This window comes from Nocardia shimofusensis NBRC 100134, assembly GCF_001613125.1.
GTDB lineage: Bacteria > Actinomycetota > Actinomycetes > Mycobacteriales > Mycobacteriaceae > Nocardia > Nocardia shimofusensis.
This window is the reverse complement of record NZ_BDBT01000005.1, coordinates 1-230,686: the sequence shown is the minus strand read 5'-3', so window position 1 is coordinate 230,686 and position 230,686 is coordinate 1. Positions and strand designations below refer to the sequence as shown.

202 protein-coding genes (1 of these 202 cut by a window edge) are annotated in these 230,686 nt (G+C 69.6%); 100 read left to right on the top strand and 102 right to left on the bottom strand.

Annotation, left to right across the window (positions count from 1 at the left end; translation table 11 throughout):
- From NS3_RS07945 to NS3_RS07895, 11 genes are all read left to right on the top strand, one after another.
- A protein-coding gene (locus NS3_RS07945) for an acyl-CoA dehydrogenase family protein (RefSeq protein ID WP_067855986.1) crosses the window boundary here: on the top strand, positions 1–61 show its 3' end. The gene continues 1,124 nt to the left of window position 1, outside the view; the window shows 61 of its 1,185 coding nt (coding positions 1,125–1,185); the start codon falls outside the window, past its left edge; the stop codon is at positions 59–61.
- Between the two features lie 26 nt (positions 62–87).
- Positions 88–1,023, top strand: coding sequence for a VOC family protein (locus NS3_RS07940; protein ID WP_067855983.1), 936 nt, complete (start codon positions 88–90; stop codon positions 1,021–1,023).
- Positions 1,023–2,678: a flavin-containing monooxygenase gene (locus NS3_RS07935; protein WP_067855980.1), complete on the top strand. Its 1,656-nt coding sequence runs from the start codon at positions 1,023–1,025 to the stop codon at positions 2,676–2,678. Before NS3_RS07940 ends, NS3_RS07935 begins: the two co-directional genes overlap by 1 nt.
- A gap of 32 nt (positions 2,679–2,710) precedes the next feature.
- Entirely contained in the window at positions 2,711–3,655 is a 945-nt protein-coding gene (locus NS3_RS07930) for an alpha/beta hydrolase (protein WP_067856244.1), read from the top strand.
- Entirely contained in the window at positions 3,652–4,539 is an 888-nt protein-coding gene (locus NS3_RS07925; protein WP_067855976.1) for an SDR family NAD(P)-dependent oxidoreductase, read from the top strand. Before NS3_RS07930 ends, NS3_RS07925 begins: the two co-directional genes overlap by 4 nt.
- Positions 4,539–5,423, top strand: coding sequence for an SDR family NAD(P)-dependent oxidoreductase (locus NS3_RS07920; RefSeq protein WP_067856241.1), 885 nt, complete (start codon positions 4,539–4,541; stop codon positions 5,421–5,423). The genes NS3_RS07925 and NS3_RS07920 overlap by 1 nt, the downstream gene beginning before the upstream one ends.
- Positions 5,420–7,372: a flavin-containing monooxygenase gene (locus NS3_RS07915; protein ID WP_067855973.1), complete on the top strand. Its 1,953-nt coding sequence runs from the start codon at positions 5,420–5,422 to the stop codon at positions 7,370–7,372. The genes NS3_RS07920 and NS3_RS07915 overlap by 4 nt, the downstream gene beginning before the upstream one ends.
- 11 nt (positions 7,373–7,383) lie before the next feature.
- Positions 7,384–8,649: an NADH:flavin oxidoreductase gene (locus NS3_RS07910; protein ID WP_084495154.1), complete on the top strand. Its 1,266-nt coding sequence runs from the start codon at positions 7,384–7,386 to the stop codon at positions 8,647–8,649.
- A gap of 52 nt (positions 8,650–8,701) precedes the next feature.
- A complete protein-coding gene (locus NS3_RS07905; protein ID WP_084495153.1) occupies positions 8,702–9,250 on the top strand; it encodes a flavin reductase family protein in 549 nt (182 codons plus the stop codon).
- A complete protein-coding gene (locus NS3_RS07900) occupies positions 9,247–9,507 on the top strand; it encodes a hypothetical protein (RefSeq protein WP_067855970.1) in 261 nt (86 codons plus the stop codon). The genes NS3_RS07905 and NS3_RS07900 overlap by 4 nt, the downstream gene beginning before the upstream one ends.
- A gap of 83 nt (positions 9,508–9,590) precedes the next feature.
- The gene (locus NS3_RS07895) at positions 9,591–10,454 is read left to right on the top strand and encodes an alpha/beta fold hydrolase (RefSeq protein ID WP_067855967.1); all 864 of its coding nucleotides are present in this window, start codon (positions 9,591–9,593) and stop codon (positions 10,452–10,454) included.
- 128 nt (positions 10,455–10,582) lie between these two features.
- On the opposite strand, the gene NS3_RS07890 is transcribed toward NS3_RS07895, so the two are convergent.
- Both NS3_RS07890 and NS3_RS07885 read right to left on the bottom strand, forming a co-directional pair.
- Positions 10,583–11,350, bottom strand: coding sequence for a Dabb family protein (locus NS3_RS07890; RefSeq protein ID WP_084495152.1), 768 nt, complete (start codon positions 11,348–11,350; stop codon positions 10,583–10,585).
- Positions 11,343–11,690 (bottom strand): hypothetical protein, encoded by a 348-nt coding sequence (locus NS3_RS07885; RefSeq protein WP_067856233.1) that lies wholly within the window; start codon positions 11,688–11,690, stop codon positions 11,343–11,345. Before NS3_RS07885 ends, NS3_RS07890 begins: the two co-directional genes overlap by 8 nt.
- 165 nt (positions 11,691–11,855) lie before the next feature.
- Here NS3_RS07885 and NS3_RS07880 point away from each other — a divergent pair, with 165 nt between their 5' ends.
- Positions 11,856–12,449: a PadR family transcriptional regulator gene (locus tag NS3_RS07880; protein WP_174550444.1), complete on the top strand. Its 594-nt coding sequence runs from the start codon at positions 11,856–11,858 to the stop codon at positions 12,447–12,449.
- A gap of 30 nt (positions 12,450–12,479) precedes the next feature.
- On the opposite strand, the gene NS3_RS07875 is transcribed toward NS3_RS07880, so the two are convergent.
- From NS3_RS07875 to NS3_RS07865, 3 genes are all read right to left on the bottom strand, one after another.
- Complete coding sequence (locus NS3_RS07875) at positions 12,480–13,256, bottom strand: IclR family transcriptional regulator (protein WP_067855964.1); 777 nt, start codon at positions 13,254–13,256, stop codon at positions 12,480–12,482.
- A 167-nt stretch (positions 13,257–13,423) separates the two neighbouring features.
- Positions 13,424–13,858 carry a beta/alpha barrel domain-containing protein gene (locus tag NS3_RS07870; RefSeq protein WP_067855961.1) on the bottom strand — a complete coding sequence of 145 codons (435 nt, stop codon included), beginning with the start codon at positions 13,856–13,858 and terminating at the stop codon, positions 13,424–13,426.
- A 106-nt stretch (positions 13,859–13,964) separates the two neighbouring features.
- Entirely contained in the window at positions 13,965–14,639 is a 675-nt protein-coding gene (locus tag NS3_RS07865) for a TetR/AcrR family transcriptional regulator (protein WP_084495151.1), read from the bottom strand.
- 142 nt (positions 14,640–14,781) lie between these two features.
- Here NS3_RS07865 and NS3_RS07860 point away from each other — a divergent pair, with 142 nt between their 5' ends.
- From NS3_RS07860 to NS3_RS07845, 4 genes are all read left to right on the top strand, one after another.
- Positions 14,782–15,633, top strand: a complete 852-nt coding sequence (locus NS3_RS07860; protein WP_067855958.1) for an SDR family oxidoreductase — start codon at positions 14,782–14,784, stop codon at positions 15,631–15,633.
- Between the two features lie 245 nt (positions 15,634–15,878).
- A complete protein-coding gene (locus NS3_RS07855; RefSeq protein WP_067856227.1) occupies positions 15,879–17,126 on the top strand; it encodes an ABC transporter substrate-binding protein in 1,248 nt (415 codons plus the stop codon).
- A gap of 37 nt (positions 17,127–17,163) precedes the next feature.
- Positions 17,164–19,974, top strand: a complete 2,811-nt coding sequence (locus NS3_RS07850; RefSeq protein ID WP_067855955.1) for a branched-chain amino acid ABC transporter permease/ATP-binding protein — start codon at positions 17,164–17,166, stop codon at positions 19,972–19,974.
- A complete protein-coding gene (locus tag NS3_RS07845) occupies positions 19,971–20,702 on the top strand; it encodes an ABC transporter ATP-binding protein (RefSeq protein ID WP_067855952.1) in 732 nt (243 codons plus the stop codon). The genes NS3_RS07850 and NS3_RS07845 overlap by 4 nt, the downstream gene beginning before the upstream one ends.
- Before the next feature lie 101 nt (positions 20,703–20,803).
- Here the strand turns inward: NS3_RS07845 and NS3_RS07840 are convergent, their stop codons facing one another.
- Positions 20,804–21,307, bottom strand: coding sequence for a nuclear transport factor 2 family protein (locus NS3_RS07840; RefSeq protein WP_067855949.1), 504 nt, complete (start codon positions 21,305–21,307; stop codon positions 20,804–20,806).
- A gap of 153 nt (positions 21,308–21,460) precedes the next feature.
- Here NS3_RS07840 and NS3_RS07835 point away from each other — a divergent pair, with 153 nt between their 5' ends.
- Entirely contained in the window at positions 21,461–23,158 is a 1,698-nt protein-coding gene (locus tag NS3_RS07835) for a 3-ketosteroid-delta-1-dehydrogenase (protein WP_067856224.1), read from the top strand.
- A 76-nt stretch (positions 23,159–23,234) separates the two neighbouring features.
- Here NS3_RS07835 and NS3_RS07830 read toward each other — a convergent pair whose 3' ends face one another.
- Genes NS3_RS07830 through NS3_RS07810 form a run of 5 tightly spaced genes read right to left on the bottom strand, consistent with a single transcriptional unit; the run spans position 23,235 to position 29,328 of the window.
- Positions 23,235–24,032 carry an ESX secretion-associated protein EspG gene (locus NS3_RS07830; RefSeq protein WP_067855946.1) on the bottom strand — a complete coding sequence of 266 codons (798 nt, stop codon included), beginning with the start codon at positions 24,030–24,032 and terminating at the stop codon, positions 23,235–23,237.
- Positions 24,029–26,638 carry a hypothetical protein gene (locus NS3_RS07825; protein WP_067855943.1) on the bottom strand — a complete coding sequence of 870 codons (2,610 nt, stop codon included), beginning with the start codon at positions 26,636–26,638 and terminating at the stop codon, positions 24,029–24,031. Before NS3_RS07825 ends, NS3_RS07830 begins: the two co-directional genes overlap by 4 nt.
- A 46-nt stretch (positions 26,639–26,684) precedes the next feature.
- Positions 26,685–27,176 carry a YbaB/EbfC family nucleoid-associated protein gene (locus NS3_RS07820; protein ID WP_067855940.1) on the bottom strand — a complete coding sequence of 164 codons (492 nt, stop codon included), beginning with the start codon at positions 27,174–27,176 and terminating at the stop codon, positions 26,685–26,687.
- On the bottom strand, positions 27,173–27,517 hold the full coding sequence (locus tag NS3_RS07815; RefSeq protein ID WP_067855937.1) for a hypothetical protein: 345 nt from the start codon (positions 27,515–27,517) through the stop codon (positions 27,173–27,175). Before NS3_RS07815 ends, NS3_RS07820 begins: the two co-directional genes overlap by 4 nt.
- 23 nt (positions 27,518–27,540) lie before the next feature.
- Positions 27,541–29,328, bottom strand: coding sequence for a WXG100-like domain-containing protein (locus tag NS3_RS07810; protein ID WP_157101232.1), 1,788 nt, complete (start codon positions 29,326–29,328; stop codon positions 27,541–27,543).
- 191 nt (positions 29,329–29,519) lie between these two features.
- On the opposite strand from NS3_RS07810, the gene NS3_RS07805 reads away from it, so the two are divergent.
- Positions 29,520–30,641 (top strand): hypothetical protein, encoded by a 1,122-nt coding sequence (locus NS3_RS07805; protein ID WP_067855931.1) that lies wholly within the window; start codon positions 29,520–29,522, stop codon positions 30,639–30,641.
- A gap of 110 nt (positions 30,642–30,751) precedes the next feature.
- Here the strand turns inward: NS3_RS07805 and NS3_RS07800 are convergent, their stop codons facing one another.
- From NS3_RS07800 to NS3_RS07790, 3 genes are all read right to left on the bottom strand, one after another.
- A complete protein-coding gene (locus tag NS3_RS07800; RefSeq protein WP_084495150.1) occupies positions 30,752–33,418 on the bottom strand; it encodes a cation-translocating P-type ATPase in 2,667 nt (888 codons plus the stop codon).
- 8 nt (positions 33,419–33,426) lie between these two features.
- Complete coding sequence (locus tag NS3_RS28330; protein ID WP_169811614.1) at positions 33,427–34,089, bottom strand: DUF2267 domain-containing protein; 663 nt, start codon at positions 34,087–34,089, stop codon at positions 33,427–33,429.
- Between the two features lie 129 nt (positions 34,090–34,218).
- A complete protein-coding gene (locus NS3_RS07790) occupies positions 34,219–34,764 on the bottom strand; it encodes a DUF6764 family protein (protein ID WP_067855928.1) in 546 nt (181 codons plus the stop codon).
- Between the two features lie 266 nt (positions 34,765–35,030).
- Between NS3_RS07790 and NS3_RS07785 the strand changes: the two genes are divergently transcribed.
- Positions 35,031–35,858, top strand: a complete 828-nt coding sequence (locus NS3_RS07785; protein WP_067855925.1) for an RNA polymerase sigma factor SigF — start codon at positions 35,031–35,033, stop codon at positions 35,856–35,858.
- Positions 35,859–35,877: 19 nt separating this feature from the next.
- On the opposite strand, the gene NS3_RS07780 is transcribed toward NS3_RS07785, so the two are convergent.
- Together NS3_RS07780 and NS3_RS07775 are read right to left on the bottom strand one after the other, a co-directional pair.
- A complete protein-coding gene (locus NS3_RS07780; protein WP_067855922.1) occupies positions 35,878–37,032 on the bottom strand; it encodes a site-2 protease family protein in 1,155 nt (384 codons plus the stop codon).
- A gap of 70 nt (positions 37,033–37,102) precedes the next feature.
- Positions 37,103–39,457, bottom strand: coding sequence for an arylsulfatase (locus NS3_RS07775; protein WP_067855919.1), 2,355 nt, complete (start codon positions 39,455–39,457; stop codon positions 37,103–37,105).
- 362 nt (positions 39,458–39,819) lie between these two features.
- On the opposite strand from NS3_RS07775, the gene NS3_RS07770 reads away from it, so the two are divergent.
- The 4 genes from NS3_RS07770 (at position 39,820) to NS3_RS07755 (ending at position 42,536) form a co-directional block, all read left to right on the top strand.
- Positions 39,820–40,764, top strand: coding sequence for a formylglycine-generating enzyme family protein (locus NS3_RS07770; RefSeq protein WP_067855916.1), 945 nt, complete (start codon positions 39,820–39,822; stop codon positions 40,762–40,764).
- Positions 40,765–40,937: 173 nt separating this feature from the next.
- Entirely contained in the window at positions 40,938–41,516 is a 579-nt protein-coding gene (locus NS3_RS07765) for a nucleotidyltransferase family protein (RefSeq protein WP_067855913.1), read from the top strand.
- Positions 41,517–41,520: 4 nt separating this feature from the next.
- Positions 41,521–41,808 (top strand): BON domain-containing protein, encoded by a 288-nt coding sequence (locus NS3_RS28935; RefSeq protein WP_245649507.1) that lies wholly within the window; start codon positions 41,521–41,523, stop codon positions 41,806–41,808.
- A 5-nt stretch (positions 41,809–41,813) separates the two neighbouring features.
- The gene (locus NS3_RS07755; protein ID WP_067855910.1) at positions 41,814–42,536 is read left to right on the top strand and encodes a metallophosphoesterase family protein; all 723 of its coding nucleotides are present in this window, start codon (positions 41,814–41,816) and stop codon (positions 42,534–42,536) included.
- 21 nt (positions 42,537–42,557) lie between these two features.
- On the opposite strand, the gene NS3_RS30505 is transcribed toward NS3_RS07755, so the two are convergent.
- Positions 42,558–42,740 carry a hypothetical protein gene (locus NS3_RS30505; RefSeq protein WP_067855907.1) on the bottom strand — a complete coding sequence of 61 codons (183 nt, stop codon included), beginning with the start codon at positions 42,738–42,740 and terminating at the stop codon, positions 42,558–42,560.
- Between the two features lie 112 nt (positions 42,741–42,852).
- Here NS3_RS30505 and NS3_RS07745 point away from each other — a divergent pair, with 112 nt between their 5' ends.
- Entirely contained in the window at positions 42,853–43,914 is a 1,062-nt protein-coding gene (locus tag NS3_RS07745) for an ArsO family NAD(P)H-dependent flavin-containing monooxygenase (protein WP_067856221.1), read from the top strand.
- An 83-nt stretch (positions 43,915–43,997) separates the two neighbouring features.
- Here NS3_RS07745 and NS3_RS07740 read toward each other — a convergent pair whose 3' ends face one another.
- The 5 genes from NS3_RS07740 to NS3_RS07725 all read right to left on the bottom strand — a co-directional run bounded on the left by NS3_RS07740 (position 43,998) and on the right by NS3_RS07725 (position 46,919).
- Positions 43,998–44,141 carry a CsbD family protein gene (locus NS3_RS07740; protein WP_245649506.1) on the bottom strand — a complete coding sequence of 48 codons (144 nt, stop codon included), beginning with the start codon at positions 44,139–44,141 and terminating at the stop codon, positions 43,998–44,000.
- Positions 44,142–44,239: 98 nt separating this feature from the next.
- Positions 44,240–44,395 carry a DUF6131 family protein gene (locus tag NS3_RS29475; protein ID WP_169811613.1) on the bottom strand — a complete coding sequence of 52 codons (156 nt, stop codon included), beginning with the start codon at positions 44,393–44,395 and terminating at the stop codon, positions 44,240–44,242.
- Positions 44,396–44,438: 43 nt separating this feature from the next.
- Positions 44,439–44,711 carry a hypothetical protein gene (locus NS3_RS07735; RefSeq protein WP_067855901.1) on the bottom strand — a complete coding sequence of 91 codons (273 nt, stop codon included), beginning with the start codon at positions 44,709–44,711 and terminating at the stop codon, positions 44,439–44,441.
- Positions 44,712–45,001: 290 nt separating this feature from the next.
- Positions 45,002–46,015 (bottom strand): nitronate monooxygenase, encoded by a 1,014-nt coding sequence (locus NS3_RS07730; RefSeq protein WP_067856218.1) that lies wholly within the window; start codon positions 46,013–46,015, stop codon positions 45,002–45,004.
- 91 nt (positions 46,016–46,106) lie between these two features.
- Entirely contained in the window at positions 46,107–46,919 is an 813-nt protein-coding gene (locus NS3_RS07725) for a FadR/GntR family transcriptional regulator (RefSeq protein WP_067855898.1), read from the bottom strand.
- Between the two features lie 197 nt (positions 46,920–47,116).
- Between NS3_RS07725 and NS3_RS07720 the strand changes: the two genes are divergently transcribed.
- Positions 47,117–48,238: an acyl-CoA dehydrogenase family protein gene (locus tag NS3_RS07720; RefSeq protein ID WP_067855895.1), complete on the top strand. Its 1,122-nt coding sequence runs from the start codon at positions 47,117–47,119 to the stop codon at positions 48,236–48,238.
- A complete protein-coding gene (locus tag NS3_RS07715; protein ID WP_067855892.1) occupies positions 48,235–49,407 on the top strand; it encodes an acyl-CoA dehydrogenase family protein in 1,173 nt (390 codons plus the stop codon). Before NS3_RS07720 ends, NS3_RS07715 begins: the two co-directional genes overlap by 4 nt.
- Before the next feature lie 107 nt (positions 49,408–49,514).
- Here NS3_RS07715 and NS3_RS07710 read toward each other — a convergent pair whose 3' ends face one another.
- A complete protein-coding gene (locus NS3_RS07710) occupies positions 49,515–50,498 on the bottom strand; it encodes an acyl-CoA dehydrogenase family protein (protein ID WP_067855889.1) in 984 nt (327 codons plus the stop codon).
- 155 nt (positions 50,499–50,653) lie between these two features.
- On the opposite strand from NS3_RS07710, the gene NS3_RS07705 reads away from it, so the two are divergent.
- Positions 50,654–51,814, top strand: coding sequence for an acyl-CoA dehydrogenase family protein (locus NS3_RS07705; protein ID WP_067855886.1), 1,161 nt, complete (start codon positions 50,654–50,656; stop codon positions 51,812–51,814).
- A 5-nt stretch (positions 51,815–51,819) separates the two neighbouring features.
- Positions 51,820–52,593: an enoyl-CoA hydratase/isomerase family protein gene (locus tag NS3_RS07700; RefSeq protein ID WP_067855883.1), complete on the top strand. Its 774-nt coding sequence runs from the start codon at positions 51,820–51,822 to the stop codon at positions 52,591–52,593.
- Positions 52,594–52,658: 65 nt separating this feature from the next.
- On the opposite strand, the gene NS3_RS07695 is transcribed toward NS3_RS07700, so the two are convergent.
- A complete protein-coding gene (locus tag NS3_RS07695) occupies positions 52,659–53,897 on the bottom strand; it encodes an FAS1-like dehydratase domain-containing protein (RefSeq protein ID WP_067855880.1) in 1,239 nt (412 codons plus the stop codon).
- A gap of 111 nt (positions 53,898–54,008) precedes the next feature.
- Here NS3_RS07695 and NS3_RS07690 point away from each other — a divergent pair, with 111 nt between their 5' ends.
- Positions 54,009–54,986 carry an LLM class flavin-dependent oxidoreductase gene (locus NS3_RS07690; RefSeq protein WP_067855877.1) on the top strand — a complete coding sequence of 326 codons (978 nt, stop codon included), beginning with the start codon at positions 54,009–54,011 and terminating at the stop codon, positions 54,984–54,986.
- 3 nt (positions 54,987–54,989) lie between these two features.
- Here NS3_RS07690 and NS3_RS07685 read toward each other — a convergent pair whose 3' ends face one another.
- The 9 genes from NS3_RS07685 to NS3_RS07645 all read right to left on the bottom strand — a co-directional run bounded on the left by NS3_RS07685 (position 54,990) and on the right by NS3_RS07645 (position 67,365).
- The gene (locus NS3_RS07685; protein WP_157101230.1) at positions 54,990–56,429 is read right to left on the bottom strand and encodes a DUF1254 domain-containing protein; all 1,440 of its coding nucleotides are present in this window, start codon (positions 56,427–56,429) and stop codon (positions 54,990–54,992) included.
- A 154-nt stretch (positions 56,430–56,583) separates the two neighbouring features.
- Positions 56,584–58,248 carry an alkaline phosphatase D family protein gene (locus NS3_RS07680; protein ID WP_067855871.1) on the bottom strand — a complete coding sequence of 555 codons (1,665 nt, stop codon included), beginning with the start codon at positions 58,246–58,248 and terminating at the stop codon, positions 56,584–56,586.
- 136 nt (positions 58,249–58,384) lie between these two features.
- A complete protein-coding gene (locus NS3_RS07675; protein WP_067855867.1) occupies positions 58,385–59,860 on the bottom strand; it encodes a carotenoid oxygenase family protein in 1,476 nt (491 codons plus the stop codon).
- Positions 59,861–59,897: 37 nt separating this feature from the next.
- Positions 59,898–60,344, bottom strand: a complete 447-nt coding sequence (locus NS3_RS07670) for a PaaI family thioesterase (RefSeq protein WP_245649505.1) — start codon at positions 60,342–60,344, stop codon at positions 59,898–59,900.
- Positions 60,341–62,086, bottom strand: a complete 1,746-nt coding sequence (locus tag NS3_RS07665; RefSeq protein ID WP_067855864.1) for a class I adenylate-forming enzyme family protein — start codon at positions 62,084–62,086, stop codon at positions 60,341–60,343. The genes NS3_RS07670 and NS3_RS07665 overlap by 4 nt, the downstream gene beginning before the upstream one ends.
- A gap of 33 nt (positions 62,087–62,119) precedes the next feature.
- The gene (locus NS3_RS07660; RefSeq protein ID WP_067855861.1) at positions 62,120–63,322 is read right to left on the bottom strand and encodes a thiolase family protein; all 1,203 of its coding nucleotides are present in this window, start codon (positions 63,320–63,322) and stop codon (positions 62,120–62,122) included.
- Complete coding sequence (locus NS3_RS07655; protein ID WP_067855858.1) at positions 63,319–65,052, bottom strand: aldehyde dehydrogenase family protein; 1,734 nt, start codon at positions 65,050–65,052, stop codon at positions 63,319–63,321. The genes NS3_RS07660 and NS3_RS07655 overlap by 4 nt, the downstream gene beginning before the upstream one ends.
- 168 nt (positions 65,053–65,220) lie before the next feature.
- Positions 65,221–66,135, bottom strand: coding sequence for a winged helix-turn-helix transcriptional regulator (locus NS3_RS07650; RefSeq protein ID WP_067855855.1), 915 nt, complete (start codon positions 66,133–66,135; stop codon positions 65,221–65,223).
- A 42-nt stretch (positions 66,136–66,177) separates the two neighbouring features.
- Positions 66,178–67,365, bottom strand: coding sequence for a thiolase family protein (locus NS3_RS07645; protein ID WP_067855852.1), 1,188 nt, complete (start codon positions 67,363–67,365; stop codon positions 66,178–66,180).
- Positions 67,366–67,468: 103 nt separating this feature from the next.
- Between NS3_RS07645 and NS3_RS07640 the strand changes: the two genes are divergently transcribed.
- Positions 67,469–69,109 (top strand): class I adenylate-forming enzyme family protein, encoded by a 1,641-nt coding sequence (locus NS3_RS07640; RefSeq protein ID WP_067855849.1) that lies wholly within the window; start codon positions 67,469–67,471, stop codon positions 69,107–69,109.
- Between the two features lie 24 nt (positions 69,110–69,133).
- On the top strand, positions 69,134–70,087 hold the full coding sequence (locus NS3_RS07635; RefSeq protein ID WP_067855845.1) for an NAD(P)H-dependent flavin oxidoreductase: 954 nt from the start codon (positions 69,134–69,136) through the stop codon (positions 70,085–70,087).
- A gap of 25 nt (positions 70,088–70,112) precedes the next feature.
- Here the strand turns inward: NS3_RS07635 and NS3_RS07630 are convergent, their stop codons facing one another.
- The 3 genes from NS3_RS07630 to NS3_RS07620 form a co-directional block, all read right to left on the bottom strand.
- Positions 70,113–71,513, bottom strand: a complete 1,401-nt coding sequence (locus NS3_RS07630; RefSeq protein WP_067855842.1) for an amidase — start codon at positions 71,511–71,513, stop codon at positions 70,113–70,115.
- Positions 71,514–71,646: 133 nt separating this feature from the next.
- On the bottom strand, positions 71,647–72,531 hold the full coding sequence (locus tag NS3_RS07625) for an NmrA/HSCARG family protein (protein ID WP_218018200.1): 885 nt from the start codon (positions 72,529–72,531) through the stop codon (positions 71,647–71,649).
- A complete protein-coding gene (locus NS3_RS07620; RefSeq protein WP_245649504.1) occupies positions 72,528–73,403 on the bottom strand; it encodes an EamA family transporter in 876 nt (291 codons plus the stop codon). The genes NS3_RS07625 and NS3_RS07620 overlap by 4 nt, the downstream gene beginning before the upstream one ends.
- Positions 73,404–73,560: 157 nt before the next feature.
- On the opposite strand from NS3_RS07620, the gene NS3_RS07615 reads away from it, so the two are divergent.
- Positions 73,561–74,445 (top strand): LysR family transcriptional regulator, encoded by an 885-nt coding sequence (locus tag NS3_RS07615; RefSeq protein ID WP_067855836.1) that lies wholly within the window; start codon positions 73,561–73,563, stop codon positions 74,443–74,445.
- Here NS3_RS07615 and NS3_RS07610 read toward each other — a convergent pair.
- Complete coding sequence (locus tag NS3_RS07610; RefSeq protein ID WP_067855833.1) at positions 74,376–74,951, bottom strand: STAS domain-containing protein; 576 nt, start codon at positions 74,949–74,951, stop codon at positions 74,376–74,378. The genes NS3_RS07615 and NS3_RS07610 overlap by 70 nt on opposite strands.
- A 236-nt stretch (positions 74,952–75,187) precedes the next feature.
- Between NS3_RS07610 and NS3_RS07605 the strand changes: the two genes are divergently transcribed.
- Positions 75,188–75,424 (top strand): metallothionein, encoded by a 237-nt coding sequence (locus tag NS3_RS07605; RefSeq protein WP_067855830.1) that lies wholly within the window; start codon positions 75,188–75,190, stop codon positions 75,422–75,424.
- 119 nt (positions 75,425–75,543) lie between these two features.
- Here NS3_RS07605 and NS3_RS07600 read toward each other — a convergent pair whose 3' ends face one another.
- On the bottom strand, positions 75,544–76,386 hold the full coding sequence (locus tag NS3_RS07600; RefSeq protein WP_067855827.1) for an SDR family NAD(P)-dependent oxidoreductase: 843 nt from the start codon (positions 76,384–76,386) through the stop codon (positions 75,544–75,546).
- Between the two features lie 181 nt (positions 76,387–76,567).
- Positions 76,568–77,086: a hypothetical protein gene (locus NS3_RS07595; protein ID WP_067855824.1), complete on the bottom strand. Its 519-nt coding sequence runs from the start codon at positions 77,084–77,086 to the stop codon at positions 76,568–76,570.
- A gap of 203 nt (positions 77,087–77,289) precedes the next feature.
- On the opposite strand from NS3_RS07595, the gene NS3_RS07590 reads away from it, so the two are divergent.
- The 3 genes from NS3_RS07590 (at position 77,290) to NS3_RS07580 (ending at position 80,724) form a co-directional block, all read left to right on the top strand.
- Complete coding sequence (locus NS3_RS07590) at positions 77,290–78,234, top strand: GlxA family transcriptional regulator (RefSeq protein WP_067855821.1); 945 nt, start codon at positions 77,290–77,292, stop codon at positions 78,232–78,234.
- A 91-nt stretch (positions 78,235–78,325) separates the two neighbouring features.
- Positions 78,326–78,931: a TetR/AcrR family transcriptional regulator gene (locus NS3_RS07585; protein WP_245649503.1), complete on the top strand. Its 606-nt coding sequence runs from the start codon at positions 78,326–78,328 to the stop codon at positions 78,929–78,931.
- Positions 78,928–80,724, top strand: a complete 1,797-nt coding sequence (locus NS3_RS07580) for an alpha/beta fold hydrolase (RefSeq protein ID WP_067855818.1) — start codon at positions 78,928–78,930, stop codon at positions 80,722–80,724. The genes NS3_RS07585 and NS3_RS07580 overlap by 4 nt, the downstream gene beginning before the upstream one ends.
- A 133-nt stretch (positions 80,725–80,857) precedes the next feature.
- Here the strand turns inward: NS3_RS07580 and NS3_RS07575 are convergent, their stop codons facing one another.
- The 3 genes from NS3_RS07575 to NS3_RS07565 all read right to left on the bottom strand — a co-directional run bounded on the left by NS3_RS07575 (position 80,858) and on the right by NS3_RS07565 (position 84,603).
- Positions 80,858–81,574: an MspA family porin gene (locus tag NS3_RS07575; RefSeq protein WP_067855815.1), complete on the bottom strand. Its 717-nt coding sequence runs from the start codon at positions 81,572–81,574 to the stop codon at positions 80,858–80,860.
- Between the two features lie 236 nt (positions 81,575–81,810).
- A complete protein-coding gene (locus NS3_RS07570; protein WP_067856207.1) occupies positions 81,811–83,010 on the bottom strand; it encodes a thiolase family protein in 1,200 nt (399 codons plus the stop codon).
- 75 nt (positions 83,011–83,085) lie between these two features.
- The gene (locus NS3_RS07565; RefSeq protein WP_067855812.1) at positions 83,086–84,603 is read right to left on the bottom strand and encodes a carotenoid oxygenase family protein; all 1,518 of its coding nucleotides are present in this window, start codon (positions 84,601–84,603) and stop codon (positions 83,086–83,088) included.
- A gap of 219 nt (positions 84,604–84,822) precedes the next feature.
- Between NS3_RS07565 and NS3_RS07560 the strand changes: the two genes are divergently transcribed.
- The 3 genes from NS3_RS07560 to NS3_RS07550 all read left to right on the top strand — a co-directional run bounded on the left by NS3_RS07560 (position 84,823) and on the right by NS3_RS07550 (position 87,551).
- Positions 84,823–86,043: an acetyl-CoA acetyltransferase gene (locus NS3_RS07560; RefSeq protein WP_067855809.1), complete on the top strand. Its 1,221-nt coding sequence runs from the start codon at positions 84,823–84,825 to the stop codon at positions 86,041–86,043.
- Between the two features lie 37 nt (positions 86,044–86,080).
- Entirely contained in the window at positions 86,081–87,043 is a 963-nt protein-coding gene (locus NS3_RS07555; protein WP_067855806.1) for a winged helix-turn-helix transcriptional regulator, read from the top strand.
- A 124-nt stretch (positions 87,044–87,167) separates the two neighbouring features.
- Positions 87,168–87,551, top strand: coding sequence for a hypothetical protein (locus NS3_RS07550; RefSeq protein WP_157101229.1), 384 nt, complete (start codon positions 87,168–87,170; stop codon positions 87,549–87,551).
- 33 nt (positions 87,552–87,584) lie between these two features.
- Here NS3_RS07550 and NS3_RS07545 read toward each other — a convergent pair whose 3' ends face one another.
- The 4 genes from NS3_RS07545 to NS3_RS07530 all read right to left on the bottom strand — a co-directional run bounded on the left by NS3_RS07545 (position 87,585) and on the right by NS3_RS07530 (position 90,995).
- Positions 87,585–87,878, bottom strand: coding sequence for a hypothetical protein (locus NS3_RS07545; protein WP_067855801.1), 294 nt, complete (start codon positions 87,876–87,878; stop codon positions 87,585–87,587).
- A 358-nt stretch (positions 87,879–88,236) separates the two neighbouring features.
- Positions 88,237–89,454 (bottom strand): DUF3089 domain-containing protein, encoded by a 1,218-nt coding sequence (locus tag NS3_RS07540; protein WP_067855798.1) that lies wholly within the window; start codon positions 89,452–89,454, stop codon positions 88,237–88,239.
- A 286-nt stretch (positions 89,455–89,740) separates the two neighbouring features.
- Positions 89,741–89,977, bottom strand: coding sequence for a hypothetical protein (locus NS3_RS07535; RefSeq protein WP_067855795.1), 237 nt, complete (start codon positions 89,975–89,977; stop codon positions 89,741–89,743).
- A gap of 67 nt (positions 89,978–90,044) precedes the next feature.
- On the bottom strand, positions 90,045–90,995 hold the full coding sequence (locus tag NS3_RS07530) for a linear amide C-N hydrolase (RefSeq protein ID WP_067856204.1): 951 nt from the start codon (positions 90,993–90,995) through the stop codon (positions 90,045–90,047).
- Between the two features lie 158 nt (positions 90,996–91,153).
- On the opposite strand from NS3_RS07530, the gene NS3_RS07525 reads away from it, so the two are divergent.
- Positions 91,154–92,977, top strand: a complete 1,824-nt coding sequence (locus NS3_RS07525) for an alkyl/aryl-sulfatase (protein ID WP_067855792.1) — start codon at positions 91,154–91,156, stop codon at positions 92,975–92,977.
- Between the two features lie 118 nt (positions 92,978–93,095).
- On the opposite strand, the gene NS3_RS07520 is transcribed toward NS3_RS07525, so the two are convergent.
- From NS3_RS07520 to NS3_RS07495, 6 genes are all read right to left on the bottom strand, one after another.
- Entirely contained in the window at positions 93,096–94,337 is a 1,242-nt protein-coding gene (locus NS3_RS07520; RefSeq protein WP_067855789.1) for an allantoate amidohydrolase, read from the bottom strand.
- Between the two features lie 70 nt (positions 94,338–94,407).
- Positions 94,408–95,730: an FMN-binding glutamate synthase family protein gene (locus NS3_RS07515; RefSeq protein ID WP_067855786.1), complete on the bottom strand. Its 1,323-nt coding sequence runs from the start codon at positions 95,728–95,730 to the stop codon at positions 94,408–94,410.
- 31 nt (positions 95,731–95,761) lie between these two features.
- Positions 95,762–96,487 (bottom strand): GltB/FmdC/FwdC-like GXGXG domain-containing protein, encoded by a 726-nt coding sequence (locus tag NS3_RS07510; RefSeq protein WP_067855783.1) that lies wholly within the window; start codon positions 96,485–96,487, stop codon positions 95,762–95,764.
- On the bottom strand, positions 96,472–97,371 hold the full coding sequence (locus NS3_RS07505; RefSeq protein ID WP_067855780.1) for a class II glutamine amidotransferase: 900 nt from the start codon (positions 97,369–97,371) through the stop codon (positions 96,472–96,474). The genes NS3_RS07510 and NS3_RS07505 overlap by 16 nt, the downstream gene beginning before the upstream one ends.
- 47 nt (positions 97,372–97,418) lie before the next feature.
- Positions 97,419–98,768: a type III glutamate--ammonia ligase gene (gene glnT, locus NS3_RS07500; RefSeq protein WP_067855777.1), complete on the bottom strand. Its 1,350-nt coding sequence runs from the start codon at positions 98,766–98,768 to the stop codon at positions 97,419–97,421.
- A gap of 126 nt (positions 98,769–98,894) precedes the next feature.
- Positions 98,895–100,085, bottom strand: a complete 1,191-nt coding sequence (locus NS3_RS07495; protein ID WP_067855774.1) for an NAD(P)/FAD-dependent oxidoreductase — start codon at positions 100,083–100,085, stop codon at positions 98,895–98,897.
- A 315-nt stretch (positions 100,086–100,400) separates the two neighbouring features.
- On the opposite strand from NS3_RS07495, the gene NS3_RS07490 reads away from it, so the two are divergent.
- Together NS3_RS07490 and NS3_RS07485 are read left to right on the top strand one after the other, a co-directional pair.
- Positions 100,401–101,846, top strand: a complete 1,446-nt coding sequence (locus tag NS3_RS07490) for an ammonium transporter (RefSeq protein WP_084495143.1) — start codon at positions 100,401–100,403, stop codon at positions 101,844–101,846.
- A gap of 205 nt (positions 101,847–102,051) precedes the next feature.
- Entirely contained in the window at positions 102,052–104,373 is a 2,322-nt protein-coding gene (locus NS3_RS07485; protein ID WP_067855771.1) for an esterase-like activity of phytase family protein, read from the top strand.
- Positions 104,374–104,472: 99 nt separating this feature from the next.
- On the opposite strand, the gene NS3_RS07480 is transcribed toward NS3_RS07485, so the two are convergent.
- The gene (locus NS3_RS07480; RefSeq protein WP_174550440.1) at positions 104,473–105,165 is read right to left on the bottom strand and encodes a helix-turn-helix domain-containing protein; all 693 of its coding nucleotides are present in this window, start codon (positions 105,163–105,165) and stop codon (positions 104,473–104,475) included.
- A gap of 69 nt (positions 105,166–105,234) precedes the next feature.
- Positions 105,235–107,850 (bottom strand): tetratricopeptide repeat protein, encoded by a 2,616-nt coding sequence (locus tag NS3_RS07475; RefSeq protein WP_067855768.1) that lies wholly within the window; start codon positions 107,848–107,850, stop codon positions 105,235–105,237.
- 147 nt (positions 107,851–107,997) lie between these two features.
- On the opposite strand from NS3_RS07475, the gene NS3_RS07470 reads away from it, so the two are divergent.
- On the top strand, positions 107,998–109,416 hold the full coding sequence (locus tag NS3_RS07470; protein ID WP_067855765.1) for a phenylacetate--CoA ligase family protein: 1,419 nt from the start codon (positions 107,998–108,000) through the stop codon (positions 109,414–109,416).
- Between the two features lie 55 nt (positions 109,417–109,471).
- On the opposite strand, the gene NS3_RS07465 is transcribed toward NS3_RS07470, so the two are convergent.
- On the bottom strand, positions 109,472–110,686 hold the full coding sequence (locus NS3_RS07465) for a TetR/AcrR family transcriptional regulator (RefSeq protein WP_067855761.1): 1,215 nt from the start codon (positions 110,684–110,686) through the stop codon (positions 109,472–109,474).
- A gap of 264 nt (positions 110,687–110,950) precedes the next feature.
- Between NS3_RS07465 and NS3_RS07460 the strand changes: the two genes are divergently transcribed.
- Positions 110,951–111,217 (top strand): LuxR C-terminal-related transcriptional regulator, encoded by a 267-nt coding sequence (locus NS3_RS07460; protein ID WP_067855758.1) that lies wholly within the window; start codon positions 110,951–110,953, stop codon positions 111,215–111,217.
- A 13-nt stretch (positions 111,218–111,230) separates the two neighbouring features.
- Here NS3_RS07460 and NS3_RS07455 read toward each other — a convergent pair whose 3' ends face one another.
- Complete coding sequence (locus tag NS3_RS07455; protein WP_067855755.1) at positions 111,231–111,653, bottom strand: hypothetical protein; 423 nt, start codon at positions 111,651–111,653, stop codon at positions 111,231–111,233.
- A gap of 210 nt (positions 111,654–111,863) precedes the next feature.
- Here NS3_RS07455 and NS3_RS07450 point away from each other — a divergent pair, with 210 nt between their 5' ends.
- From NS3_RS07450 to NS3_RS07435, 4 genes are all read left to right on the top strand, one after another.
- The gene (locus tag NS3_RS07450; RefSeq protein WP_157101228.1) at positions 111,864–113,261 is read left to right on the top strand and encodes a hypothetical protein; all 1,398 of its coding nucleotides are present in this window, start codon (positions 111,864–111,866) and stop codon (positions 113,259–113,261) included.
- A complete protein-coding gene (locus NS3_RS07445) occupies positions 113,258–114,670 on the top strand; it encodes a hypothetical protein (protein WP_067855749.1) in 1,413 nt (470 codons plus the stop codon). The genes NS3_RS07450 and NS3_RS07445 overlap by 4 nt, the downstream gene beginning before the upstream one ends.
- Positions 114,667–116,010 carry a hypothetical protein gene (locus NS3_RS07440; protein WP_067855746.1) on the top strand — a complete coding sequence of 448 codons (1,344 nt, stop codon included), beginning with the start codon at positions 114,667–114,669 and terminating at the stop codon, positions 116,008–116,010. The genes NS3_RS07445 and NS3_RS07440 overlap by 4 nt, the downstream gene beginning before the upstream one ends.
- A 241-nt stretch (positions 116,011–116,251) precedes the next feature.
- A complete protein-coding gene (locus NS3_RS07435) occupies positions 116,252–117,850 on the top strand; it encodes an alkaline phosphatase D family protein (protein ID WP_067855743.1) in 1,599 nt (532 codons plus the stop codon).
- Between the two features lie 14 nt (positions 117,851–117,864).
- Here NS3_RS07435 and NS3_RS07430 read toward each other — a convergent pair whose 3' ends face one another.
- The 6 genes from NS3_RS07430 to NS3_RS07405 all read right to left on the bottom strand — a co-directional run bounded on the left by NS3_RS07430 (position 117,865) and on the right by NS3_RS07405 (position 121,440).
- The gene (locus NS3_RS07430) at positions 117,865–118,947 is read right to left on the bottom strand and encodes a saccharopine dehydrogenase family protein (RefSeq protein WP_067855741.1); all 1,083 of its coding nucleotides are present in this window, start codon (positions 118,945–118,947) and stop codon (positions 117,865–117,867) included.
- A gap of 135 nt (positions 118,948–119,082) precedes the next feature.
- Positions 119,083–119,409, bottom strand: coding sequence for an SH3-like domain-containing protein (locus tag NS3_RS07425; RefSeq protein WP_067855737.1), 327 nt, complete (start codon positions 119,407–119,409; stop codon positions 119,083–119,085).
- Positions 119,406–120,125 carry a thiocyanate hydrolase subunit gamma gene (gene scnC / locus NS3_RS07420; protein WP_067855734.1) on the bottom strand — a complete coding sequence of 240 codons (720 nt, stop codon included), beginning with the start codon at positions 120,123–120,125 and terminating at the stop codon, positions 119,406–119,408. The genes NS3_RS07425 and scnC overlap by 4 nt, the downstream gene beginning before the upstream one ends.
- Positions 120,122–120,499, bottom strand: coding sequence for an SH3-like domain-containing protein (locus NS3_RS30315; protein WP_067855731.1), 378 nt, complete (start codon positions 120,497–120,499; stop codon positions 120,122–120,124). The genes scnC and NS3_RS30315 overlap by 4 nt, the downstream gene beginning before the upstream one ends.
- Positions 120,496–120,894, bottom strand: coding sequence for an SH3-like domain-containing protein (locus NS3_RS30310; RefSeq protein WP_281205143.1), 399 nt, complete (start codon positions 120,892–120,894; stop codon positions 120,496–120,498). The genes NS3_RS30315 and NS3_RS30310 overlap by 4 nt, the downstream gene beginning before the upstream one ends.
- A gap of 57 nt (positions 120,895–120,951) precedes the next feature.
- A complete protein-coding gene (locus NS3_RS07405; protein ID WP_067855723.1) occupies positions 120,952–121,440 on the bottom strand; it encodes a DUF6764 family protein in 489 nt (162 codons plus the stop codon).
- A 348-nt stretch (positions 121,441–121,788) separates the two neighbouring features.
- On the opposite strand from NS3_RS07405, the gene NS3_RS07400 reads away from it, so the two are divergent.
- From NS3_RS07400 to NS3_RS07370, 7 genes are all read left to right on the top strand, one after another.
- The gene (locus tag NS3_RS07400; RefSeq protein ID WP_067855720.1) at positions 121,789–122,463 is read left to right on the top strand and encodes an LppP/LprE family lipoprotein; all 675 of its coding nucleotides are present in this window, start codon (positions 121,789–121,791) and stop codon (positions 122,461–122,463) included.
- A gap of 103 nt (positions 122,464–122,566) precedes the next feature.
- Complete coding sequence (locus NS3_RS07395) at positions 122,567–122,821, top strand: hypothetical protein (protein WP_067855717.1); 255 nt, start codon at positions 122,567–122,569, stop codon at positions 122,819–122,821.
- Between the two features lie 153 nt (positions 122,822–122,974).
- Positions 122,975–123,616, top strand: coding sequence for an ABC transporter permease (locus NS3_RS07390; protein WP_067855714.1), 642 nt, complete (start codon positions 122,975–122,977; stop codon positions 123,614–123,616).
- On the top strand, positions 123,616–124,878 hold the full coding sequence (locus NS3_RS07385) for an ATP-binding cassette domain-containing protein (protein WP_067855711.1): 1,263 nt from the start codon (positions 123,616–123,618) through the stop codon (positions 124,876–124,878). Before NS3_RS07390 ends, NS3_RS07385 begins: the two co-directional genes overlap by 1 nt.
- Positions 124,875–125,672 carry an ABC transporter permease gene (locus NS3_RS07380; RefSeq protein WP_084495141.1) on the top strand — a complete coding sequence of 266 codons (798 nt, stop codon included), beginning with the start codon at positions 124,875–124,877 and terminating at the stop codon, positions 125,670–125,672. Before NS3_RS07385 ends, NS3_RS07380 begins: the two co-directional genes overlap by 4 nt.
- The gene (locus NS3_RS07375) at positions 125,669–126,661 is read left to right on the top strand and encodes a glycine betaine ABC transporter substrate-binding protein (RefSeq protein WP_067855708.1); all 993 of its coding nucleotides are present in this window, start codon (positions 125,669–125,671) and stop codon (positions 126,659–126,661) included. The genes NS3_RS07380 and NS3_RS07375 overlap by 4 nt, the downstream gene beginning before the upstream one ends.
- Positions 126,662–126,882: 221 nt before the next feature.
- Entirely contained in the window at positions 126,883–128,340 is a 1,458-nt protein-coding gene (locus tag NS3_RS07370; RefSeq protein WP_067855705.1) for an MDR family MFS transporter, read from the top strand.
- 132 nt (positions 128,341–128,472) lie between these two features.
- Here the strand turns inward: NS3_RS07370 and NS3_RS07365 are convergent, their stop codons facing one another.
- Both NS3_RS07365 and NS3_RS07360 read right to left on the bottom strand, forming a co-directional pair.
- A complete protein-coding gene (locus tag NS3_RS07365) occupies positions 128,473–128,886 on the bottom strand; it encodes an SRPBCC family protein (protein WP_067855702.1) in 414 nt (137 codons plus the stop codon).
- Between the two features lie 13 nt (positions 128,887–128,899).
- A complete protein-coding gene (locus NS3_RS07360) occupies positions 128,900–129,256 on the bottom strand; it encodes a VOC family protein (protein WP_157101226.1) in 357 nt (118 codons plus the stop codon).
- 116 nt (positions 129,257–129,372) lie between these two features.
- Here NS3_RS07360 and NS3_RS29950 point away from each other — a divergent pair, with 116 nt between their 5' ends.
- Positions 129,373–130,155, top strand: coding sequence for a helix-turn-helix transcriptional regulator (locus NS3_RS29950; protein WP_067855699.1), 783 nt, complete (start codon positions 129,373–129,375; stop codon positions 130,153–130,155).
- A 79-nt stretch (positions 130,156–130,234) separates the two neighbouring features.
- Here NS3_RS29950 and NS3_RS07350 read toward each other — a convergent pair whose 3' ends face one another.
- The 7 genes from NS3_RS07350 to NS3_RS07320 all read right to left on the bottom strand — a co-directional run bounded on the left by NS3_RS07350 (position 130,235) and on the right by NS3_RS07320 (position 139,131).
- Positions 130,235–133,120 carry a DUF5682 family protein gene (locus NS3_RS07350; RefSeq protein WP_067855696.1) on the bottom strand — a complete coding sequence of 962 codons (2,886 nt, stop codon included), beginning with the start codon at positions 133,118–133,120 and terminating at the stop codon, positions 130,235–130,237.
- Positions 133,117–134,232 (bottom strand): ATP-binding protein, encoded by a 1,116-nt coding sequence (locus NS3_RS07345; protein WP_067855693.1) that lies wholly within the window; start codon positions 134,230–134,232, stop codon positions 133,117–133,119. Before NS3_RS07345 ends, NS3_RS07350 begins: the two co-directional genes overlap by 4 nt.
- A gap of 24 nt (positions 134,233–134,256) precedes the next feature.
- Positions 134,257–135,807 (bottom strand): vWA domain-containing protein, encoded by a 1,551-nt coding sequence (locus NS3_RS07340; RefSeq protein ID WP_218018198.1) that lies wholly within the window; start codon positions 135,805–135,807, stop codon positions 134,257–134,259.
- Positions 135,804–137,183: a hypothetical protein gene (locus NS3_RS07335; RefSeq protein WP_067855687.1), complete on the bottom strand. Its 1,380-nt coding sequence runs from the start codon at positions 137,181–137,183 to the stop codon at positions 135,804–135,806. Before NS3_RS07335 ends, NS3_RS07340 begins: the two co-directional genes overlap by 4 nt.
- Complete coding sequence (locus NS3_RS07330) at positions 137,183–137,677, bottom strand: hypothetical protein (protein WP_067856192.1); 495 nt, start codon at positions 137,675–137,677, stop codon at positions 137,183–137,185. Before NS3_RS07330 ends, NS3_RS07335 begins: the two co-directional genes overlap by 1 nt.
- A 571-nt stretch (positions 137,678–138,248) precedes the next feature.
- Positions 138,249–138,530 carry a hypothetical protein gene (locus NS3_RS07325; protein ID WP_067855681.1) on the bottom strand — a complete coding sequence of 94 codons (282 nt, stop codon included), beginning with the start codon at positions 138,528–138,530 and terminating at the stop codon, positions 138,249–138,251.
- Between the two features lie 7 nt (positions 138,531–138,537).
- Positions 138,538–139,131 (bottom strand): winged helix-turn-helix transcriptional regulator, encoded by a 594-nt coding sequence (locus NS3_RS07320; protein WP_067855678.1) that lies wholly within the window; start codon positions 139,129–139,131, stop codon positions 138,538–138,540.
- 72 nt (positions 139,132–139,203) lie between these two features.
- Between NS3_RS07320 and NS3_RS07315 the strand changes: the two genes are divergently transcribed.
- The 7 genes from NS3_RS07315 (at position 139,204) to NS3_RS07285 (ending at position 160,166) form a co-directional block, all read left to right on the top strand.
- Positions 139,204–140,415: a pyridoxal phosphate-dependent aminotransferase gene (locus tag NS3_RS07315; protein ID WP_067855674.1), complete on the top strand. Its 1,212-nt coding sequence runs from the start codon at positions 139,204–139,206 to the stop codon at positions 140,413–140,415.
- Positions 140,416–140,688: 273 nt separating this feature from the next.
- Positions 140,689–142,506 carry an ABC transporter ATP-binding protein gene (locus NS3_RS07310; RefSeq protein ID WP_281205072.1) on the top strand — a complete coding sequence of 606 codons (1,818 nt, stop codon included), beginning with the start codon at positions 140,689–140,691 and terminating at the stop codon, positions 142,504–142,506.
- Between the two features lie 53 nt (positions 142,507–142,559).
- Positions 142,560–144,404, top strand: coding sequence for an ABC transporter ATP-binding protein (locus NS3_RS07305; RefSeq protein WP_067856187.1), 1,845 nt, complete (start codon positions 142,560–142,562; stop codon positions 144,402–144,404).
- Positions 144,405–144,479: 75 nt separating this feature from the next.
- Positions 144,480–145,655 (top strand): acyl-CoA dehydrogenase family protein, encoded by a 1,176-nt coding sequence (locus NS3_RS07300; protein WP_067855671.1) that lies wholly within the window; start codon positions 144,480–144,482, stop codon positions 145,653–145,655.
- A gap of 296 nt (positions 145,656–145,951) precedes the next feature.
- A complete protein-coding gene (locus tag NS3_RS07295; RefSeq protein ID WP_067855669.1) occupies positions 145,952–156,559 on the top strand; it encodes a type I polyketide synthase in 10,608 nt (3,535 codons plus the stop codon).
- Positions 156,556–159,099 (top strand): thioester reductase domain-containing protein, encoded by a 2,544-nt coding sequence (locus NS3_RS07290; protein ID WP_067855666.1) that lies wholly within the window; start codon positions 156,556–156,558, stop codon positions 159,097–159,099. The genes NS3_RS07295 and NS3_RS07290 overlap by 4 nt, the downstream gene beginning before the upstream one ends.
- Positions 159,096–160,166 (top strand): alpha/beta hydrolase, encoded by a 1,071-nt coding sequence (locus NS3_RS07285; RefSeq protein WP_067855664.1) that lies wholly within the window; start codon positions 159,096–159,098, stop codon positions 160,164–160,166. Before NS3_RS07290 ends, NS3_RS07285 begins: the two co-directional genes overlap by 4 nt.
- 49 nt (positions 160,167–160,215) lie before the next feature.
- Here NS3_RS07285 and NS3_RS07280 read toward each other — a convergent pair whose 3' ends face one another.
- Entirely contained in the window at positions 160,216–161,217 is a 1,002-nt protein-coding gene (locus tag NS3_RS07280; protein WP_067855661.1) for a Gfo/Idh/MocA family protein, read from the bottom strand.
- Between the two features lie 86 nt (positions 161,218–161,303).
- Between NS3_RS07280 and NS3_RS07275 the strand changes: the two genes are divergently transcribed.
- From NS3_RS07275 to NS3_RS07260, 4 genes are all read left to right on the top strand, one after another.
- Positions 161,304–162,593 (top strand): glycosyltransferase, encoded by a 1,290-nt coding sequence (locus NS3_RS07275; protein ID WP_067855658.1) that lies wholly within the window; start codon positions 161,304–161,306, stop codon positions 162,591–162,593.
- A gap of 14 nt (positions 162,594–162,607) precedes the next feature.
- The gene (locus NS3_RS07270) at positions 162,608–163,903 is read left to right on the top strand and encodes a glycosyltransferase (protein ID WP_067855655.1); all 1,296 of its coding nucleotides are present in this window, start codon (positions 162,608–162,610) and stop codon (positions 163,901–163,903) included.
- A gap of 366 nt (positions 163,904–164,269) precedes the next feature.
- The gene (locus NS3_RS07265; RefSeq protein ID WP_067855652.1) at positions 164,270–165,520 is read left to right on the top strand and encodes an oxygenase MpaB family protein; all 1,251 of its coding nucleotides are present in this window, start codon (positions 164,270–164,272) and stop codon (positions 165,518–165,520) included.
- Between the two features lie 52 nt (positions 165,521–165,572).
- Entirely contained in the window at positions 165,573–166,226 is a 654-nt protein-coding gene (locus tag NS3_RS07260) for a hypothetical protein (protein WP_245649500.1), read from the top strand.
- Between the two features lie 398 nt (positions 166,227–166,624).
- On the opposite strand, the gene NS3_RS07255 is transcribed toward NS3_RS07260, so the two are convergent.
- The 6 genes from NS3_RS07255 to NS3_RS07235 form a co-directional block, all read right to left on the bottom strand.
- Positions 166,625–167,095: a hypothetical protein gene (locus tag NS3_RS07255; RefSeq protein ID WP_067855645.1), complete on the bottom strand. Its 471-nt coding sequence runs from the start codon at positions 167,093–167,095 to the stop codon at positions 166,625–166,627.
- Positions 167,096–167,235: 140 nt separating this feature from the next.
- A complete protein-coding gene (locus NS3_RS07250) occupies positions 167,236–167,907 on the bottom strand; it encodes a type 1 periplasmic-binding domain-containing protein (protein ID WP_245649499.1) in 672 nt (223 codons plus the stop codon).
- A gap of 396 nt (positions 167,908–168,303) precedes the next feature.
- Positions 168,304–168,756 (bottom strand): methyltransferase family protein, encoded by a 453-nt coding sequence (locus tag NS3_RS07245; protein ID WP_067855638.1) that lies wholly within the window; start codon positions 168,754–168,756, stop codon positions 168,304–168,306.
- A 209-nt stretch (positions 168,757–168,965) separates the two neighbouring features.
- Positions 168,966–169,166: a hypothetical protein gene (locus NS3_RS28930; RefSeq protein ID WP_157101225.1), complete on the bottom strand. Its 201-nt coding sequence runs from the start codon at positions 169,164–169,166 to the stop codon at positions 168,966–168,968.
- A gap of 462 nt (positions 169,167–169,628) precedes the next feature.
- Positions 169,629–170,465 (bottom strand): hypothetical protein, encoded by an 837-nt coding sequence (locus tag NS3_RS07240; RefSeq protein WP_067855636.1) that lies wholly within the window; start codon positions 170,463–170,465, stop codon positions 169,629–169,631.
- 61 nt (positions 170,466–170,526) lie between these two features.
- On the bottom strand, positions 170,527–171,423 hold the full coding sequence (locus NS3_RS07235; RefSeq protein ID WP_067855633.1) for an NAD(P)-dependent oxidoreductase: 897 nt from the start codon (positions 171,421–171,423) through the stop codon (positions 170,527–170,529).
- 710 nt (positions 171,424–172,133) lie between these two features.
- On the opposite strand from NS3_RS07235, the gene NS3_RS07230 reads away from it, so the two are divergent.
- A complete protein-coding gene (locus tag NS3_RS07230; RefSeq protein WP_169811612.1) occupies positions 172,134–173,090 on the top strand; it encodes a lipase family protein in 957 nt (318 codons plus the stop codon).
- A gap of 216 nt (positions 173,091–173,306) precedes the next feature.
- Here the strand turns inward: NS3_RS07230 and NS3_RS07225 are convergent, their stop codons facing one another.
- On the bottom strand, positions 173,307–173,687 hold the full coding sequence (locus tag NS3_RS07225; protein WP_067855627.1) for a DUF1330 domain-containing protein: 381 nt from the start codon (positions 173,685–173,687) through the stop codon (positions 173,307–173,309).
- Positions 173,688–173,896: 209 nt separating this feature from the next.
- On the opposite strand from NS3_RS07225, the gene NS3_RS07220 reads away from it, so the two are divergent.
- A complete protein-coding gene (locus NS3_RS07220; protein WP_067855624.1) occupies positions 173,897–175,537 on the top strand; it encodes a serine hydrolase in 1,641 nt (546 codons plus the stop codon).
- A 168-nt stretch (positions 175,538–175,705) separates the two neighbouring features.
- On the opposite strand, the gene atzF is transcribed toward NS3_RS07220, so the two are convergent.
- From atzF to NS3_RS07195, 5 genes are all read right to left on the bottom strand, one after another.
- Positions 175,706–177,334 (bottom strand): allophanate hydrolase, encoded by a 1,629-nt coding sequence (atzF, locus tag NS3_RS07215; RefSeq protein WP_067855621.1) that lies wholly within the window; start codon positions 177,332–177,334, stop codon positions 175,706–175,708.
- A 168-nt stretch (positions 177,335–177,502) separates the two neighbouring features.
- Entirely contained in the window at positions 177,503–179,620 is a 2,118-nt protein-coding gene (locus NS3_RS07210) for a 5-oxoprolinase/urea amidolyase family protein (RefSeq protein ID WP_084495138.1), read from the bottom strand.
- A 36-nt stretch (positions 179,621–179,656) separates the two neighbouring features.
- Positions 179,657–180,274, bottom strand: a complete 618-nt coding sequence (locus NS3_RS07205) for an urea amidolyase associated protein UAAP2 (RefSeq protein WP_067855618.1) — start codon at positions 180,272–180,274, stop codon at positions 179,657–179,659.
- Positions 180,271–181,104, bottom strand: a complete 834-nt coding sequence (locus tag NS3_RS07200; RefSeq protein WP_084495137.1) for a DUF1989 domain-containing protein — start codon at positions 181,102–181,104, stop codon at positions 180,271–180,273. Before NS3_RS07200 ends, NS3_RS07205 begins: the two co-directional genes overlap by 4 nt.
- Before the next feature lie 45 nt (positions 181,105–181,149).
- Positions 181,150–182,670 (bottom strand): amino acid permease, encoded by a 1,521-nt coding sequence (locus tag NS3_RS07195; RefSeq protein ID WP_067855615.1) that lies wholly within the window; start codon positions 182,668–182,670, stop codon positions 181,150–181,152.
- A 226-nt stretch (positions 182,671–182,896) separates the two neighbouring features.
- On the opposite strand from NS3_RS07195, the gene NS3_RS07190 reads away from it, so the two are divergent.
- A complete protein-coding gene (locus NS3_RS07190) occupies positions 182,897–183,562 on the top strand; it encodes a TetR/AcrR family transcriptional regulator (protein ID WP_157101224.1) in 666 nt (221 codons plus the stop codon).
- Positions 183,563–183,654: 92 nt separating this feature from the next.
- Here the strand turns inward: NS3_RS07190 and NS3_RS07185 are convergent, their stop codons facing one another.
- Positions 183,655–184,857, bottom strand: coding sequence for an acyl-CoA dehydrogenase family protein (locus NS3_RS07185; RefSeq protein WP_067855609.1), 1,203 nt, complete (start codon positions 184,855–184,857; stop codon positions 183,655–183,657).
- 160 nt (positions 184,858–185,017) lie between these two features.
- On the opposite strand from NS3_RS07185, the gene NS3_RS07180 reads away from it, so the two are divergent.
- Complete coding sequence (locus NS3_RS07180; protein WP_084495136.1) at positions 185,018–185,974, top strand: TetR-type transcription factor C-terminal domain-containing protein; 957 nt, start codon at positions 185,018–185,020, stop codon at positions 185,972–185,974.
- Positions 185,975–186,046: 72 nt separating this feature from the next.
- On the opposite strand, the gene NS3_RS07175 is transcribed toward NS3_RS07180, so the two are convergent.
- Entirely contained in the window at positions 186,047–186,805 is a 759-nt protein-coding gene (locus tag NS3_RS07175) for a MerR family transcriptional regulator (protein WP_067855606.1), read from the bottom strand.
- A 62-nt stretch (positions 186,806–186,867) separates the two neighbouring features.
- On the opposite strand from NS3_RS07175, the gene NS3_RS07170 reads away from it, so the two are divergent.
- The gene (locus tag NS3_RS07170) at positions 186,868–187,335 is read left to right on the top strand and encodes a DUF6194 family protein (protein ID WP_067855603.1); all 468 of its coding nucleotides are present in this window, start codon (positions 186,868–186,870) and stop codon (positions 187,333–187,335) included.
- A gap of 16 nt (positions 187,336–187,351) precedes the next feature.
- Here NS3_RS07170 and NS3_RS07165 read toward each other — a convergent pair whose 3' ends face one another.
- Complete coding sequence (locus NS3_RS07165) at positions 187,352–187,579, bottom strand: hypothetical protein (RefSeq protein WP_067855600.1); 228 nt, start codon at positions 187,577–187,579, stop codon at positions 187,352–187,354.
- A 312-nt stretch (positions 187,580–187,891) separates the two neighbouring features.
- On the opposite strand from NS3_RS07165, the gene NS3_RS07160 reads away from it, so the two are divergent.
- On the top strand, positions 187,892–188,485 hold the full coding sequence (locus NS3_RS07160) for a carboxymuconolactone decarboxylase family protein (protein WP_067855596.1): 594 nt from the start codon (positions 187,892–187,894) through the stop codon (positions 188,483–188,485).
- 18 nt (positions 188,486–188,503) lie between these two features.
- Here the strand turns inward: NS3_RS07160 and NS3_RS07155 are convergent, their stop codons facing one another.
- Both NS3_RS07155 and NS3_RS07150 read right to left on the bottom strand, forming a co-directional pair.
- Positions 188,504–189,445 carry an AraC family transcriptional regulator gene (locus NS3_RS07155; protein ID WP_067856178.1) on the bottom strand — a complete coding sequence of 314 codons (942 nt, stop codon included), beginning with the start codon at positions 189,443–189,445 and terminating at the stop codon, positions 188,504–188,506.
- Positions 189,446–189,646: 201 nt separating this feature from the next.
- Positions 189,647–190,267 carry an NAD(P)-dependent oxidoreductase gene (locus tag NS3_RS07150; protein ID WP_067855593.1) on the bottom strand — a complete coding sequence of 207 codons (621 nt, stop codon included), beginning with the start codon at positions 190,265–190,267 and terminating at the stop codon, positions 189,647–189,649.
- A 249-nt stretch (positions 190,268–190,516) separates the two neighbouring features.
- Between NS3_RS07150 and NS3_RS07145 the strand changes: the two genes are divergently transcribed.
- Positions 190,517–191,749: a PucR family transcriptional regulator gene (locus NS3_RS07145; protein WP_067855590.1), complete on the top strand. Its 1,233-nt coding sequence runs from the start codon at positions 190,517–190,519 to the stop codon at positions 191,747–191,749.
- A 97-nt stretch (positions 191,750–191,846) separates the two neighbouring features.
- Here NS3_RS07145 and NS3_RS07140 read toward each other — a convergent pair whose 3' ends face one another.
- Positions 191,847–192,047 carry a hypothetical protein gene (locus NS3_RS07140; protein ID WP_067855587.1) on the bottom strand — a complete coding sequence of 67 codons (201 nt, stop codon included), beginning with the start codon at positions 192,045–192,047 and terminating at the stop codon, positions 191,847–191,849.
- A 152-nt stretch (positions 192,048–192,199) separates the two neighbouring features.
- Between NS3_RS07140 and NS3_RS07135 the strand changes: the two genes are divergently transcribed.
- The gene (locus tag NS3_RS07135; RefSeq protein WP_067855582.1) at positions 192,200–192,547 is read left to right on the top strand and encodes a histone-like nucleoid-structuring protein Lsr2; all 348 of its coding nucleotides are present in this window, start codon (positions 192,200–192,202) and stop codon (positions 192,545–192,547) included.
- A 24-nt stretch (positions 192,548–192,571) separates the two neighbouring features.
- Here NS3_RS07135 and NS3_RS07130 read toward each other — a convergent pair whose 3' ends face one another.
- Positions 192,572–193,453 carry an alpha/beta hydrolase fold domain-containing protein gene (locus NS3_RS07130; protein ID WP_067855579.1) on the bottom strand — a complete coding sequence of 294 codons (882 nt, stop codon included), beginning with the start codon at positions 193,451–193,453 and terminating at the stop codon, positions 192,572–192,574.
- Positions 193,454–193,880: 427 nt separating this feature from the next.
- On the opposite strand from NS3_RS07130, the gene NS3_RS07125 reads away from it, so the two are divergent.
- From NS3_RS07125 to NS3_RS07120, 3 genes are all read left to right on the top strand, one after another.
- Positions 193,881–195,470 carry a flavin-containing monooxygenase gene (locus NS3_RS07125; protein ID WP_067855576.1) on the top strand — a complete coding sequence of 530 codons (1,590 nt, stop codon included), beginning with the start codon at positions 193,881–193,883 and terminating at the stop codon, positions 195,468–195,470.
- Between the two features lie 104 nt (positions 195,471–195,574).
- Positions 195,575–195,739: a hypothetical protein gene (locus NS3_RS28925; protein WP_157101223.1), complete on the top strand. Its 165-nt coding sequence runs from the start codon at positions 195,575–195,577 to the stop codon at positions 195,737–195,739.
- 327 nt (positions 195,740–196,066) lie between these two features.
- Positions 196,067–196,492, top strand: coding sequence for a GAF domain-containing protein (locus NS3_RS07120; protein WP_067855573.1), 426 nt, complete (start codon positions 196,067–196,069; stop codon positions 196,490–196,492).
- A 27-nt stretch (positions 196,493–196,519) separates the two neighbouring features.
- On the opposite strand, the gene NS3_RS28920 is transcribed toward NS3_RS07120, so the two are convergent.
- Complete coding sequence (locus NS3_RS28920; RefSeq protein WP_157101222.1) at positions 196,520–196,687, bottom strand: hypothetical protein; 168 nt, start codon at positions 196,685–196,687, stop codon at positions 196,520–196,522.
- A gap of 499 nt (positions 196,688–197,186) precedes the next feature.
- Positions 197,187–197,906 (bottom strand): zinc ABC transporter ATP-binding protein AztA, encoded by a 720-nt coding sequence (aztA, locus tag NS3_RS07115; protein ID WP_157101221.1) that lies wholly within the window; start codon positions 197,904–197,906, stop codon positions 197,187–197,189.
- 61 nt (positions 197,907–197,967) lie between these two features.
- On the opposite strand from aztA, the gene aztB reads away from it, so the two are divergent.
- From aztB to NS3_RS07085, 6 genes are all read left to right on the top strand, one after another.
- A complete protein-coding gene (gene aztB, locus NS3_RS07110; protein ID WP_067855571.1) occupies positions 197,968–199,956 on the top strand; it encodes a zinc ABC transporter permease AztB in 1,989 nt (662 codons plus the stop codon).
- On the top strand, positions 199,953–200,876 hold the full coding sequence (aztC, locus tag NS3_RS07105) for a zinc ABC transporter substrate-binding protein AztC (RefSeq protein WP_067855568.1): 924 nt from the start codon (positions 199,953–199,955) through the stop codon (positions 200,874–200,876). Before aztB ends, aztC begins: the two co-directional genes overlap by 4 nt.
- Positions 200,877–200,891: 15 nt before the next feature.
- Positions 200,892–202,061 carry a zinc metallochaperone AztD gene (gene aztD / locus NS3_RS07100; protein ID WP_067855565.1) on the top strand — a complete coding sequence of 390 codons (1,170 nt, stop codon included), beginning with the start codon at positions 200,892–200,894 and terminating at the stop codon, positions 202,059–202,061.
- Between the two features lie 232 nt (positions 202,062–202,293).
- Positions 202,294–204,195: a hypothetical protein gene (locus NS3_RS29945; RefSeq protein WP_067855562.1), complete on the top strand. Its 1,902-nt coding sequence runs from the start codon at positions 202,294–202,296 to the stop codon at positions 204,193–204,195.
- A 143-nt stretch (positions 204,196–204,338) separates the two neighbouring features.
- Positions 204,339–205,841 (top strand): serine/threonine-protein kinase, encoded by a 1,503-nt coding sequence (locus tag NS3_RS07090; RefSeq protein ID WP_084495134.1) that lies wholly within the window; start codon positions 204,339–204,341, stop codon positions 205,839–205,841.
- Positions 205,842–206,275: 434 nt separating this feature from the next.
- Positions 206,276–206,800 carry a hypothetical protein gene (locus NS3_RS07085; protein ID WP_067855556.1) on the top strand — a complete coding sequence of 175 codons (525 nt, stop codon included), beginning with the start codon at positions 206,276–206,278 and terminating at the stop codon, positions 206,798–206,800.
- 212 nt (positions 206,801–207,012) lie between these two features.
- Here the strand turns inward: NS3_RS07085 and NS3_RS07080 are convergent, their stop codons facing one another.
- Complete coding sequence (locus NS3_RS07080) at positions 207,013–207,561, bottom strand: DUF8020 domain-containing protein (protein WP_067855553.1); 549 nt, start codon at positions 207,559–207,561, stop codon at positions 207,013–207,015.
- Positions 207,562–207,894: 333 nt separating this feature from the next.
- Here NS3_RS07080 and NS3_RS07075 point away from each other — a divergent pair, with 333 nt between their 5' ends.
- The 7 genes from NS3_RS07075 (at position 207,895) to NS3_RS07045 (ending at position 214,640) form a co-directional block, all read left to right on the top strand.
- Positions 207,895–209,370: a DHA2 family efflux MFS transporter permease subunit gene (locus NS3_RS07075; RefSeq protein WP_067855550.1), complete on the top strand. Its 1,476-nt coding sequence runs from the start codon at positions 207,895–207,897 to the stop codon at positions 209,368–209,370.
- Between the two features lie 133 nt (positions 209,371–209,503).
- Positions 209,504–210,598 carry an LLM class flavin-dependent oxidoreductase gene (locus tag NS3_RS07070; protein WP_067855547.1) on the top strand — a complete coding sequence of 365 codons (1,095 nt, stop codon included), beginning with the start codon at positions 209,504–209,506 and terminating at the stop codon, positions 210,596–210,598.
- Positions 210,599–210,688: 90 nt separating this feature from the next.
- Positions 210,689–211,243, top strand: a complete 555-nt coding sequence (locus NS3_RS07065) for a YceI family protein (protein ID WP_067855544.1) — start codon at positions 210,689–210,691, stop codon at positions 211,241–211,243.
- Positions 211,244–211,887: 644 nt separating this feature from the next.
- The gene (locus NS3_RS07060) at positions 211,888–213,282 is read left to right on the top strand and encodes an ATP-binding protein (RefSeq protein WP_067855541.1); all 1,395 of its coding nucleotides are present in this window, start codon (positions 211,888–211,890) and stop codon (positions 213,280–213,282) included.
- On the top strand, positions 213,282–213,713 hold the full coding sequence (locus NS3_RS07055; RefSeq protein WP_067855538.1) for a roadblock/LC7 domain-containing protein: 432 nt from the start codon (positions 213,282–213,284) through the stop codon (positions 213,711–213,713). The genes NS3_RS07060 and NS3_RS07055 overlap by 1 nt, the downstream gene beginning before the upstream one ends.
- Entirely contained in the window at positions 213,710–214,060 is a 351-nt protein-coding gene (locus tag NS3_RS07050) for a DUF742 domain-containing protein (RefSeq protein ID WP_067855535.1), read from the top strand. The genes NS3_RS07055 and NS3_RS07050 overlap by 4 nt, the downstream gene beginning before the upstream one ends.
- On the top strand, positions 214,035–214,640 hold the full coding sequence (locus NS3_RS07045) for a GTP-binding protein (protein WP_067855532.1): 606 nt from the start codon (positions 214,035–214,037) through the stop codon (positions 214,638–214,640). The genes NS3_RS07050 and NS3_RS07045 overlap by 26 nt, the downstream gene beginning before the upstream one ends.
- Positions 214,641–214,706: 66 nt before the next feature.
- On the opposite strand, the gene NS3_RS07040 is transcribed toward NS3_RS07045, so the two are convergent.
- Positions 214,707–215,681: a proline dehydrogenase family protein gene (locus NS3_RS07040; RefSeq protein ID WP_067856175.1), complete on the bottom strand. Its 975-nt coding sequence runs from the start codon at positions 215,679–215,681 to the stop codon at positions 214,707–214,709.
- A gap of 88 nt (positions 215,682–215,769) precedes the next feature.
- Positions 215,770–216,585 (bottom strand): uracil-DNA glycosylase, encoded by an 816-nt coding sequence (locus NS3_RS07035; protein ID WP_084495132.1) that lies wholly within the window; start codon positions 216,583–216,585, stop codon positions 215,770–215,772.
- Positions 216,586–216,790: 205 nt separating this feature from the next.
- Here NS3_RS07035 and NS3_RS07030 point away from each other — a divergent pair, with 205 nt between their 5' ends.
- The gene (locus tag NS3_RS07030) at positions 216,791–217,414 is read left to right on the top strand and encodes an LUD domain-containing protein (protein ID WP_067855527.1); all 624 of its coding nucleotides are present in this window, start codon (positions 216,791–216,793) and stop codon (positions 217,412–217,414) included.
- A gap of 69 nt (positions 217,415–217,483) precedes the next feature.
- Here the strand turns inward: NS3_RS07030 and NS3_RS07025 are convergent, their stop codons facing one another.
- Positions 217,484–218,122 carry a TetR/AcrR family transcriptional regulator gene (locus NS3_RS07025; RefSeq protein ID WP_067855524.1) on the bottom strand — a complete coding sequence of 213 codons (639 nt, stop codon included), beginning with the start codon at positions 218,120–218,122 and terminating at the stop codon, positions 217,484–217,486.
- Positions 218,123–218,229: 107 nt separating this feature from the next.
- On the opposite strand from NS3_RS07025, the gene NS3_RS07020 reads away from it, so the two are divergent.
- The 4 genes from NS3_RS07020 to NS3_RS07005 all read left to right on the top strand — a co-directional run bounded on the left by NS3_RS07020 (position 218,230) and on the right by NS3_RS07005 (position 221,798).
- Complete coding sequence (locus tag NS3_RS07020) at positions 218,230–218,682, top strand: MaoC family dehydratase (protein ID WP_067855521.1); 453 nt, start codon at positions 218,230–218,232, stop codon at positions 218,680–218,682.
- A 115-nt stretch (positions 218,683–218,797) separates the two neighbouring features.
- On the top strand, positions 218,798–219,241 hold the full coding sequence (locus tag NS3_RS07015) for a hypothetical protein (RefSeq protein WP_157101220.1): 444 nt from the start codon (positions 218,798–218,800) through the stop codon (positions 219,239–219,241).
- A 135-nt stretch (positions 219,242–219,376) separates the two neighbouring features.
- On the top strand, positions 219,377–220,924 hold the full coding sequence (locus NS3_RS07010; protein WP_067856172.1) for a phytoene desaturase family protein: 1,548 nt from the start codon (positions 219,377–219,379) through the stop codon (positions 220,922–220,924).
- Between the two features lie 82 nt (positions 220,925–221,006).
- The gene (locus tag NS3_RS07005; protein WP_067855515.1) at positions 221,007–221,798 is read left to right on the top strand and encodes an SAM-dependent methyltransferase; all 792 of its coding nucleotides are present in this window, start codon (positions 221,007–221,009) and stop codon (positions 221,796–221,798) included.
- An 18-nt stretch (positions 221,799–221,816) separates the two neighbouring features.
- Here the strand turns inward: NS3_RS07005 and NS3_RS07000 are convergent, their stop codons facing one another.
- Positions 221,817–223,607, bottom strand: a complete 1,791-nt coding sequence (locus NS3_RS07000) for a serine/threonine-protein kinase (RefSeq protein WP_067855512.1) — start codon at positions 223,605–223,607, stop codon at positions 221,817–221,819.
- A gap of 81 nt (positions 223,608–223,688) precedes the next feature.
- Between NS3_RS07000 and NS3_RS06995 the strand changes: the two genes are divergently transcribed.
- On the top strand, positions 223,689–224,201 hold the full coding sequence (locus tag NS3_RS06995) for a gluconokinase (protein WP_067855509.1): 513 nt from the start codon (positions 223,689–223,691) through the stop codon (positions 224,199–224,201).
- Here NS3_RS06995 and NS3_RS06990 read toward each other — a convergent pair.
- The 4 genes from NS3_RS06990 to NS3_RS06975 all read right to left on the bottom strand — a co-directional run bounded on the left by NS3_RS06990 (position 224,198) and on the right by NS3_RS06975 (position 228,541).
- On the bottom strand, positions 224,198–224,992 hold the full coding sequence (locus tag NS3_RS06990; RefSeq protein WP_067855506.1) for a M50 family metallopeptidase: 795 nt from the start codon (positions 224,990–224,992) through the stop codon (positions 224,198–224,200). The two genes, NS3_RS06995 and NS3_RS06990, sit on opposite strands and share 4 nt — an antisense overlap.
- Positions 224,993–225,133: 141 nt before the next feature.
- Positions 225,134–225,886 carry a siderophore-interacting protein gene (locus tag NS3_RS06985; protein ID WP_067855503.1) on the bottom strand — a complete coding sequence of 251 codons (753 nt, stop codon included), beginning with the start codon at positions 225,884–225,886 and terminating at the stop codon, positions 225,134–225,136.
- A gap of 127 nt (positions 225,887–226,013) precedes the next feature.
- Positions 226,014–227,021, bottom strand: coding sequence for an LLM class flavin-dependent oxidoreductase (locus NS3_RS06980; RefSeq protein ID WP_084495130.1), 1,008 nt, complete (start codon positions 227,019–227,021; stop codon positions 226,014–226,016).
- 104 nt (positions 227,022–227,125) lie between these two features.
- A complete protein-coding gene (locus NS3_RS06975) occupies positions 227,126–228,541 on the bottom strand; it encodes an MDR family MFS transporter (protein WP_067855496.1) in 1,416 nt (471 codons plus the stop codon).
- 156 nt (positions 228,542–228,697) lie between these two features.
- Between NS3_RS06975 and NS3_RS06970 the strand changes: the two genes are divergently transcribed.
- The 3 genes from NS3_RS06970 to NS3_RS06960 form a co-directional block, all read left to right on the top strand.
- Positions 228,698–229,021, top strand: coding sequence for a hypothetical protein (locus tag NS3_RS06970; RefSeq protein WP_067855493.1), 324 nt, complete (start codon positions 228,698–228,700; stop codon positions 229,019–229,021).
- Positions 229,018–230,373 (top strand): hypothetical protein, encoded by a 1,356-nt coding sequence (locus tag NS3_RS06965; protein WP_067855490.1) that lies wholly within the window; start codon positions 229,018–229,020, stop codon positions 230,371–230,373. Before NS3_RS06970 ends, NS3_RS06965 begins: the two co-directional genes overlap by 4 nt.
- Positions 230,360–230,686, top strand: a 327-nt coding sequence (locus NS3_RS06960; protein ID WP_218018197.1) for a hypothetical protein, incomplete at its 3' end; no start/stop codon positions are given. The genes NS3_RS06965 and NS3_RS06960, both read left to right, overlap by 14 nt.

Here is a 230,686-nt window from a genome sequence, read left to right as displayed (position 1 = left end):
CGCCGCGCTGGCGTCGCTGGGCGTGGAGGTCCCGTCGGGACCGCTGCGCGTGATGATCTGACCGGTTCGAGAGGAACGCGAGCAACGATGACCGAAATCAAGGGGCTCGGCTACGTCCGTGTTCTCGCCACCGACATGGACCGCTGGCGCGAACTCGGTTTCGAGGTGCTGGGATTCGCCCCGGGCTTCGGCCCGGAATCCGATGCCCTGCACTTCCGTATGGACGAACGACCGGCCCGCATCACCGTCGAACGCGGGGATGCCGACCGCGTGACCGCCGTCGGCTGGGAAGTCCGCGACGGACTCGCGCTGCGCCGGCTGGCCGACCATCTGCGCGGCACCGGATTCGAGATCACCCCGATGCCGCAGGAACTGGCCGACCGCCGCAAGGTCGAGGCCGGGTTCAGCATGAAAGATCCCGGCGGCGCCCCGCTCGAGTTCTTCCACGGACCGGTGCTCGAGCACAGTCCGGTGCTGACCGGGTACGGTCAGCGTTTCGTCACAGGACAGCAAGGCATGGGCCACGTGGTCATGCCGACGACCAACTTCGACGAGTCCTTCGCCTTCTACAACGAGACGCTGGGCTTCCTGTCCCGCGGCGCGTTCCGGATGCCCACTGCGCCGGGAGCCCCGCCGATGCGGATCCGGTTCCTGGGGGTCAACCAGCGCCACCACAGCCTGGCGATCATGCCCAGCCTGCATGGGCGGGATCCGGGGCTGATTCATGTGATGGTCGAGGTGGACGAGCTCGACGCGGTCGGCCGTGCTTACGACCAGGTCCTGGCCCGAGATTTCCCGGTGTCCTCGACCTTGGGCAGGCACACCAACGACAAGATGATCTCCTTCTACGTCCGGGTGCCCGGCGGCTGGGACATCGAGTACGGCTACGGCGGCAAGCTCGTCGACGAAACCTACTACACCGCAGAAGAAATCACCGCGGACAGCTACTGGGGCCACGAGTGGATGTGGATGCGGGAGATGAGACAAGCCCAGCAGGCTCAGACGGCCCGGACCGCTCAGTGATGACGACCTCATCGAGGGAAGTGAATCTTGTGACTACTCAGGACAGCGATTTCGACGCCGTCGTCGTCGGAGCGGGAATCTCCGGCCTGTACGCGGTGTACAAACTACGCGGCCGCGGAATGCGCGTGCACGGTTTCGAATCCGCCGAAGACGTGGGCGGCACGTGGTACCACAACCGGTATCCGGGCGCCCGCTGCGACGTCGAAAGCGTCGACTACTCCTACTCTTTCGACGAGGAGTTGCAGCAGGAGTGGACCTGGTCGGAGCGGTTCGCGACGCAGGAGGAGATCCTGCGCTACCTCGAGCACGTCGCCGACCGGCACGATCTGCGCTCGGCCTACGACTTCCTGACCAGGGTGAGCGCCGCATCCTACGACGAGCGGACCCGGCTTTGGACGGTCTCCACCGATACCGGCAAGACCGTCACGGCGCGCTTCTGCATCCTGGCGACAGGCGTGCTGTCGGCGACCAACACCCCAGACATCCCGGGCCGCGACACCTTCGGCGGCGAGATCTACCACACCGGCGAATGGCCGCACGAGCCGATCGATTTCACCGGGAAGCGGATCGGCGTCATCGGCACCGGCTCCTCCGCCATCCAGGCCATCCCGGTGATCGCCGAGCAGGCCGAACACCTCTATGTCTTCCAGCGCACGCCGAACTACTCGATCCCGGCGGGCAATCGCCCGCTCGATCCCGGCTACCTGGCCGAAGTGAAAGCGAACTACGCCGAACGCCGCAGGTTGTCGCGGGTCAGTGGCGGCGGCACCCCGAACAGCCCGTACCCCAAGGGCGCGCTCGAGATCGATGCCGCCGAGCGGACCCGGATCTACGACGACTGGTGGCAGCGCGGCGGTTATCTGTTCGCGAAGGCTTTCCCGGATCAGACGACGAACCTGGCCGCCAACGACACCGCGCGCGAGTACGTCGAGGCCAAGATCCGCGAGATGGTGCGCGACCAGGAGCTCGCCGACCAGCTGATCCCGAACGATCACCCGATCGGTACCAAGCGCATCGTCACCGACAGCGGCTACTTCCAGACCTACAACCGCGACAACGTCACCCTGGTGAACCTGCGCCGCACCCCGATCGAGCGGATCACCGAGACCGGCGTGCGGACCTCGGAGGCTTCCTACGACCTGGACGTGCTGATCTTCGCCACCGGCTTCGACGCCATGACGGGCTCGATGTCGAGGATCGACATCCGCGGCCGCGACGGCCGGGAACTGCGCGAGGAGTGGGCGGCCGGCCCGCGGACCTACCTCGGCCTCGCGGTCGCGGGCTTCCCCAACATGTTCATCCTCACCGGGGCGGGCAGCCCCAGCGTGCTGGCCAACATGGTGCTGATGGCCGAGCAGCACGTGGACTGGATCGCGGGCTGCCTGGACCACCTCGACGAGCACGGGTTCACCACCGTCGAGGCGACCGAGGAAGCGGTCGACGAGTGGGTGACCGAGTGCAACGAGAAGGCGGCGGCCACCCTGTTCCCCTCCGCGAATTCCTGGTACATGGGCGCGAACATCCCCGGCAAGCCGCGCGTATTCATGCCCTACATCGGCGGATTCGGCAACTACAACGCGATCTGCGCCGAAGTTGCCGCCGCTGGTTACAAGGGCTTCGAGCTGGGCGGCGCCCCGGCCCCGGCAGCGGGCTGACCGCTATCAACGACGAGAAGGACGTGGTCGAGATGGGCGGACAGCGACGGTCCGACCTGCATCCGGATGTCGAGGCGATGCTCTCGGCGCTGGAATCGTTCCCCGACGTGACCCGGCACGAGGCGGCCGAGTTGCGGGAGATCATCGTGTCCCGGCGCGCGCCGCTGACCCGGCAGCCGCAGATGCGGCGGGCTGAGGACAAGGTCATCGAGGGGCCCGGCGGTGATCTGACGCTGCGAGTGTATGTGCCCGAGGTACAGCGGGACGCGCCGCTGCCGGTGGTGGTCTTCGCGCACGGCGGCGGATTCGTCTTTTGCGATCTGGACAGCCACGACGAGTTCTGCCGGTCGATGGCCGCTGCGGTCGGGGTCGTGGTGGTCTCGGTCGACTACCGGCGCGCTCCCGAACATCCTGGGCCCGCGGCGATGGAGGACGTGTACGCGGCCCTGGTGTGGGCGAACGCGCACGCCGCCGAGTTCGGCGGCGACCCGGAGCGGATCGCGGTGGCAGGCGACAGCGCGGGCGGCAATCTGGCGGCCACGGCGAGCCTGGCCGCCCGCGACCGCGGCGGCCCGCGCATCACTGCCCAGATCATGCTCTACCCGGTGATCGACGACGACTTCACCACCGAGTCCTACCGGCGCTACGGCGAGGGCTACTACAACACCACCACGGCCATGCGCTGGTACTGGCAGCAGTACGCTCCGCACGGCACCGACAGCCCGTATCTGGTTCCGAGCAAGGCCGATTCGCTGGCCGGTCTGCCGCCCGCGGTGGTGGCGACCGCCGAGCTCGACCCGCCGTGCTCGGCCGGGGAGGACTACGCCCGCAGGCTCGTCGAGGCCGGGGTGCCGGTCACCGCGCACCGCTTCGACGGGCTCTTCCACGGATTCCTGACCTTCCCCAGCCTCGCACTGACCGGCCCGGCGCGTGAACAGGTCTGGACGATGATGCGCGACGTGCTGGAGGCGTCATGACACAGCGACTCACCGGCAAGCGAGCCCTGGTCACCGGCAGCAGCCGGGGGATAGGGCGGGCCGTCGCGCAGCGGCTGGCCGCCGAAGGCGCGACCGTGGCCGTCACGGCCCGCTCGCAGGATCCGAGCCCGTCGATCCGGGACGGACAGACCCAGGTGCTCTCCGGCACCCTGGCCGAGACGGTGCGCCTGATCGAGGCCGCGGGCGGCCGGGCGATCGCGATCCCGGCCGACCTCGAGGACGCCGAGCAGCGCGCCGGCTTGGTCGACCGCGCCGCCGAGGAACTCGGCGGCCTCGACATCCTGGTCAACAACGCCGGATTCGCCGACTACAGCGCCATCGAGAAGATGAGCGACGCGACGTTCCACCGGACGGTCCAGCACTACCTCGAGGTGCCGTTCGTGCTCAGCCGCGCGGCGATCCCGCACCTGCGCGAGCAGGGCGCGGGCTGGATCGTCAACATCGGATCGTCGACCGGGCTCAGCCCCATCCGGCCGTTCCGCGAGTACAACAAGACCTCCGGCGACGTCGTCTACGCCTCGGTCAAAGCCGCGCTGCATCGCTTCACCCAGGGGCTGGCCGCCGAATTGCTGGACGAGAACATCGCGGTCAACGCGGTGGGGCCGTCGACGGCGATCATGACCCCCGGCGCGGCGGCGCTGCTGCCGCAGGGCTACGACACCGAGCCGGTCGAATACCTCGCGCAGACGGTGCTCGAGATGTGCACCGCACCGGCCGCCGATCGTACCGGGCTGGTCGCTTTCAGCCTGCATTACCCGTATGCGACGGGCACCCCGGTGCGCTCGCTGGACGGCCGCACCGAACTGCCGCGCCGGGAACCCCCGGCGTGGTCGAACCCGAATATCCGGCCGGAGGGCGTGTGATGGGCAGCTGTGCGCAGGAACGCTTCTCGCGCGGCACCGCCGTGGTCACCGGCGCTGCCGCCGGTATCGGCCGCGGCCTGGCCGACCATCTCGGGGCGCTGGGCATGACGGTGGTCGTCGCCGATATCGACGAGCGCCGCGCCGCGGAGGCCGCCGCCGAGATCGTCGCCCGCGGCGGCGCGGCCGAGGGGCACGGCGTCGACGTGGCCGACGAGCAGCAGGTCGAGGCCTTGGCGGCGGCGGTCTTCGCTCGCCACGGCAGTGTCGAACTGCTGATCAACAACGCGGGCATCGAATCGGCGGGGCTGCTGTGGGAGATCGATTCCACCCGGTGGCGCCGGCTGATGCAGATCAACGTCGACGGCGTCTTCTACTGCGTGAAATCGTTCGTGCCGCGCATGATCGCGGCGGGGAAGCCGACATGTGTCGCCAACCTCTCCTCGGTCGGCGGCCTCAACACCGTCGCCGTCCAATCGCCCTACATCGTCAGCAAGTTCGCGGTGCAGGCGATGACCGAATGCCTGCACCAGGATCTGTCGATCATCGGCGCCCCGATCCAGGTCAGCGCCGTGGTGCCGCACTCGATCCGCAGCGAGATCTTCCTCGCCGCCCAGCGCGACGCGCCCACCACGAACCCGACCGCCAATGCCGTGTTCGCCGCGATGCAGCGCGACAACGTCGAGAAGGGGCTCGATCCGCTCGACGCCGCCGAGCACATGATCGAGCAGATCGCGCGCGGCGACTTCTGGGTCTTCTCCGACGACGCGATGTGCGCTGCGTCGGCGACCCGGCGCGGCGAACAGTTGCGCACCCTCAGCCCACCCGCGAACCCACGAGACATGCTCGCCCGGATGGGCGTTCCACTTCCGGAAGGTAGCTCATGACCGACACCGTCGTCGCCGGCGTCTCCGCCGCGTCCGAAGCCGCACTGCACCAGGCCATCGCGGAATGTGAACCGGCCCCGCTGCTCATGTCGATGGTGCACGTGACCGGCGATCCAGGGCTGCTCGACGAGTTCGGCGCGGGCCTGACCATCGAGGAACCCGGCAACCACTACCGCACCGGTGTCGCGCCGGCCGTGCCGCCGGGCACCTACCCCGAGGACGTCGCCGAGGCGATCCGCGCCCGAGCCCGCGAGGTGCTGACCCCGGACGCGGTCGCCACCCTCGATGTACCCGACGAGGAGCTGTTCCGGCGGATGGCCACCATCTGCACCTCCCAGCGCGTGGACGCCGAATTCGTCCCGCTGCTGCTCGAGCAGTCCGGTTTCCGGCAGGATCCGCGCCGTGTCCCGGTGACGGTGACCCCGCCCGCCGATTTCGACGTGATCGTGATCGGCGCGGGCATCGTCGGCATCAACGCCGGAATCAAGCTGGGTGCAGCGGGATTCGGCTACACCATCTTCGAGGAACGCGACGATATCGGCGGCACCTGGCACCGCAACACCTATCCCGGCGCGGCGGTGGACACCCCGAGCCACTACTACTCCTACTCGTTCGAACTGAACCCGAACTGGTCGCGCTACTACCCGACCGGCCCCGAGTATCAGAACTACCTGCTCGATGTGGTGGCGAAGTACCGCCTGCGCGAGCACATCCGGTTCGGTACGCGGGTGCGTTCGGCGACCTGGCTCGAGGACGACAAGCGGTGGGAGGTCGTCACCGAGGACCGTGTGGGTCTGCGCACCCGGCACCGGGCCCGTGCGGTGGTCACCGCGCTGGGCATGCTCAACGAGCCCAACATCCCGGACGTGCCGGGGACGGACACCTTCGCGGGCACGATCGTGCACACCGCGAACTGGGACACGAGTCTGGATCTACGCGGTAAGCGGGTGGTGGTGCTCGGCACCGGCTGCACCTCGGTGCAGGTCGTGGCCGACATCGTCGACGAGGTGGAAACCCTGGATGTCGTCGTGCGCAGCCCGCACTGGCTGGTGCCGGAGAAGACCGTCGGCGGCGACGTGCCCGACGGCGAGAAGTGGGCGATGGCACATCTGCCGTTCTACGACAAGTGGTTCCGGTTGCGCACGTACTGGTTCGCCTCCGACAACCTCTACCCGCTGCCGCGTATCGACAAGGAATGGGCGGCTACCCACGTGTCCGCCTCGCCCGCCAACGACATGGTGCTGCGTACCGCGCTGGAGTACCTGCGCAAGAGTTTCTCCGACCGCCCGGATCTGATCGAGAAGCTGACCCCGGACTTCCGCCCGTACGCCAAGCGGATCGTGAAGGACCCCGGATTCTTCGCGGCGCTGAAGCGCGAGCACGTGAGGTTGCACCGCGCCTCGTTCCGCGAGATCACCCCGGAGGGCGTGCACACCACCGACGGCGAATTCGTCCCCGCCGATGTGATCATTCTGGCGACCGGATTCGAGCTGCAGTTCACCACCACCATCGACATCACCGGCCGGGACGGGCGGACGCTGGCGCAGGTCTGGAAGGGCGGCGAGGACCCGCGGGCCTACCTCGGGGTCCAGGTGGCCGGATTCCCCAACCTCTTCGTCACCGCCGGCCCCAACTCCGCACCCAATCACGGTGCGGGACACAACATCACCGGCGAAGAGCAGGTCCACTACCTCATCGAGTGCCTGCAGTACCTGCTGGAGAACGACCTTGCCGCCATGGACGTCACCCAGGAGGCACTCGACGAGTACAACCGCCGCGTCGACGAAGCGCTCGACGAGACGGTGTGGGTGCACCCGGGTGCGGAGGTCAACGGCTACTACCGCAACAGCGCGGGCCGGGCGGTCGTGCCGTGCCCGTGGCGCCTCGTCGACTACTGGACGATGCTGCGCGAGCCGCATCCCGAAGACCTCACGTTCATCTCGCACTGAAAGGCACCGTTGTGACCACAGCCCCTGTCCCCGATGTGCTCGCCCCGGCTCGGCTCGGTCCGGTTAGCCTGCGCAATCGCATCATCAAATCCGCCACCTTCGAACACATGACGCCCGGCGCGCTGGTCAGCGACCAGCTCGTCGAATTCCACCGGCAGGTCGCCGCGGGTGGCGTCGGCATGACGACGGTCGCCTACTGCGCCGTGGCCCCGGAGGGCCGCACCGAGGCCGATCAGATCTGGATGCGGGAGGAGGCCGTGCCCGGCCTGCGCGAACTCACCGACGCGGTACACACCGAAGGTGCGGCGATCTCGGCGCAGATCGGCCACGCAGGCCCGGTCGCGAGCGCCAAATCCAACGGGTTGCCCGCGCTCTCGGCCTCCCGGCGGGTCAGCCCGATGGGCCCGCAGGTCACCCATGCCGCCACCCTGGCCGACATCGCCCGCATCCGCACCGCGCACGGCACCGCCACCCGGCTGGCCGTCGAGTCCGGATTCGACGCCGTCGAGATCCACTTCGGGCACAACTACTTCGCCAGCTCGTTCCTGAGCCCGGTGCTCAACAAGCGCAAGGACGCCTACGGCGGATCGCTGCGCAACCGGGCCCGGCTGCTGCGCGAGGTCGCCGCCGAGGTGCGTGAAGCCTCCGACGGCCGGATCGCGGTGCTGGCCAAGCTGAACATGGACGACGGCGTGCCCGGCGGCTTCTGGCTCGACGAGGCGGTGCAGGTGGCGCAGTGGCTCGAGGAGGACGGCAGCCTCGACGCCATCGAGCTGACCATCGGCAGTTCGCTGCTGAATCCGATGTACCTGTTCAAGGGTGACGCGCCGCTGACCGAATTCGCGGCCGTGATGTCGCCGCTGATGAAGTTCGGCGTCAAGCTGGCGGGCAAGTTCTTCCTGCACAACTACCCCTACCAGGACCTGTTCATGCTGGAGGCGGCCCGCCAGATCCGGGCGAATGTCTCGATGCCGCTGGTGCTGCTGGGCGGAATCACCGACAAGGCTTCGATGGACGTCGCGATGGCCGAGGGCTTCGAGTTCGTGGCGATGGCGCGGGCGCTGCTGCGCGAGCCCGACCTGATCAACAAGATCCAGGCCGATCACGAGGCGAAGTCGCTGTGCATCCACTGCAACAAGTGCATGCCGACCATCTTCTACGGAACCCACTGTGTGCTGGCGACACCGCGCACCTCGGTGCCGCTGGGCGCACCCGCGATGCCCGCCGCCGGTACGGCGGCTGTTCCGGCCGACGGGAAAGACCCGGCCGGGACGTGAGCGGGACCGATACCGTCACCGCGTGTGTTCGTCGATCCATGAGGAGCAGGGGATGACCTCCATCAGCAGCGAATTCGGCACCACCCCGACCGGGGCGGCCGGGGACCTCCCGGAACTGGATCCGGCTCTGATGCGCACCGTGCTGGGGCATTTCGCCACCGGCGTCGTCGCGATCACCGGCATCGATCCGCAGACCTCGGTCCCGACCGGCCTGGCCGCGAACTCGTTCACCTCGGTGTCGCTCGACCCGCCGCTGATCGCCTTCTGTGTGGCCGCGACCAGCACGTCCTGGCCGCGAGTCCGCGCGGCGGGCCACTACACGGTGAACATCCTGTCCGCGGCGCAGGAGCCGGTGTGCCGTCAGCTGGCGGCGCGCGGAGCCGAGAAGTTCCGCGGCATCGAATGGCAGCCCTCGCCGGCCGGGGCGCCGATCCTCACCGATTCCCTGGCCTGGATCGAGGCCGAGCTGGAGGCCGAGCATCCGGCGGGTGACCACACCATCGTGGTCTCCCGGGTGCGTCATCTGTACGCCACGGACCTGGCGCCGCTGATCTTCTTCCGCGGTCGCTACGGCGGCGTCGGTCCGGCGGAGTCGCGATGACCATGCGTCCGCTCGACTGCGAGCTCTGCGGTCAGCGCGTGCTGATCGAGAAGTTCAGTCCCGCGCACACTTCGGTCCAGTGGGTCGGCGCCGCGAGCCGGTGCCCGGTCATCGCGGCCCAGAGCCGTGGTGTCGGACACCAGGAACGCGGATGCGAGGCGTTGCATCGCACCATCGACCGCGCGGTGCGCGCGCACGCGCTGCCCGAGTCGCGTATCGAACTGCCCGTAGGCGACGCCATTCCGCGCCTGCACTGAGCCGCGCGGCGGGCGCCGGAACGGCGTGCCGCTCACCGGGAATTCGCTCGAGGAGGCGGCCGCCGAGGTGGCAGGCTCGGGGCATGAGTACAACGGTCGAATCCAGTGTCGTTCCCGAGCTGCGGGAGCTGTCCACCGAGCACGGCGTGCTGCGCTACCGCGAAACCGGCGACGGCCCGCCCCTGCTCCTGCTGCACGGCTCCGGCCCCGGCGTCACGGGGTGGCGCAACTTCGGCGCCAACGTCCCGGTCTTCGCCGAGCACTACCGCACTCTCGTCCTGGAATTCCCCGGCTTCGGGGTCAGCGACGACTTCGGCGCGCCGCACCCGATGATGTCCGCCCAGCAGGCGGTGGCCGCCTTCCTGGACGGGCTCGGCCTGGATCGGGTGCGGATCATCGGCAATTCCATGGGCGGCTTCGTCGCCACCGGCTTCGCCCTGGCCGACCCGGAGCGGGTGGACCGGCTGGTCACCATCGGCGGGATCGGGACGCCGCTGTTCAGCTCCGCTCCCGGCGAGGGAATCATCCGGCTCGGCGAGTTCGTCGAGAACCCGACCCGCGAAGCCCTCATCGCCTGGCTGCACTCCATGGTCTACGATCCGGCGCTGGTCACCGAGGAACTGATCGAGCAGCGCTGGGAGCAGGCCACCGATCCGGCGACACTGGAGAACTCCCGCCGCATGTACGGCCGGGCCGCGCTGGCGCGGATGGCCGACGCGGCCCGTGCCGCCGAGACACCCGGATGGGCCGAACTCGGCAAGATCACCGCGCCGGTGCTGGTCACCTGGGGCCGCGACGACCGGGTCAGCCCAGTCGACATGGCGCTGCTGCCGATGCGCACCCTGCGCAACGGCGAGGTGCACATCTTCCCCAACTGCGGGCACTGGGTGATGATCGAGCAGAAGCAGGCGTGGGAAGCCGTCGTGCTGGCCTTTCTTGCTCGCTGACACGCAGCCCGCCGACGCCGGCCCCCGCCGATACTCGGTCGGTTGGCCGGCCGGCCGGTCCGCTGACGCAATGCTCGCCCGTGCTCGGCCCGCCGAGGCTCTGCCGGCAGACATCGGCCCCTCGGTGCCTAGCCTCTTCGGGCGGCGAGGGGAAACTCCGACGTCGCGTCGGCAACTGGCGCTGCGTCGGCAACTGGCGCCGCGTCGGCAACCGGCGCTGCGTCGATGACCGGCATTGCGTCGATAACAGGCGCAGAGATCGCGCAGAAGCTGTGGCAGATCCGGTCCTTGACGATCTGCTCGGGGCATTCCGGGTCGAACCATCGGTCCACGTGACCCCAGTGGATCGGGTGGTGCATATAAGGCCCGAGCAGCTCGTCCACATCGGCGAACTCCTGCTCCCACACGTGCGTCCATCGCGCGGCGCCGGTGGCGTGCCGGACCGGGCTCAGCTGCCAGGCCAGGATGGCCGGGATGTGCTCGGGCATCTGCAGGGTGCCGTGCTCGAATCGGCGCACCTGGGCCGTGTCGGCCGCGTCGTCCACGCGCAGCAGCAGTGTCCGGTAGATCCGGGACGGGCCCGCGTCCTGGCGGCGCCCGGCGTGTGCGTCGCTCGCAGGCCCGCTCTCGTACTCCACCGCGTCGACGTGCCCGATCGCGGACCCGGAGGTCGCCTCGTCGATCGCGGCGCGGTGTCGCGCCCACTCCGCCGCGGAGCCGAACTGTAGGTGCGCCAGCACATCCCCGCCGTTGCGCACGCCGGGCAGGGTGCGCGCCACCAGCGTGTGCCGCGCGTCGGCGGACTTCGCCGCCGAGGTCAGGCGCTCGATGGTCGTCGCGGCGGCCGTCTCGTCGCCGGGATCGGCCAGGTGCAGCAAGCGGGTCACCTTATACATCGCACAGTCCTTCCACGTCCTCGGCGCGGCTCGCCATCGAGCGGGAGCGCTCGACGATCATCGGAGCCATCGATTCCCACCACCTTGCGGGCGCGGTGTCGTGCCTGCCCGCGACCGCGGCGGCCCACCACGCCGCCGTGCCGGACACTGTCCAGGTGGCGGTGACGGTGTTCGTCTCGTCTTCGATCCAGGCAGGCGGGCTCACCAGGATGCGTTCCAGCTCCAGCCCCCTGTCCCGGGCGCCCGGCGCGTATTCGGTGAGGTAGGCGTCGATGAACGCCCGTGCCGTGCCGGGTCTGAGTACGACTCGGTCGATGATGTACAGGATGGGCTCGTCCATGGATCGAACGTAAGCGCCTGGCCGGGTGCCGGACTTCCGCTGTCCCGGTGGCCGGGAGTCGGTGGCCCCGAGTACCCTTGCCGCCCTTGTAGGCTGCCGAGCGTGACCGGCGAAGACGACGATTCCTACCCCGGACTACCCGCGACGAGCTGGGCGGTGCTGGGCATGCTGTCCTTCGGCGAGGAGCTGACTGGCAACGACCTGAAGAAATGGGCGGACTGGAGCATCGGCTTCTTCTACTGGAGCCCGTCGGTGAGCCAGGTCTACGCGGAGCTGAAGAAGCTCGAGGAGCTCGCCCTGGTGCGTTCCCACGTGGTCGCCGACGAAGGGGTGCGCGGCCGGCGGCTGTACGGCATCACCGATGTCGGGTTGCGGGCGCTGCGGAACTGGTCGCGCGACGCCGAGGTGGACATGCCGGTGCTCAAACACGGTGTCATGCTGCGGCTGTGGATGGGGCATCTGCACGATCCGGACCATCTGAAGCGGATCGTGCACACGCACATCGACAATCTGCGCGAACAGGCGCGCCGGGCCGCGCGGCACGCCGATCGCTCCGAGCCGGAGCCGGGCTGGGCGTTCACCCAGATGAGCCTGCGGTGGTCGCAGCGCTACTTCGAGGCCGAGATCGCGCTGGCCGAGCAGTTGCTCGAAGACATCGACGAGGCGGCCGCGCGCTACCGCGAGTCGGCGGTGCGCGACGACAACGATCTGCCGGTGCCCCGGCATCCGGGGATCTGGCGCACGGTAGGGGAGGACTGACCCCACAGCGGCGGCTCAGCCGGCGCCGGCTCAGCCCTCGGCGAGCACGCTCGGAGCGGTCGGCAGGGAACGCAGGATATTGCGACGCTGGAGGGTCGGGGTGACCCGCACCCCGGAGTTCATGCTGCGCCAGATGGCGTGCGCGGTCAGTTGCACCGGCGTGGTCATCCTGCTGTCGAAGGGCATCCGGCTCAGCGGGCCGCAGATCGACACCGCGGTGGTCGCCTCCCCGACCGGGCCGATCGGGGCGGCGATACAGCCGAAGCCCTGCAGTGCGCCGTTGCGCTCGACGGCGTAGCCGAGGTCCCGGATCATCGCGTCGCCCGGCTCGTTGCGCCCGCCCGCGGCGAGCAGCGCCTTGCCCAGCGCCGACTTCGCGGCGGGCAGCCTGCCGCCGACCCGGGTCGGCACGTGCGCGGCGAGGCGGCCGCCGATCTTGTCCAGATAGACGACGTCCGTGCCGTCGAGCACCGCCAGGTGCACCACCATTCCGGTGGTGCGGTAGAGGTGCTGCAGGTGCTCGACGGAGGCGGCGTGCACCCGATCCTGGTGCACCGCCAGCGAGCCCAGCTCGACCAGCCGGATGCCGAGGCTGTAGTTGCGGCCCTCCCGGCGCAGCCACCGGAGCTGGACCAGCCGGTCCAGCATCCGGTGGGCCGAGGAGCGCGGCAGGCCGGTCCGCGCCACGACTTCGGCCAATCCCAAACTCTCCCGCCCGTCGAAGGCGTCGAGGACGAGCGACAGCCGGTCGAGGAGGGCGCTGGGGGTGTTGGTCTCGTCGGGTCGCATGTCCTGCACGATCGTCATGCGCTGACTCCTTTGTCACACGTGCCACTGCTCGGGCACTTCCTGCTCCGCCACGGCGCTGCTCGCGCATGCACTGCTCTCGCACTTCAGCGCTCTCGCACTTCAACGCTCTGACATGGCTATTTCTATTAGGAATATGCCACATCTCCGGCGGTCTGTGAAGCAGGTCACGAGGAAACGGCGGTCAGCGGCAGATCTACCGCGGTCTTCGGCGCTCCCGGGCTCGCCGGCGGGCACCGGGTCCCGGTGAAGACGCCGGCCGCGCACAGGTTGCAGTGGATGCACAGCGATTCCTTCGCCGACTCCGCCTGGATGCGGTTGATCAGGTCCGGCTCGCGCAGCAGGGCGCGGGCCATCGCCACGAACTCGAATCCGTCCTCCATCGCGGCATTCATGCCCGCCAGGTCGGTGACCCCGCCGAGCAACACCAGTGGCATGGTCAGCGTGTCGCGGAACTGGCGGGCGTAGTCGCGGAAGTACAGCGGTTCGTAGCGGTATCGCTTGAACACGAAGCGGCCGAACATCTTCATGCCGAGCTCGACGATGCCGCGCTGGGTCTCGGCCATCTCGCGCACCGGCACGTCGCCGCGGAACAGGTACATCGGGTCCCTTCGAAGGTCGCCGACTTGATGATCCGGTTGCGCAATCGGATCGGGCCGAGGGTTGCGGGCGCGAGCGGGTCCGGGCGTTCGGATGTGGGGGAGGTGGTCATTGTGAATGTCCTTGTCCGGGAGGGGGAGTGGAGGGCTGGGAAGCTACGGCGGCATGGCGGTCGTGCAGGGTGGCGACGGGGGTGTGGATGTCCATCCAGCGCAACATCTCGTCGACCGAGTCGGCGCACTCGCCGTGGGCACCTGCCTCGGCCCACTCGACCAGCGCGGCGAAGGTCGCCGCCTGGTAGGCGGTCGCCAGCGCGCGGCAGATGGCCGGGGGTGCGTCGGGGAGCCGACGACAGATGTAGGTCGCGAGTGTGTCGATCCACGGGCGGTAGGCGTGTGGGGCGGTGGCCGCGAGTTCGGGCTCGGAGGAGATCAGGCGCAGCCAATCGGGGGCGACGCGACGGATCTGCGGGTCGTGGGAAACCGACTCCACGATCGCCGAGCGGATGACCACCGAGGGGTCGCCGTCGTCGCCCGCGGCGTCGAGAGCGCGGCTGAGGCGCTCGGTGGCCGGTGCCACGCCGAGCCAGGCGACATCGGCTCGGGACGAGAAGTGGCGGAGCAGCGTCCTGGTGCTGATTCCCGTCGCCTCGGCCAGATCGCTCCAGCTCGTGGTCGTGAAGCCGTGCTCGGACCACAGGCGCAGAGCGCCCGCGGCGATGGCTTGGGAGTCGAGAACGGAAGGTCGCCCGCGTCGGCGAGGAACGGAATCGCTTCGGGTCACATCGAGAGCTGACCATTATTGGCGAAGTGTGTCAATATTGCGTTCGTATTTCGCGGCGCACTGGTATCCGACGGGCGCCGGTATCCGAGACGCGCTGTATTCGACGGCGCAAGGCCGACGACCAGCAGAGAGCAGGTATTCGATGGGTGTCTATGTCGTGACCGGGGCTGCCTCCGGAATGGGGCGAGCGGTGGCGGACAAGCTGCGCGAGGCCGGGCACACGGTGGTCGGCGTCGATCTGCGCGACGTGGAGATCGTCGCCGATCTGTCTACCCCACAGGGGCGGCGCGCGGCGATCGACGGCGTGCTCGCCGCCGTGGACGGGCGCCTGGACGGCGCTGTGCTCGCGGCCGGGGTCGGGCCCGCTCCCGGCGCGGAACGTCCGCGGATGATCTACGAGGTGAACTACCGGGGCGCGGTGGAGCTGCTCGAGGGCTGGCGCGCGGCGCTGGCCGAGACCACCGACGCGAAGGTCGTCGTCTTCGGCAGCAACGCCACGACCACCACTCCGGCCGTCCCGGGCCGGGCGATCCGCGCGCTGCTGGCCGGCGACGTGGACAAGGCGCTGCGGGCCGTGCGGATCTTCGGTCGCAACGCACCCGCCATGGCCTACGGCGCGTCCAAGATCGCGGTCACGCGCTGGGCCCGCAGGCACGCGGTGACCGACGCCTGGGCCGGAGCCGGGATCCGGCTCAATGTGCTGGCCCCCGGCGCGGTGTTGACTCCGCTGCTGGAGAAGCAGCTGGAGACCCCGGCCGAGGCCGCGACGATCCGCCGTTTCCCGGTGCCGATCGGTGGCTTCGGCGATCCAGGCGACCTCGCGGACTGGGCGGTTTTCATGCTGTCCGATTCCGCTCGATTCCTGTGCGGCAGCGTGATTTTCGTCGACGGCGGCAGCGATGCCCACTTCCGGGCCGACGACTGGCCGCGCGCCGTCCCGCTGCGCAAGCTGCCCGGCTACCTGCGGCGTTTCCGCGCGACCGGCAACCGCTGAGCCGAACTCCGCCCTGCTCCGGCCCGTCGTGGGTCTCCACGGTGGGCCGGAGTCGTCTTCTTTCGTCCGAACATCGGGCCGTGGTCGCGTTTGTCCCGGTGACCGGGAAGTGGTCCTCGGGACCGGCCTCGCGATGGACACATAATCCCTGCGCCGCATCGATCGGTGATGTGGATCACGCGAGGACTTTCGTTGTGTCGGGGACCACCCGGTGCGGCCTCGCCTTCGGAGAGGAGAACCAGATCATGAGACTTGGTGGTCTGAGTCGTCAGCGGCGCGCGGTCGCCGTGATCGGCGCCGCCGCACTGTGCACCGCGCTCGCGGCGACAGGGTGCGCAGCCGACGACGAGTCGAACAACAACAGCGCGGTGGCAGGCGCGGCCACCACCTCGCTCCCGGACGACCCGGCGACCGGCGCGCCCGTGCGCATCGGCTTCGTGTCGACCGAGGGCGGCGCGGTGATCTCGCTGCCGGAGATGCGCGAAGGCGCCGAGGCGGCCGCCGAGTACATCAACAAGAACGCGGGCGGCATCGCGGGCAGGCCGATCGAACTGGTGGTCTGCAAGCAGCAGGAGGAGCCGACCTCGGCGACCAAGTGCGCCAACGAGTTCGTCGAGCAGAAGGTGGCCGCGGTGCTCTCGCCCGGCACCTCCCAGGGCGGCACGATCATGCCGATCGTCGCGGGCGCGGGTATCCCCTACGTCACGCTCAACGGCGTCTCGGCGCAGGAACTGACCTCGCCCGACTCCGCGGCGCTGTCGGCGGGTCTGCCCGGCACCATCACGGCGATGGCGACCGCGGCCGCGGACAAAGGCATGAAGACCTTCACCCTGTTCGCCAGTGACGGCGGCGGCATGGGCGCCATGGTGGACGCGATGGGCACGCCGATCTTCCAGGGGTCGGGCGTGGCGTTGAAGGTGGTGCCGATCCCGCTCGGCGTGCCGGATCCGACGCCGCTGGTGACCTCGGGCCTGTCCGGCAAGCCGGAGGGTGTCAGCGTGATCGCGGACGCCGCGACGTGCGCCTCCGTCTACAAGGCGATCCAGACCACCGACCCGGGTGTGCAGAAGGTCTTCATCCCGGTCTGCCTCGATCCGAACGTCACGGGCATCATCGGCATGGACTCGGTGACCGGCAGCACCGGCATCACCGCCACCGATTACCTGTCGGATCGTCCCGATTCGGTGCTCTACCGCTCGGTCCTGCAGGCCTACGCGCCCGGGGCGACGGTGACCGGGGCGGCCTCCTCCGGTTACCAGGTCGTCATGGCGCTGGCCCTGGCCACCGACGGCATCCAGGGCGAGGTGAACGCGGCGAGCATCCGCGAGGCGCTGCGGACCTCGAAGGGCGTCGAGATGCCCGCGGGCGGCGGCGTCACCTTCAGCTGCGACGGCACCGCCGTGCCGATGATGCCCTCCATCTGCTCGCGCCAGATGCTGATCGGCGAGATCGACGACCAGGGTGTGCCGGTGAACCTGAAGGTGACCGGATAGCCGACCCGGCAACCGTATTCGGCCAGGGAGATCTGCCATGACAGACCATCTTTCGTATCTCGTGCTCGGCCTCGGCAACGGGGCGGTGTACGCCGCGCTCGGGCTCGCGCTCGTGATGACCTTCAAGAGCTCCGGGGTGGTGAACTTCGCGACCGGCGCGGTCGCGCTCTACGCCGCCTACACCTACGCCCTGCTGCGCAAGGGTGAGCTGTTGGTCCCGATACCAGGGCTACCCGAGACGATCGATCTCGGCGGGCCGCTCGGGGTGGGTCCCGCCATGGCGATCTCCCTGGTCGCCGCCGCTGTGCTCGGACTGCTGTGTTACGCACTGGTCTTCCGTCCCATGCGCACGGCGTCGGTGATCGCCAAAGCTGTCGCCTCGATCGGTCTGATGATCGTGATCCAGGCCGTCATCGCGCAGCGCGCGGGAACCGGGCTGATCGCGGTGCAGCCGATCTTCGCGCTGGACACGTTTGCCTTGGGAGAGCGCACCGTGCCCGCCGACCGGGTCTGGCTGGCGGTGGCGGTGCTGGCGCTGGCCGCGGTGACGGCGCTGGTCTTCCGTTTCACCCGCTTCGGCGTGGCGACCGAGGCAGCAGCGGAGTCGGAGAAGGGTGCCTATCTGACCGGCCTGTCGCCGGACCGGATCGCGTTCGCCAACTGGGCGTTGTCCTCGGTGGTCGCCGGTCTCGGCGGCATCCTCATCGCCCCGCTGGTGGCGCTGAACCCGGTGGCGTACTCGCTGTTCATCGTGCCCGCGCTGGCGGCCACCCTGGTCGGCAACTTCGGCTCCATCTGGCTCACCGTCGCCGCGGGCATCACCATCGGCGCGCTGCAGGCCGAGGCCACCAACCTGCAGGGGCTCTACGACTGGTGGCCGAGAGCGGGTACGGCCGAGGCGATTTCGCTGCTGTTGATCCTGGGCTTCCTGGTGGTGAAGGGGCGTCCGCTGCCCGACCGCGGCTCGGTGATCCGCCAGACCCTCGGTCGGGCCCCGCGCCCGGACCACATCGCGGCCCCGATGCTGGTGGCGCTCGCCGTCGCGGTCGTCGCGCTGCTGGCCACATCGGGGAGCTATCGCGCCGCGATCGTCAGCAGCATCGTCTTCGCGGTTCTCGGGCTCTCGCAGGTGATCGTCACCGGCTACGCCGGACAGGTGTCGCTCGCCCAGCTCACCCTCGCAGGCGTCTCGGCCTACGCGCTCAGCGTGCTCGAGCAGCACCTGGGCATCCCGTTCCCGTTCGCGCCCATCGTGGCCGCGTTGTTCGCCACCGTCGTCGGCGTGGTGGTCGGACTGCCCGCGCTGCGGGTGCGCGGCCTGCCGCTCACCGTGGTGACCCTCGCGCTGGCGGTGTTCGTGGAGGCCTTCTGGTTCCGCAACCCCTCGCTCAACGGCGGGGTGCAAGGTGCGCCCATCGACACTCCGCGGCTGTTCGGCATCGATCTCGGTATCGGCGCGGGCGAGGCATACCCGCGACTGGCCTTCGGCCTGCTGTGCCTGGCGGTGTTGACCGCGGTCGGGCTCGGGGTGGCGTGGCTGCGCCGCAGCAGCCTCGGCACCGACATGCTGGCGGTACGCGCCAACGAGCGCTCCGCGGCGGCTGCGGGCATCGACGTCTCCCGTACCAAGCTCGTCACCTTCGCCATGGGCGCCTTCGTCGCCGGCCTCGGCGGTGCGCTGCTCGGATACCAGCAGACTCTGGCCACCCCCGAGCCGTTCACGGTGTTCCTCGGCATCTCGCTGTTCGCGGTGGTCTACGTCGCGGGCATCACCTCTATCACGGGCGGCATCCTGGCCGGCGTGATGGCGCCTGGCGGCATCGTCTATCTGCTGGTCGACCGGTTCCTCCACCTCGGCGACTACTACGCGGTGATCAGCGGCCTCCTGCTCGTCGTCACCGTCATGACCAACCCGGACGGCATCGCGAGCAAGCTGCCACGGATCCCGTGGCCGGTGATCCGGCGTCGTGCCCCCGCCGCCGACCCCGTCCCCGCCGCTGCGGCAGCCGTCCGGGCGACCACCGTCCGGGCGACGGCCGATCCCGCAGCGGCCGATCGGGGCGAGCCGATCCTGGCGGTGCGCGAGGTCAGCGTCACCTACGGTGCGGTCAAGGCAGCCACGGGCGTCACCTTCGATGTGCGCCCCGGCGAGATCGTCGGGCTCATCGGACCCAACGGCGCGGGCAAGACGACCGTCATCGACGCGGTCACCGGCTTCGCCGCCGCCACCGGGTCGGTGAGTCTGGCAGGCGAGGCGCTGGCCGGGCGGCCGCCGCACGCGCGCAGCCGGGCCGGTCTCGGTCGCAGCTTCCAGGATGTGGAGCTGTACGACGATCTGACGGTCGCCGAGAACGTTCGGGTAGGCGCGGCGCGTTCGCGGTCCGATCAGCCTGTGGCGGAGCGTGTTTCCCGCACACTGGCGGTGCTCGGGATCGGTGACCTCGCCGACCGCGAAGCGGGCCTGCTCTCCCAGGGACAGCGCCAGCTCGTGTCGATGGCACGGGTTCTCGCCGCCGAACCCGCGGTCGCGCTGCTGGACGAGCCTGCCGCCGGCCTCGACAGTGCCGAGAGCCGGTTGCTCGGCGAGAAGTTGCGCGCCGTCGCCGACGACGGCACCGCGATGCTGCTGGTCGACCACGACATGGAGTTGGTGCTCACGGTGTGCGACCGGGTCGTCGTGCTCGACCTGGGTACGGTCATCGCCTCCGGCACCCCCGAGGAGGTGCGCGCCCATCCCGACGTGCTCCGCGCCTACCTCGGCGTGCCCGCCGACACCGTCGACCTCGACGAGGAAGCCGTCCCGGAACTGCACACCCGCCCGCTCGCCACACAGGAGGCCCCGCTGTGACCACTCTGAAATGCCACGGTGTGACCGCCGGTTATCTGAAGGAGCGCCCGTGTGTGCGGGAGGTCGACCTGACCCTCGAGCAGGGTGAGATCACCTGTCTGCTCGGCCCGAACGGCGCGGGCAAGACCACCTTGCTGGCCACTCTGGCCGGCCTGCTCCCGCGTACCGGCGGCGAGGTGCTGGTCGACGGCAAGGACGTACGCAGCGGCCGCCCGCGCGACGCCGTGCGCGCCGGGATGGTGCTCGTGCCCGACGACCGGGCCTTGTTCCGGCAGTTGAGTACCCGGCAGAATCTGATGCTCGCGATCACCGAGCGCTCGCGGCGGGGCACCGGATTGGGGCAGGTACTGGAGTACTTCCCCGCACTGGAGAAGCGGCTGTCGGTCGACGCGGGCCGTCTCTCCGGTGGCGAGCAGCAGATGCTGGCCATCGGACGGGCGATTCTGCAGCGGCCCACCGTGCTGCTCATCGACGAGCTGAGCATGGGCTTGGCGCCGGTCATCGTCACCGAGATCCTGGATGTGCTGAAGCGACTCGCCGCTGCGGAGGGAACCAGCGTCCTGTTGGTGGAGCAGCACGTGCACCTGGCCCTCGGCGTCGCCGACAAGGCCGCCGTGCTGGTGCACGGGCGGATCGCCGATCACGGCGCCGCGGCGGAACTGCGCGAGGATCCCGGCCGGATCGAGCGCGCCTACCTCGGCGTGGAGTCGGCCACGGCCGCGCACTGAATCAGCCGACAACGACAGCGAGACTCCGAGGTGGCTTGCTGTCGTTGCCTGCTGTGCGCCGGTGTGAGCTTCGGCCGCAGCGAAGGCCGCCCAGGCGAAATTCAGGTTCGCGCCTGCTGCTTGCACCACTCCAGTTCGTCCGTGCTCAGGGTGCCCAGCTGCATGGCGCGCTGGATCCACTTCGGGACCAGCGCGACGAATTCGGCCGGATCATAGATGTCCTCCTCCTTGGAGAACTTGCCGTTGCCCGCGTAGGTGAGGATGCTGATGTTGTCCGCGCCCATGGCCGATCCGTCGCCGGGATCGCGCATCAGGTTGTTCAGCTTGACCACGATCACACCGTTGAGGTCGTCGATCAGGTGCCAGTAGTCGGGGAACGAGGTCATCGCCGCGCCGGGGAATCGCGCCAGCGTCGGTTCGACCCATGCCCAGATGGCGTCGTGTCCCTTCAGTACGCCGACCATCTGCTCGTGGTATTCGGCGTCGGGGGTGAACAGTTCGACGAATTCGCGCCAGCTGCCCTCCCCGGAAGCCGCGCGGGCGACCGTCGAATGCCACGACCGGTACGCCTCTTCCAGTTCTTGCCTGTTCCAGGTATTGCTCATGCCCGGACGGTAGCCACGCGGTGACCACCGGATCAGCCGTCGTTTCCGCTCAGTGGGACCTCCCGCTGAATGGAAGGCCGAGCCGATCGTCCGGCCGGTCGACCCTACGGTGGGATACCCCGGCCCGACCCTGTGAAAGTGGAGTTCCGAACCATGGCGAACAAGCCGATGCCCCCGCTGGCGACCGCCCGCGACACGACCGTCGATCTCCTCGTGGTGGGGTCGGGCACCGGCATGGCCGCCGCGCTCGCCGCGCACGAACTGGGGTTGTCCTGCCTGATCGTGGAGAAGACCGCCTATGTCGGCGGCTCGACCGCACGCTCCGGCGGCGCGTTCTGGATTCCGGGTAGCTCCATCCTGCCCGACAGCGGCGCGACCGCGATCGCCGAAGCCCAGACCTATATCGCTGCGGTAGTGGAGGATTCGGCCCCGGCCGAGCGCGGGCGGGCATTCCTCGACGCCGGCCCGGCCACCGTCGACATGCTGAAGCGGACCACGCCGATGCGGTTCTTCTGGGCGCGGGGCTACTCCGACTACCACCCGGAGGAGCCTGGCGGCCGGGCGGAGGGCCGCACCTGCGAGTGCCGCCCGTTCGACGCCTCGGTGCTCGGCGCCGAGCGGCCGCGGTTGCGTCCCGGCGTGATGGAGGCGCCGGTCCCGATGCCGGTGACCGGCGCGGACTACAAATGGATGAACCTGATCGCGCGCAAGCCGGCCAAGGCGCTGTCACGCATCCTGCGCCGGGCCGCGCTGGGCGTCGGCGGAATGCTGATCGGACGCGAATACCTGGCGGGCGGGCAGGCGCTGGCGGCAGGCTTGTTCGCCGGAGTGCTGCGAGCGGGCATCCCGGTGTGGACGGAGACCAGCCTGGTCCGTCTCGTCCAGGACGGCGACCGGGTCACCGGCGCGGTGCTGAACCAGGCGGGCGAGGAGATCACCGTGACCGCGCGCCGGGGCGTGGTGCTCGCCGCGGGCGGTTTCGACCACGACATGACCGCCCGGCACAAGTTCCAGTCGCCCTCGCTGCCCGAGGGCGCCAGCCTGGGCTCCGAGGCCAACACCGGCGACGCCATCGCCGCCGCTCAGGAACTCGGCGCGGGTGTCGCGCTGATGGATCAGGCGTGGTGGTTCCCCGCGTTCGCGCCGCTGCCCGGCGCCGCGCCGCAGGTGATGCTCGCCGAACGTTCCCTGCCCGGCTCGTTCGTGGTGGACCAGACCGGTCGCCGCTTCATCAACGAGGCCACCGACTACATGTCCTTCGGTCAGGCGCTGCTCGAGCGGGAGCGCGGGGGCGACCCGGTCGAGCAGATGTGGCTGGTGTTCGACCAACGCTACCGCGACAGCTACATCATGGCCGGGTCGGTGTTCCCCCGTCAGCCGCTGCCGAAGGCATGGTTCGAGGCCGGGCTCGCCCACCGAGCCGACGATCCCGCCGCGCTCGCCCGGGCGGTGGGCGTGCCGGAGGACGCGCTCGCCGAGACCTTCCGCAAGGTCGAGCAGTACTCTGCGAGCGGCACCGATCCGGAGTTCGGCCGCGGTGAGAGCGCCTACGACCGGTACTACGGTGACCCCACCGTCGGCCCGAACCCGAATCTCGCTCCGCTGTCCAAGGCGCCGTTCTACGCGGTGAAGATGATCCTCAGCGATCTCGGCACCTGCGGCGGCGTGGTCGCAGACCGGGAAGCGCGGGTACTGCGTGAGGACGGCAGCGTGATGGCGGGCTTGTACGCCATCGGCAACACCGCCGCCAACGCCTTCGGCTCCACCTATCCCGGCGCGGGCGCCACCATCGGTCAGGGCCTCGTCTACGGCTACATCGCGGCCAGGCACGCGGCGGCCACCGACCTCTGATCGCGGCCGGCGGCGAGGTCCTGCGCCATGCGTCCGGGCTTCTCGATGATGGGCCACACGGTTCCGGCTGCCGGTTTCAGTCTTCGGTCTCCATATGCGATTCCATCCGCGCCAGCGTGTGATCGATCTGTTCACGCACCCAGTCGGTGAGCCGGGCGCTGCTCATGGCGGTGGCGACCGGGGCCGGGTGGTCCAGGGGCATGACGTAGCGGCCGTCGTCGGGGAGGTCGCGCCAGAGCATCCCGGCTTCGACCCGGCCGCGCGGCCCGTATTTCGAGCGACCCTGCAAAACCTTGACGATGCCGGTGCTGACCGCGGGGGTCGCGAAGAAGGCATCGCTGCTGACCGTGTCGTCGGTGTCGTCGTTGTCGGCGATGCCGGACGACGGGCCGGTGTCGACGGGCGCAGGTTTCGAGGTCGGCAGCGCGAGTGGGATGTCGCTGAGCCGACCGGCGCGGCAGGTGGGCAGCAGCGCGAGTACGGCGTCGGCCAGCGCGTGCGGGTCGCACTCGGCCACGTCGAACCCGCCCGCGTGCATGAGGGTTTCGCCGGGGCGCTGGGTGATGACGTATCCGCGGGCGCGGTGCCGCACAGCGTGCACCCGGGTCCGTGCTTCCGGATTGTCGAAATCCTGGTCATCCCAGGCGTGTGCCACGACGAAGACGTCCGGCCGGGCGATGGCGGCGGCCATGGCGTCGAGTTCGTGGTCGAACCGGGTGCGCAACTCCTGGCGGACCTCGAACTTCTCCCGCTCGTAGTCGTCCGCCAGCCGAGTTCGGCTGGTGAACACGAAGGGGGCGGGCAATTCGCCCTGCCGCACTTCCTCACACAGGAGGTTGAACTCCAGGTCGGTGAACTTCCAGATGCGGCTCACGAGTCGATCACCGGCTTCACCCGATCCGGGACGGCGCCGATGGCGTCGTCGAGGTGGGACTTGGACTGCAGGTACCTGGCCGGTTTGTGCGAGGTGTTGCCCTGCGCCCCACCACCGCCCGCCCCGGCTCCGGCCGGGCCCATCATCGGGGGGCCGCCCATCCCGTTCGCGCCTGGACCCGCGGTGGCCGCTGCCGGGTACATCGGCTGTTCCGCACCGGCCGGCGACGCGCGCGGGAACATCTGCGAGGTACGGGCCTGATGGGTCGGGTGCTCGGACAGTGTGCCCGCGCTGCCCACCCCGCCGCCTCCGGCTCCACCGCTGGAGCCGCCGCCACCCGCGCCTGCCGCAGGATCGACCGGCAGGTCACCGGCGGCGGCGCCGATGGCATCCGGATCGAACCTGCGCAACATCTCGTGCAACTGATCAGCCCCGGCCGAGCCGGCGCCGAGTTCCCCGAGCGACCCCAGCCCCTGCGTGAGCGCCTTACCGATCTGCCCCAGGAAGTCCTTGCCTGCCTGGGCGAACGACGCCGGGCCGCCGTCGATGCCCGCCGTCTGGCCTGGCAGCCCGGCACGTGCGGTCGACGAAGCGCTGGTGCCGGTCGCGGAGGCGAGTGCCTTTTCGTCCAACGCGTTGGGCAGATTGTCGAGTACCGAACGCACCTGTGCCGGGTCGAGTCCGGTGAGCGTCGCCAGTTCGGCGACGTCGGCGACATCCGGGATGTTCTCCAGCACCGAGCGCACCTGTTCCGGGGAGAGGCCGCTCGTCCGGGACAGGGCATCCTCGTTCAGCAGATCGGGTAGCGCGTCGAGCATCGACCGCACCTGGGCAGGGTCGGCGTCGAAAGCGGTGGCGAGCGCGTCTTCGAGCCCGCCGGCACCGGGCCCGCCCGCACCCGAACCCGATGATCCGCTTCCCGATCCACCGCCACCGAACGATCCGCCTTTCGCGCCGTTGGGCAGCGGAGCCGATCCAAGCGACGAATAGCCGGGCACGTCGGCCTCGCCGGACCCCGACCCGGAACCGGTCGATTCGCCGGGAAGGCTGCTGCGCGGGAACGGGTTTCCCGAACCCGACTGCGACCGAGTCGCCCCGCCGTCCGCCGAGCCACCGCCGGACGAGCCGACCGGGGTCGACGCACCGCCGGCTCGGGCCGCGGCGGACTCGGCTTCCTGGCGAGCGGCTTCGTAGCCGGGCGGCAGCTGACCCTGCGTCCCGGAACTCCCGCCGCCGCTCGCGCCGTTGGGTAGCGGCGTGCTTCCTCCGGCCCCGGAACCGCCGGATCGATCGCCGCGTGCCCCGGAGCCGTCCGTGTCCCCGTCGGATCGCGTTGTCCCGTCACCATATTCGAGCGATGGATCGGCCTGGCCGTAGCTCCTCGGGTACCGAGGGTCCTGCTGCTGGCCGCCGTAGCCGTACGGGTCGTCCCAGTCCTGGCCGTCGCCGTTGCCGTACTGACCATTGCCGTACTGACCATTGCCGTACTGATTGTTGCCGTACTGACCATTGCCGTATCGGCCGTTGCCGTATCGGCCGTCGCCCGGAGGGTTGTTCCCGGGCTGGTTTCGGTTCGGATCCCCCTGCGGCGCCGGCTGGGCGATCGGGCCGTGCACCACCGGCATCACCGACACGGTGTTCTTCATGCCCTCGCCGTAGTGCTTCTGCCACTCTTCGCGGTACCGGCGGGTCACCTTGCCCGGGCAGCAGTCACCGGGATCGGGGCTCGAGGGCATGCTGAGCTTGGTCAAGTACAGCCACTGCGCGCTGTAGTCCAGGTTCTGGCTCATCGCGATCATGGAGGTGACCAGTGGCTGCACACCCTCGGAATACTTCTCGACCGCTGCGGCCGCCGCCGTCGCGCCCTGCCCCTCCCATGCCTCGGTGCCGGTGTCGATCGCGTTGACGAAGGTGTTGAGCTTGCTGAGCAGGTCGTTGGCGATGCTGTGCCAGGTGCCTGCCGCGGCCAGCACCGGCGCCGCATCCAGATCACGCCCCAGCTCATATAATTCACTGAAGGCGAGACTGTCCTTGTTCTCGATGTTCGCGGTGACGCCCGGGTCCTTCTCGCCCTGGTAGTCCTTCAGCGAGGAGGGGAAACTCTCCGCCTTCGCATCGTGGACGTGCAGCTTGCCGTCATTGTCCTTCCAGCCGAATCCACCGTGTGGTTTGCCGAATTCGGCATCCGGCCCGCCCGCCTTCCGTGCGCCGGGCGTGTACTGGCCCGCCTCGGTGGGCATCGCCAGTTTCTCGAGCGCACGGAAGTCGTTCCCGGCATCGCCCTCGGCGTTCGCGTAGGCCTTGCCCGCCGCGATGTAGGTCTCGCCCATGTCTTTGACGATGTCCGCGTGGTCCTTCAGGATGGTGCGCAGCCGACTTCCCTTGGCCGTGAACGCCGCCGCCAACTGCGCGCCGGAGGTGAGATTGCCGATCGGCGCGACATTGTCCAGGCGCAGATTCGTCACGGCGGCGGCCATGCCGAGCAGGTCGTCCACCAGGTCGGCGCAGGCGCGAGCGGCGGCCAGCGCGTCGGCCGTGTCGAACTTCAGATACCCGGCTTTCGCCTGGTTCTTCAGGTTCGACCAGGTGCCGGGTTCGAGAGCCATTCCCGTTCAGCCCTTCCTGTCGTGCGGGTGCATCGCGTGCGCCGCGTCAGTCGTCGTTGTCGGCCACCACGGACCGGCGTGCGTGGGCGTCGGGGTCGTCGTCCCCGGGCCAGCGGTTCAAATCCGGCGGCGTCAGCGGCGGTGCCGGGGCTGTAGGCAGGAGCGACCCGAGATCCGGTGCCCCCTCGATGATGTCGGAGAGCTTCGGCAGGGCGTTCTTGCGCTCCAGCAACGGCTGCATGAGTTCCCTGCTGCGCTCGGCCACCTTCGCGGCCGCGGCCTGCGCCGCCGCGGTGACGCCCGCCGCGATCTCCTCGAGGGTCAGGTCCAGGACGTCGTCGGCGAGCTTGGTGGCGATCAGGATGCCGTCGGCGTTCACCGTGACTTCGATGCGTTGCTCGCACGCGGTCACCGTCTCGGTGAGCTGTGCGCGCCGCTGCTGCAGTTCGGCGATGCCGCGGAACTGCTCGCCGAGACCCTCCACCAGTGCCGCCATGTCGGCGCGCAGGCGCTCGTTGACGGTGGTCTGCCCGGTCACGGCTTCGGCTTCCCGAATCCGTCGGCGTTGCCGGACTCGGCGCCGGACAAGATGTCGGCGGCGTCCCGCTGCCCGGTCGCCATATCGCCCAGCATGGTCGCGGCGCCGAGGGCGCCTTCGATCAGGTTGTCGCGCGCGGCCTTGTAGCCTTTGTCGCCGTCGAAGAACTTGTGTCCGCGCTTGTCGTCACCCCACGGCATCACGGTGCTGTCGGACTCCACGCCGCTCAGGGCGCTGCGCAGCTTGTCGGCGACCCCCTTGGCGTCGTTGGACAACTCCCTGGTCAGGTCCGAGGCGTGACGCAGCTTCTGGGGATCGACATCCAATCGCTCCGCAGTCATGGCACTCCTTCCGTGTCGTCGAACTACAGGCTGAACGGGACGTCGACCTGCCGGCCGGGTTCGGCGGACACCACACCGGCCGCGGGGGCGGCGCCGGGCGGCACCAGCCACTGCTCACCGGAGGAACCGCTCGACGACGGCGGGCTGTAGGGGCCGGGCAGTGGTTCCACCCACGGCCACTGTTTCGGCCGTGGCTTGCCGCGCACGTCCTTGCCCTCGCCCAGGAACGGCTCATGGTGGTTGGCGATCGGGTTTCCGTTCGCGCCTGCGCTGCCGCTTCTGCTTCCGCCGCTTCCGCCGCTTCCACCGGAGCCGCCGGAGCCGCCGGAGCCGCCGCTGTGCCCGCTGCTCGACGAGGAGATCGGCGGGATCGGAGGACCGCCGTGTGACGATTCGGGCCGGGACGGCGGTGGTGGAGTCCAACCGCCGTCGACCGAGGACGACCACGAGGTAGGTGGCTGATCGGTACGCGATTCGTAGAACACCGTGCTGCCCGAGCCACTGCTCGAACCGCTGCGCGTGCTCGAACCGCTCCCGCCGCTCTGAATCGAACTCACCGCGTCGTAGAAGACGGTGCTGCCCGAGTCGCTGTCGCTGCTGCGCCACGACCCCGACCGGCTCGATGAGCCCGCGACGGTGGAATGCACCGGCCGAACCGAAAGCGACCCAGGCGCATCCGAACCGATGATCGACCGATCGGACGATCGGGAGCTCGAGCCGCTACTCGACCCGTCGCTGCCCGGCGGCGGTGGGGCCGCATCGCCGGGTTTCGGTTTGGGCATCCAAACGTAGGAGCGGATGTCGCCGTGTCCCGGCGGAATCGGCTTGCCGAGGGCGAATCCGCCGCGCGCGCCGCCCACCATCGCCCCCCGGCTGATGCCGCCGACCCAGCCCGCGCCCGAGCTGAACGACGAGAAATCCCCGGTCGCCGCGCCAACGGCCAGGTTGCCGAAGGCTGTGCCGACCGCACCCGACGCCCCACCGATCACGATGCCACGGCCGACCCGGCCCGCGACGTTGTCCAACTGCTTTCCGGCGACCTTGTCGATGCCCTTCCCGAGGTAGCGCCCGAATTCGCGCCCGGGTACGACGCCCGCGACGCCGGCGAGGACGGAGAGCCCGAATTCCTTGCCGTTGAAATGGCGTCGTTTACCCGCCGCGAGCTGGCCGACCTGCACCGAGCCGTTGATCGTTCCGACGATGGCGGTCGCCTCGACGGCCCGCACCCCGTAAACTCCCCAGCCCTTCGCGGTGGGGAAGACAGGCCGCAGCCGCGCGGCCTGGGTCCAGAAGTGACGCTTCGCGGTCGAAGCGCCCAGCCGCGCCGCGAGATTGGTGATCGCCTTCTGCACGAAGTCCTCGAACACCTTGAGGAACGAGCGCGTGGTGGTGATCGCGGCCGCCTCCACCGCCGGCGCGGTCGGCGGAAAGAGCCAGGCCCACAGGATTTCTATCGCCAGCCAGGCCAGCGTCACGATGACGGTGATCTTGGTGGCCTGGATCTCGGTGCCCATGTCGAAAGTGCTGTCGCCGACGGTGCCCATGAACTTCGCCAGCGCCTCGATGGACTGGTCGCCGGAGCGCAGTGAGTCGTAGCGGGCGCCCATGGCGGCGCCGCCCTCTCCCTGTGGATAGGCGTCGATGGTGGCTTGCCTCGCCGCGTCGATATCGGTGAGCAGAGCTTCGAGTTCCCTGCTCGCTGTCTTCCACGCCTCCGACACCGCCCACGTGAGGTCCTCGTCGCCCTCCGGCCAGGTGGTGCCGGCCACCCAGGCCAGCCACCGCAGACCCTCGGGCATGTCTATGGTCATCGCGGCACCGCGGCGGCCCCGCACCGGCCCGTCGGATCGATCACCACAGCTCTCCCATCGGCACGTCGTAGTTTCGTGGGATTAGAACGCAGCCAACTGAATTCGTGATGACGGGCAAACGAATTCGCCGCGCCCGCGCTGTTCGCTCCCGGGTGGTAGCGTGCGGGCCCGATCGAGGAGGTGCCGATTTCGTGACCGCAGAAGATTCGTTCCCCGTCGACTCCGTGCCATCGCTCGCCGCCGCGTCGGACTCCGTGAGCCGTCGGATCGCGGAGGACCTGGTCGCGCTCGCGCCGCCCGGCTGGCACGAAATGCAGGCGGTGTTCGCGCTGACCGCTGTATCGGAGTCGGCGTCGGTGTTCTTCGCCGACGAGCAGGGCAACCCGGTCCAGGCCTTGCCGTCCGAGGAGGTGCTCGCGATGGTCCGGCGGCATCGCGAGGCGTCGGCCGCCCTTCCCGGCGGCCCGTGGTGGCGACTGCTGGTGTCGGCGTCGGCGTCCGGCGAGATCGTCGCCGAACCGGACTTCGGTGACGAGCCCTTCCCCGACGACCATCTGTGGCCGCCGGAGGTGTATCGAGCCGACCTGGAGGCGTATCCGCGGACGCGGCTGCCGGTCTGGCTGGCCGCCTACATCAGACACGAGGACCGGCAGTCCCGACCCCCTGAACAGGCAGCGGAACAGGCCCGAGCCGCCACACTCCCTCCTGGTATCGAGACGACGTTGCCCACGCTCCCGTTGCTGGTCATGCGCTGGGCGGCGCTCGCCGCGGCGTTCGTGGCAGCCCGATCGCCGTGGGGACCGAGGGTTCTGCCCGCACTGGGCCTGTTCGAAGGCGCCGAACGCAGCGGTTCCTCGCTGTGGCTGGTACCCGGGGATCGGGCAGTGCTGTCCGGCGGAGTATGGAACGACCCGGCTCTGGACGCCGTCTACAACACCGGCGCCCCCATGCCGGACCTCTACGCGGGCGCGCCGGGGTGGGTGTCGAACCAACTGCTCAATCCCCGCGCCGGGGCCGGTCTGCTCTCCTTCTGCTACTGGTGGGAGGGCGGCCGCTGGTATCGCGGCGCCGCGCCGTCCGCCGGTGAGGTCGCCGCCGCGATACCAGCGGTCTGGACCGGAGAGAGTGCCGCCGACATCATCGCCTCGCTGGCCGAGGAAGCGGGAATCGGCGCGCGGAACGCGGCCATGGAGCTGGTTCTGGCCGCCGAGCACGGCCAGGCCGAACGCTCGATGCTCGTGCGGCTCTTCGGCGAACAGGGGGATGTGGACGGAGCGTTGCAGCAGCTGCTGATGGCGGGGGCGGCGGGCTGAGCGGCCGCGTCGGCTGCCGGCCCGGCGAGGATGCTGCGGGTCGGGAACTCAGGCTGCTCGGTCGTGATGTGGCGTAGCGTGATGTGGCGTAGGTTCGGCGCGATCGGATCTCAGCGTCCCACGGTGGCTCGCGGCGATTCGGCGTCGTGATGGCCGCGCGGCGGGGACGAACGGCCCACTCGGGCCTGATCCGATGACCGCCGTCGGTGGCCGCGCCACGCTTTGTGCGCGGTGTCGGCCACCAGCATGGCCGGGACGGCGGCGGCCGCCGCGACCCAGCCCACCGAATCGGGCGGGGTGCCACCGAGCAGGCCCGGCAGCGGCGGCACCCAGAGGAAGACCACCAGCAGAGCGAGTTCGGTCGCGACAGCGAAGAGCAGCAGCGGGTTGCCGCGCCACCCGGTCGCGCCGAACCACCGGGTCTCGCTGCGGCACAGGAACGCGTTGGTCAACTGCCCCAGGACCACGGCCGTGAACAGCGTGCCCGACGCGGTCGCCAGCAGTGCCGCGTCCGGGGTCGTGCCCAGGGTCCACCCGCCCACTCCGAGGACGAGCAGGAAGGCGATCATGCCGACACCCGCCTCCACCGGGCCCAGCACCCCGAACGCGCGCCGCAGCAACGGGCCGTCCATCAGCGAGCCGCTCCGCGCCGGCCCCGACATGGTGCGCGGATTCGGCGGCTCGGCGCCCAACGCCAGCGCGGGCAGCATGTCGGTGCCGATGTCGAGGGCCAAGACCTGCAACACCGTGAAGCCGAGCGGAATCGAACCGCCGGAGACCGCCCACACCGCGAACGGCGTGAGTTCGGCGACGTTGTCGGTCAAGTGGTAGGTCAGGAAGCGCCGGATATTGGCGAAGGTGGCCCGGCCGAGGTGGATGGCGGCGACGATGGTGCCGAAATGATCGTCGAGCAGGACCAGATCGGCGGCTTCTCTGGCGACGTCGGTGCCGGACGCGCCCATGGCGACCCCGATGTCGGCGGTGCACAGGGCCGGTCCGTCGTTCACGCCGTCACCGGTCATCGCCACCACGTGTCCGCGCTTCTGCAGGGCGAGGGTGATCCGGAGTTTCTCCTCGGGAGCCACCCTGGCCACCACCACGCCGTCACGTTCGAGCAGGTCGGCGAGCGCGTCGTCGTCGGCGGGAAGGTCCTTTCCTTCCACCACGATGCTGTGGTCGGGCCCGAAGAATCCGATTTCGGTGGCGATCGCGGTGGCGGTGCCGGGATGATCGCCGGTGACCATGGCGATCTTGATCCCCGCCGTCCGGCACGCGGTGATGGCGGCGGCGACATCGGCGCGCGGCGGGTCGGCGAAGGCGAACAGCGCGAGCACCCGCGGCGCGGTTGCCGGATCAGGCGCATGAGCGACCGCGATGACTCGCAGGCCGCGCGCGGTCAAGTCCTCGAGTTGTGCTGCGGCCGTGTCGGTGTCGGTGTCGGTGTCGGTGTTCGCCGGGCGCCCCCCACGGCGGCAGGCGGCGAAGACGGCCTCGGGCGCGCCGATGAGGTGCAGACCGTCGCGGTCGGTGACCGTCGCGAGGCGGATCCGGTTGTCGAACGGCTCCCGGTGCAGTGGCGGGGGCGCGGACCGGACGTCCAGTTTTCCGGCGAGTACATGCACCGCCACCTCGAGCGGGTCGCCGACCGGCAGCCAGCGGTCCTGGTCTTCGCGCGCGTGCGCGTCGGGAGAGCAGCGGGCCGCGGAGTCCGCGGCGGCACGGGTGGCCGCCACCGCGTCCGGGTTGCCGCGAGCGTGGCCCTCGGGGCGGTAACCCTCGCCCTCCACGATCACGCTGCCCGCCGCCGTCCACACCTCGACGATCTGCATCTCGTTGCGGGTGAGCGTGCCGGTCTTGTCGGTGCACACGAACGTGGTGGCCCCGAGGGTCTCGACCGCTTCCAGTCTGCGGACCAGGGCGTTCGCGGCGGCCATCCGCTGGCCCGCCCGAGCCAGCGACAGCGTCACGGTCGGGAGCAGCCCCTCCGGCACCAATGCGACGGTGACGCCGATGGAGAACAGCAGGCTCTGCGTGGTGTCGCGCCCGAGTACGGCGAACACGGCGAAGGACAGCCCGCCGACCCCGATCGCGATGAGCGCCACCATCCGCACGACGCGGTGCAGCTGCCGCGACAGCGGACTCTGCGGCCGGGTCGCGTGCTCGGTGACCGCCGCGAGCCCCGCGAGCCGGGTGTGCGAGCCGACGGCGGTGACCCGCGCTTCGCCCTGGCCGCTGACCACATACGTCCCGGCGAACAACCGCGCGCCGGGCTCGGTGTGTACCGCCCTGCTTTCCCCGGTGAGCATCGACTCGTCGACCTCGAGCTGTCTGGCGTGGATGTCGAGCACTTCGGCGTCGGCGCAGATCCGGTCGCCCGCCCGCAGCACCACCAGATCGTCGAGCACCAGGCCGGTGGACTCGACCACCGCCAGCCGGCCGCCACGGCGCACCCGGGCCCGGACCGGGAGCAGGTCACGCAGCCGTTCGGCGGCGCGGTCGGCCCGATACTCCTGGGCGAAGGCGAAGACGCCGTTGAGGACGACGACCACCGCGATGGCCACGGCCAGCGCGGGCATCCCCGCGATCAGCGCCAGCCCGGCGGCCACCCACAGCATCACCGCGAAGAAATGCGTGAGCTGTGCGGTCAGCAGTGTCAGCGGGTGCGGGCGCTTCGGCGCGGGCAGCGCGTTCGGCCCGTCACGCCGAAGTCGTTCGGCGACTTCGGCGTCGGTGAGGCCACCGGCCGCAATGAGCTCGCGGGAGCCGGGCCCGGCCACGTGCGGTGTCAGTGCTTTCGGACGGTGGGGACGAAGCCCTCGGCCAGCAGGATCCGATGCGCCTCCTGTGCCGCGGAGGCCGCGCGGTCCTCGTCGGCGCTGTTGATCGGGAGCTGCTCCAATCCGCGGGCGAGCGCGGCGACGGCATCACCGAGTGCGCGGACCTGTTCCCGCAGGGGCATCGGCTGATCGGCGGCCGATCGCCTGTGACGGCGCTCGGCCTCGGTGGCCGAGCCTTCCTCGGTGGCCTCGATCCCACAGAGCACGGCGTACAGGTGACCGGGCAACACCGCGAACACGCGATCGATCTGCCCGGGGGAGAACAGCTCGGACAACACGGCGGTCACCGCCCCCGCCACCTCGGCGACCTCGTCCCGGCCGATGCCCGCCGCCCTGGCGAACTGTTCGGTGAAGGCCGCCTGCCCGTGATGCACCGGCACGTGCGCAGGCACCCAGCCCTCGTAGTAGATTCCCCGCAGCAGTTCGGGCAGCTGGGCGGTCAGATGCGCGGAGTTCGCCACGCCGATGCGGTCGCGGACCACGTGCATCCATGCCCGCAGGGCACGGTGGGCGAATATGTGATCGTCGGTGCCGAGAGCGTCGGCGACGGCGCGCAACCAGTCGTGAGCCGTCTGCACAGCGGGCGCGAACGGATCATCGGAATGTGACACAGCAGCCTCCTCGGTGTTCACCCGGTGCGAATCGGGACGGCGCATCCTTTCAGCGTGCGCCGACAGGTCACCGATCCCAAGGGACCAAAGGCGCCGAACGGCGGGGGCGATGGTCCCGCGATGCCCAGCTCATCGCAGCCGCTCCGAGGCGCTGTCACCCGGTAGCGTCCAGATCCCGAAGGGTGTCGCCAGGCAGGCGGCCCCACTGCGCTCGTCCCAGGCCAGCGCGCCCGCTCCCAAGCACACCACCGAACCGGCGAGTCCGCCGCCGACCTCGGCGCGGGAGCCGGCGAACGCGATCGCCACCGTTCTCGACGGCGCCGTGTCCGGTTCGCGGTCGGCGCCGGTGCTCAACGCGAGGGCGTCCGGACCGAATCCCGCGGCCAGTGCGAGGCCTTCGACGCCTTCACTGGCTCCGACGCCTCCGGCCACGCCGACGCCGAGCGCTTGCGAGCCGAGCGCCGCGTTGGCGTAGCCGACGCCGTCGAGCCCGACGGAATGCGCCTGCCCGCCCACGGAACCGGCTGCCCGGCAACCGGTTCCGCCCTCGATGACGGTGGCGTCGATGCCCGCGTCGGCGGCGCAGTGCACAGCCGAAGCCGACGCCGTGGCCGGGAGAACGCTCGCGGCTCCCACCGCCGCGGTAGCGCAGACGATCGCATCGACGAACTTCATGGGCAGGCTCCCTCTTTCGCGGCAGTCGGTCAGGATCCGCCGGTGGACTGTGGTGTGTTCCTCGGCGAGCACCTACCCGATTGAATGTGTGGGAAACGGGCCGAGATTCGCATCGGCGACGAGCCGCGGCCTGCGAAATCTGTCACTCTCGGGGGCCCGGGGTGACCACGGCCACGAAAACAGTGCCGTGGGGCCTTGTTTGATTCCGGCTCGAAGGGGGTTACCTGGCTCCATCAACGTTCTACCCAGGATCGAGAGGCATTCGCATGAGCGCAGCACCGAATACGAACTCGAGCTCGTCGCGTCACGACGGTGATTCCTACGACAACCTCGAGCCGTGGTTCGACAAGCTCGCCGCCCTCGACCCCGCCGACCCCCAGCGCGCGGAGCTGCGCGAGCACATCATCAAGCGGTGCCTGCCGTTGGCCGAGCACATCGCTGCGCGCTTCCGCGGCCGCGGCATCGAGCACGAGGACCTGCAGCAGGTCGCCTATGTCGGCATGCTCGGCGCGATCGACCGCTACGACCCGGCCCGCGGGGCCAGTTTCCTCGGCTTCGCCGTGCCGACGATCATGGGCGAGGTCCGCCGCCACTTCCGCGACCACGCGTGGAGCGTGCGGGTCCCGCGCGGTACGAAGGAACTGCAGGGAAAGATCGCACCCGCTGTGGAGAAGTTGTCCCAGCAACTCGGGCGGATGCCGCGCCCGAGCGAGATCGCCGCCGAACTCGGCGTCGAGCGCACCGAGATCACGCAGGCCATGATCGCCGCGAATTGCTACAACACCGACTCCCTCGACGCTACCCACCAGGACGAGGAGGGTGCGGGCACGACCATGGCCGCGCGTCTGGGCGCCGAGGAACCCTGCTACCGGCTGCTCGAAGACGCCATGGCGGTCCGGCCGTTGCTGGCCGCCTTGCCGCGGCGGGAGCGGGACGTGCTGGTGATGCGATTCTTCGACAACCTCACCCAAGCCGAGATCGCCGAACGGATCGGGGTTTCCCAGATGCAGGTCTCCCGAATTCTGACCCGAACTCTTGCCCGGCTGCGGGATCAGGCGCTGGCCGAACCGTCGGCTCGATACGCCGCCGCCTGACCGGTCGACTGTCGGCGGGTCAGGTCGTCTGTCCTCTTCGCCGGTCCTGGATCGGCAGACCCAGCGCGCTGCGCTGGCAAGCGGTGGTGAGATCCGTCGCCGTCAGGATCCCGATCAGCCGGCCCCCGTCGTCCACCACGGTGACCGCGTCGAGATCCGGCCGAAGCAGTGTGCGTGTCGCGACAGCGGCGAGCAATTCGTCGGGATGGGCGCGGGCGGAGGCGGGAAGCGGCCTCGCGACGCTGCCCAGTCTGGACGTCGGGCGGTGTTGGGCGGGGATCGGCAACAGATCACGCAGCGACAGCACACCCACGGGCACGCCGTCGGCACTCACCACCGGAAAGACCTGGTGACCGGTGCGCGGCGCGTCCGAGCACAGCAATTCGGTCACCGTCCAGGTCTGCGGTAGTGCGATCGGGCGTTCCGTCATCACCTGCCGGACCGTGGTATTCGCCAGTTGATGTCGCATGCCCGCGGCGCTCAGTTCCACGCGTGCCGCTGTGGTCAGGAACCAGCCGAGCATCATCAACCACAAGCCGCTCAGGTCGCCGAGCAGCACGATCTCCAGGCCGCCCGCGCCGATCAGAGCGAAGCCGATGACGCGGCCGGTCCGCGCGGCCGTGACCGCTGCCCGGAACTGGTCGCCGCCGCGCCGCCACAGCACCGCCCGCAGGACGCGTCCGCCGTCGAGCGGAGCGCCCGGCAGCAGGTTGAATACCGCCAGCAGGAGGTTCATCACCGCCAGCCACACCAGCACATCGAGCACCGGCGCGGCGACGAGGCCGTCGAGCAGCGAGCCGGTGAGCAGAAAACCCGCGCCGAGCGCCGCGCTGGTCAAGGGCCCGGCCAGCGCGATACGCAGATCGGCGGCGGGGTCCGGAGGTTCTTCTCGCAGTTCCGACAGCCCGCCGAGCAGCCACAGGACCACTCGCTCGACGTGTACACCGTGGCGTCGAGCGACGATCGTGTGCGCGAGTTCGTGCGCGAGCAGGGCCGCCGACAACCCCACCGCGCCCGCCGCCGCACTGAGCCAGACTCCCGGTGAGCCACCGTGCACCGAGGCGAGCCATCGGCCCAGCACCACGGTGAAGAGCGCGACGGTGGCCAGCGCCGACCAGTGCACGTCGACCCGCACGCCGGTGATCCGTCCCAGCGGTACGCTGCCGCGGAGCACGTCAGCGCTCCCGTGTGGCGGGCACCATCACGTGATCTTCCTCCTGCGGTGGGGAGAGCCTCGGTCGTGGTCAGTCGATCACGAACCAGCCTCGCACTTGCGCCTCGTGGTCGATGTACCGTTCACCGGACACATCGACGACGACCTTGTCGATTGTGCCGCCGGTGAAGGCGAATGGGGAGGTGTAGTCCGGTGACACCGGCGACGCGCTGTCGCGTCCGACGCAGATGCCGTCGCCTACGAGGCAGAACGGTCCCGGTTGGGTGACGATCTCCCCGATGGCCACCTTCTGGTCGTCGAGGTAGAGGGTGGCCGTTCCCTTGAAGCCCGGCATGGTCGGATCGGTGTTCTTGCCCTGGAGTACGAACTCGGCGGTGCACACATGCGAACCCGGGGTCATGTCGCGGTCGGCGATGATGTTCTGCAGGTGGGTTCCGACCCAATTGAATGCGTAGTGCAAACGCCGGTCCTTGACGTAGAGGCTGTGTCCGCCGGTGACACCGCCGTGCGCGAAGAGAACTCCCTCGGCGTCGGCGGTGTCCACACGAACCCCGGCCGCGAGCGTGTACGAGCGACCGATGATCGAGACCCCGGCGGATTCGGGAACATCGGCGCAGTCCGGAAAGTACACATATCGGCTTCGTTCCTTGCCGGAGCGCGGGCGCTCGGCGACGGCCTGCTCGACGGCGCTGCGGTCGTCGAGGGGGAGTCCGTTGTAGAGCCCGGCGTAGTAGAACCACAGATCTTTCAGCGACGCCAGACGTTCGGGTTCGTCGTTCGCGAGGTTTTCCGCCTGGGCTCGGTCCGCGTCGAGGTGGTAGAGCTCCCACACGTCCCGTTCGTAGTTGCCCCACCCCGACAGGGGTGGATGCACAGAACAGGCGAGCCATCCTCGGTGGTAGAGCGACCGTTGGCCGAGCATCGTGTAGAACTGCGTCTGCTTCCCCGGCGCCTCGGGATCGGTCAGCGCGGCCGCGAAGCTCTCCCCCTCGATGGGGCTCTGCGGGTAGCCCTTCAGCATTTCCGGTGGCTCGATTCCCACCAGTTCGTAAATCGTCGGAACAACGTCGACGGCATGGATGTACTGGTGCACAGGTTCGCTCCGGTGCGCGAGTTTCCCCGGCCAGGCGACCAGGCACATGTCGGCGATGCCACCCTCGTAGCCGGCCCACCGCTTCCAATACGGAAACGGCGTATCGAAGGCCCACGCCCATCCGGTGTTGTAGTGGTTATACGAGGTCGGACTGCCGAGTTCTTCGAGATGCGGAAGTGTTCCCTCGGTCGTATCGGCCACCCCGTTGAAGAAGCGCCACTCGTTGAACGAGCCGTTCGGGCCGCCCTCGCCACTGGCGCCGTTGTCGGAGATGACGACGATGATCGTGTTGTCGAGCTGCCCCGTGTCGGCCAGGAAATCGAGGACCCGCCCGAGCTGATCGTCGGTGTAAATGACGTAGCCGGCGAATACCTCGGCCATGCGTGCGAAAAGGCGTTTCTCCTCGGCGGTGAGCGTATCCCATGGCCGGACGCTGTCGATCTGTGGCCATGGTTGCCCGTCCGGTCCGGTGGTGGCCGGCTCCCCGTGCGGGTTGATGGGCGAGAGTTCGGTGTCCTCGGGCAGTATGCCTAATTCCTTCTGCCGTCGGAGAATTCCGGCACGGATGGACTCGTAGCCCTCGTCGAATCTGCCCTTGTATCGGTCCGCCCACTCTGTGAAGACGTGGTGCGGAGCGTGCGCTGCCTGTGGCGCGAGATACATGAAGAAGGGCTTGTCGGGGTCTACCGATTTCGCGTCCCGGATGAACTCGATCGACTTGTCGGCCAAATCTTTCGACAGGTGGTATCCGTCCTCGGGAACGCCGGGAGCGTCGATCGGATGATTGTCGTGTACCAGGTCCGGATACCAGCTGTTCGTCTCACCGCCGAGAAAGCCGTAGAAGCGCTCGAACCCTCGTCCCAACGGCCATCGGGTTTTCACCGCCGACATATTGATTTCGTCCCCCGGGGTCAGATGCCATTTTCCGACGCAGTAGGTATTCCAGCCCCGCTCGGCCAGGACCTCGGAGATGAACCCGTTCTCGAAGGGGATGCGGGTCGAGATCCCCGGGAATCCGGAGCTGAATTCGGCGATGGTCGCCATGCCGTTGCTCGTGGCGTTGCGGCCCGTCAACAGTGACGCGCGGGTCGGGGAACACAATGCCGTGGTGTGAAAATTGGAGCAACGCATCCCCATGTCCGCGATGCGCCCCATGGTGGGGGCTTCGACGGGGCCGCCATAGACATCCATGGTGCCGTACCCCACGTCGTCCCATGCGATGAACAGGATGTTCGGAGCGCCTTCGGGGGCCTGTGCGGGCAGATATGGTGTCCAGTCGGGGACCGAGTCACGAATGTCGACCGCGATCTTTCCCTGGTGTCTTCCGGCCATGGTGTCGCTCCATCCGATGCTGCCATGGGATCGCCGACCCGGCCCCGCGATCCCTCTGGGCGCCACTGTCCAGCGGGCTGCCGCGATCGTCGTCGTTTGGTTTGCCTGATTATTGCCGTTTCGGGCGGCTCATAGCGGCGTCGAAGTACTCGGGGGACCAGAGGGACTCACCAATTGTGGGTGAGCGGAAACTCGTCGCGGACGAACGTCGATCCCGATGCGGGATCGTGCTCGTCCTCCCCATCGTCTACTCCACTTCCCGCGGGTGTCAATGCCGGAGCGCGAGCGGACATGACTGCGGGTTCCGGCGCAAGCGTGTCGATACCCTTGCGCCTGCGTACAGCAGTGGCACGCTGATCTACATGACACGTACTGCTCCGAAGAACATGGAGTGGATACCCGGCGGGACTTTCTGGATGGGATCTTCGGACTTCTATCCGGAAGAACGAGCCGTGCACCAGGTCTCCGTGGACGGCTTCTGGATGGACATCCACCCGGTGACGGTGGCCGAGTTCAGGCGATTCGTGAAGGACACCGGATACCGCACCACCGCAGAATCGCCCCCGGACCCGGCGCAGTACCCGGAAGCGGACCCGTCCTTGCTCGTTCCGGGTTCCTCGGTGTTCACCCCGACTCGCGGCCCGGTGCCGCTCGACGACTACCGGCGCTGGTGGTCTTTTGTGCCGAATGCGGATTGGCGCCACCCGCGCGGCCCCGGAAGCGATCTCGACGGCCGGCAACGCCATCCGGTCACCCACATCTCCTGGTTCGACGCCGCGGCATACGCGCAGTGGGCAGGGAAGGAATTGCCGACCGAATCGGAGTGGGAATTCGCCGCGCGGGGTGGCTTGGATCGCCAGCCGTTCGTGTGGGGTGCCACGCACGAACCGCACGGCAGGCGTGCCGCCAGTGTCTGGCAAGGCCGGTTTCCCTGGGAGAACCTGAACAATAACGGCGTAGCAGATACATCGCCGGTGGGTCGGTTCCCGCCGAACGGCTACCGGCTCAGCGACATGGCGGGCAATGTATGGGAGTGGACGGCGGATTATTACACCGCCGATCACGCCGGGGCGGGCACGATGGCATCGTCGGCAGAATCCTGCTGTATTCCCGCCGATCCGCGGATCGGCGGGAATACAGCACCCGAGCCCGAACCCGGAGAGCCCTGCGCGCGCCGGGTGATCAAAGGCGGCTCGCACCTGTGTGCGCCGAACTACTGCCTGCGATACCGACCCGCGGCACGCCAGGGTGAGACCGAGGACTCCTCGACAAGTCACATCGGCTTCCGATGCATCATCAGACCGTGATGCTGGGGCAGTTCATGTTCGGTTTGTCCGGGTAGCAGCTCGGCGTCAGAGATTCGACCGCGCCGGATCGGGTAGCCACGGAGTGCGAGTGCCGAGTTCGCGGGCACGTGCAGATGACAGGCTCATTCGAGCGAGGAGTGGCATGGTCCCGAGCTGGCGGGTAGGCGGTCTCCGTGTCTGTCGGCATCGATGAACTGCTGCACGCACTGACCCGGGCGGTGAACGTGCTCGCGGCAGCCGGTATCCCGTTCGCCGTCGGCGGCGGTTGCGCGGTGTACGCGCGCGGCGGGCCAGCGTCCCAACACGATGTGGACATCCTGGTCAAACCCCGAGACTGCGACCGGGCAGTGCGGACCCTCGCACGGGCCGGAATGCGGGTCTGTGATCCGCCGGAGGATTGGCTGCGCAAGGTGTACGCCGACGGGGTCCTGATCGATGTGATCCATCGTCCGAACGATCGCCCGGTCACCGACGACCTGCTGAATCGGGCCACGACCATGCGCATCGGACCCGCCAAGGCGCCCGTCGCCAGTTGCACGGACCTCATGGTGGACAAGATGCTGGTCTTCGACGCGCATCGACTCGACTTCGCGCCCCTGCTCCAGGTCGCGCGCGATCTGCGCGAACAGGTGGACTGGGCCGAAGTCGACAGACAGACGCGCACTTCACCGTATGCGCGCGCGTTCTTCGGGTTGCTCGTCGATCTCGGGATCATCGCCCGGCCCGAGCATGCCGGCCCAGAAAGGGGATGAAGCCGTGGGATCGCCGGAACCGCTGCAATACGCCGTCGCGCACCTGAGGAGAGCCCTGGCCGAGGACGAGCGCACCTACGAGCTCGGAATCCACGTCACCATCCGCGGGGAGACGATCGTGCTCGACGGCGAGGTCGAATCCGACGAGCGCAGACAACTGATCGAGACCGTGGTGCGCGAGACGCTGCCCCAGCTCGCGGTGCACAACGATGTGCGCGTCGCACGGATCACCGCACCGGATCAGCACGAAACGCTCAGCGTGACTCGTCGGTCGCGTCGCGAAAGGAGTTGAGAGAATTGCGCATCGCGGCGGTGGGGGACATTCATCTGGGCGAGGATTCCCGTGGTCGCTGGCGAGAAGCCCTCGCCGAGCTCTCCGCGCGAGCTGATGTGCTGCTGTTGGCCGGTGACCTCACGCGACACGGCACCATCGGCGAAGCCGCCGTGGTGGCCTCCGAGTTCGGCGATTGCGGCGTGCCGGTGGTGGCGGTGCTGGGAAATCATGACTATCACAACGACCTTCAGGCGGAGATCACCGACCTTCTGACCGCCGCGGGCATCATCGTCCTGGAAGGAACGTCGGTACAGCTGGACATCGGTGGTGCGACGCTGGGCATCGCAGGAACCAAAGGCTTCGGCGGCGGCTTCGCGGGCAAGTGCGCGAGCGCGTTCGGCGAGCCGCAGATGCGGATGTTCGCCCGCCACACCGAGGAACTCGCCGTCGCGCTCGGTCGAGCCATGGCATCCCTGGACACGGACTTCACTGTGGCGCTGACGCACTACTCACCGGTCAGCGACACCTTGCACGGCGAACCCGACGAGATCTATCCGTTCCTCGGGTCCTATCTGCTGGGGGAAGCCATCGACACGCACGGCGCCGATCTCGCGGTGCACGGACACGCCCACGCCGGCACGGAGCACGGCACCACGCCCGGTGGCATCCGCGTGCGCAATGTCGCCCAGCCGGTTCTGCGTGCGGCATACGCGATCTACGACCTCACCTCGGCTGCCATCGTGTGACCGTGAGCCCACCGGCGGCTGCTACGGCCCGGGTGGGTGCGCCGGATAGATCAGCCGCTCGTCACGGATCCGCGCGTGCGCGTTCAGGGCTGCGGGTCTGATCGAGTTGGGCGAGAGGATGTCCACCACCTCGACGCCACGGATGATCAGCGCGGCGGTGATCAGCCTGCGGTGGCAACGCCACGGGACCGCCTCGCTGCACATGATCGCCGCCTGACCGGTCGATCGCCTGCGGCTGCTGCGATCGTCGGAGGACGTCGCGGCGGCGGAGGCCGGTGCAGTCGATCGCCTAGGATCGGGCCGTGTGGCCACTTCGCTGAGCACGATCGACGTCGATGTGTTGGTGATCGGCGGCGGGCAGGCCGGGCTGGCAGCCGGGTATTACCTCCGCCGAGCCGGACACGATTTCGTCATCCTCGATGATCAGCCGGTTCCCGGCGGTGCGTGGCCCCACACCTGGCCGTCGCTGCGACTGTTCTCTCCTGCGGAGTACGCGTCCCTGCCGGGCCGTCCGATGCCACCGTGGCAGGGCGGGTTCCCGCCCGCGCGGCACGTCATCGAGTACCTCTCCGATTACGAGCGACGCTACGAGTTGCCGGTCCGGCGACCGGTGCGCGTGCGGGCCGTCACCCGCGACGACGACGGGCAGCGACTGCGCCTCGACACCACCGCCGGGGTGTGGCGGGCCCGGCGGGTGCTCAGCGCCACCGGCACCTGGCAGCAGCCGTTCTGGCCGATCTACCCCGGCGCCCGCTCCTTCACCGGCAGGCAATTGCACACCGTGCACTACCGCACGCCGGACGAATTCGCCGGTCGGTCGGTCGTCGTGGTCGGCGGCGGCAATTCCGGTGCGCAACTGGTCGCCGAGATCTCCGAGATCACCGACACCGCGTGGGTGACCACCCGGCCGCCGCGGTTTCTGCCGGACGATGTGGACGGACGTGTGCTGTTCGACATGGCGTCGCGGCGCGCCATGGCATTGGCGGCCGGACGCCAGGACCCAGGTGGCATCAGCAGCCTCGGAGACGTAGTGATGGTGCCGGAAGTCCGTGCCGCCAGGGACCGCGGTGCGCTGCGGACGCTGCCGATGTTCGACAGGCTGACCAGTCGAGGTATCCACTGGGACGAGACCGGTCGGAGCCGGCGCGCCGAAGTCATCGTGTGGGCCACCGGGTTCCGTCCGGCTCTCGCGCATCTGCGGTCTTTGCGGTTGAGGGAGTCCGACGGCACGGTAGCGGTGTCGGGCACGCGAGCGGTGAAGGAATCGCGACTGCATCTGCTCGGGTACGGAGACTGGACCGGTCCGGGTTCGGCCACACTGATCGGGGTGGGGCGCACCGCCAAAGCGGCCGTGGCGCAGCTCGAGCTCCACGACTGATCCATCCGGATTGCTCGGGACGAGCCAGAGGGCCCCGTCCGGCCGAAGCCGGATGGGGCCCTCTGCTGCACAGAGCCGATGCGTCAACGCTTGAAGGCGTCTCGCACCTTGTTCGCGGCCTGTTTGATGTTGCCGCGGAACTGATCTCGGCGACCCTGTGACTCGAGCCGGGGATTGTCGGTCGCCCTGCCCAGGAACTTCTTCATGTTGCCGCGCGTGGCCTGCACTCGATGTCCGAGCCGGCTTTCACGGCGTGGTGGATTCCGGTCCATCGCGCACCTCCCGCGTCAGTAGTTGGTCGATCGACAGCGTTGGTCGATCGGTGTCAGTAGTAGTGCCTGCGGCCGCCGACCGGGCGGCCCACCGAGCCCGCGATCCACAGTGCGGCGCCGACCAGCAACACCACGATGCCCGCGGTGACCAGCAGGTTGATACCGAGCAACCAGCCGACGATCAGCAGAATCAATCCGAGTACGATCACGGTCTTTCCCTTTCCTCGACAGTCGTGTTCCGACTGAATGTGTTCACGCCTTGGCCGGTCCGGAGTCGCCCGCGGGGCGTTTCAGAAACCGGTTCGCACTCCAGACGGGTCCGCTGCGGGGTGCCGCGGTGTCCTGAGTGACCTGGGGTGCGGGAGTGGCGCGACGGGCTGCCGCGACCTCCCGGCGTGAACGACGTAGCTCCCGGCGCGCTTCACTGCCGCGGCGGGCGGTACGCCACACACCGATCAGCAGGAGCAGCAGACCGAGCATGCCCACGGCACCGATACCGATGCCCGAGCCGAAAACCTCTCCCACGGAGGGAGTGAAAGAATGACCGAAAATTTCGAAATCGCCTGCGGCAACACGCATCTGGTCGATGTCGGCCGCGACCACCGCGAACCCGACTGCGACCGCGGTTAGCAGAACCGCGAGCCCTGGAACAATGAACATGAGTTTCCCGCTTCACGCTGAAATGTTGTGACACGACGGCTATTCCCGGTACCGGGGTGTCCAAACAGCGCGGGCGAAAAATAGCAATGCCCCTGAACGCGGGAGTTGGTGAAGGTGCTGAAGGGGCGGGAGGGGGCGAAGGTGCCGTCGACGGATTACTGCGGGGTCAGATCCTCCAGGATCGCCTTGGCGGACCCCGGCCGGGCGGACCGGAATCCCATGCCTGCCCACAGACTGGTGCCGTGCGGATCACCCGAGCGGACCGCGGCCGCGCGCAACGGCCCGGTGATCTGATGGACCTCCGGATAGCCCAGCGGAGCATGCGGGTCGTGGCGGCGCATGAAGTCGTTGACGAGCCCGCGCGCGTAGCGGCCGGAGAACGCTCGGGTCAGGCCGGTCTCGGTGAACTCGGGGGACTGCAGAGCGGCTCGGTGGACGGCATTCGTACCCGCTTCCTCGGCCGGCAGCAGGGCGGTCCCGATCTGCGCGGCGACGGCCCCGAGCCCGAGAATTCGCGCGACGGCTTCCGCGGTGGACAGCCCGCCCGCCGCGACCACCGGAACCACACGCCCGACCTGGGTGAGGAGTTCGTCCAGGGAGGTGGTCCCCGGCTCCGCTGCCGGGTCGAATGTCCCGCGATGTCCACCGGCCGCGGGACCCTGCACGACGAGTGCCCGGGCGCCGTCGGCGACGGCCAGCTCGGCTTCGGCGGGAGTGGTGACCGTGGCGAGGGTCAGGATGCCTGCTCGGGCGAAGGCGGTCATCCACTCGCGGCCGGGGGAGCCGAAGGTGAAGGACACCGCTGCCGGGCGGGCGGCTTCGACGAGTTCGAGCTTGGCCTGCCAGCCGTCGTCGTCCGGATGCGGTGCGCCGGGTTCGGCGCCGAAATGGGCGGCTTCGGCGGTCAGCGACTCGCGGTATCGGACGAGCTCCGGCTCGCGGGCGATGCTGGGCTGGGGCACGAACAGATTCACGCCGAACGGTCGAGTGGTGAGTGCCCGGGTCTGCTCGATCTGGTCGGCGACCTGCTCGGTGGTGCGATATCCGGCGGCGAGGAAGCCGAGTCCGCCCGCCGCGGCGACGGCGGCGGCGAGCGCGGGAGTGGACGGTCCGCCTGCCATCGGAGCGCCGACGAGAGGCAACGTCAGGTCGCGCAGATCGAGCATGATGATCCTTTCCGGCGGTGGTGGATCGTGCACCGCGTGCGGTCCTGCGCGGCGACCCGGACGGCCGGCGCATGGTGGCCCAGGGTGCCCGGCGCTATCCGAACAGGTCGATGACCGGGGTGTTCTTGTCGTCGCGCGAGAAGGTGTACTGGGCAGCCACTTCCATGTGCTTGCGCCAGTGCTTCTCGGCGCCGTCCGCGTCGCCCGCCTCGATCAGATCGATGGCCTTGGCATAGGAGCGCAGCATCTTCCGGAAGCGGGCAGGCATGTTCTCGTTGCCGCCGAGTTCCTTGATCAGGGCTTGCCGCAGATGGGTGTCGACGATGTCGGCGAGAACGGCGCCCTGGATGGCCAGCGTCTTGTTGCCACAGCGCTGCATGATGAGTTCGTGGAACCGGTAGCTGGCCAGTGACCAGGTGGCGACGTCCGGGACGGCCTCGAAACCGGCGTCGACGATCTGCCGGAGATCTTCCAGGACCGCGCGCAGATCGGTGATGTCCTGGTCGGTGTGCTTCTCGGCCAGCATGCGGGCGCAGGCCGGCTCGGTGATCATGCGGGCCTCGTAGACGTCCTGCACGGTGGTGCCTTGCAGTTGCAGCAGCAGGCCCACGTGCCGGGCGGCCACCATCGGGTCGGGTTCGAGAACGCGGGCGCCCCCGCGGGAACCGCGTCGCACGCCGATCAGGGATTCGGCTTCGAGGATGCGGAATGCCTCGCGCAAGGTCGGCCGGGAGACCCCGAACTGTTCCATCAAGTGGACTTCGGACGGCAACGTGTCGCCGGTCTTCAACTCGCCCTTGACGATCTGACGGCGCAGGTGGGTGGCGATCAGCTCTGCGGTCTTGGGTGCTCGCAGCACGGTTCCCACACGCGTGACGGTTCCTGTACCGCCGATCGGTCGGCTCATTGGACTGATCCTATCGTCGCGAACAGCATCGCTCACCCCGCCGCGTGCTCGGCGCCGGGCAGTCCGGATACATGGACGTAGTGAGTATATCAGTAATATGATTCAACCATTCGATGTGCAGGCATGCTCTCGACCGGCGAAGCGGTGGCGGGAGACGACGGCGACATGATGCGTCCGCGCAGGAGAGGGGGCAGGCCGTGAGCGGTGGGCCGACCGAGGAACACGAGGAACTGCGCGGAGTGGTGCGCCGCTTCCTGAGCGAGAAGTCGGACCTGACCCGTGCGCGTGCGCTGGTCGAGGCAGGTGAATACCGCGACGAGGCCGTGTGGACGCAACTCGCCGGGCAGCTCATGGTCCAGGGCATCGCCGTGCCGGAGCGCTACGGCGGCGCGGGTTACGGTCCGGTGGAATTGGGCATCGTGCTCGAGGAGATGGGCAGGTTCCTGTCTGTCGCACCGTATTTCGCGACCGTGGCGCTGGCCGGGCAGCTGCTGACCAGTTGCTCCGATGCCGCGGCGCGCGAGACCTGGCTGCCCGGCATCGCGTCGGGATCGATGACCGCGACCGTCGCGATCGGCGACGACACCGGTGAGATCGCGGCCGACGCGGTGACGACGGTGGCCGAGCGGGAGGGGGACGGCTGGCGGCTGACCGGCACGAAACGCTTCGTGATCGACGGAACCACGGCCGATCTGCTGATCGTCGCGGCCCTGACCGACGGGGTCGTCACGTTGTTCACCGTCGCCGGAGGCGCCACCGGTGTGCGGCGCGAGCCGCTGCCGAATCTCGATCCGACGCGGCCTCTGGCCACCGTCGAATTCTCCGGCGCCCCCGCGGTCCGGATAGCCGACGACGCCACCACGCTGCTGCCCAGGGTCGCGGACCTGGCGGCCGCAGCGCTCGCCGCCGAGCAGGCGGGTGGTGCGGCCGCGGCGCTGGACACGGCCGTCGAATACGCGCGTGTGCGCGTGCAGTTCGACCGTCCGATCGGCTCGTTCCAGGCGATCAAGCACCGGTGCGCCGACCTGCTGCTGGAGGTGGAATCCGCGCGCAATGCCGCGTTCGCGGCGACCTCGCTGCTGGCCACGGGCGATCCCGAGGGCCCGCTGGCCGCGTCGCTGGCCGCCGCCTGGGCGAGGCGGACCTTCACCCATGTCGCCAAGGAGAACATCCAGATCCTCGGCGGTATCGGGTTCACCTGGGAACACGATGCGCACTTGTTCCTGAAACGCGCCAAGGCCGGCGAGATGTTGCTGGGCACCACGGCGCGCCACCGTGCCCGGGTGGGCGCGCTGGCAGGAATCCGAGGAGCGGAATGACCGGGGCCGACCGTGAGACCGACGCACAGTTCCGGGCCCGCCTGCGCAAGTTCCTGAGCACGCACGCGCCCGGGCCGCGGCCGCGTGATCCCGCGGTCAGGGTCGAATGGACCAAAGCCTGGCACGCGACCCTGGTCGACCACGGATACGCGGGCCCGTCCTGGCCGCGCGAGTACGGCGGCATGGAGCTGCCGTTCGCCAGGCAGATCATCTACCAGGAGGAGATCGCCAGGGCCAGAGTCCCCGGTCCGCTCGGCACCGGGCTCGGCATCGTCGCGCCCACGATTATCGAGTACGGCACCGAGGAGCAGAAGCGGCGGTGGCTGCGACCGATGCTGCGCGGCGATGTCGTCTGGTGCCAGGGCTATTCCGAGCCCGGCGCGGGGTCGGACCTGCCGTCGCTGCGCACGACCGCCCGACGCGACGGCGAGGAGTACGTGGTGAACGGGCAGAAGGTCTGGACCAGTAGCGGCACCCTCGCCGACATGCTGTTCTGCCTGGTTCGCACCGGCTCGCCCGGATCGCGGCAGAAGGGCATCACCTATCTGAACATCGATGCCGGGTCGCCGGGGGTGACGATTCGCCCGCTGCGCGATCTGACCGGCGCCGCGATCTTCGCCGAGGTGTTCTTCGACGAGGTTCGCGTGCCGGTCGCCAACCGCATAGGGGAGGAGAACGAGGGCTGGCCGCTGGTGCGCACCTCGCTGGGGCACGAGCGTTCCGCGGGCGCCATGAACCAGGCCGCGTCCTACCGCCGCGTCCTCGGCGAACTGATCGACCTCGCGCACGAGCGGGGGCTGACCGGCGATCCGCTGGTGTGCGACCGGCTCGTCGAGTTCGAGATGCGGGTGCGGCTGATCCGCTACAACGCCGAGCGCACCGTCTCCGACATCCTCACCAAGGGCGAGCCGGGGGCGGGGTCGTCGGTGTCGCGGCTGATGATCGCCGCGTTCGAGCAGGATCTGCACGAGTTCGCCGTGGACATGCTCGGCCCGGACGGGATCGTGACGGCTCCCTCCGGACAAGCGGTCCAGCGGGGTCGGTGGTTGACGGGGTTCCTCATGACGCGGGCCTCGACCATCGGCGCGGGCACCGCCGAGATCCAGCGCAATACCGTGGCCGAACAGGTCCTGCGATTGCCCTACGATCCGGCGATGCCGCCGCGTTGAGGCAGTGCGTAGCGAGAACGAGTGGCGTGCCCGGTGGCGCGGCCACTCGTTCTGTGTTTCCGACCCCGCGCCGCCGCGCAATCGGCCCGCGCCGCCGAAATACTCGCCTACCCCGCTCGGCGGAGCAGCTGCGCGACGCGCTGATGATGGAAGGTCGCGTTCCCCCATACCGCTTCGTCGACCTTCGCGCGGCGCAGGAACAGATGCAGGTCGTGTTCCCAGGTGAAGCCGATACCGCCGTGCAACTGCAGGGCCGTGCCCGCCACCTCGCTGACGCCTTCGGACGCATACGCTTTCGCCACGCTCGCCCACAGGGCGGCATCGTCGGCGCCCGCGTCCAGCGCCATCGCCGCGCGGTAGGTGGCCGCGCGCACACCCTGCAGCGTGATCAGCATTTCGGCGGCCTTGTGCTTCACTGCCTGGAACGAGCCGATCGGCCGATCGAACTGCTCGCGGACGGCGGTGTAGGACACCGTCATCTCCAGCAGGCGCGTGCCGACCCCGAGTGCGTCGGCCGCGGTCAGCACGGTCATCGCGGCACGCCACCACCGCGGATCGAGGTCGAGGACACGGCCGTCGAGCGGGCCGGTCGCGGCATACCAGCCACGGGACAGGTCGATCGTGGTGCGGCGTCTGGTCGCCGGCGCGGGCGCGAGGCGCACGTCGTCGCCGAGGACGAGCAGCCAGTCGGCCGATCCGGCTGCCTGGATGAAGTCGGGAGCCCCGGCGTCGACCACGGTGCCTTTGTGGTCACCGGCGAGTAGCCCGGTGACCACGTCGTCGGGCGCGCCGCCAGCGGCCGCGGCGGCGGCGACCAGGGCACTCTCGGCGAACGGTCCGGGCGCGGCGGCCCGGCCGACCTCCTCCGCGAGCAGGCAGAGCTCGACGAGGCCCTGTCCGGCGCCGCCCGCCTCCTCCGCGACCGCCAGCGACGGCCAGCCGAGCTCGATCGCCTTCTGCCACAGCGCGTCGTCGCCGTCGGCCTCGGCGTCCGCCACGGCGCGCACGAGAGCGGGCGGGCAGGTCGCGGTGAGCATGCTGCGGGAGAATTCGCGCAGCAGCCCCTGCTCTTCGGTGAGTTCGAAGTCCACGCGTCGGCCTCTCTGTCGGTGGCGAGACTGTCGGGGCGATTCGGCGCAGTCGGCGTGACGCCCGTCGCCCGGTATGGTATCAATCAAGTAGGCAAATCATCTAACTAATTAAGGGTGCGGGGCCGCATCCAGCGGCAGGCGAGGGAGCCACGACGATGCGGATCGATACCTCCGAGCGGCTCGCGGATTTCCGCGCGCGCGTGCGGGCTTTCGTGGCCGAACGCCATCCCGGCCCGAAGCAGCACAGTGGGGTGCGCGCGCCGGATGCGGAACTGGTCCCGGCGATCCGCGCGTTCACCGCCGCGTTGTTCGACGCGGGATTTCTGGGCGCGGACTGGCCCGCCGAGTACGGCGGCCGCGTCGATTACGATCCGTCGGAGGCGTTCATCGTGGCCGAGGAGATCGCCAGGGCGGGCACCTGGGGGCCCATCGGCGCGGCTACGAACCTGGCCGCGCCCGCGCTCATCGAGTTCGGCACCCCCGCCCAGCGGGCGGAGTTCCTGCCGAAGATCCGCACGGCCGAACACCTCTGGTGCCAGTTGTTCAGCGAGCCCGGCGCGGGTAGTGACCTGGCGGGCCTGAGCACGCGCGCGGTGTTCGACGACGGCGACTGGGTCGTCGACGGGCAGAAGGTCTGGACGACCAACGGTCATCACGCCGATATCGGCTATCTGCTCGCCCGCACGAATCCCGACGCGCCCAAGCACGGGGGAATCACGGCGTTCATCCTGGATATGACCACCCCGGGCATCGACGTCAGGCCGCTGCGCGAGATCACCGGTACCAGCGATTTCAACGAGGTCTTCCTCGACGGTGCCCGAATCCCGGAGGATCGGGTGCTCGGTGCGGTCGACGACGGCTGGCGGGTCGCCAATTCCAGTCTCGCCCACGAACGCAGCGGTGTCGCCGCGAGTTCGGTGGAGCTGATCCAGCAACTGCACGACCTGCTGGCGCTCGGCGGCGGGAGCCCGGAGGAGATCGGCAGCATCGCCACCAAGGTGCTGGTCAGCGACGCGATGAGCAAGGCCGTGCAATCGCATGTGCTCGCGGGCACCGAAGGCGCGGCGGACGCCGCGGCGGTCAAGATCTTCTTCAGCGAGACCAATCTGGCGCTGGCCGAGGCCGGGCTGCGGCTGCAAGGGGCGAACTCGATTGTCGCCGAGGGGGATGCGCAAGCGACGGCGGACGGCTGGTGGCAGGACGCGTTCCTCTACGCGCGTGCCTACACCATCGCCGGTGGCGCCACCGAAGTACTGAAGAACGTCATCGCCGAGCGTGCGCTGGGCATGCCGCGCGAACCACGCCGGAAAGGGTAGGCGCAATGGCTTACAAGACAGTGCTGTTCGACGTCGCCGACCACGTCGCGACCATCACGCTCAACCGCCCCGAGATGCTCAACTCCTTCGACCGGCAGATGCTCGCGGAGTTCGTCGAGATCTGGGCGCGGGTGCGCCGCGACGACGATATCCACGTGGTGGTCCTGCGCGCCGCGGGGGACAAGGCGTTCTGCACCGGGATCGACGTCGCCGAGGGCCTGGACCTGCCGGAGAACATCTGGAACGAGGAGGACCCCGGCCTGGCCTTGTCGCCGCGGACGAATCGGGTGTGGAAGCCGGTGATCGCCGCGGTGCACGGGATGGTGGCCGGCGGTGCGTTCTATTGGCTCAACGACGTGGATTTCATCGTGTCCGCCGACGACGCCACCTTCTTCGATCCGCACGTGTCCTACGGTCTGACCTCGGCTCTGGAGCCGATCGGTCTGGCCAGGCGGGTGCCGCTGGGCGAGGTGATGCGGTGGGCGCTGCTCGGACTCGACGAACGGATGTCGGCCCAGCGCGCCTACCAGATCGGCCTCGTTTCCGAAGTGGTGCCTGTCGAGCAACTGCACGCCCACGTCGACCAACTCGCGCGCAAGATCGCCGCCAAGCCGGCCGCCGCCGTTCAGGGGACGGTGAAGGCGGTATGGGAGACCCTCGGGATGGACCGGGCCGCGGCGCAGGCGGTGGCGTGGAACTACCCGATGCGCGGCAACCCGATCGGCACGGCGGAGGTCGCGCGCGCGGGCTTCGCCAAGCCGAAATGGACCTCGCGCTGAGTGACCCTCGAGAGCCGAGAGACTGTCGGGTGCGGTGACCTGGAAGGTCGCCGCACCCCCTGTCCTCATTCCGCGAAGCGGGCGATCTCGTACTCGAGCATGCCCTGGAGTCCCTCGGCGGGCGGGGCGGGCAGCGTGACCGCCGAATCGCGGGTGGGCAGCAGGACGACGGCGGTGCCCGGGGTGGTGGTCTCGCCGCGTTGGTTCTCCACCCACACCTCGAGCTCGGCTGCGTGACCGTTCGCCGACTCCGATGTGCCGGTCACGCGGCCACGGACCCACGAGGTGTCGCCGATGTAGTTGAATTTGCGGTGCTGGCAGGACAATTTCCACAGCCAGGCGTCGTCGCCCATCCAGTCGGTGACGAGGTGGGTCAGCCAGGCCTCGCGCATCGCACCGTAGTCGTAGCTCATGGGGATGCCGAGTTCGCGCGCCCGCTCGGGCTCCCAATGCAGGCGCTGCACGGTGTCGGGGATATTGCGGTTGTTGGGCGGGTAGAGGCCGGGGACCTTCCTGCGGACGCCCCGGCTGATCCCGAAGCTGCCGGGCGGGGTCAGCTGCATGCCCCAACCCACGTGCCACACAACGATGTCGGTGACCGTGAGCGGTCCCTTGACCCGTTGCTGGAGCTCGTCGCCGATCTGTACGTCCTCCCAGTAGCGCGGCTCCGCGCCGCGTCGGGTCTCGGCGTCGTAGGCGGCGTCGATCTCGGCGAGCATCTCCTCGGTGTAAGGGGTGGTCACGTCGACGGGCGCCTTCTCCCCGGCGCGCTTCTTGCTGGTGTGGCGCTCGGCATTGATCCAGGTGCCGCGCTGGACGGCCACCATGTCGCCGTCCGCGGTGGCGAAGAGGAAGTCGTTGGTGACGTGCGCGGTGCGCCCGCCGAACGCGGAGGGCTTGTCCCGCACGCCGACCTGCGAGCGCAGCACCCGGCAGCGGTCACCCAGCCGCAGCGGCCGGAACCACTCGAACTCCATGACCGCCTGATAGGAGCCGAGTCCGGCGAACGGATCGCCCTTCATCAGCGCTTTCTGCTCCGGAGTGAGGGGAGCCGCGGCATTCTCACCCATGGTGTAGATGAAGTTCGGCGGTGCGATCAGGGTTCCCCAGCGGGTGTTCTTGCCGTAGTCGGGCTCGCAGTACAGCGGGTTGTCGTCGCCGTAGCCGAACGCGAAATGCCGGGTGCCGTCCGCTGTCACCTCGAGGTTGTGCGGCGTGAGGGGGCGGTCGGGGATTCCGATGCGCCTGCGGGAGCGCTCGAAAGCCTCGTCGTTCAACACGCCGAACGTCGCTGCCTCGGTCACGGGGGCCTCCTTGTCACGGGGCTCGGTCGGCGAGCAGTCGCCCCGACTCGCTGCGGGGTTCCTGGACAATATAGTACAAATAGCTAACTGATAAGCCTTAAAGGAGTGCATATGGAGTTCGGGCTGCCGTGGCCGGGCGCCGAGGTCGCGCGTGCGGCCGAGGCCGAGGGCGTCACCGCCTTCTGCACCGGGGACTTCGTGGACAACGACGCCTACGAAGTGCTCGCCGAGATGGTCGACACCACCGCATCGGCCCGGGTCGGCACCTCCATCGCCTACGCTTTCGCCCGTACGCCCTACGCGCACGCCTCGGCGATCAGGACCCTGCACAACAAGGCTCCGGGCCGGCTGTTCCTCGGGCTCGGATCGGGCGCTTACTCCATCAATCGCCACTGGTTCGGCGTCGAGGCGGACAAGCCGGTGGCGCGGATGAGCGATCTGGCCGGCGCGGTGCGCGCCTGGCTGCACGCCGAGAACGGCGAGCGGGTCCGCTACGAGGGCCCGTTCTATCGCGTCGACGCCAAGGTGCAGGCGCCGGTACTGGGCAGGCTCGACGTACCGGTGCTGTTCGCGGGTTTCAACAAACGGATGGTGGCGGCCGCGGCCGCCCATGCCGACGGAGTGATCGGGCACGGACTGTTCACCGCCCGCTGGTGGCACGATGTCGTCCGGCCCGCCGCGGGGGACGTGCCGGACGGCTGGCTCGAGCACGGCTGGCTCATCACCTCCGTCGACGACCGGGACCCCGAGCGGGCCGTCCGGGACGCGCGGCGGATGGTGGGCTTCTATCTGACCGTCAAAACCTACGATCCCTTCGTCGAGTACCACGGCTGGACCGACGAGGTCGCGCGCGTGCGTACAGCGTTCGCGCAGGGGGACATCGAGGGACTGGCCGCCGCCGTCTCCGACGAGATGCTCGACGCCATCGCCGTGTGCGGCACTACCGATCGAGCGCGCGAGCAACTCGGCAAGAGGCGGGTGGAGGGCTCCCTGGCGCGGGATCTCACCTATCTCGCGCCGCCCTCGTTCCTCACCAGCGCCCGCAGACGTGCCGAATACACCCGCAACAGTCTCGCGCTGCTGAAGTAGGGCTCAGTCCGCCCGGGTGACCGCGGGCGGGTTCCAGCCGCCGTCGATGACGGCGTCGTCCGGCCAGTACGCGCGCAGCAGCAGGTTGAACGGGCCCGAGGCCGGGGTGGGCAGCCAGTTGGCCTCCCGTTCCGCCCCGGGGCTCTCGCGCTGGATGTAGATCTCGATCGAACCGTCCGGGTTCTGGGTGAGCGTCTCCCCGCGCAGCGCGTAACGGTTGATCGGGTTGGCGACGAGGAACCCGCGCTCGTCGTACATCGTCAGCGACCAGAACGCCTGGACCGGCGGCGCTTGGCCGGCGGGGAAGCGCAGGACGTAGGCGCTGTCGGACTGCAGTTGCGCGTCCTTGTCGTCGATGCGGCCGGCCGGGTAGACGGCGTCCTCGGGCAGGTTGGCGCCGAGGCCGGCGTAGGCGACGACGGCGCGTGCCGCGTAGTCGTCGCCGTAGTCGCCGATACTGCCGCGCGCGGTCTGCCAGCCGTTCACCGGCTTCTCGCCCAGGTCGACCTCGATCTGCGACAGCGCCGTCGGCCAGGCCTGCTCCCAGCGGGCACGCTCTTCTTCGGGCAAGGCGGCGAGGTCGAGTGGGCGGTCCGGTGACCAGCCGATCGCGGCGAGTTCGTCGAGCAGTGCCTCGTCCTCGGACCGAGTCTGATCGTGCGACAGGCTCGAGTAGTACAGATCCCAGTACTGCTGCGGCGTCAGATCGCGAATGTACCGAGCGACCTCCTGACCACGCGGCCAGTCGGGATTCACCGCGGTGTTCTCCGGCGGGGTGTAGGGCTGTCCGTAGGCGCTGAGCGGCTTGGCGGTCATCCGGTTCTGGATGGCGACGACGTTGGCCACATCCTCGGGCCCGTTCACCTGGATGCGCCCGATCATCCAGCCGCCGTCGGTCGGCAGCCGGTACTCGATCACGCCCTCGGGCAACGTGCCCTGCCAGTCGGGGCCGACGATGGCGAACTCGTAGCCGCGGCGGTCGCCGAGCGTGCGGGTGCCGGGTGAGGCATCGACATTCGTCCACATGTCCATCAGCGGGAACAAGTGATAGCGGTCGCCCATATCGGGCACGCTCACCACCAGTGGTTCCGCCGACACATCGAAGAACATCGAGACGTAGAGCGTGTCGATATTGGGGCGCACCACCCCGGTGAAGTCGGAGTTCGGCAGGAAGTTCAGCGGCGCGAGTTGATTCATCGGCGCCGCGCCGATCGCCGGGTTCGCGGCGGGGAGATTCGTCGACTGCCGCCGCGTCACCTCCACCGCGACCAACGGGTAGGTGTAGGTGTAGGCCTTCACGGCGGTGGCCTCTCGCGCCGCGTCGGTGGTCGGCTCCGGCTCGGCGGAATCCGAGCCGCATGCCACCGTCGTCGCCGCGAACGCCATGGTCGCGGCCAGCGCCACCGCCGATCTGAGCCGTCGATATCCGGAACCACCGACCACCGCATCCTCCTGGAGTGTGTGCGCAGCGCGCAGCGTGATTGCCTGAAATTTGCCGCCCTGTCGAGATTATCCGATACCGCGGCGCGGGCGACGGTAATCGGCGGTGCGTCGGTCGCGGGAGGCTCGACAGCGACATCCTGCCGGTCCCGAGAGGTCAGCGATCCCCGTCCTCGGCCTGGGCGAGACCGTCGACTTCCCGGGCGGCTTCGAGATCGGCCGCGGTGGGACGGCCGGGCTGCCATGCCTCGAGAACGCCCGGCACGCCGTCCTGCACGATGTAGGTGGCGTCGGTGCGGACGGGCGCTCCCGGCCGCTGCACATAGGGCACCACGCGGAAGTCGTTGCGCCACAGCTGCCGATCGACCTCCACGCGGACATAGCCGCGCTGGGCGTTGTAGTACTTCAGGTCCGGATTGGCCGCCAGCAGGCGCCTGCCGTGGTCGTAGATGTCGACGCCGTCGCCGCCGCTGGTCACCGAGGTACCGGTGAATTCGCTGCCGATGACGGGGGATTCGGGGTCGGTGTAGTCGTGACGCAGGTCCGCGGCGTAGTTCTCGTGCCGGTCGCCGCTGATGACGACGAGGTTGCGTACCCCGCGATCGGCCGCGGCGGCCAGGACGGCGTCGCGGTCGGCGACGTAGCCGTCCCAGGCGTCGGTGGAGACCTCGGTGTCCGGTCCGGGATCGTGGTCGGTCTGGCCCATCACGACCTGATTGCCGAGAATGTGCCAGCGCGCTTTCGACTGCGCGAAGCCGTCGACCAGCCAGTCTCGTTGCCGCCCGCCGAGAATCGTGGCGGAACTGTCGGAACGTCCGGCGAGATCGGTGGTCTTCTCGCCGTTGAGGACGGCCGGCGGGGTGCGGTACTGGCGGGTGTCGAGCATGGTGATGTCGGCGAGTCCGCCGAAGTGGTAGCGGCGATGCAGGCGCGTTCGCGTCCCCGCCGGAAGCTGCGCGAGTCGCAGCGGCTGGTGCTCGTACATGGCGTGATAGGCCGCGGCGCGGCGACGTCGGAACAATGCAGGAATGTTGTCGATATCGAGGTCGAGGCCCGACGATTCCCCGGCCCAGTTGTCGTCGACCTCGTGATCGTCCATGGTCACCAGCCACGGGAAGTGGGAGTGCGCGCGCTGCAACGGCCGCTCGACCTTCGAGAGCACGTGGCGCAGGCGGTATCCCGCGAGATCCCGTGCTTCGGAACGCAGGTGGGACTCCACCGCCCTGCCGGTGCGATGCCCGGTGAGCGCGTCTTCGTAGATGTAGTCGCCGAGGTGGACCACCAGGTCGAGATCCTCGTCGGCGATGTGGTCGTAGGCGGTGTAGTAGCCGTCGTTCCACGCCTGACACGAGGCGAAGGCGAACCGCAGCCGCGTGGGGTGGCTGTCCAGGGCCGGTGCGGTGCGGGTGCGTCCGACCCGGGACACGGCCGAACCGGCCCGGAAGCGGTAGTGATACCAGCGGTCCGGCGCGAGGCCGTGGATCTCGGGATGCACGCTGTGGGCCAGTTCCCTGGTGGCCACCGCCTCGCCGCGGCGCACCACCTCGGTAAACGCCTCGTCCTCGGCGACCTCGTATTCCACGGTCACCGGCCGCGGCCCCATCCCGCCGTGACCGTCCGGGGCGAACGCGTCCGGCGCGAGGCGAGTCCAGAGGACGAAGCCGTCCGGGGAGGGATCGCCCGAAGCGACGCCGAGGGTGAACGGATCGTCCGACCATCGGGGCGCGCGGAATCGGCTGCTGCTCACCGCCGATGTCCCCACCAGCAGCAGTGCGGATCCGACGGCGCCATAGCTCAACAAGTGCCGACGCGACACGCCCATGACAATGACGCTACAGCAAAGCGGAGGAAGTATCTCCGATTGTGTGGTGAGCCGCTCGACGTCGGGTGGTCATCAAGGGCCTGCGTGCCGCCTGCTGCCCGCGGCGGTGCGCCGGGGCAGCGAGCGGGCAGTGGCCTCAGCCCCCCTGGGCGAGCTGATCCCCGCGCACCCACGTGGCGTGAAAACCGGAAGGGACACGTTGCGGCAGAAGCACTCTCGCGAGCGGACCGGCGGCGACATCGGCGGCGTCGAAGATGTCGATCTCGCCTCGGTCCTCGGTCTCGTCGTTGACGAAGCAGACCAGGTAGCCGTCGGTCTCGCCGGTCGATCCGTCGCGGGGTGCAAAGGGGGCTTCCGAGCCCCAGCGGCCGGGACCGAACTTGTGCTCCTCCTTCGTGCCGGTGGAGGAGTCGAACCGCACCAGGCCGTCGAACAGCAGGGTGGGCTCGTGGGCGAGGCTCATGTTGTAGGAGTAGCGGTGCGGCCGGCCCATGATGCGCGAGTCGACGCTGGGGAATTCGATGTTGGCCTCGTCGAGGGCGTGTTCGCTGGTGGCGCCGGTGCGCAGGTCGAAGCGATAGCGGTAGAGCTGGGCGTCCAGGCGCATGTAGGCGAGCATGCTGGCCAGCGGGTGGTCGAAGGTGCTCTGGTGCTGGGGGTTCTTCACCCGGCACACGTCCATGACGATCTCGTCGCCCTCTTCCCAGGAGTTGACGACGTGGTAGATGTAGCAGGGCTTCGCCTCGAACCAGCGCACCTGATCGCCCGCGCCGTGGCGGGGGATGACGGCGAAGCGGGAGACGAGTTCGCGGTCGTAGTAGATGCGGTACTTGCCCGCCTTGCGCGCCTCGTGGTCCTGCACCAGCGGGAGATCCATGAGGATCGAGTAGTTCGGGGTGATCGCCATGTCGTGCGGCAGGCGCGGGCCGGGCAGATCGATGTGGGCGAGATGGGTCTGGGTGCCGTCGGCGCCGATGATGCCGTAGCGCAGGTAGTCCATGTCCGGGCCGTAGTCGAACCAGAGCAGTTCGCCGGTGGCCTCGTCGACCTTGGGATGGGCCATCATGTCGCCGGCGAAGGTGCCCAGGAAGTCTTGCGCGCCGATGGTTTCCAGTGAGAGCGGGTCGATGCCGTACGGAGTGCCGCACAGGTACCAGGTGGCCAGTACCTGGCCGCGGTGGTAGATGACGTCGGTGTTGGCGGCGTCCTTGATGCCCAGGCCGTGGCCGTTGCCCCAGGGGTTGTCCTTCGGGTTCTCCATGAGGCCGGTCCACAGCGCGCGGCCCGCCTCGGACTCCTGGGCGAAGGCGCGGGTGCGCACGTACCGGTTGCGGTACCTGACCTTGCCGTTCTCGAAATGCGCGGCATGGATCATGCCGTCGCCGTCGAACATGTGGTACCGGCCGGGCGCGTCGAACTGGCGGTTCGGGCCGTTGCGCAGGTAGACGCCGTTGAGGTCGGCGGGGATCTCGCCGATCACCGGCAGGTCGTCGAGGGTCAGCTCCTCGCGGACGGGAGCGAAGACACCGAGCAGGTAGGGGTTCTGCACGCTCGGGTCGGCCGTGCGGGCGACGGCGACGGGAACGCTCGCCTCGAGGTTCGAGCTGGTCATGATCTGGTCCTTTCGATGCGGAATCGGCCCGCGGCTGCTACGGCTGGAAGACCAGTTGCGTGCAGCGCAACAGCGCGATCGTCCGGTCGTCGCCGTCACGCACGGTGGCGTCCCAGACCTGGGTGCGTCTGCCGGTATGGGCGGCGATCGCGGTGGCGGTGACGACGCCCGAGCGGGCGGTGCCGAGATAGTTGGTTTTCAGTTCGACCGTGGTGAAGGCCGCGTCGTCGGGGATGGACAGCCGGGTGCCGATGCCGCACATGGTGTCGGCCAGCGCGACGACCGACGCGGCGTGCAGATAGCCGTTGGGCGCGAGCAGGCCTTCGTGGACGGTGAATTCGCCGACGACCCGGTCGGGCGAGGCGGACACGACCCGGATGCCGAGGTTGCCGGGGAGACGGCCGCAGAGCATTCCGGTCAATGCCTCGGCCAGTGCCGGGCCGGAGCCTTTCGGCGTCGGGCGTGGCAGCGGCTCGCCGCTCACGGGTGCTCGTCCCCGGTGACCAGGCCGCGCAGTTCACGGCGCTGGAGTTTGCCGATGGGGTTGCGCGGCAGAGTCTCGACGGTCAGCAGTTTCTCGGGAAGTTTGAACGAGGCGACGTCCTTCTCGCGCAGGAAGGACACCAGGGTGTCGAGAGCAAGTTCCTGACCCGGCGCGGGAACGACTACAGCGCAACACTTCTCGCCGAGCACCGCGTCCGGGTAGCCGACGACGGCGACATCGGCGACCGCGGGATGGGCGATGAGCAGACCCTCGATCTCGGCGGGCGCAATGTTCATCCCGCCGCGAATGATGATCTCCTTGCTGCGGTCGACGAACTTCAGGTATTCGCCGTGCTCGCCGCACAATTCGAAGACGTCGCCGGTGCGCAGGTAGCCCTCGTCGTCGAACGGGCTGCTCTCGGCGGTGCCGGGCAGGTATCCGGCGAAGACGGTGGGGCCCTTCAACCGCAGTTCCCCGCGTCCGCCGGGCGTGGTGATCTCCGTTTCGCCGTCGAGGTCGACCAGCCGCACCGAGGTGCGTTCGGCCACCGACGTCGACCATTTCTTCGCCGGGGAGCTGTAGTTCGGCAGGTATTCGGCGCGCATCATCGGGTCAGGGGTGTCGGCGGGCACGCCGAGCAGGCAGATGCCCTCGTTGGAGCCGAAGAAGTTGAGCACGTCGATGCCGAGGTCGACCTGCCAGTCGCGTACCACGCTGGGCGGCAGCGGGGCGCCGCCGGAGCCGACCTTGCGCAGCGAGGACAGATCGAACTGCGCGCGCAGGGCGGCGTTCTGCAACAACAGGGCCAGGATGGCGGGCGGCATGCTGGTGTGGGTGGCGCGATGGGTCTGGATCTGGGACAGGTAGACGCCGAGATCGAGGGGATGGTGCTGCACCAGATGGCTGCCGCCGAAGAGCCAGGGCAGTAGCGACGTCGCGAAGCCGGCCATGTTGACCATCGGGAAGGGGCCCACGATCACCGAATCCGCCGCCGCCAGCAAGCCGTCCTGGGCCGCCTGCCCGATGGCGAGCCAGTCGGCGTGGCAGCGGGGGATGCCCTTGGGGGCGGCTTCGGTGCCGCTGGTCCAGCAGATGGTGAGGCAGTCGTTGACGGTGCGGGGGAGCTGGGCGATGTAGTGCCGGACGTCGCGGATCGTCTCCTCGGACGGTGATGCGTCGTCGAGCGCCACGGACTGTGCGCCGCTCGCCGCGCCGAAAGTGAAAACAGTACGAAGGGATGAGGTTTCGCCGATCAGCGACAGCGCCTCCTCGTGCGGGGTCCGATCGCCGAGAGCGGTGACAGTGACGACCGCGACCGCCTCGCAGGAGGCGACGATCCGGCTCAGCTCGTGGCGGCGGTAGGAGGCGGGCATGGGCGCGGCGATCGCGCCGAGCCGCCACAGCGCGAAGTAGGTGGCGGTGAGCGCGACGGAGTTGGGCATCAACACCGCCACCACGTCGCCCGCGCGGATGCCGTCGGCGTGCAGGCGGGCGGCGAGTTCGTCGATCTCGGTGTCGAGTTCACGCCAGGTCAGCGATCGCGGCGTGAGGCCGCACAGCTCGGTGAGATTGGGGGCGTCGGTGATCGCGGCGTGGTCGCCGCGTGCGGCGACGTGACCGTCGAACAGGTGGAGCACGGTCTCGGGCCGCCACCAGCCGCGACCGAGGAAATCCCGCACGCGGGATTCGGGGTGGCAGGAGCGAAGGTGCTGAGCGGGAGGGCGTTCCGCCGTGGAGGTCATGGGCGTCCATCTCCTTCGATGGGTGGGGAGGGGTCAGCGCAGGCGTCGGACGACGAGTGCGGCGCCGAGGCCGAGTGCGGCGGGGATGGTGATCAGGGCGTGCTCGCCGTCGATGCGGCGCAACTGGTCGAGCGCGTCGACGAGCAGCACGCCGCCGGCCGCGCCGAGCGGGTGTCCGGTGGCCATGGACCCGCCGTTGGGGTTGACCTTCGCCGGGTCGAGCTCGAGCTCGCGGATCATCGCCAGTGTCGATGCGGCGAAGGACTCGTTCGCCTCGACGACGTCGAGGCGGCCGGGCGAGATGCCCGCGCTGTCGAGGGCCTTTCTCGCCGCGACGACCGGCGCGGTCAGCAGCGGGGAGCGGACCGCAGCGTGCGCGACGCCGACGATCTCCGCAAGCGGTGGACGATCGAAAAGCGCTGCGGCGGAGCGCTTGCCGAGCACCGCCGCGGCTGCGGCGTCGGCGGGCTGGGGCGCCGTGGCCGCGGTGTGCAGGCCGGTGGCGGGACGGGTGACGCCGGGCAGTCGCTGTTCGACGCGCTCCCACGACGGGTCCGCGCCGAAGAGCGGCCGCAAGCCGGCCAGGCCCTCGAGCGTGGTGTCGGGTCGGGGGCCTTCGTCGGCGCTCAGCAGGGTCCCGTCGGGGCCGTGTACGGGCACGATCGAGTCCGAGTCCGAGGCAGCCGCGGCCGCGGCACGGCGGTGCGAGACGACCGCGCTCGCGTCGAGGTCTTCCCTGCTGAATCCGTACCGCATCGCGGTGAGGTCGGCCGAGACGCCGATGGTGACGTATCCGGTCCGGTCGCCGAGTGCGGCGCTGGTGACGAAAGCGGGGTCGTCGGACATCATCGGTACCCGGGACATGGATTCGACGCCGCCCACGACCGCCAGATCCGCACTGCGCGCGGCGATCTTCGCGGCGCCGGTCTCGATGGCGTCCAGTCCCGAACAGCACAGCCGCGACACCACGCCCGCGGCGGTCTCGTCGGGCCAGCCCGCCCACAGCAGGGCCGCGCGGGCGACATTGCCGCCTTGATCACCGAACGCGGTGCTGGTGCCGATCACCACGTCGTCGATGCGATCGGCCGGGACGCCGCGCCGGGTCAGCTCGCGCAGCACCTGCGCCAGCAGTTCGTAGGCGGGTACCTCGGCGAAGGTTCCGCCGTCGCGGCGGACGCGGGCCTTCGGGGTGCGGATCGCGTCGTAGACGAAGACGCCGGGTTCGAACTGTGTCATCGGCTCGCCACCTGGCTGTGTTCTCGGTCCGCCACCTGGCTGTGTTCTCGGTCCGCCACCTGGCTGTGTTCTCGGTCCGCCACCTGGCGGCGGTCCTGCACGAGCCGGAAGCGTCCGGCCACGAACGACTCGTCGGTGAGGGTGGCGTTGCCCGCCGGATTCAGGCCGGTGACGTGGTAATCGCTGTAGGCGGCCGCGTACTGCATCGGCATGGAGGAGACCAGGTCGACCGACAGCGAGGCGCCCGCGTCGGCGTAGGCGTCGGCGATCTCGTCGACGGTGTCGTCATCGGTGCAGTACAGGTAGGAACTGATCGCACCGTGGGCGCGCACGCTGTCGGTGGCGTGGGCGACCGCGGCCGCGGTGTCGGCGCAGTCGATGAGGAAGGCCACCGGGCCGAACTGCTCGCCCGCGGGCAAGGTGTCGCCTCGGCGGGGGTCGAGGCGGATGAGCATCGGCGTCGTGACCCGCGCGCCAGGGTGGTCCGGGTGCTCGTAGGCGGTGGGCGGACGGACGAGGGTGCCGTCGCGTTCGGCTTCCTCGGCGAGGACGCGCAGCGAAGCCGGCGTGGACTCCGACTGCAGCGCCCCACAGACGGCCGCGGCCCGGCGCGGCGCCGCGGCGAGTTCGTCCAGGGCGTCGCGGAGTGCCGCGACGACCTCCTCGCGCGGCACTGTGCCCGTATCGGTGCGCACCCCCGCGTCGGGGATGTAGATGTTCTGCGGCGTGGTGCACATCTGGCCGCTGAACAGCGAAAGACCGCCTGCCAGTGTGCGAACCGTGGCGGGCAGGTCGTGGACGGAATCGAGCACGACCGTGTTCACGCCCGCGGTCTCGGTGAAGACCAGTGCGTGGCGGCAGTTCTGTTCGAGCCAGTTCCCGAAGGCCGGGCTGCCGGTGAAATCGATGATGCGAATGGCCGGGTCGGTCGCGAGCCGCCCGGCGATCGGCTCCTCGACGGTGTCGACCACCAATTGCACGGCATCGGCGGGCAGGCCGGCCTCGCGCAGGACGTCGCGAAGCACGCCCACGGCCAGGGCGGTGGCCAGGACCGAACACGGATGAGGTTTGACCAGGACCGGATTGCCGGTGGCGAGGTTGACCAGGATGGCGGGGTAAGCGTTCCACGCCGGGAACGACGCGCACGCGACGACCAGCGCGGCGCCCAGCGGCCGGGGCCGGAAGCGCTTGCGCAGCGTCACCGCGGTCTTGCCGAACGTCGCCTGCCAGGTGACGGATTCGGGAATCCGCCGGAGGGCGGCCCACGCCATGGCGACGCCTTCCAGCCCGCGATCCAGCGCGTTGGTGCCGCTGCCGCTGCACGCCATGCCCAGGCTCTGCCCGGTGGTGTGCGAGGTGACCGCGGCGAATTCCGTGCCGCGCGCGTGGATGCGCGACAGCGCTTCCAGGCACACGCCCACCCGCTGCTCGGCGGAGGCCGCGCGCAGGGCGGGCGCGGCCACGGCTGCCGCGTGCAGGGCTTCTTCCGGCGAGGGCGCGCTGTAGGAGACGTTCAGCGCCTTGCCGGTGTAGGGGGAGATCTCCTCGGCGGTGATGGTCGAGGCGGTCTGCGTCGACATCTCGAGCGTGCGGCCGTCGTATGCGCCGACGAGTTCGACGGCCCTGGTCGCCTCGGGCGGGGTGATCGGTGCGAAGCCGGTCCACGCGGTGCGGGTCCGATTGGCCTCCACGGCTGCGGCGAGCAGGTCGGAGTGCTTTTCGAAGAACATGAACAGTGGGTTCCTGTCGAAGGCTGGTGCGAGGTGAGGCATCGGTGCCGAGACTTCGGGGCCGGAGACGCCCTCGATTACCCGGCAATTTACTACGGTTGCTGAAGTGAACCAAGACACAGCGCGATTGTCAACGTGTCGGCGAAAAAGCGGTGGCGCTGTGCGTGATCAGGCGTGGAACTGCACCGACGTGCGGTCGAGCACGGCATCACATCCACGGCAGCGCAGCGCCGGATCGAACCAGTTCCCGCAGGCGTCGTGGTGCAGACGCGGGCCCAGCTGCTCGACCGGGACATCGGGATGCGCCTGCTGCGCCCAGGCCACCTGGAAAGCGAAGATGGGGAACAGCGCCCGGCCGCGGGGTGTCATCCGGTACTCGCGGCCGCCGTCGTCGCGGGTGATCATCTGCGCTTCCGTCAGCCGCGCCAACCGTTCGGTCAGCGTGGACGGGGAGATCTTCAGGATCGACTGGAACTCGCCGAATCGGCGCACGCCCGACAGTGCCAGTCCGGTCACCAGGGCGCTCCAGCGATCGCCGATCGCCTCCATGACCTCGGTGAACTGCAGATCGACCCGGCTGAGCGTGGGTGTGCTGCGGGTGGATCGGCGCCAGCCCTTGCCCGCCAGCACCAGCGAGTCGGGGTCCATCTCCACATGGACGTCGCGCGCCTTGGCGAGCCGGCCGCAGTGCCGGCAGATCAGTTCCGGCGGACCACGATGCCCGCACCGCACATGCACCAGCTCCGGCTGCAGCAGCCCGTCGGCGGACCATTCCCGTTGCCAGGACCAGATGGCGACCAGCAGCTCCCATGTCGCCAGCCCCAGGTCGGTGAGCAGGTAGTCGTGCCGGTCGTAGCCGCCGGACTGCGGCGTCCGCCGCATCAGCCCGGCGTCGACCAGGGCGTTGAGGCGGGAGGTCAGAATCGCCGGCGGTGCGCCGGTCCGGTCGAGCCATTCGCCGAAACGTCTGACGTGATCGACGAAGGCGTCGCGCAGGATCGCCACCGTCACCCGGTCGCCGAGCAGATCGATGGTCTGGGCGACCGGACTGGCGGTCGCGGCGGGACCGGCGTTCTCGGCCACTGCCAACCCCGCCTTCCGTACCGGCTGTCCCGACGCTCTCGCTCAGGCTTCCAACACAATAGCGATGCCCTGTCCGACGCCGACGCACGCCGCGGCGACGCCGATTCCGCCGCCGAGCCGTCGCAGGTGACGCAGGCAGTCGACGACGATCCGGGCCGCCGACGCGCCGAGCGGGTGTCCCATCGCGATCGCGCCGCCGAACGGATTCACCCGCTCGGGCGCGATCCCCGGCAGTTCCCGCAGACACGCCAGCACCACCGCGGCGAACGCCTCGTTCAGTTCCAGGACGCGCACGTCGGCCGGGGCGCGCCCGGCGCGCTCGAGTGCCTTGGTGATCGCCGGAACCGGGGCCACGGCGAACAGATCCGGTTCCACGCCGACGACAGCGGACGACAGCACCCGGCCCAGCGGCCGCACGCCCAGTTCGGACACCACAGCGCCACCGGCCACCAGCGCCGCCACGGCTCCGTCGTTCATCGGTGAGGAGTTGCCCGCGGTGACGGTGCCCTGCGGGGAGAACGCAGGCCGCAACCCGGCCAGCGTCGCGGCGCTGGTATCGCGGATGGACTCGTCACGCGCGAGATCGGCCCGCGGCAGAGCGAATTCCGTGTGCACGCCGTCCGACCAGGCCTTCTTCGCGAGTTCGTGGGAGCGCAGCGCCCACTCGTCCTGTTCGAGCCGCCCGATGCCCTTGCTCTCGGCGACCAGTTCCGCCGAACGGCCGAGCGACTCGACCCAGGCGGCGGGGAAGCGGGGGTTGACCATGCGCCAGCCGACCGTCGTCGGCGTCAGGTCCAGGTGCCGGGGAAAGGCGGAATCGATCGGCGGCAGCACGTAGGGCGCTCGGCTCATGCTCTCCGAGCCGCCGGTCAGCACCACGTCGGCGTCGCCGGCGGCGATTCGACGCGACGCCGAGAGCAGAGCCTCCGCGCCGGATCCGCACAGCCGGTTGACGGTGACGCCCGGAATCGTGTGCGGGAGTCCCGCCAGCAGCAGCGCCATCCGCGCGACATTGCGGTTGTCCTCGCCCGCGCCGTTGGCATTGCCCCACACCACGTCGTCGATGCGCGCGGGGTCCAGATCCGGATGCCGCGCCAGCAGATCGGCGATCGGCAATGCGGCGAGGTCGTCGGCGCGGATGTGGGACAGCGCGCCCCTGGCCGCGCCGAACGGCGTGCGGACCGCGTCCACGATCCAGGGGGTGCGTGGGTCGGTGGCGGGACGGGTCATCGGTGGTGGCTCCTCTGCCTCGGGGGCCGGATGGTCTGTTGCGCGATCCGGCACGTCCGTAGTTTACTTCAATAACTGTAGTGAAATGGAGGGTCGAGTAGCCATGTCGATCGCGAATGTCGTCCGGACCGCCGCCGAGAGGTTCGGCGCGGACCTCGCGGTGGCGGACGGCGCGCGGAGCCTGAGCTTCGCCGAACTGTCCGATCGCGTGCACCGGCTGGCCGCCGGATTCGCCGCGCGCGGGGTCGCGCCGGGCGGCGCCGTGTCGGTGCTGCTGCCGAACTCGGTGGCCTCGATCGAGGTCGATCTGGCACTCACGATCGGCGGGTTCGTCCGTGTCGCGCTCAATCCGCGGGTGGGGCAACGGGACTGGGCGCGGATCATGGACGACTGCCGACCGTGCGCGCTCGTCTACGATCCCGGCGTCGACGGGGCACGGGAGTTCGCCGCAGCCGCCCCGGTGTCCGTGCTGATCGCCGCCGTGGACGACGACACCGGCACCGCGACACTCGACGGCATCGCCGCGGCGGCGCCTGCTCGCCCGCGGCTCCGCGAACTAGAACCGAATGCGCTGTGCGCCCTGCACTATTCCTCGGGTACCACCGGTGTGCCCAAGGGCGCCAAGCGCACCCACGCCAACCGGCTCGCCTCACTGCGCGCCATGCTCGACCACGTCCTCGCCGGCACCCTGGACGGACCGGAGCCCCCGGTCTTCGTGCACGCCGGGCCCGTCATCCACACCAGCGGGCTGTTCGTCCTGCCCTTCCTCGCCGCGGGCGGGAAACAGGTGCTCCTCGACCATGCCCGTCCGGCGGAACTGCTCGCCGCCGTCGCCGGCTGTCGCGGCACCCACACCGCACTCGTCCCCACGGTGATCGCCAGGCTGCTGGAGTTCGGCGATGCCGAACTGACCGCGCTGCGCCGCCTGCGCATGCTGGCCTACGCGGGCGCGCCCATGCCGGTCGAGCACATCCGGCAGGCCTACCACCGCATCACGCCGAATCTCGTCCAGTACTACGGCATGGTCGAGGCCATCCCGCCGCTGACGGTGCTCGGCATCGCCGCCCATCGCCGGGGGATGGACGAGGACAGCGAGATCCTCGCCTCGGTCGGTAGGCCGTGCGCCGGCGTGGACATCGACTTCCGTGACGGCGATGTCGCGGTATCCGACGGGCAGATCGGTGAACTGGTGATCGCCGGACCCGCCGTCGGCCCGGGGTACCACGATGCCGGAACCCGGACCGATCTCGGCAAGAGCCATCGCGGCGGCCGTCTGCACTCCGGTGATCTGGGCTTCCGGGCGGCCGACGGCTACCTGCATCTCACCGGCCGCAGCAAAGACATGATCATCACCGGCGGGTACAACGTGTATCCACGCGAAGTGGAGCAGGCGCTGCTGACCATCCCCGGAGTGACCGACGCGGTGGTGGTCGGGCTGGCCGACCCCGTGTGGGGTCAGCGGATCGTCGCGGCCTACACCGCCGAATCTCGGGCCGATCTCACCGAGGCGGAGCTCACCGACCCGGAGCTCACCGACCCGGAGCTCACCGACCCGGAGCTCACCGAGGTGGAGGTGTTGCGCCGCAGCCGCGAGGTGCTGCCCGACTACAAACGCCCCAAGTCCGTCCACCGCCTGCCGGCCTTTCCGCTGACCGCGCTGGGCAAGGTCGATCGCGCCGCGGTCGCCCGCATGCTCGCGCCGCTGACCAGTCGATCCGTCGTCGCCGCGCCCTCGCGTGCGTGACGATCCCGTCCCGAGGAAGAACTCATGACCGACGCCCTGCTCTCCGCCCTCCGCCTGCCCGTCGTCGCCGCGCCGATGTTCCTCGTCTCCGGACCGGATCTCGTGATCGCCGCCTGCCGCTCGGGCATCATCGGCTCCTTTCCCACCCAGAACTGCCGCACCGTCGAGGATCTCGACACCTGGATGGGCACCATCACCGATCAGGCACGCTCCGGCGACGGCTCGCCCGACCCCTGGGCGGCCAACCTCATCACCCACAGCACCAACGCCCGGCTCGCCGACGACCTGCGCCTGATCGCCGAGTACCGGCCCCCGGTGGTCATCACCGCGCTCGGCTCACCGCGTCCGGTGATGGACGTGGTCAAGGGATACGGCGGTCTGGTCATCGCCGACGTGGTGAACATGCGGCTCGCCCGGAAGGCCGCCGAAGCCGGCGTCGACGGCATGGCGTGTGTCTGCGCCGGGGCGGGCGGGCACACCGGCCACCTCTCGCCGTTCGCCTTCACCTCGGCGATCCGCGACTTCTTCGACGGCCTGGTCATCATCGGCGGCGGCATCAGCGACGGTCACGGCGTGGCCGGAGCCGTCACCGCCGGAGCCGATCTCGTCTACATGGGCACCCGATTCCTCGCCAGCCGGGAGAGCTCGGCCGAGCCCGCCTACAAGCAGATGGTCGTCGACGCCGGACCCGACGACCTGATCGTCAGCGACGCCATCACCGGCACACCGGCCTCCTGGCTCGAGGGCAGCATCCGCGCCCAGGGGCTCGACCCCGACAACCTGGCACCCGCCACCGGCGCGAAGAACTACACCGCGGGCGGCGCCTCGATCAAACGGTGGAAGGACGTCTGGGCCGCGGGCCAGGGCCTGCAGAACATCCGCGCGGTCGAACCGGTGTCGGAGATCGTCGACCGGATCGGCGAGGAATACGCCGCCGCGCTGCGCCGGGTCGGCGAGCGGTCCGCCCTGGCGCGGTGAGCCACACGGGAACGATCGATCGGAATCATCGGTCGACGATGCGCGGAAAGGGCGCGACGCCCTCGAGTTCGTAAGCCAGTCGAAGCAGGGTTCTCTCGTCGCCGTGCGGCGCGAAGAGCTGGATCGAGCCGGGCAGCCCGTCGGGGTGCAGGCCGTGCGGCAACGAGATGGCCGGACCGCCGCCGACATTGGCCAGCGGGGTGAACCCGACGTAGTCGACGAGCTTGGCGAACAACTGGTCCGCGGGCTGGCCGGGGGAGTGCTCGCCGATGCGGGGTGCGGGATGGGCCAGCGTCGGGGTGAGCAGGACGTCGACGTCGGCGAAGTGGCGGGCGTAGAGCTCCGGCCCGCCGCGTAGCCTGCGGATCGCGCCGGGAAGCCGGTGCGGATTGCGGGCGACCTTGCGGGCGAGACCTCTGGTGAACGGGTCGAGCTTGCGTGGGTCGAAACGGCGGCCGTGACCGACCAGGAAACCGGCGGACATCAAGACCGCGAACAGCGACCAGTACAGCGTGAAATCCTCGACGAACTGTGTGTCGGCCAGCAAGCGCCGCTCGGTGAGTTCGTGCCCCTGATCGGCGAACGTCTCGGCGGCCGAGGTCAGGATCCGGTCGGTCTCGGGGTGGACGGGGCGGCCGAGGACGTCGTAGCGGATGACGCCGATGCGCAGTCTGCGCTCGGCGGGGCCTTCGACGAGACCGACCGGCGCCAGCCCCGGCTCGGGATGGTGTCGTTCGGCGGCGGCGAGATAGTGGGCGGTGTCGCGAACCGTCCGGGTGAGCACCCCTTCGCAGACCAGATTGACCGGCAATTGCCTGGCGCCGGGCTGGTCGAGCAGTCGGCTGCGGGTCACCTTGAGACCGACGAGCCCGGTGACCGCCGCCGGAATGCGGATGGACCCGCCGCCGTCGTTGGCATGCGCGATCGGCACCGCGCCGGAGGCGACCAGCGCGGCGGACCCGCCGGAGGAGGCGCCGACGGAGTAGTCGGGGTTCCAGGGGTTCCTGGTGGGCGGACGATCGACGTACTCGGTGCTCGCGGTCAGCCCGAACTCACACAGCGTCGACTTGCCGAGCACGGTGAATCCCTGGGCCAGGAACTGTCGCGCCGGCGCGCTGTCCGCCTTCGCCGGATACGGGGTGAACGCGGCCGACCCGTGACAGGTGGGCACACCGGCGACATCGGCGTTGTCCTTGACGAACGTCGGCACCCCGGCGAACAGCCCCGAGGTCGGCGGCTGGTGGCGCGCCCGCTCGAAGCACTCGACCTGCACGGCGTTCAGTTGCGGCTGCACCTTGCCGACCCGCGCGATGGCGGCCTCGAGCACTTCGTCACGACTCACCTCGCCGCCACGGATCCGGGCGGCGACCCCGAGGGCGTCGAGATCGCCGAGGGCGTCGTCGGTGAAGGCGTGCACTGTGCTCATCGGATCCGTGCTTTCGTCGCTACTCGTCGAGCGCGGGCCGCACCGTTGTCGAGTACTGTCCCGCCCCTGCGACAGTAATGGTCTCCGATGTCAATGGTCTCCGATGTCGTGGTGGACGGGGCGACGATGTTTTTCAGCGGCTGTCTCCCACGTGGGCGGCGGTTCGCAGCCAGGCGTCGAAGGTCAGCAGCTCCGGGAAGCGTGCGCGGAGCGCGGCGATGTCGGCTCGATGCCCGTGCTCGTCGAGCCAGTCGTACATCTTCGCCAGTTCTTCGGCCTCGGCCCGCAGCAGATCGCTCGGCTGCCGCCGGAAGCGCGTCGGGATGCCGTCGGCCCGGGTGAAGGACTCGGCGATCTGCCGCACGGTCAGCTCGTCGCCGGCGATCTCGATCTTCTCGCCGATGAACTCGCCGGGACGGCCGAACGCCTCGGCGGCGATCCGGCCGATGTCGGCCACGGCGATCATCTGTAGCGGGGTGTCGGCGTCGAGCGCGATCGCGCCGACCCGCTCGCCGTCCACCGGCTCCGGCAGCGCATGACGCCAGTTCTCCATGAAGTAGACCGGTCGCAGGACGGTCGCGGGCACGCCGATGGCGTCGATGTGCGCCTCGATGGCGGCCTTGGTCTCGAAGTGCAGGACGCCGGATGCGCGTGGGGCCGCGCCCACCGAGCTGTAGACCAGATGCGCGACGCCCGCTGCCGCGGCGGCGTCGGCGACATTGCTGCCCTGCCGCACTTCGGTTTCCGGGTCGGGAGCGGTCATGTCGCTGGGCTGCACACTGAACACGCCGTAGGTGTCGTGTGCGGCGGCGCGCAGCGAATCGGGGTCGTCGAGGTCGCCGACGGCCAGGTCGGCGCCGAGCGCCTCGAGTGCCTCGGCGGCGGGCTTCCCGCGATCACGGACGAGCGCTCGCACGGGCCACCCGCCGTCGAGCAGCGCGCGGGCGACGGCGCCGCCCTGGCTGCCCGTCGCACCGGTGACGAGGATGGTCTTGTGCTGGGCCGCAAGCATATTCATCGAGCTGTTTCCTCCTGGACGGGCGTCGGCCGACGCGGCGAGAATGTGGGTGCGGGAAGCTGCCCCGCGACGATCGCGAGCAGGCACAGCCCGAATCCGGCGAGTTGGACCGGGCCGAGGGTCTGGCCGAGCAGCAGGGCGCCGAGGCCCGCCGCGACCAGCGGTGAGAGCAGGACCAGGACCGCGACGGACGTGACCGGCAAGACGCCGATTCCGCGGAACCAGAGGACGTAGGCGATCAGACCGCCGACCAGTCCCAGCCAGAGATAGCCGAGAGCGGCGGTGGCGTCGATCGCGGGCGGCGGTCCCTCGACGACCAGCGTGACCACCAGCAGGAACAGACCTCCCGCGGCCAGTTGCCAGCCCGCGAAAGCGGTCGGACCGGCTCCCGCGGGCCGCCCCCAGCGCTTGGTGAGCGTCAATCCCAGTGCCATGGAAGCCGCGCTGATCAGCCCCGCCGCCAGCCCGGTCGCGTCGAGCGCGGCCTCGGGGCCGATCGCCACCAGGCCGACACCGGCCACGCCGGTCACACCCCAGACGATCCGCCAGGCGGAGGGCTGTTCGCGCAGAATGACCACCGCCAGCACCGCGACGACCAGCGGCTGAGCCGCCGCCAGCGTCGCGGCGACGCCTCCCGGCAGGCGTTCGGCCGCGATGAACAGCAGCGCGGTGAACACGCCGATATTGAGCACACCGAGCACCGCGGCCTTCCACCACCATTCGCCGCGCGGCAGCACACGGGTGACCGCGAGTGCGATCAAGCCCGCGGGCAGCGCCCGCATGACCCCCGCGAACAGGGGATGTCCGGACGGGAGGAGTTCGGTGATGGCGATGTAGGTGGTGCCCCAGGACAGCGGGGCGATCGCCGTCACGGCGGCGCGAGGCAGATTCCCGGAGGGGGAGCTTCTGCTGGTTCCGGCGGAAACCAGTTGTGCTGGTGGACTGTTCACCCCTCCGATTTCACCGGCAGCCGATCCATGAGTCCAATGCATGTTTGTCACCGGATGGATCGTGATTCACGATTGATCCATGGAGCTCCAGCAGATGCGTTACGTTCTCGCGGTCGCCGAGACGAACAGCTTCACCAGGGCAGCCGAACGCTGCCTGGTCGTCCAGTCGGCGCTCAGTCACCAGATCGCCCGCCTGGAGAAGGAACTCGGGGCGCGACTGTTCGAACGCACCAGCAGGCGGGTACGGCTGACACCGGCGGGCGCGGCGTTCCTGCCCGCGGCCCGAGAGTGTCTCGAGGCCGCGGAGCGGGCGGCGGCCGAGGTGGCCGCGGCGATCGGGGAGGTCAGGGGGCGGCTCGCCATCGGCCTGATCCCCACCGTCGCCGCGGCCGACATCCCCGGCGCGCTGCGCACCTTTCGTCGGCGATACCCCAAGGTGCGGGTGAGCCTGCGGGTCGGGGCGAGCGAAGAACTCGTCGAGCAGGTCGAGCAGGGCGCGATCGATGTGGCCTTCCTCGGCCTGCCGCCGACGATGCGGCCACGCAACGTAGCCGGCCGCGAGCTCGCTCGCGACCGGCTTGTCGCTGTCGTCGCACCTGACCACCCGTTCGCCGTCGAATCGGTGGTCGACCTGCGCAGATTGTCCGAGGAGGTCTTCGTCGACCTACCGGCGGGGACCGCCGGGCGTATGCAATCCGATCTGGCCTTCGAGGCGGTCGGCCTCGACCGTGACGTCGCCTACGAGGTGTCCAGCGCCGACTACATCGTCCGGCTCGTCGCGGAGAATCTCTGCGTGGCGATGATGGCCGCCGCCTATGTCCCCCAGCTCACCGACGTCGTCACCGTCGAAGTGGCCGACGCACCCACTCGCGTGGAGTACGTCGTCTGGAGCCGCTACCGGCGTACGCCCGCGGCCACCGCCTTCCTCGCCGAAATGGGGATAACGGTGGAGGACCGGCCGTGAAAACGCCGGCGCGGGGGCAGCACGTCGCCACTCACCTCGGCGTCGTCGTCCGGTAGAACCGCGGGCGCGGCGGACCGCGTCGGCGACTCGAGTGCGGTGTGCGCGCTGACCACCGTCGAACGGACGGTCAGCGGCGCGGTGGCCGGATCCGCGGCGAGGAGCCGGGCGATGCGCAGGTCGGTGGTGACCAGGCAGGTCCGGACACCGTCGCGGGAGAATCGGCCCGCGTCCTCGACGAGTGCGCCGAGGGTGCGCAGCGAGAGGAAGTCGAGCCTGCCCGCGTCGATGATGAGCGCACCGCCTGCTTTCGCCGCCGTGCCTGCGGCCTCGCGCACCGTCTGCCGCCACAGCGACAGAGTGAACGCATCGGCCTGGCCGCGGATCGACAGGATGACGACGTCACCGCGGTGACGGGTGCGGAATGTCAGTCGGTGATCCGGCGACTCGGCAGGCGCCGTGGCGGAGTTGACCGACAGCAAGGGGGAGGAGCTGGATTTCGAGTTCATGACACTACCCGGATCGGCTCGAGATGCACGAGGCATCGAGGCTCCGCCGAACCCCGGTGGTTTCGAGGTGGACACGTGAGCCTTGATCAGGTTAACGCACGCGGCGCCTCGCCGGTAGGCGATCCCGAATGGAAGTGATCGTTTTCCTGTTTGCCCAGGAACTCGCAGGGTAGGCCGCTGACGGCGGCGAGTGCCGCCGAATCGCACCCCACGACTGCCTGGAGGATCGAACCGACATGGCGACCTGCGATACCTGCGGCAACGACTACGACAAAACGTTCACCGTCAACCTCGACGGCCGGAGCTGGACGTTCGACAGCTTGGAGTGCGCCGCGAACGAGCTCGCGCCGTCCTGCGCCCACTGCCGCTGCCGCATCCTCGGTCACGGCGTGGAGTCCGGGGATCAGATCTTCTGCTGCGCGCACTGCGCGAGCCGGTCCGGTCACTTCTCGCTGGTCGATCGGGCGCCCTGACGATCCGGGCCGCTCATCGTGGCATGAGCGGCCCGGATCGGGGTTCGGCGCTCAGTTCGCCGATCCGAGAAGCGCTCCCGCACCGGAGCCGGAGCCGGAGCTGGGACGACAGGGGCGGGTCAGAACGACATGGGCGGGGCCGGGGCGCGCCGCTCGCTGAGCGTCTCGGCGCGGTGTCCCAAGGCGCCGAGACCGAAGGCCTTGTCGGTGAATCCCCAGAACTCGCCCGCGGCGATGTCGGCGAACATGTTCTCCGCGGCGTCGATCGGATCCATGCCCGCCGTCTCGCCGAGAGTGTGCAGCACGTCGAACATCTGGTCGGCAGCGGCATTGCCGCTGGGTGCGGCGGCCTGGGCGTCGACGAAGATCCGGCTGCGCACCGAGTACGGCAACAGCACGGTGACCTGGATGGGCGCGCCGGTCAGCGCGACTTCCTGGTGCAGACTCTCGGTCAGCGCGACGACCGCGTGCTTGCTGACGATGTAGGGCGTTTGCAGCGCCTGGGTCAGCACGCCGCCGACCGAGGACATATTGGCCACCGTCGCCGGGGTGCCCGCCGCGATCATCTTGGGCAGAAAGGCCCGGATGCCGTGGAACACACCGTCGACGTTCACCTTCATCACCTGCCGCCACCGCTGCACCGGGATCTCCCAGAGCACGCCCGCGGTCTCGAGGCCCGCGTTGTTGATCAGCAACTCCACGCTGCCGTAGCGCTCGTAGACGTCGGTGGCGAGCTTGTCGAAGGCCTCGGCATCGGTGACATCCAGTATCTGAGCCTCGGCCTCGAGTCCCTGCGCGACGATGTCGCCGGCGACGATGCGGGCACGGTCGGCGTCGACGTCGGTGACCACGACCCGCATGCCGATGGAGGCCGCGTAGCGCGCGAGCCCCGCCCCGACACCCGAACCCGCGCCGGTGATGACGGCTGTCCCACCGGCGAAGCGTTCCCGTGCCGTGCTCATGCGACGCCGTCGATACGGATGATCCCGACGGTGGGATGCGACAACATAATTCGGTCCTCTCGAGCTGACTGTTCGGTTGTAGTGGTTCGACTACCGAAAGATCATCTCGCCCCGGCCGGGTTCGCGCAGCCCGGGCCGCCGGGAGCATTGCTGTTGCGCACCAACAGTTCTCACCGACCGATCACAAGCCCGCCCCGGTCGTCGAGCCGGGGCGGTAGATCATGAGCACGACCACGATCGCCCAGAGCAGGTTGAACATCCCCGTCGACATGCCCAGTCGCGCGGTGAGGCGTTCCAGCGGCGGTGAATCCGCGACGCTCGTTTCCGGTCCCGTGGCGGGCACGCCCACCGGACGCGATGCTTCGATCGCCGCGAGCGCCGACTCCTGAGCGGGCAGGATCACGCCCATGAGCAGCACCGCGGCGACTGCGGTGAGAATTATGGACACCACGAGCCAAGCGTCGCTGAGCACGCCCAAGCTGGCGCCGGTGGCGAAGCCGAACACCGGGACCGAGATGCCGACCACCGCGTAGACCCGGCTGATCCGGTGCAGCACACCGACGATGGCGGCCTTGCGCGGATCCTCCGGGCTGCGGTGCGCGGCCCGCACGGCAGGCGGGTACATGCTGGCCGCGACGGCGACCGGGCCGATGCTCAGGATCGCGGCGAGGACGTGGACCGACAGCAGGAATCCGGTCATGCGCCGAGCCGTTCGCCGGTGACCGTGAATGACGCGAACTGTGCACGCTGTTGTGGCATGGAGATCCTTCCTGAGTGACGTGCTGCCATGTTCACCCGCGACCGCCCGGCGCCGTCAGTGGCGATCAGGTCATAGAACACCTGAATCCGGCCACCGGTGCCCAGGCGCTTCCGGGCCACGCTTCATACCGCTACGGTCGGTGCATGTACACGGTGGTCGTCCTCATGCTCGATGATGCGATCGCCTTCGATCTGGCCACACCGATCGAGGTGTTCGGACGGGTGAGGCTGCCGGACGGCCGTGCCGGGTATCGCGTCGTCGTCGCCGGGCCGCAGCGGCAGATCGCCGCGGGACCGCTGCGCATCACCGTCGAGGCGGGCCTGGAAGAGGTCGAACGCGCCGACCTGATCGTCGTCCCCGGCCTCGCGGAGCCCGCCCGCCCGAGCTCGCCCGAAGTGCTCGACACGCTTCGCGCCGCCGTGCGCCGGGGCACTCGCGTCGCCTCCATCTGCGTCGGCGCGTTCGTCCTCGCGGAGGCGGGCCTGCTCGACGGCAGGGACGCCACCACCCACTGGCTGGCCGCCGACGATCTCACCCGCCGTTATCCGGCCGTGCGAGTCGACCGGGACGTCCTCTACACCGACAACGGCCAGATCCTCACCTCCGCGGGCGCCGCCGCCGGATTGGATCTGTGCCTGCACATCGTCGGCAAGGACTACGGTGTCGCGGTCGCCGCCGACACCGCCCGGCTGGCGGTGACGCCGTTGCAGCGCACCGGCGGCCAGTCGCAGTACATCCTGCGCAATCGTCCGATCTTCCGCACCGCCACCCTCGAGCACGTGCTGGCCTGGATCGAGGACAACGCGCACCGCAATCTCACGCTCGCCGACATCGCGGCCGCCGCCGAGATGAGCGTTCGCACCCTGACCCGCCGGTTCGCCGAGGAGACGGGCCAGAGTCCGATCCAATGGGTCGCGGGTGTCCGCATCCGCCAGGCCCAGGAACTGCTGGAAACCACCGACTACACCGTCGACCGGATCGCCGGGCAGGTCGGGTTCTCCACGCCGAGCAACTTCCGGACCCAGTTCGTCCAGGCCGTCGGCGTCACCCCGGGGGTGTATCGAAAGACGTTCCGCCCCTTGCGTTGACGCCCGCAGATTGCCTCGCCCGCGCCGAGCGACCGGATCGGGCCCGAACTCACGCTGGACGGCAGAAATAGACCGGTCTACTATTTGGGTCATGACAGCGGTGCGAAAAGGCGAGGCGACGAGTGCCCGGATGGTCGAGGTGATGCTCGGGTTGATCCAGTCGCGGGGATACGCCGGGACCGGGATCAATACTGTGCTCGAACAGTCCGGGGTACCCAAAGGGTCGATGTACTTCCACTTTCCGGAGGGGAAGGAGCAGTTGGCCGAGCGGGCGATCGGCCGGGCGTCCGAGGAGTTCCGGGCACTGATCACGGAGACCTCGGCGAGCGAGCCGAGTCCCGGCCGGGTGATCTCCCGAGTGCTGGACGTGCTGTCCGGCCTCTTGGTGGACGGCGACTACGAGCTGGGTTGCCCGGTGTCTGTGGTGACCCTGGAAATGGGCGCGCACAGCGATCGGCTCCGCACAGCGTGCGCGCTGGCCTACGAATCGTGGATCGCGCCGGTCGCCGACTATCTCGTGAGTGCGGGGCTCGAGGCGCGGCGGGCGCGGGAGCTGGCCGAGACGGTGGTGAGCGCCGTCGAAGGGGCGATGGTGGTCAGTCGCGCCATGCGGGATGTGCAGCCGATGCGCAGCGCCGCGCGAGTGCTCGCGACATTGCTCGACGAGGCCGTCGCGAGCGCGGGGGAGCAGTCGTGAGCAGGCGAGCGCTGGTATTCGGCGCCACCGGCTTCCTGGGGCGCCACCTGACCTCCGCTCTTGTGGCCGAGGGCGTTTCGGTGATCGTCGCGTGCCGGTCGGAGGTCTCCGCGCGGGCGCTGTCCGAGTGGCTCGTGCGGCACGACTGTGCGGAGCTTCCGGCATCGGTACCGGTGGATTTCGACGCTCCCGGGCTCGGGATCGCCGCGGCCGTGCGATCGGCCGGTATCTCGGAGATCTACAACTGCGCCGGGGCCTATCGGTTCGGGATGTCCGAGGACGAGGCACGACAAGCCAATGTGGACAGTGCTCGTGCGATCGTGGAGCTGGCGGCCGGGCTGCCGGGGCTGGAGCGGTTGGTGCACGTGTCGGGCTATCGCGTCGGTGCGGCGAATGCGGAGACGCGATGGACCCCGGAACACACGCGCCGGATCTATCGGGAACTCGGGGCCTACGAGGCGTCCAAGGTCGAGGCCGACGCCGTGGTGCAGGTGGAGGCGAACCGGCTCGGTGTGCCGTGGAGCATCGTGAATCCGTCCACGGTGAGCGGGATCGCCGCGACGGGCGAGTCCGATCAATATCTGGGCCTGGCAGACAGTTTCCGCCAGTTGTGGCACGGCGAGATGGCCGCCCGGCCCGGTGACACGGACACGTTCGTTCCTGTGATCCCGGTCGACTATCTCGCTCGATTCATGACACTGCTGCCCACCGATCCCGCCACGGCGGGTCACTCCTACTGGGTACTCGACGACGAGACCCCCGCCCTGCCGGAGTTGCTGCGTGTGGTCGGCGAGCACTATCGAGTGCGGGTGCCGCGGGTCCGCATCCCGGTCGCCGCCGTGAAGCGCTTGCCGACGGCGCTGACCAAGGCCGATCCGGAGACGATCGGCTTCATGTCCTCCGACCGATATCCGACCGGCCCGGCCGACGAGTTCGCGGCGCGGCACGGCCTGGCCATACCTGCCACCGTGCCCGCGATCCAGCGGTGGGCCGATCATCTGGCGGCACACCGTTTCGGCGCCGCCGAGGAGACAGACCTGAATCGCCGGTTCGCCGAGCACGCCGGGGTGCGCACCTTCACCCTCGGCCCCGAGAACGCGGGCAACCTTGTGCTGCCCGGACTTCCGGTGAATGCCGACACCTGGGCGACCGTAGCCGCCGCGACCGCCGACACCTCGGTGGCCGACCTGCCCGGACTGGGCATGAGCAGCGGCGCGCCCGGTGACTGGCCGGATTGGCTCGATGCCCTGCTCCCCGGCAGGCGACACCTGATCGGTCACTCGATCGGCGCGGCAGCCGTGGTGGAGGCGGCGAACCGGCATCCGGACCGGATCGAGCGGCTGACCCTCGTCGCCCCGTTCTTCCTCCAGCCACCCGGCGGCCCGAGCACCCGGGCCGGCCTGCTGACGAGCGCCTTCTTGCGGCGTATGCGCCCCGAAGCTCTCTCCCGGAGGCTCACCGGCACGCCCGACCACGCCCGTGAACTCGCAGGCAGTGTCGCGGATCTACGCCGCGCCGGGGTCTCCCGGCGGGTCGCCGCGCTGTTACGCCGCGCAGCCGAGAAGCGTTGGCGCGCAGAGCTTGTCCGCCAGCTCACCGCCTTTGCCGGACCGGTCCACATCGTCGTCGGCACCGAGGATCCGCTCGCCCCGTGGGCGGTGGACCTGCTCACCGGGTTCGGCTCCCGCGCGCGGATCACCACCATCGACGGCGCGGGGCACCATCCGCAACTGACCCATCCCGAGCGGTTGGCGACGCTGATCGGAGCCGATGCCGTCGACCGGGCGCGCTGACCGCGGCTCTGCCCGCGAAGGCCGGGCAAGCCGGCTCGGCGCATCGGCCACCCCGGTCGCCCCTCCGGTCGAACGGCGCCGGGCGCCGATGATCGCCGAGGCAGGCTGAGCCCTGCCTCGGCGTCCGCGGATGTCAGAAGGTGAAAGCCTCGCCGTAGCCGGTCGTCTGGACGGTGCTACCGGTCGTGTCGGCGCGCACGGTTATGAACGGCATCGCCGAAGCGGGAAAGAGGCAGCCGTTGACGTGCAGCGGCATGCTGCTGTGCGCGAAGGTGTACGGGAAGGTCGATTCCTCGTCCAGTTCCGCCGCGCCGATCGGCATGGCCACCACGGTGCCCGGCGCGAGACCGACCGCCAGTTCACCGGCGAGCGCGCCCTCGATACCGAAGGTCTGCTCGAGGTCGATGCCTCCGCCGAACGCCACCGCGACCTCCGGCGGCGCGTCGACCGCGAGTCCGAACTCGATGACGGTGTCGGCGCCGATCGAAGGCGAGGTTTCCGCTCCGATACCGATTTCCGGCGCGATGGCGATGCCGATACCCTCGGAGACGTCGACCGCGCACCCGACCAGATAGCCGGCGACGATCTCGCCGCCGCGTACTCCGGCGCCCTCGAGATTCACCGAGTAGTTCCCGGACACCTTGGCCGCGTGGGAGAACGGAACCCCGAGTGCCGTATCACCGGCGAGCAGCCAGTTGCTGGAGTCCACCGCCGCGACAACCCGCAGGCCGCCTGCGTTCACCTCCCCCGGGAAGGCGTCGGCCGAGGCGACGACGGTGCCAGACACTCCGGTGGTGGCCAGCGCCAATACTGTGAACGCGGCCAGGAACGACGCTTGCGTACGAGTCATTACGCTCCAGACGAGTCGGGATCGAACGGAAAAGCTTCGGATGCGCTCGGCGCGCCGTTGCGCGTATCCGTGAGGTGAGCGCGAAACCCCGACCGGTGTCGGACACACACCGGCCGTGCTCATCCAGCCACACCGCGCGCGTCGGCGCCTCACCCGAAACGGGTGAGATCGCCGGGAATCAGCGGTCTTCCGTGGACAGGTCGCCGACCCGCGCGCTGCCCCGTGGCACGCGGATGTCAGCGGCGAACGCGCTGGACGACGACCGCCGCGCCGAGGCCGAGACCGCCGGGGATGGCGAGCAGGGCGAATTCGCCGTCGATGCGCTCGAGTTCGTCCAGGGCGTTCACCAGCAGTATGCCCCCGGTGGCGCCGAGGGGGTGACCGGTGGCGACGGCGCCGCCGTTCGGGTTCACCCGGCCCGGGTCCAGGCCGAGTTCGCGGGTCAGCAGCAGCGGTGACACCGCAAACGACTCGTTGGCCTCGACGACATCGAGCCGCTCGGCGGTGATTCCGGCTCGGGCGAGGGCGTCCTGTGCGGCCTGCACGGATGCGGTGAGGCGGGGTGAGCGTACGGCCGTCTGAGCCACGCCCACGATGCGGGCGAGGGGAGCGGCGCCGAGCGCGGATCCTGCTCGTCCTGATCCCAGGACGAGGGCGGAGGCTCCGTCGGCGAGCTGGGGAGCGGTGCCGAACGTGTGCAGGCCGCCGGCCGGGCGCCGGGAGTCGGGCAGTTGCCGGGCGACCCGTTCCCAGGAAGGGTCTTCGGCGAAAAGGGTCGGCAGCGACGCGAATCCTTCGACTGCGGCATTGCTTCGGGCTCCTTCGTCGTGGGCGAGGATCACCGACTCGCCGGACATCAGGGGAATGATCGACGCCGAGGGCGGTGCGGCGGCCGAACGCTGGTGCGAGCGCACGGCGTAGGTGTCGAGATCGGCACGGGTGAAGCCCGCGTCCGCGGCGGTGAGGTCCGCCGCGACGCCGATCGTCACGTAGCCGGTGCGGTCCTGGAGCTCACCTTCGAAGGCGAAGGCGGGCTTGTCGAACAGCATCGGCACCCGCGACATCGATTCCACGCCGCCCGCGACGACGAGTTCGTTCATCCCGGAGGCGACCTTGGCCGTCGCCGTCCCGATGGCGTCGAGACCGGAGCAGCACAGCCGCGAGACCACCCCGCCGGGAACGGCATCGGGCCAGCCCGCCCACAGTGCCGCGGCGCGGGCGACGTCACCGCCCTGCTCGCCCGCCGCGGTACTGGTGCCGATGACCACGTCCTCGACGAGATCGGTGTCCAGGCCCCGCTCGCCGAGCGACCGCAGCAGGGTGGCGAGCAGTTCGTAGGCGGGCACGTCCGCCAGCGTTCCGCCGTCGCGTCTGACGCGGCCCTTCGGTGTTCTCACGGCGTCGTAGACGTAGACGTCGGAAGCGAACTGAGACATGGATTTCCGATCGCAGGAGGTGAGGGCGGGAGTTCGGCCCGGGGAGCCCAGGCCGGAGATCTGCAAGCCGCGGATCTACAGGCCGATGGCCTCGGCCGCGGTGTCGGTCGTGCGCCAGCGACGCAGTTCCTCGCCCGCCGCCCATGTCGAATGCGTGCCGCTCGAGATGCGTTCCGGCAACTGGAGTTTGCAGACCGGGCCGTCGCTCACCCGCGCGGCGTCGAAGACCAGGCAGTACGAGGCGTCGTCGTTCATGTCGGTGGTCAGCGTGACCAGGTAGCCGTCGTCCTCCGACGTGCTGCCCACGCGCGGGGCCATCGAGGTCTCGCTGCCGAAGACGCCGTCGCCGAAGGCGAAGTGCTCCTCCGCGCCGGTCTGCACATCGTGCTTGACGAGCCCGTCGAACAAGAACCGTCCCGGCTTGCCGGTGGCGGCGTAGACGTAGCGGTGTTCGCGGCCGCCGTGCGCGCCGTTGATCATGCCGAACTCGGTGATCCGCTCGCTGAGCTGCTCCTCCTTCACCTGACCGGTGACCAGGTCGAAGCGCCAGCGGTGCAGCCTGGTCTGCAGGTGGTCCAGGGCGAGGAAACGGAAGGCACGCTCCCACTTGTCGGAGATACCGTCGGCCGACGGCTCGGGATCGCCCTGGTAGAAGCCGTCCATGACGATCTCGTCGCCGTCCTCGTAGGCGTTGGTGAAGTGCAGGACATAGGTGGTGTCGGCTTCGAACCACTTGATGTCGGAGGTCTGGCCGCGGCGCGGGATGATCGCGAAGCGCGAGGGCAGATCGCGGTGGTAGCGGGGCAGGTGCACGCCGTGCTCGAGCAGGGCCGCGTCCCAGAACAGCGGCAGATCGTTGAGGATCGCGTAGTTCTCGGTGAAGGCCATGTCGTGCGGCAGGCGCGGGCCCGGCAGCGGGATGTCGACGTAGTGCACGAGGTCGTTGTTGTCGTCGACGACGCCGTACTTCATGTAGGGCGCTTGTTTGCTGTAGTTGAAGAACAGCAGTTCGCCGGTCGCCTCGTCGACCTTGGGGTGGGCGGAAACGCCCCAGTGGAATGGGAATCCGCCGTTCCAGTCCTCCTTGCCGAGCGTCTCGGCGGAGTAGGGGTCGAGGCGGTAGAGGTCACCGCACTGCCAGAAGCTGGTCAGCGCGCGGCCCCGGTGCACGGTGACATCGGTGCTCGAGGCGTCCTTCATACGCCTGCGCGCACCCCAGCCGTCCTCGCGCACGGCCCAGTCCGGCATCTCGGCCATGCCCGCCCACAGCGGGCGACCCGCCTCGTTCTCGGCGAGCAGACCGTCGGTGCGGACGAACCGGTTGCGGTAGAACGCTTTTCCGTCGCGGAAGCCGACGAGGTGGATCATGCCGTCACCGTCGAACGGGTGGTAGTTCTTGATTGCCGGGTGCAGCGGATTCTCGGTATTGCGCAGGTAGACGCCGTCCAGGTCGTGGGGGACGGCGCCCTCGACGACCCGCAGATCGTCGGCCTTCCACTCGGTGGTCTGCGGACGCCACGGACCTGTCCGATACGGATGGTTGTCGTCCTCAGGAAGGGTCGACAGCAATCGTCCCACCACGTCAACGTCCATGACCTGTTCTCGCCTCTCACATGCGACGACTCGCACGGCACGGGGCGTGCCGCCTTTCGCCATTGGTTCTACAACTAAGAGAGTGACTAGCGGTGCCCGCCCTTGTCAAGGCCGCCGCCGGAATCCGTCGGGGGCTGGGCAGAAACGTCGGACAGGTTTACGCTCTCTTAGTTGAAGTAGAGCGAATCCGGGCTCTACCAGCAGGAAAGCGGTGCAGTGATGGCTCCCGAACCCGTGTGGATCGCCGGCGGACATCAGTCCGACTTCGCGCGGAACCTGACCAAGGAAGGGCTCGACCTCAGCGATCTCACCGCGGAGATCGTCGGCGGAACGCTCGAATCGGCCGGTTTCGAGGCGGCCGATATCGACGTGATCCACCTCGGCAATGCCTTCGGTCAGGTCTACACCGGGCAGGGGCACCTGGGCGCCATGCCCGCTTCGGTCGTGCCCGAGCTGTGGGAGGTGCCCGCCACCAGGCACGAGGGAGCGTGCGCCTCGGGTTCGCTGGCGGTTCTGGCGGCCATGGCCGACCTCGAATCCGGCCGCTACGACGTCGCGCTCGTGCTCGGCGTCGAGTTGGAGAAGAACGTGCCCGGCGACCTCGGTGCGCAGAACATGGCCGGAGCGGCGTGGATCGGTCGCGAAGGCCAGGACGCGAAATATATGTGGCCCTTCATGTTCAGCCGGGTGGCCCAGGAGTACGACAAGCGCTACGGCCTCGACCCCGCCCACTTGTGGCGCATCGCCGAGCTCAACACCCGCAACGCCAGGAGCAATCCGAACGCTCAGACCCGGGTCCGGCAGTTCGGGCCGGATTCGTTCACCGACGACCCCGTGGCGAACCCAGTGGTCGAGGGTTTCCTGCGCAAAGCCGACTGCGGACCGCTCACCGACGGGGGCGCGGGCGTGGTGCTGGTCTCCGAGCGCTACCTCGCCGCGCATCCGCGACTGCGGTCGCGGCCGCTGTCGCGCATCCTCGGCTGGGGGCATCGGACGGTCGGGCTCCCGCTCGAGGAGAAGCTGCGGCGCAGCGCCGACCAGCCCTTGATGTTCCCGCACGTCGCGGCCACGATCCAGGACGCGTTCGGCCGGGCGGGCCTGGCCGGCGTCGACGATCTCGACCTGATCGAGACCCACGACTGTTTCACCGCCAGCGAGTACATGGCGATCGACCATTTCGGGTTGACCGAGCCGGGCCGGAGCTGGCGCGCGATCGAAGCCGGTGATCTCGAGATCGGCGGCAGGCTGCCGATGAACCCGAGCGGCGGCCTGCTCGGCGGCGGCCACCCGGTCGGTGCGACGGGCGTCCGGATGCTGCTCGACTGCCACCGGCAGATCACCGGCGGCGCGGGCGACTACCAGGTCGCGGGTGCTCGCCGGGCGGCCATGCTCAATATCGGCGGAAGTACGACGACGACCGTCAGCTTCGTCGTCGGCTGAGGTCGGAGCCGCCGCCCCCCGCCGATAGAGTGCCGATATGGCAGTAGACCACGCGCCCACCGAGTTGCGGGAAGGCGGCGACAACGCGATCGCCGTGACCCTGGGCGCGCTCGGCGACGAGTGGAACCTGTGGATCCTGCGTTTCGCCGTCGAGGGCTGCCGCCGCTACGGCGACTGGTTCGCGCGCGGCGCCATCTCGAACTCGGTCCTCGCCGCGCGGTTGGCGCAGCTCACCGAGCTCGGCCTGTTCGAGCGGGTCGAGTACTCGCGGCGCCCGGTGCGTCACGAATACGTGCTGACCGCGCGCGGCCGCGGCGTGTGGCCGATCCTGCTGGCCATGTGGGCATGGGAGCAGGAGTGGGCGCCGGAGTCGGATACTCCGCTACCGATCATGCGGCACCGGACCTGCGGCGAGCGGTTCGCGCCTCGGCTCGCCTGCCGCGCCTGCGGTGCGGCGGCCGCCGGGCGCGAGGTGTCGGCCGCGCTCGGCCCGAGCGGTGACTGGTCGCGCAGCGTTCCCGCCTCGATCGGGCGCCGCCGCTCCGCCGCGCGCCCCTCGCAGGTGCTGCCGCACACCATGGAACTGCTGGGCAACCGCTGGTCCGCCGCCATGCTCGGCGCGCTGTTCCTGGGCGCGAACCGTTTCGGCGAGCTGTCGGAACGGACGAGTGCGCCGCCGGCGATGGTCGCCGATCGGCTGCGGCGCTTCGAGGATCTCGGCGTCGTGGAGACCGCGCCCAACCCGCTCCGGCCGGATTGGGTCACCTACGGCCTCACCGCGAAAGGCGCGGCGTTCTTTCCGGTCATCGCCCTGATGATCGACTGGGGGCAGCGATGGTTCCACGCGCCCGAGGGGCCGGCGATCGTCTTCACGCATACGGTGTGCGGCAACGATTTCCATCCGTGGCTGGCGTGCGGGCACTGTTCGCGGGAGCTGCGCGCCGGGCAGGTCGTGATCGAGGCCGCGGTGGGTGCCGCCGAGCCGTTGTCCAGCCCCTGATTCCTCTGTCTGAGGAATCGTCGTTTCACATCTAGGCTGGTCGAAGTGACTCGGCTCCGTCGGGGCCGCGGGCTTGGAGAGGATCGAGTCTCCTGTGAAAAGCTTTGTGGGGAAATACGTATCGATGACGGGCGTGGCGGCAGCCGCGCTGATGATGGCCGCGCCGCAGGCGACGGCACTCGACGGCGTCTACGAGATGGCGCTCTCGGGCGCCGATCACGCGGTGGGCTGTACCTACGAGCTGTCCATCGTGGACCCGCCGTCGCCCGCGTCGGCGACCTTCTTCGACAACGGCCGGAAGATCGGCGCGTCCTCGGGTTCCTCGGTCCTCACCGGCGACTTGGAGACTCGATGGACGCCGGAGACCGCCGGAACGCACAACATCACCGCCTCCCTGGGCTACCTGAGCGCTGCGGTGTTCGTCACGCCGTTGGTGGTCGAGGTGCGCGAGGACGGCTCGTGCGGCGGGGGCGGGCTGAGCTCGATCCTGCCGAGCTTCTCCGGCTAGCCCGCCGCCGCGTCCACCGGGTCTCGCGTCGGGTCAGCGCATGCTGCCGCCGATCGCCGACCATCTGTTGAGCGAGACCCGCGGCGCGGCGCACTCGATGTCCACGACCGCCATCACCCGTTCCAGCGTCGATGCGTCGAGATGGCCCGTCGAAGGCAGCAACACCGCGTCGGCGCCGGACGACAGCGCCTGATCCAGCAGGCTCGTCATCGAGCCCGCATCCGCCCAGCGCAGCGAATATCCCAGTTGCCGAGCGAGACGACGTACCTGAGCCGAATCCCACTCGGCCGTCGGTGACGACGGGTCCAACCATCCGAGAGCGAACATCCCAGCCTCCGTTCGATCGCCGACAAGCCTCCGCCCGCGATGCCGGCACGACGATCACGCGGACCGGGCCGTCCATTCGGGCGGTAATGGTCAAAGCCTCACAGCGGGAGCGAATACCCGGGAAAATCGTTTTGGAACATTTTACGTGAACATTCTTTTCGGACTCGCCCGTTCGGTGCCGTATTCGTCGTCCCGTGCAGCGGCTTTCGAGGGCGCCGGATTCCTCGGCTCCGGGATCGACGCGCTGAGAATGCATTCCCGGGGTCGACGGCCCAGTCGACCCTGACCCGGGATCATTCCGCAGGAGCAAGAGGTTCCGGAACCGGGGCCGGAACTGACCGGAGCAATGCGGCTCCGGTCACCGGCCCCGGCCGATCTGCTGCCCGAGACGTTGCCGGTAGGCGGCGATCTGAGTGCCCACCATCTCGACGGTGTCGCCGAGAGCCAGGGTGACGTCGGCGGAGTGCAGGCCCCAGCCCGGGGTGGGGAACGGGCCGAGTTCCGGAGTCCCCGGCTCCGGGCGGACCAGCAGGACATGGGCATTGCCGGTGCGGGTGCATCGGGCGCGGTAGCGCTGGGCGGGCCGCAGCCAGGGAGTGTCGGCAGTCGGAGGCAGACCGCGGTGGCTGACGATGTCGCCGAGACCGAGGACGCCGGGGAACAGAGTGCTGCGCATCAGGGTGTGCAGGCGAACTTCGGCATTGTGCTGCGGGGAGGCCGGATTGACGCAGGCGATCTCGTAGCCGGGGCCGAAGGGGGCCGGGTCCGCTTCCGCGGTGGTGGGCGTGACGCCGTAACGCGCGTCGGGAGGCGGTGTCCGGCCGAACGCGGACCAGGCGACGACGCAATGGGTCTGGTCGGCTCGGCGGCACAGCGGCACGGTCTGGAAGTCGCCGCCGATGTCGGCGCCGCGCGGAACCACCACATTGCCGCCGACGAGGACCGCCGAGACGAGCCGGGCACCGACCGCCGGGTCCGGCTCGATGCGTTCGCGCAGCAGTTGCCGCAGCATCCTGGTGCCCTGGGAATGACCGATGAGAACCACACCGCGACCGTGGTTGTCCTCGGCAAGATACTGTTCCCAGGCCCGGGCCACATCGCGGAACGCCATCGCGGCGGCCGCCGCGGCCCGGCCCGGGGAGCCGGGATTCTGCAATCCGAGCAGCGTGCGCTGCCGATAAACGGGGGCGTAGACGTCGCACACCTGCGAGAACCGCTGCGCCTGCTGCTCGGCGACGGCCCGCACGGGTGCGCTGACATCGCGGCTCGCCGAGTACGACAATTCCTGCGAGACAGTGGGATACACGTAGAAGCAGTCCACGTCGTGGCGCTTCGGCGACGGTGCGGGCACCACGACATCGGGCTGATCGTGGGTACGTTCGGTGGTGGTCAGATCACCGCGGCACGGGTCGGCGGGCAGGTCGGGGCGGCACAACCAGACGGTGTCCTGCGGTTCCGGCTCGGCGGGAGCGGTCGCCGCGTGCGGCGCGAGAAACGCGACGAACAGAATGAGGACCGTGGCCAGCCCGGCGCGGGGACCGTTTGCCGGGGGTGAACCGAAGAACTCGGCGGGCACGCAAGCTCCCTTCGAACGAACGCGCCCACTCTAGGACGGCGGGCGCGCCCGTGCGAGGTGGGGTTCGGCACTGTGCGACAGCGACAGTTCGAGCACTGTGCGACAGCGACAGTTCAGGCACTGTACGACAGCGACAGAGGGCTCGCTGCGGGCCTTTCCCGGACAGCCGCCCGTCGCTGTCGTGACATCACTGTGATGCGGACCAGCGAAATTTACCTTCCCTTGTCTGGTGTCCGACCCGCTCCGCGGCGAACACTGGGGGCGGTATATCAGTCATTGTGATCCATCAGCTCCCGTCCACCGTGAAGGGTTCGAAGATGTCCAGATTCACGAAGTTGTTCGCCACTACGGCAGTGGCACTGTCGCTCGGCTTGTTCGCCGCGCCGATGGCCTCGGCCGCAAGCACTCCATCGGCCGACCCGGTCGCCGGTTCTGTCATTCTCTGCGTACCCCTCGGTAGCGTGACGATCTGCATCTGATTCGGGAACGCGTCATACGCGCGTTCGGAGAACGCGCGTGCCATCAGCAGGTCGCCTCGGTGCGGCCTGCTCGTCTTTCCGCGGTAGCGGGTACGGACTCGTCGGTCGAGTTCAGGACAGCACGAACGGCGGCGGCTCGGCCGGGGTGAACGCGCGGCTGACGTCGCCGATGAGTTCGCTGTCGGCGAGTTCGAGTTCGTAGTGGGCGGTGAAGTCGAGATCGGCCAGGTCCACCCAGATGATGTTGGGGCTGAACGAGGATTCGTAGAGGTAGCGGCGCCGGGTGAGGTCGCTGAGCGTGCGCCAGATGGTCGCGGAGATGTTGGGCCGCTCCGGGTCGGGTTCGCCGAAAGGCTGAGCGGCATTGCGCATGACGCTGAGCAGTGCGGCGTACGCGCGCGGCGCGGTCTCGGCAGGCGGCAGACGATCGAGATAGTAGGAGGCGCGGACGAAGCGGTCGGCGGCCTCGGTGGTGCCGGGCAACGGGGTGGCGCCGCCGAAGCCGGCGAAGTTCTTCTTCAGTTCGAGTTGCTGCTCATAGGGCGGGGAGTTCGTCATCACCGTGTAGGTGCGGTCGTGGTGCAGGCGCGCGACGCCGTCGATGTGCTCGATGATCAGCGAATCGCCGGTGGCGTCCTCCAAGGCCAGGTGTACGGTTGCCGGCCGCCCGCTGCGCGGCTCGATCAGCGGCAGGACCTGGAAGGGTTCCCGCTGCACGAGCTCCACGCATTCCGCGATCGTCGAGCACAGGTCGAGGAACACCTGGGCCCACAGCGAGACCGCCACGGACGCCTTGGTGGTGTCCCGCTCGCCGAAGTCGGCTTCGGCCAGCCACAACAGATGCGCGGCCAAGCCCTGTTCGTTGATGCCGTCGGAGGTGGCGTTGTCCCATACCGTGGCCACCACGCTGCCGTGGCGGGCGGTCCAGCGCATCGGCGAGGCGTCGCGGTCGTGACCGATTCGCTCCACGCCGCGTGGCAGCACCCACAGATTGGTGTCCATCTCCTCGCGCCAGTCCATGTTCCGGCCCACCAGAACGCCGTGCCCACTGTCGGTCCACATCGCTCGCGTGCACATGACTTCCTCGATTCGGTAGCGGTTGTCGGGAAAGGGGACATCGGGGTTCACCCGTCGTGGGTGAGCACAGAAAGATTGCTCGAGATTAGCTTGCCGGTGACCGCTACGGCCGAATCAGCACGCGACCACGGATGAGGTGCCCCATGAAACCCGGACCGGACTTCGACGACAGGACCGATGTCGACAACGCGGCACGCGGACTCGTCGCCGAATTCGACCGCCCCACCGTCACCGCGGCGGACGGGCGCGTGATCTGGGACCTCGCCGCCTACGAGTTCCTGAACGGGGAGTGCCCCGACACCGCGAACCCGAGTCTGTGGCGGCAGGGCCGCCTGTGCTCCCGACAGGGGCTGTTCGAGGTCACCGAGGGCATCTACCAGGTGCGCAATCTCGATCTGTCGAACATGACACTGGTCGAGGGACGCGAGGGCGTCGTGGTCATCGATCCGCTGCTGTCGGTGGAGACGGCGGCCGCTGCCTTGGACCTGTATCGAACACACCGTGGCGACCGCCCGGTGACGGGCATGATCTACACCCATTCCCATGTCGATCATTTCGGCGGCTCGCGCGCCGTGGTGCCCGCCGGACACCCGGAGATCCCGATCCTGGCCCCGGCCGGTTTTCTCGAGCACGCTGTCAGCGAGAACGTCTACGCGGGCACCGCGATGGCTCGGCGCGCGGTGTTCATGTACGGAGCCGGGCTGGCCAAAGCCCCCGACGGGCAGATCGGCTGCGGTCTGGGCATGACGAACTCCCTCGGCCGAGTCACCTTGATCCCGCCGACCGTCGACATCACCCACACCGGGCAGCAGGAGGAGATCGACGGCGTCCGGATGGTCTTCCAGCCGACGCCGGGCACCGAGGCGCCGGCGGAGATGAACTTCCTGTTCCCGGACCTGCGGGCGCTCTGCATGGCCGAGAACGCCACCCACAACATGCACAACGTCCTGACCCTGCGGGGCGCGCTGGTGCGCGACGCCCGTGTCTGGGCGGGCTATCTCGACGAGGCGATCGGGCTGTTCGCCGATCGCGCCGACGTCGCCTTCGCCTCACACCACTGGCCGACCTGGGGCAGCGACAACTGGACGGCATGGCTGGCCGGCCAGCGCGACATGTACGCCTACCTGCACGATCAGACGCTGCGGCTGGCGAACAAGGGCCTCACCGGGGCGGAGATCTCCGAAGAACTGACCTTCCCGCCCGCACTCGACGCACTCTGGGCCAACCGCGGCTACTACGGCTCGCTCAGCCACAACGTCAAAGCGATCTACCAGCGTTATCTCGGCTGGTTCGACGGCAACCCCGCTCACCTCTGGGAACACCCACCCGTCGAAATCGCCCGCCGCTACGTCGCCGACTACGGCGGGGTGGACGCGATCGTCGCGAAAGGCCGCGAGTACGCCGACCGGGACGATCTGCGGTTCGCCGCCACTTTGCTCAACCACGCGGTGTTCGCCGAGCCCGGCCACGACGGGGCGCGCGCCGCGTTGGCCGAGGTCTATCGCCGGCTCGGGCACGGCGCCGAGAACGGCGTCTGGCGCAACTTCTACCTCGTCGGTGCCCGGGAACTGCGCCACGATGTCACCCCGGCGATGCTCGACAACGCCGACCCGGAGATGCTGAGCGCGCTGACCGTGGACATGATCATCGATGCGCTCGCGGTCCGGATCGACGGCCCGCGCGCGGCGGAGAGCCCTTTCGTCATGGACTGGAAGCTGACCGACGAGAATCGGGTCATCCGCTTGACCTCGTCCAACGGCGCGCTGACCCATCGGACGGCGACGCCGGAGGCGCCGCTGCGGGGGAGCGCGGACCTCACCCTCACCCTCGACAAGCCGAAGCTGCTGGGAATCCTCGCGGGAGCGGGAATCGACGGCGTCGACATCGACGGCGATCCGACCCTGCTGGCGACATTCACCGCCTGCCTCGACACCGCCGATCCGGCCTTCCCGATCGTGACGCCGTGACCACGACCGTCGCAACCGGGAGGACCGCTTCGCCGACGGTCGCCGAAGCACGCGAGTCGCCCGGGCTGCGCGTCGCCGCATGACCTGAACGATCGCCCGTGACGCCGTCGACTAGCGATCACTGCTTGAGGCGGCGCTGGGCGCTCACCCACTCGGCCATCACGTCGGCGAGCGCCCCGGCGCCGAATCGGCAGTCCTCCGGGGTGGCGAATTCGGCGGGGGAGTGGGAGACGCCGGTCGGGTTGCGGACGAACAGCATTGCCGTCGGGACCACGGCGGAGAGGATGCCTGCGTCGTGGCCTGCCTGCGTGGGCAGGATGGGGATCTCGCCGAGGCGGGTGAGGGCCCGGGTGACGCGGTCGCGTGGTCCGGGCGGGAATTCGACGATAGGCGTGATGGATTCGGCTTCGATGTCCAGGCCGATGCCGTCACGGGCGGCGTGCTCCCTGGCTTCGGCGGCGATACGGGCGACGAGGGCGTCGAGGGTCGGTTCGTCGGCGGCGCGGGCGTCGAGCCAGGCGAGGATTTCCGAGGGGATGGCGTTGGCGCCGTTGGGCAGGACGCGGAGCTTACCGAACGTGGCGACTGCTTCGTGGAGTTCGGCGGCCTGGCGGGCCGAGTGGACCGAGGAGGCGAAGGCGAGCATGGGGTCGTGGCGGTCGACGAGGCGGGTGGCGCCCGCGTGGTTGGCCTCGCCGGTGAAGCGGAACAGCCAGCGGCCGTGCGGCCAGATGGCGGAGGCGACGGCCATCGGGCGGTCCACGAGATCGAGGGTACGGCCCTGTTCGACGTGGAGTTCGACGTAGACGCCGACGCGGTCGGTCAGGGTGGGGTCGGGACCGAGGTGGCGGGGATCGCGGGCGTTTCGCGTCAGCGCTTCGGCGAGGGTGATGCCGTCGGCGTCGCGTAGGCCGAGAGCGCGCTGGGGAGTCACCGCCCCGGTGCTCAATTGGGAGCCGACGCAGGCGACGCCGAAGCGGGCGCCCTCCTCGTCGGAGAAGGCGGTGACCGCGACGGGACGGGTGGGGGCGATGCCGCGGGCGCGGACGATGTCGACGGCGGCGAAAGCCGAGACCACGCCGAGCGGTCCGTCGTAGGCGCCGCCGTCGGGCACCGAGTCCAGGTGCGATCCGGTGACGAAGGCGTCCCGCGGCTCGCCCTGCCAGCCCTCGGGCAACCACCACGCCCACAGGTTGCCGTTGCGGTCTTCCTCCACATCCATGCCACGTTCGGCCGCGCATCCGGTGAACCATTCCCGCAAGGTCATGTCGGCGTCGTTCCAGGCGAAGCGGCGGTAGCCGCCGGTCGCGGCTTCCCGGCCGACGTCGAGGATCGACTCCCACATCGTGTCGAAGGTCATCGGTGAGGTACTCCTGTTCGCGGATGCGCGGTCGTCGTGAACGGTGGAAACGCTTGTCCTGAGGAAAGACTCAGTACCTTCCGGGGATCCAGTCGGTTCCGGCCAGCGGCACCCGCGCCATGGCGGAGGCCTCCACGGTGAGGGCGACCAGATCTTCGGGCTCCAGATTGCGCAGATGCGACTTGCCGCAGGCCCTGGCCAGGGTCTGAGCTTCCATCGTCAGCACACGCAGGTAGTTCGCCAGGCGACGGCCCGCGGCCACCGGATCGAGATTGCGGGCCAGCTCCGGGTCCTGAGTGGTGATGCCCGCGGGGTCGCGACCTTCCTGGAAGTCGTCGTAGAAGCCGGGCGCGGAGCCGAGCGCGGCGTACTGCGCGGCGAAGCGAGGGCTGTTGTCGCCCAGCGCGATCAGCGCGGCGGTGCCGATGGCGACCGCGTCCGCGCCCAGCGCCATCGCCTTGGCCACGTCGGCGCCGCTGCGGATGCCGCCGGAGACGATGAGCTGCACCCGGCGATGCACGCCCAGTTCCTGCAACGCCTGCACCGCCTGCGGAATGGCCGCCAGCGTGGGGATGCCGACGTGCTCGATGAACACGTCCTGGGTCGCGGCGGTACCGCCCTGCATGCCGTCGACGACGATCACGTCGGCGCCCGCCTTCACCGCCAGCTTCACGTCGTAGTAGGTGCGGGTCGCGCCGACCTTGACGTAGACGGGCTTTTCCCAGTCGGTGATCTCGCGCAGTTCGATGATCTTGATCGCCAGATCGTCCGGGCCGGTCCAGTCCGGGTGGCGGCAGGCCGAGCGCTGGTCGACGCCCTGGGGCAGGGTGCGCATCGTCGCGACGCGTTCGGTGATCTTCTGACCGAGCAGCATGCCGCCGCCGCCGGGCTTGGCGCCCTGGCCGAGCACGACCTCGATGGCGTCGGCCTTGCGCAGGTCGTCGGGATTCATGCCGTAGCGCGAGGGCAGGTACTGGTAGACCAGGTTCTTGGACTGGCCGCGTTCCTCGGGGGTCATGCCGCCGTCGCCGGTGGTGGTGGACGTGCCGACCTCGCTGGCACCGCGACCGAGCGCCTCCTTGGCCCGGCCGGAGAGAGCGCCGAAGCTCATGCCGGCGATGGTGATCGGGATATCCAGGTGCAGGGGGTATTTCGCGTGCCGGTCGCCGAGGACCACGTCGGTGTCGCAGCGTTCCCGGTACCCCTCGAGGGGGTAGCGGGACATGGACGCGCCGAGGAACAGCAGATCGTCGAAGTGCGGCAGGGCTCGCTTGGCGCCCCAGCCGCGGATGTCGTAGATGCCGGTCTCGGCGGCGCGCTGGATTTCGGCGATCACCGAGCGCGGGAAGGTGGCGGACTCGCGAAGCGTGGGATCGTGAGCGGGGGTTGTCATCGGAGTCTCCTGTCCGTGGTCGATCGGCAGGTCAGTAGGCGCTGACGTTGTCGACGTGGAAGTTGTAGAGCGAACGGGCCGAGCCGTAGCGGGTGAAATCGGCCGGATCGGCGTCCATGCCGGCGGCCTTCAGCAGTGCGGCCAGTTCGGCGAGGTGTTCCTCGCGCATGGGCTTGGCGACGCAGTCCGCGCCGAGGGAGGCCACCGCGCCGCGCACGTAGATGCGGGCCTCGTAGAGCGAATCGCCCAGCGCCTCACCGGCATCGCCGAGCACGACCAGGCGGCCTGCCTGTCCCATGAAGGCGCTCATGTGACCGATGTCGCCGCCGACCACGATGTCCACGCCCTTCATCGAGATACCGCAACGCGCGGCCGCGTTGCCCTCGATGACCAGCAGGCCGCCGTGCGCGGTGGCTCCCGCGGACTGGGAGGCGTCGCCGGTGACCCGGACGGTGCCCGACATCATGTTCTCGGCCAACCCGACGCCGGCATTGCCGCGCACGGTGATCGAGGCGTTCTGGTTCATCCCCGCGCAGTAGTAGCCGACATGGCCTGCGATGGTGACCTCGAGGTCGTCGGTGAGGCCGCAGGCCAGCGCGTGCGCGCCGCGCGGTTCGGTGAGGGTGACCTGGCGGGGCGCGTCGGAGCTGTGCAGCAGCGCGTTCACCTCGCGCACCGAGGTCTCGGTCAGATCCAGCCGGAGCGCGCCGCTCGCCGTCTCGGTCGCAGTTGCCATGGTGCTCACTGCCGGTGCCATAGGTAGACCTCTTCCGGTTCGGGTTCGAAGATGTGGGCGTCGGCGACGCCGGGCAGATCGGCCAGCGCGCGATATTCGGAGGCCATCGCCACCCAGCGGTCGGTCTCGGCGACCACCGCGGGCTTGCAGGCGATGGGATCGCGTACCACGGCGAAGGATTCGGAGTTGGCGACGAGCAGGGTGTAGAAGCCGTCGAAGCGCTCCATGAGCAGCCGCAGCGCCTTCTCCAGATCGACGCCCTGGGCCAGCCGGTCGGCGATGAACCGCGCGCCGACCTCGGTGTCGTTGTCGCTGTCGAACACCACGCCCGCGCGCTGCAATTCGTGCTGGACGCTGCGGTGGTTGGAGAACGAGCCGTTGTGCACCAGGCACTGGTCCGGGCCCACCGAGAACGGGTGCGAACCTGCCGCGGTGACCGCGGACTCGGTCGCCATCCTGGTGTGCGCGACGCCCTGCCGGCCCGCGGCCCGCGGCAGGCCGAACCGGTGCGCGAGTTCGGTGGGATTGCCGATGCCCTTGACGACGGTGAGATCCGCGCCGAAGCCGATGACGCGGGCGGCCGGTGCGATGCCGGGCACGGCGGCGGCCAGCTCGGCGGCGTCGATCGGGGCGTGCAGGACGGTGGTCGGCGCGAGGTCGATGCCCGTCACGGTCACGCCGAGCAGGTCGCCGAGTCCGGCGGCCAGTTCCGCGGCGGGCACGCCCGCGTCCAGCAGCGAGACGGTGGACTCGCCGGGCGGCGACCAGATCGGGTCACCGTAGACGGCCATGCCCGCCGAATCGGGTCCGCGGTCGCACATCTGGTCGAGCATGCCGGTCAGCAGCGCGCCGAGCCGCGGATACAGCGTTTCGTCGCGCAGGTGCAACCCGACTATTCCGCACATGGGGAAACTCTCTCTCTGAGTGGAGGACTGTCTGGTCGGGAACCGCCTCAGAAGGCGGTGAGGTAGCGGTCGATCTCCCAGCTCGAGACCGTGTTGTGCCAGGCGAAGAACTCCTCGCGCTTGAGGCCGCTGAAATAGGTGCTGACGCCGGGGCCCGCGCCGTCGAGCGCGGCGCCGATCACCGGATCGGCGTCGAGGGCGTCCATGGCGTGCAACAGGGTCATCGGCAGCATGTCGCCGTGGACGGCGCCGGAGCCCGGCTCGCCCGGATCGAGATCACGCTCGATGCCGTCCAAGCCGGCCGCGACGGTCGCGGCGATGGCCAGGTACGGGTTGGCCGAGCCGTCGCCGCCGCGCAGCTCGACCCGGTGGTGGTCGGGCACGCGCAGGTACTGCGTGCGATCGTTGCCGCCGTAGGTGGCGTAGCGCGGGGACCAGGTGGCGCCGCTGGAGGTGGAGGTCGCGCCGATGCGCTTGTAGGAGTTGACCGTCGGGGCGAGCACGGCCTGCAGGGCGCAGGCGTGGTCGAGAATGCCCGCGATGGTCGAGTACGCGGTGCGCGACAGGCCGAGCCCGCGCGGGTCGGCGGCGTCGGGGAACAGCGCCCCCGTGCCGTCCCACAGCGACAGGTGCAGGTGCATTCCCGAGCCGGTGCGGTCGGTGAACGGCTTGGGCATGAAAGTGGCGCGCATGCCGCGCTTCTCGGCGATCACCGACAGCAGGTAGCGGGCGGTGATGACGCGGTCGGCGGTGGTCATGGCGTCGGCGTAGTCGAAGTTCTGCTCGAACTGACCGTTGGCGTCCTCGTGGTCGCTGGCGTAATTACCCCAGCCCAGTGCGTTCATCGCCGCCGCGACCTCGGTGAGGTGGTCGTACATGCGGGTGACGTCGCGGGCGTCGTAGCAGGGCTGGCTGCTGGTGTCGGCGCGATCGGCGGTGCGCAGCCCACCGCCGGAGTCCCGGTCGACGAGAAAGTACTCGATCTCCGCGCCGACGTTCACGGTCAAGCCGCGCTTCGCCGCGCGAGCCAGGCTCGCGGCCAGCACATTACGCGGCGCGAACGGCCACGGCGTGCCGTCGACGTGCGGATCGCAGTGCACGAGCGCGAGGCCGGGGCGGATGAACGGGATCGGGGTGAAGGTCGCGGGGTCGGGGATCGCGACCAGGTCGGGATCGCGCGGCTGCTGACCCATGGTGCCCGCCGCGTAGCCCGCGAACCCGGCGCCGTCGACGGCGAGCCGGTCGGCGGCCTCGACGGGGACGAGTTTGGCGCAGGGCTTGCCCGACAGCGTGACGAACAGCGCCAGGATGTAGCGAGTGCCGGTGGCGCGGGCGAGTTCGGTGAGAGTGTCGGTGGTGGCGGCGGGGACCGGGGCGAGGGCGGTGTCGGTGGCCATCGGAGCTCCAGATGTCGATGCGGTTTCTCGGCGAAAGGTGTGGTGCGGCGGACTGTTCGGTGCGGGCACGTCTCGACAGCGCGGACACGCGCCCGTGAGCGCGGGCCGGTCCACCGCCGGCGGGAGTCAGCGCATTTCCCCCGCGCCGTCGTAGGGGTGCGGGCTGACGAGCAGGTCGTCCTCGGCGAAGCGCTCGTAGCGGAAGTCGCGCGGGTCCACGTTCGGTAGATCGGTGGTCCCCTTGGTGAGCAGGTCGGCGGCCAGGCGGCCGACCGCGGGGGAGATCTTGAATCCGTGGCCGGAGAAGCCCGCGGCCAGGAACAGTCCGGCGACGGGGGCGGGGCCGATCACCGGGTTGTAGTCGGGCGTCACGTCGTAGGCGCCGACGTAGGAGCCGGTGATCCGCGGGTCGGGCATGTCGGGCAGGCGGTGGCCGAGCTTCGCCACGACCTTGTCGATCGTCGACTCGTCGGCGCGGTTGACGTAGTTGTCGGGGTCGATGTACTGCGGCGCGCTGTGGTCGGAATTGCCCGCCAGGATCTCGCCGTTGGGTTCGCGGCACAGGTAGGACAGCCCGGCCAGATCGGAGAGCACCGGAACGATCGGTGTCGGCTCGCCCTGATCGATCATGACCAGTTGGGCGCGCTGGGCCTTGATGTCGATGTCGACCCCGGCGGTGGCGGCCAGGGCCGGGGTCCACGGCCCGGCGGCGAGGACGACGGTGCCCGCGTGGATCTGTGTGCCGTCGGTCAGGGCGACGCCGTACACCGCGCCGGTGGGACTCTGCAACAGCGTCGCGACCGGGGTGGACTGGCGGATACGCACCCCGAGCTTGCGGGCGGCGGCGGCGAATCCCATGCCGGCCAGGTAGGCGTCGCCGCGTCCGCCCAGCGGTTCGTAGGCGAAGGCCGCGAAATCGTCCAGATGCAGGCCCGGCCACAGCGCGCGCATCTCGTCGTGGTCGATGACATACGTGTCGATGCCCAGGCCCCGCATCATCGCGATGTTCGCGCGCAGCGGCTCGACGTTGTTCTCGCCGACGCCGACGACATAGCCGCACTGCTGGAATCCGAGATCGTCGCCGAGAAGTTCGGCGGCATGACGGAATACGTCCACGCCGTACCAGGACATGGCCGCCAGCGAGGGTGTCCCGTAATGGCAGCGCACCACGCCGCTGGACTTGCCGGTCATACCCGAGCACAGGGTGTCGCGTTCGAGGACGAGGACGTCGGTCTCGCCGCGCTCGGCGAGCGTCCAGGCGATCGCCAGTCCTTCCAGGCCGCCGCCGACGATGACGTAGCTGTGGGTTTCGGTCATTCAGTGCACCCCCTGCTTCATGGAGTGATGCTTCATGGAGTGACCCCGCTGTTTCATGGAGTGAATTGCTGTCGAACAACATGAAACTCCGTCGATATGTCGTCAGGGTTACGCGAACGTCAGTTCCGTGTGACCCGGCTGGGAGGGAATGCCGTGGACCATGCGTCAGGCGGAACGGTTCCGCTCGGTGGTGTTAACAGGAATGTCACTCGCGTGCATTCACCGGAAATCTGGTCGGCCGTCTACTGGGAAACCGGGACCGTTCACCACTGAGAGACACCGAATCTCAACGGCTGACCTGGATGATGAGGGAAAATGACGGAAGCGATCGCTGCGGCTGATACCGCATGGATTCTGGCGGCCTGCGCCGCCGTGGGCATCATGGTGCCCGGTCTGGCCATGTTCTACGGCGGCATGGTCAGCATCAAGAACACGCTGAACATGGCGATGATGACCTTCGGCGCGTTCGCCGTGGTCGGCGTGCTGTGGATCGTCTTCGGGTACTCGGCGGTGCTGGGTGACTCGATCGGCGGCCTCGGCCTGCTCGGCAACCCGCTGGAGTACTTCGGCTCCTCCGCCCTGCTGGACGCGCCCGCCGAACCGGGTCTGCCACCCGCGTTGATCGCCGCCTTCCAGCTGTTGTTCGCGGCCATCACCGTCGCCCTGATCTCGGGTGCGGTCGCCGACCGGATGAAGTTCGGCGGGTGGATGCTGTTCGCCGGCGTGTGGGCCGTGCTGGTCTACTTCCCGGTCGCGCACTGGGTCTTCGCCTTCGACTCCGCCGACGGCTCGGTGCTCGGCGGCTGGATCGCCAACAAACTGGGCGCCATCGACTTCGCGGGCGGCACCGCGGTGCACATGAACGCCGGTGTCGCGGCGCTGGCGCTGGTCCTCGTCCTCGGCAAGCGCGGCACTTTCCCGAACCCGCCTCGCCCGCACAGCCTTCCGCTGACCATGCTCGGATCGGGCATCCTGTTCTTCGGCTGGTTCGGCTTCAACGGCGGCTCGGCGCTGGCGGCGGGCAACTCCGCCGCCGTGGTCGTGCTCAACACCATCGCCGCGGCGTGCGCCGGTATCTGCGCCTGGCTGGTCGTGGAGAAGCTGCGGCAGGGGCGCGCCACCTCGCTGGGTGCGAGCTCGGGCCTGATCGCCGCGCTGGTCGGCATCACCCCCGCCTGTGGCGCTGTCTCGCCGATCGGCGCGCTGATCATCGGCGCGGTCTCCGGCGCCGTGTGCTGCCTGGCCGTGTCGATGAAGTTCCGCCTCGGCGTGGACGATTCGCTCGACGTCGTGGGCATCCACCTCGTCGGCGGCGTGATCGGCACCATCCTGATCGGCTTCCTGGCCGTGCCGGAGGCGCCCAACGCCGCGGCCGGCCTGTTCTACGGCGGTGGCGTGGATGTGCTGTGGCGCCAGTGCGTCGCGGTGATCGCGGTCTTCGCCTACACCTTCATCGTCACCATCCTCATCGCCAAGGTGCTCGACATGGTCATGGGGCTGCGTGTTCCGGCCGAGCACGAAGCCGACGGCCTCGACTCGACGATTCACGGTGAATCCGCCTACGTCCTGGAGACCACCACACTCACCACCACGGTCATCACTCCCGCGGCGACGGTCGCGGCGGCGGAGGCCATCGCCGCGGAGGCCGCCGCTTCGGAGAGCGCGAGCGACGACAAGCCCGAGCCGGGCGAGACCGAAGCAGGCAAGGCAGAAGCAGGCAAGGCCGGGGCCGAAACCCCGGCAGGCGCCACCGCCGACTGATCGACAGCGGGCCCCGAGACAGCAAGCCGGCCGGCTGGGACGCCACCCCACCCGGTCGGCTTCGTCGTGTCCGGAGGCGCGCACGTGGACAATTCGGACATCATCGTCGCCTGATCGTCGCCTGGCATTCACCCGGCAAACCCCATCGGCTCACCTGACCGCGTCACGCTGCCTCGACCACCGTCGAGATCGAAGTAGAGGACCGATGACGACGTCGAACCTGAGTCGCGTGGCCGCGCTGGCCGCTGCCGCCGCCCTGCTGGCGGCCGGATGCTCTACCGACGAGCAGGACGGGGACACCGCGCGGGCCACCTCGCCGATCGATTGGAACCTGGCGGACGCGCAGCGTTTCCACCGCGTGGCCACCTATCCGGTCCACCTGAATCGGCCCGCCGGGGAGCCGATCGAGACGGAGACGGTCGCGGAGATCTCCACCGTCACGCCGGACGGCAACACCGTCGTCTACACCGATGCCGCCGCCAAGCGCATCGGATTCCTCGACATCCGCGATCCCGCGAAACCGGCGGGGCTGGGCACACTCTCGCTGGCCGAGCTGGGCCATGCCGACGATCAGCCCACCTCCGTGGTCGCGCACGGGGAGTTCGTCCTCGTGGTCGTCGATACGACCGGCGGCAACTACGCCGCACCGTCCGGTCGGGTGGATGTCGTGCGCGTCAGCGACCGCACTCGGGTGCACAGCATCGATCTCGGCGGCCAGCCGGACTCGATCGCCATCAGCCCCGGCGGCGCGTTCGCCGCGATCGCGATCGAGAACCAGCGCGACGAGGAGTTCACCCCGAACGGCGGCGGGGAGGGCGATCTACCTCAGCCGCCCACGGGATTCCTTCAGCTCGTCGATCTCACAGGCGAGCCGATCGCGTGGCGGACGCGCAAGGTCGAGTTCGACGTCGAAGCGGCGCGCACCGCGGGGCTGGACACCCCCGGCGACCTCGAGCCGGAGTACGTCACGATCAACTCCCGCGGCCAGGTCGCGGTGACCTTGCAGGAGAACAACGGCATCGCGATCGTCGACGGGAAAACCGGTGCGGTGACCTCGATCTTCGGCGCCGGTGCGGTCTCGGTGGACGGCATCGACACCGCCGAGGACGGCGCGCTCGACCAGACCGGTTCGATCGCCGATGTCGCCCGCGAGCCCGACGCGATCGGCTGGATCGGTGACGATCACCTGGCCACCGCCAACGAGGGCGACTGGAAGGGCGGCAGTCGCGGCTGGACCATCTTCGACGCCGCCACCGGCAAGGTGGTCTGGGACGCGGGCAATGCGTTCTCCCAGCTCGCGGTGCGGACCGGCCTGCACATCGAGGGTCGCGCCGAGTCGAAGGGCCCGGAGCCCGAAGGGCTGGCGATCACCGAGATCGGCGGCCGTCCGACCGCGCTGATCGCCTCCGAGCGCAGCAATTTCGTGGCGGTCTACGACGTCGGCGACGTCACCGCGCCGAAGTTCGTCCAGATCCTGCCGACGACGCCGGGGCCGGAGGGCATCGTGCCTGTCCCGCAACGCGATCTGCTGATCGTTGCCTCGGAGGCCGATGACGCCGAAGACCGGGTGCGTGCCTCGGTGAACGTCTACGGGTACGGCGCCGATTTCACCACTGCCGCAGGCAAGCCCGCCTTCCCGTCGATCGTCGGTGGTGACCGGGACGGCACGCCGATCGGCTGGGGCGCGCTCGGCGCGCTGTCCGCCGACCCGGCGAACGAGAACCGTCTCTACACCGCCACCGACATCGCCTACGGACCGGCCCGCGTTCTGGGCGTCGACGTCTCGCGCACGCCCGCGCTCATCGACTCCGAGATCGTGGTCACCGACAACGGCTCCCCTGTGACGCTCGATGTCGAGGGTCTCTCGGCGCGTCCCGAGGGCGGTTTCGTGCTGGCCGTCGAGGGCAAGGAGGGCGCGGGCAACGAACTCGTCCTCACGGCCGCCGACGGCCGCATCGAAGAGCGGGTCGCGCTGCCCGCCGATATCGCGGCGGGCCTGGGCGGGCAGGGGCTGGAAGGTGTGGCCGTGGACGGCGAGGCGATCTGGGTAGTGGTGCAGCGCGAGATGAAGACGGACCCGAAGGGCCTCGCACGCATCGGCCGCTACACGCCCGGCAGCGGTGCGTGGGAGTGGTTCGGCTACCAGCTGGACAGCACCGACGCCGAGGGCGACTGGATCGGCTTGTCCGAGATCGCCGTCCACGACGGCGGACTGCTGATCCTCGAGCGCGACAAGCTCAACGGCCCCGATGCCCGGCTCAAGGCCGTCTACCGGGTGGAGATCCCTGCCGAAGCGGGTGTGAGCGCGCCGGGCGAAGTGCCGAAGGTGCTGCCCAAGAAGCTGGTTCGCGACCTGCTGCCTGATCTGCGTGCCACGAACGGCTATGTGCAGGAGAAGGTCGAGGGCCTCACTGTCGGCGGCAACGGGAACCTGTATGTGGTCACCGACAACGACGGACTCGACGACGCCAACGGGGAGACGGTGTTCCTCGATCTCGGCCCGGCCGGGACCGCGCTGAACGGCTGACATCGCGCACATGTCGGGGAGACCGGCCGGGTGGAGACGACATCCGCGCGGCCGGTTTCGGCGTCCCGGAGACCGCCACCGGTCGAGACGCCGGATCGCTCAGTCCTCTTCGTGGTTGTCCGGGTAGGCCGTGACAGCCAGGAAGCGGATCGGCAGTCGCACCAGTTCGTTCGGGCCGTGGATGCCCTCGCCGTCGAGCAACAGCGAATCGCCGGGCCGGAGGGTGTATTCCGCATCGCCGTGGCCGTAGACCATGACGCCTTCGAGCATGTAGAGCAGTTCGGTGCCCGCGTGCTGGAATCGCGGGAACACCTCGCTGGCATTGGTCAGGGTGACCAGAACCGGTTCGAGACGCTTGTGCTGACCGCGGAGCGAGCCCAGCAGTTCGTAGTGGTGGCCGATGCGGGTGCCGCGACCGACGATGACCGCGCCGCTGCCGGCCGGGACGTAGACGGCTTCGCGGACGGTGTCGGCCCCACGGAACAGCGACGTCACCGGCACGTCGAGACCGGCGGCGAGGCGGGCGAGCGTGGACAGACTGCACGAGGTCTGGGCGTTTTCGATCTTGGACAGCATGGCCTTGGAGATGCCGACCCTGGTGGCCATCTCGCCCACGGACATGCCGCTCGCCCGCCGCAGCGCCCGCACCTGACGAGCGATGGCGGCTTCCAGATCGCCGCCGGTCGGGGGCTCGCCGATGACTTCCCGCTGGACCGGGGCCGGATCGCCGGTGTCGCGGTGCACGTGGGCCGCGATCGTCGCGGACTCTGCGGCCTGTGCGGACTCTGCCATGTCGCTATCGTAGTCGGCGTTTCCTCACAGTGGACATCGGCGCGAGTGTGAGGTGCGTCGGATGCCGCTTCACCAGGCGGGCACCTCGAACCGGCGATCGATGGACCCGTAGCGTGCCTCGGCGCTGTCGATGAACTCGCCCAGGGCGATCGATCCGCCGGGCATGCGCAGCCGCGGCGGCGGACGCATGGGCAGGACCGCTCCGGCGACGAGCGCGCCTGCGGTGGCGAAGGCCGGGGCGTCGGCGCGCGCCTCGGGATCGGCGGGCGACAGCAGATCCGTGCCTGCGAGCGGGTTGGGACCGGATTGCGGTCCGGCGGCGATATCGGCGGCGAGGGCGGCGAGGTGGTCGGCCCGGGCGGGGGAGTCGGCGGTGCCCGGTGTGTGCGTGCCGGAATTCACGGCGACCTCGACGAGTTCGGCCATCAGGACCGGGTCGCCCAGACGAGCGGTCCAGTCGAAGATCGTCGAACGGAACAGTGCCGAGCGGGCCGCCCACGCCGAGCGCGTCCTGGCGTGCACGAACTGCAGGCGCTGATGGTCGATGAACAACAGCGCGGGCAGGGCGAGGTCGAGGGCGGTGCGCAGATCGGCGGGGTCGCGGGCGACCCGGACGGTGGCGGCGAGGAAATCGCAGCGGGCGGTCTCGAGCACGAGGTTCATCCGGGCGTTGGTCGCGCGGGCGCGGCCGATATGGAGCAGGGCGCGGTCGTGGTCGCCGCGCGCGCTGTGGGCCAGCCCGATGTTCAGGTCGCAGACGGCGGTATTGCGTCGGTAGGCCGCATGCGGTTCGAAGATCGCTCGGGCTGCTTCGAGATCGGCGATCGCGGCGTCGAGTTCGCCGAGCAGGACGCGGGTACCGCCGCGATTCTGCCGGCACACGGCCGCCCGGATCGGCTGCCCGGCCGCGGCCAGCGTGGCCTCGGCCGCGGTGTACATCTGTTCGGCGTCACGATGCTTGTCCTGCCGTAGGAACAGCCCGGCCAGGTTGGCTTCCACGACGGCGGTCAAGCGGTCGGGGGCGAAGCCCCGCAGTGCCGCGTGACTGCGCTCGAAGGCCGCCCGCGCCTCGGATAGCCGGTGTGTCTCCAGATAGACCAGGCCGAGGTGGCAGTTCGCGAGGGCGATGTGGCGGGTCTTGCCGTGCCTCGCCAGCCCGTCGCAAGCGTGGAGCAGAAGTTCCTCGGCTTCACGGAGATTGCCCAGCGCGAACTGACACATGCCGCGGACATCCTGGACCTGGGCGACTTTCGCCCATTCGCCGCCTTCGACGAAACTCGCCCGGGCCTGGTCCAGCAACCGCAGCGCCGGGCGGTATGCGCCGATGTGGGCCAGCACGCCGGCCAGGTGCACGGCGCAGTCGGCGGCCAGTTGGGCATCCGGCAGTTCCAGCGCATCTGCCCGGGCCGCGGTGAGCAGCGTCTTCGCGCGGTCGAAATCCTCGCGTTCGGCGTGCAGCACTCCGAGATACAGCTGCGCCCTGGCGTGGTGGCCGCGATCGGTGCCTGCCAGGATCGCGCTCGCGGTGGTGAGCAGGCGCTCGGCGGTGTCGAGCTCGCCGCGCGCCAGATGAACGGTCGCGATGTTCAGATCGCACCAGGCGACCTCACCGGCGTGACCGTCGGCCGCGAAAGCCGCCCTGGCCGAGCGGAACATCCGCAGCGCTTCGTCGTAGCGGCCGATGTCCTCGAGCGCCATGCCGGACGGGATCAGCATCTCCGCGGCCAGATCAGGACGACCCGCGGCGAGCAGTTCGGTGTGCGCGCGGGCCCAGGCGGCCAGCGACTGGTCGATGCGAGCCTGCTGGAGCCGGATCAGGCCGATGCGCCGGTGACAGTCGGCGCGGTCGAGGGCGCGATCGAGCGGATAGCCGCCGGTGGCCGCGGCCAGGGCGGTGACGGCATCCTCGTATCGTCCGGCCGCGGTGAGCACATCCCCCAGCGCGTCGTCGCATTCGGCGACCGCGGCGTAGTCGTCGAGGGCGGCGAACCCGGTTCGCGCCGTGCGTAGATGCTGTTCCGCGCGGGCCTGGTCGCCCTCGTCGGCGATCAGGCGGCCCAGTCGATAGTGGCTCGAGGCCAGGTCGTCGGGATGGCGATCGGCGTCGAGCAGAGGGATCGCCTCCTCGAGATGCCTGCGTGCGGTGGCGGTGTCGTCCAGGCGCACGGCCAGATCCGCGCGGGCGGTGTGGGTTGCGGCGATCTCGTCGGACCGGTTCGTCGCGGCGAATCCGCGGCAGGCGGCGTCGAACGCGGCGAACGCGGCGGCGCTGTCGCCGGTTTCGGCGAGGCTGCAGGCCAAGGCGTACTCGTTGTCGGCCTGGCGGTCGCGATCACCCAGGTGACCGAAATCGTCGGCGGCACGGCGCTGATACCGCGCGGACTCCGCGACGCGGCCCAGGTCGACGAGGATATCGGCGGTGAGTTCGGCGCCCTCGGCCCGGAACTCGTCCGGCGCGGATCCGGCGAGCAGGTCCTGGGCGGTGATCAGCGCGGTCGCGGCTTGTTCGAGTCGACCGGCCTGCGCGTGGGCCAGTCCGATGTAGTGCAGGCACTCGGCGTCGGCGGCAGGGGAACCGGCCGCGGCGGTGCGGGCGAGTGTGAAGGCCGCGACCGCCTCGGCGAAGCGCCCTGCCTCCAGCAGTTCGATACCGAGGAGGAACGCCTGGCTAGGCCATTCGGTCATATCGCGCTGCCTTCCTCGCGACGGGGCGGTGTGTACGAGCAGTCTCCTCGCTCGGCGGAGTGGCCGTGACTGTCCGGGCGTCCGATCCGGGGGATCGGTCTTTCCTCGGGCGCGGTCGCCGCGTCCGGGAGAGAGGAGTCACGACAGATGGATCATCAGGACACCGTCCCGGGTTTCGATCACGCACTCGCGGTGTTCCGGTCCGCGGTGGATCGGGTCCCGGCCTACGCGAAGTTCCTCTGTGACAACGGTATCGAACCCGAGGCGATCCACACACCGGCGGACTTCGCCGCACTGCCCCCGGTGACCAAGGACAACTACTTCCAGGCCTATCCGCGCAACGATCTGATGGCCGGGGGCGACATCGGTGTCGCGGGTATCTGGTCGTCGAGTTCGGGCTCCACCGGCCGTCCCGGCTACTGGGCGCGCGACGAGATCGCCCACGCGCAGGGCGTCGTGCTGCACGGGCGCATCCTGCGCCAGTTCGGCGCGCACCGGCGGCGCACCCTGGTGGTCGTGGCCTTCGCGATGGGCAACTGGATCGGCGGCACCTACACCATGCGGTCCGTCGAGGGGTTGGCCGCGCGTGGATACCCGGTCTCGGTGATCGCGCCCGGTCAGAACGTCGAGACCGTGCGCGCCGACATCGCCGAACTCGGCCCCTACTACGAGCAGGTCGTGCTGGCCGGATACCCGCCGTTCGTGCGCGACGTGCTCGACGGCGCGGGCCCGCACGTGCTCGGCCAGGATCTGAAGCTGCTGCTGGCCGGGGAGAACATCACCGAGTCCTGGCGCGACCGGGTACTCGAGCTGATGGGCAAGCCCGGCCGTGTCGAGGACACCTGCCTGGTCTACGGCACCGCCGACGCGGGCATGATGGGGCACGAGACGCCGAGCACCATCGCCGTGCGCCGCCTGGCCGAGGCCGATCCCCGGCTCCGGCGGCGCCTGTTCGCAGACGCGGCGGTGACTCCCACTCTGGTCGAGTACGACCCGCGCTACCGCTACACCGAGACCGACGAGGCGGGTCGCCTGCTGTTCACCGTCGCCAACGCGATGCCGCTGGTCCGCTATCGGATCAACGACGAGGGGGAGGTCCGCACCGCCGTCCGGCTCGCCGCCGAGCTGCGCCGCGCCGGTCACGGACTGCGATTGCGCACCTGTTCGCCGTCGTCGGCCTTCCTCGTGCTGCGGGGCCGACCCGATGTGGCGGCCACCTTCTACGCGGTGAAGATCCGCCCGGACGGCATTCGTGCCGCGCTGGCCGACCCGCGCGTCTGCGACGACCTCACCGGCAAGTTCGTGCTCGCCACCGTCGCCGACGCGGGGTCACGTGACGAGCTGCGCCTGCGGGTGGAACTGCGTCCCGGCGAGCGTCGGGCTCCCGGGTTGGCTCGCGTGGTCGCCGCTGTGGTGACCGAACAGCTCGAGGCGACGAGCGCGGAATACCGGGAACTGCGCCGCGCCAGGGGCGCACTGGCCGAACCCGTCGTCGAGACGATGCCCTTCGGCAGCGCCGATTTCCGGTACGCGATCAAGCACGCCGGGCTGCGGCGCGCGGGCTGAAACGAGCCGGATCACCCGCCCCGCCACACGGTTTCGCTGTGGGGCGGGGCCGGTCTCAGCGCTGAACCAGACCGCGCAGGACGAGGTCGGCGACGATGCGCGCGTTGTCCTCGGGGGCGTGTTTGCGCCGGGTGAAGCAACGCAGCAGCAGCGCGTTGGTCAGTTCGGCGGCCACCTCGATCGGATCGTCGACACCCGCGAACACGCCGTTGCGGCGACCCTCCGCGATGATCGGCGCGATGATGGCGGGCAGGTTCAGCTCTTCCTTGAGCGGCTTGACCCGATCCGGCTCACCGTAGGTGTCGTGCGCGAGCGCGAGCATCAGGGCATCGGTGAACGGCATGTCCTCGGTGCAGACCTTGGCCAGGCGCAGCAGGTAGTTCTCGACGATGGCGGTCTCGTCCAGCTCCAGCAGCAGATCGTCGTCGATGGCCTCCTGGATCGCCTTGAACCGCGGCCGCAGCGCACCGACGATCAGATGCGTCTTGGTGGGGAACAGTTTGCGCAACTGCTCGATCGGGACGCCGGAGGCGACGGCGATGTTCTCCAGCTTGGCCATGAAGTAGCCGCGCTCGGCGAATTCCTCGCGCGCCACGGCCAATACAGCCGAACGGGGGTCACGGGGAAGCTCGGTGGAACGGCGCACCGATTGACGTACCAGCGGCAGATCGTCGAGATGTTCGTGCGCGCCGCCGGTGTCGAGAACGCCGCCGAGAACGGCCAGCAGGGAGTCGGCGACCAAACGGGGCGTGACCGAGCCCGGATCGCTGCGGTGGCGGAGCTGAAAACCCTCGAACAACGCGTTGACCACCACGACCAGCGACTTGGGGGTGAACGGTCGGCGCAAGGTCAGGCCGTTCTTCGCGAGCGCTTCGTCGTAGACCGCCAGGAGCCGGGCGTCGCGGCGCGCGTAATCGGCGCGCACCGAATGTGCCGCGCGGGGGGTGCTGTCGGCGAAGGCGTGTGCAAGCACCCGGCGCGACACCGCACGCGGGTCGGTCAGTATGGGAAAGAAGGCGACGACGAGATCGCGCAATGCCGTGGTGGGCGGACCGCCCTGGGTGCCTAAAGCGCGTACCCGCGCGCGTATCTCGGCCTCGCCGCTGCCGGGTCCGTCGATCAACCTGTCGATCAGCGCCTGGATGTAGGTGCTCTTGTCGGAGAAGCGGCGATAGAACGTCGCATTGGACACGCCCGCGGTATTGAATACTTCCTCGGCCGTCAACCCCCGGTCCAGCAACTGCTCGGGACGTGCGATCAGGGCCGACACCCCTGCTTCGATGAGCTTGGAGAAGGTCGGATCTGCTGCGCTAATCGGTCTGGGCCCCTTTCACCTTCGGACGCGCGAGCATGCATGCGCCCCCTGTACATACGGAGGTGAGAGTACTTCATTACATGCCACGAGAGCCGGGTCTCTCGGATGAGAGCGGGTGCCTGCGCGAACTGGAGTGATCTCCGGGCAATCTCGGAATTCAATGGTGATGGATGACAAGTCGTCATCGGTGGCTCGGCCGCAACCGGAGGGTGTCGCTACATGACCTTTCAGCAGTCTTCTCGTTTCGCCAGCGAATACCCCGCGGCTGGATTGACCAAACGCGAGATCGAGGTTCTGCTCGCCTGGCTTCGCTCCGACACCAAGGCGCAGGTCGCCGCCGAACTGTTCATCACCCCGGCCACCATCAACACGCACCTGGTGCGCATCCGCGAGAAGTACGAGGCGGTGGGTCGCCCGGCCACTACCAAGGCGGCGCTGGTGGCACGCGTGTTGCAGGACGGCATGATCGCGCTCGACGCGCTGTAGCGCCTCGGCGGTTTCAGGCGGTGGCGGTGTGCCGGACGGACTCGGCCTGCACGCCCCGGGCGGTGAGGGCGGCCATCGTCGCGGTCATCAGGTAGCGGGCGAAGGACGCCGGGCGCATGGTGTCGAGGGTGCCGGTCGTGCCGCAGCCGGTGTCGAAGCGGGCGGACGCCGCGCAGTCGCTCACCGCGAAACGCACATCGACCCGCACGAATCCGTCGGCTTCGACGATCACCTCCGCGACCGGTCTGCCCTCGTGCGGCTCCCGGCCCGCGCGGGTGGGCGAGCTGTCGAGAGAATCCCTGATCGCGACAGCGCGAGCCGCCCAGCCGCGGTCCGACGGCCGCGCGGGACGCTCGGCGACGTCGTGCACCGCATCGATCAGATCGCTCAGCGCGCGATCGGCGACGGTGATCTCGTAGACCCCGGTTTCGTTCACCCCGACAGTATCGAACGCGCGGCCGGGGGAAGATAGTCCTCGATTCCATCGACATCCCGGTGGGTCTGTGCGCATCGGATTCGACGCCGTGTCATCTGTTCGGCCGATTCCGGAGGCGCGGCAACCGGATGCACAATGCGCCTGGGGCGTGGTCCGTGCCGGACAATCGCAGACTGCCCCGCACGCCGGGGATGTCGTGAGGGAGGACCGATGCCGCCGTATCCGAAGGCGAGCTGGGTGAGCGAGTCGTGGTGGGCCCCGACCGCCGCCGACCGCACCACCACCCGCCGGAAGCTGGCGGTGCTGTGGTCGAAGGCCGCGGCCGCTCCCAAACCTCGGCACAAGGAGTTCGTCGACGAACTCAAGGGCTGGTCGGGTCAGCTCGGCGACGGCCGGGAGTGGGCGCGGGCGAAGTACGGTCCGCTGGCGGCGTTCCTGGCCCGCACCGACAGCGCCCAGGACGAGCCGGCGGGCTGGCTCGCGGTATCGCGCATGTATGCCGACTACGGCGATCCGCTGGCGCGCTTCACCGCCGGGTTCGCGGCGGCAGCGCACGAGTACCGACCCCGCGGGCTGCCGCACAGGCTCGGCGACTCCGTCAAATGCTATGAGTTGCAGGTCCCCCCGACGGTGCGGGCGGCGATGGTGCGCGAGCACGGCGGCGTGGGCACGGGCGGGGTGCTCGATTCCGCCGCGGCCGCAGACGACTTCGTCGCCGACCCCGAGCGCCATCACGACGACTACCGCGCGCTCGCCATGCGTCGCTATGCCTCGGTGCTGCTCGAGAAAATGGCCGACTTCGCCGACGACCCGCGCGCGCGGGCGGCGTTCACCGAGCAGATCGCCGCGTTGGCGGTCTTCGGTGATCCCGAGCAGCCGCCGCGCGCGCCGCTGCCGGAGGAGCACGCGCGGGCCGAACAGTTGCTCGGAGTGCAGATCCGCGCCGATCCCCGCCTCCGCGAGGACCCGGATCTGCCCGAAGCCTACCTGCGCGCCCGCAGGACGCTGCTGCGCTGGCAGGTCGAAGGCCGTGAGCTGGTCGATGCCAGGATCATCTACCGGAAGCTGAGGTCGGCCCGGCTGGACGCCGGGCGCGCCGAGCAGCGCGTCGCGCGGTCCGAGGTACCCATCGACGCCGAATTGCTGTCTGTCCACGCCGATCTCGCGATCGAACCCGCGGGATACCGCGAGGTGCGCGACGCGCAGATTCTCTCCCGCGCCCGTGCGTGCCTGTCCGAGTATCGCGCGCCGAGTCCGGACGGGTCGGGCGACTGCTGGGAGAAGTCCCTCGCGCTCGGCGTGCTCGCCGCTCCGGGTGAGCTGCTGCCCGCCTCCGCGGATCCGGCCGAGCTGGTGCGTACCGCCTGGAAGCAGGGCTGCGACCGGACCGGTGCGGCGCGACCGGAAGGGGCGGTGTCGGCGTCGGTCGAAGCGGCCGCGCGGCTGGTGGACGCGCTGCTGTTCCTGGCGGTCGGGCAGGTGACGCAGGTGCGGGACCGGCCCGAGTTGTATCGGGGAGCCGAGGCCGCCCGCCGTACCGCGCTCCGGCACGCGGAGGCCGAGGCGACGCTGGAAGGGCAGGGTTTCACCGAGGGGGTGCCCTGGTGAGCGCAGAGCGGACTGGTGCGGCGGTCATGGTGATCGACGATCGGGGCGTGGTGAGCTGGTGGTCCGGGCGGGCACCCGCGGTGCCGGGCGTCGACCTGCGGGTCGGGCCGGGGATCACGGGAAGGATCGACCCGGCGGCCCCGCAGCGACTGCTGTCCTGGGCCGTCGATGCCGGCGCGCCACCCGGACCGCTCGGCGCGGCACTGGCCGATCCCGAACTGGCCGATCTGGTGGAACTACTGCGCGAGCGAGGCGAGGCCGCCTACTCCCTGGACTGCCCCGGCCTGACAGGCCCCTGGCGCGAGCGCGCCCGGATCGCGGCTGTCGCCCGCTGGACGATGCGCCCGATCGATCACGGCGCGCTGCTGATCGACGAAGCCGTCGCCGAGCACGCCGCAGGCGGGGTGACCGCGGCGGGCAGATTGTTCCGGCACGCGGAGTACGCGTTCGCGCAGTTCGGCGAGCGTTGCCGCGAAGGCGAACTGTCCGCCTCGGCACTGGAACTACTTCGTCTGGCCGCGCCCGCGGCCGCCGCACACGGCCTGAACGACGCCGCCGCAGAACTGCGCGCCGCACTCGACGGCGCCGAAATCATCGACACCGTAGCGCTGCTCGACGCGGTGCGACGCTGGTCCACCGACACCGACGCCCCCGGCGCCGTCTCGGTGGCCGCCACCCTCGGCGGCGATATTCCGCCTGCCGACATCGACCAGGTGCCGCTCGACCCGACCGTATTGCCGCCGCGCATCATTTCCTGGCACGGAGCCCACATCCCCGAACTGCGCGTCGAACACCACCGCGACACCGACACCTTCCAGCTCAGCGCCCACCTCGTCCACGGCGTCGACCCGCTGTGCCGTGAGGTCGTCGACCTGCTCGCCTACGCCGCCGATCGCGAGACCGGCGCACTGCTCGCCGCCACCGCGACCACGGTGAACGACAGGCTCGTGGTCGCCGAACTCCCCGCCGCCGGAAAATTCCTGGGCGCCGTGCATTTCGGATTGTTCGCCGCGGACATCCCCCCGGCCGCCCTGCGCCGCGACCCGATCGGCCGCCTCCTCGTCGATGCCGACCGCGCGATGATCGACGCCTGGAATCAGCACCGAACCGCCATGGTGACCCTCGCCTCCGTGCCCGCGAGCGCCTCCGAAGCAGACCTGGAGGAAGCCCGGCTCCGTGGTGAGGAACACCTCCTGCTCGCCGAATCCGCAGCGCTCGACGCCCAGCGCGTCGTGACCGGTCTGCTCGCAGAACTCGGTACATCGGACGGTCTCGCGCCGACCGGCATGCTGACCGCCCGACTCGCGGCGATCGCGGACTATCTCGACATATTGCGTCGCCCCGAGGTCGCCGCCGACCCACTCACGCTCACCGAGCTGACCCCGCCCGACGGCGAATCGGATCGGTGACCGGCCCCGTCGACGTGCTCGTCCGGGCCACCGATGCCGGCGACACCTACCTCACCTGGCGCTGGCTCGACGACCCGGCGCACCCCGAGTTCGCGGTTCTGCCCGCCGCCCGAGTCGCCGAAGCAGGCGAGCTGCTGGCTGTCGGCCTGCCCGCGGCGCTCCCCGGCGAGACCGCGGCCGCGGGCGTGCATCGGGCGTTGACCGCAGGCCCGTTCGCGACCCGAGCGGGGGAACGTGCCCTGTCGACCGCGCTCACCGACGCGGTGTTCCCGCAGCGACTGCGCAGTCAGATCGTCGAACGCGCCAGGGCGTCGGCCGGGGTGCGGGTCCGGTTCACTCCGAGTCCTCGGCTGGCCCGCATTCCGTGGGAGCTGCTGTTCGTGACCGCCGAGCAGCGGCTGCTCGAGGTCGTCGAGTTCGTGCACGAGCCCCCGGCCGCCGTGCACGCCGAACGTCCTCGGCTGCCCGAGGACTGGGAACAGGCCCGCGAGCGCCCCGCACTGCTCGTCATCGACCCGCCCACGCCGCGCAGTGCGGTCGGCTACGGCCCGGTGCTCGATCGTTCCGATCAGCTGCTGTTCCTGCGCCGGTTGTCCCGGCACGCCGCGAGCGGCCGGGTGCCCCGGGCCGAACGGGCGAGCGCGATCAGTGCCATGACCCGCCATGATCTCAGCGCCGCGCTCGCCGTTCCGCGCTCGCGCCTGTTCTACCTGGGCCACGTCTCGGCGCGTCCCGACGAGCCGGGGTCGGCGGCCCTGCACTTGTCCGACACCGCGCAGACCTGGGGCGAGGCCGAGCCGCTGCGCCGCGTCGGCCCGGACGGCACGCCGCACGCCGACCCGCAGGACCACCGCCCGCTGGCCGCGCTGGACCTGTTGCTGGGCACCGTCGATGCCGACGAGCCGGTGTGGCGCTCCTACGGCAGCACGAGACCGCAACGCGGTCACGAACTGTGGCCGATGCCGCCGCGGGTGGCGATGATCGTCTGCGAAGGTCACGCCGACTTCCGCGCCGAGGAGACCTTCGGTCTGGTCGTGGCCATGATCCACGCCGGAGCGGGCCTGGTCACCACCACCCGATGGACGCTGCCCGCCGACCGCGAATTCCGCGGACTGCCCGGCGTCGGGCCGGGCTCCCGGCCGGTGACCGATCTGGCGCTGCGCGTCGACGCCGCGCACGAGAGCCTCGATCCGGTCGCCGATCTGACCGCCTGGCAGCGCGAACGACTCCGCGCCTGGTGCGACGGCTCGGTCGAGCCGACGACGGGCACACCGCTGGTCTGGGCGAGTCCCACCCATACGATCGCCCCATCGCGCGCGGTGATCGTGGCCGCCGGGTGAATTCGCGCGCGTGAATTCGCGCACGGGAGCGCGCACACCCGCGTTGTGCGCTACTCGTGTGCGCCGTGCGCCTCGGTCGTAGTTTTCGAGCAACCACCGAGCGTCTGGTGTACGCCGATCACCTCGCGCTCTGAGTGGCTGTCCGCGGTCACGCCCGCACGGCCGACTGCTCGGTCTCGATCAGCGCACAGCCGGGAGCTGAACCCGGACGAGACGGCCGCGCATGCGTACCGTTTCCGGTATGGCGGAGTTGGTTCTCGGTCCGGTCCTGCGGCACGTCGACGCGACATCCGCGGCGGTGTGGGTGGAGACGGACGCGGCCTGCGAGGTGGAGGTACTGGGGTCCCGGACCCGCACGTTCCAGGTCGGCGAGCAGCATTTCGCCCTGGTGATCGTGCGTGGACTCGCCCCGGAGACCTCGACGCCCTACGCAGTCGCCCTCGACGGCGCGTCCGTGTGGCCGGAACCGGACGCGGCCTACCCGCCCTCGACGATCCGCACCCGCCCGGTCCGGACGCTGCTGTTCGGCTCCTGCCGGGCGGCGAAGGCGACGCCGGGCGCGCTCGCGGCGGATACGATCGGCCCCGACGCGCTCGACGCCTACGCGGTGCGGATGAAGAAGCTTCCCGAGCGCGAATGGGCCGACTGGCTGGTGCTGCTCGGCGACCAGGTCTATGCCGACGAACCGACCCCCTACATCCGGCAGTGGCTGGCCGACCGGCGCGGCGACGAGGAACCGGTCGGGGAGGTGGCGTCGTTCCGCGAATACGCCGAGCTCTACCACGAGTCGTGGTCGGACCCGGAGATCCGGTGGCTGATGTCCACCGTGCCCACTTCGATGATCTTCGACGATCACGACGTGCGCGACGACTGGAACACCTCTGATGTCTGGCGTGCGAAGATGGCGCGGAAACCCTGGTGGCGCAAGCGGATCCGCGCCGGGCTCGCGTCCTACTGGGTGTATCAGCATCTGGGCAATCCCGACCCGGAGGAGATGGCCCGCGACCCGCTGTACCGGGCGGTTCTCGAGGCCGACGGCGATGTGCAGACCATGCTGGAGGACTTCGCCGAGGACGCCGACGGGGAGATCGACGGGCGCAAGCCGGTCCGGTGGAGCTACCGCCGCGATTTCGGCCGGACCCGGCTGCTCATGATCGACACTCGCAACGGCCGCATCCTCGAGGGGCAGCGCCTGATGATCGGCGACGCGGAGTTCGCCTGGCTCGAGGAGAACGCCGCAGGCGACCTGGACCACCTGCTCATCGGCTCCTCGCTGCCGTGGCTGATGCCGCACCTGCTCAGCCACCTGCAGTCCCTGAACGAACGCGCGGCCGGTCAGCCGGGGTGGCGGGGCAAACTGGGCGAGAAGGTGCGCCAGGCCGCCGACCTCGAGCACTGGCCCTCCTTCCGCGCCTCCTTCGAGCGACTGGCCCAGCTGATCCGGCGGGTCGGCACGGGACCGGACGCGCCGGCCACGATCTGCGTGCTCTCCGGCGATGTGCACCACAGCTACGCCGCCCGCGCCGACTACCCGGGCGGCACCGATTCCGCCGTGCTGCAGTTGGTCTGCTCGCCGGTGCACAATGCCCCGCCGCGCGTCTTCCATCTCGCGTTCGCGCTGTCCTGGGCCGAGCCGCTCGCGGGCGCGCTGCGCAAACTCGCCGACCGCCGCGGCATCTCACCCGACCCGGTCCGCTGGGAGAAGGTCAGCGGCCCGCACTTCGGCAACTCCATCGCGACGCTGCGGCTCCGAGGTCGCAGCGCGCGGTTCGTTCTGGAGACGGCGCGTAGGGAACGGGGGCTGGTGCGGGTCGCCGATCTCGACCTCGGCTCGGTGTGATCGCCTGCGCCGGACTACCGGCGCAGGCCCGCCGCCTCGGCTGCCGCGGTGAGTGTGTCGAGCCCGAAGGCGTCGACCGGGCCGAGCGCACCGGTGCCGAGCAGGCCGCCGTCGAGTGCGGTCTGCGCGCCCCAGGCGAGGATGGCCGCGGTGAAATCGTAGGGATCACCGCCGGTGAGGGTCACCGAGGCCAGCACGCGGCCGGAGGCGTCGGACGCCTCGGCGACCGCCCAGGTTCGGGTGCGAGCGCGCGACTCCGGGCCGGGGCCGCCGGTCGAGCCCTTGACGACCCGGGCCAGAGCGTTGTCGACGAGTCGCTTCACCGGTCCCACCCGGGTGAGGACATCGGTGAGCAGCGTGGTGGCCTGCACGCCGCGGGCGGCTGCCGACGCGGGCACGCCGAGGTAGACGCCGGCCTCACGCAGGCGTGGATAGGAGCGCGTCAGCGTGAAGTGTTCCGACCCCGGCACGCTCACCCCGGTATGCGGACTGCCCGCGACGTCGAAGGTGTGCAACCGTGCGCCCGTCCGCTCGGCAACGACCCTGCCGCCGCGCAGGGCGAAGCCGGGTTCGAACAACATGCCCGCCATGGAGGCACGCGTGCCGCCGCTGGTGCCCGGTGCGGCGATGAAGTAGCCGATGTCCGCGCGCACGGCGTCGGGGGCCTCCCGCAGTGCCAGTGCGGCGGCCAGATTGCCGGGGACGTAATCGAATCCGAACGCCGTCAGCAGTCCGGAGCCTGCCGCGCGGGCCCGGTCGTCGTGGTCGAAGACGGTGCGGATGAACGGTCCTTCCCCGGTGGAGTCGAAGTAGTGCGCTCCCGCCGCGACGGCGGCCTCCAGCGCGGGGCCGCCGAAGCGGAGGAACGGCCCGACGGTCGTCACCAGCACATCGCCCCGGTCCAACAGGGCGCGCACCGAGGCGGGATCGGTCACGTCGGCCACGGCGGTCTCCGCGCCGCCGACGTCGGCGGCCAGTTTCGCCAGTGCGGTGGCATTGCGTCCGGCCAGCACCGGGGTCGCGCCCCGGGCGGTCAGCGCTTGCGCGGTGAGCCGGCCGGTATACCCGGTCGCCCCGAACAGCACGATCTTCGGCATGGTGCCCTCACCTACGTTTCTTCTCGTCGGTCGAACAGAGGCCGGAGTCACCGCCGCCCCTCCGACTCACCATAGGCAGCGATCGGGAGCCGTGCGTCGACCCGCCCTCCCACGGCCCACGCACCGCGGCCGGCGCTATGCGCGATGGAACCTGTCGCGCACCAACTCCATGCGGGCCCGTAATTCGTCCGCGCTGATCACGCCGCGCTCCAGCAATGCGTGGGCGGTGACGAGGGCCGAGCGGGCGCGCACCGGGAATTCGCGGTAGATGGTCTCACCGAGAGCGTCTTCGGCATGCCTGCGTTCGAGATTGTCCAGTGCGCCACGCCAGGACAGGCATTCGCAGGTGGCCTGCATGCTCGACTCCCACGGGTCGGGCGTGCGATCCAGTTCCGGCAGGGCGGATTCGCGGGTGGCGCCGGTGGGCAGGGTGCTCAGCAGGACGTCGTAGGGGCTGCTCACGAGCGGACCTCCTGTCGCGTCGCGACGTCGGCCTGGTCCGGCGGCCGGGTGGCGGTCCAGTCGACCTGGGGAAGCGCGACGCCGATCATGGTGTCGCGGGTCACGATCGCCGCGAGCTGATCCTCTGTCCAGCCCTCGGTGCCCGGGGGGCGCATCGGCATCACCATGAAGCGGGACTTCTGGTTCGAATCGTGCACCCGCACCTCGACCTCGGGCGGGAAGCGCAGGCCGAATTCGGCGAGTACCTCGCGCGGCCATCGGACCAGGCGCCTGCGGTAGTTCGGGGTGCGATACCAGTCGGGCGACATGCCGAGAACCGGGCGCGGGTAGCACGAACACAACGTGCAGACGATGACGTTGTGCACCTGCGGGGTGTTCTCGAGGACGTAGAAATAGGTGTAGTCGCTCGGTGTGCCGGAGCCGGTGGGGTCGCGCCAGTCGATGCCGATCTCCTTGCAGGTCTCGGTGCCGTCGGTGAGCAGGCGCGCCTTGAAGTCCGGGTCGAGCCACGCGCGGGCGACCAGCCGGGACCCGCCGTGCGGACCCACCGCCTGGGCCCACTCGGAGAAGCGCCGGTGGTCCTCGTGCGAGAACAGGCCCTTCTCGATGGCGAGTTCGCGGATCGCCGTCTCCAGCACCTCGAACTCGCTGATCTCCTGACCTGTCCGGATCGGGGCGTGCGCGTCGTGATCGTCGTGATCATGGGTGTGGCTCAACGGGATTCGTCCTCCTCGGCGGGGTCGGGATGCGGGGCGGGGTCCGGCTGCGGTGCGGGGTCGAGATCTCCGGCGGGTTCGAGCCAGCGCTCGGAGACCTCGGTCTCGAGAGTGTCGGCGGCGCAACCGGTGTAGGCCGGCCACAGCTCCGTCTGCCGGAACCTGACCACATAGAACGGTTCGACCCGGCCGTCGTCGCGGCCCCATGCCTCGTCTTCGGGGATGACCCATGCGGGTCGGTAGTCGACGACGACGCCGGTGCGGCCGCGGGTGTAGGCCTGGGTGCGCGTGTGGAACATACTGGTGGCCTGACGGACGGTGACCCGATCACCGAGGCGGTACCTGCGGTGCGTTTCCGGCGGGTCGGCCGTCATCGCGGGCCCGCCGATCGGGAGCGGACCTCGTCGATCTTCGCCGACAGTTCGTCCGGGGTGATCAACCCCTTGGCGACGAGGGTCTTCGCCGCGACGGTCGCCCATCGCGCGTAGTAGGGGAGGCCGAAATACAGCGTCGCGCCGAGGTCGTTCTCGGCGCGCCTGCGTTCCTCGGAGTTCCACACCCCACGCCAGCCGAGGCATTCACAGGTGACATAGGTGTTCATCTCCCAGGACTCTTCCTCCTTCTCCAGGTACTCGACCGGTATGTCCGGCTGTCCGCCGACGTCGTGCAGGACGTGACGCAGGGCGGCGAACAACTCGTCGGAGATCTCGTACGGGGAGTCCAACGGTTGCCGGACCGCCGGTGCGATGCCGGCGACGCGTTGCTGCAGTCGATCGAATCCGAGCGGTGCGCTCACAAGGGCTCCCACGGGAAGTCGGTCGGGAGGTCAGCCCATCGAGAGGCAACCCTGGAAGGTCTGGAAGTCTCCGGCGAAGCCCATGCCGCCGGTGCAGGTCGGGGTCGATGTGCCGGTGACCGTCACCGTCGCGCCGGGCCCTGCGATGCCGATCGACAGTCCGGGCCGGACTCCGCTGGTGGTCACCGTCGCGCCGGGGCCGAGGGCGAGGGCGGCGGGACCCGACCACGGGGTCGCGGTGGAGGTCGCCACGCCGCCGTTCTGGGCGATGGCCAGCGACAGGCTGGTCTGACTCGCCTGGGCCGAAGCGTCCCCGCCGAGCCCGTAGGCGGCCGCGGCGCCACCGGCGGCGCTGGTGGCCGAGCATTCGGCGTCCGATGCGGTGATGGTGACCGTGTTCGCGCCCGGCGCCGGGCAGGAGGTGGATTCGGCAGCGGCCTGCGGGGCGGTCAACAGGAACAGGGCCGCGAACGGCGTGGCTGCGATGAGTGCGGTGAGTGCGGTGGTTCCACGGGGCATGGCTACTCCTCAGCGCGATCCGGGCGCGAGGGCAGTCGATTCAGTCCCTCGTCGCCGGTCACGCGGTTGTCGGTGCTGTGCTTGTCGGACGTGGATCTCCATGGCGGCCGGGGAGTCGTGCTGATTCCCGGGGCGCACACGCTCCACGCTAGCCCGCATTCGATGCGTATTCGATACAGATTCGGTCACGGCTGCGCGACACGCGCGGCGCCGCTGCCAGGCGTTAACACCTGCAAAAACACCCCTGATACCTCCTTCGATGGGGGACAACAGAATTCGCCATCTCGATCTCGGTGGGGTTCGTCGGTGCAGGTCCGCGACGCCGGGACGATCGATGTAGGGGTGCACATGAACGTCAGAATTCCGGCCCTGGCAGCGTTGGCCGTGATCGCCGGTCTGCTCACCGGCTGCGACGGAGACGACGAGCCGATCACGCTGCCGAACAGCGTCGCGGCGCCGAGTGAAGTCCCCCGACCTGGTGGTGCGCACCCCTCCGGCGTCGAGTCGACGACCGAACCCGGCGCACCGGGGCAGACCACCCCGGCTCCGATGCCGGTCACCGGACCGGCCGGGACCCCACCGGCCACCGCACCGGGGACATCGGACGGCAGCGGCGACGGAATGTGCCTCGACCCCGATTCCGGCCTGGTCACTTCCGCGATCGCGAGTCTGGAGCCCACGGCGTCCGGCGAGGAGCCGTGGACCATCCGGGAGGTGAGTGAGGATCCGATCTCGCAGGGATGCGACGACCTGCTGTCCTATGTGGCGGTGGAAGGGTCGGGCATGCATCCGGCCGTACACATTCTGTTCTTCACCGAGGGCCGCTACCTGGGCACCGGCTCGGACCAGCCCTACGCCTACACGTCCGTCATCGACAACTCGCGTGAGACGGTATCGGTGGAATACCGCTGGCCGCGTGCGGAAGATCCGCTGTGCTGCCCGCAGGGCGGCCCGAATCTGGTCGTCTACTACCTCTCCGTGGACGGCGTGCTGACGGTCAACGGGGAGTTCCCGCCCAACTGACACCGGTGGCGTGTCCCGGCGTGCGACACAGCATGTTTGAGTGAGACTGGCGATGGTATGTCCTGTTCGGGTAGTTCCATGTGCGCAGTTTCAAGGAGGAAACGTGCAGCAGTCAGCGACCGGCGTCTTCCGAGTTCGATTCGCCCCATCGATCAGCGCCGATCCCGGTGGTCTCGCGGGCCCGGCGGCATCCGACGAGCCCGCCGAGTTCGCCAGGGAGTTGAAGGCGGCGGGTGCGATGGTCGTGCACGGCGCCTACCCGGACCCGGTCACCATCGGCGCGAGCCGAGACGCCGCCGACCGGATCGGAAATCTGTCCTTCGTCGAGGTCGTCGACCCACTGGTCGAGCCGGACTGATCCGGCCACCGCGATCGACCTGCCGAAGCGGCGTGCGGCGGCGCGCCACCGAATGATCGTTCGGAAGAATCGCCTACCATTCGGTGGCACATGTGTTGCGGTCGCCACCCGCGAAAGTGCCGGCCGATCATCGGCTGACGACGGGATCTCGGCGTGAATGTGTGGAGCTATATCCAGGGGCGAGAGGAAACGCTCGCGTTTCTCACCTACCAGCACGCTTCCCTGGCATTCCAGACCGTCCTGGTCGGCACGGTCGTCGCCGTGCTCGTCGCGGTCGCGGTCTATCGATTCCCGGTGGCCGCGGCGCTGTCGCTGACCTCGAGCCGGGTGGCGCTGACGATCCCCTCGCTGGCACTGCTGGCGCTGTTGCTGGTGCCGTTCGGCCTGGGCGTGGTGCCTTCGTTCCTCATGCTGGCCTTCTTCGCGGCGATGCCGGTGATCGGCAACGCCATCGTGGGACTGCGCTCGGTGCCCGACTCGGTGGTGGAATCGGCGCGGGGAATCGGGTTGTCGCGTCGGCGGATCCTGGTGACCGTCGAACTGCCGATCGCCTGGCCGGTGATCCTCACCGGCATCCGGGTGTCCACGCAGATGATCGTCGGCGTCGCCGCCGTCGTCGCCTACGTGCTCGGCCCCGGCCTCGGATCGCTGATCTTCAACGGCCTGTCCCGGCTCGGCGGCGCGAACGCCCTCGAAATGGCGCTGACCGGAACCATTCTCATCGTCGCCATCGCCTTGGCGTTCGACGCGCTGCTCGTCCTGCTCGGACGACTCACGATCGCGAAAGGACTGTGATGGCTTCCGCTGAGCCGGCGCAGCGGCGTCACGTCACCGGCGCCGGAATCGTTGTGGACTCGGTCGTCAAGCGCTACAAGGGGCAGCGGACCCCGGCGGTCGCCCGGCTCGATCTGGAGATCGAGGCGGGCGAGGTCGTCGCGTTCGTCGGCCCGTCCGGCTGCGGCAAGACGACGACCCTGAAGATGATCAACCGGCTGATCGAACCGACCGAGGGCCGGATTCTGATCGGCGGTCGCGACGTCACCGAGGAGGACCCCGACAAGCTGCGCCAGGGCATCGGCTACGTGATCCAGTCCGGCGGCCTCTTCCCGCACTGGTCGGTGGCCAAGAACATCGGCGCGATTCCGCGGGTGCTGGGCTGGGACCGTAAGCGGATCGCCGAACGCACCGACTATCTGCTCGACCTGGTGGGTCTGGACCCCGCGGAGTTCGCCGACCGGCTGCCCAAGGACATGTCCGGCGGCCAGCAGCAACGCGTGGGCGTGGCGCGCGCGCTGGCCGCCGACCCGCCGGTGTTGCTGATGGACGAGCCCTTCGGCGCGGTCGACCCGATCACCCGGGTCCGCTTGCAGGACAGCCTGATCGCGATCCAGCAGGAACTCGGTAAGACCATCGTGATCGTCACCCATGATTTCGAGGAGGCCACCAAACTCGGCGACAAGGTGCTCATCCTGTCCGAGGGCGGTCATGTCGAGCAGTACGCGGCCCCGGAACAGATCCTCACCGATCCGGCGACGCCGTTCGTGGAGGAATTCGTCGGCTCCGGCGCGAAACTGGCCTATCTGACGGTGTCACGGGTGCGCGATGTGGAGACCGAGGCGGTGACTCTCGCCCGTGTCGGCGAACCGACCGGAGACGTGCTGTCCCGGGCGGAGGCCGCGGGGCACACCTGGGTGGTCGTCGTCGACACACACGATCGTCCCCGCTCGTGGCCGTCGGTGGCGGAAGTGCGCAGCAAACCGGAGATCTCGGACTATCTGGATCGGCGCCTGCCGGTGGTGGCCCGCTCCTCGACTCTCAACGACGCGCTCGACGCCATGCTCGCCACCAGCCAGGGCGCGGTCCTGGTCACCGATGGTCGTGGCGCGGTGGTCGGCTCGCTGAGCATCGAGTCGGTGACCGAGGTGATCCGGAGCAAGCTCGCCGAAAGTCGCGGCGAGCAGCAGCACCAGTCGTACGAGACCTACGTGCCCGGCACGGATCCCGCGCCGACCCCCGTGGTGGCGGCCGACGAACCCGCGACGGCCGAGCCGTCATGAGCGCCACGATCACCGAGCCTCCCGTCCTCGCACCTCTGGGCACGAAATCGGCGGTCGCGCGCCGTATCTCCCGATTGCCGATCGACGTGTGGTTCGAGCCGCTGATCATTCTGGTGCTCGGTGTCGGCTATGCCCTGTGGTATCGGTCGGCGACGTTCACCGCGACCGAACAGGCCTCCCTCGGCTGGGCCAATCTGCAGACCACCATCGTCGAACACGTGAAGCTGACGCTGGTGGCCACCGTGATCGTGGTCGTCATCGCGATCCCGCTCGGCATCGTGCTGACCCGCCCCGCGCTGCGGCGGCTCGAGCCGGTGGCGGTCAACCTCGCCAATATCGGTCAAGCCGCGCCCGCGGTCGGCTTGCTGGTGCTGTTCACCTTCTGGCTCGGCACCGGATTCCGCACGGCGATCGTGGGTCTGGTCGTCTACGCGGTGCTGCCGATCCTGCAGAACACCATCGTCGGGCTGCGGCAGGTGGACCGGCGCACCATCGAAGCCTCGCGCGGGATCGGCTTCTCTGCCGTGCGCACGCTGGTGCAGGTCGAGTTGCCGCTGGCGGTGCCGGTGATTCTCAACGGTGTGCGCACCGCGCTGGTCATCCTCGTCGGCACCGCGACGCTGAGCACCTTCATCGGCGCCACCAGCCTCGGCACGCTGATCACCACCGGCGTCACGCTGTTCCTGCCGAAACTGCTGGTCTCCGGAGCCATCCTGGTCGGCCTGCTGGCCCTGATCATCGACTGGCTCGGCAGGATCGTCGAACTGGCCGCCACTCCGCGGGGCATCTCATGACGGGTGCCGGCGTGCGGACCCGGCTGGCCGAAGTGGTTTCCGCCCTGGCGATCGGCGCGGCGACGCTGGCCGGGTGCGGGCTGGTGAGTTCCTCGGGCACCTTCCACGACGCGAGCCTGCCTGGCGGACAACGCCCGCTCGACGGCGCGGACCTGGTGGTGACCTCCAAGAGCTTCACCGAGAGTGTGCTGCTGGGGAAGATCACCGCCACCTATCTGGCAGCCGCGGGCGCGAACATCACCGACCTCACCGGCGCGCCGGGGTCGGCCTCGTCGCGGCAGGCACAGCTCAACGGTGACGCCGACATTCTCTGGGAGTACACGGGAACGAGCTGGGTCACCTACCACGGCCGGACCGAGACGATCACCGATCCGGACGAACTGTGGCAGCGGGTGCGCGACATCGAGCGCAGCGAGCACGATCTGGTCTGGCTCGAACCCGCCGACTTCGACAACACCTATGCCTTCGCCGCCTCGGCGTCGACCGCCGCACGTCTGAATGTGACATCGCTGTCGCAGGTGGCCGCGCTGCCGGTGGCCGATCGAACCTTCTGCGTCGACGACGAATTCTTCAGCCGCGCCGACGGATTCCTGCCGATGCTCGACGTCTACGGCATTCCCTACAACGATCCCGCCGGCGTGCCCGCGGGCAATGTCACGCGCATGGACGCCGGCATCGTCTATACGGCGACCGCCGACAGCGAGCCGTGCAATTTCGGCATGGTCTACACCACGGACGGGCGGATCAAGAACCTGGACCTGACCGTCCTCGAGGACGACAAAGCCTATTTCCTGCCCTACAGCGGCACCACCGTCGTGCGCGGCGAGATCATCGACAGGTATCCGCGATTGCCCGCGCTGATGGCCCCCGTTTCCGAGCGCCTGACCGACGACCTGTTGCGGGAACTCAACGGGCGCGTCGACATCGACGGCGAAGACCCCTCCGACGTCGCCTACGACTGGCTGAAAAGCGAGAATCTGATCGAATGAGGATCGGCTCGATGGCCTGGGTACGCACCTGCGATCGGGGGCGCCGGCTTCCGGCGGACGAAAAATCAGGTGCTTTCTGTCGGTGGGTCCGGAGATACTGACACGCCCGATGACTTCGAGCCCTGAATCCCGTCTGATCCGGTAGGCCGGATCATCCGACGGTGTCGTGCTCGATCGGGCTGCCCATGTCGTTGACCTGTCGTGCCCCCGGAGGTATCCGAATGATCGCCGAACCAGCTGCTCCGCAGTCGAGAACGCGGACGCCGTTGGTCGTCCGGGTACTGGTACTGGCGACGTTCGTGGTGATTCTCAACGAGACCATCATGATGAACGCCATCCCGCGTCTCATGACGGACCTGGATGTCACCGAGCGCGCGGCCCAGTGGGTGTCGACCGCCTTCATGTTGACGATGGCGGCCGTCATCCCCACCACCGGCTGGTTCCTGCACCGGGTGTCGACCCGCACGGCCTACGCGGTCGCCATGGGCGTCTTCCTCACCGGCACCGCGCTGTCGGCGGCCGCGCCGACCTTCGCCGTGCTGCTGATCGGCCGCATCATCCAGGCCTTCGGGACCGCGGTGATGATGCCGTTGCTCATGACCACCTTGATGACGGTGGTGGCCGAGCGTGATCGCGGCCGGGTGATGGGCCAGGTCACGCTGGCGATCTCGGTCGCGCCCGCGATGGGACCGGTGGTGTCGGGCCTGGTGCTGCAGGTCGCCTCGTGGCGCTGGCTGTTCGTGCTGGTGCTGCCGATCGCCGGCGTGGTCACCTGGCTGGGATTGCGCCGCCTGGAGAACGTGGGCGAACCGGAGAAGAGCGAGCTGGACTGGATCGGCGTGGTGCTCTCCGGTCTGGGCTTCGGCGGCCTGGTATTCGGGCTCAGCCATTTCGAGAGCGGCAACTACGCCGAGCCCGCGCTGATCGCGGCGGCGGGCGCGGCCCTGGTCGCGGCCTTCGTCTTCCGCCAGATCCGCAGGCAGCGCACCGGATCTCCGCTGCTGGACCTGCGCGTGCTGCTGCACCGCAACTACACCATCGCCCTGGGCCTGATGGCGGTCGCGTTCCTGGCGATGATGGGTTCGATGATTCTGCTGCCGCTGTACCTGCAGAACCTGCGGGAGCTGAGCCCGCTGGCCACCGGCCTGTTGGTCATGCCAGGCGGTTTGGCGATGGGCCTGCTCGGTCCGGTCGTCGGCAGGCTGTTCGACCGGTTCGGCGGCCGGGTGCTGGTGATTCCCGGGGCAATCGGCATCGCCGCCGCGCTGGCCGGGTTCACCCAGATCTCCATGACCATGCCGTACTGGCAGCTACTCGCCCTGCACATCCTGCTGATGGTGGCCCTGGCCGCCACCTTCACCCCGGTCTTCACCCTGGGGCTCGGCGCCCTGCCACAGCCGCTGTACTCCCACGGCAGCTCGCTACTGGGCACCCTGCAGCAGGTGGCGGCCGCGTTCGGCACCGCTCTGGTGGTGACGGTGATGTCGGCCCGCAGCACGGGGCTGGTCGCCGACGGGGTGGCAGCGGAGACCGCTCAGCTCGGCGGTATGCGGCTCGCGTTCGCCGTCGTCGCCGTGCTGTCGGTGGGCGTCATCGCCATGGCTGCGCTGCTGCCCGCCCGCTCCGAGACCGAGGACGAGTCCGGCGAACTGGACGAACCGGTACTCGCGATGCACTGAACGCGGCGGTTCCGTGCGCCGACGGCATCCGCGTCGGCACACGGAACCACTTCGCGGGTGCGACCCCGAATCCGAGGTCGCTGACCCGGCCCCACCGGATCGTCGCAGGTCGGCGCTGAGCCGCGGCAGGCATCATCGGAGCTCTTTCGCCGTTGCCAGCGCCCGGCACATGACCATCGATCCCTGTTCGACGAAGTCGGCGATCGGTGCGGCCAGCGCCTCGGGAAGGACGTCGGTGTGCCAGACGAACCGAGTCCTACCACCCTCTTCGGGCAGCGCCTGCATCGTGGCGTGGTGGTGAGAGGGATGCAGGCTTCCGCCGACCACGGTGTAGGCGACGCTCCTGCGCACCGGATCGAGATCGACGAGCCGTTCGGCGACGACGGTGCCGTCGGCGAAGGTGACGATCCGCGTGTCCGCGTTCAGCAGTGTCTCGGTCACGAAACCCGGGGCGAGGCGTTCGTGCACAGCGCCGAAGTCGCGCAGCACGTCCCAGACCTCGTCGGGTGTGGCCTCGACGACGAATTCCTTGTGGATGGATGCCATCGTGTCCTCCCGATCAGGCTTCGGCGATGCAGAACAGGTGTCCTTCGGGGTCGGCGAGGACCGTCCACCGGTCCTCGCCCGGCTGGAACCCGGGTTTGGTCGCACCGAGCGCGAGCAGTCGTTCGGTCGCGGTCTCCACATCGGCGACCGTGAAGTCGAGGTGCGCGTGCTTGCCCGAATCCGGCCAGCTGGGCCCCTGGTAGCCCTCGACTCGCTGGAAGGCGAGCTGGATCGGGCCTTCGCCCAGGTAGGCGGAGTCGTCGTCGCTGTGGGTGATCTTCCAGCCGGTGACGTTCTCGTAGAACTGCGCCAGTTCCTTCGGGGAGGAGCAGTCGAGTGTGATCGCGGCGAGTTCGGCGTGGATGGTCATGTCGGTGTCTCCCTTGCGTGTTTGCTAGCCCACTCAGCATTCATCCCCGTGCACCGCGCGGTCTTGAAGATTTTTGCGGGGCGTTTTCGGTCGTACCCTCGGCGTATGGTCGGCGCATGTTGTCGGCCACGACCCTCGTCACCCGCCCCGATTTCACCGTGACCACGGTGGATTGCCGTGCCGAGCACACCCGCTGGTCGGAGACCGAGGCGCACGGTGACTACCGCATCGTGCTCGTGCGGCGCGGCAGATTCCGGCGGCAGGCCGACGGGGTCGACGCCGACTTGGACCCCACGGTCGGCTACCTCGCGGTACCGGGTGAAGAAGAAAGATTCGCCCATCCCGCCGGCGGCGACGCGTGCACTTCGGTGACCGTGGCGCCCGAGCTCTGGGAAGGACCGGGTGCTGCCAGGGCGGTGTACATCGACGCCGCCATGGAGCTGACACACCGGCGCCTGCTCGATGCCGCCACAGGAGGCGATATCGACTACGCCATGACCGAGCAGTTGCTCCGACTCGTCGTGTTCGCCACCGGACAACCCGACCCACGTCCGCGGCCCGACGACCAGGCCTTGATCACAGCAGCCCGCGAGGCGATCATCGACGATGCGCCCCAGGCGGCAGGGCTGCGCTCACTGGCCGCACTGCTGGAAGTCTCGCCGTACCGGCTGAGCCGGTTGTTCTCCCAGCACATGGGTCTGTCGCTGACCCGCTATCGCAATCGAGTGCGCGTCGGCCGAGCCATCGCCCGGCTCGACGACGGTGAACTCGGCCTGGCCGAGCTGGCCGTGCATCTCGGCTTCGCCGACCAAGCCCACCTGACACGCACCATCCGCGAGCACCTCGGCCACACCCCGGCCGTGCTACGCCGGCTGCTCACCGCCGAGGACCGGAATTGATCGAGCTGCTGTAAAGCCGGGGACTGAAAGGTGGCGTGCTCGCGCCGGTCTTCTGGAGCGCGCCACTCCCAGTTCTGGCTCAACCGGTGACAGACAGCAGAGCGGCGAGGGCAGTCGCCGTCTGCGGGTGCGCCGCGACCAGCGCGGTGGCGGCGGCATGCGGCGCTGCCTCGAGGTCTCGCCACTCGCCCTCGTGGCCGAGCAATCTCGCGTAAGCGTCGCAGGTCGCGGGGTGGGCGCGCAGGAGCTCGGCGGCCGGTCCGCGGGTGGCCGGGCCGGAATCTGCGGCCTGTTTCGGGGGGCGTGACCACGGTGGGACGAAGGATTCGATGCTCGTCCGGTCACCGGGGAAGGTCCGGGCCGCTTCTCGGGTCAGGGCGGGGATGAGTTCACCGGCCTGACCGCGCAGGGTGGTGATCAGACTCGGCAGCCACGGCAACAGGATCGCGTCGGGGAGGCGGCCGAACGCTTTCGACAGCAGTTCGACGACGAACGACTTGATCGACGGCACCGGGTCCATCGCCTGGATGAAGCCGCTCAGGTACTGCGGGAATGCCGGGACCACAAGGGGATTGGCGAGCATGTCGTCGCAGCGTGCGCGCAGGTCGGCGAGGGTGAGCATGCCGAGCTGCGTGCGGGTCGCCCACAGCAGTGCCACCTTGGCCGGGGCTTCGGGGTGGGATTGCTTGACGGCCAGTTCGAGCTGGCTGTGGTCGCAACCGAGGGACAGCGCCAGGTTCTCCATGCCGAACAGGAAGCCGAGCATGGCCGCCACCGGGCGCACGCCGGTGGCGTCGTCGGTGAAGGCGGTGGGTAGCAGGGTGCAGTAGTGCGCGTAGCCGGCGGTCACGAAGCGGCCGCACCAGGCGGGCAGGCCGGTGTCGGTGGAGCGGTAGTAGTCGATCAGGGCTCTGATGCGGCGCAGCACGTCGGGGGCGCCGTCGACCGTCCGTTCGGCGGTGAGCAGGACGACGGCGCGGGCGCCGAGTTCGTCGGCCAATCGGGCCGAGTTCAGGTAGACGAGTGCGTCTTCGACCGCGGCCAGCGCCCGCGCCGCGGTGGCTTCGGGGCCGTTGACCTCCATGCGCAGCCGTTGTTCGAGGACCTGCTCGATGGTGACGCCCTCGTAGCCGAGCTCCACCAGATCGCGCTGGTACTTGCCGATCGCGACGTCCCAGCTCTCCTGGATGGAGCGTTCGCCCAGGCCGCGCGAGCCCATGATCGGGCGCACCGCATGGCCGGGGAGCAGTCGGCGCAGCATCCACAGCAGGTCCGAGCCGGGCCGCAGATCGGGATCGGCGTCGAGATCGAGCAGAGTGCGCTGGACCCGGGTGTTGCTCGGGTCGATGCCGAGGGCGGCCAGGCGGTCGTAGACGTTCTGGGCGAGCGGTGGCAGCGCGGCGTAACCGACGCGGCCGATGCGGTCGCCGCCGAGCAGGATTTCGCACAGCCGCCGCACGTCGCGACGGCCGGGCACGCGGTCCTTCTCGATGCAGGTGATCGCCGCGTCCTGGAAGTCGTACGGGGTGGGGCGGGCACGATTGCGCATGCCCGCCAACAGGATCGAGGTCTCGTAGATGGCGATCGCGTCGGCGGTGCTGGCGAGGTAGCCGTTGCGACGGGCCAGACGGACGATGTCGACCGACCAGCCGAGCAGTTCGGCCTCGTCGACCGTGTCCAGCTTCGGCGGCGTCGACAGGAACCCCGACAGCTGATCGGCGACGGCCGGTTCCACGCTCGCGGCGGGCACGGCCTTCTTCGCGGTCGCCATAGCGGGTTTCGCGCCGGACTCGGCCGCCGTCGACTTGGTCACGAGGGCGAAGGGCTGGAGTTTGCCGCGCTTCAGCCCCTTCGACCAGGTCGCGGCTGCGATGGAGACCGATCCGGCGGCCAGCCCGAACTGGGCTTCGATCGCCGAATGGCTGGACGGGATCAGGCCGTACTGCCATGTGGTCCCGGTGCGCGGACTGATCTCGAACGATGCCTGCGAGGCCAGGCCGAACTGCTCGACTCGGCTGGCCGCGTGGAAGGCGCCGCACACGTAGAGGCAGTGTGCGGGATCGGCGCCGGTCGCGCTCAGGTGTTCGCGCATGCGCGTCCACATGTAGCGCTCGCGGTCCTCGTCACGATCGGTGTCGGTGGTGCGCAGACGGCGGAACAGGCTGCCGATGAGCACCATGACCTGGCGGTAGGTGTCGTAGTCGGCGTTCGACAGCGGCTGCTCGACATACTGGTCCCACCATTCCGACCAGTGCCGCACCTTGCCGTGGTGCAGCAGGTGCTGCTCGAGCTCGGCGAAGTGCGGTCGCAGATCACCGATCTCGATGCCGACGGCGTCGCCGTGCAGCTTGGCTTCCTCGACGGGCGGCTCGGTCGATTCGGGTTCCTCGGACGAGGACCGCGGTTGCTCCTTCGCCGGTTCGTCCGCTCGGGGTGACCACTGGAAGACGTGGTCGGTGGAGCGGTCGACAAGCACCAATTCCACGCCCGGCGTGGTCAGCGCATACGAGATGGCCTGGTACTCGGCCGAGGCCTCGGTGATCGGCGCGACCACCGACAGCGGCGCCCAGGCGGCGGGGAAGCCGTCGACTTCGCCCGCCCACGCCTGCACCGCTACCGGGAGGGTGCAGTTGCGCAGTTCCTCGAGCATCGGGCGCATGTCCTCGCACAGCTCCAGGTAGATCACCTTCGGCTGCTTCTCGCGCAGACGGCGCACCATCGCCAGGCCGGAGGCGGGGGAGTGGTGGCAGACCGGGAAGATCTCCAGTTCCTCCCGCAGCGCTCGGTCGACGTCGTCGACCATGCCGGTGAGAATCTCCGCGAGCGCTCCCGGTCCCGCGAACCGTTCGGCCGCGGCGCCGAGTTGTTCTCGTAGAGCAGCGAATCCGCGCGCCGTCGCCGGGGCGTGCGAGGAGGAGCCGGGGCGCGAGGCGGCGACGTCGGGCGTCGCGGCGGCCCGGCTCACGAGAGCCTCGCGATGGCGTCGCGCCCGCCCTCCAGGAAGGGCTCCCAGTCGCCGCCGAGGTCCTTGCTGCGCGGCTCGACGACGCCGTGCCAGAACTTGTTCAGAATGGCCAGATCCTCGGGCGTGCGACGGGCCAGCGAACCCACCAGTGAGCCGGCCAGGATCTCGGGGCGCAGGGTGGCGTCGCCGAAGAACTGGCTGTGCAGGATGGCGTCTTCGAGCACGCCGATCTGTTCGGCGGTCGACAGCGCCGACTCCAGCTTCTCGTCGTCGCTGCCGGCAGCCGCCGCGGCGGCGCGCAGGTCGGCGAAGCTGTCGAGCAGGATGTCGAGCAGCGTGGGCGGCAGCTCGAGCTCGATCTGATGGCGGCGCAGCAACTCGGCGGTGCGGAAGCGCACGATCTCGGCTTCGCTGCGCTTGTTGGTGACCACCGGGATACGAACGAAGTTGAAGCGGCGTTTCAGAGCCGAGGACAGGTCGTTGACGCCGCGGTCGCGGCTGTTGGCGGTGGCGATGATGGAGAAGCCTGGCTTGGCGAACACCACATTGTCGTCATCGAGTTCGGGGATGGAGACGTACTTTTCGGACAGGATCGAGATCAGCGCGTCCTGCACGTCGCTGGTCGAGCGGGTCAGCTCCTCGAAGCGGCCGATCACACCCTGCTCCATCGCGGTCATGATGGGCGAGGGAATCATCGACTCGCGGGACTGGCCTTTGGCGATGACCATCGAGATGTTCCACGAGTACTTGATGTGGTCCTCGGTGGTACCCGCGGTGCCCTGGACCACCAGGGTGGAGTTGCGGCTGATGGCGGCGGAGAGCAGTTCGGCCAGCCAGCTCTTGCCGGTGCCGGGGTCGCCGATCAGCAGCAGGCCACGGTCGGAGGCCAGGGTGACGATGCTGCGTTCGACGAAACTGCGGTCGCCGAACCACTTCTGATCGACCTGCCGGTCGAGTCCGTCGGCGCGCTCGGAGCCGAGGATGAACAGCCGCACCATCTTCGGGCTCAGTCGCCAGGCGAACGGCTTGGGACCGTCGTCGATGGACTCCAGCCAGTCCAGCTCCTCGGCGTACTTGATCTCGGCGGGGGCGCGCAGGGCGGTGTCGGTCATGGTGAAGAGGTCTCCTGTGAGAAGTCAGTCGAGAAAGTTCTTGAGTTCGTTGACGAGTTTCTGGATGCGGCCGGAGATCACCGGGGTGCCCATGGCCTTGAACCGTTCGCGGAACCAGGGATTCACGCTCTGGTGCCCGGAACTGTTGACCGAACCGACGGGGATGAACTTCACCCCGCTGCGGTGCACCGCCTGGATGCCCTCGAACAGCGGCTGGGAACGGTCGAACTCGTAGAAGTCCGAGATCCACACCATCACCGTGTTGGTGGGATCGGTGATCTTGGGTTGGGCCATCGTCATCGCGACCGGCCCGTCGTTGCCGCCGCCGAGCTTGGTGCGCAGCAGCACCTCGAAGGGGTCGTGGATCCACGGTGTGAGGTCCAGCGCGCGGGTGTCGAAGGCGATCAGGTGCACGTCGACCTTCGGCAGCCCGGCGAAGATCGAGGCGAGGATGGTGCAGTTGACCATCGAATCCACCATCGACCCGGACTGGTCGACCACCACGATCATCCGCGCCGGCACGGTGCGCTTGGCGGTCTGGCGGTAGAACAACCGGTCCACGTAGAGGCGCTCGTCCTCGGGATTCCAGTTGGTCAGGTTCTTCCAGATCGTGCGGTTCACATCGAGATTGCGCAGAATGCGCTTGGGCGGCACCGATCGGTCGATCGTGCCGGCCGAACTCTGCTGCACCTGGGTGCGCAACACCTCGGCCACCTCGTCGACGTAGCGGCGGATCAGGCGCTTGGCGTTGGCGAGCGCGACGCCGGACAGGTTGGACTTGTCGCGCAGCAGCTGCTCGATCAACGACATGCTCGGGGTGAGCCGGGCCGAGAGCACCGGGTCGGCGAGTACTTCCCGCAGATGCATCCGGGCGACCAGATCGCCTTCGACCTTGCCGAACGCGGCCTGGATATCCGCCGCGCCGCCGCCGCCGCCATCGCCGAAGCCACCGAGCAGAGCGCGCAGGTGACCGGCGTCGGACTGCCAGTTCGCCAGCTGGGTCGCGCTGACGGTGCCCGAACCGGTGGCGAACACGTTGAGCAGCAGTTTCGACATCAATGCCGCGTTGCGGACCTCGACATCACCGAGCGCGGCGGGATCGCGCTCGTCCGGTCCGAAAGCGATGTCGCTCGTGGTCGATCCGGCAGCCTCGGAATCGGTTTCGGGGTGCGTCGAGCCGGATCCCGATTCGGGATGTTCCGGCCGCGGGCTGGTCACGGCCGCAGTCGGGGCCGGTGCCGGTCCGGGAGCTCCCGGTCTCGAGGCGGACGTCTCGAGACCGGCCCTGAGCCTGTCGAATTCGCTGTTCAGTTCGGGAAACCGCTGGATGACGGTGTCGACCGCGACGCCGGGGTCCAGCAGCGCGGCGGGCAGGCCGAGATCGTCGACGATCGAGACGCTGGCCGCGTCCAGGGTGGGTTGGGGATCGGTGTCGAAGATTCCCGCGAGCAGACGCCAGTACAGGATCTGCCGCTGAGTTTCCCGGACATCGGAAGCTACGGGACCGGCTGCATGCACGCCGGGGGTGCATGCGCCGGTGACAGGTATGCCGGATTTCTCATGCGCACTGGTCATTTCCGCAGCAACCGTCCCGCGCGTTCGCGCAGCACCTCGACCGCGTCGCCCGACTTGGCCAGCGCCTTGGCGATCTTCGGATCGGTCGGCCCCTGTGCCCAGTCGCCGGTATGCGCGGAGATGGTCGCCTTTTTGAACAGGTACTCGACCGCGAGTGGGCGCAGGCGCCACTGTCCGGCGTCCCAGCGCACCAGGCCCAGGCAAGCCGTCGACTTGGCGACCAGGTCCGCGGTCAGTGGACCGCAGCGGGGCAGCCGATCGAGTTCGACCGGCAGACGGTGGTCGTCGATCACCACTGCGCCGTCGTCGAAGCGGTAGTTCTCCACCAGGACCGGCTCGCCGAGGTGTACCGGATGCCGGTCCAGCGGGGCGACGGCGGCGGCGAGAGCTTTCGGGAGCTGGATGCGGGCGGTGGTGAACGGGTCGGTCGCGTCGCCGAGTTCGGCGTTCGCGTCCACCCAGAGCAGATCACCGACAGCGGTGAGCGACATGTCCGTCACAGTGATCGCGCGCCGTTCGGCCAGTGCTTGCAGCAGGCGCGGATGATCGCCGAGCACCTGCCAGACGGCCGGTCCGACGATGGTGTCGACCTTGGCCGCGCCGATGCTGATCCGCACCGACCGAGCCGCTTCGGTGCCCGTCTCCAGGACCGCGTGGACCTGGGCTTGCACGGCCGTGCCGTGCTCGTGCACGTCGACGCCGAGCACCAGCAACCGTCCCGAGACCGTCTCCGCCTCGACGTCCGACGGGCCGCGCCAGGTCAGCAACAGCGCCTGCGACCAGAGGTCGGCCCACCGGCGGGAGGGAATCCGGTCCAGCGTCGCGATCGGCGCGGCGGCGCGCAGTTCGGCGGCGAGACCGTCGAGCAGCACAGCCGGCCGGCGCAGTTCGGGTGCTGCCCACAGCGCTTCGATGGTCCGGTCGGCGGCGGAGACGAGGTCGTGGTCGACTCCGCGCCAGCCGTTGATCGCCAGTTCCTGCAGCCACGCGCGGCAGCCGGCCACCACACCGCCCGGGGCGGTCGGAACCGGCGTCTGCTCGTGTGCGACACGCTCGCGTCCGACGGCCTTGTCGAACCGCTCGAGTAGCGCGTCGTGCACCGCGCCCAGCAGGGCGGTGCGGGCGGCGGCGAGCGCGGCCAGCTTCTCCGGCTCGACCGATCCGGCGCCGAGCGCGGCAACGGCGTCGGCGACCGCGCTCGACAGCGGCGAACCGCTCACGGCGGCAGCCAGCCCCGCGAGCGCGTCGGCGGCCTCGTCGCCGATCCGGCCGAAGCCGTCGACCAGTGCGGCATCGAACCCGGCGACCACGTCCAGCGCGTCGGTGACACCGGCATCCTGGGCGGAGACCAGCTCCGCGAGTTGTACTCCCAGCATCAGGCCGTCGCTCCCGTCGCGGGGAACCAGTGCAGTTCGGGAATCGGTGTCGCGAAGCCGGGCTGTTCCAGATAGCTCAGGTGCCGCAGGAACCGGCTGAACACGACGGCGGCCGGTGTCGAGGCGCCGGAAGTGTTCAGGTGGGCGAGGATCCGGCCGTCCTCCGGCACGTCGACGCCGAGGAACCGCGCGACGCGCTCGATGCCGTACTGCAGAATCGCTTCGGCCACCAGCGCCTGGATGTGCTTGCACGCGTAGCCGCCGGAGTGCCCGCCGCACGGCCGGTTGTTGTTCGTACTGCAGCTGAGTCCGTGCTCACGCGCCGAGATCGACGACACATAGACCCGCGCGATATCCGATCCGCTGGACACCACCCCCTGCAATCGCCCGTCGGCCATCTCGACGAACGGCACCTTGGCGAGTTTGCGGGGCGCCACCACCGGCAGCATCTGCACCACCGAGGACCGCTCCCACTCGCGCTCATCCGATTCCATCGGATTCCCTCCCGTCTTCATCACGAAGATCAACCTACGCGACCCCACCGACAAGTTTCGTTTCAGCCGAGGCTGAGTGAAGGGTGTTGCCCACCAGTATATTTCGCCGTGTATCGGCTATTCACATCGCGCATGACCAGCTGTCGCTTGGCTGCCGCCGGGACGTCGGGAACGCCCTCGCCACCCATGCGCGGCGCGGTTCAGGCGGGCGGCGGAGCGTCTGCCGCGAAGTGACGACCGAGGGTTAGCCGGACGTCTGCTGTCGAACGCGTACGGAGCGGCGTCACCCCATAGGATTCCGGTGCGCCGCACCTGAGCCCTCGATGTCGGGCGCCGGCACCGGAGGCCGCGCGGCTCAGGGCCGCCCCACCGGCCGACGACCGGGAGGCGGGTTTTTCGGGGGGCAATGAACTTCGGGGTCGAACGAATTCTCGACGGTCTGGGGGTTCTCATCGTCACGCGCGCCTGACTCGCCGCAGCGGTGCGTCGGGCTGTTGCGGTGCGTGCGCGGCGATAATCCACTGAGGGCGGTGCCGATCGGTGGGCAGGACGGCCGACAAATCGGGTGAGGTCAGGCCCGGCGCATGAACGCCATCGTGTAATAGACGCTGTCGATGTTGCGATCCAAGACGCTGACCAGCTCCCAGCCCTGGGATTCGAGCAGTTCGATGCCGTTGAGCAGGTGGACGACCGGCTCGAAGATCGCGCGCTGGTAGGCGGCCGCGCCGAACGCGAAACCGCCGGTCTGAGGGGAACTCAGGATCAGGTTCCGGCGCGGATAGGACCGCAGATCCACCGCGCCGTTCAATACGGCGATGACGTCGAAGACAGGACCGGGTGCGGCGGCATGCATGCACCCATCATTCCTGGCCGTCCATCGTGCCGTTCGGTGGAGGAACGTCGAGTGCGGCTGTGCCCGTGGCGATCCGGGTGGCAGTGGCGATATCGAGGTGGAATTCGTGTGCGGCGGCGGGCGCGGGTCCGTCGTGATGGCTGAGCCCGGTGGCGGTGATGACGTAGTGCAGCGCCGTGTCGCCGATCCATACGGTGGCCGTTCCCTTCGGCACGACTTCGGCGACCGCGCGGCCGAGGGGCAGAGCGAACCAGTGCGCACGGACGGCGTCGGTGGCGCGACGCTCGCCCAACAGTGGTGCGCCCCAGTGCGCCAACGCCTCCAGCACCGGCCGCAGCGCCGCCCCACGAGGAGTGAGCTCGTAGACGGCGGCCGCCGAGCGGGAACCGACTCGGCGGTGGGTCAGTATTCCGTCGCGTTCGAGATCTTTCAGCCGGCCCGCCAGCATGTCGGTGCTGATGCCGGGAAGGTCGGCGAACAGGTCGCTGTATCGCCGCGGACCGGCGCACAATTCGCGCACGACCAGTAAGTTCCATCGGTCTCCGACGACTTCCAGAGCCCGGCTCACTGCGCAGTAGTGGTCATAGCTTCGGCGTGGCACAACCACACTCTAGCCGACAACTTGGAAAAACCAAGTACTGTAGCGTCGGGCACACGTCAGAAGGGGAAACTCATGCAGGTCAACCAGTCCAGCAAACTCGCCGGGGTCTCATACGAGATCCGTGGTCCGGTCGCCGAGCAAGCGGCATTGCTGGAAGCCGAGGGGCATCACGTGGTGAAGCTCAACACCGGAAACCCGCTGCCGTTCGGTTTCGAGGCACCCGCAGAGGTACTGCAGGACATCGTCCGGACGCTGCCGTCGTCGACCGGATATTCGACATCGAAGGGCCTGTTGCCTGCCCGGCGAGCGGTCGTGCAGTACTACCAGACCCTGGGGGTCGACGATGTCGACATCGAGGACGTCTTCCTCGGCAACGGGGTCTCCGAACTGATCATGATGGCGCTGACCGCTCTGTTGGAGAACGGAGACGAAGTCCTCGTCCCCGCACCGGATTTCCCGCTGTGGACCGCGGCGACCGTGCTCAACGGCGGCAGGCCGGTGCACTATGTCTGCGACGAGGCCGCCGATTGGCATCCGGACCCGGCCGACATCACCGCCAAGATCACCGACCGTACCCGCGCGATCGTGCTCATCAACCCAAACAACCCCACCGGCGCCGTCTACCCCGCCGAGGTGCTGCATCAGATCCTCGATATCGCTCGACGCCACAATCTCGTCGTCTTCGCCGACGAGATCTACGACAAGATCTACTACGACGGTCTGAGCCACACGGCGATCGCCGCGCTCGCGCCTGACCTGCTGTGCCTGACCTTCTCAGGCCTCTCCAAGGCCTACCGCTGCGCCGGACTTCGATCCGGGTGGCTCGTGGTGTCGGGTCCGACCAGCCACGCGGACAACTACCTCGAGGGCCTCACCATGCTCGCGGGCCTGCGGTTGTGCGCGAATGTGCCCGGCCAGCAGGCAGTTCAGGCCGCACTCGGCGGATATCAGAGCATCTACGATCTCACTCTCCCGGGCGGTCGCCTTAACGAGCAGCGTGACCGCGCGTGGGAAGCCCTGAATGCCATCCCCGGCATCAGTTGCGTGAAGCCCAAGGGCGCGCTCTACGCCTTTCCCCGCATCGATCTGAGCATGTATCCGATCCACGACGACGAACAGTTCGTCCTCGACCTGCTGCTCCAGGAGAAGTTGCACATCGTCCAAGGCACCGGCTTCAATTGGCCTCGCCCCGATCACTTCCGCATCACCACCCTGCCGCACGCGGACGACCTCGAGGCCATCATCGAACGAATCGGCCGATTCCTCGCCACCTACCGCCAATAGGTCCGTGGCCGAGCGCTCCTGGCACTTACTCGCACACCGGCTACCGATTCGGCGCCCTCCAGAATCGGCGCCCGCATCCGTGCCGTGCGAGGCACCGCGCGGGCGGTGAAAAGCGGTTGGCGGATCGCGTCGACGGTGCCAAGCTGGAAGGTCGCCGTTGCCGTGGAGCGGATCATCGGAAGCAGCCACCGAGGTGGTCCACCTGACTCGTGTCGGCGCGATGCGAACCGAATTCGACGCAGCGCTACCGTCGACGAGACAGCAGGGGGACTCGTGAGCGTGACCGTGGATGTGCCGCCGGGGGACACCGCGAAGGCCGCGACCGTGCCGACGGCGCCGATGCGGCGCAGGCTGACCGCCCTGCGTCGTTTCCTGCCCTATCTACGCCCCCACCGGCTCGTGCTGATCACAGCCACAGCGCTGGCGGTGGTGTCGATGCTCACCGTGGTGGTGACGCCGCTGATGATCGTGCGCATCGTGGACGGTCCGATCGCGCACGGCGATCTGCGCGGGATCGTCGCGCCGGTGAGTGCGGTGCTGATCCTCGGCGTGGTCGAGGCGGCCAGCGTGTGGGGCAGGCGGTGGCTGCTCGCCGGACCGGCCACTGCGTTCGAGATGACCATGCGCGCGAAGCTCTTCCGCCACTTGCAGACGCTGTCGATCGGCAGGCACGACGGCTGGGAGTCCGGGCAGTTGCTCTCGCGCGCTGTCGACGACCTGGCCACCCTACGCCGCTTCGTCAACTTCGCGGGGCCGTGGCTGGTCGTCAATGTACTGGCCATCCCGACAGGACTGCTGGTGCTGTCGACCATGAGCTGGCAGATGGCTCTGCTGTTCCTGGTGCAGGCGGTGCCGCTGCTGATCGTCTGCACCAGCTTCGAGCGGAAGTACTCGGCGGCGTCGCGGCGTTCACAGGACCAGAACGGCGACCTGGCGACCACGGCGGAGGAGTCCGCGCAGGGCATTCGGGTGCTCAAGGCCTTCGGTCGCGGCGTCTTCTACGGCCGCCACTTCACCGCGCAGGCCCATCGCCTGCAACATACGGAACTGCGCAAAGCACGGTTGAACGCGACACTCTGGGCGGCTATCTCCACGGTATCCGAGCTGGCCGTGGTCGCCGCGCTCGGTGTGGGCGCGTACGGGGCGGCGCGCGGGACACTGTCGCTGGGCGCGGTCGTCGGCGCCATCACTCTGATGACATTTCTGATGTGGCCGATCGCCTGGCTCGGATTCCTGCTGTCCGAACTCCAGAACGCCGCCACGGCCGCCGATCGCTACTGGGAGATCGTCGATACGCCGCTCGACATCACCGACCCGGCCGCTCCGGTGCCGCTGCCCAGCCGGGTTCGCGGCGAAGTGCGCTTCGAGGATGTACGTTTCGGTTTCCCCGGTGTGGGTTCGGAACTGCTGTGCGGAGTGTCGCTGGTACTGCGCCCCGGCGAGACGGTCGCCGTGGTCGGAGCCACCGGCAGTGGCAAAACCGCGCTGTTGCAACTGGTTGCGCGGCTCTACGACGTCACCGGCGGCGCTGTGCTCCTCGACGGCGTCGATATCCGCCAACTGCGGCTGCGTGACCTGCGCTCGGTGGTGACAGTGGCTTTCGAGGATCCGGTGCTGTTCTCGGCGAGCGTGCGCGAGAACGTCGCACTCGGCGACCCCGGTGCCGGCGACGAGCAGGTGCGCGCCGCACTGGAGATCGCGCAGGCCTCGGAGTTCGTCGACGCCCTGCCGTGGGGACTGGAGACCAGGATCGGAGAGCAGGGCCTGAGCCTGTCGGGCGGGCAGCGGCAGCGCCTCGCCTTGGCCAGAGCGGTACTCGCACACAGTGACACGGGCAACAGAGGGCGGGTCGTCGTGCTCGACGACCCGCTGTCGGCGCTCGATGTGCAGACCGAGGAGCGGGTGCAGCACCGATTACGCGGTGCGCTGGCGGGCGCGACCACCCTGCTCGTCGCGCATCGCCCCTCGACAGCCGCGCTCGCCGACCGGGTGGTGCTGCTGGCCGGCGGCCGGATCGTCGCCGAGGGCACCCATGAGCAACTTCTGCGCATCGACAGCAGGTATCGCGAGCTGATGGGAGGACAGCCGTGAGTGAGGACAACAACGATCGGAAGGTCGCACCGGTCGACACGCCGACCGGCGGGATGGGAGCCGACGCGCCGACCGGAGACAAGGCCGCCGAATGGCGAGGAATCGCCAACGAGGACGCCGATGTCACCGGCGCAGGCAATCTGATACTGGCCAGGCGCTCGCGGCGGCTGCTCGCCGAACTGGTCCGGCCGCACCGGCGCGCTGTGGCCCTCGCGCTCCTCCTCGTGGTGATCGAGAATGCGGCCATGGTGTCGGGGCCGTTGTTCGTCGCCTACGGTCTCGATCGCGGCATCGACGCCGGGACACGGGGGGAGTGGGCCGCGCTGGTGTGGGCGGTGGGCGGCTACCTGTGCGCGACCCTGATCGGGGGCCTCGCCACCTTCTGCTTCATCCGTCTCGTCGGCCGGATCAGTCAGGACGTGCTGTTCGATCTTCGGGTCCGCGCCTTTGCCCACACCCAGCGCCTCGACGTCGCCTTCCACGAGAAATACACCTCGGGCAAGATCGTCACTCGGCTGACCGGAGACATCGAATCACTGCAGCAGTTGCTGGAGAGCTCGCTGAACATGGCGCTCGGCGCGATCCTGTCGGTGGTCAGCATCGCGGTACTGCTGGTGTACCTGGATCCGCCGCTGGCGATGATCGTGTTCGTCGGCTTCGTGCCGTTGGTCTTCGTCACCCGTTGGGCGCAGCGTAAGCAGCGCACGGGATATCGCCGCACTCGGCGTGCGGTCGCGCGCGTCGTGGTTCATTTCGTCGAGTCGATGGGCGGGATGCGCGCGGTGCAGGCGTTCCGGCGTGAGCAGCGCAACGACGCGGTGCTCGCCGCTGAGGACGGCGACTTCCGCGACGCCAACATCGTCGCGCTGCGCGGCATGGCCGAATACACCGGTCTCACCCGGTTGCTGGGCAATCTGACCACCGTGATCGTGATCGTGGTGGGCGCGTGGCGGGTCATCCACGGTGATCTCGCTGTCGGCGTACTCGCGGCATACCTGTTGTATCTGAACAACTTCTACAAGCCGCTCGACGATCTCGCGCAGGTGTTCAATTCCTATCAGTCCGCCGCCGCTGCGCTGGAGAAGATCTCCGGCGTGCTCGAGGAACAGCCTGCGGTGACAGAACCCGACGACCCGATTCCACTGAAGACGGCCGAGGGACACCTGCGGCTCGAGCGCGTCTGGTTCGACTACTCCGGTGCCCCGGCCGAGAACCCGGTGCTACCCGAACTCGCCCTCGACATCCCGGCTGGTCAGGTACTCGCCCTGGTCGGGCCGACCGGCGCGGGAAAATCCACACTGGTCAAGCTGCTCACCCGGTTCTACGACCCGTCCGGCGGGCGGGTGACCCTCGACGGAAACGACCTGCGCCGCATCGCCGATGCCGACCTGCGCCGCAACGTCGTGATGGTCACCCAGGAGGCGTACCTGTTCGCCGGCTCGGTGGCCGACAACATCCGGATCGGCAGACCCGACGCCAACGACGCCGAGGTGCGCTCGGCCGCTCGTGCGGTCGGGCTGGACACCTTTGTCGATACGTTGCCGGACGGCTTCGACACGGATGTGCGCCGCCGCGGTGGCCGATTGTCGGCCGGGCAGCGGCAGTTGGTGGCATTCGCACGAGTCTTCCTGGCCGATCCGGCGGTGCTGGTGCTCGACGAGGCGACCTCCAGCCTGGACATCCCCGGCGAACGTCTGGTGCAGGACGCGCTGGAGACAGTGCTGCGCGGGCGGACCGCGATCATCATCGCGCACCGGCTCTCGACGGTGGCCATCGCGGACCGGGTGCTGGTGATGGAGGCGGGCCGGATCGTCGAGGACGGCTCGCCCGAGCAGCTGATCGCCGGGGAGGGCCGTTTCGCCGGGCTGCACGCGGCCTGGCGCGAATCGCTGGTCTGAGCCGTAGGCGCGCGCATGGCGTCGATAGCCTGGAGCGAACGCCAGGCAACCCACCCCGTCGGAGGGACGACCACGATGAGCACAACCCCCGTCACGCCGCTCGAACTGTTCGGCATCGACGCCCTGCTGTCCGAGGAGGAACGCGACATCGCCGCCACCGTGCGGCGTTTTGTCGACGAGCGGTTGCGTCCGCGCATCGCCGAGTGGTTCGAATCGGGCACGATCGCGCGGGAGATCGCGCGCGAGGCCGGTGCGCTCGGCCTGCTCGGTATGCATCTGAAGGGTTACGACTGCGCGGGGACCAGCGCCGTGGCCTACGGCTTGGCCTGTATGGAGCTCGAGGCCGGCGACAGCGGGTTGCGCAGCCTGGTCTCGGTGCAGGGCTCGCTGTCGATGTACTCGATCCACCGCTGGGGCTCGGAGGAGCAGAAGCGGCATTGGCTGCCGCGCCTGGCCTCCGGCGAGGCCATCGGCTGCTTCGGTCTCACCGAACCCGACTTCGGTTCCAATCCGGCGGGCATGCGCACCTCCGCCAAGCGTGACGGCGGCGACTGGGTGCTCAACGGCAGCAAGATGTGGATCACCAACGGCTCCATCGCCGACGTCGCGACGGTGTGGGCGCAGACGGAAGAGGGCGTGCGCGGGTTCCTGGTTCCGGCGGGAACTCCCGGTTTCACCGCCAACGCCATCCACCGCAAGCTCTCGCTGCGCGCCTCGGTCACCTCCGAACTCGTGCTGGACGACGTGCGCCTGCCCGCCGACGCCATGCTGCCCGAAGCGCGCGGTCTGTCCGGGCCGCTGTCGTGCCTGAACGAAGCCCGCTTCGGCATCACCTTCGGCGCGCTGGGCGCGGCCCGCGACTGCCTCGAGCAGACCATCGACTACGTGCGTCACCGCGAGGTCTTCGACCGTCCGCTGGCCGCCTACCAGCTGACCCAGCAGAAGCTGGCCGATATGACCCTCGAGCTGGGCAAGGGCATGTTGCTCGCCCTGCACCTGGGCCGGATGAAGGACGCGGGGACGCTGCGGCACCAGCAGGTCAGCCTGGGCAAGCTCAACAGTGTGCGTGAGGCGATCGCCATCGCCCGGGAATGTCGTACCCTGCTCGGCGCCAGCGGTATCACCCTGGAGTACTCGCCGCTGCGTCATGCCAACAACCTCGAGTCGGTGCTCACCTACGAGGGCACCAGCGAGATGCACCTGCTCGTCATCGGGGAGCAGGTGACCGGCGTCGGGGCGTTCCGGGGCTGAGTGTGTCACCGATCGAGGAGTCCGGGCAGGCCACGCAGGGCTGTCGGTAGCGCAGACATCGGACCATCGGGACGTGACCGCCGCCGGCCCGCCGATGATCGAAGCCGAAGGGGGACAGGACCTTCGGCGCGGTCGGCGCCGATCGGAGGAAACCCCGCGATCTTGGTAATCGTCTTGCTGATACCGGCGGTCCCACTACTGTGGTTCCGGACACCAGTGCGCTACTTCCCCAACGCAATGCAGAGCCCCGGGTAAACCAGCGGGTGTACCACGGACCGGACGTCAGGACTCAACTCGTGCGTAACACTTTCGTCGGAAAACTGTTCGGCCAGGTCGAATCTCGGCCGGATGAGCCGGTCTACCGGTTCCTCGACGAGGGAGAGGTCGAGGGGCCGAGCAGAGCACTGACCTACGGCGATCTGGGGTTGCGCACCAAGGCGATCGGAGCGGTGCTGCAGGAGTCGGGCGCCCGCCGGGCGCTGATGCTCTACCCGGCGGGCCCGGAGTTCGCCGAGGCGTTCTTCGGCTGCCTGGCCGCGGGCGTGGTAGCCGTTCCCGCGCCGCTGCCGGAATGGGAGACCCGGTCGTTGCGCAGGCTGCGGCGGATGGTCGCGCACGCCGATGTCGACGTGGTGCTCGCCCCGCGCCGGGTCGTCGACGACATTCTCGCGCTGTGCGCCGACATCCCCGAACTGGCCGGGATCGAATGGCTCGCCACCGATGACATCGCCTCGGACGAGGCCGTTCGCTGGCAGGAACCCGACATCGGTCCGGATTCGCTCGCCTTCCTCCAGTACACCTCCGGCTCGACCAGCGCGCCGCGCGGCGTGATGCTGACGCACGCGAATCTGCTGCACAACCAGGACGCGCTCGCCGTCGGCCTCGGTCACGACCGCGATCTGATCGAATCGTGGGACGGCGCCCTGTTCGCCAGCTGGCTGCCGATGTATCACGACATGGGCCTGATCGCGCCGCTGCTGCAGACGGTGTATCTCGGGGCGCATTCGGTGCTCATGTCGCCGCTGCACTTCCTGCAGCGCCCGCACCGCTGGCTGCGGGCGATCTCGGAGTTCGGCGCGCACACCAGCGGCGGCCCGAACTTCGCCTACGAACTCTGTGTGCGCCGGGTGACGCCCGAACAGCTCGAATCGCTGGACCTGAGCCGGTGGCGGGTCGCGTTCAACGGCTCCGAGCCGGTGCGGCCCGCCACCGTGCGCCGGTTCGCCGAGACCTTCGCCCCGGCCGGGTTCCGGCCCGAAGCGCACCACCCCGTCTACGGACTGGCCGAGGCGACGCTCATCGTGACCGCGCCCGAGGTGTCCGCGCCACCGGTCTTCGGTGTCGTGCCCAGCGACCTTCCCGGCGCGCGCGAAGTGGAGCTGACCGGGGTCGGACGGCCGGTCGGCGGTATGGCGGTCGCCATCGTCGATCCCGGGGAAGGCCGTCGGCTCGACGAGGGCGTCGAAGGCGAGATCTGGGTCGCAGGCGGAAGCGTGGCGGCGGGATACTTCCGCGACGACGAGGCGAGCGCCGAGGTGTTCGGCGCGACTCTGCCCGGCGCGACTCTGCCCGGCGACGATCTGCGCTACCTGCGCACCGGTGATCTCGGATTCTTCTCGGCGGGACAGCTTTTCGTCACCGGACGGCGCAAGGACCTGCTGATCGTCGACGGGCGCAACCACTATCCGCAGGACATCGAGGCCACCGTCGAAAGCGCGCACGAGGGCATTCGCGCCGGGTGCGTCGCCGCCTTCTCGGTCGACATCGGGATCGACGGGGAACAGCCGGTCGTGGTCGCCGAGGTGCGTGGCGACGATCCCGCCGTGCTCGCCGAGATCGAGGGCGCGGTGCGCGCGGCGATCACGACCGAACACGGGCTCGCGCTCGCCGCGGTCGTGCTGATCCGGCCCGCGACGATGTTCAAGACCAGCAGCGGCAAGATCCAGCGCTCGGCCTGCCGCGCGGCGTACCTGTCCGGGGAACTGCTCGCCCTGAGTGCCGCCCCGATCCGGTCGCCCGAGGACGAACTCGACGACTACGACACCATGGAGGACGACACATTCGCCGAATCCGGCTACGGCACGGGGGATTCCGAAGAGGCCGCCTCGGGCGGGGACCGGCGCGAGAAGGGCGGGCCAGGCGCGGGCCCGACGGCGGAGGAGATCCGCTCCTGGCTGGTGACGGCCATCGCCCGGCAAGCCGAGCTGGACCCCGAACGCATCGACGCACACCGTCCGCTGGTGGAATTCGGATTGGGCTCGGCCGATCTGGTGGAGCTCGTGGTCGACCTCTCCGATTTCGCCGGGAGGTTCCTCGACACGAATCTGTTCTTCGATCATCCCACCATCGCCGGTGTCGCCGCGACCCTCGCTCCCGCTTCGACCGCACCGGTGGAGACCGCGGCGAAGGCGCCCGAAAAGCCGACCACAACAGTGGAATCCGATCCACCCGAGGATGGGCGGGAAGCGGGCGGCGAGGCTGACGACGACGCTGTCGCGATCCTGTCGATGTCGTGCCGCTTCCCCGGCTCGGTGGATTCGCCGGAGGCGCTGTGGCGCATGCTCGACGGCAATGCCGACGGGATCACCGACCTCCCGGCCGGGCGCTGGAACATCGACGGACTCTACGACCCCGACACCTCCGCCCCCGGCCGCGCCTACACCTTCCGCGGCGGCTACATCGACGGGCTCGACATGTTCGATGCCGCCTTCTTCGGCATCGGCCCCCGCGAAGCCGCCGTGATGGATCCCCAGCAGCGCATCATGCTGCACCTGGCCTGGGAGGCGATCGAACGCTCCGGCCGCGATCCGCGCACCCTGCACGGCAGCCAGACCGGCGTCTACCTCGGCCTCTACAGCACCGGCTATCTCGCCGACCCGGCTCCCGAACAGTTGAACGGCCAAGTCGGCACCGGACTCTCGCCGAGCGTCGCCTCCGGGCGCATCTCCTACACCCTCGGCCTGCACGGCCCGGCGGTCAGCGTGGACACCGCCTGCTCCTCCTCGATCGTGGCCGTGCACCAAGCGGTGCAGGCACTGCGCGCGGGGGAGTGCGATGCCGCGCTCGCGGGCGGGGTCACCCTGCTCATGTCGCCGACCCCGCACATCGAACTGTCCCGGCTGGGCGTGCTCTCCCCGCGCGGCAGGTGCGCGCCGTTCTCCGCCGAGGCCGACGGCACGGTGTGGGCCGAGGGGGCGGGCATGATCATGCTCAAGCGCCTCGCCGACGCCCGCCGCGACGGTGACCGGGTGCTCGCGGTCATTCGCGGATCCGCGGTCAATCAGGACGGCCGCAGCCAGGGACTGAGCGCGCCGAACGGTGCCGCGCAGGAACAGGTGCTCCGCTCCGCGCTGCGCGTGACGGGACTCTCGCCGCACGACATCGACTACGTGGAAGCGCACGGCACCGGCACCGCGCTCGGCGATCCGATAGAGGCCCGCGCCCTGGCCCGGGTCTACGGTCCCGGCCGCGACCCCGAACGGCCGCTGGGCATCGGATCGCTCAAATCCAACCTCGGTCACACCCAGGCCGCGGCAGGTGTCGCGGGCATCATCAAACTGGTGCTGGCCCTGCAGCACGAGCGCATCCCCGCCACGCTGAACGCCCGCGTGCCCTCGCCGCATGTCGACTGGGAACACAGTGGAGTCGCGGTGCAAGGCGAGCCGATGCCGTGGCCCGCGGGATCGCGTCCGCGTCGTGCCGCGGTCAGCGCCTTCGGCCTCAGCGGCACCAATACGCACCTGATCCTCGAGCAGGCGCCGCCGGCGTCTGCGCCGGGCGCTGCGATCCTGGTCGGCGGCACGCCCCGAGCCGACGGTGTGTCCGCGCAGAGCGGTGTTCGTTCGGAGGCGACGGCTTCCTCGCCGGAGCCCGACGCCGGACGGGTCCTGCTGCTGCCGATCTCGGCGCGCAGCGAGGCGTCCCTGCTCGGCCAGGCGCAGCGGTTGCGCGATCTGGTGCTCGGCGATCCGACGCTCGAGCCGGGGCCGATCGCCCGCTCGCTGGCCTTCGAGCGCACCCGGTTCGAGCGGCGCGCGGTGGTGATCGCGGCCGATCGCGACGAGATGCTGAGCGGGCTGACCGATCTGGTCGAGGGCCGCGGGTCTGCCCGTGCGGTCGTGGGCACCGGCGCGGTGCTCACCAACGCCAAGACCGCGTTCGTGTTCCCGGGGCAGGGCACCCAATGGGTGGGCATGGCACGCGATCTGCTCGAGCGCGACGAGGACTTCCGAGCCGAATACCTGCACTGCGACAAGGAGTTCGCCGCGCTGCTCGGCTGGTCGCTCGCGGACCGCCTCACGAACGTGACCGCCGCGGACCTGATCGACTTCCCGGTCGTGCAGCCGCTGCTGTTCGCCACGATGGCCGCGCTGGCCGCATCGTGGCGCGCGGCAGGCGTCGTTCCGGACGCGGTGGTCGGGCACAGCCAGGGGGAGATCGCCGCCGCCTACTGCGCGGGCGTGCTCGAACTCGGCGATGCCGCCCGCATCATCGTCACCCGCAGCCGGTTGATGAGCGATATCTCCGAGCCGGGGGCGATGGCGGTGGTCGGCCTGCCCGAGGAGCAGGTCGCCGACAGGCTGGCGGCTTTCGACGGCCGGATCTCGATCGCGGCGGTCAATGTCGGCCGTTCGGCCGTCGTGGCCGGTGAGCAGACCGCGGTGCACGAACTGCTGGCCGAACTGGACCAGGCCGGTGTCTACACCCGGCTCGGCGCGTCCGGTCCCGGTTTCGCCGGGCACTGTCGCCTGATCGAGTCCATCCGTGAGCCGCTGACCGCGGAACTGTCCGAGATGACGGCGAATCCGCCGGTGACGCAGTGGTATTCGACAGTGTCCGGTAGGCCCGTGGACGGCGAGCCGATCGCGCCGGAGTACTGGTATCGCAACGCGCGCGAGACCGTTCGCTTCGCCGCCGCGATCGAGGCGATGATCGATGACGGATTCCGCTACTTCGTCGAGATGGGCGTGCATCCGTCGCTGACCGCCGCCGTCCAGTCCGTGTCGGAGGATCGGAGCCGCGAGGTGGTGGCGGTCGGGTCGCTGGTGCGCGATCAGGACGGACCGGCCTGCCTGGCCGCCTCCCGTGCCGCCCTGTATGTGGCGGGACACGAACTCGACTGGGCCGCACTGCTTCCGGAGTCCGGCCGAGTCGATCTGCCCACCTATGCTTTCGATGAGCGCAGGTTCTGGACCGATCCCATCCGCCACGGCGGCGCGCTCGGTCCCGACGAATCCCTCGCCCATCCGATTCTCGGCGCGGCGGTGCCGAACCCTGAGTCCGGCGGAGTGACGCTGACCGGGCGGATCTCGCGCGGGCAGCAGCCCTGGGTGAGCGATCACGCGGGGCCGAACACGGTGCTGATGCCGGGTGCTTCGCTGGTCGAGATGGCCGTGCGGGCCGGTGACGAAGTCGGCGCGCCGGTGGTGCGGGAGCTGGTGTTGCGCGCTCCGCTGCTGGTGCCCGAACGCGACGCCGTGCGGGTGCACGTCGTGGTCGGCGCGGATGAGGATGACGGCGGGCGCACGGTCCGCATCTACGGGCGCGAGGACCGCGATCCCGATCCGGCGTGGACGCTGCACGCCGAAGGCCGGCTGGCCGAGGAACTCGCGACCCCGTTGGCGCGGCCGCTCGGAGAGTTGGTGACGGCTCGAGCGCGGTCGTCAGAGGACGCCAGTCCGCCGGTGACGTGGTCGGAAAATGCCGCGACAGCGATGGATTCGTCGACGTGGCCGCCCACAGGGGCCGTCCCCGTCGACGTAGGCGAGTTGTATGCGACGTTGGCGGCCCGCGGCCATCACTACGGACCCCTGTTCCGAGCAGTGCGCGCGGTCTGGCGTGTCCAGGGCGGCGGCCCGACCACGAGTGCAGGCCCGGTTGGCGCCCGGGCAGGTAACGACGGTCGTCGTGACGGTGGCGACGACGGCGCAACATCGAACGGCGGCGGCGGGTATCTCGACGAGTTCTACGCCGAGATCGAACTCGACGAGGCCGCGCACGCGGACGCCGCGAAGTTCGGCATCCACCCGGCGCTGCTCGACGCGGCCCTGCACGCCACCACGCTGTTCTCCGCGAACACCGGCAGCGCTCTGCTGCCGTTCGTGTGGAGCGATGTGACCCTGACGGCCTCCGGCGCCACCGCGCTGCGCGTGCGGCTGACCCGATCCGGGCCGGACAGCATCGCCCTCACCGCCACCGATCGCGGCGGTCGTCCGGTGATCTCGGTCGGATCGGTGCTGTCGCGTCCGGTCGATGCCGTGCACTGGGACGCCGCCGCGCTCGCGCCCGCACACCGCAGGCTGTTCACCGTGCAGTGGACTGCGCGCCGGCTTCCGCCGCCGGATCCGGCACGCACCGTGCGCATCTGGGACGCCGAGGACCCTCGGCCCGCCGATATCGTCGTCGTGCCCGCCCGCACCGGTGATTCGCCGAGCCACGCACACGCCGCGGCGCAACACATGCTCGCCGCCCTGCAGCAGATCCTGGGCGATCCCCGCTTCGAACGCAGCATCGTGGTCGTGCAGACCACGGGGGCGGTCGCGCTGCCCGGCGACGACGGCCCCGACCCGGCGGGTGCGGTTGTCTGGGGATTGGTGCGTTCGGCGCAATCGGAGAATCCCGGCCGGATCGTCCTGGCGGACAGCTCGGGTGTGCCCACGGAACCAGGCCGCCGCTCCGATGGCCCCGGTAAGGGCACGGAGGCCGGTGTGTCGTCGGGTGGCGCCCAGGCCGGCCCTGCGGCCGGGCCAGGGGGCTCGGTTCTGTCGGCAGCGGAGCTCACCGCGCTCGTGGCGAGCGACGAACCACAGTGGGCGGTGCGTGACGGCGTGGCCTACGTGCCGCGTCTGGCCGGGCTGCCGGAACCCGCGAGCAATGCCCTGGGCCGCAAGCAGATCGGCGACGGCGCGGTGCTGATCACCGGCGCGCCGGGGCGGCTGGGCTCCGCCCTGGCCCTGCACTTGGCCGATGCCTACGGCGCGCGTGACCTGGTGCTGGTCAGCCGCCGCGGCATCGACGGACCCGGTGGGCACGCGCTGCACGACGACCTGACCCGCCGCGGCGTCCGGGTACGTTTCGCGCGCTGCGACATCACCGACCGCGCCGCCCTGACGGACCTGCTCGCAGACCTGCCCCTGGCCGGTGTCGTGCACGCCGCCACCGTGCTCGACGACGGCACCCTCGGCACGCTCACCCCGGAGCGACTCGATGCCGTGCTCCGCCCGAAAGTCGACGCGGCGCACTATCTCCACGAACTCACCGCCGACCGGGACCTGTCGCTGTTCGTGCTCTTCTCCGCCGCGGGCAGCCTCTTCGGCACGCCGGGACAGGCCAACTACGCGGCGGCCAACGCCTACCTCGACGCGCTGGCCGTGCACCGGCGTCGCCTCGGACTGCCCGCGCAGGCACTGGCCTGGGGCGCCTGGGAGGTCGATATGCACGAGCACATGTCCCAGGCCGACATCCGGCGGATCACCCGCGCGGGTGTGCGGGCGTTCTCGGTGCCCGAGGGCATGGCCTGCTTCGACGCGGCGCTGCGGGAGGACGAGCCGATCGTCGTCCCGCTACTGCTCGACGCCGGGGTGCTGCGGCACGCGCCCGAACTCCCCTCGTTGTTGCGTGGACTCGTGCGCGGATCCGCGCGGCGCGCCGCGGCCGACCGTGGGCAGGCGGCGACCACGGCGGGTACCGGGTTCGCCGAACGCCTGCGCAGCGCTTCACCCGCCGAGGCCGCCGAACTGGCGCGGACCGCGGTCGCGGAATGGACCGGGCAGGTACTCGGCCACGACGGCAGCGAGACCGTGGCGCTCGACCAGAGCTTCCAGAGCCTCGGCCTCGACTCGCTCATGGCGGTCGAACTGCGCAACAAGGTGCGCGAACACACCGGGATCGTGGTTCCGCTGGGCGCCATCCTCGCCGACAGCGATCCGACCGCGCTGGCCGGCTACCTCCTCGACCAGGTCCGCGACCAGAACCACGGCGACGAGCGCTCCGACACCCCCGCCGCCGAGGCGCCCGCCGAAGTGCCCGACCTCGAGACCCTGCCGCTGACCAGGGACATGGTGCGGCTGCTGCGCACCGAGCAACTCGGCATCCCCAGCGCAGCCCAGACCGGCGGTCTGGCCCTGCGCCTGCCGGTCACCGTCACCCGACCCGAATTCCAGCGCGCCCTTACCGCACTCGCGAACCGGCACGCCGCTCTGCGCACCACCATCCGGTCGAGCGACGAGCACGGCAGGCAACTGGCGATCACCCGCGAATCCGGCGTGGTCGGCGAATGGCGGGAACTCGACCGTCTCGACGACGAGGTCGCCGCGGCGCACTTCCGGGAACTCATGGCGCGGCCCTTCGATCTGGCGACCGGACCGCTGTGGCGGTTCGAACTGCTCGACGGCGGCGCGAGCGGCCGGATTCTGCTCATCGGCGCGCACCACAGCATGAGCGATGTGCAGTCGGTTCTGCTGGTCGCCGGGGAACTCGCCGCCGAACTGTCCGGTGCGGGCCCGCTGGCCGACGCGCCGACGAATCGCGATATGCGCCAACTGCTCTCGGCCCAGGCGAACAAGCCGGGCGAAGCGGACGAGGCGGTCAGGCGATGGCGGGAGGCGTTCGCCGGCGCTCGGCGGCTCGAGCTGGGATCGGCCCGCCCCGCCGAACGTACCTACGGCGCGGGCGCTCTCGCGCTGGCTCTGCCCACCGATCTGCACGACCGGGTGGCCGAGCGGGCGCGGGAACTGGGCGTCACCCCGGCGGCGGTGTTCCTCGGCGCGCTCACGGTATTCCTGGCCGGGCGCAGCGGCGCCGACCGGTTCGCCCTCGCGGTGCCGGTGGACACCCGCATGCATGCCGACGCCGTCGGCGCGGTCGGCTATTTCGGTGTGCCCGTGCCGTTCCCGGCCGCGATCGAGCCGGGCGAGGCGGTCTCCGATGTGCTGCGCCGCACCGGTGAGCGGCTGCGCGGGCTGCTCGTGCCGGGCGCGGGCTTCGGCGATGTGCTGGCCGCGCTGGCGGCCCAGGGGCTCTATCGCGAGAACGCGCCGATGGTGGAGGTGTACTTCAACTACCTGCGCGCGCCTTCGGCGTCCGGCCGGGCCGAACTGGTCCCGGTGAGCACCGGATACTCCGACCTGGACCTGATGGTGGCGGTGCTGCCGGACACCGGACAGGTCTGGCTGACCTACAACACCGACATCCTCGACGAGGCCGCCTGCACCGAACTGGGAACGCAGTACCTGGCGACGGTCGCCGCCGTGGTGGCCGATCCGGGTGCGCCCGCCTCGGTCGCGGCCGACGACACGCCCACGGCGACGGTGCGCGCGGCCCTCGGCGCCACATTCGCGCTCGGCAGGATCCCCGAGTTGCTGGGCGCCGCCTCGGCCGAGAGCGCGCCGATCACGGTCGCCGAAGCGCCCTATCACCATCTGGCTGCCGCCCTGCGCGACCCGTCCGGGGTGTTCGCGCAGCCGTCGACGGCACTGGGCATCGCCTTGCTGCGCGCGGCGGATCTGGAACGGTTCGGCGCACTCACCGACGAACTGCTCGCCGAACTGGCCGAGGAGTACCCGACGGCGGTGCGTGCGGTGGCCGAGCGGACCCGCGGGCCGATCATCGTCGGCATCCTGCCCTCGCACGAGCCCGCCCGGCGCCTGCTCGACTGGGAACGGACGATCGCCGACCTGCTGCGCGACATCCCCGGCGTCGCGCTGCTGGACACGGCCGAATGGACTCGCCGCCACGCCGTGGCGGCCGTCTTCGACGAGCGCACCGACATCCTGGCTCACCTGCCGTTCACCGCCGAATTCCAGGCGGCGGTGGCGCTCACGCTCGCCGACACCGTCGCCGCGGTGACCGAGCCCGCTCCGAAGGTGATCGTCGTCGACGGCGACGACACCCTGTGGAGCGGTATCGCAGGTGAAATCGGCGCGGATGCGGTTGTTTTCGACGACGCGCGGTTCGCGCTGACCGATCGCCTGCGGCAGTGGCGGGCGGCCGGAACTGTGCTCGCGCTGGTGAGCAACAACGACGACGACGTCGTGCGCACGATCCTCGACCGGGCCGACAGCCCCCTGCGCTACGACGATTTCGCCGCCGTCTCCGCGGGCTGGGAGGACAAGCCGGCTCGCGTGGCGGAACTGGCCCGCACCCTGAATCTCGGTCTCGCCGAGTTCTGCTACCTCGACGACAATCCCGTCGAGGTGGCGCGGATGCGCGCGGCACTGCCCGAGGTCCTGTCGGTCACCTGCCCGCCCGCCGAGGACCTGCCCGCCTTCCTGACCAGACTGTGGCCGATGACCCCGGTCGCGACCACCGCCGAGGACCGCGCCCGCGCCGACTACTACCGCCAGGAGCGGGAACGCGACGACGCTCGCGCGAGCACCGAATTCGGCGCGTTCCTGGAACAACTGGGTCTCGAGGTCGACATCGAGGAGCTGACCGAGCAGACCGGCGAGCGGGCCCGCCAGCTCGTCCGCAGAACCAACCAGTTCACTCTGGGACCCGCCGGACCCGACGACTTCGACCGCTGGCGCACCGAGGGAGAGCTCTGGACCGCCACCGCCCGCGATCGCTTCGGCGAGTACGGCCTCATCGCTGTGCTCGCGCTGCGCGTCGAGGACGGGACCCTGATGATCACCGGCTGGCACCTCAGCTGCCGTGCCCTCGGCCGCGGTGTCGAGGAGCGCCTGTTCGCCTGGCTCGCCGACCGGGCCGAAACGCTCGACTGCGCGACAGTGCGCATACGGGTCGAACACACCGCCCGCAACACCCCCGCCCGCCGTCTGATCGCCCGCCTCGCCGGCCTCGCCCGGCACGACGAAACGCTCGACGCCTTTGTCGCGCCCCAGCGGTTGCGCGAATTCCGATCCTGGACGGCGATCGACCAGCACGAGGAGGAGACGACCCCGTGACCGACACGGCCGAACCCGCCCCGGTCCGCGACTCCGCCCCGGACCGTCGCGCGCGCGGCGAATCCCTGGAACGCGGAACCGGACTCGATGTCGCCGCCCTGCTCGCCCGCACCGGCGTCGGGGGCAGCGCGTCGCCCCCGTCCGGCACCCGCGCCCCCGTACCGAAGGCACCCGGCGCCACATCCACAGCGGACCCGGTCGCCGAGCAGAACGGTTCGGCCGCACCTGCCGAACCGAATGCTTCATCGAATCCCCCCACGGATCTGCCGGCGCTGGCCGCGGCGATCACCGGGCTGGCCAACCGCTTCAGCGCCACTCCGCTCGACCCCGACACCGACTTCTTCGACGCGGGTGGCACCTCGCTGGCCGCCGTCGAATTCGTCGCCGCACTGGCGGGCGAACTCGGCGTCCACCTCGATCTGGACACTGTCTTCTTCGACGCGCGCCCACGCAGGCTGGCGCAGCGGTGGCTGGCGGACCCGACTGTCACCGCGCCCGGCAATGGCGGCGTGGTAGCAGGCGCGGATCTCGAGACCGGCGAAGTCGGCCACGGCGCCTTCGGTCGCCGCGCCGGTGACGGCATCGGCACCGAGGGCAAGGGCACCGAGGGCAAGAGCGCGGAGGGCAAGAGCGCGGAGGGCAAGAGCGCGGAGTCCGGCAGCACGGGAAGCGCTGCCGGCAGAGACACCGATGGTGACGGTGGCCTCGGAAGTGACGGTGGCGCAGCGCGATACGTCGACACCGATGATCTCGCCCAGCTCTTCACCGATCTCTCCGGCGCGGACAGGCTCCCGTTGGTCACCCCGGCGGAGCGGGTCACGCCCCGGCGCATCCTGCTCACCGGCGCGACCGGTTTCCTCGGCAGTCACCTCCTGCTCGACCTGTTACGGCACAGCGACGCCCACGTCGTGTGCCTGATCCGGGCCGAGAACGAGGACGCCGCGAGTCAGCGGTTGATCGAGGCGCTGCGGCGCTTCGCTCTGCCGTCGTCGCGCGAGGTCCTGCGCCGGGTCACGCCGCTGGCCGGCGATCTGCGCGAGCCCCGGCTCGGACTGTCCGACGTGCTGTGGGAAACCACTGCGGCACAGGTGGATTCGATCGTCAACGCCGCGGCCGCGGTGGACTTTTTGCGCGGATACCCCTCGCTGCGACGCACGAATGTCCTCGGCCCGCTCACCCTCGCCGAACTCGCCTGCACCGGCAGATCCAAGCCGATACATCACATCTCCTCGCTGGCGGTGTTCAACGGCGTCGAGTCGGAGTCGCTGGGGGAGGATGATCCGACCGCGCCCGTGGCGACGCTGCCGATCGGGTACGACCGCTCCAAGTGGGCCGCCGAGGCGATCCTGCGCCGGGCAGGCGAGCACGGTCTCACGGTGACGATCCTGCGTCCGGGCGGGATCGGCACCCATCCGGAGACCGGCGCGCACAATCCGCGTGACCTCAACAGCGGAATCACCGCCGCCCTGCTGCGTTTTCGCACCGTGCCCGGCTTCCGGTATCTCAACGGCGCGCCGGTGGACTGGGTGAGCCGGGTGGCCGCGCAGATCGTCACGCGGCCGAGCGCCTGGGGACACACCTATCACCTGACCGGCGAGCCGACCTCGCTCGAGCAGATCGTCGCCAGGACCACGCTCGGGGGTCTCGGGGTGCGGGTACAGCACTGGGAGAACTGGTGCGACGACGTGGTCCGCGCGATCCGCGAGGAACCCGCTCCCGAACTGGAGTCGCTGGCGCAGGTGTTGCAGAGCCCGGTCGCGCGGCGGCAGCTGGCGGCGATGGTGGGCGTGCCGCCCTCCCGCGCCGACCGCACTCGAGCCTTCGTGGCCGCGCACGGCCTGCCTGCCCCGATCTCCGGCGCGGCGGCAGGCGGCAAGATGCTCGCGGCCACGGCAGGGCTCGAATCGCCCGGCGGCGAACCGTACCTGCGCTTCGACGAAACCCTCAGCGGGTCGGTCGGTCCCCTCGACGGCACGGCCGACATCCCGTGCGATCTGCGACTGACCCTGTCGATCGCCAACAGCGCGCAGGCGTTCACCGCGCGCATCCTCGACATCGGCGGCGAAATATTCTGTCCCGCATTGCACGACGAAACGCTCACCGTCACCGGCACGGCTGTGGTCCGCCCGCACGACGGCCTGCCGCTGCGCAACGAGTCGCGGCACCCGATCATGCGCTACGATCTGACCCTGCGCGCCGCCGACGGCCGCAGCTGGTGGCTGACCGGCCACAAGTTCGCCGCCGCTCGTCGTCGTTTCGTGCGTCAGCTGGGCACCCAGCTGATAGAGATCGGCCCCGCCGGGGAACCCGCGTGCTGGTCCGGTGAGATCGCTGTGCCGATGCACACCTACCTGTCCGATCAGATCGACGGCATCCGGGTGGATCCGCGACTGCCCGAACGTCAGCAGCGGCTGGCGAAACTGTTGTGGCTGAGCTGGTTCGGCGGGCAGCTCGGTGTGAGCCTGATGGAACCGATGCTGCGGGTCGGCGTCGACCTGCTCGACCTGCGCCGTGCCCTGCGAGAGGAACGCCGCCGATGACGAACCGACTGCCCGCCCGCCGCGACGACCGCACCGATGCCGAATTCCGGTTCCGCACCGCCGACGGCATCGATCTGATGCTGCGCCGATCGGGGCCCAGCGACGCGCCCGCCGTGCTCTTCGTGCACGGGCACGGCGTCTCCTCACAGATGTTCGACCTGCCGGAGATCCGCAATGTCACCGACGTGCTCGCCGACGCCGGCTACGAATCGTGGCTGCTGGACTGGCGGGGCAGCAGCCGCCTGCCCTACAACGAATCCGGCCACCGCTACACCCTCGACGACGTCGCCCTCTACGACCTGCCCGCGGCGGTCGAGCAGGTTCGTCGGCGGATCGGGGACCGGCCGCTGTTCGTGGTCGCGCACTGTATCGGCGCGCTGGCGCTGGCCTCGGCGCTGACCGCGGGACTGCTGCCCGGCCTGGCGGGCGTGGTCGCCCAGGGGGTGTTCCTGACGCCGAAGGTGAGCGGCTCGTCGCGGGTGCGGGTGCTGCTCGGCAGCGAATTGATCGGCGGGCGCGTCACCCACCTGGACTCCGACTTCCGCAAGGTCGGTCTGTGGTCGAAGCGGACCCTGCTCTACGCCGCGCTCTCACGCAAGGGGGAGTGCCCCGACCCGACCTGCCGCATGGTGCACCACGGCTGGGGCATGGGCTCGAAGCTGTTCGAACACGACCACCTCGACCCCCGCACCCACGACCGGCTGGCCGATCTGTTCGGCGCCATCCCGTTGTCGATGCTCCCGCACCTGCGGCAGATGGAACTGGCCAGGGCGGTCGTCAGGTTCAACCTCGACGACGAGCGTTATGCGGCGCTGCCCGAGAACGCTCTCGACAGCGCCGGCCGCATCGACTGCCCGGTGCTGCTGCTGTCGGGCAGCCGCAACGAGGCGTGGCCCGGAGCCAACAAGCTGTGTCACGAGGTGCTCGCCGAGCGGGAACCCGCACTGGACGTGCGATACGTGGAGGTCCCCTCCTACGGCCACCTGGACACCTTCATCGGCCGCGGCGCCGCCCTGGACGTCTTCGGCCACATCGCCGACTTCCTCGACGAACGGTGCGGGCGGTGAGCGGTCCGGGTGCTCGGGAAGCGAACGGCGCCGGTCTCGTGGGCGCGGCTCAACTCGGCCGGCGCAGCGGCAGTCCGGCGGCCGAGTAGATGGCATCGATGACGGTCATCGTGGCCACCGAGTCGCTGGGCCCGGTCGCCACCGGCAGGTCGCGCAGCACGGCATCGGCGAAGGCGTCGAGTTGGTAGTCGTAGGAGGTGCGGCGGGTGAACCGGCGGCGGAGCCGGTGTTCGTCGGTGCGCAGCGACAGGAGATGCCCCTGGTGCGGCAGCAGCGGATTGAGCACGCGCAGGCGTCCGCGCTCGCCGGTCACGGTGACGGCGACCCGCAGCAGGTCCGCCGACCACATCGAGGAGCGGACGCGCCCGGTGTGACCGGCGGCGAAGCGCAGGTCGGCGAGCATGGCGCGGTCGACGCGCGGGTCACGCAGCTTCGCCTGCGCGGAGACCACGTCGGGCTCCGCACCGCCGAGCAGCCGGGCCATGTGCACGGCGTAGCAGCCCGCGTCCATGAGCGCGCCGCCCGCGAGGTCGTAGTCGTAGCGGATGTCGGAGAAGCGCGGCAGCGGAAAGCACACCGTGGCCTCCACGTGGCGCAACGCCCCGAGTTCGCCGGAGGCGACGACTTCTTCGGCGGCCTTCGTCAACGGGTGGTAGCGGTAGTGGAAGGCTTCCATCACCACGAGACCGGATCGCGCCGCGAGCGTGGCGATCTCGCGCGCTTCGGCCGCGTCGGCGGTGAACGGCTTCTCGCACAGCACGTGTTTGCCCGCCTCGAGCGCGGCCCGGGTCCAGCGTCCGTGCAAGCCGTTGGGCAGCGGGATGTAGACAGCGTCGATGTCGGGATCCGCCAGCAGCGCCGGATAGCTGTCGTACACGCGGCCGATCCCGTGCTTGCCCGCGAACCGCTCACCCCGCGCCCGATCCCTGGCCGCCACCGCCGTGACGTCCACCTCCGGGTTGCGCCGAGCGGGCGCGATCAAGGCGGCGGGCGCGATCCGGGCCGCGCCGAGAATTCCGAACCGCAGAGCAGGGCGGGTGTCGTCGACCACCCGCGGACATTAACATCGGGTCCGCGTCGCGGCAGTGTCGTCACCACCCGGCCGCTCGCGCGCGGCCGACGAACGGAAGCGAGAGTATGCGTATCGCGTTGCTGACAGCAGGCACCAGGGGCGACCACCAGCCCTACCTCGCACTGGCCGACGAATTGCGCTCGCGTGGACACGATGTCGTCATGACGGCCACCGAGAACTACGCCCACGTGGTGCGTGCGGCGGGCTTCGAGCCGGTGGTGATCCCGTTCAACTCCGCGGAACTGCTCGAGACCGAGGCCGCCAAGCGCGCGCTGTCGTCGGGCGCGACGCTGCCGTTCGTCAAGATCATGCTCGACACCGTGAAGATCATGGCGGGGGAGCGCGGCGAGCGGATGCACGAAGCGCTGGCCGAGGCCGCCGAGTCGGCCGAGATCCTGGTCGTGTGCGCCTCCATCCTGCCCTGGGCGATGGACCGCAGGGAGCTGACCGGGCAGCCGGTGGTCGGCTGCCTGCCGTATCCGCTGGAGCGGACCGAGGAGTTCCCGTCCTCGTTCATGGTCAAGCACATGATCTCCTCGAAACGACTGCGACTGGCCAGCTACACCGGCTTCGAACTCGCCTACGGCTTCGCCTATCACAAGGTGGACAAGCGGGTCCGCGAGATGATGGGGCTGCGCGGCCGCCCGCGAAACCCGTTCCGCCGCATGCGCGACGAGGGCATCCCGCTGATTCACATGGTGAGCCCGGTGCTGTTGCCGAAACCGGCGGACTGGCCCGAGCGCTCGACCGTGGTGGGCGCGCCGGTCATGCCCGCCCGGCTGCGCGCGGCCTGGGGCGAAGCGGCGGTCGACCCCGCGCTGGACGCCTGGCTCGACGCCGGTGATCCGCCGGTCTACTTCTGTATGACCGGCATGCCCGTCCTCGACCCGCCCGGCTGCCTCACCCTGATCGAGGCGGTGTGCCGCAGGCTGGGCACGCGCGGGCTGGTCACGGTGCGCGGAGAGGGCTTCCCCCGCGGGGCCACCCACGACGACCGGCTGTTCGTCGTCGACTCCTTCGACTACGACCGGGTGCTGCCCCGCTGCGGCGCGGTCGTGCACCACGGCGGCAGCGGCAATACCCACGACGTGCTGCGCTCCGGCCTGCCCGCGGTGGTCGTCGGCGTGCACAGCGACCAGTTCTACTACGGCTGGCGGATGGCCGCGCTCGGCATCGGCGGCGGCTTCCCCTACCCCTCGCTCACCGAGGACCGCCTGTACGAGGCACTGTCCGGCGCGCTGACGCCCGAATCGCGCCGCAAGGCAGCAGAACTCGGCCGTGCGGTCTCCGCCGAGAACGGGGTGGTCGCCACGGCCGACGAGGTGGAACGGCTCGTGAAGCAGGCCGCGGGCTGAGCGGCGACGCGGCAGTGCACATCGCCTTGTTCACCGACTTCCACCCCGCCACCCTGGGCGGTGTGCAGACGGCGATGCGCGCCCTGACCGCCGGACTGCGCGGCCGAGGACATCGGGTCACCGTATTCTGCCCGCCCGCACCGCAACCCGTTCCCGACGACGCCGACACCGTGCTGCTGCGGTCCATCCCGCTGGCCACGCTGGCGGGGGGACTGCCGATGGTACTGCCGACGCGTGCGAACCGCTTCGCCATCGACGCCGCCTTCGCCACGCGCGGCCCGGTCGACATCGTGCACGCCCTGACCACCTACGGCTGCGGCATCCTCGCCGCCCGCGCCGCCCGCCGGCACGGCCTGCCCGTCGTCCAGACCATGCAGAGCCGCGACGACACCGTCATCGAGAAATACGCTCCCGCACCGTTGTCCGCCGCACTGAGCATGCGGCTACTGCACGGCTGGTTCGTCCCGCTGCGTGGAAAGACGGTGGAGGTCGGTGACGACCGGGTCGCCCGGCTGGCCTGGCGACCGCTGATCGCTCAGGCCAGGTCCGCCGACCACGTGACCGTCCCCACCGAGCACTTCGCGCGCCGCCTGGCTGCCAGGGGAGTCGACCGCCCGATCCACGTGATCTCCAACGGCATCGACGACGCCTTGCTCGACAGCGTGTCGGGTCCGGACCCGGCGCACGACGGCGAACCTTCGCGCTCGGTGTCCCACCCACCCGGACACGACGCGGCCGGAACTCCGGTCGCCGCCGCGACCGATGGGTGCGCGCCGCTGCGCGTGCTGTGGTGCGGGCGGCTCTCACCCGAGAAACGCCCCCTCGAAGCCGTCGAGGTCGTGCGCCGGGTCACCGACTGCACCCTCGACGTCTACGGCGGCGGCAGGCTCGTCGACGAGGTGCGCGTGGCGATCTCCGAGTCAGGGGTGGGCGACCGCGTCCGCCTGCACGGCGAGGTGGACCAAGCCGCCGTCCTGCGCGCCATGCGCGAGCACGACGTCCTGCTGCTCACCTCCGACTGCGACACCCAGGGCATGGTGCTGCTCGAGGCGGTCGCCACCGGCCTGCCGGTCGTCTACTGCGATCCCGAACTCGCCGAGACCATTTCCGCATCCGGCGGTCTGCGCGCCGCCGACTCGTCGGTGCCCGCCCTCGCCGAGGCACTGCGCACCCTCGCGCAGGACCGCTCCCGGCTGCCCGCCATGCGTCGAGCGCTGACAGCCCTGGCCGACCGATCGCGCCAGTCACGGCATCTCGCGCGCCTGGTTGCGGTCTACACCGAGGCGATCTCGACGGGCTCTGCGCACTGATCCGGTGACCGCGCCGGTCGTGCCGCGGTCGAGCGTGTCCGCCGCCGGAGTGCTAAGTGATCAGCTGTTATCGAAGGCTGTGGCGAGTTTCCTGGAACTGACCGGGGTCCGTTCTCGCATCCGCGCAGGACATGGCCATTGCGGATTTCTCGGGCATCACCGCATGTAGACCCGCCTTCCTCTGTTTCTCGACACAGATCCCCAGGAATCACCTGTGCCATATATGAATCTACGTAGAAGTGGAGACAAGCAGCGCGAGTCTTGCTAAGTTACTGAGTATTCTGATCACTAGGTCAGACGGAGGGCCCCGGGTGGGGCCGTCGTCCGTCGACACCACGATGCTCGGACTCAATGAGGAGTGGCGACATGCAGGGATTGAACAGGCGCGATGCGTTGAAGGCCGGAGGTGTACTCGGGGCGGTGGGCGCCGTCGGCGCGCTCGCCGCCGCGTCACCAGCCAGGGCGGAGCCCTGGACGTGGTCACCGCAGGGGTCGGTGGCGGGCGAGGGGGCGGGAGCCGACCCGATGGGGGTGTGGGATCCCGAGGTCGACGAGCTGATCGCTTCGGTGATCGATCGCGGCGACGTGCCCAAGGTGAACGAAGCGCTGCGCCAGTGGACCGCGAACGGCCAGCCGTTGCCCGCCGGTCTGCCCGCCGACGTGCGCGAGTTCATGGAATACGCGCGCAGGCTGCCGCAGTGGGTCGATCACGGGAAACTGAACGCCGCCATCGACTTCAACAAGAAGCGCGGGCTCTACCTCGGCGTGCTCTACGGCTTCGCCAGCGGCATGATGAGCACGGTCATCCCGAAGGAGGCGCGCTCGGTCTACTACTCCAAGGGCGGCTACGACCTCAAGGACCGCATCTCCAAGACCGCCAAGCTCGGCTACGACATCGGCACCGCCAATGCCTATGCCGACGACGGCCAGATGATCGTGACCTGCGTCAAGACCCGGATGGTGCACGCCGCCGTGCGCCACCTGCTGCCGCAGTCGCCGCATTGGACGGCCTCGGCCGAGGAGCAGATCCCCATCAGTCAGAACGACATGATGGTCACCTGGCACAGTCTGCCCACCACGGTCATGCGCCACTTCGTCAACTGGAAGGTGCCGATCCCGGCCAACGAGTCCGAGGGCTTCCTGCATTCGTGGCAGCTGGCCGGGCACATGCTCGGCATCCGCGACGAGTACATCCCCAACTCCTGGGACGAGTCGAACGCGCAGGCCGCGCAGGTACTCGACCCGATCCTCATGGCCACCCCGGAAGGTATCAAGCTCGCCGACCGGCTGTTGAGTCTCGGCGCCGGCCTGGACCTGGCGATCCTCACCAAGCCGGTGCTCGGCTCGTTCACCCGTTTCCTGCTGGGCGACAGGATCGCCGACGATCTGCACATCCCGCGCGAGCTGGTGTGGGACCCGCTGCTGCGGTTCAGTTGGGGGCCGTTCGTCGCCGTGCGCGAAGGGCTGCTCACCGTGGCCCCGCCGACGCAGGAGGTCTACTGGATGTTCGACGAGTTCCTGCGCCAAGCGGCGCTGCTCTACCTGTCCGAATTGCGGATGCCGATCAGCATCGAACTGCCGATGATGAACCGCAATATGAGCCTGCCGCCGAAGTAGCCGGCAGTAGCCTTCGCCCCCACCGTTCGTCCCCTGCGGTGGGGGCGAAGTCGTGTCCGGGGCGCTGGAACTGTGGCATCTCGGGCAGCGGTGCGGAGCCGAGTCGCTGTGCGGTGCGTTTGCCCATGCCGGACACAAAGCGGTGAACCGAGCTGGAAAGGATTGGGGTAGTAACGATTTCACGCCGCGAGTCGACCTACCTGTCATGACTCACTCAAGAAATCTTGCTCGCCGTTCGCGGGCTTTCCGTCGAACTGCCCTCCTCGCCGCGACGATCGCCACGGCATCGGTCGGGTTCGCCGGACCCGCTGCCGGTTCCCCCACCGATCCCGTCGTCGAGTTCACTCCCACCCTCACACTGGTTCCCGGTGGCAATTGCGCGGCGGTGATCAATGCTGTGACCGTTCCGCAGGAGCGGGCAGGCCAGTTCGGGGTCAAGGTGCAGATCACGCAGACCGGCCACGGGTGCGCTGCGTACCGGGTCGCGGTTCGCTGGCGCAATCTGGATTCCGGCTACGCCGATGGACAATCGCATCGCGTCGACGGAAACGGCACCATCGATGCGCCGGGCGGTGTCATCATCGGCATGGGCATGAGCCCGGGTGTCGGCCGGATCGAAGCCTCCATCATCACCACCGAGGACAGCTACCCGCAGCACCCTGAACTGCAGCACATCGCGGGACGGGCAACCTTCACACTCGGCTGAGCAATCAGCGGAGAACCAACCCACCACGTCGATCTGCCCGCCGGGACCGAATCCGAAGGTCGGTGCCTTCTCGCGTTCGCATCTCACGTTCGCGAAGTCGTGCAGGGTGCTGTCTGCCCTCGCTCGTGCACACATGAGCGATCAGAGGCACCGTGACAGACCAGCGGCAACGCGGCATTCCGCGATGCCGACGCCTGTCCGCTCCGACCTCGGGGCACGGTTCCGGCGGCCGCGACAGCTGCTCGACAGCCTTTTGCCGATGATACAGGGTGACAAGATCATTCTTCAAATCGACAGTGTGCCGCCACACTACGTGCGACTTGTACTCGGCTGTCCCGAACCTCCGGACTGCTGGGAGCCCCCAGGCGCCTGACCTCGCGAGGGGTGCGCGCAGGGCGTCAGTACACCGTGAAGGTGGTGACGCTCGGGGTGTGCGGCAGGTCGGTGGCGAGTGTGAACTCCACTCGGCCCGGTCCGGTGTGCAAGCGCAAATTGCCGATCTGCGGCGCCACCCACCAGAACGGGAAACCGTTGCCGTCGCCGAGGAAATCCGAGGCAGCGCCGGTCGCGCCGGTATCGAGATTGCGCCAGTGCACCGTCGCGGTGACCGAGCACCAGGGCGCGGGCACGCCGAAGACCTTCAACCAGCCTTTGAGCTGGAGATCGACCTGCCCGTGCGGGCCGTTCGGGTAGACGTTGCCGACCGCCCACACATCACCGGCGCAGCCGAGACCATGGGCGGCGGTGGTGACCAGGGGGAGTTCGACGTGGAGATGGTTGCTCGCCGATGCGGGGGCGCTCGCACCGATCACGAGTGCGGCCGTGGCCGCGGCGACTGCGGACATCTTGCGTAGGTGCTTGGCGTCCATGAACTGCCTATCGGCTTGTGTCGCCGCACGTTACCGGAGTGGGTGGATTCCCACGTCGAACCACTACTGCGATCGCCGACCCGGCTCGTCCAGCACGCCCGCCAGGCAGTCGGCTCCGGTTGCGCCGTCGACGGGGTGGGTCAGATCAAGCGGTAGCGGCTGGTCGGCACCACATCGATGTCGCGGTCCGCGCCGAAGGTGGCGATGCTTTCCATCATCAGGCCGACCCGCCGGGTGAGTTCGGCATCGTCGCCACCGCTGCCGTAGAAGGCGTGCATGTCGTGCATCGCCTCGATCGGGAAGTGTTCTTCCACGACGGCCACGATCTCCGGGGCGTCGTGGGTGACCGGTTCGACGATTCGGTTCTGTATGTATCCGAACGTGGCTTGGGTGTCGATGGCGACCTGGGTGTGCTTGCCGCGCCAGCATTCCAGCCACTGTTCGTAGGGCAGGTCGGCGGGCTTGCGCAGGAACGCCAGGTTGGCCAGCCCTTCGGCGCGTTCGCCGACGGTGGTCGGCCGGGGCGGAAGCGGCGCGACGACGTCGACCTGCCAGCCCGCGACGCGGCCCGATCGGGCGGTGAGCACGTCCACCACACCGGGCACGGCGGTTTCGGCGGCGAGGGTGAGCGTGACGACGGCCTCGACGGGTGCGTCGAATGCTGTCAGGCGCAGCATCGCCCCGGCGACGTGCGAGTCGCCGACATTGAGGACGGCTTCGCTCGCCCCCGATCGGGCCAGTGCCTCGCCCAGTCCGCGCGCGAGATCTTCTCCGATGCCCCAGAGAGCGAACAGGAATTGCCGGGAGGTCACCGCTACACCGCCTTCGGAATACATATTTCGAGTTCGCGGAGCGTAACGAATCGCCTCTTGTGTCGCCACCACCACTCACGTGCGCGGCCGGGGACAGAATCGGCCTGATCCGAAGACTGGGCCGCCGGCCGCCCGTTCGCCTGGGTCGACGACGAGATCACCGACGTCGACCACAACTGGGTCGCCGCACATCACCCCAGCCATGCGCTCCTCCGGCGCATCGAGTCATTCCGAGGGCTCAGCGACCAAGACTTCGCAGCCCTCGATCAATGGCTGCGAGCAACCTGAGTCACCCTGGCTTCTGGGCCGGAACCGATCATCGGCTCCGGCCCGTGCGGCCCGGCGCCCTCCAGCTCTGATCATCAACCCTGATCCCACCGGTGGTCGGCCCGTCGATCAGGCGCGCGGCGGGCCGATCCACCGTGGCACCCGGGTGCAGTACTCCTCGTACTGCTCGCCGAAGCGCTCGGCGAGTGCTTCCTCCTCTGCCCGAATCTGGATGCGATCGATCAGCGCCACGAACCCGGCGGCGGGCAACAACGCCCAGGCCGAACGTCGCAACACCGCGTGCGCGGTCAGCGCGCTGGCCAACCCCAGGTACATCGGGTTCCGTGTGAACCGGTTGGGACCGTCGGTGACCAGAGTGGTCACGTTGGCGAAGCTGATCGGGTTGACCGTGGTGCCCTCGTCGGCGAAGCGGCTCACCGCCCAGACGGCCAGCGTCGCCGCCGCGGCGGTGAAGGGTGCCGCGGCCAGGCCCGACCACAGGGTCGGTCGCCGGTCTCGGGTCTGCAGATACTGGACCCCGGCGGCCGCAGCGGCGATGACCGGTGGTGGGACGCGGCTCATTCTTTCTCCTCCTGATCGCGTGGCCGACCTCGGGTGATGCTTCGGACGTGAGCCCGAACCGGCGGCTCAGACCAGCCCGAGGGTCAGGGTAGTTGGGTGGAACAACGCCCCTGAACCCGCCGTCCCACAAGGGCATCACCCGCGGCGACCGCAGTCGTCCGCTGGGCGGAGAGCATCGTCTCGGATCGTCCGGGGGCGAAACCGATCGATCACCGAGTCTCGGGGACGAACGCGGCGACCGCCCGCAAAGCGATGTCCACGCTGGTATGCAGTTCCTCCCGACTGACACCGGCGGCCGCGTCGACCGCGAGACCTTGACCGACGGTCGCGATGTATCGGGCCAATGCGGCGGGGCCGGTCTGCGGCGTGAAACAGCCCTCCGCCACGGCGCGCGCCAGTCGATTTGTCAACGCGGACAGCATATTTCCCCCGATATTCGGCCAAGAAGTCGGAGAAACCGCTGTTGGCGTCCGAGCAGGCGAGACCACCCTGGATGGTCAGGCAGCCGAGTGGATGTCCCGCGCCGGTGAGGGCATCGACGGAGGCGTGCAGGTAGTTCTCGATCATGTCGAACCCGCCGGGCTGTGCCAGCGCGTCCGCCGCATAGGCGACATAGGTCTCCCGGTAGCGCACGACGGCCCGGCGGAACAACTCTTCCTTGCTGCCGTACACGGCGTAGAGGCTCGGCTTGTTGATGCCCATGGCGGGGTGAGCTCGGTCATCGAGGCGCCCTCGTAGCCGTGCTCCCAGAAGACGGGGTTTCCCACGGCCACCGGCACCTGCCGGTGCGGCTGGCAGGGTGGGGCGACGCTGTCACTTTGGTGAACCTCGGCATCAGCGGGTCCGAAATTTCCATGACTGGCCGAGGTTGGTCAGCCGGAGGCCATCTGGACGACGATCCCACCGAAACGTCCCTCTTCCATGGTCGCGGGGTGCCCGTCGATGAAACACATACCGGTTCGGGTGACCTCGACGCATTCTTCCTCGCGGGAGCCGGAGTCGTCCGATCGGTCGAGCGTGTCGGCGTAGTAGGCGATCATTCCGCCACTGAGATGGGTATTGAAACCGGTGACGCGGCGCCCGGCGCGGTCGGTAGTGCGACTCCGGCAATCATCACAGACCGAACGGGGGTAGCGTTCCTCGTGAATCGCCGGGCGCCGGCAGTGCGGGCAGGGGTGCGTGTAGCGGCGACCGGCGTCCGGACTGTGCAGCAGGAAATCATTGCGGGCGAGGATATTACGTCCGGAGAGTCCCCGGTTGCTGCTGTGCCGTAGGACGATGAGAATGTACTCGGCGTAGTCGGCTGTCTGGGCATCGATCGCTGCGCGCCCAGGCATCTCGTCTATGCGTGTGAGGCCGGCATCGTAGGCCTCGAGCGCCACGCGGTGCGCTGCCGAGAGTTCGCTGTCGGGGATGTCTCTGTTGGCATGTTCGGCTCGGGCCAAGTGTTCGGCGATTACCGTGTCGATGGTGCGTCCGCCTCCCAGTAGCCCGCTGCCGTAGCCGGTCGCGGTCACCAGGACATAGCCGTCCATTTCGCCGCGGTCGGTTCCGATCTTCTGGAGGAAGGCGAAACCTTGCCCGTAGCGGGCATTCTCGAGCTCTCGGTGGCTGTAGGGGAGGAGAGAGTCGGAATCCTGCGCCAGATCCCGCGCGATTCTCAGCGCTTCATCGTAAGCCGGCGGAACGTCCGGATCTGGCCGCTTCATGCCCGGTAGCCTATCGAGCCCGACATCTTGTGGCCGAGTGCAGGTCGGCGGCGCTGCGATGTCACTGCCGGTCGCTTTCCAGCAGCTCGAACAGGCTGGAGAAGCCCTGATCACCGTGGCCGTCGGCAATGCGCTTGTCCATCAGCCCTTGTACTTCGCGCATTCGCAGGGTATCCACGCCGAGGGACTCTCGGTGAGCGACGAGGTCGCCCATCAGCGCGGCCTGCACCGACAGCGGTCCGAGATCCGGTGGGTAGGTGCGGTCGCGGACGGCTTCTCCGATGGCGGTCAGCAACGGCGAATAGTCGGTGAGGGAAGCGGCGACGCGGGCGGCGAACTCCCCCACGTCGACTCCTTCCTTGCCCACCAGTCGCAGCGTGTGCAGGAAACCGATGAGGATCTCGTACCCCATCGCCACTTGTGCCATGAACTCGACGGAAGCCAGGCCGACATCGGCACCGTAATAGGTGGGGGTCCCCAACTCCCGCAACGTGGCCTCGTGGGTATCGAACGTGGTCCGGGATCCGCTGTAGAAGAACCTGACGTGGTCCGAACCCAGGTCCGGCGGATCTCCCATCACCCCGCCGTCGAGGTATTCGGCACCATGCTCGATGGCCCACTGCTGGATCGTGCGTGCCCGGCTCGGGGATCCGCTCGTGACGTTCACCAATGCCTTGCCCGAGACGGCGTCGCCGACGGCGGCCAGCACGTCCTCGACCGCGTCGTAGTCCAGGACGCAGAGCACGACCAGCGGGCCGGCCGCGACCGCCTCCGCGGCTGTCTCTGTCGCCGAGGCGCCGGCCGCGACCAGCGGTGCGCTCTTGCCTGCCGTGCGGTTCCAGACCGTCGTGGGATGGCCGCGGTCGAGGAAGACCCGGGCGATCGCGGAGCCCATGGCGCCGAGGCCGAGCACGGTCACGGGGGTCGATGCGGCGTCGGATGTCGTTTCGATGCTCATGGATATGGACGGTAGGACCTCGAGTAAGGTTGAGGTCAACCCCCCACTTATGTGGGGCGAACGAGCGCGTCGCGCAGCCGATGGTGGGCACCGAGCCCGTGACCCGGATCCCACTGCTCCACAGAGGTCGCGTGCTTCGGTGCCGGTGGCGATCCGGCCTCATATCGACGATCGAGAGGGCAGGTGATCGACCCGGCCGAGCAACGGAGTCCCGTGCGGCCTGAAACATCTGAAGTCCAACCTCCGGACCGATGTCCGTGGCATGGCCTAGGCTGTGGCCTCGGCAACACGAAGTGCGTGTGTGCCTGGTTCTGCGCTCGATCAGAGTTACTCGCAGTATTCGATCTAGATCTCTTCCCTGGATGAACCACATCGTATGAAGGATCGGTATGAAGAGCGAAAGACGCGGCTGGATCGCAGCTTTGACGGGAACCCTCATAATCGCCGGCACCGGAGCGATCGCCGCACCACCGGTATGGACGGAGCCGCAGTCGCAAGCAGGCGGGGGTGACGTTCTCCGTGCCGAAGCGGCGCACCTGGCGTTGACGGTCCCCGGGGCGCCCGGGCCGATACCGGCGAGGTCGACACGCGTCACCTACACCAGCAGCACCACTCATGACGCGCCGACCACGGTGGTGGGAACGTATCTGGAGCCGACCTTGCCGTGGCCCGGCCCGGGGCCACGTCCGCTCGTGGCGTATGCGGGCGGTATGCAGGGGCAGAGCCCGGAGTGCGCGCCCTCGGCGATGCTGTCGCAGGTAGTTCGATACCAGCCTCCGGCCGACGCGGTCTTCGAATACGACATCATCGCGATCTACCAGCTGCTGTCGCGCGGCATGGCGGTGGTGATGACCGATTACCACGATTTCGGTGTACCGGGCATCCACAGCTTCATGAACCGTAAAACGCAGGGCTACGCGGTATTGGACTCCGCACGTGCGGTATTGCGGTTGCCCGGCTCCGGCCTCGATCCCGCCTCGCCGGTCATCCTCTACGGCTACTCCCAGGGCGGGATGGCTTCCGCGGCCGCGGCCGAACTGCATCCCGGGTACGCCCCCGAGTTGAACGTGCGCGGCGCCTACGTGGGCGGGCCCCCGGTGGGCCTGCAGGATTACCTCGCGCGCAACGAGGGCCGTCCCGGCGTCGCCCCGGCCATCGCATGGATCCTCAACGGCATCGCCGAGGACTATCCCGAGACGCGTCCGGTGTTCGAAGCCGAGCTCAACGACACCGGCAAGGCGATCATGCGCGACTCGATCGGCAAATGCGGTGGCGGCCTCTCCAACACCTTCGTGCAACCGCCGAACACGTCCCAATGGACCATCAGCGGAGAGCCTCTCTCGGTCGTGATCGATCGTTCCCCGGAGTTGAAGAGGGCATTCGACGAGCAGCGGCTCGGCGGGTCCGCCCCCTCGGTGCCGGTGCGGATCTACTCGGCCAGGAACGACGAGGGAGCTACCTACCCGGCCGTGCGCGATATGGCCGCACGCTGGTGTGGCGGCGGCGCGGCCGTTCAGATGGATGCGGATCCGACGCTGCCTGCCATGTCCGGGTTTCTGGGCACCCACAATCTGGCCTTCTTCCCGTCACTGGCGACCTCGCAGCAGTGGGTGACCGATCGCCTCGCCGACGTGCCCGCCCCCGTGAACTGTGGGGCGCTGCCCTAGTCGTACGAGGCTATGGCGTTGGTGACGCCGGTGCGGAGGCAGCCGGCCGGGGTGGTTGGCGGCAACGATCACGGCTGCCTCCGAGGCGATCACCGGACGATCCACCGGGCTCGGGCCGGAGTCCGGTGCTCCGTCCGGGGCGAAGCGCACCCAATGCGTTGACGTAATGATCGCGTCGACGCGTCACGGTGTGATGCTGTCGCGGATGATATGTCGCTACCGGGCTGTAGGAATGGACTCTTCCGCCTGAGGAGATTCGGCCAGGCTCTCGCGTATCGCCCGGACGGCCGCGGCCGGGGCATAGCCGTCGGGAACACCTTCGACCATGATGATGTCACCGGCGATGTGGCGTGAGCGCAGTGGTGCGATGGCTCGGTACGCGGGTGAGTCCCACCATGCCCTCGCCTCGGTGATTCCGGGGAATCCGATCATGACGACGTTGCCGGGCCAGCTGCCCTCCTTCACCTCGTGCTGTGTCATGTGCACGAGGTATCGGCCGCCGTATGGGGCGAATGTGCCGGGAAGGCGCTCGATGTATTCGGCGATCTCCGGATGGGGCGCGGCGTCGAGCAGGTGGGCGATCACGTAGGCGGGCATCGAGTCCTCCGAGCGGTGGTCCGTTCTTCTCCGCGAGCCTGGCACGGGGGAGCGAACGAGGTCAATTACCGAGGGTTCGCCTGAACGGATCGCCCGTCGTCCCGGGCTGTCGGGGGCCGCGGGGTCACCTATAGCGCAGCGGCAGCAGCTCGCCCTCGCGGCGCGGCACCGGGCCGGACACCGGCCGCGGGCTACGCTCGGATCCGACTATGTCGTGCGTCACAACGCAGGAGGTGTGGCTCGTGCGGAGAAGTAGATGCGGGGTGGTTGCCGGATTGGTGGCGGTGGGGTTGGTGGCAGGTGCGTGCACGGTGGGAGACGACAGCGGCGAGGGTACGACGGAGAGTTCCGCGCCCGCTTCGACCCGGCCGCACGACGTGTCGCCGAATGCGGTCGCCGGGGTGGTGATTCCGGACGGGCAGATCGATCGCGCGGTCGGCGAACTGGATCGCCTGGCCGGTGAGCTGCTGGAGGATTCCGGGATCCCCGGTATGGCCGTGGCCGTGGTGCATGAGGGAAAAGTCGTGTACAGCAAGGGGTTCGGCGTGCGTGACGTCACCACCGGCGAACCGGTCGGCGACGCGACGGTCTTCCAGCTGGCCTCGGTCTCCAAACCCCTCGGCGCCACGGTGGTGGCGCGGCAAGTCGCTGCGGGGCAGGTGGACTGGGACACCCCGGTCTGGGAGCTCTCGCCCGGATTCGCACTCGAGGATCCGTATGTCTCCGAGCACGTGACGGTCGGCGATCTCTACTCGCATCGCTCCGGACTTCCCGACCATGCCGGTGACCTGCTCGAAGACCTGGGCTACGACCGGACGCAAGTGCTCGAGCGGTTACGGCAGCTGCCGCTGGCACCGTTCCGCGACTCGTATGCCTACACCAACTTCGGTCCCACCGCCGCCGCCGTCGCGGTCGCCGACAAGGCGGGCGTCGACTGGGCGACCCTGTCCGAACGCGAGATCTACCAGCCGCTGGGTATGAACGAGACCAGCTCGCGTTACGCCGATTTCGTGGCCCGGCCGGACCGGGCGGTCGGGCACGTCCTGGTCGACGGCGAGTATCGGCCCGCCGATCCGCCCCGCGATCCCGACGCGCAGTCACCCGCCGGTGGCGCGAGTTCCTCGGTGCGCGACATGGCGCGCTGGCTGACCATGTTGCTCGGCGACGGCACCTACGAAGGCGCCGAGATCGTGCCGCCCGCCGCGCTGCTGCCGGCCATCAGCCCGCAGGCGGTTTCCGCTCCGCCGGCCGACCCGGACAGCCGCCCCGGCTTCTACGGTTTCGGCTTCAATGTGAACTCCTCGTCCGCGGGCAGGGTGGTCCTCGGCCATTCCGGCGCATTCAACCTGGGCGCGGGCACCGCGTTCACCGCGATTCCCAGCGCCGACGTCGCGATCGTCACCCTCACCAATGCCGCCGCCATCGGCATCCCGGAGACCCTGAACGCCGAGTTCGCCGACCTCGTGCAGTTCGGCGAGATCCGCGAGGACTGGCGCGAGCTCTACCGCACGGCCTTCGAGCAGATCGACGCCCCCTCCGGCGAACTCGTCGGCAAGGAGCCGCCCGCCGACCCCGCGCCCGCGCGCCCGCTCGACGCGTATGCAGGGGCCTACGACAACACCTTCTACGGTGAGGCGACTGTGGAGGTGCGAGACGACGAACTCGTCCTCGTCCTCGGCCCGGACAAGACGACCCTGCCGTTGCGCCACTGGGACGGCGACACCTTCGTGTTCACACCCACCGGGGAGGGTGCTGACCCCGGCACCTTGTCGAAGGCCACCTTCGACGGCGACCGGCTGACGCTCGAGTACTACAACCGCGACGGGGTGGGCACCTTCACCCGATCCTGACCGGGGTCGAGGGCGCTCCTCGCGAAGTCCGGTGCGGCTACGCGCAGGTGAGTACGGGGAATCCGGCCTCGGTCCGCGCGCTGCGCAGCACAGCGCCGTCATCCGCGCGTCGACGGTCCGCTCGACGCTCGACACCGGCCGAGCAGGACGGTCGGCATGCGGAGGCGGTCATAGTGCGTCGGCGGCGAGGGCTGCCTTCCAGCCGCCGAAATCACTGATGTCCGTGGCGGCGTCTGCGGCGGCGCCTTCGCAGCCGAAACCGGTGGTCCACGTGCCGTCCTCGAGTTCGACCGAACCCAGGTGCATAGGCGTGGGAAGGGCGGCGAGGAAGCGGCCGAGCGCGGCGGGAGAGAGCAGCCAGCGTTCGCCTGCGATCGCGACACCGGGTTCGGCCTCGCCCACTCGTGTCACGGCGGGCTTCGGTGGCGTGGTCTTCATGGCGCCCAGGCGGTAGCGGGGTGCGGTGCGGATCGGTCCGGCCCAGCGGGCCCCGAGTTCGGTCAGCTGGTAGGCCAAGGGCTGGTCGCGGAGGTGGGCGCCGAAAACGACGAGGTCCAGTGCCGGGGCGACCCGAGTCGGCCAGGCCCGTTCGATCGGCGCCGGGGCGGGTGACGCGCCGTTCGGGACGAGGGCGGCGATGTCGAGTGCGACGGCGTCTTCGAAGGGACGGGCGAAGATCGTGACGCCGAACTGCGCCTCGCCCGCTGTCCCCGCGGGAACAGCGACGGCGCACAGGTCGAACAGATTGCAGAAGTTGGTGTAGGTGCCCACACGGGAGTTGACGCGGATCGGATCGGCGGCGACCTCGGCGATCGTCGGCTGGAACGGGGCGGTGGGTGCGAGCAGGGCGTCCGCGCCGTCGAGGCTCGCCATCGCCTGCGCGCGCAACCGCTCGAGCTCCGCCAGGTCCGACACCAGGCGGTGGGCGGGCAGGTCGCGGGCCCCGCGGACGATGGAGGCCACGGTCGGGTCCGCCGACGTCGGGTTGCCGTCGAGGAATGCGCCTACTGCCGCGTATCTTTCGGCTACCAGCGCGCCCTCGTAGAGCAGTCTCGCCGCGGCCAGGAACGGTGCGGGATCGACCGTCACGATCTCGACGCCCCGCTCGCGGAGACCGGCCACCGTGCGCGCGAACGCCTCGAGCCACTCGGTATCCATCTCCGGCAAGGTGTCGAAGACCGCGATCGTCGGGCGGGGCGGCGCGGCGAGGCGGATGTCGGCGGGCCACGGTCTGCCGGGCGCACCCGCGGCCATGACGCCCATCGCCAGATCAGCGGTGGCGAGGTCGGCGGCGAAGACGGTCACGCAGTCGAAGGATCGGCACGCGGGCACGACGCCCTCGGTGCTCACGACGCCGACCGTCGGTTTGATGCCGACCAGACCCTGGAACGCGGCGGGCACCCGGCCCGAGCCCGCGGTGTCGGTGCCGATCGCGATGTCGGCGTCGCCCAGCGCGACCGCCACCGCCGAGCCCGAACTCGAACCGCCCGAGACGTATTCGGGCCGCCGGGCGTCGGGGACCGCCCCGTGGGGGGAGCGGGTGCCGACCAGGCCGGTGGCGAACTGGTCGAGGTTGGTCTTGCCGGTCACCACCGCGCCCGCCGCGCGCAGCGCCGCCACGGATGGGGCATCGGTCTCGGGCACGTAGGCGTAGTCCGGGCAGCCCGCCGTGGTGGGCAGGCCCGCGACGTCCACGTTGTCCTTGACCGCCAGTCGCAGCCCGGCCAGCGGACCCCTCGCCGCGGCGAGGTCGGCGGCCACGTCCCGCTCGGGGCGCCGGTGGATCCACACACTCATCACTTCTCCCATCTGTTCGCCGGAGGTGCGTCACCACTGGCGTTCGCGGCCGCCGCGCGGGCGGTTCGCTGGTGAATTCGGGCACTGCGACTTTCGCTTGGCCGGGCGACGTGCCACGGCCGAGTCGGCGGGGACGCATCGCTGCGGATCGGCCCGGTCGCGAGCGGTCTATCTCTCTCCCGCCAACTCGCCCGAGGTGCGCCAGGACTGGCGTTCGGTGGCGAAGGCGGCTGCCTGCTCGGTGCGGAATCGGGCGATCGAGTCCGCGTTCTCGTGGAGAAAGGTCCGGTAGTCGGCGAGGCGGAATTCGCCGTCCTCGGCGCGAAGTTCGCCGCGACCGGCGGCGGTATCCGCGCGCAGGTCCAGCAGTTCCTCCGCCGAGACCGGGTACCAGCGGATCCGGTCGAACCAGCGCAGCAGCCAGGGGTCCTCGTCGCCGGGGCCGCCGGGGGCGCGATGGTTCCAGACCTGAGTGGTGCGGCCGACGAACTGGTAGCCGCCGGGGCCCTCCATGCCGTAGACGCACAGGTACGCGCCGCCGATGCCGACCGCGTTCTCCGGGGTCCAGGTGCGGGCCGGGTTGTACTTGGTGGTGACCAGGCGGTGCCGGGGATCGGTCGGGGTGGCGACCGGCGCGCCCAGGTAGACGTCGCCGAGGCCGAGCACGAGGTATTCGGCGGCGAAGACGGTGTCGAACACCTCGTCCACCGAGGCCAATCCGTTCATGCGGCGGATGAATTCGATGTTCCACGGGCACCACGGCGCGTCCGGGCGCACGCCGTGCATGTAGCGGATGATGGCCTCCCGGGTGGCCGGGTCGTCCCAGGACAGCGGCAGGTGCACGGTGCGGCTGGGCACCACCAGCTCCTCGGCGGGCGGCAGGGCGTGCTCCGCTTCGGCGAGCAGACCCAGCAGTGTCGACGTGGCGAGGCGGTCGGGGTCGACGCGCACCTGCAACGACCGCACGCCGGGGGTGAGTTCGGTGATGCCGGGCTCGGCGCGCTCGAGCAGGTGCTGGTGCAGGGCGTGCACGCGGGCGCGCAGACCGAGATCCAGGGTCATGTCGCCGTATTCGACGAGGACGCCGTCGTCGCCCGCGCGGCGGTAGGTGATGGAGGTGTGCTCGTCGGCTTCGCCGCGGGTGAGCACGCCGTCGTCGCCGTCGCCGCCGGGGGAGAGCACGATCGGCCAGTTCGCGCGGCGGGCGGCGCCGAGTTCGCGTGGGGAGGCGGCGTGCTCGGCGCGGACCGGCACGAACCGCACCACATCGCCCGGGGTGAGCTGGCCGAGCTTCCAACGTTCGGCGGCCACCACGGTGACCGGGCAGACGAAACCGCCGAGGCTCGGGCCGTCGGGGCCGAGCAGGATCGGGGTGTCACCGGTGAAGTCCAGCGCGCCCACCGAGTACGCGGTGTCGTGGATATTGGACGGGTGCAGGCCCGCCTCGCCGCCGTCCTCGCGGGCCCAGCGCGGCTTCGGGCCCACCAGGCGCACGCCGGTGCGATCGGAATTGAAGTGCACCTCGTAGTCGGTGCCGAGGATGGTATCGATGTCGGCGCGGGTGAAGAACTCCGGTGCGCCGTGCGGGCCCTCGGTGACGGCCAGTTCCCAGCGTCGCGCGAACGCGGGCCGGTGGTCGGCGGGCACGGCGGTGGCGGCTCTGCCGTGATCGGCGGCGAGCCGCAGCACGTCGTCGGCCCGCAGCGCCGAGCCGGTGCCACCGAAGCCGCCCAGGGTGAAAGTCGAAGCGCTGCCCAGATATTCGTCGACGTCGATGCCCCCGGCGATGAGCACATAGCAGCGCATCCCCGGCCCGCGCACGCCGCCGACATCGAGCACACCACCCGCGGGCACCGGCACCGGACGCCACTGCGGCACCGGTACACCGTCGACTCGGACCTCGGTGGGCGCGCCGGTCACGCACACTCGCGCCGGGGCCGCGAACCGCAGCGCGGGCCCGGCGAGGGTGCACTCGAGGCCCGGCGTGCCCTCGGCATTGCCCAGCGCCCTGTTGCCCAGCCGGAAGGACAGGTCGTCCATCGGCCCCGACGGCGGCACGCCCACATGCCAATACCCGATCCGGCCCGGCCAGTCCTGCACCGTGGTGAGCATGCCCGGCCGCAACACCTCGCAGCTGCCCGGAGCGCTGTCGTTCTGCTCGGCGAGGCCGAGGGAGCCGGCGAGCGGCGCGGAGACGACAGACGGCGCCGAGCCTGCGCCGGCAGCATCGGGAGTGCGGGCCGAGGGATGGGCGGCAGGTGAGGTGAGTGTGATGCCCGGGTTCATGTCAGGGCCTCCGTTCGGGTGCGGCGGGGAGCGGGGCTAGCGCGTGACGACCATGCGCACCGGCGTCGGATCGAAGCCGTTGCAGGGGTTGTTGATCTGCGGGCAGTTGGAAACCAGGACCAAGGTGTCGATCTCGGCGCGCAGCGTGACCTTCTTGCCCGGCGCGGACAGCCCGTCCACGATGCCGAGGGTGCCGTCGGACTCGACCGGCACGTTCATGAACCAGTTGATGTTGGACACCAGATCCCGCTTGCCCAGACCCCATTCGAGCGCGGCGGTCAGGAAATTCTCCACGCAGGCGTGCTGGTGGCGGGTGTGGTGGCCGTAGCGCAAGGTGTTCGACTCCTGCGAGCAGGCGCCCGCGATGGTGTCGTGGTTGCCGACCTCGTCGTCGACGACGGTCATCAGCGCGGTGCCGTTGTCGGTGAGCAGCACGCTGCCGGTGGTGAGGAAGATATTGCGCTGGGCGGTGATGGTGGCTTGGGCGCTGTAGCGGTCGGTGTGGTCGGCGGCGGAGTAGAGCAGGCAGTCCACCGCCTGGTTGCCGTGCAGGTCGATGATCTCGAGCTGGTCACCCGCCCGGACGACGGCCGACCAGGGGGCGCGGGCGGGCACGATCTCGTCGAGGACGACGGCGCGGGTCGCGGTGCTCATACGTGGATCTCCTTCGTGCGGGCGGCGGTGGTGCGGGCGGTGCCGGAGGCGGTCGAGTCCGGCGCGGGGGTCGGGGCGGCCGAGCGACTCGCGTGCCACGCCTCCTCGGTGTTGTGCACGGCGCGGCGGTATTCCGGGTCGGTGTCGTGCGCGGTGCGGCCGGGCGCCGCGTCGGGCTCGCCGGCCGGATGCCAGGCGACGAGGTCGAGTTCGGTGACCGCGGTGTCGTTGAGCGGATGCTCGGCATTGACGACCAGCAGCGTGACCGGCAGATGCACGATCAGGTCGACCGTCGCCCCAGCGCCCGCGCCTCCGGTGGCGACGAGCCCGCCGTCGGCCTCGACGCGCACGCCGCGGAAGAACGACACGCTCGGCGCGAGGTCTCGGGGCTCGAGTCCCTGCTTGGCGGCCGCCAGCCGCATCGCCTGCCTGGCGCGAGGACTCGGCCCGCACAGGGCGTCGTGGTGGGCGGAATCGTCGGCGATCACGGTGGCCAGCGCCCGGCCCTGGTCCGACAGCAGCGGATGGCCCGCGCCCGGATAGGCCTGCCACGGCACCTTCACGGTATCGGCGACATTGAGCCGCTCCCACGGCGCGTCGGCGCGCAGCAACAGCACATGGGCGCAGGCCCCACCGTGTGGGTCGCCGAGCCGTACGCGGGTGCCGCGTCCGAGCACGACATTCGCGTAGCCGCCTGCCGGGATGCGCCGTGCGAAGGTGATCTCCTCCGGAGCGACGCCCGCAGGCAGTGCCGGTGCGGCGACCGTCGCGGCGGCCTCCTGCGAGCGCGCGTGCGCACGCGCTCCGATAGTCGATGCGGTACTGGTCATCGGGTCGTCCTCTCCGGAAGTGATTGCGGAAACCGGTGATCGGGATCAGGCGGGTGCGACGGCGGGCGCTGCTTCGCGAGCGGGGGACGGCGCGGCGAGGCGCTGGACCACGACGCCGACGGCGATGGTCGCGACCAGGAACAGCGGGGCGGCCCACAGCATCCACCAGCTGCCGCCCTCCGGGATGTAGACCTCCGGTCGCGGCCAGGCCAGGTTCACCACCATCGCCACACCCCACAGCACGGCCAGCAGATTGATCGGGATACCCCAGCGACCCAGCTGGAACAGGCCAGGGGGCAGGTTTTCGCCCGCGGGCCAGCCGCGGAGACGACGCACCAGCAGCGGAACGGTCACCAGCAGGTAGGCCATGTACAGGGTGACGATGCAGACGCTGGCCAGTGTCGAGAAGATCGCCGCGTTGCCGAGATTGACCACCAGCAGCGTGATGCCCAGGACGCCGATCACCACGGCGGGCAGCACCGGGGTGCCGAAACGGGCGTGCACCGTGGACAGCTGCTGCGCGAAGGGCAGTTTGCCGTCACGGGCCATCGAGAACATCAGGCGCGATCCGGCGGTCTGGATCGCCAGTGTGCACACGGTCACCGCCACCGCGACACAGCCGAGCAGCACCGTTCCCGCGGGGCTGGCGAGCTTGGCCGAGATCACGTAGGCCAGGCCTTCGGACGCCAGCGCGCCGTCGTCGAGGCTGGGAGCGGACATCAGCGCGCCGAGCATCATCAGGCCGCCGCCGACCGCGGACACGGCCAGTGCGGTGAGAATGGTGCGCGGGGCGACCCGGCGCGGGTCCTTGGTCTCCTCGGACAACTCGCCCGCCGAGTCGAAGCCGACCATCACGTACGCCGCCATCAGACCGGACACCAGGAAGGCGGCCCAGTACGAGCCCGGAACGGCGTTCGAGCTGTCCAGTACGACGCCCGGTCCACGCTCGACGTCGGCGAACAGCACGCCGATGATGGCCAGCACACCGGCGATCTCGATGGTGACGCCGATGGAGTTCAGTCGTGACATCCAGTCGATGCCGACCACATTGACCAGCGTGGTCAGCGTCAGCAGCGCGCTGCCGAGCAGCACCGCGTTCATCGCGCCGGACGGAGAGGTCAGCGCCGTGTCCTCACCGATGATCTGGAAACCGCTCCAGATCGCGGGCAGCACCACCTGCAGCGCGATCGCCGCCGCGGCGGCCGTGACGATCTGGGCGATGATCATCATCCAGCCGGCGAACCAGCCGACCGTCTCCCCGGCCAGCCGCCGCGACCACTGATAGATGCAGCCCGAGATCGGCCAGCGCGCCGCCAGTTCCGCGAAGTTCAGCGCGACCAGGAACTGCCCGGCGAACACGATCGGCCAGGTCCAGAAGAAGGCCGCGCCGCCGAAGCCGTAGCCGAAGCCGAAGAACTGGAAGATGGTGGTGAGGATCGAGACGAACGAGAATCCGGCCGCGAACGAGGCGTAGCGGCCGAGTTTGCGATGCAGGACAGGCTGATAACCGAACCGTTGGAGGTCGGTGCTGTCGGTCGATTCCGACGGGGTGAGCGTGGTGGCCATGGCTGGCTTCCTTCGGCGTCGCGGCCAATATCTGTCATGCGATAGTTTTCGGTTCTCGATGACATCTGCGGTGACGGCGCTGCTTCCGGCTCGTTACCGCCGGTAACTTCTGGATTTCGCTTGTTTCTGTCAGATGACAGGTATCCCGCCGGGCGTGGTTCGGATGCTGAGGACGGATGAACCGGCCGCTGCCGAGCGCGGATCGGCGATGGGCGAGAATGGCGGGGTGACCTCCCTCGGGCCAGGACGTCCGCGTCTCGCGCCGCGGCGACGCGACGGCCGGACCCCACGCGCGGAGATCCTCGACGCCGCCGCCGAACTGTTCACCACCCAGGGCTACGCCAGCACCTCGACCCGCGGCATCGCCGATGCGGTCGGTATCAGGCAGGCCTCGCTGTACCACCACTTCGCCGCGAAGGACGACATCCTCGAGGCGCTACTCGCCGGGACCGTCAGCGGACCACTGGCACTGGCCGAATCGTTGCGCACGGAATCGGTGCCCGCTGTGGTGCGGCTCTACGCGCTGGTCCGCTACGACGTGGCGCAATTGTGCTCGGCGCGCTGGAATCTCGGCGCGCTGTATCTGCTGCCGGAGTTGCGCTCTCCGCGCTTCACGTCTTTTCGCGCGCAACGCGACGAACTACGCGGGCATTACGAGAGATTCGCCGCCGAGGTGATCGCGGAGGAGGGACTCGTGAGCGCGCCCGGTGTCGAGGTCCTGCCGTTCCGGTTGGTGGAGAGCGTCATCAATATCCGCTCCGACGAGTCGCGCGCGCCGGAGTACGCCGAACGGCTCATCCCGGAAGCTGTTCTGCAGATGTTGGGCAGGACCGACGTGGGCGAGCGGGTGCGGGAAGCCGCCGTGGAGTTGCTGAGCCGGCTGGATGGCTGAACGACGGGCTATACCGAAATCCCTCGCGCCGATCGATGGCGCGAGGGATTCGATGTGGGGCGCGTAGTGGCGAGGACCCGGCGCGGCCGGGGTCAGCCGTGGGCGGCGCGGCGGGCGGCGCCGACGGCCCGCTTGGCGATGGCCCAGCGGTGCACCTCGGAAGGGCCGTCGTAGATACGGAACGGCCGGACCTCGCGGGAGAGGCGAGCCAGCGGCAGGTCGTCGGAGACGCCCAGGCCGCCGCACAGCTGGATGCTGTTGTCGACGATACGGCCGATGGCCTCGGCGGCGAAGGTCTTGGCGATGGAGGTCGCGTTGCCCGCGTGGTCGCCCTGATCGAGCTCCCAGCAGGCCCGGACCAGCAGCGCGCGGGTGGCGGCGATGTCGATCTCGTTGTCGGCGATCATCTTCTGCGCCATGCCGAGGTCGCCGATGCGCGAGCCGAAGCCCTCGCGTTCGGCGACCCGCGCCACCGCGATGTCGTGGCCGCGCCGGGCGGCGCCCAGCCAGCGCATCACGTGCGTCATGCGGGCCGGGCCCAGCCGCACCTGCGCGTACTCGTAGCCGCGGTCGACCGCGCCGAGCACCGCCTCGTCCGGGACGAACAAGTCCTCGAAGTACACCTCGCAGTGTCCGCCGATCATGGCGCGGTCCAGGGTGGTGATGTGGCGGCCGACCCGCAGGCCCGGGGCGTCGGCCGGAGCCAGGAACATGGTGGCGCCGCCGCGGTCGCCCGGCTCGCCGGAGGTGCGCGCCATGATGATGAAGAAGCCCGCGCCGTCCGCGCCGGTGATGAAGTGCTTGACGCCGTTGATACGCCAGCCGCCCTCGACCTTGGCCGCGCGGGTGGTCAGCGCGGCCGGGTCGGAGCCCGCGCCGGGTGCGGGCTCGGTCATGGCGAAGCCGGAACGCAGCTCGCCGCGGGCGAGCGGCTCGAGGTACTGGATCCGCTGGTCCGGGTCGGCGATGTGGGCGAGCATGTGCACATTGCCCTCGTCGGGCGCGGCGATGTTCAACGCGGTCGGGCCGAACAGCGAGTAGCCGGCCTCTTCGAACACCGGTGCGCGGTCGGACATGTTCAGCCCGAGACCGCCGAACTCGACCGGCGCGTGCGGGGCGAACACCCCGGCGTCGCGTGCCGCCTTCTGCATGCTCACGCGGATCTCGTCGCCGCCGGCCGCGGTGATGTCGCCCCCGTGCTCGTCCTCGATCGGCAGCACCGTTTCCCGCACGAACGCGCGCGTGCGCTCGATCAGGTCGAGCACATCGGCGGAATAGGTCAGATCGATCGGCATCGCAACTCCTCCTCGGCGTAGGGAGGATCGCTGTACTTTACCGAACGATCGCTCCGACTGAACATTCTCACCAGACCTGGGTTCCTGTCAAATATATGGCGATACCTGTGTTGATGCGCTGGATGGCGAGGATCGGCAGTGTTCGGATAATCTGAACATCATGCGGACACCACCCGACCCGGACACGGCCGTCCCCGAAGCGGCCGCGCAGGAGGCGAACGCGGTCGCAGAGGCCGCGGGCGAGGCCCTGCGCCCGCACGAGGCCATCCGTGCCGCACGCATCGCGGCCGGTCTGTCGCTCCGGGAATTGGCACGGCGCATCGAGGTGAGCCCCGCGACGCTCAGCGCGATCGAGAACGGGCGCACCGGCTTGTCGGTCGAACGGCTCAACAGCGTGGCCGCCGCTGTCGGGGTGACCGCCCCGCAACTGCTCGGCGGCAGTGCGCCCACGGCGTCCGGCCGCGCCGACGGGACCGGGCCCACCGGCACCGATTCCACCGGCGGGCATCCCGATTGGCGCAGGTTCGGACCACTGGCCGCCGATCCGGTACTCATCGCCGCCATCGCGTCCTTCGTCGACATCGGCTACCACGGCACCACCGTGCGAGCGCTGGCCGACCGCGCGGGCACCAGCGTGCCCGGCCTCTACCACCGCTACCGCGACAAGCAGGATCTGCTGGTACGCATCCTCGACCTGACGATGGAGGAGCTGCATTGGCGGGTGCGTGCGGCTCGCGCCGAGGGCGAGGATGCGGTGACCAGGGTTCGCCTCATCGTCGAGGCGCTGGCCCTGTTCCACACCCACCGCAGGGAACTCGGCTTCATCGGCGCCAGCGAAATGCGCAGTCTGCTGCCCGCCGATCGCACCCGCATCGCCCGCTCCCGCCGTGAGCTCCAGCACATCCTCGACGAGGAGATCGAATCGGGCTGTGCCGAGGGGCGTTTCGGCATCGACGACCCGCGTTCCGCCGGTCGCGCCATCGCCACCATGTGCACCGGCATCGCCCAATGGTTCTCCGAGCGCGGCCCGTACACCCCGGAACAGATCGCCACACAGTACGGCCGTTTCGCCCTCGACCTGCTCACGCCCACTCCTTCCGGCCGGTTCGGCTCCTGAGACCTGCCGGGAGGTCGACCGGGTCGACCGAAGTCGTCGGTGAGCCGTTCGAGGTCGCTCGACCGGCCGAGGTCACCGGGGTCCGGCCGCCGATGGTGGCGCCGGTCGCGGGACAGGATCTCTCGCCATGAGGACGGCATCCAGGTGGGCGCCTGCTCCGAGCAGGGCTCGCGAACGGCGGTGGATGGCGTCCTCGCGGGCCTCCAGTCCGGCGAGGACATCGCTCCAGCGACCGCTTCCTCGCAGACCGGGCAGGAGTTCGCGTAGGGCGTCGATGCGGTAGCCGGCATGGCGTAACTGGTGCACGATGCGGGCGTCGCGCACGTCGGCGGGGGAGTAGCGGCGGGCGTTGCCCGGTGCCGCGCGGCCGGGTGTCACCAACCCGGCCGCGTCCCAGTGCCGCAGTGTCGACGGGCGAACACCGAGCGCGTCGGCGAGTTCGGAGACCGTCATGGCGTCGGACGGGCGCACCGCGTCGATGGGTTCGGCGGCGATGGCCGCGGCGGCGGTGCGGGCGGCGGCGAGGTCGCGGCGCTGGGTGTCGAGCCGGGCGTGCGCGGCGTCGACGAGGGTGAGCAGGTCGGCGAGTGAGCCGGAGTGGGCGGTGCGCACGATCCGCGCCGCCTCGGCGGGCCCCGCGCCCGCGGCGAGGGCGCGGTAGGCGAGTGCGCAGTCGAGGTGCTGTTGCCCGTAGACACGGTAGCCGGACGGGGTGCGCTGCGCGGCAGGCAGAACGCCGGAGCGCTCCAGCTTGCGCACCTGTTCGGCCGAATACCCGCTGCGGCGTGCGACGTCGGTAGTGCGGAGAAGGCCGCCGTGCCGGGTTGGCACCCCCTCACCTCCGGAGATTGCGGGAAAGTCGACACAAGCACTTCAATGTAACGCTCGAAGGCATGACCATCGACGAGATCATCGAGTTCACCGAATCCCTCGGCGGGGTGCTCACCCTGCGCCCCGGCCCCGGCGACGGCTCCCCGGAGCTCGCGTGGGGCGACCTGTTCTTCTACTACGCACCCGACGGGCAGGTGCCCACCGCGACGCAACCGTTCGCGACCGTCGTGACGAAGAACTATCCCGGCGACGAGCTGTCCCGGCTGGACCGGCCGGGCGCGTTCCGCCTCAATATCGATGCAGGCCGTGAGGGCTTCGAGACCCACCTGGGCCGCGCACCGCGGACAGCCGCCGCGGACTCGGAAGACCCGAGCGTCGAGGACACTCTCGTCGCCCACCCGGTCTACGGCGGCGCGGGCTGGGTGGCGGTGGTGAATCCCGGCCCGCGCAGCACGGAGGTCTGCCGCGACCTCCTGCGAGTGGCACACGCACGGGCACACACACGATCGGAGCGACGGCGGACGCGATGAGCTGTGCGGCCGGCGATCAGTACAGCTCCGCGGTCGCCCCGGCAGCCAGGCGCTCGACCACGCGCAACCGCTCGGCGACCGCGATGAGCAGTTCCTGGGACTCGTCGGACAGACCGGCGGTCGCGCGTAGCAGGACGCGTAGTCGCGGATCGCGCAGGAGAGGGACGCGTTGGGCGTCCTCGTCGCCACGGTGAGTGGAGAGTTCGCTCAGACCGTTCGCTCGATCTTCGAACTGCGCCGACATCATTCGATTGTCCTTCCGTGCCGGCCGTGCGCCGGGCTCCGATATCTCCCAGGTCTCGTTCCGGCCTGTCTGGTCGCTGGATGTTAGCCGAATACTTACCGGCACGTTCGGTTTCTCCGCCGCTGTCAGGGGGGCTGGACATATTGCACCACGGTGTGCCGGGGAGCGTGCCGGCGGGCGCGGGACGGCGCGGTCCGATACGCGAGATTGCTGCTCGACGGTCGAGATGCGGGCTCGGCGCGCTTCGGGCGCTGGTTCCGGCCCGGAGGATCGGCGTAGGGTGAGGAAATCCGAGACAACGGGAGGTCGTCGATGCGGACGGTCAAGCGGTTCGGTGTATCGCTGCGCACCTTGGGACGTGCGCGGCGGCATCGGGGGGATCTGGTGGGGTGGCTGGTACGCAGACCCCAACTGGCGGCGGGTGTGCTGACGTTCGAGACGGCGCTGTTGATGAGCAACCGGGTCGACCCGCACCTGAAGGAACTGGCCGAGTTGAAGACCGCCGCGCTGGTCAACTGCGAATTCTGTCTCGACATCGGTTCGGCGCTCGCACATTCCAGCGGCGTCACCGAACAACAGATCGCCGACCTGCCGCGCTATCGGACCAGCCCGGCCTACGACGATCTCGAGAGACTGGTGATCGCCTACGCCGAGGCCATGACCGTGACCCCGGCGATCGGCTTGGATGACCTGCGCGAAGAATTGCTCGCCCGCCTCGGCAAGGCGCAGGTCGCCGAGCTTGCCGTGGCGATCGCGTGGGAGAACCAGCGGGCCAGGCTCAACCAGGCGCTCGGCGTCCGGCCGACCGGAATGGCCGAGGGCATGACCTGCGCGCTGCCCGAAGCCGCCCGCGGCGAGTCCGCGCCGCCCCGGCGGGATATGCCGGTCTCGCTCCAGCCCGAATGACTACGCGCCGAAGGTGATTCACGCGGTAGCGCCGCGCAGCCGATGTTGCTGCGGGCTCAGTCCGCGAGCGCGTTTGAACGCGGTGCTGAATGCGAACGGCGTGCTGTAGCCGACCCGGCGGGCGACGCTGCTCACCGTCACGTCGGGGTCGGTGAGCAGGTCGGCGGCCAGCGCGAGCCGCCAGTGTGTGAGATAGGCCATCGGCGGCTCGCCGAGCAGGTCGCTGAACCTGCGGGCCAGATTCGCCCGGGACACACCGGCTTCGGCGGCCAGACTCGCCACGGTCCACGGTCGTTCCGGCGCGCCGTGGATGCGGGCGAGTGCGATGCCGACCACCGGGTCCTGTTGCGCGAGATACCAGGACGGCGCGTGCTCGCGCTGCTCGGTGAACCAGGTGCGCAGCGCCGAGATGAGCAGTACGTCGAGGAGTCGGTCGAGCAGCGCGCGTTGACCGGGCGCGGTCACCAGCATCTCCTCGGCGAGCACGCCGACCAGCGGCGAACGCCACTGGTCGGCGCGTAACACGACCAGGGTGGGCAAGGCGGTGAGCAGCGGCTTGCTCGCTTCCCCCGCGTTGTCGTAGGTGCCGGTGAGCAGGACGGTGCGGCCGCCCTCGGCGCCCCAGGTGCGCACGCCGAGGGCCCATTCGTCGACGAGGCTGCGACCGTCGTCGGCGCTGGTGCACAATCCGCCGGGCAGGACGACGACCGACGGCGGGGTGGCGGGATCGTCGGCCACGGTGTAGAAACCGGGTCCACGCACGATCGCGACGTCCCCGGTCGCCAGCCGCACCGACTCGCCGTCGTCGACCACCAGCCAGGCATCGCCGCGCATGGGCGCGACCACGGTCAACGGCGCGCCGTCCTCGATCCGCAATGCCCACGGCGGCTCCAGCAGAGAGCGCAGCAGGAAGGCCCCGCGGGCCCGCGGCCCGTCGAGCAGCGCTTCCAGAACGTCCATTCCGGCGAGCGTACCGAGTTCTCCATCGGCTTCCGGCTGCATCGTGCTTCCCGCCTGTCGTTCGGAACGTTCCTGCGCGGCTCCGCGCCGAGACCCGGCTCGATGCCGCGGACTCGGGTCGGCACCGGACTCGGAACGACAACGGACTCGGTTCGGACCGACGTCGGTATCGGACCGATACGGATTCAGTAGGACACGGACTCAGTAGGACACCGAGACCGCCCGGCCGATCCGGTCGTGATCGGTGACCGCGCGCAGGATCGCGTCCGCGACGTCGGCGCGCGACACCTTCAAGGTGAGACCTGTTGCGTCGGCACCGAATCCGTATCGGTAGGCGCCGGTACGGGGGCCGTCGGTGTAGGCGCTGGGCCGGACGAGAGTCCAGTCCAGACCGGAGGCCCGGACGACATCCTCCTGTCGCTGGTGGTCGGCGTAGGCCTTGCGCAGCAACAGCCCGAACAACATGTACTTCCAGACGAAGTTCAGGTTGTCCCTGGTCTCGCCCGCGCCGAGCGTGGACAGGCACACCAGCCTGCGCACGCCGCCTTGGCGCATGGCCTCGATCGCGGTACGGGTGCCCGCTTCCCGCACCCCGGCCGCGCGGCCCGCGCCGAGGGCGACGACGACCGCATCAGCACCGTCCACCGCCCGCGCGACGTCGGCGGGTACGGTCGCGTCGCCCTCGACGACGGTGACTCCGGGCCGGGCGGGCAGCTTGCCGGCGTCGCGGACCAGCGCGGTGATCTCGTGCCCCTCGGCGACGGCTTGGTCGACGACATGGCGGCCGACGCTGCCGGTGGCTCCCAGAACAGTGATTCGCATTTTCTTCTCCTCGGCGAGTAGGTTTTTCGTCACCTTCGAGTCAACCGCCGGGAGTCTTCGCGGACCATCGCCCGAACGCGCAGCCGCATACGCGATCGTCCAACCGTCGAAGACTTTGTGATCTGTCACTGTCGAAAGTCGTGCCGACTGGTCTTTTTCACACAACGCGGCGATACGCTCCATGTCGCACGCCCTGTCGTTAGTGTGAATTCGCCACACAGTAATCGCGGGGGGCGCGAGGAGTTGCCGATGACCGTCGATGATCGAATGGGGCCGAACCCAGCGTCGAGCCTGACCCTTTCCGGCAAGCCGATGTCCTTTCCGCTCCAGGACGTCCGCGGCCTGTCCCGGCAGATGGTGGGACATTTCGTCCGCACCGTCGCGCCGTGCGGCACGCTGCCGGGCGACGCCATCAGCGGTGACGTCACCATGGTCACCCGCGTGTGCCTCGAAGTCGCCGTCAACATGCTCGACGGGCGCGACGTCCGCACCCAGTTGCGCAGGCTCGAGGACGCTGCGGCGGGCTGGGCGCGTGAGGGCGTGCCCATCGACACGATCCATCACTCGGTCCACGAGGGCTTCAAGATCGGTATGGATCTGGTGATGTCCAACGCGACCGCCAACGACTACGAGAGCCTGGTCGATGGTGCGAGGCGGATCGTGGAGATCCTCGACCAGATGACGACCGCGATCTCCTCCGCCTACGTCAGAGAACTGCGCGCGGTGGTCAGCGAACACCACACGGCGGTGCACACACTCACCTCGGCGCTGCTCGGCGGTCACAGCAACTCGACCATGGCCCGCGAGTGCGGCATCGCCATCGCCGAGTCCTACGCGGTCCTCGCGGTGGCGATCGCGCCGCATCACGACGAGAGCAATCCCACGCTCGACGGTCAGGTGGTCGCCCGGCGCAAACTGCGCCGGACCCAGGCCGAGCTGGCCAACCGCTGCGGCCACACCGCGCTGTCGCTGCTCAGCGTGGACGGCGGCACCATCCTCATCCCCGCCGACACGATGGACGACGAGGGCCTCGACGTACTGGTCGGTGCGCTCGCCGAGGCCGCGCACGCCGGCATCACCGCCACCATGGTGCGCGCCGCGACCGCGCAGATTCCCGATGCCGCCGACCAGGCACACGAATTGCTCGACATGGTGCAGCGCCTGCAGGCGGTCCCCGGCCTCTACCGCTTCGACGAACTCGCACTCGAATACCAGCTGACCCGTCCCGGCCCCGGCCGCGAATACCTCGGCGCGCTGCTGGAACCGCTCGACGACCACCCGGAACTCCTCGAGACCCTGCGCACCCACATCGCCAACAACCTGAACCGCCAGCGCACGTCCCGACTGCTGCACGTGCACACCAACACCGTCGACTACCGTCTCAAGCGGATCGCCCAGCTCACCGGTTTCGACCCCACCCAGCCCTCCGGGCTGTGGTATCTGCGCTCGGCGCTGGTCGCCCGGACCTATCGCGCGGCCTGACCCGCCCCCTCGTCCACCCGCCTTCTCCCGTTGCCGCGGATGTCCACCGGGCGAAATCTCTCCCGGAGTGAAATACTGCTGCCGGGGCGCATTTCGATCAGGACTCCGGCAGCGGGATGAGTTCCGCCTGTTCGCCCGAGTCGTCACCCGGTCCCTCGGATCGGCCGTTGATCGCGGTGGAACCGCCGGAGTGAGCCACCACCCACTGTCCGCAGACACAGCGCAGGTAACGGACCGAACCGTGCGTCGACACGAGCATCGGTGCGGGCCAACCGCAGATCGGGCATGGGGTGGGCATGGGCCGAGCGTGGGGAATCTGGAGGGCTGATGCAATCACCGGTGCGGCGTGGCGCGCACAACGCGATAGATCGTGACCGGGGCGAGGTGAGCGCCGTTGCGGGTACCACGCACAATAGGATCGCATTTTCCCCGGACCGAGGAGGGCATGTAGTGGCACGCAAGGTGGTCGTGACGATCGTCGATGACTACGACGGCGAATCGCAGGCCGCGGAGACGGTTTCGTTCGCACTCGACGGAGTGGGTTACGAGATCGATCTCTCCGAGACCAACGCCAAGGCGTTGCGGCAGGTGTTCGAGCAGTGGACCCCGTTCGCGCGCAAGGTCGGCAAGTCGTCGGGCCGAAGTCGCAGCGTCAAGCAGCGCGAGCGCGGTGATCAGGAGCAGGCGTCGGCGATCCGGGAATGGGCCCGCCGCAACGGGTACGAGGTCTCGAGCCGGGGCCGGGTATCCGCCGACGTGGTCGCCGCGTACAAGGCCGCGCACAACGGTCAGGACTGACGAGCCGGGGTGTGCGCGGCCATGTCAGCCGAGCGTGCACACCTCCCCGGCGATCTTCGCCGCCGCGGTTCTGCCCTCCCGGACCGGTAGCAGCGGCGTGACGTGCAGCCCGCCCCGGGCCACCGTCAGCTCTGCGGGCACGCCCGCGGCGACGGCCCGCGCGCGCAGCAGCTCGCAGTCGGGATAGGCGAGATCGCGTGTCCCCGCGTGGATGCCGATGGCGGGCAACCCGGCGAGCTCGCCGTTCAGCGGGCTCAATCGGGGATCGGTGGGGTCGTCGCCCGCCGCCCAGGCTCGCCCCGCTTCCACCAGCCCCTCGCGTACCAGCCACGGGTCGTCCACGTCGGCGACCTCGGGATTGGCGATGGTCAGATCGAGCCAGGGCGAGATGAGCATCAGACGATCCGGCTGCCTGATTCCGTCGCCGAGGTCGCGCAGTGTCTGCGCGAGTCCGAGCGCGAGCCCGCCGCCGGAGGAGTCGCCCATCAGCGTCAACGGTCCCGGCATCTCGGCGGCCTCCCGATACACCTGGGTGACGAACGGGTAGGCGTCCCGATAGGTGTACTGCGGCGCCAGCCCGTAGATCGGCGCGATCACCCGCGCGCCCCGGTCGGCGAGCCGGGAGATGAAACCCCAGTGATGGCTGGTGATCTCGGAGATGTAGGCCCCTCCGTGTAGATAGACCACCGTGCACCGCGGCTCGCGTCCGCGCGGGGTCACGGTGTGAACGCCGAACCCGCCGTGTTCGCTTCCGGTGACGACGTGGCGGCGGCGAATCCGGGCGGTCGGGGTAGGCGAGGCCTTGGGACCGTTCATGCGATCGCGGGCGCGCTCGGGCGTCGTCATCCGCGGTCGCGCGGTCGCGCGCAGGTAGGCCCCCGCGACCCTCATGCCGATACTGCTCACCGCACCTGTCCTCTCCTACCCGGCCGGGTGTCCAGTCTGCCCGGCCGGTTCGAACACGTTGCCACTTTCGCTTCCCCCGGCACCAGCCGGGGTCGCTCTCCGGGCTGGCTTCGGCGCCGTCGGGGCCGGTCGCGGAGGCCGATGCGGCTGTCGACCGGAAGCGGCTTCCCGTCGAGTATTGCTGATCGTCTGCTGTGAACGTGTTATGGAACGAGTTGGTCGGTATGTAAATCCATACAGAAGCGGAGCAGGCTTCACTGCGCTTTCGGCTCGTCCGGCATTTCCGGTGACAAACCCCCGTTCTGATCGGATATGGCACCCGGATTCATTCATGAATTTCACTTCCACTTAGCATGTGACCCGCGTCACGAAGATGTTTGCTGAGGGTTGTCCGTGGAGTGCTGGAACGCTACGAGGAAGTGAGGCTGTGGTGGGCGCGGTAGGCGCGGTGCACGAGGTGCACGTGGTGATCGTCGGGGCGGGGTTCGGCGGGATCGGTATGGGGGTGGCGCTGAAGAAGGCCGGGATCGAGGATTTCTTGATCCTGGACAGAGGTTCCGACCTGGGCGGGGTGTGGCGGGACAACACCTATCCCGGGTGTTCGTGTGATGTGCCCGGGCACCTGTATTCGTTCTCATTCGCGCCCTACCGCAGCACCCGTAGCCGCTATCCGGGCCAGCAGCACATCCTGGCCTATCTGCGCCGGATCGCCGCCGACCACGGGCTGGTCCCGAAACTGCGTCTGCGCACCGCGATCGTCTCGGCCATCTACCGGGAGGACCGGGTGCGCTGGGAACTGCGGACAGCGGCGGGCGATCGGATCGACGCCGAGATCGTCGTGTTCGCCGTCGGCCAGTTGCACCGGCCGCGGATGCCCGAACTGCCCGGCCGGGAACTGTTCGCCGGTTCGGCCTTCCACACCGCGCGCTGGGACCACGGCGTCGACCTCGCGGATCGGGAGATCGCCGTGATCGGCACCGGATCCAGCGCCGCGCAAGTGGTTCCCGAACTGGCGGCGATCGCCCGGCGGGTGACGGTCTACCAGCGCACGCCGAACTGGCTGCTGCCCAAACCGAACCCGGACTTCGGCACGCTCTCGCGGGTGCTGCTGCATCTGCCCGCGGCGCATCAGGCCTACCGCGCGGCCATCGAACGGATCGCGGATCTGAGCCTGGCCCCGATCATGCGGCGCGGCTGGTCGGCCCGGCCCGCGCGCTGGGCCGCGCTCGCCTATCTGCGCCGCCGGATCGCCGACCCGGCGTTGCGCGAGGAGCTCACACCCCGGTATCCGATCGGCGCCAAGCGCATCCTCTTCGACAGCGGCTACTACCGGGCGCTGACCAGGTCGAACGTCGAGCTTGTGACCGATCCGATCGAGCGGTTGACCGCCGACGGCGTGCTGACCGCCGACGGCGCCCACCGCCGCGCCGATGTGCTGATCTACGCGACCGGATTCCGGGCGCCGGAGTTCCTGGTGCCCATCGCCGTGCACGGTCGCGGCGGACAGTTGTTGCAGCAGCGCTGGCGTGACGGCGCGGACGCCTATCTCGGGCTTGCGGTGCCCGGATTCCCGAACGCCTTCCTGATCGCGGGCCCGAACACCTTCAATCCGGCGGGCAGTAATCCGGGGATGAAGGAGCGTCAGATCGCCTTCATCATGGAGTGCCTGCGGTGGCGGCGCGAGATCGGCGCACCCGCCGTGGAAGTGACCGAGATGGCGATGCGGCGGTACCGTCGCTGGCTGGACGATGCGATCGGCCGGACCGTGTGGCCCGCGGGCGACAGTTGGTACCGGCATCCGAGCGGGCGGGTGACCAATCCCTGGCCCGCGAGCGGACGGAGCTTCACGCGGATGCTGCGCCGTCCGCCCGCCGACTCGTTCGCACGGGTGGATCCGCTTCCTTCCGCCGGCGTCCGGGAGCGTGGGTGTGAGCCCGGCCGGGTGGCGCGGATCCTGGCGGCCCGCTATTCCTCGCGGCCTGCGCGGGCGCATCGCCGAGATCACCGGTCGGCGTAGGTGCCGTCACGAGACGGTCTACCCGCAGGTGTGGCGCCCGCCTCGCTGGGGTGGCCGGGATACCTTCGCCGCTCGGCTGATGACGGCGGCGAAGGGAAGCGGCGGTGGATGCAGGCGCGATCCGGACAACGGTCGCCATGGGCGTCGTAGCGGGTGTGCTGGCCGCCGGATTCGTCGTCTCCCAGCGGGCCGTCTCGGCGGAGACTGCCCGGTCGGTGGCCGAGGCGCGGCAGGCGCACGAGGAGGCGCGCACGGATCCGTCCCGGTGAGCCGGGGACCGCGGCGAATTCCCGGCAACGAGCGAACCAACCGGTGTTATTGTTGTCGCGTCATACCGCCGCTCGGCGGAATGGCTCGCGTGCAGGTGAGCGGAGCCGGATCTGCCCGATGTCTCCACGAAAGACCCGGGCGCACAACCGTTCACGCCGGTCATCGGTGCTGCCGAGGCCGGCCGGGTGTCCGGGGAACCGGGTGCCGCGCGGCCGCGGACAAGCGGCCCCAGCTGGACAGTGAAATCGGTGCGCCGGGCGGCGCGACATTCGCGGTATCACCGATGCCCGCCCGCGCGCCGATGCAACAACGAACGAGGTGTTCGCATGCTCGACGCCCGCGTCCTGTCGTTCGACTCGACCGGCGGCGCCGGTCCGGAACGCGATTCGTCCGTCCCGCAGCGTGCGGCGCGCAATATCGCGCGCCTGCTCCCCGGTCATCCGCTGGTCGGGATCACGGCCTGGGAGAATGACGGTCTGGAAGTGCTCGGCTGGTCGAACCGGCTGGCCGAGGAACTCGAACACGCTCAGTCGAGGTGTCCCGATACGCCCGCTCTCGATGTCGCCCGCACCGGGCATCCCATACTGGTCGGCGATCTGGTCGCCGAACGGCGTTGGGAAGAATACTGCGAGCAGCTTCGCGCGCACGGAATACGCTCGCTGTATTGCCAGCCGCTGGTGGCCGAGGCTCAATTGCTGGGACTGCTCACGCTCTACTCCGAGCGTGAGCACGCGTTCCGGCCCCGGCCCTGACAACCCCCGACAGGTACCCGGGGAAAGCTATTGCCCCCGGGTACCTTCGTGTAGCGCGTCTCCCGCCGCACTCGCCGACCTGCTGCCGGATCCGAACACGACGCGCTCCCACCAGGCGTCGAGCCGGCTGGGTTCCGGCCAGATCACGACTCCGGGGTCGGGTTCGGACTGATCGGTCACGACATTGTCGACCATGGTCGGCCTCCTCGGCAGGTGAAACGGCACCGGCTGTCCGGCGCCGCGCAGTTCCAGCTGCGGTGCCGACGGCCGGGCGGTGAAGCTCTCGTATCCGTGGCTCGTCGCCGCGGACGGAAATACCGGATCACATCGATTTTCCAGGTGCCGACAATTTTAGCGCCTGTCGGCGGAATGTGCAGGAAAGATTCGGCCGTCCACTCCGGTGCCGCTCGTCTGTTCCGGAAATTGCCCGTGAATGTTTCCCGCCGGGGATTGCACGGCGATATCCCCGCTGCCGATGTCGCCGCCATTTGTGCGATCGGATGCACGCGAATATTAGCGGCGAATTAACACCCTTTCCCGAATATCGCGAAAAGGCGAATGCAGTGGGGTGACGCGAGTCGGGTGGGTCCGGGGCTGAAGCCGGGCCCGGACCCACCTGACCGACCAGACGATGGCGGATCGCGATCAGGGGGCGTGCGACCCGCCCTGCAACCCCGGGGCTAACCGGGTGGATTCAGGGTAAGCCGAGCGATTGCGCGGCCGTGGCGTTTCGGTCGAAAGACAACTCGTCGTGACCCGAGGGCTGTTCGCCGGGAAGCGCATGGGGGAGCAGCCTGCCGTCGTCGAGCACGAGATGGTGATCGGCGGCTCGGGCTTCGTCGGAGCGATGTGTCGCGTGCACGACAGTTACTCCGGTGGCGGCTGTCTCGGTCAGCAGTCCGGCGATGACCCGTCGCGAGCGCGCGTCCAGATTCGCGGTCGGTTCGTCGAGCAGCAGCAGGTCGGCCTGCTGGGCGAGGGCCTGGGCGATCAGGGTGCGCTGCCGTTGTCCACCGGAGAGGGTGTCGAGCCGGCGGTGTGCGAGACCGGTGAGGTCCATGCGGCGCAGGCAGTCGGCCACCACGGTGGTGTCCTGCCTTCTCGATCTGCGCCAATGGCCGAGATGCGCCCAGCGGCCCATCGCCACGGTCTGGCCGACGGTGATGGGCAGGGTCGCGGACACCGCGCTGTGCTGGACCACGAACGCGGTGCGCGTGTGGCCGCCGCGGTCGATCCGGCCCGCGATCGGGCGCAGGAGCCCGGCAAGGGCGGCGAGCAGGGTCGACTTGCCCGATCCGTTGTGGCCGAGCACCGCGGTGACGGCCCCCGCGGGAATCGTCGCGGTGATCTCGCGCAGGGCGATACGGCCGCGATAGCCCGCGGTCAGTCCGTCGATTCGCACTCCGGCCGTCATGGTTGTGGCTCCCGTCACCTTAGTGGAATTGATAATCGTTTTCATCTTATGGTCTCTGCTCATGGAATGGTTGCTCGCCCCGTTCGAGGTGTCCTTCGTGACGCGGGCGCTGTGGGGCGGTCTGCTCGTGAGCTGTCTGTGCGCGCCGGCAGGGACCTGGGTCGTGGTGCGCGGCATGGCTTTCCTGAGTGAGGCGATGGCACACGGGATGCTGCCCGGCGTCGCCGTCGCTGCCCTGATCGGCGGCAATCTGCTGGTGGGCGCGGCGATCAGCGCGGTGGCGATGGCTTTCGGGGTGTCGATGCTGACCCGCTCACGGCGTCTGTCCGCCGATATCGGCATCGGGTTGCTCTTCGTCGCGATGCTGGCCGGCGGGGTGGTGATCGTCTCGCGAGCCCAATCGTTCGCCGTCGACCTGACCGGGTTCCTGTTCGGCGACGTGCTGGCCATCCGCGATCGAGATCTCGTGGTGCTCGCGGTGGCGGTGGCGGTCGGCTGCGCGATCGCGGTGCTCGGGCATCGCGGGTTCGTCGCGCTGTCGTTCGACCCGCGCACCGCGCACACGCTGGGTCTGCGGCCGAGGCTCGCCCAGGCGGGCATGCTCGGGCTCATCACCCTGGCGATCGTCGCGTCCTTCCACGTGGCCGGAACGCTGCTGGTGTTCGGGCTGCTGATCGCCCCGCCCGCGGCCGCGGTGTTGTGGGTGCACCGGATCCCGGTCGTCATGGTGGTCGCCGCGGTGCTCGGCGCGACGGCGACAGCGGTCGGACTGCTGGTCTCCTGGTACGCGGGGACCGCGGCGGGTGCGACCATCGCACTGGTCGCGGTCGGACTGTTCTTCGGGTCGGCGGCGGTGTCGGCGCTGCGTGGCAGGCTGCGCGCGCGGCGGGGCGCGGTGGCCTCGGCCGCGGTGGCGTCCGCGGTGGCGATCAGCGGGTGTGGCGCGCAGCCGGTGCCGCCGGAACCCGCGCCACACGGGTACGTGGCGGGCGCTGAGGAATCGGCCGAGCCGATGCCACGGCTGGTGATCGCCGATCCCGACACCGGAGCGGTGCGGGTGCTGGATCTGGTGAGCGAACAGATCACCGAACTGCCCGCGGTCGCGGGGGTGCGCTCGATCGCCGGTGACGACAGGTACGCCTATCTCGGCACCGGCGACGGTGTCCGGATCGTGGACGCGGGCAGCTGGATCGTCGACCACGGCGACCACGAGCACTACTACCGGTCGACTGCCCGGGAGGTGGGTGCCCGGGCGGAGGGCGATCCCGCCGGGCCCGTGTACGCCGATGCGGCGCTGGCCGCGATGCCGGTGGACGGCGCGACGGTGTTGTTCGATCGCGCCGCACTGGACGCGGGTGCGGTCGCCGAACTCCGCGATCCTGTCCCCGGCCTCGCGGTGCCCTACGAGGGGCATCTGGTCGTCGCCCGCCCCGACGGCCGGGTGGAGGTGCTGGCCGAAGACGGCGCGGTGGTCGCGAGTCCGGAGGCGCCTTGCCGGGAACCGCGGGGATCGGCGCTGACGCGCCGCGGCGTGGTGTTCGGCTGCGCCGACGGGGCGGCGGTGATCTCGGCGGCCAACGGCGCATTCACCGGTCGCGCGGTCGCCTACCCGCACCCGGTGCCGCCGGCGGAACGGGCCGTCGAATTCCGGCACCGGAGGGGCGCCACCACGCTCACCGCACGGGCGGGCAGTCGTGGTGTGTGGCTGCTCGACATCCGCGCGGGCGCCTGGACCCTCGTCGAGACCGGTCCGGTGCTGGCGGCGGGCACCGCGGGGGAGGGAGCCCCGCTGCTGACCGTGGCGGCGGACGGCATACTGCGCGCCTACGATCCGGCGCACGGCGGGGAAACCGCGCGTACCGAGGTGCTCGCTCGCGCCGACCCCGCGAATCCGGACCACCCGCCGGTGGTGTCGGTCGACACGAACCGCGCCTACGTCAACGATCCGGCAGGCCGCCGGATCGTCGAGATCGATTACGCCGATCTACGGGTGGCCCGGACTTTCCCGGTTCCGGTCACCCCGGCGTTGATGGTGGAGACGGGCGCATGAGCGCGCTGTCCCGGCTGCTCGCGCCACTGGTCACGGCGCTGCTGCTGACCATCTGCGCCGGATGCGTCGACACCGCGGGCCGCGGTGATTCGATCGTGGTCACCACGAACATCCTCGGCGACCTCACCGCCGCGGTGGTGGGCGACGCCGCCGAGGTCACCGTTCTGATGAATCCCGGCGCCGACCCGCATCACTTCGCCGTCTCGGCGCCACAGGCGGCGCGGATGGAACGAGCGGACCTGATCGTGCACAACGGACTCGGCTTGGAAGAAGGCGTGGCCCGCCACGTCGACGCGGCAGTGCAGGCCGGAGTCGCCTCGCTGGCGGTGGGTGAGCTGGTCGAGCCGCTGCGCTACCGGCCCGAGGTCGGCGCCGACCGTCCCGACCCGCACTTCTGGACCGACCCGCGCCGCGTCGCGCGCGCCGTCGAGGCGATCCGCGACGCGGTGCTCGCGCACACCGGCGCCGATGCCGCCGCGATCCGCGCGCGCACCGAGACCTGTCTCCGCGAACTCGACGACCTCGACCGCTGGATGACCGAGCGGCTCGCGACCGTGCCCGCCGAGCGCCGCAAGCTCGTCACCAACCACCACGTCTTCGGCTATCTGGCCCAGCGCTACGGATTCGAGGTCATCGGCGCGGTGCTGCCGGGCGGCACGACGCTCGCTTCGCCGAGCGCGTCGGATCTGTCCGAACTGGCGGTCGCGGTGCGCACCGCGGGCGTGCCCGCGATCTTCGCCGACACCGCCCAGCCCGACCGGCTCGCGCGCGTACTGGCCGCACATGCGGGCCTGCACGTGCGGGTGATCGGGCTGCAATCGGAATCGCTGAGCGCTCCCGGCGCGGGAGCGGCCACCTACCTGGAAATGATGCGGACCAATACCGAGGCCATCGTGTCCGGTCTGACCGCGGATGGATGAGATGAGGAAAACGACATGAGGATTCGATCGACCGCGACGGTGCTGGCCGGTCTGCTGACCGCGACCGTCGCGTTGAGCGCGTGCGGTTCCGGCGACGAGGACGAAGCGACGGCGTCCGGTCACGCGACCGTCGAACCGATCGCGGTCACCTTCGACGGCGGAATCCACGTGCTCGACGGGCGGACGCTGGAATTGGCCGCGACGACCCCGCTGGCGGGATTCAACCGGCTGAATCCGGCGGGTGACGAACGGCATCTGATGGTGTCCACCGACGAGGGCTTCCGGGTCTACGACGCCCTCACCGCGGAATTCACCGATATCGCTTTCCCCGGACCGAAACCGGGACATGTCGTGCGGCACGCGGGCCGCACCGTGCTGTTCACCGACGGCACCGGGGAAATCGTCTCCTTCGACCCCGCCGATCTGTCCGATCCTTCCGGGGACGCACCGCCCACCCGGGTACACCGGACCGCGGCCCCGCATCACGGTGTGGCCGTGGAAATGGCCGACGGCAGTCTCGTCCTCACCGTGGGAACCGAACAGCGGCGCTCCGGGCTGATGGTGCTCGACGCGCAGGGCGAGGAGATCGCCCGTAACGAGGACTGCCCCGGCGTCCACGGCGAGGCGACGGCGAAGGACGAGACCGTGGTCGTCGGGTGCGAGAACGGCGTGCTGGTCTATCGCGACGGCGTCATCACCAAGATCGATGGTCCCACCCCTTACAGCAGAATCGGCAATCAGGCGGGCAGCCCGGAGTCCGCGGTGGTGCTCGGAGATTACAAGCAGGACGAGGACGCCGAACTGGAGCGGCCGCAGCAGGTCTCGCTGATCGACACCGCCACCGGGCAGTTGCGCCTCGTGGATCTGGGCGCGAGCTACACCTTCCGGTCGCTGGGTCGTGGTCCGCGGGGGGAGGCGCTCGTGCTGGCCACCGACGGACGCCTGCACGTGATCGATCCGGTCGCGGGCACGGTCGTGCGGAGCATCGCGGTGCTCGAGCCCTGGCAGGAACCGCTGAAGTGGCAGCAGGCGCGTCCGGCGCTGTTCGTCCGCGGCGGCGACGCCTACGTCTCGGACCCGGCGACCTCGAGCGTGCACCGCATCGATCTGGCCGCCGGTGAGGTGCGGGCCTCGGTCACCCTGCCCGACCGTCCGAACGAGCTCAGCGGAGTCGGGGCGCACTGATCACACGCCCGGATCCGGCGCCCTCGACGCGAATTTTGCCGTGGGCGCCGGAAGGAGTACAACTCCGAGGAACAAGCAATTCCGCCCCGTGTGTCGCGCGCGGCGCGCCGAGATCGGGTGACGGTGAATATCTATGGTTTTGCAGGAAACCCGGCATGGACTATGAATGTGGGGTGCTGTTCACACCCGTGATCACTTGTCTGCCATCGAGACTCCCCAAGGGGAGGTCGATATGACTGTCGAGCGTCCGATGGAGGACGAGGTCACGCAGCTTGCCCTGCGGGTCGAAAAGGCCAGGGGACGCCTGGCCTACCAGTTCGATCCCGCGCTCACCGAGGCGCTGTCCGAAAGCGAACTGCAAGCCGAACGCGAACTCGCCGAGCGCATTCGCGAGCAGGACAGAGAGCAGCGCTGGAAAGAAGTGCAGGCCGCTGCCGTGGCCTCCGACCAGGCTCGTCAAACCGCGGAAGTGATCGCGAAGGCCGACATGCGAGATCTGTTGCTCGCCCGCAAGGCGATCGCCGCTCAGCGGCGCGAATCCAGTCCGCACGCCAAACTGGCCTCGCTGTACCGGCATCGCTCCTGGTCGCTCCGTGCGCTCGCGGGTGTCGTGGCGGCGGGCATGCTGTGGTCGGCGGTCAACGTCCAGCAGAACATCGCGCCCGGCGGGCCGAGTGATCCGCTGTTCTGGTTCAGCTATCTGCTGGAAGGGATGATCAGCGTCTGCCTGATCATCATCATGATCGGCACCAACAAGGTCGCCGAATGGGGTGTGGTCGACAATCGCAGGCAGGTCGCGACCGCCGAGATGGCGCTGTTGTCACTGACCGTCCTGCTCAACACCTACCCGTACATGCGCGCGGGACAGTGGTACGAGGTCGGCGTGCACGCCATCGCACCGGTGATGATCGGCGTCGCGCTGCTCATCCACGATGCCGCGAGCGCGCGCTACGGCCTGGCCATCTATCGCGCCACCGAGCAGGTGCGCGAACTGCCCGATCCGGCCGAGCAGATCCGCAACAGCCTGCCCTCGCTGGTCGCGGTGCGGGCGCGGGGGCCGATCGACATGGTGCCGCGCACCGCCGCCGAATACGAGATCGCCGAGCAGATCGACCTCGCGGTCGAGGGTCCGGTCGACCCCGAGACCGGCGAGCCGCTCACCCTGGACGAGAGCCTCGAGGTTCCCGCCGAAGGTGAGCTCGCCGAGGTGGTGCACCCAGAGCAGGACGAGGAATCTCCCGCTCCGGCCGTCGAGAAGCGTCCGGCCGCCGAGGCCGTCCCCGCCGCCGATCCCGCGCGTAACGGGATCGCTATGAAGGAGGCGTCGGCCAACGGTCGTCCGACGAGGGTCAACGGACAGGCGGTGTCGGCCGACGGACAGGTGGCTTCGGCTGTCACGAAGCCCGCCGCCGCCAAGCCTGCCGCTACCAAGCCCGCCGCTACCAAGTCCGCTGCTGCCGCCGAGCCCGCGGCCACCGCGTCCGCCGTGGCGAAGCCCGCCGCCGGTTCGGCTGCGAGCAAGTCCGCCGCGCAGAGTTCCGCTCCCGCGCCCGCCAAGGCGGCCCCGGTCGCGAAGCCCGCGGCGGTGACCGCTTCGCCCGCCAAGGTTCCGGCGGCGTCGGCGCAGCCCACCCAGCCGGTGAAGAAGCCCGCGACGCAGCCGGTCTCGGCCACCGCCGGGAAGCCTGCCGCGACCAAACCGGCCACGGTGCAGTCGACGGCCGTACAGCCGGTTGCGCAGTCCGTCGCGGCCCGTCCTGCCGCGCCGGTCACCAAGCCGGTCCGATCCGCGGGCTTCAACGACGCGCCCGCCTCGGCCAGGCCTGTCACCGCCCGGCAGGACATCGCGCCCGCGCGCGCCTCGGTGCCGCAGGTGCCCGCGCCGAAGCCGGAGACCGCGGTCTCGGACAGCCGGGCGATGGCCAAGGACAGCAGGACCATGTCCTCGCGCAGCAAGAAGAAGGAGCGCCCCGCCCCGCCGCCCGATCCGGATGGCGCGTATCACGAGGTCGTGCGCTCCTCGGGCATCTACGACACCGGGCAGTTCCGGATCGCCGAAGCACTCGAGCAGGAACTCGCCGAGATGGCCGAGGCCCGTCGTCGCGCGCGCAGCAGCAGGCAGCGGCTGAGCTGACCGCACGTTGTCACCCGGCCACAGCGGCTGATCGGCTTCGGCCGGTCAGCCGTCGCGCGTACACGCCCTCGTAGGACCGGTGGCGGTCGCGCGAACGGTACTGCGCCACTGCGTGTTCGAGACCGGTGTGGTACTGGTACGGGGTGAACGGGACCATGTTCGGCCGCTACCGGCTGCTCGCCCAACTCGGCGCGGGCGGCATGGGGCAGGTATATCGCGCCCACGATACCGATACCGATCGGGTCGTCGCGCTGAAAGTGCTGCCTCCGGAACTCGCGCACGACGAGATCTTCCGCGAGCGGTTCCGCAGGGAAGCCCAGGTGACCGCGCGGCTGACCGAACCGCACGTCATCCCGATCCACGGGTTCGGCGAGATCGAGGGCCGGCTGTATCTGGATATGCGCCTGGTCGAGGGTGTCGACCTGGCCGCGCTGATGGCGGGCGGCAGGCCGATGCCCGCGCCCAGGGCGGTGTCGCTGCTGAGTCAGGTGGCCGGGGCGCTGGATGCGGCCCATGCCGCGGGGCTGGTGCATCGCGACGTCAAGCCGTCCAACATCCTGGTCACCACCGGCGATTTCGCCTATCTCATCGATTTCGGCATCGCCCGCGCCGGCACGCAATCGGGCCTGACCTCGACCGGATCGACCATCGGCACCTTCGCCTACATGGCACCGGAGCGGCTCTCGCAGGGCATCGTCGACGCGCGCGCGGACGTCTACGCGCTGGCCTGTGTGCTGCACGAATGCCTCACGGGCGCCAAGCCGTTCCCCGGTGAGGGGGTGGAGCGCCAGATCACCGCGCACTTGACCGAGGCGCCGCCGCACCCCTCCGTCCACGGCGCGCCCGCCGCCTTCGACACCGTGATCGCCACGGGCATGGCGAAGGATCCGGCCACCCGCTATCCCAGCGCGGGCGCGCTGATGGCGGCCGCCCAGGCCGCGCTGCGCGGCGACTCCACGCTCGTCACGCCGCGCCCGAACGACACCACGGTGGTTCGTCCCGTACCGCCGCCGGCCCCGGTTCCGAACCGGACGCCGAGACGGCGCGGTGCGGCCGTCGCGGCCGGGGTCGGCGCCGTCGTGCTGGTGATCCTCGTGGCCGTGGCAGTGGTGGTGCTGCCCGACCGGGGCTCGGGCGAGGCGAGCGAGGGCGCTGTCGGCAGCGCCGGGAGCGCCTCGGCCACCGAGGTCTCCGCAGGCAGCGGGGAGTCCACACCGGCCGCCGGCTACGGCGGCTCGGTGTCGTCGAGCTCCGGCACCCCGCAGGCGACGACCTCCTCGTCCACGCCCACCTCCGGGGTCGGTGGCATCGCGGCGACGGCGCAGCGGCCCGCGGAGACCGCCGCCCGGATGACCGACTACGTACGTGCCCACTACGCGGATCTGCCGGACGATCCGGCCGCCGCGTGGTCGCGGCTGACCGTGCGCTACCAGGGCGAGATCGGCGGCTACGCGGACTACCGTGAGTTCTGGGACACCGTCGCCTCCACGACCGTCGACCAGATGAGCGCCGACCCGGACACCGACACGGTCACCTTCCGACTCCACCTGACCTACGCAGACGGCCGTTCGGGGTCCGAGACCCGCCTCATCCAGCTGGTGCCGATGGGAGAGAGCTACCGGATCGACAGTGCCGAACTGACCTGAGCGATCCGCTGGACACCGGTTGTCCGTGGACCGATGCGACCTGCCGGTGATCGGGCCTGCGCGCACCGCGATCACCCCGCCCGGCCCGAGCGTCCACGCGTGGTCGCTGCGGAGAACGGGCCGCCGGCGGGGGACCTGCTGTGCCGCCGCGGCCTGGGGTGCCGAGCGGGATCGGTGTGCTGCGCCCGGCCTCAGGGAAATCGGCAGCCGGTAGTGGCGGTGATGGCACGGCCGCTCGACGAGTGGCGAGCAGATCTCGCCCGCAATGATATTCGCTGACGACGGGCGTGCGGGCGTGGCGACGAAGGGCGCGTGGACGGCTCGCGGGGGGTGCGGTCTGGACAGCGCGGGCCGACTTGGCTACGTTGAGGCCGCGTTCGTAGACGGTGTGGTTCGGTGCATGGCAAACGTGGGCTGACAGGGAGGACACGGTCGTGGTGACCATCGCGCAACTGCGGGCGGTGCTGGCGATCCTGCGGGTGGATACGAGCGGGGCGGTGGCGGCGCATCGAGGAGCGGCCGACGAACAAGCCGATCTCGTCGGGCTGCTCCACCGGGTGGTCTCCGGGGAACTGTGCCGGATGATGGCGGAAGGTCACGAGCCGACGCCGTCGGGAGCCCTCGCCAGGCTCGGCGAGAACCCGACCGAGCAGGCGTGTTTCGAGGCTCGCCTGCTGCACGATCAGATCGGGGTCCTGGCGGGCGCGGCGGCCCTGGATCCGGCCCCGGTGCTGCTCGCCGCGGCGGCCCGCTCGGCCCACGCCACGGCGGCGCTGCTGGCTGTGAGCCGCGGGCCGCACGGTGCGATGGCGGAGGAATGGTGGCGGCGCGCGCTCGACGATCTCGGCGAGGCGTATCACCTCGCCAACGACGAGTACATCGACCGGGCGAATTCCGTGACAGCGCCGATGAACACTCCGCCGGTGCTCGAGTCCGCCTGCGCGGCAGACGGTTCGTGAACGGATGGATCAGGCGGATCGACGGGTGCCGCCCAGCTGAGTCGGCCACCGCCGGGAGCAGGGGGCGTGGCGGTGAGCCCGCCGTGCCCAGCGTCGAGCTGGGACACGGCGGACTCCCGCGGACTCGTGCCGCTCCCGGATCGTCGCCTCCCCGCGATCGGGATGCCGGGACCGGCAGTGGCAGGCTCGACCGGTTGCCCTGCTCGTCCTGATCAGGGAGTCGAGAACCCGATGAGCGCGCCGATGCCCGCACCGATCGGGACAGTGATCAGTGCTCCGACGCCACCGAGGAAGAACCCCAGCACCGCGCCGATGCCCGCGCCGACCAGTGCGCCGACGACCGCGTTGTGCTGCTTACGGGCCAGCGTCGCGTCCTCGTCGACGAAGCTCGCCAGGCGTTCGCTCGCCGCCGGGGCGTTCACGGGGGTGAGCAGCAGCGTGCGACCGTTGTCGGCCAGGCTGGGGGACAGGCCGACGGTCGCGCCGTCGACGTTCACGGCGGTCGGGAAGGCGCTGACGGCCTGACCCGCCGCGTCGGTGAGGAGGATGACGCCCCCGGCGATCCGGAACGCGCCGGAATAGAGCGTGGTGACCAGGGCGCTGCCGTCCTCGTTCGGGCCCACGGTGTAGCCGATGCCCTGTTCGACGCCGTGCACGGAGACGTCGGGCGGTGTGGCGGGTGCGGCGTGTGCGGTGCCCGTGGCCAGGACGGTGGCCCCGACGGCGAGCAGGGCGGGTGCGGCGAATCGACGGAATCTCATCGTGTTTCCCTTACGTGTTGCGTACGGGCAGGAACGCCAGGGAAAGACGAAGTGCGTGTCCCCCGGCGACGGACCGGCATCACGGTCCTCGGCCATTGTCCGCTCCGAAACCCCCACCAGCGCAAGCTTTTCGGAAAAGAAACCGCAGGTAGCCCACGTGCGGCGGCCGGGGTTTCCGGCGAGCAACCGGCGGGAGCGGGCGGTCGGCGGTGTGGAAGCGCTTCTGCTCGCCCGGCATGCGAACAACGGGCAATTCCGGCGGCCGCGCGCGGGCGATGCGTTCGAGCGGGCACCCCTGTGGTTGTTCCCGATGTGACATGGCACTCTTAAGCGGTGACAGAACCTCCACATACGCCGGCGGCTTCGCCCGGCTCCACTTCGGACAAGCTCGACAAGGGCGTGCTGAAGATCGCGGGCGTCGTCGTGATCGGCGCGATCATGTCGATTCTCGACGTGACCGTCGTGACCGTCGCGCTCCCGACGTTCATCACGGAATTCGAGACCACCTACGCCATTGCCGCGTGGACGATGACCGGATACACGCTGGCGCTGGCCACCGTCATCCCTCTCACCGGCTGGGCCGCCGACCGGTTCGGCACCAAGCGGCTCTATCTGACCGCGCTTGTTCTGTTCGTCCTCGGCTCGCTGCTGTGCAGCGTCGCGTGGAGCATCGAATCACTGATCGCCTTCCGGATCATCCAGGGACTCGGCGGCGGCATGCTGATGCCGTTGGGCATGACGATCATGACCCACGCGGCGGGCCCGCAGCGGATCGGTCAGGTCATGGCGGTGCTCGGCGTGCCGATGCTGCTCGGCCCGATCGGCGGGCCGATTCTGGGCGGCTGGCTGATCGACGCGTTCAGCTGGCACTGGATCTTCCTGATCAACCTGCCCATCGGCGTGGTGGCGCTGACGGCGGCCGCGATCGTGCTGCCCCCGGACCGCCCCGAACCGAGCGAATCCTTCGACTTCCTCGGCATGCTGCTGGCCTCGCCGGGTCTGGCGCTGTTCCTCTACGGCGTGTCCACCATTCCCGAGGTCGGCACCTTCGCCGACAAGAAGGTGATCATCCCGGTCGTCATCGGTGTGGCGCTGCTGGTCGGGTTCGTCCTGCACGCACTGCGGACCACCCATCCGCTCATCGACCTGTCGCTGTTCAAGAACCGGGCGCTGACCTTCGCGGTGCTGACGATGACGATGTTCGCCATCGCCTTCTTCGGCTCCGGTCTGCTGCTGCCGAGTTACCTGCAGCAGGTGCGCGGTGAGTCCGCGATGGCGGCGGGTCTGCTGATGGCGCCGCAGGGCATCGGCGCGATGCTCACCATGCCGATCGCGGGCAGGCTCGTCGATCGCATGGGCCCGGGCAAGATCGTGATGACGGGTCTGGCGATCATCTCGGTCTCCATGGTCTTCTTCATCCAGTTGACCGACACGACGAATTACGTGGCCATGTGCGCCGCGCTGTTCGTGATGGGCCTGGGCATGGGCTGCACGATGATGCCGACCATGACCGCCGCGATCCAGACGCTGACCCACCAGCAGGTGGCGCGCGGCTCCACGTTGATGAACATCATCAACCAGAGCGCCGGTTCGATCGGAACCGCCATCATGTCGGTGGTGCTGTCCAATGAGATCGCCGATCGGGTGACCTCCGCCGGGCCGCCCGGACCGGCCGCCGCCGCCGACGCGTTCAGCAACACCTATCTGGTGGCTCTGGTGTTCGCCGTGCTGACCCTGGTCCCGGCGTACTTCCTGCCGCGGACACGGCCCGTGGTCAAGGACTCCGATCCGGCGCTCATGGTGCACTGAGCGCGCAGCTCTCCCGGCCATCGCCGGCCACGGCAGTACGCCGTGGCCGGCGATCGTCGTTTCCGGGGAATAGACGGGCCTGCCCTGCGGTTGATATGGTTGCCAAGTCAACCAACAAGCCACAGGAGTCCCCGTGCAGTTCGGAATCTTCTCGGTCGGAGATGTCACCACCGACCCGACGGCGGGCCGGACCCCCGGCGAGGGCGAGCGGATCAAGGCCATGGTGCGGATCGCGCAGAAGGCCGAGGAAGTGGGCCTGGACGTCTTCGCCACCGGCGAGCATCACAACCCGCCGTTCGTGCCCTCCTCGCCGACCACCATGCTCGGTTACATCGCGGCTACCACCGAGCGCATCCACCTGTCCACCGCGACGACCCTGATCACCACCAACGATCCGGTGAAGATCGCCGAGGACTTCGCGATGCTGCAGCACCTGGCCGACGGCCGCGTCGACCTGATGCTCGGCCGCGGCAACACCGGGCCGGTCTATCCCTGGTTCGGCAAGGACATCCGCGACGGCATCGCGCTGGCCGTCGAGAACTACCAGCTGCTGCACCGGCTCTGGCGCGAGGACGTGGTGAACTGGGAAGGTCGCTTCCGCACCCCGTTGCAGTCGTTCACCTCGACCCCGCGCCCGCTCGACGGTGTGCCGCCGTTCGTCTGGCACGGCTCGATCCGCAGCCCGGAGATCGCCGAGCAGGCCGCGTTCTACGGTGACGGCTTCTTCGCCAACAACATCTTCTGGCCCAAGGAACACTTCCAGCGGCTGATCGAGTTGTATCGGCAGCGCTACGAACACCACGGCCACGGCTCCGCGGATCAGGCCGTCGTCGGACTCGGCGGCCAGGTGTTCATGCGTCACAACTCCCAGGACGCGGTGCGGGAGTTCCGGCCCTACTTCGACAACGCGCCGGTATACGGTCACGGACCTTCGCTCGAGGAGTTCACCGAGCAGACCCCGCTGACCGTCGGCAGCCCGCAGCAGGTGATCGACAAGACGCTCACCTTCCGCGAGACCTTCGGCGACTACCAGCGTCAGCTGTTCCTCATGGATCACGCCGGCCTGCCGCTGAAGACGGTTCTGGAACAACTGGACCTGCTCGGCGAACACGTCGTGCCGGTGCTGCGCAGGGAATTCGCCGCCCGGCGGCCCGCGCACGTGCCCGACGCGCCGACGCACGCCTCACTGCTCGCAGCGCGGAACGGCACCGCGGCCCTGCGTGCGTGACCCGGCCGCATCGACCCGATCCGCCCCCGATAACCCACCGAAGCCCCCGATAACCCACCGAAGATCGATCGCTCACAGGAGGAAACAGCTATGACCGCCAACACCACCGCCAAGGGACTCACCGCGGGCACCTGGGTCATCGACCCGGCGCACTCCACCGTCGGCTTCAGCGTTCGCCACCTGATGGTGAGCAAGGTGCGCGGCCGGTTCAGCGATTTCGACGGCAAGCTCGTCATCGGCGAGGACGGCTCCGCCTCGGCCGAAGCCGCCATCCGGGTGAACTCGCTGACCACCGACAACGAGCAGCGCGACGCGCACCTGCGTTCGGCGGACTTCTTCCATGCCGAGGACTTTCCGGAGATGACGTTCGTCTCGACCGGGTTCCGGGTCGATGGTGAGGATTTCGTGGTCGACGGTGAGCTCACCATCCTGGGCAAGCCCGAGCCGGTTTCGCTGAAAGTCGAATTTCTCGGCGTGAACCCGGGAATGGGCCACGGTCCGGTCGCCGGTTTCGAGGCGTCCACGACGGTGAGCCGTCGTGAGTTCGGTCTCGATATCGACATGCCGCTGCCCGACGGCGGGGTGGTGATCGGCGACAAGATCACCCTGACCCTCGAGATCGAGGTCACGCAGCAGCAGAGCTGACGATCACCGGCGTATCACGCCGGACGGCATTGACGACCTGCCCGCCCCGTCGCCGACGGGGCGGGCAGGTCGTTTTCGTCCGCGCTGCGCGATGCCATCGAAATGCCGATTGCGCAAATCGTATTTCCGTTACCGCCGAGTAGGTTGCTGGGGTGGCCGCCTGGACGGCTCCGAGGGTGCGGGTCCGGCGCGTCGCGGGCGTGCGCGGACGCCCGCGTCTGGGGGTGCAGACGCCGGGCGAGGCGTGGAGCTGGCGTTTTTCGACGGCCGGCGGTGCGGGTGGGCGTAATTCGCCTGGCTGTCATCAGGTTACGTCGAGACCTTGCCGTAATGCTGCTAATGTGGGCGCGTCGTCGGGTTCCGGTTCGATCGGATGCTGCGTCCGGACGGTGATCGTGCGTTCCGGATCACCTGTCCCGCAGGCATTGTGAGGTGAGCGGTGAGCCTCCATGTCGCTTCGGACCGGCTGTGCCGCTTCGAACCGGCCACCTTTCGACAGGAAACGAACCGATCGAGTACTACAGGTCGGAAAATCCCGAGGAAAGGCACAACGAGTTCTGTGGTCGCAGGCTGGGGGTCGACAGGCGGACCGTGACGTGCTTTTTCCGGGTGCAGGCTCGTAGCCGTTCATGACGAGAGAACTGATGAATTTGGATATCGCCGTATTACTTCCGTGGATTCTGGCCCCCGTCCTGGTCTTGGCGGTGGCCGTGTACGCCACGCTCGCGATCCGAAAGGAACGCGCCCGCGTCGCGGAGCTCACTCGTGAGCAGAACGCGCGTGACGAGGCGCTGGAGCGCTTCGCCTCGCAGACCGTCCCGTCGATCACCGATGCGGTGCGGCGTGGAGAGACCCCGAGCGTGAACGTCGAAGTTCCCGTGACACTGCAGGACTCGCGTTTCGCGCAGGTGCTGAACTGGACCGGTGAGCGATACGCCGACGGGTTGCGCCTGGTGCAGGTCGAGACGACCGACCGGGTGAGCGCCGAGGCCGACACGCGCACCAGACAGGCGGTCGCCGAGGCGGAGGCCGCGGTGCGCGCCTCCGCCCGCGAGGCGACCAACGGCGCGGTGCGCTCCTTCGGCACCGCGGTGGTCAGTCTGGGCGCGGATGTCAGCCAGGTGGTCAGCATGGCGCTGCGCCAGCATCGGGGCGACGACGTATACGCCACGCTGACCCATATCGATCACACCGTGCAGCAGATGATCCGCCAGGCGCAGTCCTACGTGATCGTCTGTGGCGGTCTGCCCGGCAGGCGCTGGCCCGCCCAGGTGCTCACCGACATCGTCGGCGGCGCCACCGGGCGCGTCCGCGACTACCTGCGGGTGCGGGCCAACCAGTCCGACCGCGTCGTCATCAGCCGCGCGGTCGAGCCGCTGGTGCACACCATGGCGACGCTGCTGGACAACGGCCTGCGCTACTCGCCGCCGACCTCGTTCGTGGACGTGACCTTCCAGGAAGGCCATCACGGCGTCACGATCATCGTCGACGACGCGGGCGTGCGGATGAACTCCGAGCAGATGGAGGAGGCCAGGCAGGTGTTGGCGGGCGAGCGCACCGTCGACGTCCAGCAACTCGGTCCCTCGCCCAAGGTCGGTTTCCCCGGCATCGCGGCCCTGGCGCGGCGCTACGGATTCACCGTCTACATCGACGGCCCGAACGCCTACGGCGGTATGCGCGCCATGGTGTACATCCCCGAGGCGTTGCTGCAGCCGCGCAAGCCGGCCGACTCGGCCGAGGTGGACGAGCCGATCCGCGAGGTGATCGAAGAAGTGGCGCCGGAACGTGAACCGGTCGCGGTCGTCGCGGCGCCACGTCATGACCAAGGGGAGGAGAAGCAGTTCGCCGTGCATGAGATCACTCAGGGCGGGCTGCCGAAGCGGCGGCGCAGGGCCGTCGCACCTGTGGCCGGTGCGCGCCCGCGCCGGTCCGATGCCGAGGGGACACCGGGACGACCGGATATCGCAGCGGCCTGGCACGCCGGTTCCAAGAGCGGTCGCGCAGCGGCGACCGACCACACGGAAGGGACGACACCTTGATGGGCTCGACGAATACTGCCGTTAGCGACAGCAGCAACAAATTGGGGTGGTTACTCGAGGATCTGAGCATTCCCGGGGTGCGTTTCGCTGTCTTGCTCTCCGACGACGGCCTGCGCATCGCGCACTCCTCGGGCATCGTCCGCGACGATGCCGAGCGTTTCGCGGCCGCGGCCTCCGGGCTGCGCTCGCTGGGCAAGGCGCTCGGCGAGTTCTGCGGCGGCCCGGAAAGCGGTGTGCGCCAGAACATGACCGAGTACGACGACGGGATGATCTTCATCACCGCCGCGGGCGAGAGCACCCTGCTGGGTGTCTCGACCACGAACGACATCGATGTCAGCTTGGTCGCGCATCGGATGAACGAGCTGGCGGGCCGGGTAGGCCACGAGCTCGGTAGCCAGCCGCGGCAGAGGCCGGACAGCGACCTGTCATGAGCAAGCACCGCCGCGACCCCGACCTCGTTCGGGCTTATGTGCGCACGGGCGGTCGTTCCCGACCCACCCGCGACCTGGATCTGGTGACCCTGGTCGTGGCCGCGTCCGACACGCCCACCGGTGCGAGTCCCGACGTCCGTAGGGTGATGAGTCTGTGTAGTCGCCGCGGCGCCCTGTCCATCGCGGAATTGGCCGCATACCTGGACATGCCGCCGTCCGTGGTGAAGATCGTGGTGTCCGATCTACTCGACGGCGGCAATCTCAGCACTCCCACTCCGGCAGAACTGTTGCCGGAGATCTCCCTGTTGGAGGAGGTACTCAATGGTCTCCGGGCTCTCCCGGCCTGATCGTGTGGTCGAATATGTGCCGGAGACGGTGACCCGATCGGTAAAACTGCTGGTGGCAGGCAACTTCGGTGTCGGCAAGACCACCTTCGTGAACAGCATCTCCGAGATCAGGCCGCTGCGCACCGAGGAAACGATCACCGAGGCCAGTATCGGCGTCGACGACATGGCCGGTCTGCCGGGTAAGACGCAGACCACCGTGGCGATGGATTTCGGGCGTATCACCCTGAATCCGACGTTGGCCTTGTATTTGTTCGGCACGCCGGGGCAGCAGCGGTTCGTGCCGTTGTGGGAGGAATTGGCACGCGGCGCGCTCGGCGCGCTGGTACTGGTCGACACCCGGCGCATCGACAAGTCCGACGAGGTGTTGTCGGTGCTCGAGGAACGGGGTGTGCCGTACTCGGTGGCGGTCAACCAGTTCGACGACGCCCGCGCCTACCCGCTCGAGGAAGTGCGTGACGCCCTCGATCTCTCGCCGGACACTCCGCTGACGAATCTCGATGCCCGGCATCGGGGGACCTGTCTGCAATCGCTGATCACGTTGGTGGAGTACCTGTTCCATCGCGTCGAAGCGCCGGTCTGACACCGCTCTCAACGGCCGGTGTGTCGCACTTCTCGTGCGGCGCACCGGCCGTTCGCATGTGCGGGCTCAGGCGCGGCGGCGCCCGGCGAGCGCGCGCAGGAAGAAGGTCAGATTCGCGGGACGTTCGGCGAGCCTGCGCATGAAATAGCCGTACCATCGGTCGCCGTAGGGGACGTAGACCCGCATCCGATGGCCCGCGGCGACCAGCCGGGACTGTTCGGCCTCGCGGATGCCGAAGAGCATCTGGAACTCGAAATCCGCCGGTCCGCGCTGGGATTCCTCGGCGTATCGACCGGCCGCGTCGATCATCGCGGGATCGTGGGTGGCGACCATCGGGTAACCGCTGCCGCTCATCAGCACACGCAGACAGCGCAGGTAGGAATCGTCGACCTCGGCCGGGCGCTGGAAGGCGACCGACGCCGGTTCGCGGTAGGCACCCTTGCACAACCGGATCCGCGAACCGGGACCGGCGAACTCCAGGCAATCGGCCTCGGTGCGTTTCAGATAGGCCTGTAACACCGTGCCCACCGACGGGAATTCGGCACGCAGTTCGCGCACGATCGCCAGTGTGGAATCGGTGGTGGTGTGATCCTCGGCGTCGACGGTGACCGCGATACCGATGTCGGTGGCGCTCGCGCAGATCTCGCGGGCGTGGTCGAGGGCGATCCGGTCGCCGTCGCCGGGCAGTGCCTGGCCGAGCGCCGACAGTTTCATCGAGACTTCCAGCGGGCGGACATTGCCCGGCTCGCGCGCGGCCGGGAGTTCGGCCAGCGCCGCGATCAGCCGCAGGTAGTGCTCGACGGTGTCGCGGGCCTGGGCGCGGTCGGTGGTGTATTCACCGAGGTGGTCGACAGTGACCCAGCGGCCGGAGACCAGCAGCGCGGTGGCGGCGGTGAGGGCGTCGGTCTCGGAGGTGCCGGCGACGAAACGGTCCACCAGTGTCCGGGTGGCCCGCATCGAGGTCACCGTGTGCTCGACTCGCGGCGAGGCCGCGGCGCCCAGCAGGGCGGGGCGGATCAGGCGGGTGAAGCCGCGTCTCAGCACGGAATCACGATACCTGTCGCGGGGGTCGGCAAATCCGCTCCACGCCGCCGGGACCACGGTTTCGTCGCCGATCGAACCGCATCGGCTACCCCGTCGGCCGGGTGGCGAGACCGGCCACGGTACCCGCCGTCGCCAGGACGTCCTCGAGCATCGTGGGGGTGAGCCGTCCGGTGAAGGTGTTGTGCTGACTGACGTGGTAGCAACCGAACAGCTCCAGCGGAGCGCGGTCGGGGCGGGTCGGCTCCAGCCGCACCCGGGCCCCGTGGCCGAACTTCGGGCGCGGGCGCGGGACGGCCCAGCCCGCACCGGCCAGCGCGGGGAGCAGCGCCTGCCAGCCGAACGCACCGAGGACCACCACCGAGCGGGCGGTCGGCGCGAGCAGGTCGAGTTCGGCCTCGAGCCAGCCTCGGCAGCGATCGCGCTCGGTCACCGTCGGTTTGTTGTCCGGGGGAGCGCAGTGCACCGGGGCGGTCAATCGCACGCCGAACAGACGCATGTCGTCTTCGGCGTGCACGGCGACGGGCTGACTGGCCAGGCCGACGGCGTGCAGGGCGGCGAAGAGCACGTCGCCGCTGCGGTCGCCGGTGAACATGCGCCCGGTGCGGTTGCCGCCGTGGGCGGCGGGGGCGAGGCCGACGACCAGCATGCGCGCATCGTCCGGACCGAAGCCTGCCACCGGGCGGCCCCAGTACGTTTCGTCCTGGAAGGCGGCGCGCTTGGTTCGCGCGACCAGTTCGCGCCACTGGACCAGGCGCGGGCAGGCACGGCAACGGGTGACTGCCTCGTCGAGAGCGGTCACCGAGCGGTAGCGCCTGCGTGCGGGCGGATCGCCGGGGACCGATACCGGCGGTGGCCGGGTGCCTGCCCGATTTTCGCCGGAAGATGTCCCGCCGTGATGCATACCCGCAGAATAGGCCGGTCCAGGACGGTTTCGCATGGTTGCCACGTCCGGTTCGGGCGGGTACCTTGCGCGGTGCGGACAGCCCCCGGTGGCGGGCTGTCCGTGTGCGTGGTCAGCAGTGCCACCGGGGGCGTGCCGCCGACACAGTGAGGTGAGACATGGCCGAGCGCCGGTGCGGATATCGAGCACCCCGGACGGTGACGTGATGAGTTCGGACGAGCATTTGCTGCGCCGGGTGCGTGACCTGCTGATCGAATTGCCCGACGACGAGCGCATGGTTCCGGTGTCGCGCGCCGGTCGGCACGCCCTCGCGGACCCGGCCGACCGGACGCGCCTCGTCACGCAATTCCTGGACCGGCTGGCCCGTGGCGGCGCCCACGGCGTGCGCACCAGTGAGGACGAGGTGCCCGCCGCTCTTCGGGAGCTGCTGAGTACCGCCGGTGTGACCTGCGTGCTCGTCCCCGACGGCTTGCCGGGCACGCTGCTCGCGCCGTGGGCGGCCGAGGGAAACCGGGTGGTCGTCGACAGCCCGATGGCGGCGGCCGGAGATCTCGACGGCATCGGCGCGGTGGTCACGGTCTGCGCGGGCGCGGTCGCCGATTCGGGCGCCCTGGTGTTCGACGGTGGTCCGGGGCAGATGCGCAAGACCACGCGTGCCGAGTCCGGGGTGCAGGTGTGCCTGGTGCGCGCCGAACAAGTCGGCCCCTCACTGCCCGAGGTCGTCGACCGGCTCGATCCGCGTCGGGCGATCACCCTGTTCGGTGCTCCCGCCGGGCCGGAGGACGAACCTGCCGCGGCGGCAGGGCTGATCGTGCTCGTAGTCGAGTGACACCGGCAGGCCCGGGCTCGGTGACCTTCGCGTGCGTCCGCACGCAACCACGGGGACGCGGCACCGGTCCTACGGCAGCTCCGTGACATCGTGATCGGCGCCGGGCGCGGCGATGCCCAGAAGCACGGCGTACACCTCGCGCAGCCGGTCGACGTCGTTGCGGATGCCCGCGGCGGTGTCGGTGTAGAGAAAGGCCTCGCCGATTCGGACCAGAGTGTAGGCCAGCAGGTCGCGTTCCAAGGGCGGATGGAAGCCGTCCTCGCGTTCGACGCGGGACAGCAGCTCGGCGACCGCGGTGACCGCGTGTGGCTGGACCGGGCCGTGGCTGGCGGTGAGAATGCGCAGACCCGTGCGCGGCTCGTTCTCGAAGTAGCGCCGGAACGGCTCGTTCATCGCCTCCCAGCGGGCGACCCGGTCGAGCACCTCGACGATGCGGCGCGCGCCTTTGACCCGGCACTTCGCGTCGGCCTTGGCGATCATCTGCTGGTACTCCTGCACGAGCATCGCGCCGAGCAGTCCTTCGCGTGAGCCGAACCAGCGATAGACCGAGGCGCGGCTGAGGCCGAGTTCGGCGGCGATGGATTGCACGTCGACGCGTTCGCCCGCGAGGAATGCCCGGCGGGTGAGGGCGATGACCTGCTCGCGGGTCGCCGACGCGGGACGGCCGGGGGAGCGGGCGCCACCGGTGGAAGTTACGGGAACGGTCATTCCTGAACAGTACACAGATTGGTTGATGTCTCAAAAGGGCTCGGCGCGGCGGCTCGGACCGGTAGTGTACTCGACCGGCGAGTTCATCGATCGAAGGAATGTGAGCTATGCGGGTTTTCGACGGAATCGCCGACTTCGAGAAGGCGGTCGGCGAGCATCTGGGGTACAGCGACTGGTACACCGTCACTCAGGAGAAGGTGAACCTGTTCGCCGAGGCGACCGGAGATCACCAGTGGATCCACGTCGATCCCGAACGCGCGGCGCAGGGTCCCTTCGGCGGGACGATCGCGCACGGATTCCTGACGCTGTCGCTGTTGCCGGTGCTGAGCCAGCAGGTGTATCGCGTCGACGGCCTGAAGATGGGCATCAACTACGGCCAGGACAAGGTGCGTTTCCCATCGTCGGTTCCGGTCGGCGCCCGCCTGCGGGCCGGGGTCGAACTGCTGGCGGTGGAGCGCAACGCGACCGGTGCCCGGGTGCGCACCCGGGTCACCGTGCAGGTCGAGGACGCCCCCAAGCCGGCCTGCGTGGCCGAGCACATCTCCGTGATGGTCGACTGAGGAGCGGACACGTCACGGCGGCGGCACCGTGGCGCGGGATCGCCGAAAGGGCCGTCCGCGCCGCGTCGCCGCCCTAGGATCGTGGGCACCCGGACAGCTCGCCGAAGGGACCCCCATGACAACGATGTCTGCCATCTCCCTCTCGCCGACGGTTTCGGCGCCCGTCCGCAGGGCGGCCCGGGCGGCCGCAGTGTGTGTGTGCGCCGCCGGGTTGTCGCTGGGAACGGCGCCACTGGCGTCGGCGACGGTGACCGGCGTCAAGGCGCTGCCGAACCTCAGTTTCGGTATGGCGACCAACTACGGCACCGACTGCACCGCGACCATCCAGGCCTATGTCACCGACCCGGTCGCCCCGGTCAACTTCTACGACAACGGGGTTCCGCTGGCCACGGTGGCGCCGACCGGCGGCGTCGCCCTGCTGACCTGGATACCGGCCACGCCGGGCGCGCACCGCATCAGCGTGGTCCAGTCCTCCGACCCCGCGGTCTCCCGGTATGTCGATCTGCCGGTCGGTTACGGCGAGCCGGTCGGCGTCGGCTGCGCGGTCTTCGGCGGCTGACCGGGCCGGTTCGGTCCCGGCGCGCCTGTGTCCATCGGCGCTGCGCCTGTGTCCATCGGCGCTGCGCCTGTGTCCATCGGCGCTGCGCCCGTGTCCGTCGACGCGGATGTCACCGGTCCGTGCTATCCAGGTCCGATGAGACCGGCGCGGGATTCCTATGACGTCGTCGTGGTCGGCGGCGGGCACAACGGTCTGGTGGCCGCGGCCTACCTGGCGCGGGCCGGACGCTCGGTGCTGGTACTCGAGCGGCTCGACCACACCGGCGGGGCGGCGGTGTCGCAACGTCCCTTCCCCGGCGTGGACGCGCGGCTGTCGCGCTACTCGTATCTGGTGAGCCTGCTGCCACGCCGCATCATCGAGGATCTGGGTCTGCGTTTCCGTGTCCGGCGCCGCCGCATCTCCTCCTACACCCCGGTGGGCGCGAGCGGTCTGCTCGTCGACACCGCCGCGCCCGCGGACACCAGGTCCAGTTTCCATCGTCTCACCGGCTCGGACCGGGACTACCAGGCCTGGCAACGCTTCTCGGTGACCACCGGCAGGCTGGCCGAGCGGGTCTTCGCGACCATGACCGAGCCGCTGCCGACCCGCGCCGAACTACGCCGCCTGATCGACGACGAACCGACCTGGGAAGCGATCTTCGAGCGCCCGCTCGGTGAGACGATCACCGGCACCTTCGCCGACGACACCGTACGCGGCGTCGTCTTCACCGACGCGCTGATCGGCACCTTCAGTCACGGCGCCGACCCGACGCTGCGGCAGAACCGTTGCTTTCTCTATCACGTCATCGGCGGCGGCACCGGCGACTGGAACGTGCCGGTGGGCGGCATGGGCGCCTTGACCGACGCCCTCGCGGACGCGGCGCGGGCGGCGGGCGCGGAACTGGTCACCGGCGCGGCCGTCACCGCGATCGACAGTGACGGGCACACCGCCGAGGTCGGCTACGACGGCGGAACCGTCGGTGCCCGCCATGTGCTGGTCAATGCCGCGCCCCGCGAATTGGACCGGCTGCTCGGCAGGCCCGCGCGCGACGATCCGGAGGGCTCCCAGCTCAAGGTGAACATGGTGCTGCGGCGGCTGCCGCGACTACGTGATCAGCGGGTCGATCCCCGCGACGCCTTCGCGGGCACCTTCCATGTCGCCGAGTCCTATCGTCAACTCGACGAGGCCTATCAGCAGGCAAACGCCGGGAAAATACCCGAGGTGCTGCCGTCGGAATTGTATTGCCACACACTGACCGATCGCTCCATCCTTTCCGGAGAAGCCGCCACCTCCGGGATGCACACTCTGACACTTTTCGGTATCCACACTCCCGCACGACTTTTCCGGGACGACCCCGAGCGTGCGCGGGCCGCCGCCCTCGATGCGGCACTGGCCGGCCTCGACGCAGTGCTCGGCGAACCACTGGCCGATTGCCTCGCCGCCGATGCCGACGGACAGCCGTGCCTCGAGGTCAGGTCGCCGGTGGACCTGGAGCGCGACCTGCGGTTGCCCGGCGGGCACATCTTCCACGGCGATCTCCAATTCCCCTGGCGCGCTGAGGAATCTGAGACCACGGCCGATCTCTGGGGCGTGGCCACCGACATAGCGAATGTGCTGATCTGCGGCGCGGGCGCGGTCCGCGGCGGAGGGGTGAGCGGGCTCGGCGGCCACAACGCGGCGATGGCCGTGCTGGCCGACCGATGACCGAAGACTCTGCCGTGGCAACCGCGCTCAGTTGTACAGTCCGCACGGTATCGCCGGATGATCTGTTTTCAGGAGCTTCTGCATGATCGACCAGCCCCGCCCCATTCGCACCGACGTGCCGACCTCGGCGCGGATCTGGAATTTCTGGCTGGGTGGCCGAGACTATTACGAGGTGGATCGCCGCGCCGGCGAGGCCGGGATCGTGAGTTATCCCGAAATCACCACGATGGCAGTGCAATCCCGGCAATTCCTCATCCGGGTGGTGCGCTGGCTCGCCGCCGAGGCCGGGGTGCGTCAGTTCCTCGACATCGGCACCGGCCTGCCGACCATGCAGAACACCCACGAGGTGGCCCAGGCCGCCGCGCCGGACGCCAAGGTCGTCTACGTCGACAACGATCCGCTGGTGCTCGCCCATGCCAGAGCGCTGCTGGTCAATTCCACGCCCGAAGGCGTGACCACCTTCGCCGAAGCCGATTTCAACGATCCCGAGCCGTTGATCGATGCCGCCCGCGCGGTGCTGAACTTCGACGAGCCCGTCGCGGTGCTGTTCATCGGCGTCCTCGGGCACGCCGCCGCGTACTCCGACGCGCTGCGCGCGGTGCGGGCCGTCATGGAGCCGCTGGCCTCCGGCAGCTACCTGGCGCTCTACGACGGCGCCACCGATGACCGCGACTACGTCCGGCTGTGCGAGAACTACTCGAAAACCGGTGGGACGCCGTACACACCACGTTCCCCGGAACAGATCCGCGGCCTGTTCGATGGGCTGGAGATCGTGGAACCCGGGGTGGTGCCGATCAATTTCTGGCGCACCGACGACGCCGAGCAGGGGATCCGTGGCGCCTCGGCCTGGGGTGGGGTCGCCCGCAAGCCCTGAGATGGTGGACCGGCCGGATCAGCCTCGCCGCAGGGTGCCCGCGATCTCGCCGCCGAACAGGCCCGGTGTGCTGTAGGCCAGCGAGCCGTCCGGTTGCAGGCGGACCGTGGAGACCGAGCCCTCGTCGGCGCAGTCGCGGGCGCTGTCCGGGCTGAGCCGGGCGACGAAGGTGAGCTGGTCGTCGGTCACATCGGTGAGCCGTTCGATACGGCTGCATCGGTGGCCGGTGATCTTGCCGGTATTGCTCGACTGCGCGAGCTCGGCGCCGACTTCGCCCTCCTCGATGGTCAATTGGATGTCGAAGGTGACCAGGCCGTCGGCTGCCGTCCCGCGCCAGGTGCCCACGAAATCGGCCGGGACCGCCGCGGCGGCGGACTCGGTGGTGGTCGCGGCGGCCGAGGTGGTCGCGGTTGCGGCAGTGGTCGTCGGGGCCTGCGCGGCGGCCGACGGGCTCGCCTCGGTGCCGCCGGGCTGATCGTCGCGCAGTTGGATGCCGATGAAGAACGCTCCCGCGGCCACGGCTATCGCCACCACCGCGAGTGCCGCGATCAGCGGTCCGCGCCGACCCGTCCGATCGACGGCGCGGCCGTCACCGGAACGGTCCTCGGATCGATTGCCGCTCGCCGGACCGGATGAGGTGTAACCGGCGGAGCCGGACGGTGCGCCTCCGGACCACGGCTGGGCCGGGGTGTGCAGGGCGGTGGGGTCCGTACGGCTGGAGTGGGTAACGGCGCCCCACCGGTCGGTCGCGGGCTGCGCGATCGGGTACCCGCCGTTCGAATCCGATGGTGCGGCATGGGGGCCCGAATCGGACCAGGCGGCGGGGGAGTCGTAGCCGAGGGCCGGGCGCCGGTCCTGTGGGTACGGGAGAGGCCGTGACCCGCCGGTGTGCCCGGCGGTGTCGGCAAAGAACTCGCCGGGGCCGGAATCGAGGTCGAGCAGGCGCACCGCGCGCTGGCTGACATCCTCGAGCACCGCTGCGGGCAGCCAGCCGGTGCGCTCGTGGGCGCCGAGCCCGTCGAGGTGCTCGAGCGCCTGGCGCGGCGTGGGGCGATCGGCGGGGTCCTTGGACAGGCAGGCGGCGACCAATCCGCGCAGGGCGTTCGGGACGGGGTCGAGCCGTGGCTCCTCGTAGACGATGCGGAACAGCAGTTGGACCGTGTCGCCGCCGCCGAACGGGCCTTGGCCGCCCGCGGCGTAGGTGAGTACCCCGCCGAGGGCGAACATGTCGCCCGCCGGACCGACGTTCTCGCCGGTCACCTGCTCCGGGCACATGAAAGCCGGTGAGCCGATGACCTTTCCGGTGGTGGTGAGCGCGGTGTCCTCGACCGCACGGGCGATGCCGAAGTCGATCACCTTCGGTCCGTCGACGGCCAGCAGCACGTTCGACGGTTTGAGATCCCGGTGCACCACCCCGGCCTCGTGCACCGCGATGAGCGCTTCGGCCAGCCCGCGGGCGAGCACGATCAGACTGCGTTCGCCGAACGGCCCGAATCGCTCGACGGCGTCGGAGAGCGCGATCCCGGCGACGTATCCGGTGGCAAGCCACGGCGGATCGGCGTGCACGTCGGCATCGAGCACCGGCGCGGTGCAGGAGCTGCCGACCCGGCGCGCGGCGGCGACCTCCCGCTGGAAGCGGGTGCGGAATTCCGGGTCGGTGATCAGATCGGGCCGGATCACCTTGACCGCGACGGTGCGTCCACCGGCATTGCGCCCCAGGTACACCCGCCCCATGCCACCGACGCCGAGTACGCCGAGAAGCCGGTAGTCGCCGATCCGGCGGGGGTCGTCATGGCCGAGCGGTTGCATCGCGAGCGAGGGTCCCTTCGAATAGAGCTGCCGAAAGGCTACCCATCCCCATGACCTCGCCGCGACGCGCATCATGGGGGCATGGCCGACCACGCGATTCCGCCGCCGGTGGTGGTGATGGGAGTGTCCGGTTCGGGCAAGACGACGGTCGCCGCACGCCTGGCAGCGGCCCTGGGGGTGCCCTTCGCCGAGGGCGACGACTTCCATCCCGCCGCGAACATCGCCGCCATGGCAGCGGGCATCGCGCTCACCGACGCCGACCGCGCGCCCTGGCTCGACCGGATCGCCGACCGGCTCACCCGAGCCACCGACGGCGTGGTCGTCAGCTGCTCGGCGCTGGCCCGCTCCTACCGTGACCGCCTGCGCGCGGACGTGCCCGACCTCGTCTTCGTCCACCTCGACGTGCCTCGCGCCGAAGTGGACCGGCAGCTCCGGCATCGCGGCGGCCATTTCATGCCGCCGTCGCTGTTGGATTCCCAGCTGGCGACGCTGGAACCGCTCGACGCGGACGAGGCGGGCATCGTCGTGGACGCAACCGATACGCCGGAGGCGCTGGCCGACCGCGTGGCGGCGTGGCTCCGCAGCCGGCTCTAGATGCTCGGGGCGGGGCAACTCCCGGAGGACACGAGCGGCACGCAGATCCCGGTGGCCTCCGAGAACAGCAGTCCGCCACCGTAGACGAGAGCGGCGCCCGCGATGGCGGCGAAGACCACGACCCAGAACAGGGCGGGCAGCTTGGTGAGACCGGCCAGCTGGTCGGCGTCGGAGCCCACTCCGCCGGGATTGCCCCAGTGCCGCCTGCGCCCGCGCTGCATCTCGATCACCGGCCGCAGCCCGGCGAAGAGCAGGAACCACGCGGCCAGGTAGGCGAAGGCGGCCTGCACTATGTCGGTGCCGAACCAGGAGACCACGAAGATCAGCCCGCCCAGCGTCACCACGGTGAACGCGCCGTAGAGGTTGCGCACCTTGATCAGGACCGCGGCCAGCAGCACGATCGAGGTCCAGAGCATGAGGGTGATCCGATCGGCGCCCAGCAGCGCCGCGAACCCCAGGCCGAGCAGCGGCGGCGCGGGGTAGCCGGCCAGCGCGGTGAGGATCATGCCGGGGCCGTAGGGCTTTCCGCTCGACACCGTCAGTCCGGAGGTGTCCGAATGCAGGGTGATGCGGTCGAGCCTGCGTCCGGTGAGCAGGGCGGCCAGTGCGTGCCCGCCCTCGTGCACGATCGTGACGACATTGCGGGCCATCCGCCACAGCGGTCCGTAGGACACCAGCAGCAACGCCAGCGCGCCGGTGACGAGGACCAGCTGCCACGGCGGCGGTTCCTGGGTGTTCGTGAGCCGGTCCACGATGGACGCGCCGCGCTCGAAGAATTCGTCGGTCTGCACCCGCCGAACCCTAGCGACCGCTCCCGCCCCGCGCAGCGGTCCCGCTCAGCCCCGCGCAGGGTCTCGCTCAGTCCCGCGCGGCGATCTCGCTCGGCCCCGCACGGCGATGCTGCTCAGCGCCTCCGGTTCAGCGGCTCCGGATCAGCCCGCCACGGGCACGGTTTCGGCATCGGCGAGTTCGGCCTTCCACGTGCGGAAGCCCTCCTCGGTGCGTCCGCGCCGCCAGTACCCGGAGATCGAGGATGCCCACTCGGCCGGCACCCGGCGCTCGCGGCGGATGTAGCGACGCATGTCGTGCATCACCGCCTGAGCCTCGCCGTGGATGAACACCTGCACCTGCCCTGCACGCCACGATGCGGAGCGCACTGCTTCGGCGAGCAGTTCGCCCGCGGGCCGCTCGCCGCGATGCAGCCAGATCAGTTCGACGCCCTCGGGCTTGACCAGATCGAGTTCGTCGGCAGGACCGGCCACCTCGACGAATGCCAGGCCGACGGCGGTGGCGGGCATGGCCTCCAGACCCGCCGCGATGGCGGGCAGCGCGGCCTCGTCGCCCGCCAGCAGGTGCCAATCGGCGTCCGGGCGGGGCGAGTAGGCGCCGCCGGGGCCGTAGACGTCGATGGTGGCGCCGGGGGCGACGGTCGCCGCCCAGGGGCCGCCGATGCCCTCGTCGCCGTGGTGCACGAAGTCGACGGCGATTTCGCCGGTGGCGGGGTCGACCGAGCGGATGGTGTAGGTGCGCAGCACTTCGCCGCCTTCGCGGTCGAAGATGAATTTGACGTAGGAATCGCTGAATTCGCTCGGACGGAAGTCCTCGCTGGTGAAGTGCACGCGGATCAGGTGTTCGTTGAGCGGTGCGGAACGCAGGACCGTGAGGGTTGCGCGCTGGCGGGCCAAGGGTACCTCCGTCGTCAGCTGAATAAGGGTTGCCTAACCAAGGTACCTGGCCCGAGTGGCTCGCGGGGGCCGTCGCGAGGCCGCCGCTGGACCACCGGGCAAGTCGGCGCCGGTCCAGGGGCGCTCGTCAGCTCGTCAGCTGGTCAGCAGTCGCGAGACCGGCGATCAGCTCGTAGGACCGGGCGCGGTCGTCGATGTCGTAGACGAGGGTGTTGAGCATGAGTTCGTCGGCCTCGGTGCGCCGCAGCAGGTCGGCGAGCTGATCGCGCACGGTCTCGGGGGAGCCGAGCACCTGACCGGCGCGCCGCTGCTCGATGAACAGGCGCTCGTGCTCGGTGAACTCGTAGGCGGCGGCCTGCTCGGGCGTGGCCAGCGCGCGCGGCCTCCCGGCCGCCAGTTGCAGGAAGACGAGGTCGCGTGGACGAGCGAGTTCCTCGGCGCGCTCGTCGGTGTCGGCGGCCAGCGCGCCGGCCGCCACCATCGCGTACGGGGTCGCCAACGCGGCCGACGGGCGGAACTCGGCGCGGTACAGCGCCAAGGCGCCCTCGGTCGCGGCCGGGTTGATGTGGTGGGCGAAGGCGAATCGCAGGCCGAGCGCGGCGGCCACCTGCGCGCTGAAGCCGCTCGAGCCGAGCAGCCAGATCTCCGGTTCCTGGCCGCGACCGGGGGTGGCGGTGATGCCGCCGGGGCCGACGCCGCGGAAGAAGCGCAGCAGGTCGGCCAGTTCCTGCGGGAAGTTCTCCGCCGACAGCCCAGCCTCGGTGCGGCGCAGGGCGCGGGCGGTCGCCTGGTCGGTGCCCGGTGCGCGGCCGATGCCCAGGTCGATGCGTCCCGGATGCAGCGCCTCGAGCGTGCCGAACTGCTCGGCCACCACCAACGGCGCGTGATTGGGCAGCATCACCCCGCCCGAACCCACCCGGATCCGGCTGGTCGCCGCCGCCACATGCGCGATCACCACCGCGGGCGCGGAACTGGCGATGCCGGGCATGTTGTGATGCTCGGCCACCCAGAAACGCCGATACCCCAGCTCCTCGGTGCGCCGCGCCAGCTCGGTCGTGGCGGCCAGCCCGGCGGCCGCGCCGGCGCCCTCCTGCACCGGCGCGAGATCGAGCACGGACAGTGGGACGTCGATCATGGGACTCCTAGGCATACACGAGTTCGGCGCGCTGTCTGTTCGACACGAGGCCGGGTCTGATCAACACAACACCGCGCGCCTGATCGGGCATTCCGCCGGTTCGGTCACACCGTGCCGTCGACGGCGCGCCCGGGCAGCATCGCCGCGGCGACCATCAGCAGCGCCGCCATCACCGCGATCGCGACGAAGACCAGGTGGACCGCGTCGGCCAGCAGCGCGGGCGCGGGATCTTCCGCGCCGCCGACCTTCGCGTTGACGATCGCGCCGAACACCGCCACACCGACCGCGCTGCCGATGGAGCGCGAGAAGCTGTTCGCCGAGGTCACCACGCCGCGCTCGGACCACTGCGCACTGGTCTGCGCGGCGATCAGGCTGGGCGTCGACACCAGACCCAGTCCCGCGCCGATCACGAAGCACGACAGCGCCACCTGCCAGACCCGCGCATCCTGATCGATGAGCACCGCCGAGAGCGCGCCGAGCGTCGCCAGCCCGCTGCCGATGAGGGCGCTGCCGCGGAAACCGATGCGCAGATACACCTTTCCGGCCTGCGAAGCCGCCAGTGGCCAGCCCAGAGTCAGTGCGCCCACGGTCAGCCCCGCCACCAGCGCGCTGACGCCGAGCACGCCCTGACTGAAGGTCGGCACGTACGAGGTCAGTCCGAGCATCACCGCCCCGACCGAGACCGCCACCAGACTGCTCGCGATCACCACGCGCCGGGTGAACACCCACAGCGGCAGGATCGGATGATCCGTGCGCGTCTCCACCCAGCCGAACACCGCCAGCGCCACCCCGCCGATCGCGAAGACCCCGACGCTCTGCGGTGACGACCACGCCCAGGCCTGCCCGCCCTCCAGGAGGCCGAGGATCACCGCTCCGGCGCCGATCGTGAGCAGCAGGGCTCCCGGATAGTCGATGCGCTCGTCGCCGCGCTCGGCCTCTTCCCGGAAGTTGCGCGCCAGCGTCCACATCGCGACGGCGGCCAGCGGCAGATTGACCAGGAAGATCCAGCGCCAGCTCACGAAATCGACGAACAGTCCGCCCAGCAGCGGTCCGGCCACCGCCGAGATCGCCCACACACTCGCCAGATAGCCCTGCACCTTGGCGCGTTCGGCCAGGGTGTAGAGATCACCGGCGATCACCATGGTCATCGGCTGGATCGCGCCCGCGCCGATGCCCTGCAACGCGCGGAACACGATGAGCGCGGTCATGCTGGTCGCCAGACCGCACAGCAGCGACCCGACGGCGAACGTGGCGATGCCGAACAGGATCACCGGCTTGCGGCCCACGATGTCGGCCAGCTTGCCGTAGATCGGGACGGTGACCGCCTGCGCCAGCAGATAGATCGAGAAGAGCCAGGGGAACTGCGAGAACCCGCCCAGTGAACGGGTGATCGAGAGCACCGCGGTGGCGATGATGGTGGCGTCGAGGGCCACCAGCCCGGTGGACAGCATCAACGAGGCGAGAATCGGCCCCCGATCGGAACGAAGGCCTACCCCCGGCGATCCGATGTCTGTTGCCACTTCTCTCCTGCGTCCGGCGGGTGTCGTGCGGGCTCGCGGCGCCCGCGTTCTGTATACGGGGCCAACTTTCCGGTTGCCAGGAGATATTCCGGCCGAGAGCATGCGACTATGGACGGGTCGCGTAGATCACCAGGGGTTTCCGTCAAAGGGGGAACAATGGACACGCTGAATCTCGATCCGGCCGCGCTCGCGGCGTATACCGCGATCGCCGACACCGTTTCCGAACAACTCGCGAATGCGGCGCAGACCGGTGCGGGCGCGATCGACCGGTCCCGGCTGGAAGCCGATCTCGGCATGCTGGGCGCCGGATTCGCCGCCAAGTTCACCGCGGCCGTCGCCGAGCACACCCAGGCGCTGACGACCGCGGGCCGGCTGGTGGGCGCCTACGGCCAGGCGTTGCGCGATTACAGCGCCGCGATGACCACCGGTGACACCGCGTCGGCGACCGAGTTGGCGAAGACGAGCGAGGAACTGGCATGAGGCCGTTGACCGCGCTGCGCAGGCGCCGCCCCGCCGATACGGTCGCGAACGACACGATCCCGGTCACCCCGGACCCGGCGGTCGATCCGCCGATGATCGCGGCGCTGGTGCGCCCGATGCTGCAACTGCGCTCCACCCTCGGCTCCGGCGCGACCATGCCGGACCGCACCATCACCGCCGCGCTCTCGGCCGCCAGCACGCAGGCCGCGGATTCCGAGGGCCCGCACCGCAACGGCCTGTACGCGCTCGAGTCCACCTGGACCTCCGCGGGCGCGGACGCCGCGGTGCCCGCGCTGCGCACCACCCAGACCCAGATCGGCGAGATCTCCGACCGCGGGCCCGCCTATCTGTCGGTGCTCTCCGACGCCCAGGCCACCAGCGCCCGCGCCGCGCGCAAGGTCGATCAGATCATCGCCGACTTCCGCGCCGACGCCAGGGTGATCCTGGCCAACTCCACCTCCGCGCCGGAGACCGACGCGGTGATCGACCGGGCGGCCGCCGCGCTGCGTGAGGCCATCGAGACGGTCGAGGCCGCGCAGACCGAGATGGACGGGCACACCCAGCGGATCGACACGATGGGACCGCTCACCGTGACCACGCCGGCAGGGCTCACCGATCGCAGTGGTGGCATCGGTGGAACATCCACGCCCACAACCTATTACTCGAACCTGCCGTCCTCGGGGGTGCCGCAGACCACCGCCGACGGACAGCCGATCGATCCGGCGGTCATCGCGCAGATGCAACTCCAGCAGCAGCTCATCTCGGCCGGCGTGGATCTGGGCACCGCTGCCATCACGGCGGGCGTCGACATCGGCACCCATCTGATCGACAAGATCGCCGAGACCGGCATGCACGCCATGGACACCGTGGCCGCGTCCGCGGACGCGGCGATCTCCCAGGCGATTCCGGAACTGATCAACCCGGGCAGCACCACCACCGCCGGTGCGGGCACCTCCGGCTCGACCCCGAACAAGCTGTTCGACTTCGGCGGCGGGACCGGTCCGTCGAACCCCTCGGCGATGACCGCGGCGCCGGGGACCCTCGGCGGCACGCCCAAACCGGACACACCGAAACCCGTTGCGCCCGAACCGAGTCCGGGCCAGTCGATCACGCCCGATCCGGCCGACAAGCCGGTGGCCCAAGCGCCGTTCTCCGGCAACTCCGAGCCGTCCCGTCCGGTCTCACCGGGCGGCGCCGCGGGCGGAATGGCCATGCCGCCCGGTGCGGGCGGCGACCAGGAACGCAAGCGCGACGGTCAGTTGGGGGTGACAGTGCCCGCGTCGGAGGTCCTGCCCGAGTCCGCGACCGTTCCCGCCGCCGTGATCGGCGATTTCGGCGATGACGCCCTCTGACCGAGACCCGAACACGCCCGGCCCCGCCAACCCGTTCGACACGGGGCTGCCGATGGTGCGCATGCCGCCCCCGTCCGCGGCTGCGGCTGCGGCTGCGTCCAAGGGTAAACGCAAGCGCAAGCGCCAGGCGGGCCGGGTCATCGGCCGCAATATCGACGCCGCCCGCGTCGAGCCCGGCGTGATCGACTCCGCGGGATCGGCCGGTGAGCCGATCCCGCCGCTGCCGGTACCCGAGCGGTCCCGGCCCAGCGGGGATTGGGCGCAGTGGCTCGAGCCGCACACCGCCCCGGCGCAGCCTGCTGGGCGCACGCAG

Excerpts from the sequence above, each read along its gene's own strand:
- NS3_RS07460 (WP_067855758.1), top strand. The coding sequence starts at position 110,951 with ATGACCTTTCAGCAGTCTTCTCGTTTCGCCAGCGAATACCCCGCGGCT.
- NS3_RS07890 (WP_084495152.1), bottom strand. The coding sequence starts at position 11,350 with ATGTATAAGGTGACCCGCTTGCTGCACCTGGCCGATCCCGGCGACGAG.
- NS3_RS28920 (WP_157101222.1), bottom strand. The coding sequence starts at position 196,687 with ATGGTCGACAATGTCGTGACCGATCAGTCCGAACCCGACCCCGGAGTC.
- NS3_RS07480 (WP_174550440.1), bottom strand. The coding sequence starts at position 105,165 with ATGGCAGAGTCCGCACAGGCCGCAGAGTCCGCGACGATCGCGGCCCAC.
- NS3_RS07400 (WP_067855720.1), top strand. The coding sequence starts at position 121,789 with ATGAACGTCAGAATTCCGGCCCTGGCAGCGTTGGCCGTGATCGCCGGT.
- NS3_RS07715 (WP_067855892.1), top strand. The coding sequence starts at position 48,235 with ATGACCGGGGCCGACCGTGAGACCGACGCACAGTTCCGGGCCCGCCTG.
- NS3_RS07515 (WP_067855786.1), bottom strand. The coding sequence starts at position 95,730 with ATGACAACCCCCGCTCACGATCCCACGCTTCGCGAGTCCGCCACCTTC.
- NS3_RS07195 (WP_067855615.1), bottom strand. The coding sequence starts at position 182,670 with ATGGCCACCACGCTCACCCCGTCGGAATCGACCGACAGCACCGACCTC.
- aztD (WP_067855565.1), top strand. The coding sequence starts at position 200,892 with ATGAGGATTCGATCGACCGCGACGGTGCTGGCCGGTCTGCTGACCGCG.
- NS3_RS07895 (WP_067855967.1), top strand. The coding sequence starts at position 9,591 with ATGAGTACAACGGTCGAATCCAGTGTCGTTCCCGAGCTGCGGGAGCTG.
- NS3_RS07880 (WP_174550444.1), top strand. The coding sequence starts at position 11,856 with ATGCTGTCCTTCGGCGAGGAGCTGACTGGCAACGACCTGAAGAAATGG.
- NS3_RS07600 (WP_067855827.1), bottom strand. The coding sequence starts at position 76,386 with ATGAGCACGGCACGGGAACGCTTCGCCGGTGGGACAGCCGTCATCACC.
- NS3_RS30505 (WP_067855907.1), bottom strand. The coding sequence starts at position 42,740 with ATGTGCAGCGAGGCGGTCCCGTGGCGTTGCCACCGCAGGCTGATCACC.
- NS3_RS07660 (WP_067855861.1), bottom strand. The coding sequence starts at position 63,322 with ATGACACAGTTCGAACCCGGCGTCTTCGTCTACGACGCGATCCGCACC.
- NS3_RS07900 (WP_067855970.1), top strand. The coding sequence starts at position 9,247 with ATGACCATGCGTCCGCTCGACTGCGAGCTCTGCGGTCAGCGCGTGCTG.
- NS3_RS07640 (WP_067855849.1), top strand. The coding sequence starts at position 67,469 with ATGTCGATCGCGAATGTCGTCCGGACCGCCGCCGAGAGGTTCGGCGCG.
- NS3_RS06980 (WP_084495130.1), bottom strand. The coding sequence starts at position 227,021 with ATGATCGACGTCCCACTGTCCGTGCTCGATCTCGCGCCGGTGCAGGAG.
- NS3_RS07490 (WP_084495143.1), top strand. The coding sequence starts at position 100,401 with ATGACGGAAGCGATCGCTGCGGCTGATACCGCATGGATTCTGGCGGCC.
- NS3_RS07025 (WP_067855524.1), bottom strand. The coding sequence starts at position 218,122 with ATGACCGTTCCCGTAACTTCCACCGGTGGCGCCCGCTCCCCCGGCCGT.
- NS3_RS07615 (WP_067855836.1), top strand. The coding sequence starts at position 73,561 with ATGGAGCTCCAGCAGATGCGTTACGTTCTCGCGGTCGCCGAGACGAAC.
- NS3_RS29945 (WP_067855562.1), top strand. The coding sequence starts at position 202,294 with ATGACTGTCGAGCGTCCGATGGAGGACGAGGTCACGCAGCTTGCCCTG.
- NS3_RS07535 (WP_067855795.1), bottom strand. The coding sequence starts at position 89,977 with ATGGCACGCGCGTTCTCCGAACGCGCGTATGACGCGTTCCCGAATCAG.
- NS3_RS07170 (WP_067855603.1), top strand. The coding sequence starts at position 186,868 with ATGACCATCGACGAGATCATCGAGTTCACCGAATCCCTCGGCGGGGTG.
- NS3_RS07725 (WP_067855898.1), bottom strand. The coding sequence starts at position 46,919 with ATGAGCCGACCGATCGGCGGTACAGGAACCGTCACGCGTGTGGGAACC.
- NS3_RS07885 (WP_067856233.1), bottom strand. The coding sequence starts at position 11,690 with ATGGACGAGCCCATCCTGTACATCATCGACCGAGTCGTACTCAGACCC.
- NS3_RS07380 (WP_084495141.1), top strand. The coding sequence starts at position 124,875 with ATGAGCGCCACGATCACCGAGCCTCCCGTCCTCGCACCTCTGGGCACG.
- NS3_RS07810 (WP_157101232.1), bottom strand. The coding sequence starts at position 29,328 with ATGACCATAGACATGCCCGAGGGTCTGCGGTGGCTGGCCTGGGTGGCC.
- NS3_RS07655 (WP_067855858.1), bottom strand. The coding sequence starts at position 65,052 with ATGTTCTTCGAAAAGCACTCCGACCTGCTCGCCGCAGCCGTGGAGGCC.
- NS3_RS07855 (WP_067856227.1), top strand. The coding sequence starts at position 15,879 with ATGAGACTTGGTGGTCTGAGTCGTCAGCGGCGCGCGGTCGCCGTGATC.
- NS3_RS07345 (WP_067855693.1), bottom strand. The coding sequence starts at position 134,232 with ATGACCGACACCGCCCTGCGCGCCCCCGCCGAGATCAAGTACGCCGAG.
- NS3_RS07010 (WP_067856172.1), top strand. The coding sequence starts at position 219,377 with ATGAGACCGGCGCGGGATTCCTATGACGTCGTCGTGGTCGGCGGCGGG.
- aztB (WP_067855571.1), top strand. The coding sequence starts at position 197,968 with ATGGAATGGTTGCTCGCCCCGTTCGAGGTGTCCTTCGTGACGCGGGCG.
- NS3_RS07495 (WP_067855774.1), bottom strand. The coding sequence starts at position 100,085 with ATGACCGAAACCCACAGCTACGTCATCGTCGGCGGCGGCCTGGAAGGA.
- NS3_RS07045 (WP_067855532.1), top strand. The coding sequence starts at position 214,035 with ATGGTCTCCGGGCTCTCCCGGCCTGATCGTGTGGTCGAATATGTGCCG.
- NS3_RS07475 (WP_067855768.1), bottom strand. The coding sequence starts at position 107,850 with ATGACCGAATGGCCTAGCCAGGCGTTCCTCCTCGGTATCGAACTGCTG.
- NS3_RS07225 (WP_067855627.1), bottom strand. The coding sequence starts at position 173,687 with ATGCCCGCCTACGTGATCGCCCACCTGCTCGACGCCGCGCCCCATCCG.
- NS3_RS07850 (WP_067855955.1), top strand. The coding sequence starts at position 17,164 with ATGACAGACCATCTTTCGTATCTCGTGCTCGGCCTCGGCAACGGGGCG.
- NS3_RS06995 (WP_067855509.1), top strand. The coding sequence starts at position 223,689 with ATGGCCGACCACGCGATTCCGCCGCCGGTGGTGGTGATGGGAGTGTCC.
- atzF (WP_067855621.1), bottom strand. The coding sequence starts at position 177,334 with ATGAGTGTGTGGATCCACCGGCGCCCCGAGCGGGACGTGGCCGCCGAC.
- NS3_RS07935 (WP_067855980.1), top strand. The coding sequence starts at position 1,023 with ATGACGACCTCATCGAGGGAAGTGAATCTTGTGACTACTCAGGACAGC.
- NS3_RS07565 (WP_067855812.1), bottom strand. The coding sequence starts at position 84,603 with ATGGACGTTGACGTGGTGGGACGATTGCTGTCGACCCTTCCTGAGGAC.
- NS3_RS07700 (WP_067855883.1), top strand. The coding sequence starts at position 51,820 with ATGGCTTACAAGACAGTGCTGTTCGACGTCGCCGACCACGTCGCGACC.
- NS3_RS07160 (WP_067855596.1), top strand. The coding sequence starts at position 187,892 with ATGCGGACGGTCAAGCGGTTCGGTGTATCGCTGCGCACCTTGGGACGT.
- glnT (WP_067855777.1), bottom strand. The coding sequence starts at position 98,768 with ATGGCCACCGACACCGCCCTCGCCCCGGTCCCCGCCGCCACCACCGAC.
- NS3_RS07120 (WP_067855573.1), top strand. The coding sequence starts at position 196,067 with ATGCTCGACGCCCGCGTCCTGTCGTTCGACTCGACCGGCGGCGCCGGT.
- NS3_RS07920 (WP_067856241.1), top strand. The coding sequence starts at position 4,539 with ATGGGCAGCTGTGCGCAGGAACGCTTCTCGCGCGGCACCGCCGTGGTC.
- NS3_RS07680 (WP_067855871.1), bottom strand. The coding sequence starts at position 58,248 with ATGGGCGTGTCGCGTCGGCACTTGTTGAGCTATGGCGCCGTCGGATCC.
- NS3_RS07335 (WP_067855687.1), bottom strand. The coding sequence starts at position 137,183 with ATGCTGGGAGTACAACTCGCGGAGCTGGTCTCCGCCCAGGATGCCGGT.
- NS3_RS07705 (WP_067855886.1), top strand. The coding sequence starts at position 50,654 with ATGCGGATCGATACCTCCGAGCGGCTCGCGGATTTCCGCGCGCGCGTG.
- NS3_RS07590 (WP_067855821.1), top strand. The coding sequence starts at position 77,290 with ATGTACACGGTGGTCGTCCTCATGCTCGATGATGCGATCGCCTTCGAT.
- NS3_RS07835 (WP_067856224.1), top strand. The coding sequence starts at position 21,461 with ATGGCGAACAAGCCGATGCCCCCGCTGGCGACCGCCCGCGACACGACC.
- NS3_RS07555 (WP_067855806.1), top strand. The coding sequence starts at position 86,081 with ATGGCAGTAGACCACGCGCCCACCGAGTTGCGGGAAGGCGGCGACAAC.
- NS3_RS07630 (WP_067855842.1), bottom strand. The coding sequence starts at position 71,513 with ATGAGCACAGTGCACGCCTTCACCGACGACGCCCTCGGCGATCTCGAC.
- NS3_RS07450 (WP_157101228.1), top strand. The coding sequence starts at position 111,864 with ATGCCGCCGTATCCGAAGGCGAGCTGGGTGAGCGAGTCGTGGTGGGCC.
- NS3_RS07825 (WP_067855943.1), bottom strand. The coding sequence starts at position 26,638 with ATGGCTCTCGAACCCGGCACCTGGTCGAACCTGAAGAACCAGGCGAAA.
- NS3_RS07940 (WP_067855983.1), top strand. The coding sequence starts at position 88 with ATGACCGAAATCAAGGGGCTCGGCTACGTCCGTGTTCTCGCCACCGAC.
- NS3_RS07150 (WP_067855593.1), bottom strand. The coding sequence starts at position 190,267 with ATGCGAATCACTGTTCTGGGAGCCACCGGCAGCGTCGGCCGCCATGTC.
- NS3_RS07675 (WP_067855867.1), bottom strand. The coding sequence starts at position 59,860 with ATGACCAGCTCGAACCTCGAGGCGAGCGTTCCCGTCGCCGTCGCCCGC.
- NS3_RS07205 (WP_067855618.1), bottom strand. The coding sequence starts at position 180,274 with ATGAGCACCGCGACCCGCGCCGTCGTCCTCGACGAGATCGTGCCCGCC.
- NS3_RS07665 (WP_067855864.1), bottom strand. The coding sequence starts at position 62,086 with ATGACCTCCACGGCGGAACGCCCTCCCGCTCAGCACCTTCGCTCCTGC.
- NS3_RS30315 (WP_067855731.1), bottom strand. The coding sequence starts at position 120,499 with ATGACGGCCGACCCGCCGGAAACGCACCGCAGGTACCGCCTCGGTGAT.
- NS3_RS07185 (WP_067855609.1), bottom strand. The coding sequence starts at position 184,857 with ATGCCGATCGATCTGACCTATTCCGCCGATGTGCTCGACCTGATCGAG.
- NS3_RS07905 (WP_084495153.1), top strand. The coding sequence starts at position 8,702 with ATGACCTCCATCAGCAGCGAATTCGGCACCACCCCGACCGGGGCGGCC.
- NS3_RS07930 (WP_067856244.1), top strand. The coding sequence starts at position 2,711 with ATGGGCGGACAGCGACGGTCCGACCTGCATCCGGATGTCGAGGCGATG.
- NS3_RS07775 (WP_067855919.1), bottom strand. The coding sequence starts at position 39,457 with ATGGCCGGAAGACACCAGGGAAAGATCGCGGTCGACATTCGTGACTCG.
- aztA (WP_157101221.1), bottom strand. The coding sequence starts at position 197,906 with ATGACGGCCGGAGTGCGAATCGACGGACTGACCGCGGGCTATCGCGGC.
- NS3_RS07235 (WP_067855633.1), bottom strand. The coding sequence starts at position 171,423 with ATGAGCATCGAAACGACATCCGACGCCGCATCGACCCCCGTGACCGTG.
- NS3_RS07285 (WP_067855664.1), top strand. The coding sequence starts at position 159,096 with ATGACGAACCGACTGCCCGCCCGCCGCGACGACCGCACCGATGCCGAA.
- NS3_RS07050 (WP_067855535.1), top strand. The coding sequence starts at position 213,710 with ATGAGCAAGCACCGCCGCGACCCCGACCTCGTTCGGGCTTATGTGCGC.
- NS3_RS07180 (WP_084495136.1), top strand. The coding sequence starts at position 185,018 with ATGCGGACACCACCCGACCCGGACACGGCCGTCCCCGAAGCGGCCGCG.
- NS3_RS07155 (WP_067856178.1), bottom strand. The coding sequence starts at position 189,445 with ATGGACGTTCTGGAAGCGCTGCTCGACGGGCCGCGGGCCCGCGGGGCC.
- NS3_RS07915 (WP_067855973.1), top strand. The coding sequence starts at position 5,420 with ATGACCGACACCGTCGTCGCCGGCGTCTCCGCCGCGTCCGAAGCCGCA.
- NS3_RS07245 (WP_067855638.1), bottom strand. The coding sequence starts at position 168,756 with ATGAGCCGCGTCCCACCACCGGTCATCGCCGCTGCGGCCGCCGGGGTC.
- NS3_RS07645 (WP_067855852.1), bottom strand. The coding sequence starts at position 67,365 with ATGACCCGTCCCGCCACCGACCCACGCACCCCCTGGATCGTGGACGCG.
- NS3_RS07140 (WP_067855587.1), bottom strand. The coding sequence starts at position 192,047 with ATGCCCACCCCATGCCCGATCTGCGGTTGGCCCGCACCGATGCTCGTG.
- NS3_RS07560 (WP_067855809.1), top strand. The coding sequence starts at position 84,823 with ATGGCTCCCGAACCCGTGTGGATCGCCGGCGGACATCAGTCCGACTTC.
- NS3_RS07030 (WP_067855527.1), top strand. The coding sequence starts at position 216,791 with ATGAGTTCGGACGAGCATTTGCTGCGCCGGGTGCGTGACCTGCTGATC.
- NS3_RS07840 (WP_067855949.1), bottom strand. The coding sequence starts at position 21,307 with ATGAGCAATACCTGGAACAGGCAAGAACTGGAAGAGGCGTACCGGTCG.
- NS3_RS07605 (WP_067855830.1), top strand. The coding sequence starts at position 75,188 with ATGGCGACCTGCGATACCTGCGGCAACGACTACGACAAAACGTTCACC.
- NS3_RS07405 (WP_067855723.1), bottom strand. The coding sequence starts at position 121,440 with ATGCCCCGTGGAACCACCGCACTCACCGCACTCATCGCAGCCACGCCG.
- NS3_RS07770 (WP_067855916.1), top strand. The coding sequence starts at position 39,820 with ATGACACGTACTGCTCCGAAGAACATGGAGTGGATACCCGGCGGGACT.
- NS3_RS07785 (WP_067855925.1), top strand. The coding sequence starts at position 35,031 with ATGAGCGCAGCACCGAATACGAACTCGAGCTCGTCGCGTCACGACGGT.
- NS3_RS07325 (WP_067855681.1), bottom strand. The coding sequence starts at position 138,530 with ATGCATGCCGCCGCACCCGGTCCTGTCTTCGACGTCATCGCCGTATTG.
- NS3_RS07020 (WP_067855521.1), top strand. The coding sequence starts at position 218,230 with ATGCGGGTTTTCGACGGAATCGCCGACTTCGAGAAGGCGGTCGGCGAG.
- NS3_RS07210 (WP_084495138.1), bottom strand. The coding sequence starts at position 179,620 with ATGAACCCGGGCATCACACTCACCTCACCTGCCGCCCATCCCTCGGCC.
- NS3_RS07545 (WP_067855801.1), bottom strand. The coding sequence starts at position 87,878 with ATGTTCGCTCTCGGATGGTTGGACCCGTCGTCACCGACGGCCGAGTGG.
- NS3_RS07575 (WP_067855815.1), bottom strand. The coding sequence starts at position 81,574 with ATGACTCGTACGCAAGCGTCGTTCCTGGCCGCGTTCACAGTATTGGCG.
- NS3_RS07255 (WP_067855645.1), bottom strand. The coding sequence starts at position 167,095 with ATGGACGCCAAGCACCTACGCAAGATGTCCGCAGTCGCCGCGGCCACG.
- NS3_RS07360 (WP_157101226.1), bottom strand. The coding sequence starts at position 129,256 with ATGACCATCCACGCCGAACTCGCCGCGATCACACTCGACTGCTCCTCC.
- NS3_RS07610 (WP_067855833.1), bottom strand. The coding sequence starts at position 74,951 with ATGAACTCGAAATCCAGCTCCTCCCCCTTGCTGTCGGTCAACTCCGCC.
- NS3_RS07065 (WP_067855544.1), top strand. The coding sequence starts at position 210,689 with ATGACCGCCAACACCACCGCCAAGGGACTCACCGCGGGCACCTGGGTC.
- NS3_RS07505 (WP_067855780.1), bottom strand. The coding sequence starts at position 97,371 with ATGTGCGGAATAGTCGGGTTGCACCTGCGCGACGAAACGCTGTATCCG.
- NS3_RS07790 (WP_067855928.1), bottom strand. The coding sequence starts at position 34,764 with ATGAAGTTCGTCGATGCGATCGTCTGCGCTACCGCGGCGGTGGGAGCC.
- NS3_RS07430 (WP_067855741.1), bottom strand. The coding sequence starts at position 118,947 with ATGCCGAAGATCGTGCTGTTCGGGGCGACCGGGTATACCGGCCGGCTC.
- NS3_RS07860 (WP_067855958.1), top strand. The coding sequence starts at position 14,782 with ATGGGTGTCTATGTCGTGACCGGGGCTGCCTCCGGAATGGGGCGAGCG.
- NS3_RS07585 (WP_245649503.1), top strand. The coding sequence starts at position 78,326 with ATGACAGCGGTGCGAAAAGGCGAGGCGACGAGTGCCCGGATGGTCGAG.
- NS3_RS07485 (WP_067855771.1), top strand. The coding sequence starts at position 102,052 with ATGACGACGTCGAACCTGAGTCGCGTGGCCGCGCTGGCCGCTGCCGCC.
- NS3_RS07220 (WP_067855624.1), top strand. The coding sequence starts at position 173,897 with ATGTCGTGCGTCACAACGCAGGAGGTGTGGCTCGTGCGGAGAAGTAGA.
- NS3_RS07005 (WP_067855515.1), top strand. The coding sequence starts at position 221,007 with ATGATCGACCAGCCCCGCCCCATTCGCACCGACGTGCCGACCTCGGCG.
- NS3_RS07635 (WP_067855845.1), top strand. The coding sequence starts at position 69,134 with ATGACCGACGCCCTGCTCTCCGCCCTCCGCCTGCCCGTCGTCGCCGCG.
- NS3_RS07625 (WP_218018200.1), bottom strand. The coding sequence starts at position 72,531 with ATGAATATGCTTGCGGCCCAGCACAAGACCATCCTCGTCACCGGTGCG.
- NS3_RS07550 (WP_157101229.1), top strand. The coding sequence starts at position 87,168 with ATGACGGGCGTGGCGGCAGCCGCGCTGATGATGGCCGCGCCGCAGGCG.
- NS3_RS07470 (WP_067855765.1), top strand. The coding sequence starts at position 107,998 with ATGGATCATCAGGACACCGTCCCGGGTTTCGATCACGCACTCGCGGTG.
- NS3_RS07525 (WP_067855792.1), top strand. The coding sequence starts at position 91,154 with ATGAAACCCGGACCGGACTTCGACGACAGGACCGATGTCGACAACGCG.
- NS3_RS07060 (WP_067855541.1), top strand. The coding sequence starts at position 211,888 with ATGAATTTGGATATCGCCGTATTACTTCCGTGGATTCTGGCCCCCGTC.
- NS3_RS07315 (WP_067855674.1), top strand. The coding sequence starts at position 139,204 with ATGCAGGTCAACCAGTCCAGCAAACTCGCCGGGGTCTCATACGAGATC.
- NS3_RS07385 (WP_067855711.1), top strand. The coding sequence starts at position 123,616 with ATGGCTTCCGCTGAGCCGGCGCAGCGGCGTCACGTCACCGGCGCCGGA.
- NS3_RS07815 (WP_067855937.1), bottom strand. The coding sequence starts at position 27,517 with ATGACTGCGGAGCGATTGGATGTCGATCCCCAGAAGCTGCGTCACGCC.
- NS3_RS07275 (WP_067855658.1), top strand. The coding sequence starts at position 161,304 with ATGCGTATCGCGTTGCTGACAGCAGGCACCAGGGGCGACCACCAGCCC.
- NS3_RS07240 (WP_067855636.1), bottom strand. The coding sequence starts at position 170,465 with ATGAAGCGGCCAGATCCGGACGTTCCGCCGGCTTACGATGAAGCGCTG.
- NS3_RS07870 (WP_067855961.1), bottom strand. The coding sequence starts at position 13,858 with ATGTACCTGTTCCGCGGCGACGTGCCGGTGCGCGAGATGGCCGAGACC.
- NS3_RS07365 (WP_067855702.1), bottom strand. The coding sequence starts at position 128,886 with ATGGCATCCATCCACAAGGAATTCGTCGTCGAGGCCACACCCGACGAG.
- NS3_RS07690 (WP_067855877.1), top strand. The coding sequence starts at position 54,009 with ATGGAGTTCGGGCTGCCGTGGCCGGGCGCCGAGGTCGCGCGTGCGGCC.
- NS3_RS29950 (WP_067855699.1), top strand. The coding sequence starts at position 129,373 with ATGTTGTCGGCCACGACCCTCGTCACCCGCCCCGATTTCACCGTGACC.
- NS3_RS07520 (WP_067855789.1), bottom strand. The coding sequence starts at position 94,337 with ATGACCTTCGACACGATGTGGGAGTCGATCCTCGACGTCGGCCGGGAA.
- NS3_RS07375 (WP_067855708.1), top strand. The coding sequence starts at position 125,669 with ATGACGGGTGCCGGCGTGCGGACCCGGCTGGCCGAAGTGGTTTCCGCC.
- NS3_RS07055 (WP_067855538.1), top strand. The coding sequence starts at position 213,282 with ATGGGCTCGACGAATACTGCCGTTAGCGACAGCAGCAACAAATTGGGG.
- NS3_RS07330 (WP_067856192.1), bottom strand. The coding sequence starts at position 137,677 with ATGGAATCGGATGAGCGCGAGTGGGAGCGGTCCTCGGTGGTGCAGATG.
- NS3_RS07015 (WP_157101220.1), top strand. The coding sequence starts at position 218,798 with ATGACAACGATGTCTGCCATCTCCCTCTCGCCGACGGTTTCGGCGCCC.
- NS3_RS07875 (WP_067855964.1), bottom strand. The coding sequence starts at position 13,256 with ATGACGATCGTGCAGGACATGCGACCCGACGAGACCAACACCCCCAGC.
- NS3_RS07265 (WP_067855652.1), top strand. The coding sequence starts at position 164,270 with ATGCAGGGATTGAACAGGCGCGATGCGTTGAAGGCCGGAGGTGTACTC.
- NS3_RS07300 (WP_067855671.1), top strand. The coding sequence starts at position 144,480 with ATGAGCACAACCCCCGTCACGCCGCTCGAACTGTTCGGCATCGACGCC.
- NS3_RS07925 (WP_067855976.1), top strand. The coding sequence starts at position 3,652 with ATGACACAGCGACTCACCGGCAAGCGAGCCCTGGTCACCGGCAGCAGC.
- NS3_RS07230 (WP_169811612.1), top strand. The coding sequence starts at position 172,134 with ATGCAGGGGCAGAGCCCGGAGTGCGCGCCCTCGGCGATGCTGTCGCAG.
- NS3_RS06970 (WP_067855493.1), top strand. The coding sequence starts at position 228,698 with ATGGACACGCTGAATCTCGATCCGGCCGCGCTCGCGGCGTATACCGCG.
- NS3_RS07570 (WP_067856207.1), bottom strand. The coding sequence starts at position 83,010 with ATGTCTCAGTTCGCTTCCGACGTCTACGTCTACGACGCCGTGAGAACA.
- NS3_RS07530 (WP_067856204.1), bottom strand. The coding sequence starts at position 90,995 with ATGTGGACCGACAGTGGGCACGGCGTTCTGGTGGGCCGGAACATGGAC.
- NS3_RS06965 (WP_067855490.1), top strand. The coding sequence starts at position 229,018 with ATGAGGCCGTTGACCGCGCTGCGCAGGCGCCGCCCCGCCGATACGGTC.
- NS3_RS07000 (WP_067855512.1), bottom strand. The coding sequence starts at position 223,607 with ATGCAACCGCTCGGCCATGACGACCCCCGCCGGATCGGCGACTACCGG.
- NS3_RS07035 (WP_084495132.1), bottom strand. The coding sequence starts at position 216,585 with ATGCATCACGGCGGGACATCTTCCGGCGAAAATCGGGCAGGCACCCGG.
- NS3_RS07595 (WP_067855824.1), bottom strand. The coding sequence starts at position 77,086 with ATGACCGGATTCCTGCTGTCGGTCCACGTCCTCGCCGCGATCCTGAGC.
- NS3_RS07435 (WP_067855743.1), top strand. The coding sequence starts at position 116,252 with ATGGCGGAGTTGGTTCTCGGTCCGGTCCTGCGGCACGTCGACGCGACA.
- NS3_RS07305 (WP_067856187.1), top strand. The coding sequence starts at position 142,560 with ATGGGAGCCGACGCGCCGACCGGAGACAAGGCCGCCGAATGGCGAGGA.
- NS3_RS07080 (WP_067855553.1), bottom strand. The coding sequence starts at position 207,561 with ATGAGATTCCGTCGATTCGCCGCACCCGCCCTGCTCGCCGTCGGGGCC.
- NS3_RS07200 (WP_084495137.1), bottom strand. The coding sequence starts at position 181,104 with ATGACCAGTACCGCATCGACTATCGGAGCGCGTGCGCACGCGCGCTCG.
- NS3_RS07165 (WP_067855600.1), bottom strand. The coding sequence starts at position 187,579 with ATGTCGGCGCAGTTCGAAGATCGAGCGAACGGTCTGAGCGAACTCTCC.
- NS3_RS07145 (WP_067855590.1), top strand. The coding sequence starts at position 190,517 with ATGACCGTCGATGATCGAATGGGGCCGAACCCAGCGTCGAGCCTGACC.
- NS3_RS07340 (WP_218018198.1), bottom strand. The coding sequence starts at position 135,807 with ATGACCAGTGCGCATGAGAAATCCGGCATACCTGTCACCGGCGCATGC.
- aztC (WP_067855568.1), top strand. The coding sequence starts at position 199,953 with ATGAGCGCGCTGTCCCGGCTGCTCGCGCCACTGGTCACGGCGCTGCTG.
- NS3_RS07370 (WP_067855705.1), top strand. The coding sequence starts at position 126,883 with ATGATCGCCGAACCAGCTGCTCCGCAGTCGAGAACGCGGACGCCGTTG.
- NS3_RS07510 (WP_067855783.1), bottom strand. The coding sequence starts at position 96,487 with ATGGCACCGGCAGTGAGCACCATGGCAACTGCGACCGAGACGGCGAGC.